Annotated in this window: 205 protein-coding genes, 5 tRNA genes, 1 CRISPR repeat array and 1 riboswitch (1 of these 212 cut by a window edge); of the genes, 109 read left to right on the top strand and 101 right to left on the bottom strand. The window is 55.9% G+C overall.

Translation table 11 applies throughout. The features are described from left to right. The 6 genes from NQF86_RS07410 to NQF86_RS09150 form a co-directional block, all read left to right on the top strand. A protein-coding gene (locus NQF86_RS07410; RefSeq protein ID WP_266116992.1) for an efflux RND transporter periplasmic adaptor subunit crosses the window boundary here: on the top strand, window positions 1-585 show its 3' end. 615 nt of this gene lie to the left of the window's left edge; the window shows 585 of its 1200 coding nt (coding positions 616-1200); its start codon lies beyond the left edge, outside the window; it ends in the stop codon at window positions 583-585. Between the two features lie 8 nt (window positions 586-593). Continuing rightward, entirely contained in the window at window positions 594-2228 is a 1635-nt protein-coding gene (locus NQF86_RS07405; RefSeq protein WP_266117057.1) for an efflux transporter outer membrane subunit, read from the top strand. Window positions 2229-2371: 143 nt separating this feature from the next. After that, a complete protein-coding gene (locus NQF86_RS07400) occupies window positions 2372-3466 on the top strand; it encodes a catalase (protein WP_266116991.1) in 1095 nt (364 codons plus the stop codon). Between the two features lie 3 nt (window positions 3467-3469). After that, window positions 3470-3988, top strand: coding sequence for a cytochrome b (locus tag NQF86_RS07395; RefSeq protein ID WP_266116990.1), 519 nt, complete (start codon window positions 3470-3472; stop codon window positions 3986-3988). Window positions 3989-4809: 821 nt separating this feature from the next. After that, window positions 4810-5154, top strand: a complete 345-nt coding sequence (locus NQF86_RS07390; RefSeq protein WP_266116989.1) for a helix-turn-helix domain-containing protein — start codon at window positions 4810-4812, stop codon at window positions 5152-5154. Beyond that, a complete protein-coding gene (locus tag NQF86_RS09150; protein ID WP_407652884.1) occupies window positions 5099-6034 on the top strand; it encodes a reverse transcriptase family protein in 936 nt (311 codons plus the stop codon). Before NQF86_RS07390 ends, NQF86_RS09150 begins: the two co-directional genes overlap by 56 nt. 433 nt (window positions 6035-6467) lie before the next feature. Here NQF86_RS09150 and NQF86_RS07385 read toward each other — a convergent pair whose 3' ends face one another. From NQF86_RS07385 to NQF86_RS07375, 3 genes are all read right to left on the bottom strand, one after another. Next, complete coding sequence (locus tag NQF86_RS07385; protein WP_266116988.1) at window positions 6468-7859, bottom strand: NAD-dependent succinate-semialdehyde dehydrogenase; 1392 nt, start codon at window positions 7857-7859, stop codon at window positions 6468-6470. 135 nt (window positions 7860-7994) lie between these two features. Next, window positions 7995-9155, bottom strand: coding sequence for an iron-containing alcohol dehydrogenase (locus NQF86_RS07380; protein WP_266116987.1), 1161 nt, complete (start codon window positions 9153-9155; stop codon window positions 7995-7997). Between the two features lie 196 nt (window positions 9156-9351). Continuing rightward, the gene (locus tag NQF86_RS07375) at window positions 9352-9945 is read right to left on the bottom strand and encodes a TetR/AcrR family transcriptional regulator (RefSeq protein WP_266116986.1); all 594 of its coding nucleotides are present in this window, start codon (window positions 9943-9945) and stop codon (window positions 9352-9354) included. A gap of 144 nt (window positions 9946-10089) precedes the next feature. Here NQF86_RS07375 and NQF86_RS07370 point away from each other — a divergent pair, with 144 nt between their 5' ends. The 3 genes from NQF86_RS07370 (at window position 10090) to NQF86_RS07360 (ending at window position 13238) form a co-directional block, all read left to right on the top strand. Further along, the gene (locus NQF86_RS07370; protein ID WP_266116985.1) at window positions 10090-10797 is read left to right on the top strand and encodes an AraC family transcriptional regulator; all 708 of its coding nucleotides are present in this window, start codon (window positions 10090-10092) and stop codon (window positions 10795-10797) included. A gap of 84 nt (window positions 10798-10881) precedes the next feature. Further along, window positions 10882-11784 carry a dihydrodipicolinate synthase family protein gene (locus tag NQF86_RS07365; RefSeq protein WP_266116984.1) on the top strand — a complete coding sequence of 301 codons (903 nt, stop codon included), beginning with the start codon at window positions 10882-10884 and terminating at the stop codon, window positions 11782-11784. A gap of 122 nt (window positions 11785-11906) precedes the next feature. Then, the gene (locus NQF86_RS07360; RefSeq protein ID WP_266116983.1) at window positions 11907-13238 is read left to right on the top strand and encodes an alpha/beta hydrolase; all 1332 of its coding nucleotides are present in this window, start codon (window positions 11907-11909) and stop codon (window positions 13236-13238) included. Window positions 13239-13483: 245 nt separating this feature from the next. After that, window positions 13484-16807: direct repeats of the CRISPR family, unit length 29 nt; unit sequence CGGTTCATCCCCGCGTAGGCGGGGAACAG. Between the two features lie 240 nt (window positions 16808-17047). Here NQF86_RS07360 and NQF86_RS07355 read toward each other — a convergent pair. Together NQF86_RS07355 and NQF86_RS07350 are read right to left on the bottom strand one after the other, a co-directional pair. Then, a complete protein-coding gene (locus tag NQF86_RS07355) occupies window positions 17048-18511 on the bottom strand; it encodes a mannitol dehydrogenase family protein (RefSeq protein WP_266116982.1) in 1464 nt (487 codons plus the stop codon). Between the two features lie 101 nt (window positions 18512-18612). Next, a complete protein-coding gene (locus NQF86_RS07350) occupies window positions 18613-19284 on the bottom strand; it encodes an HAD family hydrolase (RefSeq protein WP_266117056.1) in 672 nt (223 codons plus the stop codon). A gap of 288 nt (window positions 19285-19572) precedes the next feature. On the opposite strand from NQF86_RS07350, the gene NQF86_RS07345 reads away from it, so the two are divergent. Further along, window positions 19573-20355 (top strand): DUF421 domain-containing protein, encoded by a 783-nt coding sequence (locus tag NQF86_RS07345; protein WP_266116981.1) that lies wholly within the window; start codon window positions 19573-19575, stop codon window positions 20353-20355. Here NQF86_RS07345 and NQF86_RS07340 read toward each other — a convergent pair whose 3' ends face one another. Both NQF86_RS07340 and ssb read right to left on the bottom strand, forming a co-directional pair. Further along, window positions 20356-21006: a transglycosylase SLT domain-containing protein gene (locus NQF86_RS07340; protein WP_266116980.1), complete on the bottom strand. Its 651-nt coding sequence runs from the start codon at window positions 21004-21006 to the stop codon at window positions 20356-20358. Window positions 21007-21089: 83 nt separating this feature from the next. After that, complete coding sequence (ssb, locus tag NQF86_RS07335) at window positions 21090-21677, bottom strand: single-stranded DNA-binding protein (protein ID WP_266116979.1); 588 nt, start codon at window positions 21675-21677, stop codon at window positions 21090-21092. A gap of 139 nt (window positions 21678-21816) precedes the next feature. On the opposite strand from ssb, the gene uvrA reads away from it, so the two are divergent. From uvrA to NQF86_RS07315, 4 genes are all read left to right on the top strand, one after another. Continuing rightward, window positions 21817-24747, top strand: a complete 2931-nt coding sequence (gene uvrA, locus NQF86_RS07330) for an excinuclease ABC subunit UvrA (RefSeq protein WP_266116978.1) — start codon at window positions 21817-21819, stop codon at window positions 24745-24747. Between the two features lie 14 nt (window positions 24748-24761). Further along, the gene (locus NQF86_RS07325) at window positions 24762-25100 is read left to right on the top strand and encodes a DMT family transporter (protein ID WP_266116977.1); all 339 of its coding nucleotides are present in this window, start codon (window positions 24762-24764) and stop codon (window positions 25098-25100) included. A 3-nt stretch (window positions 25101-25103) separates the two neighbouring features. Continuing rightward, entirely contained in the window at window positions 25104-25637 is a 534-nt protein-coding gene (locus NQF86_RS07320) for a DUF2946 family protein (RefSeq protein WP_266116976.1), read from the top strand. A 99-nt stretch (window positions 25638-25736) separates the two neighbouring features. Next, a complete protein-coding gene (locus NQF86_RS07315; protein WP_266116975.1) occupies window positions 25737-28046 on the top strand; it encodes a TonB-dependent receptor in 2310 nt (769 codons plus the stop codon). A 59-nt stretch (window positions 28047-28105) separates the two neighbouring features. On the opposite strand, the gene trhO is transcribed toward NQF86_RS07315, so the two are convergent. From trhO to NQF86_RS07275, 8 genes are all read right to left on the bottom strand, one after another. After that, a complete protein-coding gene (gene trhO / locus NQF86_RS07310; protein WP_266116974.1) occupies window positions 28106-29050 on the bottom strand; it encodes an oxygen-dependent tRNA uridine(34) hydroxylase TrhO in 945 nt (314 codons plus the stop codon). Window positions 29051-29167: 117 nt separating this feature from the next. Then, window positions 29168-30685 carry an autotransporter strand-loop-strand O-heptosyltransferase gene (locus NQF86_RS07305; protein WP_266116973.1) on the bottom strand — a complete coding sequence of 506 codons (1518 nt, stop codon included), beginning with the start codon at window positions 30683-30685 and terminating at the stop codon, window positions 29168-29170. Further along, window positions 30678-31850, bottom strand: a complete 1173-nt coding sequence (locus NQF86_RS07300) for an autotransporter strand-loop-strand O-heptosyltransferase (RefSeq protein ID WP_266116972.1) — start codon at window positions 31848-31850, stop codon at window positions 30678-30680. Before NQF86_RS07300 ends, NQF86_RS07305 begins: the two co-directional genes overlap by 8 nt. 72 nt (window positions 31851-31922) lie before the next feature. After that, window positions 31923-33749, bottom strand: a complete 1827-nt coding sequence (locus NQF86_RS07295; RefSeq protein WP_266116971.1) for an AMP-binding protein — start codon at window positions 33747-33749, stop codon at window positions 31923-31925. Further along, window positions 33746-40306 (bottom strand): type I polyketide synthase, encoded by a 6561-nt coding sequence (locus tag NQF86_RS07290; RefSeq protein WP_266116970.1) that lies wholly within the window; start codon window positions 40304-40306, stop codon window positions 33746-33748. The genes NQF86_RS07295 and NQF86_RS07290 overlap by 4 nt, the downstream gene beginning before the upstream one ends. A gap of 66 nt (window positions 40307-40372) precedes the next feature. Further along, on the bottom strand, window positions 40373-41884 hold the full coding sequence (locus tag NQF86_RS07285; RefSeq protein WP_266116969.1) for a class I adenylate-forming enzyme family protein: 1512 nt from the start codon (window positions 41882-41884) through the stop codon (window positions 40373-40375). A gap of 150 nt (window positions 41885-42034) precedes the next feature. After that, the gene (locus NQF86_RS07280) at window positions 42035-43012 is read right to left on the bottom strand and encodes a glycosyltransferase (protein WP_266116968.1); all 978 of its coding nucleotides are present in this window, start codon (window positions 43010-43012) and stop codon (window positions 42035-42037) included. 109 nt (window positions 43013-43121) lie between these two features. Beyond that, window positions 43122-45299, bottom strand: a complete 2178-nt coding sequence (locus tag NQF86_RS07275) for a protein-disulfide reductase DsbD family protein (protein ID WP_266116967.1) — start codon at window positions 45297-45299, stop codon at window positions 43122-43124. Between the two features lie 147 nt (window positions 45300-45446). Here NQF86_RS07275 and NQF86_RS07270 point away from each other — a divergent pair, with 147 nt between their 5' ends. Further along, window positions 45447-46022 (top strand): RDD family protein, encoded by a 576-nt coding sequence (locus NQF86_RS07270; protein ID WP_266116966.1) that lies wholly within the window; start codon window positions 45447-45449, stop codon window positions 46020-46022. Between the two features lie 4 nt (window positions 46023-46026). Here the strand turns inward: NQF86_RS07270 and mdoH are convergent, their stop codons facing one another. The 5 genes from mdoH to NQF86_RS07245 form a co-directional block, all read right to left on the bottom strand. Then, window positions 46027-48318 carry a glucans biosynthesis glucosyltransferase MdoH gene (mdoH, locus tag NQF86_RS07265; RefSeq protein WP_266116965.1) on the bottom strand — a complete coding sequence of 764 codons (2292 nt, stop codon included), beginning with the start codon at window positions 48316-48318 and terminating at the stop codon, window positions 46027-46029. Then, window positions 48315-49541 carry a polysaccharide biosynthesis/export family protein gene (locus NQF86_RS07260; protein WP_266116964.1) on the bottom strand — a complete coding sequence of 409 codons (1227 nt, stop codon included), beginning with the start codon at window positions 49539-49541 and terminating at the stop codon, window positions 48315-48317. Before NQF86_RS07260 ends, mdoH begins: the two co-directional genes overlap by 4 nt. Then, a complete protein-coding gene (locus tag NQF86_RS07255) occupies window positions 49484-50491 on the bottom strand; it encodes a hypothetical protein (RefSeq protein ID WP_266116963.1) in 1008 nt (335 codons plus the stop codon). Before NQF86_RS07255 ends, NQF86_RS07260 begins: the two co-directional genes overlap by 58 nt. 216 nt (window positions 50492-50707) lie before the next feature. Beyond that, window positions 50708-52072, bottom strand: coding sequence for a YncE family protein (locus NQF86_RS07250; RefSeq protein WP_266116962.1), 1365 nt, complete (start codon window positions 52070-52072; stop codon window positions 50708-50710). After that, window positions 52069-52875 (bottom strand): creatininase family protein, encoded by an 807-nt coding sequence (locus NQF86_RS07245; RefSeq protein WP_407652888.1) that lies wholly within the window; start codon window positions 52873-52875, stop codon window positions 52069-52071. The genes NQF86_RS07250 and NQF86_RS07245 overlap by 4 nt, the downstream gene beginning before the upstream one ends. Before the next feature lie 205 nt (window positions 52876-53080). On the opposite strand from NQF86_RS07245, the gene NQF86_RS07240 reads away from it, so the two are divergent. Beyond that, window positions 53081-53638: a DUF2721 domain-containing protein gene (locus tag NQF86_RS07240; protein ID WP_266116960.1), complete on the top strand. Its 558-nt coding sequence runs from the start codon at window positions 53081-53083 to the stop codon at window positions 53636-53638. On the opposite strand, the gene pstS is transcribed toward NQF86_RS07240, so the two are convergent. Next, window positions 53589-54647, bottom strand: a complete 1059-nt coding sequence (pstS, locus tag NQF86_RS07235; protein WP_266116959.1) for a phosphate ABC transporter substrate-binding protein PstS — start codon at window positions 54645-54647, stop codon at window positions 53589-53591. The two genes, NQF86_RS07240 and pstS, sit on opposite strands and share 50 nt — an antisense overlap. Window positions 54648-54853: 206 nt before the next feature. Between pstS and NQF86_RS07230 the strand changes: the two genes are divergently transcribed. Beyond that, the gene (locus NQF86_RS07230; RefSeq protein ID WP_266116958.1) at window positions 54854-56584 is read left to right on the top strand and encodes a hypothetical protein; all 1731 of its coding nucleotides are present in this window, start codon (window positions 54854-54856) and stop codon (window positions 56582-56584) included. A gap of 10 nt (window positions 56585-56594) precedes the next feature. Here NQF86_RS07230 and NQF86_RS07225 read toward each other — a convergent pair whose 3' ends face one another. Beyond that, window positions 56595-58361: a DUF262 domain-containing protein gene (locus tag NQF86_RS07225; RefSeq protein WP_266116957.1), complete on the bottom strand. Its 1767-nt coding sequence runs from the start codon at window positions 58359-58361 to the stop codon at window positions 56595-56597. A gap of 138 nt (window positions 58362-58499) precedes the next feature. Between NQF86_RS07225 and NQF86_RS07220 the strand changes: the two genes are divergently transcribed. The 6 genes from NQF86_RS07220 to NQF86_RS07195 all read left to right on the top strand — a co-directional run bounded on the left by NQF86_RS07220 (window position 58500) and on the right by NQF86_RS07195 (window position 65311). Next, window positions 58500-59837 (top strand): UDP-glucose dehydrogenase family protein, encoded by a 1338-nt coding sequence (locus NQF86_RS07220; protein ID WP_266116956.1) that lies wholly within the window; start codon window positions 58500-58502, stop codon window positions 59835-59837. A gap of 168 nt (window positions 59838-60005) precedes the next feature. After that, entirely contained in the window at window positions 60006-61181 is a 1176-nt protein-coding gene (locus NQF86_RS07215; protein ID WP_266116955.1) for a hypothetical protein, read from the top strand. Between the two features lie 25 nt (window positions 61182-61206). After that, window positions 61207-61992, top strand: coding sequence for an MlaE family ABC transporter permease (locus NQF86_RS07210; protein ID WP_407652883.1), 786 nt, complete (start codon window positions 61207-61209; stop codon window positions 61990-61992). 32 nt (window positions 61993-62024) lie between these two features. Next, on the top strand, window positions 62025-62828 hold the full coding sequence (locus NQF86_RS07205) for an ABC transporter ATP-binding protein (protein WP_266116954.1): 804 nt from the start codon (window positions 62025-62027) through the stop codon (window positions 62826-62828). A 1-nt stretch (window position 62829) separates the two neighbouring features. Next, entirely contained in the window at window positions 62830-64236 is a 1407-nt protein-coding gene (gene radA / locus NQF86_RS07200) for a DNA repair protein RadA (protein WP_266116953.1), read from the top strand. Window positions 64237-64315: 79 nt separating this feature from the next. Continuing rightward, on the top strand, window positions 64316-65311 hold the full coding sequence (locus NQF86_RS07195) for an MIP/aquaporin family protein (RefSeq protein ID WP_266116952.1): 996 nt from the start codon (window positions 64316-64318) through the stop codon (window positions 65309-65311). Between the two features lie 20 nt (window positions 65312-65331). On the opposite strand, the gene NQF86_RS07190 is transcribed toward NQF86_RS07195, so the two are convergent. Continuing rightward, window positions 65332-65940, bottom strand: a complete 609-nt coding sequence (locus tag NQF86_RS07190) for an IMPACT family protein (protein ID WP_266117054.1) — start codon at window positions 65938-65940, stop codon at window positions 65332-65334. A 315-nt stretch (window positions 65941-66255) separates the two neighbouring features. Here NQF86_RS07190 and NQF86_RS07185 point away from each other — a divergent pair, with 315 nt between their 5' ends. The 3 genes from NQF86_RS07185 to NQF86_RS07175 all read left to right on the top strand — a co-directional run bounded on the left by NQF86_RS07185 (window position 66256) and on the right by NQF86_RS07175 (window position 71630). Further along, window positions 66256-68844, top strand: coding sequence for an MMPL family transporter (locus tag NQF86_RS07185; RefSeq protein ID WP_266116951.1), 2589 nt, complete (start codon window positions 66256-66258; stop codon window positions 68842-68844). Between the two features lie 394 nt (window positions 68845-69238). After that, a complete protein-coding gene (locus tag NQF86_RS07180) occupies window positions 69239-70972 on the top strand; it encodes an alginate export family protein (protein WP_266116950.1) in 1734 nt (577 codons plus the stop codon). 163 nt (window positions 70973-71135) lie between these two features. Next, window positions 71136-71630: a flavin reductase gene (locus NQF86_RS07175; RefSeq protein ID WP_266116949.1), complete on the top strand. Its 495-nt coding sequence runs from the start codon at window positions 71136-71138 to the stop codon at window positions 71628-71630. Window positions 71631-71636: 6 nt separating this feature from the next. Here NQF86_RS07175 and NQF86_RS07170 read toward each other — a convergent pair whose 3' ends face one another. The 4 genes from NQF86_RS07170 to NQF86_RS07155 all read right to left on the bottom strand — a co-directional run bounded on the left by NQF86_RS07170 (window position 71637) and on the right by NQF86_RS07155 (window position 75261). After that, window positions 71637-72926 (bottom strand): Nramp family divalent metal transporter, encoded by a 1290-nt coding sequence (locus NQF86_RS07170; RefSeq protein WP_266117053.1) that lies wholly within the window; start codon window positions 72924-72926, stop codon window positions 71637-71639. 54 nt (window positions 72927-72980) lie between these two features. Further along, entirely contained in the window at window positions 72981-73229 is a 249-nt protein-coding gene (locus NQF86_RS07165) for a DUF3297 family protein (protein WP_266116948.1), read from the bottom strand. Between the two features lie 182 nt (window positions 73230-73411). Beyond that, a complete protein-coding gene (locus NQF86_RS07160; RefSeq protein WP_266117052.1) occupies window positions 73412-73882 on the bottom strand; it encodes a RidA family protein in 471 nt (156 codons plus the stop codon). Window positions 73883-73971: 89 nt separating this feature from the next. Beyond that, window positions 73972-75261, bottom strand: a complete 1290-nt coding sequence (locus NQF86_RS07155; RefSeq protein WP_266117051.1) for an O-acetylhomoserine aminocarboxypropyltransferase/cysteine synthase family protein — start codon at window positions 75259-75261, stop codon at window positions 73972-73974. A 245-nt stretch (window positions 75262-75506) separates the two neighbouring features. Between NQF86_RS07155 and NQF86_RS07150 the strand changes: the two genes are divergently transcribed. Then, window positions 75507-76286, top strand: a complete 780-nt coding sequence (locus NQF86_RS07150) for an alpha/beta fold hydrolase (RefSeq protein WP_266116947.1) — start codon at window positions 75507-75509, stop codon at window positions 76284-76286. Between the two features lie 73 nt (window positions 76287-76359). Here NQF86_RS07150 and hisD read toward each other — a convergent pair whose 3' ends face one another. Genes hisD through gmk form a run of 3 tightly spaced genes read right to left on the bottom strand, consistent with a single transcriptional unit; the run spans window position 76360 to window position 79017 of the window. After that, complete coding sequence (gene hisD / locus NQF86_RS07145; RefSeq protein WP_266116946.1) at window positions 76360-77652, bottom strand: histidinol dehydrogenase; 1293 nt, start codon at window positions 77650-77652, stop codon at window positions 76360-76362. Continuing rightward, entirely contained in the window at window positions 77652-78344 is a 693-nt protein-coding gene (hisG, locus tag NQF86_RS07140; RefSeq protein ID WP_266116945.1) for an ATP phosphoribosyltransferase, read from the bottom strand. Before hisG ends, hisD begins: the two co-directional genes overlap by 1 nt. Before the next feature lie 49 nt (window positions 78345-78393). After that, window positions 78394-79017 (bottom strand): guanylate kinase, encoded by a 624-nt coding sequence (gene gmk / locus NQF86_RS07135; RefSeq protein ID WP_266116944.1) that lies wholly within the window; start codon window positions 79015-79017, stop codon window positions 78394-78396. A 258-nt stretch (window positions 79018-79275) separates the two neighbouring features. On the opposite strand from gmk, the gene pqqA reads away from it, so the two are divergent. From pqqA to NQF86_RS07105, 6 genes are all read left to right on the top strand, one after another. Beyond that, window positions 79276-79356 carry a pyrroloquinoline quinone precursor peptide PqqA gene (gene pqqA / locus NQF86_RS07130; RefSeq protein ID WP_043559425.1) on the top strand — a complete coding sequence of 27 codons (81 nt, stop codon included), beginning with the start codon at window positions 79276-79278 and terminating at the stop codon, window positions 79354-79356. A 185-nt stretch (window positions 79357-79541) separates the two neighbouring features. Beyond that, window positions 79542-80462 (top strand): pyrroloquinoline quinone biosynthesis protein PqqB, encoded by a 921-nt coding sequence (gene pqqB, locus NQF86_RS07125; protein ID WP_266116943.1) that lies wholly within the window; start codon window positions 79542-79544, stop codon window positions 80460-80462. Next, window positions 80459-81190 (top strand): pyrroloquinoline-quinone synthase PqqC, encoded by a 732-nt coding sequence (gene pqqC, locus NQF86_RS07120; protein WP_407652882.1) that lies wholly within the window; start codon window positions 80459-80461, stop codon window positions 81188-81190. The genes pqqB and pqqC overlap by 4 nt, the downstream gene beginning before the upstream one ends. A 52-nt stretch (window positions 81191-81242) precedes the next feature. After that, complete coding sequence (gene pqqD / locus NQF86_RS07115; protein ID WP_266117049.1) at window positions 81243-81515, top strand: pyrroloquinoline quinone biosynthesis peptide chaperone PqqD; 273 nt, start codon at window positions 81243-81245, stop codon at window positions 81513-81515. A gap of 56 nt (window positions 81516-81571) precedes the next feature. Beyond that, window positions 81572-82639 (top strand): pyrroloquinoline quinone biosynthesis protein PqqE, encoded by a 1068-nt coding sequence (pqqE, locus tag NQF86_RS07110; RefSeq protein ID WP_266117048.1) that lies wholly within the window; start codon window positions 81572-81574, stop codon window positions 82637-82639. A gap of 134 nt (window positions 82640-82773) precedes the next feature. Further along, a complete protein-coding gene (locus NQF86_RS07105; protein WP_266116942.1) occupies window positions 82774-83568 on the top strand; it encodes a polyprenol monophosphomannose synthase in 795 nt (264 codons plus the stop codon). 74 nt (window positions 83569-83642) lie between these two features. Here the strand turns inward: NQF86_RS07105 and rfbD are convergent, their stop codons facing one another. The 6 genes from rfbD to NQF86_RS07075 form a co-directional block, all read right to left on the bottom strand. Beyond that, window positions 83643-84524 carry a dTDP-4-dehydrorhamnose reductase gene (gene rfbD, locus NQF86_RS07100; protein ID WP_266116941.1) on the bottom strand — a complete coding sequence of 294 codons (882 nt, stop codon included), beginning with the start codon at window positions 84522-84524 and terminating at the stop codon, window positions 83643-83645. A 99-nt stretch (window positions 84525-84623) separates the two neighbouring features. Next, complete coding sequence (rfbC, locus tag NQF86_RS07095; protein WP_266116940.1) at window positions 84624-85184, bottom strand: dTDP-4-dehydrorhamnose 3,5-epimerase; 561 nt, start codon at window positions 85182-85184, stop codon at window positions 84624-84626. A 76-nt stretch (window positions 85185-85260) separates the two neighbouring features. Further along, the gene (gene rfbA, locus NQF86_RS07090; RefSeq protein WP_266116939.1) at window positions 85261-86184 is read right to left on the bottom strand and encodes a glucose-1-phosphate thymidylyltransferase RfbA; all 924 of its coding nucleotides are present in this window, start codon (window positions 86182-86184) and stop codon (window positions 85261-85263) included. Beyond that, on the bottom strand, window positions 86181-87236 hold the full coding sequence (rfbB, locus tag NQF86_RS07085; protein WP_266116938.1) for a dTDP-glucose 4,6-dehydratase: 1056 nt from the start codon (window positions 87234-87236) through the stop codon (window positions 86181-86183). Before rfbB ends, rfbA begins: the two co-directional genes overlap by 4 nt. Before the next feature lie 223 nt (window positions 87237-87459). Then, complete coding sequence (locus tag NQF86_RS07080) at window positions 87460-88866, bottom strand: mannose-1-phosphate guanylyltransferase/mannose-6-phosphate isomerase (protein WP_266116937.1); 1407 nt, start codon at window positions 88864-88866, stop codon at window positions 87460-87462. 206 nt (window positions 88867-89072) lie between these two features. After that, complete coding sequence (locus NQF86_RS07075) at window positions 89073-90524, bottom strand: glycosyltransferase family 39 protein (protein ID WP_266116936.1); 1452 nt, start codon at window positions 90522-90524, stop codon at window positions 89073-89075. Between the two features lie 358 nt (window positions 90525-90882). Between NQF86_RS07075 and NQF86_RS07070 the strand changes: the two genes are divergently transcribed. The 3 genes from NQF86_RS07070 to NQF86_RS07060 all read left to right on the top strand — a co-directional run bounded on the left by NQF86_RS07070 (window position 90883) and on the right by NQF86_RS07060 (window position 93727). Continuing rightward, entirely contained in the window at window positions 90883-92205 is a 1323-nt protein-coding gene (locus tag NQF86_RS07070) for an ArnT family glycosyltransferase (protein WP_266116935.1), read from the top strand. A gap of 229 nt (window positions 92206-92434) precedes the next feature. Further along, window positions 92435-93562, top strand: a complete 1128-nt coding sequence (locus tag NQF86_RS07065) for a hypothetical protein (protein ID WP_266116934.1) — start codon at window positions 92435-92437, stop codon at window positions 93560-93562. Further along, a complete protein-coding gene (locus tag NQF86_RS07060) occupies window positions 93563-93727 on the top strand; it encodes a hypothetical protein (protein WP_266116933.1) in 165 nt (54 codons plus the stop codon). Between the two features lie 48 nt (window positions 93728-93775). Here the strand turns inward: NQF86_RS07060 and ribH are convergent, their stop codons facing one another. The 6 genes from ribH to NQF86_RS07030 all read right to left on the bottom strand — a co-directional run bounded on the left by ribH (window position 93776) and on the right by NQF86_RS07030 (window position 98993). After that, a complete protein-coding gene (ribH, locus tag NQF86_RS07055) occupies window positions 93776-94246 on the bottom strand; it encodes a 6,7-dimethyl-8-ribityllumazine synthase (protein WP_266116932.1) in 471 nt (156 codons plus the stop codon). A 2-nt stretch (window positions 94247-94248) separates the two neighbouring features. Further along, window positions 94249-95493 carry a 3,4-dihydroxy-2-butanone-4-phosphate synthase gene (gene ribB / locus NQF86_RS07050; protein ID WP_266117047.1) on the bottom strand — a complete coding sequence of 415 codons (1245 nt, stop codon included), beginning with the start codon at window positions 95491-95493 and terminating at the stop codon, window positions 94249-94251. An 8-nt stretch (window positions 95494-95501) separates the two neighbouring features. After that, window positions 95502-96152: a riboflavin synthase gene (locus NQF86_RS07045; RefSeq protein ID WP_266116931.1), complete on the bottom strand. Its 651-nt coding sequence runs from the start codon at window positions 96150-96152 to the stop codon at window positions 95502-95504. Window positions 96153-96156: 4 nt separating this feature from the next. Continuing rightward, window positions 96157-97200 (bottom strand): bifunctional diaminohydroxyphosphoribosylaminopyrimidine deaminase/5-amino-6-(5-phosphoribosylamino)uracil reductase RibD, encoded by a 1044-nt coding sequence (gene ribD, locus NQF86_RS07040; RefSeq protein WP_266116930.1) that lies wholly within the window; start codon window positions 97198-97200, stop codon window positions 96157-96159. A 110-nt stretch (window positions 97201-97310) separates the two neighbouring features. Beyond that, a riboswitch (FMN riboswitch) is annotated at window positions 97311-97466 on the bottom strand. Between the two features lie 119 nt (window positions 97467-97585). Next, entirely contained in the window at window positions 97586-98110 is a 525-nt protein-coding gene (locus tag NQF86_RS07035) for a hypothetical protein (RefSeq protein ID WP_266116929.1), read from the bottom strand. A gap of 100 nt (window positions 98111-98210) precedes the next feature. After that, complete coding sequence (locus tag NQF86_RS07030; RefSeq protein WP_266116928.1) at window positions 98211-98993, bottom strand: Crp/Fnr family transcriptional regulator; 783 nt, start codon at window positions 98991-98993, stop codon at window positions 98211-98213. Between the two features lie 370 nt (window positions 98994-99363). Here NQF86_RS07030 and NQF86_RS07025 point away from each other — a divergent pair, with 370 nt between their 5' ends. From NQF86_RS07025 to NQF86_RS07010, 4 genes are all read left to right on the top strand, one after another. Beyond that, window positions 99364-100083, top strand: a complete 720-nt coding sequence (locus NQF86_RS07025; RefSeq protein ID WP_266116927.1) for an OmpW/AlkL family protein — start codon at window positions 99364-99366, stop codon at window positions 100081-100083. 225 nt (window positions 100084-100308) lie between these two features. Further along, window positions 100309-101424, top strand: coding sequence for an efflux RND transporter periplasmic adaptor subunit (locus tag NQF86_RS07020; protein ID WP_266116926.1), 1116 nt, complete (start codon window positions 100309-100311; stop codon window positions 101422-101424). Between the two features lie 16 nt (window positions 101425-101440). After that, window positions 101441-104533: an efflux RND transporter permease subunit gene (locus NQF86_RS07015; protein WP_266116925.1), complete on the top strand. Its 3093-nt coding sequence runs from the start codon at window positions 101441-101443 to the stop codon at window positions 104531-104533. A gap of 5 nt (window positions 104534-104538) precedes the next feature. Continuing rightward, the gene (locus NQF86_RS07010; protein WP_266116924.1) at window positions 104539-106143 is read left to right on the top strand and encodes an efflux transporter outer membrane subunit; all 1605 of its coding nucleotides are present in this window, start codon (window positions 104539-104541) and stop codon (window positions 106141-106143) included. Between the two features lie 105 nt (window positions 106144-106248). On the opposite strand, the gene NQF86_RS07005 is transcribed toward NQF86_RS07010, so the two are convergent. From NQF86_RS07005 to NQF86_RS06980, 6 genes are all read right to left on the bottom strand, one after another. Next, window positions 106249-106845 carry a histidine phosphatase family protein gene (locus NQF86_RS07005; protein WP_266116923.1) on the bottom strand — a complete coding sequence of 199 codons (597 nt, stop codon included), beginning with the start codon at window positions 106843-106845 and terminating at the stop codon, window positions 106249-106251. 147 nt (window positions 106846-106992) lie between these two features. Next, window positions 106993-107928 carry a ribose-phosphate pyrophosphokinase gene (locus NQF86_RS07000; protein ID WP_266116922.1) on the bottom strand — a complete coding sequence of 312 codons (936 nt, stop codon included), beginning with the start codon at window positions 107926-107928 and terminating at the stop codon, window positions 106993-106995. A 265-nt stretch (window positions 107929-108193) separates the two neighbouring features. Continuing rightward, complete coding sequence (locus NQF86_RS06995) at window positions 108194-109615, bottom strand: glycosyltransferase 61 family protein (protein ID WP_266116921.1); 1422 nt, start codon at window positions 109613-109615, stop codon at window positions 108194-108196. Between the two features lie 611 nt (window positions 109616-110226). Continuing rightward, complete coding sequence (locus NQF86_RS09135) at window positions 110227-111015, bottom strand: CatB-related O-acetyltransferase (protein ID WP_323670751.1); 789 nt, start codon at window positions 111013-111015, stop codon at window positions 110227-110229. Between the two features lie 182 nt (window positions 111016-111197). Beyond that, complete coding sequence (locus NQF86_RS06985; RefSeq protein WP_266116920.1) at window positions 111198-112202, bottom strand: hypothetical protein; 1005 nt, start codon at window positions 112200-112202, stop codon at window positions 111198-111200. 109 nt (window positions 112203-112311) lie between these two features. Continuing rightward, entirely contained in the window at window positions 112312-113307 is a 996-nt protein-coding gene (locus NQF86_RS06980; RefSeq protein ID WP_266116919.1) for an energy transducer TonB, read from the bottom strand. A gap of 167 nt (window positions 113308-113474) precedes the next feature. On the opposite strand from NQF86_RS06980, the gene NQF86_RS06975 reads away from it, so the two are divergent. From NQF86_RS06975 to NQF86_RS06945, 7 genes are all read left to right on the top strand, one after another. Then, window positions 113475-114137 (top strand): DNA-3-methyladenine glycosylase family protein, encoded by a 663-nt coding sequence (locus NQF86_RS06975; protein ID WP_266116918.1) that lies wholly within the window; start codon window positions 113475-113477, stop codon window positions 114135-114137. 115 nt (window positions 114138-114252) lie between these two features. Continuing rightward, on the top strand, window positions 114253-114471 hold the full coding sequence (gene infA, locus NQF86_RS06970) for a translation initiation factor IF-1 (RefSeq protein ID WP_043559458.1): 219 nt from the start codon (window positions 114253-114255) through the stop codon (window positions 114469-114471). A gap of 24 nt (window positions 114472-114495) precedes the next feature. After that, entirely contained in the window at window positions 114496-115116 is a 621-nt protein-coding gene (locus NQF86_RS06965; protein ID WP_266116917.1) for a Maf family protein, read from the top strand. Between the two features lie 6 nt (window positions 115117-115122). Continuing rightward, complete coding sequence (locus NQF86_RS06960; protein ID WP_266116916.1) at window positions 115123-116181, top strand: ribonuclease E/G; 1059 nt, start codon at window positions 115123-115125, stop codon at window positions 116179-116181. Continuing rightward, a complete protein-coding gene (locus NQF86_RS06955; protein ID WP_266116915.1) occupies window positions 116178-116357 on the top strand; it encodes a DNA gyrase inhibitor YacG in 180 nt (59 codons plus the stop codon). The genes NQF86_RS06960 and NQF86_RS06955 overlap by 4 nt, the downstream gene beginning before the upstream one ends. Window positions 116358-116460: 103 nt before the next feature. Next, window positions 116461-116536, top strand: a tRNA-Phe gene (locus tag NQF86_RS06950). Window positions 116537-116715: 179 nt separating this feature from the next. Continuing rightward, entirely contained in the window at window positions 116716-117576 is an 861-nt protein-coding gene (locus NQF86_RS06945; RefSeq protein ID WP_266116914.1) for an aldo/keto reductase, read from the top strand. A gap of 59 nt (window positions 117577-117635) precedes the next feature. Here the strand turns inward: NQF86_RS06945 and NQF86_RS06940 are convergent, their stop codons facing one another. Beyond that, window positions 117636-119534 carry a glycoside hydrolase family 32 protein gene (locus tag NQF86_RS06940; RefSeq protein ID WP_266116913.1) on the bottom strand — a complete coding sequence of 633 codons (1899 nt, stop codon included), beginning with the start codon at window positions 119532-119534 and terminating at the stop codon, window positions 117636-117638. Between the two features lie 261 nt (window positions 119535-119795). Between NQF86_RS06940 and NQF86_RS06935 the strand changes: the two genes are divergently transcribed. Together NQF86_RS06935 and NQF86_RS06930 are read left to right on the top strand one after the other, a co-directional pair. Continuing rightward, window positions 119796-120782, top strand: a complete 987-nt coding sequence (locus NQF86_RS06935; protein WP_266116912.1) for a bile acid:sodium symporter family protein — start codon at window positions 119796-119798, stop codon at window positions 120780-120782. A gap of 88 nt (window positions 120783-120870) precedes the next feature. Then, window positions 120871-121407, top strand: a complete 537-nt coding sequence (locus tag NQF86_RS06930) for a DUF892 family protein (protein WP_266116911.1) — start codon at window positions 120871-120873, stop codon at window positions 121405-121407. 66 nt (window positions 121408-121473) lie between these two features. Here the strand turns inward: NQF86_RS06930 and htpG are convergent, their stop codons facing one another. The 6 genes from htpG to NQF86_RS06900 form a co-directional block, all read right to left on the bottom strand. Next, window positions 121474-123348 carry a molecular chaperone HtpG gene (gene htpG / locus NQF86_RS06925; protein ID WP_266116910.1) on the bottom strand — a complete coding sequence of 625 codons (1875 nt, stop codon included), beginning with the start codon at window positions 123346-123348 and terminating at the stop codon, window positions 121474-121476. A 168-nt stretch (window positions 123349-123516) separates the two neighbouring features. Then, entirely contained in the window at window positions 123517-124314 is a 798-nt protein-coding gene (locus tag NQF86_RS06920; protein WP_266116909.1) for an SDR family NAD(P)-dependent oxidoreductase, read from the bottom strand. Window positions 124315-124419: 105 nt separating this feature from the next. Further along, the gene (locus NQF86_RS06915) at window positions 124420-126195 is read right to left on the bottom strand and encodes a Hint domain-containing protein (protein WP_266116908.1); all 1776 of its coding nucleotides are present in this window, start codon (window positions 126193-126195) and stop codon (window positions 124420-124422) included. A 267-nt stretch (window positions 126196-126462) separates the two neighbouring features. Further along, complete coding sequence (locus NQF86_RS06910; RefSeq protein WP_407652887.1) at window positions 126463-127227, bottom strand: copper resistance protein B; 765 nt, start codon at window positions 127225-127227, stop codon at window positions 126463-126465. A gap of 227 nt (window positions 127228-127454) precedes the next feature. Continuing rightward, the gene (locus NQF86_RS06905; RefSeq protein WP_266116906.1) at window positions 127455-129146 is read right to left on the bottom strand and encodes a multicopper oxidase domain-containing protein; all 1692 of its coding nucleotides are present in this window, start codon (window positions 129144-129146) and stop codon (window positions 127455-127457) included. A 65-nt stretch (window positions 129147-129211) separates the two neighbouring features. Then, a complete protein-coding gene (locus NQF86_RS06900; protein WP_266116905.1) occupies window positions 129212-129622 on the bottom strand; it encodes a hypothetical protein in 411 nt (136 codons plus the stop codon). Between the two features lie 104 nt (window positions 129623-129726). On the opposite strand from NQF86_RS06900, the gene NQF86_RS06895 reads away from it, so the two are divergent. Continuing rightward, window positions 129727-129936, top strand: a complete 210-nt coding sequence (locus tag NQF86_RS06895) for a heavy-metal-associated domain-containing protein (RefSeq protein WP_266116904.1) — start codon at window positions 129727-129729, stop codon at window positions 129934-129936. A gap of 297 nt (window positions 129937-130233) precedes the next feature. After that, a complete protein-coding gene (locus NQF86_RS06890; RefSeq protein WP_266116903.1) occupies window positions 130234-130623 on the top strand; it encodes a hypothetical protein in 390 nt (129 codons plus the stop codon). A 180-nt stretch (window positions 130624-130803) separates the two neighbouring features. Here NQF86_RS06890 and NQF86_RS06885 read toward each other — a convergent pair whose 3' ends face one another. After that, window positions 130804-132987 (bottom strand): peptidase domain-containing ABC transporter, encoded by a 2184-nt coding sequence (locus NQF86_RS06885; RefSeq protein WP_266116902.1) that lies wholly within the window; start codon window positions 132985-132987, stop codon window positions 130804-130806. Further along, window positions 132984-134384: an HlyD family efflux transporter periplasmic adaptor subunit gene (locus tag NQF86_RS06880; protein WP_266116901.1), complete on the bottom strand. Its 1401-nt coding sequence runs from the start codon at window positions 134382-134384 to the stop codon at window positions 132984-132986. The genes NQF86_RS06885 and NQF86_RS06880 overlap by 4 nt, the downstream gene beginning before the upstream one ends. A 130-nt stretch (window positions 134385-134514) precedes the next feature. Between NQF86_RS06880 and NQF86_RS06875 the strand changes: the two genes are divergently transcribed. Continuing rightward, window positions 134515-135936 (top strand): TolC family outer membrane protein, encoded by a 1422-nt coding sequence (locus tag NQF86_RS06875; protein ID WP_266116900.1) that lies wholly within the window; start codon window positions 134515-134517, stop codon window positions 135934-135936. 79 nt (window positions 135937-136015) lie between these two features. Further along, window positions 136016-137452 (top strand): MATE family efflux transporter, encoded by a 1437-nt coding sequence (locus NQF86_RS06870; protein ID WP_266116899.1) that lies wholly within the window; start codon window positions 136016-136018, stop codon window positions 137450-137452. Window positions 137453-137460: 8 nt separating this feature from the next. Here NQF86_RS06870 and NQF86_RS06865 read toward each other — a convergent pair whose 3' ends face one another. Then, window positions 137461-139416, bottom strand: a complete 1956-nt coding sequence (locus tag NQF86_RS06865) for a S9 family peptidase (RefSeq protein ID WP_266116898.1) — start codon at window positions 139414-139416, stop codon at window positions 137461-137463. 228 nt (window positions 139417-139644) lie between these two features. Here NQF86_RS06865 and NQF86_RS06860 point away from each other — a divergent pair, with 228 nt between their 5' ends. Next, window positions 139645-140235 carry a DedA family protein gene (locus NQF86_RS06860; protein ID WP_266116897.1) on the top strand — a complete coding sequence of 197 codons (591 nt, stop codon included), beginning with the start codon at window positions 139645-139647 and terminating at the stop codon, window positions 140233-140235. A 67-nt stretch (window positions 140236-140302) separates the two neighbouring features. Here the strand turns inward: NQF86_RS06860 and hemJ are convergent, their stop codons facing one another. Genes hemJ through hemE form a run of 3 tightly spaced genes read right to left on the bottom strand, consistent with a single transcriptional unit; the run spans window position 140303 to window position 142497 of the window. Further along, entirely contained in the window at window positions 140303-140749 is a 447-nt protein-coding gene (hemJ, locus tag NQF86_RS06855; RefSeq protein ID WP_266116895.1) for a protoporphyrinogen oxidase HemJ, read from the bottom strand. A gap of 30 nt (window positions 140750-140779) precedes the next feature. Further along, the gene (locus NQF86_RS06850) at window positions 140780-141463 is read right to left on the bottom strand and encodes an HAD family hydrolase (RefSeq protein ID WP_266116894.1); all 684 of its coding nucleotides are present in this window, start codon (window positions 141461-141463) and stop codon (window positions 140780-140782) included. A 2-nt stretch (window positions 141464-141465) separates the two neighbouring features. After that, the gene (hemE, locus tag NQF86_RS06845) at window positions 141466-142497 is read right to left on the bottom strand and encodes a uroporphyrinogen decarboxylase (RefSeq protein ID WP_407652886.1); all 1032 of its coding nucleotides are present in this window, start codon (window positions 142495-142497) and stop codon (window positions 141466-141468) included. Window positions 142498-142722: 225 nt separating this feature from the next. Here hemE and NQF86_RS06840 point away from each other — a divergent pair, with 225 nt between their 5' ends. The 5 genes from NQF86_RS06840 (at window position 142723) to NQF86_RS06820 (ending at window position 146812) form a co-directional block, all read left to right on the top strand. After that, window positions 142723-143313 carry a Maf family protein gene (locus tag NQF86_RS06840; protein WP_266116892.1) on the top strand — a complete coding sequence of 197 codons (591 nt, stop codon included), beginning with the start codon at window positions 142723-142725 and terminating at the stop codon, window positions 143311-143313. Window positions 143314-143433: 120 nt separating this feature from the next. After that, window positions 143434-143509, top strand: a tRNA-Ala gene (locus NQF86_RS06835). Window positions 143510-143579: 70 nt separating this feature from the next. Further along, complete coding sequence (locus NQF86_RS06830) at window positions 143580-145631, top strand: FUSC family protein (RefSeq protein ID WP_266116891.1); 2052 nt, start codon at window positions 143580-143582, stop codon at window positions 145629-145631. Continuing rightward, a complete protein-coding gene (locus NQF86_RS06825) occupies window positions 145625-145828 on the top strand; it encodes a DUF1656 domain-containing protein (protein WP_266116890.1) in 204 nt (67 codons plus the stop codon). Before NQF86_RS06830 ends, NQF86_RS06825 begins: the two co-directional genes overlap by 7 nt. Before the next feature lie 33 nt (window positions 145829-145861). Further along, window positions 145862-146812 (top strand): efflux RND transporter periplasmic adaptor subunit, encoded by a 951-nt coding sequence (locus NQF86_RS06820; RefSeq protein WP_266116889.1) that lies wholly within the window; start codon window positions 145862-145864, stop codon window positions 146810-146812. Between the two features lie 44 nt (window positions 146813-146856). Here the strand turns inward: NQF86_RS06820 and NQF86_RS06815 are convergent, their stop codons facing one another. Further along, a complete protein-coding gene (locus tag NQF86_RS06815; protein WP_266116888.1) occupies window positions 146857-147957 on the bottom strand; it encodes a Rieske 2Fe-2S domain-containing protein in 1101 nt (366 codons plus the stop codon). 176 nt (window positions 147958-148133) lie between these two features. Here NQF86_RS06815 and NQF86_RS06810 point away from each other — a divergent pair, with 176 nt between their 5' ends. The 3 genes from NQF86_RS06810 to NQF86_RS06800 are packed head-to-tail and all read left to right on the top strand — an operon-like array spanning window position 148134 to window position 150524. Then, window positions 148134-149063: a metal ABC transporter solute-binding protein, Zn/Mn family gene (locus NQF86_RS06810; RefSeq protein WP_266116887.1), complete on the top strand. Its 930-nt coding sequence runs from the start codon at window positions 148134-148136 to the stop codon at window positions 149061-149063. Beyond that, window positions 149060-149719 (top strand): metal ABC transporter ATP-binding protein, encoded by a 660-nt coding sequence (locus tag NQF86_RS06805; protein WP_266116886.1) that lies wholly within the window; start codon window positions 149060-149062, stop codon window positions 149717-149719. The genes NQF86_RS06810 and NQF86_RS06805 overlap by 4 nt, the downstream gene beginning before the upstream one ends. Then, window positions 149712-150524, top strand: coding sequence for a metal ABC transporter permease (locus NQF86_RS06800; RefSeq protein WP_266116885.1), 813 nt, complete (start codon window positions 149712-149714; stop codon window positions 150522-150524). Before NQF86_RS06805 ends, NQF86_RS06800 begins: the two co-directional genes overlap by 8 nt. On the opposite strand, the gene NQF86_RS06795 is transcribed toward NQF86_RS06800, so the two are convergent. Further along, window positions 150525-150725, bottom strand: coding sequence for a hypothetical protein (locus NQF86_RS06795; RefSeq protein ID WP_266116884.1), 201 nt, complete (start codon window positions 150723-150725; stop codon window positions 150525-150527). A 247-nt stretch (window positions 150726-150972) separates the two neighbouring features. On the opposite strand from NQF86_RS06795, the gene NQF86_RS06790 reads away from it, so the two are divergent. From NQF86_RS06790 to NQF86_RS06780, 3 genes are read left to right on the top strand one after another with little or no spacing between them, the layout of a single operon-like run. Next, window positions 150973-151668, top strand: a complete 696-nt coding sequence (locus NQF86_RS06790; protein ID WP_266116883.1) for a histidine phosphatase family protein — start codon at window positions 150973-150975, stop codon at window positions 151666-151668. Beyond that, window positions 151665-153008 carry a lipopolysaccharide biosynthesis protein gene (locus NQF86_RS06785; protein ID WP_266116882.1) on the top strand — a complete coding sequence of 448 codons (1344 nt, stop codon included), beginning with the start codon at window positions 151665-151667 and terminating at the stop codon, window positions 153006-153008. Before NQF86_RS06790 ends, NQF86_RS06785 begins: the two co-directional genes overlap by 4 nt. Window positions 153009-153041: 33 nt before the next feature. Continuing rightward, window positions 153042-153905, top strand: a complete 864-nt coding sequence (locus NQF86_RS06780; RefSeq protein WP_266116881.1) for a hypothetical protein — start codon at window positions 153042-153044, stop codon at window positions 153903-153905. 39 nt (window positions 153906-153944) lie between these two features. On the opposite strand, the gene NQF86_RS06775 is transcribed toward NQF86_RS06780, so the two are convergent. From NQF86_RS06775 to mnmE, 9 genes are all read right to left on the bottom strand, one after another. After that, window positions 153945-155390 carry a nucleoside/nucleotide kinase family protein gene (locus NQF86_RS06775; protein WP_266116880.1) on the bottom strand — a complete coding sequence of 482 codons (1446 nt, stop codon included), beginning with the start codon at window positions 155388-155390 and terminating at the stop codon, window positions 153945-153947. A 358-nt stretch (window positions 155391-155748) separates the two neighbouring features. Next, window positions 155749-156084, bottom strand: coding sequence for a DUF805 domain-containing protein (locus NQF86_RS06770; RefSeq protein WP_266116879.1), 336 nt, complete (start codon window positions 156082-156084; stop codon window positions 155749-155751). A gap of 96 nt (window positions 156085-156180) precedes the next feature. Continuing rightward, window positions 156181-156531, bottom strand: coding sequence for a DUF3147 family protein (locus tag NQF86_RS06765; RefSeq protein ID WP_323670750.1), 351 nt, complete (start codon window positions 156529-156531; stop codon window positions 156181-156183). A gap of 81 nt (window positions 156532-156612) precedes the next feature. Then, a tRNA-Lys gene (locus NQF86_RS06760) sits at window positions 156613-156688 on the bottom strand. 80 nt (window positions 156689-156768) lie between these two features. Continuing rightward, complete coding sequence (locus tag NQF86_RS06755) at window positions 156769-157671, bottom strand: ParB/RepB/Spo0J family partition protein (protein ID WP_266116877.1); 903 nt, start codon at window positions 157669-157671, stop codon at window positions 156769-156771. 5 nt (window positions 157672-157676) lie between these two features. After that, complete coding sequence (locus NQF86_RS06750) at window positions 157677-158501, bottom strand: ParA family protein (protein ID WP_266116876.1); 825 nt, start codon at window positions 158499-158501, stop codon at window positions 157677-157679. Beyond that, entirely contained in the window at window positions 158461-159042 is a 582-nt protein-coding gene (rsmG, locus tag NQF86_RS06745; RefSeq protein WP_266116875.1) for a 16S rRNA (guanine(527)-N(7))-methyltransferase RsmG, read from the bottom strand. The genes NQF86_RS06750 and rsmG overlap by 41 nt, the downstream gene beginning before the upstream one ends. Next, a complete protein-coding gene (mnmG, locus tag NQF86_RS06740; RefSeq protein ID WP_266116874.1) occupies window positions 159039-160910 on the bottom strand; it encodes a tRNA uridine-5-carboxymethylaminomethyl(34) synthesis enzyme MnmG in 1872 nt (623 codons plus the stop codon). Before mnmG ends, rsmG begins: the two co-directional genes overlap by 4 nt. A 10-nt stretch (window positions 160911-160920) precedes the next feature. After that, complete coding sequence (mnmE, locus tag NQF86_RS06735; RefSeq protein WP_266116873.1) at window positions 160921-162216, bottom strand: tRNA uridine-5-carboxymethylaminomethyl(34) synthesis GTPase MnmE; 1296 nt, start codon at window positions 162214-162216, stop codon at window positions 160921-160923. Between the two features lie 88 nt (window positions 162217-162304). Here mnmE and NQF86_RS06730 point away from each other — a divergent pair, with 88 nt between their 5' ends. The 4 genes from NQF86_RS06730 (at window position 162305) to NQF86_RS06715 (ending at window position 165585) form a co-directional block, all read left to right on the top strand. Then, window positions 162305-162766 (top strand): methylated-DNA--[protein]-cysteine S-methyltransferase, encoded by a 462-nt coding sequence (locus tag NQF86_RS06730; RefSeq protein ID WP_266116872.1) that lies wholly within the window; start codon window positions 162305-162307, stop codon window positions 162764-162766. A 243-nt stretch (window positions 162767-163009) separates the two neighbouring features. Beyond that, window positions 163010-164425, top strand: coding sequence for a cytochrome ubiquinol oxidase subunit I (locus NQF86_RS06725; protein WP_266116871.1), 1416 nt, complete (start codon window positions 163010-163012; stop codon window positions 164423-164425). Between the two features lies 1 nt (window position 164426). Beyond that, the gene (cydB, locus tag NQF86_RS06720; RefSeq protein WP_266116870.1) at window positions 164427-165446 is read left to right on the top strand and encodes a cytochrome d ubiquinol oxidase subunit II; all 1020 of its coding nucleotides are present in this window, start codon (window positions 164427-164429) and stop codon (window positions 165444-165446) included. Then, window positions 165433-165585, top strand: a complete 153-nt coding sequence (locus NQF86_RS06715) for a hypothetical protein (protein WP_266116868.1) — start codon at window positions 165433-165435, stop codon at window positions 165583-165585. Before cydB ends, NQF86_RS06715 begins: the two co-directional genes overlap by 14 nt. Window positions 165586-165675: 90 nt before the next feature. Here NQF86_RS06715 and rho read toward each other — a convergent pair whose 3' ends face one another. From rho to NQF86_RS06700, 3 genes are all read right to left on the bottom strand, one after another. Next, window positions 165676-166986: a transcription termination factor Rho gene (gene rho / locus NQF86_RS06710; RefSeq protein ID WP_266117045.1), complete on the bottom strand. Its 1311-nt coding sequence runs from the start codon at window positions 166984-166986 to the stop codon at window positions 165676-165678. A gap of 295 nt (window positions 166987-167281) precedes the next feature. After that, the gene (locus tag NQF86_RS06705; RefSeq protein ID WP_266116867.1) at window positions 167282-168826 is read right to left on the bottom strand and encodes a GMC family oxidoreductase; all 1545 of its coding nucleotides are present in this window, start codon (window positions 168824-168826) and stop codon (window positions 167282-167284) included. A 434-nt stretch (window positions 168827-169260) separates the two neighbouring features. Next, a complete protein-coding gene (locus NQF86_RS06700; RefSeq protein WP_266116866.1) occupies window positions 169261-169902 on the bottom strand; it encodes a gluconate 2-dehydrogenase subunit 3 family protein in 642 nt (213 codons plus the stop codon). Between the two features lie 151 nt (window positions 169903-170053). Between NQF86_RS06700 and sucB the strand changes: the two genes are divergently transcribed. Next, window positions 170054-171181 (top strand): dihydrolipoyllysine-residue succinyltransferase, encoded by a 1128-nt coding sequence (gene sucB, locus NQF86_RS06695; protein WP_266116865.1) that lies wholly within the window; start codon window positions 170054-170056, stop codon window positions 171179-171181. Between the two features lie 91 nt (window positions 171182-171272). On the opposite strand, the gene NQF86_RS06690 is transcribed toward sucB, so the two are convergent. Together NQF86_RS06690 and ahcY are read right to left on the bottom strand one after the other, a co-directional pair. Next, window positions 171273-171647, bottom strand: a complete 375-nt coding sequence (locus tag NQF86_RS06690; RefSeq protein ID WP_266116864.1) for a DUF3597 domain-containing protein — start codon at window positions 171645-171647, stop codon at window positions 171273-171275. Window positions 171648-171736: 89 nt separating this feature from the next. Then, window positions 171737-173035 (bottom strand): adenosylhomocysteinase, encoded by a 1299-nt coding sequence (gene ahcY, locus NQF86_RS06685; protein WP_266116863.1) that lies wholly within the window; start codon window positions 173033-173035, stop codon window positions 171737-171739. A 291-nt stretch (window positions 173036-173326) separates the two neighbouring features. Here ahcY and NQF86_RS06680 point away from each other — a divergent pair, with 291 nt between their 5' ends. Both NQF86_RS06680 and NQF86_RS06675 read left to right on the top strand, forming a co-directional pair. Next, window positions 173327-174409, top strand: coding sequence for a CorA family divalent cation transporter (locus NQF86_RS06680; RefSeq protein WP_266116862.1), 1083 nt, complete (start codon window positions 173327-173329; stop codon window positions 174407-174409). 327 nt (window positions 174410-174736) lie between these two features. After that, window positions 174737-176176, top strand: coding sequence for a catalase (locus tag NQF86_RS06675; RefSeq protein ID WP_266116861.1), 1440 nt, complete (start codon window positions 174737-174739; stop codon window positions 176174-176176). 112 nt (window positions 176177-176288) lie between these two features. Here NQF86_RS06675 and NQF86_RS06670 read toward each other — a convergent pair whose 3' ends face one another. After that, on the bottom strand, window positions 176289-176918 hold the full coding sequence (locus NQF86_RS06670) for a hypothetical protein (protein ID WP_266116860.1): 630 nt from the start codon (window positions 176916-176918) through the stop codon (window positions 176289-176291). Window positions 176919-177016: 98 nt separating this feature from the next. Further along, complete coding sequence (locus NQF86_RS06665) at window positions 177017-177721, bottom strand: pirin family protein (protein WP_266116859.1); 705 nt, start codon at window positions 177719-177721, stop codon at window positions 177017-177019. A 156-nt stretch (window positions 177722-177877) separates the two neighbouring features. On the opposite strand from NQF86_RS06665, the gene NQF86_RS06660 reads away from it, so the two are divergent. Both NQF86_RS06660 and wrbA read left to right on the top strand, forming a co-directional pair. Further along, a complete protein-coding gene (locus tag NQF86_RS06660; protein WP_266116858.1) occupies window positions 177878-178795 on the top strand; it encodes a LysR family transcriptional regulator in 918 nt (305 codons plus the stop codon). Window positions 178796-178954: 159 nt separating this feature from the next. After that, complete coding sequence (gene wrbA, locus NQF86_RS06655; protein WP_266116857.1) at window positions 178955-179551, top strand: NAD(P)H:quinone oxidoreductase; 597 nt, start codon at window positions 178955-178957, stop codon at window positions 179549-179551. An 86-nt stretch (window positions 179552-179637) separates the two neighbouring features. Here the strand turns inward: wrbA and NQF86_RS06650 are convergent, their stop codons facing one another. After that, window positions 179638-180723, bottom strand: coding sequence for an A/G-specific adenine glycosylase (locus NQF86_RS06650; RefSeq protein ID WP_266116856.1), 1086 nt, complete (start codon window positions 180721-180723; stop codon window positions 179638-179640). 97 nt (window positions 180724-180820) lie between these two features. Between NQF86_RS06650 and NQF86_RS06645 the strand changes: the two genes are divergently transcribed. Then, entirely contained in the window at window positions 180821-181399 is a 579-nt protein-coding gene (locus NQF86_RS06645; RefSeq protein WP_266116855.1) for a DUF721 domain-containing protein, read from the top strand. A gap of 58 nt (window positions 181400-181457) precedes the next feature. Here the strand turns inward: NQF86_RS06645 and serB are convergent, their stop codons facing one another. Then, entirely contained in the window at window positions 181458-182354 is an 897-nt protein-coding gene (serB, locus tag NQF86_RS06640; RefSeq protein WP_266116854.1) for a phosphoserine phosphatase SerB, read from the bottom strand. A 44-nt stretch (window positions 182355-182398) separates the two neighbouring features. Between serB and miaA the strand changes: the two genes are divergently transcribed. The 12 genes from miaA (at window position 182399) to NQF86_RS06580 (ending at window position 195162) form a co-directional block, all read left to right on the top strand. Then, window positions 182399-183382, top strand: coding sequence for a tRNA (adenosine(37)-N6)-dimethylallyltransferase MiaA (miaA, locus tag NQF86_RS06635; RefSeq protein ID WP_266116853.1), 984 nt, complete (start codon window positions 182399-182401; stop codon window positions 183380-183382). Between the two features lie 38 nt (window positions 183383-183420). Next, a complete protein-coding gene (gene ilvB, locus NQF86_RS06630; protein ID WP_266116852.1) occupies window positions 183421-185199 on the top strand; it encodes a biosynthetic-type acetolactate synthase large subunit in 1779 nt (592 codons plus the stop codon). Window positions 185200-185343: 144 nt separating this feature from the next. Continuing rightward, window positions 185344-186363 carry a ketol-acid reductoisomerase gene (gene ilvC / locus NQF86_RS06625; protein ID WP_266116851.1) on the top strand — a complete coding sequence of 340 codons (1020 nt, stop codon included), beginning with the start codon at window positions 185344-185346 and terminating at the stop codon, window positions 186361-186363. Between the two features lie 189 nt (window positions 186364-186552). Beyond that, the gene (gene speD, locus NQF86_RS06620) at window positions 186553-187035 is read left to right on the top strand and encodes an adenosylmethionine decarboxylase (protein WP_266116850.1); all 483 of its coding nucleotides are present in this window, start codon (window positions 186553-186555) and stop codon (window positions 187033-187035) included. A 177-nt stretch (window positions 187036-187212) separates the two neighbouring features. Beyond that, a complete protein-coding gene (gene speE / locus NQF86_RS06615; protein WP_266116849.1) occupies window positions 187213-188094 on the top strand; it encodes a polyamine aminopropyltransferase in 882 nt (293 codons plus the stop codon). Window positions 188095-188117: 23 nt separating this feature from the next. Next, on the top strand, window positions 188118-188951 hold the full coding sequence (panB, locus tag NQF86_RS06610; protein WP_266116848.1) for a 3-methyl-2-oxobutanoate hydroxymethyltransferase: 834 nt from the start codon (window positions 188118-188120) through the stop codon (window positions 188949-188951). A gap of 97 nt (window positions 188952-189048) precedes the next feature. Then, entirely contained in the window at window positions 189049-190191 is a 1143-nt protein-coding gene (gene gcvT / locus NQF86_RS06605) for a glycine cleavage system aminomethyltransferase GcvT (protein ID WP_266116847.1), read from the top strand. Window positions 190192-190617: 426 nt separating this feature from the next. Then, window positions 190618-191718: a chemotaxis protein gene (locus tag NQF86_RS06600; protein ID WP_266116846.1), complete on the top strand. Its 1101-nt coding sequence runs from the start codon at window positions 190618-190620 to the stop codon at window positions 191716-191718. Window positions 191719-191772: 54 nt separating this feature from the next. Beyond that, window positions 191773-193395: a hypothetical protein gene (locus NQF86_RS06595; protein ID WP_266116845.1), complete on the top strand. Its 1623-nt coding sequence runs from the start codon at window positions 191773-191775 to the stop codon at window positions 193393-193395. Beyond that, window positions 193395-193673, top strand: a complete 279-nt coding sequence (locus tag NQF86_RS06590; protein WP_266116844.1) for a YkgJ family cysteine cluster protein — start codon at window positions 193395-193397, stop codon at window positions 193671-193673. Before NQF86_RS06595 ends, NQF86_RS06590 begins: the two co-directional genes overlap by 1 nt. A 202-nt stretch (window positions 193674-193875) precedes the next feature. Then, complete coding sequence (locus tag NQF86_RS06585) at window positions 193876-194178, top strand: putative quinol monooxygenase (RefSeq protein ID WP_266116843.1); 303 nt, start codon at window positions 193876-193878, stop codon at window positions 194176-194178. 24 nt (window positions 194179-194202) lie between these two features. Further along, entirely contained in the window at window positions 194203-195162 is a 960-nt protein-coding gene (locus tag NQF86_RS06580) for an ROK family protein (protein ID WP_266116841.1), read from the top strand. Between the two features lie 177 nt (window positions 195163-195339). Here the strand turns inward: NQF86_RS06580 and glnA are convergent, their stop codons facing one another. Beyond that, window positions 195340-196800 (bottom strand): type I glutamate--ammonia ligase, encoded by a 1461-nt coding sequence (gene glnA / locus NQF86_RS06575; protein WP_266116840.1) that lies wholly within the window; start codon window positions 196798-196800, stop codon window positions 195340-195342. A gap of 160 nt (window positions 196801-196960) precedes the next feature. Here glnA and tldD point away from each other — a divergent pair, with 160 nt between their 5' ends. Both tldD and NQF86_RS06565 read left to right on the top strand, forming a co-directional pair. Then, on the top strand, window positions 196961-198448 hold the full coding sequence (tldD, locus tag NQF86_RS06570; protein WP_266116839.1) for a metalloprotease TldD: 1488 nt from the start codon (window positions 196961-196963) through the stop codon (window positions 198446-198448). Between the two features lie 169 nt (window positions 198449-198617). Then, window positions 198618-199751, top strand: coding sequence for a hypothetical protein (locus NQF86_RS06565; protein WP_266117044.1), 1134 nt, complete (start codon window positions 198618-198620; stop codon window positions 199749-199751). 62 nt (window positions 199752-199813) lie between these two features. Here NQF86_RS06565 and NQF86_RS06560 read toward each other — a convergent pair whose 3' ends face one another. Then, window positions 199814-200191, bottom strand: coding sequence for a YggT family protein (locus tag NQF86_RS06560; protein WP_266116838.1), 378 nt, complete (start codon window positions 200189-200191; stop codon window positions 199814-199816). A 90-nt stretch (window positions 200192-200281) separates the two neighbouring features. Here NQF86_RS06560 and NQF86_RS06555 point away from each other — a divergent pair. Continuing rightward, window positions 200282-200357, top strand: a tRNA-Ala gene (locus NQF86_RS06555). Between the two features lie 69 nt (window positions 200358-200426). Here the strand turns inward: NQF86_RS06555 and NQF86_RS06550 are convergent. After that, window positions 200427-201080: an HD domain-containing protein gene (locus NQF86_RS06550; protein ID WP_266116837.1), complete on the bottom strand. Its 654-nt coding sequence runs from the start codon at window positions 201078-201080 to the stop codon at window positions 200427-200429. Window positions 201081-201250: 170 nt separating this feature from the next. Here NQF86_RS06550 and NQF86_RS06545 point away from each other — a divergent pair, with 170 nt between their 5' ends. Then, entirely contained in the window at window positions 201251-202219 is a 969-nt protein-coding gene (locus NQF86_RS06545; protein WP_266116836.1) for a GlxA family transcriptional regulator, read from the top strand. 79 nt (window positions 202220-202298) lie between these two features. Here the strand turns inward: NQF86_RS06545 and NQF86_RS06540 are convergent, their stop codons facing one another. The 12 genes from NQF86_RS06540 to NQF86_RS06485 all read right to left on the bottom strand — a co-directional run bounded on the left by NQF86_RS06540 (window position 202299) and on the right by NQF86_RS06485 (window position 212620). After that, complete coding sequence (locus tag NQF86_RS06540; protein WP_266117043.1) at window positions 202299-202886, bottom strand: PqiC family protein; 588 nt, start codon at window positions 202884-202886, stop codon at window positions 202299-202301. Continuing rightward, entirely contained in the window at window positions 202886-203842 is a 957-nt protein-coding gene (locus NQF86_RS06535; RefSeq protein ID WP_266116835.1) for an MlaD family protein, read from the bottom strand. Before NQF86_RS06535 ends, NQF86_RS06540 begins: the two co-directional genes overlap by 1 nt. Next, window positions 203835-204629, bottom strand: a complete 795-nt coding sequence (locus NQF86_RS06530) for an ABC transporter ATP-binding protein (protein ID WP_407652885.1) — start codon at window positions 204627-204629, stop codon at window positions 203835-203837. Before NQF86_RS06530 ends, NQF86_RS06535 begins: the two co-directional genes overlap by 8 nt. Before the next feature lie 2 nt (window positions 204630-204631). Next, window positions 204632-205792 carry an MlaE family ABC transporter permease gene (locus NQF86_RS06525; protein ID WP_266116833.1) on the bottom strand — a complete coding sequence of 387 codons (1161 nt, stop codon included), beginning with the start codon at window positions 205790-205792 and terminating at the stop codon, window positions 204632-204634. Window positions 205793-205939: 147 nt separating this feature from the next. Further along, the gene (locus tag NQF86_RS06520; protein ID WP_266116832.1) at window positions 205940-207613 is read right to left on the bottom strand and encodes an ArnT family glycosyltransferase; all 1674 of its coding nucleotides are present in this window, start codon (window positions 207611-207613) and stop codon (window positions 205940-205942) included. A 118-nt stretch (window positions 207614-207731) separates the two neighbouring features. Then, window positions 207732-208481: a glycosyltransferase family 2 protein gene (locus tag NQF86_RS06515; RefSeq protein ID WP_266116831.1), complete on the bottom strand. Its 750-nt coding sequence runs from the start codon at window positions 208479-208481 to the stop codon at window positions 207732-207734. A gap of 6 nt (window positions 208482-208487) precedes the next feature. Then, on the bottom strand, window positions 208488-208988 hold the full coding sequence (locus tag NQF86_RS06510; protein WP_266116830.1) for a F0F1 ATP synthase subunit B family protein: 501 nt from the start codon (window positions 208986-208988) through the stop codon (window positions 208488-208490). After that, a complete protein-coding gene (locus NQF86_RS06505) occupies window positions 208978-209562 on the bottom strand; it encodes a F0F1 ATP synthase subunit B family protein (protein WP_266116829.1) in 585 nt (194 codons plus the stop codon). Before NQF86_RS06505 ends, NQF86_RS06510 begins: the two co-directional genes overlap by 11 nt. Window positions 209563-209573: 11 nt before the next feature. Continuing rightward, window positions 209574-209801, bottom strand: a complete 228-nt coding sequence (locus NQF86_RS06500; protein WP_018979931.1) for an ATP synthase subunit C family protein — start codon at window positions 209799-209801, stop codon at window positions 209574-209576. 55 nt (window positions 209802-209856) lie between these two features. Next, window positions 209857-210609: a F0F1 ATP synthase subunit A gene (locus NQF86_RS06495; RefSeq protein ID WP_266116828.1), complete on the bottom strand. Its 753-nt coding sequence runs from the start codon at window positions 210607-210609 to the stop codon at window positions 209857-209859. Continuing rightward, window positions 210587-210961 (bottom strand): AtpZ/AtpI family protein, encoded by a 375-nt coding sequence (locus NQF86_RS06490; RefSeq protein ID WP_266116827.1) that lies wholly within the window; start codon window positions 210959-210961, stop codon window positions 210587-210589. Before NQF86_RS06490 ends, NQF86_RS06495 begins: the two co-directional genes overlap by 23 nt. 156 nt (window positions 210962-211117) lie before the next feature. Next, a complete protein-coding gene (locus NQF86_RS06485) occupies window positions 211118-212620 on the bottom strand; it encodes a TSCPD domain-containing protein (RefSeq protein WP_266116826.1) in 1503 nt (500 codons plus the stop codon). Window positions 212621-212848: 228 nt separating this feature from the next. On the opposite strand from NQF86_RS06485, the gene mlaD reads away from it, so the two are divergent. The 6 genes from mlaD (at window position 212849) to NQF86_RS06455 (ending at window position 218446) form a co-directional block, all read left to right on the top strand. Continuing rightward, entirely contained in the window at window positions 212849-213544 is a 696-nt protein-coding gene (mlaD, locus tag NQF86_RS06480) for an outer membrane lipid asymmetry maintenance protein MlaD (RefSeq protein WP_323670749.1), read from the top strand. Next, the gene (locus NQF86_RS06475) at window positions 213541-213804 is read left to right on the top strand and encodes a hypothetical protein (RefSeq protein WP_266116825.1); all 264 of its coding nucleotides are present in this window, start codon (window positions 213541-213543) and stop codon (window positions 213802-213804) included. Before mlaD ends, NQF86_RS06475 begins: the two co-directional genes overlap by 4 nt. Further along, window positions 213801-214496 (top strand): DUF2155 domain-containing protein, encoded by a 696-nt coding sequence (locus NQF86_RS06470; protein ID WP_266116824.1) that lies wholly within the window; start codon window positions 213801-213803, stop codon window positions 214494-214496. The genes NQF86_RS06475 and NQF86_RS06470 overlap by 4 nt, the downstream gene beginning before the upstream one ends. A gap of 76 nt (window positions 214497-214572) precedes the next feature. Beyond that, entirely contained in the window at window positions 214573-215106 is a 534-nt protein-coding gene (locus tag NQF86_RS06465) for a disulfide bond formation protein B (RefSeq protein WP_266116823.1), read from the top strand. Window positions 215107-215163: 57 nt separating this feature from the next. Beyond that, on the top strand, window positions 215164-217200 hold the full coding sequence (locus tag NQF86_RS06460; protein WP_266116822.1) for an NAD(+) synthase: 2037 nt from the start codon (window positions 215164-215166) through the stop codon (window positions 217198-217200). Window positions 217201-217588: 388 nt separating this feature from the next. Further along, window positions 217589-218446 carry a hypothetical protein gene (locus tag NQF86_RS06455; RefSeq protein ID WP_266116821.1) on the top strand — a complete coding sequence of 286 codons (858 nt, stop codon included), beginning with the start codon at window positions 217589-217591 and terminating at the stop codon, window positions 218444-218446. A 117-nt stretch (window positions 218447-218563) separates the two neighbouring features. Here NQF86_RS06455 and NQF86_RS06450 read toward each other — a convergent pair. From NQF86_RS06450 to NQF86_RS06435, 4 genes are all read right to left on the bottom strand, one after another. Then, a tRNA-Gln gene (locus NQF86_RS06450) sits at window positions 218564-218638 on the bottom strand. 75 nt (window positions 218639-218713) lie between these two features. After that, complete coding sequence (locus NQF86_RS06445) at window positions 218714-219379, bottom strand: TetR family transcriptional regulator (RefSeq protein ID WP_266116820.1); 666 nt, start codon at window positions 219377-219379, stop codon at window positions 218714-218716. Window positions 219380-219459: 80 nt separating this feature from the next. Then, window positions 219460-220272, bottom strand: coding sequence for a pyrroline-5-carboxylate reductase (proC, locus tag NQF86_RS06440; RefSeq protein WP_266116819.1), 813 nt, complete (start codon window positions 220270-220272; stop codon window positions 219460-219462). 32 nt (window positions 220273-220304) lie between these two features. Then, window positions 220305-220595, bottom strand: a complete 291-nt coding sequence (locus tag NQF86_RS06435) for an accessory factor UbiK family protein (protein WP_266116818.1) — start codon at window positions 220593-220595, stop codon at window positions 220305-220307. A gap of 151 nt (window positions 220596-220746) precedes the next feature. Here NQF86_RS06435 and rfaD point away from each other — a divergent pair, with 151 nt between their 5' ends. The 9 genes from rfaD to NQF86_RS06390 all read left to right on the top strand — a co-directional run bounded on the left by rfaD (window position 220747) and on the right by NQF86_RS06390 (window position 227382). After that, the gene (gene rfaD / locus NQF86_RS06430; RefSeq protein ID WP_266116817.1) at window positions 220747-221727 is read left to right on the top strand and encodes an ADP-glyceromanno-heptose 6-epimerase; all 981 of its coding nucleotides are present in this window, start codon (window positions 220747-220749) and stop codon (window positions 221725-221727) included. Beyond that, complete coding sequence (lgt, locus tag NQF86_RS06425) at window positions 221724-222551, top strand: prolipoprotein diacylglyceryl transferase (protein WP_266116816.1); 828 nt, start codon at window positions 221724-221726, stop codon at window positions 222549-222551. Before rfaD ends, lgt begins: the two co-directional genes overlap by 4 nt. Further along, the gene (pgeF, locus tag NQF86_RS06420) at window positions 222548-223333 is read left to right on the top strand and encodes a peptidoglycan editing factor PgeF (RefSeq protein WP_266116815.1); all 786 of its coding nucleotides are present in this window, start codon (window positions 222548-222550) and stop codon (window positions 223331-223333) included. Before lgt ends, pgeF begins: the two co-directional genes overlap by 4 nt. A 109-nt stretch (window positions 223334-223442) precedes the next feature. Continuing rightward, the gene (locus NQF86_RS06415) at window positions 223443-224057 is read left to right on the top strand and encodes a 50S ribosomal protein L25/general stress protein Ctc (protein WP_266116814.1); all 615 of its coding nucleotides are present in this window, start codon (window positions 223443-223445) and stop codon (window positions 224055-224057) included. 14 nt (window positions 224058-224071) lie between these two features. Further along, window positions 224072-224641: an aminoacyl-tRNA hydrolase gene (pth, locus tag NQF86_RS06410; RefSeq protein WP_266116813.1), complete on the top strand. Its 570-nt coding sequence runs from the start codon at window positions 224072-224074 to the stop codon at window positions 224639-224641. A 75-nt stretch (window positions 224642-224716) separates the two neighbouring features. Then, a complete protein-coding gene (gene ychF, locus NQF86_RS06405; protein WP_266116812.1) occupies window positions 224717-225811 on the top strand; it encodes a redox-regulated ATPase YchF in 1095 nt (364 codons plus the stop codon). Window positions 225812-225820: 9 nt separating this feature from the next. Further along, window positions 225821-226492 carry a nicotinate-nucleotide adenylyltransferase gene (locus NQF86_RS06400; protein WP_266116811.1) on the top strand — a complete coding sequence of 224 codons (672 nt, stop codon included), beginning with the start codon at window positions 225821-225823 and terminating at the stop codon, window positions 226490-226492. Next, window positions 226489-226899, top strand: coding sequence for a ribosome silencing factor (gene rsfS / locus NQF86_RS06395; protein ID WP_407652880.1), 411 nt, complete (start codon window positions 226489-226491; stop codon window positions 226897-226899). Before NQF86_RS06400 ends, rsfS begins: the two co-directional genes overlap by 4 nt. 27 nt (window positions 226900-226926) lie before the next feature. Continuing rightward, complete coding sequence (locus NQF86_RS06390; RefSeq protein WP_266116810.1) at window positions 226927-227382, top strand: 23S rRNA (pseudouridine(1915)-N(3))-methyltransferase RlmH; 456 nt, start codon at window positions 226927-226929, stop codon at window positions 227380-227382. Between the two features lie 49 nt (window positions 227383-227431). On the opposite strand, the gene NQF86_RS06385 is transcribed toward NQF86_RS06390, so the two are convergent. Next, window positions 227432-228106, bottom strand: coding sequence for a CHAP domain-containing protein (locus NQF86_RS06385; RefSeq protein WP_266116809.1), 675 nt, complete (start codon window positions 228104-228106; stop codon window positions 227432-227434). 415 nt (window positions 228107-228521) lie between these two features. Between NQF86_RS06385 and NQF86_RS06380 the strand changes: the two genes are divergently transcribed. From NQF86_RS06380 to NQF86_RS06370, 3 genes are all read left to right on the top strand, one after another. Beyond that, on the top strand, window positions 228522-229166 hold the full coding sequence (locus NQF86_RS06380; RefSeq protein ID WP_266116808.1) for an MBL fold metallo-hydrolase: 645 nt from the start codon (window positions 228522-228524) through the stop codon (window positions 229164-229166). Between the two features lie 76 nt (window positions 229167-229242). Next, on the top strand, window positions 229243-229710 hold the full coding sequence (locus NQF86_RS06375; RefSeq protein WP_266117040.1) for a DUF192 domain-containing protein: 468 nt from the start codon (window positions 229243-229245) through the stop codon (window positions 229708-229710). 1 nt (window position 229711) lies between these two features. Further along, window positions 229712-230674 (top strand): NAD-dependent epimerase/dehydratase family protein, encoded by a 963-nt coding sequence (locus tag NQF86_RS06370; protein ID WP_266116807.1) that lies wholly within the window; start codon window positions 229712-229714, stop codon window positions 230672-230674. Window positions 230675-230686: the final 12 nt, after the last annotated feature.

Below are 230686 nucleotides of genomic sequence, written 5' to 3'. Positions count from 1 at the left end.
AGTGGGGGCGGGCAGCTCAACGCCACGGGGGGAGCGTCCGAACTCTTTACCGTGGCCGATACACACCGCCTGCGTCTGTTCATCTCTGTGCCAGAAATCTTCTCCTATATGCTGACAGACGGGCTGACAGCGGAAATCCACGTTCCCCAGTACCCGGACCGGACCTTCACCGCCAAGTTCCTGACAGCTTCCCTTGGCTATGACCCCAATACACGAACGGCTGTCTCCGAGTTCACCGTGGATAATGCCGATCATGCCCTCTGGCCGGGGACCTTTGCCTCCGTGGCTTTGAAAGCTAATAACAACGCCTCCCATCTGCTGAAGATTCCAACCGGCTCCCTCGTCTTTCAGGAAAAGGGAATGCAGGTGGCAACCGTGGACCAGAAGAACACGGTTCACTTCAAGAATATCCGTGTCGGCAAGATGGCAGACAGTTCTACCGAGGTTCAGGCTGGCATCACGGCTGAAGACCGCATCATCAACAACCCGCCGGCTGACCTTCTGGAAGGTGACCCCGTCCATGTCGTGACACCTGCCCGTGGCTATAACCAGAGCGGCTGGGAAGAATCCGGAGATGATGACTGATGACCACCATGAAGAAGACCCGTCACAGGCTGGGCCGGCTGGCTCGCAAAGCCGCTCTTGGTGGTGGCCTGCTGGCCCTGACGAGCCTCGGAGCCTGTGACCTCGCTCCACGCTATGAGAAGCCTCATTTTGTCGTGCCGGACAGCTGGCAGGGGCAGGCGCCTTTCGCCGTGGCCCAGCCAGCGGATGCGACCCTCCCCAGCGACTGGTGGACGCTCTTTCATGACCCGCTGCTGAACCAGCTTGAAGACCGGGCCATTGCCGAGAATGGTGACCTTCAGGCCGCAGCAGAGCGCTTCCTTCAGGCTCGCTCCCTCGTTGCTAAGGCACGAGCCGATCTGCTCCCGCATTTCAACCTTGAGGCTGGCGGGTCTGACAACAAACAGTCGGCAGACAGGCTGTTCCGTAACGGGGCTACGCTGACCCAGACACAGGAAGAATATGCCGGTCTGGCCTCTTGGGAGCCAGATATCTGGTCTTCTATCCGCAACCGTGTCCGCATGAACCGGCAGGCCGCCCAACAGGAAGCTGCCCGCTTCGCCATGGCACGGCTGAGTCTGGAAGCCGAACTGGCCAGCGATTACATCCAGCTGCGTGGCTATGATGCGCAGATCGCCATCTACCAGCAGTCCATCGCCTATTACCGGCGGGCTCTGGAAGTCACCAAGACGCAGCTGCAATATAAGGCCGCTCCACGGCTGGACCTCGCCCGTGCCGAAGCCCAGCTCTACACCACACAGGCCGCCCTGTATGACATTCAGGCTGCCCGTGAGGTGACGGAACACGCCATTGCCGTGCTGACCAACAGTGCGCCTTCCAGCTTCCATATCGACCCGGTCAAGGCGCTGGACTTCCACCAGCCCAACATCCCCACAGGTGTGCCGTCCGGTCTGCTGGAGCGGCGACCTGACATTGCCAGCGCAGAACGCGAAATGGCACAGGCCAACCGGGCCATCGGTATTGCCCGTGCCGCTTTCTATCCACATTTCTCTCTCAATGCGGATGCCGGGTTTGAGGCTAATGGCTTCAAGCTGGCCAATCTGGCCAACTCACTCTGGACCTATGGTGCCCGTATGAGCATCCCGCTCTTTGATGGCGGTGTGCATCGGGCAGAACTTCAGCGTTCATGGTCGGCTTATCGGGAAACACGGGACCAGTATCGCACGACCGTACTCTCTGCCTTCCGTGAAGTGGAAGATGGTCTCTCCCGCACCAACCGTCTGAATCTGGAAAATCAGGCTCTGGAAAAGGCCGTCAATGCCAATCTGGAAACCCAGAACATGACCATGACGCTCTATCAGGGCGGTGTGGGTACCTATCTGGATGCCATCTTCAGTCAGGAAAACACCCTGCACAGCCGCATCACACAGGTGGAAGTTGCCACAAGACTGTATCAGGCTGACGTCTCGCTGATCCGCAGTCTCGGCGGTGGATGGGATTCCAAGAACCTGCCCACCATGGCAGAGACGCTGTCTGTCGGGGCCTTCCAGTATGAAGGGCTGCACCATCCCAAACAGGTTGGTGACGTCAATGCCTCCGAACATCCCGAAGCCCATGAGGACCTGTCTCATGATGCCCCGGATGCTGTAGGCCGTGGCACAAATGCCCGTCTCAAGCCGCTCCCCATTGGAGCGATGCCCTAAGCCCATAATGCGCCCACCCTGCTGAACGTAACAGGGTGGGCCATTTACTCGCCCCTTACATATAGACACTTTCCTTCCCGCAGCGGATGACATCTGATACAGGCTGAGGATAGAGTTCCATCACCCGTTGAGGAGATCATCCCATGGCGCATTCCCCCCGCAAGGGCAGTCCGGCCCGTTGGGCGGCGGTCATTCTGCCGCCGCTCTGTCTGGGTGGCCTGATGGCCTGGACGGCTGGCATGTTCAGTCCGGCTGCCATATCTCCTTCCCATTTCATGCAGCGTTTCCATAATGCTGGCGCACCCGATACCGGCTTCCGCCGTGCCCATGCCAAAGGCATGTGTGCCACAGGTTGGTTTGACCCCTCACCGGAAGGCCGTGTCCTGTCCCGCTCCGGTGTTTTCAAGGGTGAGCATCTGCCTGTCATGGGGCGTTTCTCTCTCGCTCCGCCCATGCCGTACCTGCCGGACAATCCTGCCGTGGCCCGCAGTCTGGCCTTGCAGATACGGTCTGCCACCGGGGATGACTGGCGCATGGCTCTGGTGGATGTCCCCCTCCAGCCCATGCGGGACATTGCCGATGCCTATGCTTTCTTTGGTGCGGCACGGCTGGACCCGACCACACACAAGACTGACCCGGCGGCCTCACAAGCCTATGCTGCCCAACGCCCTTGGCTGAAAACAGCGTTTGAACAGGTCAAAGCCCATAAACAAAGTTCTGACCTGACCAACGATACCTATAACAGCCTCGATAGTTTCATCCTGACCAATGATGCTGGAAAACAGGTCGCTGTCCGCTGGTCAGTCGTGGCGAAAGAAGATTTCAGCCCCGCAGAAGGCAGCGGCACCAATGATGGGAACTATCTTTTCAAACGGCTTGTCCAGACGCTGGACCAGAAACCACTCAGCTGGGATATTGTTGCCACTGTTGCCCGCGAGGGCGACCCGGTCAATGACCCCAGCCAGCCTTGGAATGAAGCAGACCAGAAAGTAACAGTCGGAACGGTAACCTTCACGAAGGCCTACAGCGAGGATGAAAGCCCCTGCGGCCCTATGGTATTCGACCCCACCATCCTGCCTGACGGAATCAGTGTTTCTGGCGATCCTTTACTGGCTCTGCGGTCTTCAATCTATATGCGGTCCTATGCGACCCGTTCTGCCGAACATAAGACGCCCAGCATGGTCACACCCGGCGATGTCGCCAACCCGCCCCTCACTTCAGACGAAAAGGGCCAGTAAGCCATGTCTTTCTCTCGTCTCTCCATCCTGCTTCACTGGGTGATGGCGGCGCTCATCATCGTCATGCTCTTTGTTGGGCTGGTCATGGCGCATGACTCCACCATTCATTATGCAGGGCTGTTCACGCTGCACCGCACGGTTGGCTTTCTGCTCCTGCTACTGGTGGTTATCCGACTCATCAACCGCTTTGCCAGCCACACCCCGCCTTTGCCGAATGACCTGCCTGCCGTCATGAAGCTGGCAGCCCATCTGTCCCACATCCTGCTCTATGGCTTCATGATCGCCCTGCCACTGGTTGGCTGGGCCATGCTCTCGGCTGGTGGCTACCCGATCACCCTATGGGGTGGTTGCCATATCCCGCCCCTCATCGGCTTTCACCCCCATCTCTGGGGTGCGCTGCGCTGCCTGCACAGCCTGCTTGCCTATGGGCTGATCCTCCTCATCCTCGCCCATATCGGAGCCGCCCTGCTGCATGGCATCATCCGGCGTGATGGTGTCATGGGGTCCATGCTGAGGCGGTAAAACCCGAATATGATGCTTTGATATTCACATTAGAGATACGACGGCGACTGATCCAGCCTCTCACCCTAGCTGATCAATCCAAATGCGATACTGAGTTGCAATGTAACAATCAGGCTTATCGTCTGATTATTCTGCTACGTGCATGCCTACCCTTTCTTCATGTGAAGACGGCCCGGTTCATCGATTATGATAATATCGAAACTCAGCATTCGTTGGAGCGATAAAAACAGGCTATAGTCGAATTCATTCACGCAATGCATTACTAAACTAACTGCTTTCATGGGGAATCGTTCGCCAATGGAAAAATATGTTCGCCACAGGCGAATTTTCATTGACAATCGATCCTAATATAGGCACACAAGGCCCCATGCACTTGGGACAAAGGCAACATCCCACTGAACTCTGGGTGAGTAATCACCTGCGGGATTAATTTTTAATTAATCCTCACACTTATCGGCTGCGTGAAGGAATCCACTCGGGATCTTCTGCAGGGTCGGTAAGACGCATCCGTGTGGCAGGATGCGTAAAGTTGGGGGGATGCTTCTTCTCTCGTTGTACTCCTGCTGGTGGAGCTGGTCCTAATTCCGGGGCGAGCGTGTAGGAGGACTACCTATGGGCACCAATCCCTCACCAAGTGCTGAGAAGAAGCGTGCGAAAACTAGCCAACGGAAACGTCTGATTCGGGATGTTCTTCTGAGGCCGATGACTTGGAAAGCTGCAATGACTGCCTTGGATTTCATCCTCAAGGCAGTCCGTGTTGGCACAAAAATCTGGGAGATGTTGACGTAATCCCCCCTTAACTCTTTCAAAAGAGTTTAAGAATGAGACAAGAGAATATGTACGACAGAGCCTTAAAAACTATTAGACAGTATCATCGACTTTCACAGTCTGATCTTGCCAAGCAAATCAATATATCTCGATCATATCTCAACGAGATAGAGCACAAGAAAAAAGAACCCAGCCTAGCAGTTCTTAAGAAATACGCTGATAGATTTGAATTACCAATATCGTCACTCATGCTATTTGCAGAACAAGAATCAAATAAAAACTTCAATAAGGCACGTATATTTTTTGCGGATAAGGTATTAAAAATGCTGGAATGGGTAGCTGATGGAGAGAATAATGAGTCAAAAAAAACGAGCGCAACAACCACCCATACCGATTAATCGTTGTCATCTATATAGCCTCCAATCACCACATACATTGGCAAAACGACTAGGTTGGGATCTAAATAAATTAAATAAACTGGCTATGGATGGTCAATATCGCATTTACAAACATAAAAGTACAGGTCGTGAAATTCAGGAATCCGGCACCGCATTACAGAGTCTTCATAAACAATTACATCGATATCTAGCTCGTATCGAAGTGCCCAGTTATCTCCACTCAGCAGTGAAAGGACGATCGTACTTGTCTAATGCTCGTGTTCATATTAGTAATCATCCACTTATAAAAATCGATATTGCAAAATTCTACCAATCAACCCACCAACACAAAGTAATGCATTTCTTTCGCGATGAAATGAACTGTACATCAGACGTAGCAGGACTACTTGCAAACCTAATATGTTACAATGGTATATTAGCTACAGGCAGCTCAATCAGTCCAATAATCTCCTATTATACTCACAAACACCTATTCAATGACCTATCAAACTTTGCTCTGAAGCATGGACTTATTATGACATGTTATGTGGACGATATTACTATGTCTGGTCCCCGTGCTTCTCGTGCCCTTCTTCACAAGGTACGGCAGATAATCTTCAAGGCCGGCTTGCGTGCACACAAAGCACGTTTTTTCATGGGTGATAGCGTAAAAATTGTAACAGGGATAGCAATCAAGCAGGATAAAATTACTCTACCCTTTTCACGCTGGCGGAAAATTCACCGATTAGAGCAAAAAATCACGACCTGCACGAATAATACAGAAAAGTTGCAGCTACTCTCCAAACTAATATCATGCTTTTATGAAGCAGCCCAGATTGATCCTCGGTATCGTCCTCGAGCTGAATTTTATCGAAACCAACGGCGAAAACTAACATATTAAAATTAAATACAATGGGTGATTGTTACACAATTAAAAACTTAAATTAAAGCCTATTCTATATAGCAATACCAGCCACCCTATAACAGGAACTACAATAAAAAAAATGCGTAATAAACCCTCTGCCTGCACGCCCTGATTTCGCTTCTCTGATGTAGAGAGAACCGCTCTCCAACAAGGACAGGACCATACTACGGGCACGACTACACCACTTCTCGTCTGGAATTATCAATCTCGATAAAGATTCAATCTGCAACCAGAGAAATGGAAAGAGAACGCTTCGTCAAACTTAATCACATCACTGGCTAATTCCTACGCCTTTTCCCATTGAACTGGCGAGTACCATTCAGAACTTCAATCATACATAATGCGTCACAGTATAGAAAGGCGGCCCCTGCTGGAGCCGCCTTTTCTGTAACCGGGAGAAATCATCCCCTCAGAACGGAGCGTCAATATCCACGATATTGATGAGCTTGTGGTTCACAAACTCCTTGATGCCAAGGCCAATCAGCTCCCGGCCATAGCCGGAACGGGCGATACCACCAAAGGGCAGTTCAGCTTTCGTGCCGGTCGGATGGTTGATGAACACCATGCCGGTACGAATCTTCGCTGCCACACGGGCACCACGGGCTTCATCTTTCGTGAAGACAGACCCGCCGAGCCCATAAGGGGAATCATTGGCAATACGGATGGCATCATCTTCATCCTTCGCCCGATAAAGCTGCGTAACCGGGCCAAAAAACTCCCAGTGACGGGCCTCATTCTTCTCATCAAGCCCCGTCATAATCATAGGCTGGAAGAAAGCCCCCTGATTCGGCACAGGCAGCGGAATGGTTTCTACCTTCGCACCGTGCTTCTTGGCTTCCTCTACCTGAGCCCGCAGATCATCAGCAGCCTTCTGGGACGAAAGGGGGGCGAAGTTAGTGTTGGGGTCCAACGGATCACCAGCCTTCAGCTCGGCAATACCTTTCTTATAGAGCTCCAGAAAGCGATCATAGAGACTATCCACCACGATGATACGCTTGGCAGACACACAGACCTGACCGGCATTCCAGTGGCGGCCAAACACGGCCCATTTGACCGTCTTCTCAAGGTCGGCATCATCCAGCACGATGAAGGCATCACTGCCACCCAGCTCCATCGTTGCCTTCTTTAAGGCCTTGCCCGCAATGCCTGCCACGACAGAACCAGCCCCTTCGGAGCCTGTCAGTGCCACGCCACAGGTACGAGGATCATTCAGCACCACTTCCGTGTGATGGCGGGCCAGATAGAGATTCTGGAACAGCCCCTTCGGAGCACCGGCTTCCTCAAAAAGTGCCTGACAGGCAGCAGCACATTGCGGCAGGTTGCCCGCATGTTTGAGGATAACGGCATTACCGGCAGAGATCTGCGGCGCAGCAATACGAACCACCTGATAATAAGGGAAATTCCACGGCTCAATCGCCAGCACGATGCCCTGTGGTTCATGCACTATGGTTGGCCGCCCGATGGCAGGGCTGGATACCTTCAGTTCTTCCGGTTTCAGAAGTTCCTCAGCATGATCGGCGTAATATTCGCAGATCTCGGCAGACAGAATGACTTCCGCCTTGCCCTCTGCCAGCACCTTGCCCATTTCCAGAGCGGCCAGGCGGGCCAGCTTATCGGCATCCCGGCGCAGGAGAGCGCCAACGGACTTCAGCAATTTGGACCGTTCGGCAAAGCTAGTTTTCCGCCATGCCTCATAGGCCTTATGGCCTGCTGTCAGGGCAGCCTGCACTTCCTGATCGGTTGCCTCAGGAAATGTCCTGATGACTTCATTGGTATAAGGATTGGTCGTAGCGTAGGCCATGAAATACCTCACTTCTCTCGGTTCCGCTCTCTGGCGGAACCTCGTAATACGGGCCGCCTGACTATGGCGTCGCCCGAGGCTGCCTGAGGGGCCATCATGCAAACTGCACATCGCCCCCCAGTCAGATATGGGAACTTACAGAGCTCTTTCCAGAACCTTGCGGCTGATTTCTGGCGTGATGGCCTGATCCTCACCAAGAGCCGTCATGCCATGGTCTTTAAGCTGGGCAATGATGGGATCAATCCCGGCACGATCGATCTCATAAGCAGACAGGCGGACAGGAATCTCCAACCCTTCAAAGAAGGCTTCAATACGGGCGATGGCAGCATCAATGCGCTCATCTTCCGTCCCTTCGGTCAGCCCCAGAACACGGGTGGCATATTGCAGCAGCTTGGCACGCTTCTGTACCCGGCGCTCCTTCAGCATGGCCGGGAACACGATGGCCAGCGTACGGGCATGGTCGATCCCGTATTTCGCCGTCAGCTCATGCCCGATGGCATGAGTGGCCCAGTCCTGCTTCACACCAGCACCGATCAGGCCATTCAGGGCCTGCGTTGCCACCCACATCAGATTAGACCGCAGGTCATAATCATCAGCGGGGGCCTTGGTGATGCGCTCGGCAATGTCATGCAGGCTGAGCAGCAGACCCTCGGCGTAACGATCCTGCACCATCGCATCCTGCGGCAGGGTCATGTAAGCCTCCATCACATGGACGAAGGAATCCGCCACACCATTGGCCACCTGACGGGGCGGCAGGGTGAATGTGCGGGTCGGGTCCAGAATGGAGAACGCCGGGAAAACATGAGGGGTTGAGAAAGCCAACTTATCACCTGTCTCCTTGCGGGAGATCACGGCAATATCGTTCATTTCCGACCCAGTAGCAGGCAATGTCACGACCGTGCCGAGCGGCAAGGCCTTCTTGACTGTCTCACCCTGCTTCAGCAGGATTTCCCATGGCTCACCCTGATAGGGCACAGCAGCGGCAACGAACTTCGTACCATCCATGACGGACCCGCCACCAACGGCCAGAAGGAAATCCACCTTCTCCTTACGGGCAACATCCACGGCCTTCATGAGGGTCTCATAAGTCGGGTTGGCTTCGATCCCCCCAAACTCACAAAAGCTGCGCTTACCAAGAGCCTTGCGGACCTCACCAAGTGTGCCGCTTTTCTCTGCGCTGGACCCACCATAGAGGACAAGAACCCGTGCCTGCTTATCCAGCTGCTCATCCAGCTTGGCAATCATCCCTTTGCCAAAGAGAATTTTTGTCGGGTTATAGAACTCAAAATTATCCATGTTGTCCTCTTTTCCTCATCTCAGGGCATAAATAATAGACTGGTCATCTATAAAATATGCCTTCATGATCGTTTCCCTCGGCACTCATGTCCTTCATCAGGAGGTGTTATTAAAATAGACCGGTCATCTCGAAAATGAAAGGTCAAATTCCGGAAAACACATTATCCCTTCGCACAGGACAAAAAATGGCAGGCTTTCAGGCAGCCACAAGCTGCCTTGTAGCCGCAAGAGCCTCCTCAAAAGGTGCAGGCTGACGCGTCACCTTCACCAGCAACGTAGCTCCCAGCCATGTCTGATACACCACAGAGGCCATCTGCCGGGCAGGCAGCCCTTTGGTGATGGACCCATCTTTCTGGCCTTCTTCAATGATACGAGCCAGACGGTCCACGATGCCGGTCGTGCCTTCCTCAAGAATCAGACGCATCCGCTCGGACAGGTCAGACACTTCAGCAGCCAGTTTGACGACAAGGCACTTCTCACTAAGGCACCCATTCTGCTGGGCATCCACCCAACACTGACAATAGAGAGACAGTTTTTCGAACCCTGTCTTGCCCGTCTGGGCAATGAGAGCATCGAGCTTTGCCATATACTGCTCGTTATAGAGCTCCAGCAGGGCCGCCCCAAAATGCTCCTTCGACTCAAAGTAATGATAGAATGAGCCTTTGGGGATATTGGCGGCCTCCAGAATCTGACTCAGCCCCACGGCAGAGAACCCCCTCACCCCGATCAGGGGACGGGCGGATTCCAGAATACGCCGGCGGGCCTGCACATGTTTCTCTGCGACTGTCATGTTGCCTGTGTACCAGAAAGATTCCTGCCTGTCCATTTAAAAATAGACTGGTCGTTCTATTTTTATCCCACCCTCATGGACGACACCATAAAAAACGGACTATCCTGCCTTTCCATCAGGATCATATCCCCTTGAAATTGCATTATGCTTCTTTCGTCTTCCTCCCTGCTTCCTTCCGGGCCACCGTGGCATTACTGGCGTGCCGGTCACCCTGACGTGAAAGAAATGAGCATGGCACAGGGCACCACGCTTGCCCTGCCACTGCATTTTCATCAGGAAGACCAGCTTGCTTTCCTACTGTCGGGCTGCCGTCATTTTTTCATTGCCGGTCAGTCCATCCGCCTCATGGCGGGGCAGGCCCTGCTCATTCCCGCAGGTACGCCCCATCTCTCGAAAGATGATGACCCGGCCCATGTCGGACAGACACTCTGCCTGAATCTCTATCTTACGCCCGACCTCTGCACGGACCGGGCCGACTGCGCCGGACTCATCCAGCACTATCTCGGGGAAAGTGAACGTCCATCACATGTTCACCTTGCAGCACCGCCTGCCCTCCCCCTGCCCATGCAGGATGGGCCTTTCATGGACTCCATCCAGACTCTCGCCCGTCAGGCGAACATGAGCCGGGAGGCCTATTCCCGCCGCTTCCAGCGTCATTACGGGCTGGCCCCACAGGCTTTCCGCCTGCTCCAGCAGCTCAACCATGCCAAGGCGCAGTTACGCTCCGGTGTCAGCAGCCTTCAGGCCGCCATGGATGCAGGCTTTGCCGACCAGAGCCATATGGGCCGCCTCTTTCGCCGGACCTTCGGCACGACACCGGGCCGGTATCGAGAAGGCCCGGTGCCACATTAAAATAGCGGAAGGTCACATTCCTTCTATACGGTCCACCTGCCTTCCCGCCATGATGTCCAGACCTTAACGGAAAGGACAAATTCCATGACATTTTCCTTCAAAGGGCTGAGCGCCTTCCCCATCACCCCCATGCATCAGGATGCGCCTGATGAATCCCGCTTTGCCACGCTGATTTCCCGGCTGGTAGAGGCAAAAGTTGATTCCATTGGGGCTCTCGGCTCCACCGGCAGCTATGCCTTCCTGACACGGAGTGAACGGGAGAAGATCGCCCGCCTGGCTGTTAAACATGCTGGCGCAACGCCAGTTCTGGTCAGTATCGGAGCCATTAATCTGCGGGACACGCTGCTGCTGGCCGAAGATGCCCAGAAAGCCGGTGTAAAAGCCCTGCTGCTGCCCCCCATGAGCTACTTCCCCCTGCGGGACGATGAGGTCTTTACCCTATACGAGACCGTCAACAGCCATGTTTCCGTACCAGTAGTCGTCTATGACACACCCGGCACGACACAGTTCCATTTCTCGGACTCCCTGATGCAGCGCATCTGCCAGCTGAAGCATGTTCGCTCCATCAAGCTCCCCAGCGGCTCCCCCACAGCCGAAGAAGCTTCTGCCCGGATAAAGCGTCTGCTGCCAGCCCTGCCAGAGGATGTCTCTCCCGGCATCAGTGGTGACCCGACCGCTGGCAATGCCCTGATGCATGGTGCCCGCATCTGGTTCTCCGAATGGGGTGGCCTGTTCCCCCGTCTGGCCCGCCAGCTGACGGATGCTGCTCTGGCCGGGCAGAAAGACGAAGTGGCCCGTATCAACGCCATCTTCGCTCCCTTCTGGGAAATGAGCGCCCGTTATGGTGGCTCCCTGCGTGTAATCGCCTCGGCCGCCGAGATCATGGGGCTGGCCGGTGCCCATGCACTGCCCCGTCCTCTGAAGGGTGTTTCTGCACAGGATGCTGAACAGCTCGCATCCCTGATCAAAACACATCAGCCGAGCTAACCCCGGTCATGGCAGGTTCTCGCACGCAATAGAGGGCCTGCCATTTTTGAAAAACTATGGCTTTTCCATGAACAGAATTATGGTAGCGTCTGGAACATCATTTTCTATTCCGTGACGGCTCCATGTCTGTAGATTCACCATTCCGCCATCAGATACTCCGCTTCTGGAAGCACGGCCTCCTTGCCAGCGCTCTGATGCTGCCTCTCGGGAATACCTGTCTGGCACAGACCGAATCCGCCGACTGCAAACCGCTGGAAGCTCTCCAGCCACCGCAGGCTAACACGACAGACCCGCATAAACCCTTCTATATTGATACATCTGGCCTGAGCGGGGCCGGTGCCATGCCCGTGCATGACCCACATAATCCGCTTTATCCAAAAGCCACGGACCTGCCAGATTCAACACTTCCACCAGTTGGCAAGACAGGCAATTACATTCTTGGGCCAACTCACTCACTACCGCCCGAATGGCAGAAAATTCCACCTGCACAAGGGCGGCTCATCAGCTTCACGCTAACCTCATCATCCACCAGCGGCTATAATCCGGGAACCACACGGGACGAACCCGAACCCTGTGCCATTGGCATGAAGAATGTTTCCACCAGTCAGCCAGGTGACCCGTCTATTCTGAATGTTCCGGCTGCCCATCCGGCCCCGTGGACCCGCACGGTGGATATCTATGTTCCCCCCAACATGCCCGCCAACCGCCCCCTGCCATTCCTAATCTTTGGTGATGGCGGCAATAATGGCATCTATCCGGGGCGTGATTTGTTCGCTCTTGTAGATAGGATGATAGAAGAACACCATATCCCCCCCATGGTTGTGATTGGCGTGGGATCGGGCGGCGGCGATGCTCAGGGCAGTGAACGTGGTCGGGAATATGACACCATGTCCGGCGATTATGCGGACTGGGTAGAAACCCATATTCTGCCTCTCGTAGAGCAGAAAGCTAACGTCATCCTCTCCCATAATCCAGAAGAACGGGCCACTATGGGGTTCAGCTCCAGCGGAGCAGCCGCTTTTGCTATGGCGTGGTTCCGGCCAAATCTCTATCATCGGGTGTTAGCCTACTCACCATCTCTAGTTAACCAGCAGTGGCCTCACAACCCGGCATTACCCGGCGGTGGATGGCAGCTTCATTCCCCATGGGCTGGCGCCCCGCAAGCCGTCTCCCCCGAACCCGGAGCCGCCCTTATACCTGCGGCACCCCGAGCACCACTGCACATCTGGTACGAGGTCGGAGATCAAGACCTGTTCTACCCTGTTCGCCCCATGCCAGATGGAATGCATGACTGGGTTCTGGCCGGTGAAAATCTGGCCCGTGTGCTGGGAGACAAGGGCTATGACTATCAGTTTGTCTTCTCCCGCAACGCCCAGCATATAGATGGCCCCACCATAGAACAGACCCTCCCCGAAGCACTGGAATGGCTCTGGCAGGCTCGTACTGGGCCTTAACCTTAGCACCGCCTTATACTTATACGTTATGAAGACCCTGTTTAACTGAAAAGGCAGGTATATCCCTTTCAAATTCCCTCTGTCACAGCTTTATAGCAATGAGGAGTAATAAGATAGTATTCAGGACTAAAATGGCAGTCCTGACATTCTCACTAAAGAGTCCCATAATTCCTCCTTTAATGGCTATTTTGCCCCCACATGAACACACAACAAAATTCTCACCACCCTTTAAGTTGATGGTCAATTAATTCATCCCCGCATAGGCGGGGAACAGCTCTGCTCATGTTTATATGAGCAAAATAGATTCGGTTCATCCCCGCGTAGGCGGGGAACAGTTGACGGCGGACAATCTGGGTATCGCAATCGCCGGTTCATCCCCGCGTAGGCGGGGAACAGGCTCTAGACCCTGAGGGCTTCGTGCTGTTCGCCGGTTCATCCCCGCGTAGGCGGGGAACAGGCGGAGCGGCATGGCTTTGCCCGTGCTAAAGCCGGTTCATCCCCGCGTAGGCGGGGAACAGCCTACGATGGCCGATGCGTCTCTCCAAGAGAGCGGTTCATCCCCGCGTAGGCGGGGAACAGCTTCTCTTGAACTTGGCCTTTTCCCGTGCCTGCGGTTCATCCCCGCGTAGGCGGGGAACAGCACCCGCTCTACGATTTCACGGAATTGAACGTCGGTTCATCCCCGCGTAGGCGGGGAACAGCAGGTGCTTCCTGTTGCCGCCAGCCGTTCTTCCGGTTCATCCCCGCGTAGGCGGGGAACAGCGAAACCTGTCGATGCAAGGTAGCCGCATCCCCGGTTCATCCCCGCGTAGGCGGGGAACAGGACGTGAAAGAGACGGGATTTTCCCCGTGGGACGGTTCATCCCCGCGTAGGCGGGGAACAGCTCAAGCGGGGTTTTTATTTGGAGCCCCCCTTCGGTTCATCCCCGCGTAGGCGGGGAACAGGCCTTGACGATCAAACCACGCTTTTCTAGAGCCGGTTCATCCCCGCGTAGGCGGGGAACAGTACCCTTTCCCTGCGCTCTGGGAATCCATACCCGGTTCATCCCCGCGTAGGCGGGGAACAGGACCCCATGGCCAGCTCAATGAAGCCCCTCAGCGGTTCATCCCCGCGTAGGCGGGGAACAGATATGACAGACGCACATCTGCGTTCTGTGACCCGGTTCATCCCCGCGTAGGCGGGGAACAGGGTGAATCCAGATGGGGTTACTCGAATCTCCTCGGTTCATCCCCGCGTAGGCGGGGAACAGCTGAAATCAATGTCCGGCAGCAGGAGAAGATGCGGTTCATCCCCGCGTAGGCGGGGAACAGTTGACGGCGGACAATCTGGGTATCGCAATCGCCGGTTCATCCCCGCGTAGGCGGGGAACAGGCTCTAGACCCTGAGGGCTTCGTGCTGTTCGCCGGTTCATCCCCGCGTAGGCGGGGAACAGGCGGAGCGGCATGGCTTTGCCCGTGCTAAAGCCGGTTCATCCCCGCGTAGGCGGGGAACAGCTATGCCGTGAGAATGCGCCAACACGCAAAGGCGGTTCATCCCCGCGTAGGCGGGGAACAGTACCCGTCACTGGGTCCAATGCCTGATAATAACGGTTCATCCCCGCGTAGGCGGGGAACAGAGGGACCACGGAAAGTCGGGCTGGTGCCCACGCGGTTCATCCCCGCGTAGGCGGGGAACAGTCCGCCTTTGTCGGGTTGTGTCTCGATTTCCACGGTTCATCCCCGCGTAGGCGGGGAACAGGGTTCACCATTGCTGCGCCACAGCCTCACGGTCGGTTCATCCCCGCGTAGGCGGGGAACAGTGCAACAGTACTGTGAAAAACTCCATCTATTACGGTTCATCCCCGCGTAGGCGGGGAACAGAAAAGCCTCCAAGTCCATAATACAGACTAAATCGGTTCATCCCCGCGTAGGCGGGGAACAGGTTGTGAGGCGAATTATGAAAAATTGGCTCTGCGGTTCATCCCCGCGTAGGCGGGGAACAGGATTGAAGGGCATTATCGCCATAAAGCAAACCCGGTTCATCCCCGCGTAGGCGGGGAACAGCTCCAAGGACAAATTGCTGATGCTAAAAACAGTCGGTTCATCCCCGCGTAGGCGGGGAACAGTGGGGCGATGCCAACCCTGCCGCCCGGATGCGCGGTTCATCCCCGCGTAGGCGGGGAACAGCATCCGCAGTGGGGCACGCTGTGGGGACTGTTCGGTTCATCCCCGCGTAGGCGGGGAACAGGACCGAGCTTTTGCCTTCATTGAGGCGCACGGCGGTTCATCCCCGCGTAGGCGGGGAACAGGGCTCCGGTGTCAAGGAAAGGTATGGGTCGGACGGTTCATCCCCGCGTAGGCGGGGAACAGTTGGTTGTTTCAGTTTCGGAAGCCTTGGAACGCGGTTCATCCCCGCGTAGGCGGGGAACAGATGCAACGATAGAGGCAGTTAATAGTTGCACTCGGTTCATCCCCGCGTAGGCGGGGAACAGAGACTCTCAAGGCCAGCTGGATATCGCAGTGTCGGTTCATCCCCGCGTAGGCGGGGAACAGGCCCGGCTTTAGCTGCACGACGACTTGAAAATCGGTTCATCCCCGCGTAGGCGGGGAACAGACACCATGGCCATGCGTCAGGCGCATTTCCAGCGGTTCATCCCCGCGTAGGCGGGGAACAGGATGTGAAGGGACAAACGGATTCCTGACTGCCCGGTTCATCCCCGCGTAGGCGGGGAACAGTGAGCTATCACGCAATTCTACGTATCGTTTATCGGTTCATCCCCGCGTAGGCGGGGAACAGCAGCTCTTTATTAGTAAGAAATAATGTCCGTTCGGTTCATCCCCGCGTAGGCGGGGAACAGGTCGGCAAGAAAGGGGCGGATTCATTCGCCGCCGGTTCATCCCCGCGTAGGCGGGGAACAGTTGAAGTAGGCAAGTAAAAAGGCTTTCCTTTACGGTTCATCCCCGCGTAGGCGGGGAACAGATCTTCCTCCAATGTCAATGAAGGAAAAGCCACGGTTCATCCCCGCGTAGGCGGGGAACAGCTCAAACAAGCTACCACACTATCGACCTCCCCCGGTTCATCCCCGCGTAGGCGGGGAACAGTTCAGTATCTCTATTATTAGCTCTACTATTGCCGGTTCATCCCCGCGTAGGCGGGGAACAGTTGTCAGCAAGGGCAATAACCCTTGCTTTAAGCGGTTCATCCCCGCGTAGGCGGGGAACAGCTTAATGTGGCTATACAGAAAAACACGGATGCCGGTTCATCCCCGCGTAGGCGGGGAACAGCATGATAGCCAAAACAGCGTCATCCTCAAACCCGGTTCATCCCCGCGTAGGCGGGGAACAGAAAACGTCTGCCTCACAGGATTTGCAAAACGCCGGTTCATCCCCGCGTAGGCGGGGAACAGCCTGCAAACCCCCGGTAAAATGATGTTAAATACGGTTCATCCCCGCGTAGGCGGGGAACAGGAAACCTGCCCCGCTGTCAAGTATTGCGTCAACGGTTCATCCCCGCGTAGGCGGGGAACAGGTTGTGACTATCATCGTTAAATGGGCAGAATTGGGTTCATCCCCGCGTAGGCGGGGAACAGACTTCTTATAACCACCTATAATATAAGTCTTTTTTTATTGTCAAAGAACGTACCAACTTAAATATAAATTTACTATCCATTCCGAGACAAGCCTACTCACGGCACAAACAAGAAAAACAACGGCCTTTGAAAAGGCTCCATTCACATCAGGAAACAACTTATCCACAAAAATGGTCACAGATACGAAAAAGGGGAAAGGCTGAACCTTCCCCCTCATCCATGCTCGAACAAAGCTAGCTATCACACGGGCAGACTAGCCAGAACGCCTTCTTTACGGATCAACTCACGAGCATGAGCAACCTCCTGCTCAATCTCCGGTGTCAGCAGATCACGCCAACCATCAAAAGCGGGTAGCCCGATGGACGCCTTAAGGTCATCAGAAGCAGCAATCTTCAACTGTTCCTCGCTCAGGAACGGCTCATGCAGCGTGATTTTTCCGCCCTTTTCGCTCCGACCACGCAGGAGCTCCAGCAGCAGCGCCATACAATACACAACACGGGAACGATCACGCTCACCACCCAGAGCGGCACGGACAGTCTCCGTCCAGAATACCTGAGCCTTAGAGGTCGCATCAGAGGCAATACGGGCAACCTGATCCGCCATGGCCGCATTGGAGAAACGGGTCAGCAGCGTCTCTTTATATTTGTGCAGGTCCACACCCGGAGGTGCCTTGAGAGTAGGGATCACATCCTTTTCCAGAACAGAATCCACAAACTTATGCACACGCTTCTCGGCCAGAACCTCATCGACCAGCTTGAGGTCCAGCAACATACCCGCTGCACTGAGAATGAGATGGCTGGAGTTGAGCATGCGTATTTTGGCATGCTCATAGGCACTCACCTGATCGGTGAACTCCACACCCACTTTCTCAAAGGCCGGACGACCCGCTGCAAACTTATCCTCAATCACCCACTGGATGAAATCCTCAGACAGAAGCGGCTGAAGGTCATCCAACCCACTGCGCTTATTCAGCTCTGCCTTACCCTCCGCAGAAACGGACGGTGTGATGCGATCCACCATAGCATTGGGGAAAGTCACATTCTGGTCGATCCACGCTGCCAGATCAGCATCCACGGCACGGGCATAACCAACAAAAGCCTTACGGGACACATCACCATTATGGCGCAGATTATCGCACGACATGACTGTCAGGCCACCATGACCAGCCTCACGGCGGCGGCGCAGCCCTTCCACCACAAAGCCAAAAATGGTCTTTGGATTCTTCGGATCAGCCAGATCATCCTGAACAGTCGGCAGAGACGTACGGAACTCACCCGTTGTCTCGTCAATATTATAGCCGCCTTCCGTAATGGTCATGGAGACGATCTTCGTTGCCTTATCCGCCAGAAGGGCAAGCACCTTTTCCGGTTCATCCGGTGCATGAACATAATCACGCAGGCAGCCCATAACACGAATATCAGCCTTACCGTTCGCCGCGATTTCCGTCAGAGAGTACAGGCCATCCTGTGCACGGAACTCCTCCGCCTTCCTATCGGATTGCCCACCAGACCGCAGACCAACACCAATAACGCCCCAGTTCTGCTGGTCAGGCAGGGCCAGAACACGGTCCACATAGTACCCGAGGTGAGCACGAAAGAAGTTACCTACACCGAAATGCACGATGCCGGGCGTCACCTTGCGCACATCGTAAGAGGGGCCAGCAACGGTTTTCGGCAGGGTCTTCAGGCCGTCATATGTCAGCATAAATAACATGTCTCCGGAAGAATCATGGAGGAAATGGACAGGCAAAGCCGTCTCCGCCCCAATCCAGTGCGAGGCGGATGCCAGTTTCAAACAGGCTCGGCTTAGCCTTTGCGATGCTCCTCCTGAGCCGCAATAATCTTCTTCAGCAGCGGCACAAACTCATCAAGGTGTGCAATACGCAGCAGGCCCGGCCATGAAGGAGCAGGCTTGTCGAGGTCACGCAGCAACACACAGGCCATACCTGCACGGCGGGCAGCCTCAACGCCAGCATCGGAATCTTCAAGCACCAGACAATGAGCCGGGTCGATCCCTTCCTGCTTGGCGCCATAGAGATAAATGTCCGGGCGTGGCTTGGGCATGTTCAGGTCCCGACCGGAGTGGATACGCTCCTCCTTCAGGATCTTATCCAGACCCGTGCTGGAGAACTTCGCTTCCATTTCAGCTTCTGAAGAATTGGACCCGACACGGATCGGCAAGCGGATCTCATTGACGACATCACGCAGCATTTTCGTGGCACCAGGGACTTCCTTTGCCTTCTTCCGCATCATCTCCACGATGCGGTCCTGCATGATCATGTCCCAGTTATCAGGCAGTGTATCGCCTGTCTTCTCGGCAATCATTTCGCCGATCTTGGCCAGCTCGCCGCCACCAAAAAGCTTATTGCCTTCTTCATCGCTGATGTCCCAGCCGTGATTACGTGCATCCTCAGACATCAGAGCCGTGGAGAGATGCTCCCCCCCCACCAGCACGCCATCACAGTCGAAAAGGATCATCTCAAGGCGCCCTGTGGGCAGAATGGCAGCAGGGGCCTGATCGGGGATCGGAAAATTCGTGTGCTTGCTCATGAACGCTCCTTCATTTGCCTTACCTGAATCGGTCTCTGAAACCTTACGCCTGTCTTACTGCAAGACTAACAGGCAGGAAAAAGATCGCAATATCTTGAAAACCTATGGGAGAAGCTTATAGCATAGCGCAGCAGGGACTTCATCCCCCATGCCCGGGCAGGCACAGCGACCATAGCCCGCCGGGACATGCTACTTATCCCTCTGCAAGGTCTTCCGATGCTCCACCAAATCTTCCCTAACCTTACCCTCAACCTATGGATGTTCCTGAAACTGGTGACAGGCTTCGCCATCATCATCGGTTATCTGAACATCTCCGGGCGCAGCCAAGTCTCCCAGATGAATGCGATCGACCTTGTCGGTAACTTCATCCTTGGTGGTCTTGTCGGTGGGGTCCTCTATACGACCAACATTTCCTTCCATGAATATGTCATCGCCCTGCTTATTGGCGTGGGTATTCTGCTGACACTCACGCGCTTCTGCCGGAAGATCAACCTGTTCAGAAACGTGACGATTGGCCGTCAGATTCCCATCATCAAGGATGGCCGGTTCCTGATGGAAAACATCCGGGACAAGAACAACAAGATTGACATGCTCAATATTGCTTCACAGCTCAATATTCAGGGCATCTACTCTTTCGATGATGTTTACTTCGCACAGGTGGAGCCAAGCGGTGCCATTACCGCCATTACAGACAAGAAGAAGCTGCCTGCCCTGATCGTCTATTATGATGGTGTTATCCGTGCCAACGATCTTGAAGATGTCGGCCTTAGTGAAGAAGACCTCATGGAAGACATGAAGAAGCGGAACATCGAAAAGCTGGAAGACATCTTCCTGGCCGAGATTAAGGATGGTCAGTTCCGCTACGTGCTGATGAATGGTAACGTCATTCCCCACACACGCCATGATGACCGGGACGGAGCCCCCACAAAGGCCCCGCACAGCCCCGGCGCAGCCGCAGCACTGGCCAACGGCCTGACAAGCCCGCAGAAAGGCGGCTGATTAGAACAGCCAATCCCAAAAGTTTTCCCACCAGCCGCCTTTGAGCCTGTCCTTACAGGCATCATACTGCTGCTGGTACTGCTGGGCACGGTGGCCTACCTTACGGGCCACCGTCACCAACCATCCTTTTGAGGCATAGGTCCGGCGGCGATAGCCGGTCCATCCTTCATGATAGGCAAGATACTGACGGGTGGCATCGGTAACAGGAATACCGTCCACCTTTCTGCTATTGGTAATGTACCAATTCATGAAATTAAGCGCATCAGCATAGTCAGTCCGGCTACCACCCGCACCCGTCTGCCGCTGATAATCGTGCCAGATTTCATCCTTGGCCTGCGCATAGCCGTAAGCCGTGCTGATATGGCCCCACGGGATGATCCAAAGGATATAAGTCCGTCTGGTCCGTGCATTAGCCCGAAAACTGGATTCCTGATTCATCATGGCCATGGGGACAGAAACAGGAATGTGCCATTTGGCTTCCTGTCGCATGGCCGCATGATACCAGCTGCGCTTTTCCTGAAAGATGGAACAGAGATTATTGGGATTCCGTGGTGGAGCAGTAGCACAGCCGGCAAGCAGGCCCCCGGCCAGTACCAGTACGGCACCAGCCTGCACACGCCCCGCGCTCCGTCTGTACCACACTCCCCTCATGTCCCCAGCCTCTCCGCCTTATGGACGTGTCCCCATCATGGCCCGGCACACGTCACCGGGCCATTCATCATCACGATACAGGGTTAGAACGGGATTTCATCATCCAGACTCTGATCGCCATGCCCAGACGATGAGCTATCCCAACCAGAATTGGACCCGCCACCAAAGCCACCGCCCTGCTGCGGACCACGATTACCACCACCAGCACCGCCACGACCCGCAGGGGCAGAACCGCCACCACCACCCCAATTGCTGCCGCCGTCATTGTAACCGCCGTCATAGCCATCATCGCCATAACCACCGTCACCACCACCGCTGCGCTGGCTATCCAACAGCACAAGATTGCCACGGAAACGGTCAATCACGACCTCAGTCGTGTATTTCTCCATGCCCTGCTGGTCTGTCCATTTGCGGGTACGGAGTTCACCTTCAATATAGACCTTACGGCCCTTACGCAGATAGCGTTCCGCCACCTCGCCAACACGCTCATTGAAGATGACGACACGGTGCCATTCCGTCCGGTCACGCCGTTCGCCCGTGTTACGATCATTCCATGTATCGCTCGTGGCGATGGCCAGATTGACGACCTTGCTGCCGGACTGGGTATTGCGAACCTCCGGGTCACGCCCCAGATTTCCTACCAGAATGACCTTATTTACGCTGCCTGCCATGCGTCTTTTTCCACTTCTCTCAAGAACTTTTCATTGCCACGGTTCGATTCTGGCACCGTGTACCCATATTGCCTATATTGCACAGATGGACCGCCCATGCATCCACCACAGCCCGCAAGGCCGTCATTGAGGACATAGCGTGACAGATACAGCCCCTCCCGCCAGCACAAGCCACATCATTGTCCGTGGTGCCCGCACGCATAATCTGCAGAACGTCAATGTCACCATCCCCCGGGACAGACTGACCGTACTGACGGGCCTGTCCGGCTCTGGCAAGTCCTCCCTCGCTTTCGACACCATCTACGCTGAAGGACAGCGGCGCTATGTGGAAAGCCTCTCCGCCTATGCTCGCCAGTTTCTGGAGCTGATGGGCAAGCCGGATGTGGATTCCATTGAAGGTCTCTCCCCGGCCATTTCCATCGAGCAGAAAACGACCTCCCGCAACCCACGCTCCACGGTCGGCACGATCACCGAGATTCACGACTATATGCGCCTGCTCTGGGCACGGGCGGGAGTTCCCTACTCCCCCGCTACCGGCCTGCCCATCGAGGCACAGAGCATCAGCCAGATGGTGGACCGTGTGATGGCCATGCCCGCCGGCACACGGCTCATGCTGCTGGCCCCGGTCGTGCGGGACCGCAAGGGCGACTGTGCGAAGGAACTGGCCGAGTTGACCCGCCGAGGCTTCGCCCGTGTGCGGATTGACGGCACGCTCTATGAGATCAGTGACGCCCCGAAACTGAACCGCAAGACACGCCATAATGTGGATGTCGTGGTGGACCGTGTGGTGCTGAAAGAGGGTGTGGAAACCCGGCTGGCGGACAGTTTTGAAACCGCTCTGGAACTCTCGGACGGTCTGGCCTCCGTTGAGGAAGTCCTCCGCAGCGGGGAAGAGCGTGAGCCGCTGAAAGCCGCCTTCTCCTCCCGCTATTCCTGCCCGGAATCCGGTTTCATGCTGGAAAGTGTGGAACCCCGCCTTTTCTCCTTCAACGCCCCAATGGGAGCCTGCCCAACCTGTGACGGGCTGGGGACAGAAACGCATTTCGACCCCAACCTCATCATCCCCGATGACAGCCTGACCCTGCGTGAAGGTGCCATCGCACCATGGCGGAATGAGCAGGACCCGCTCTTTGATCAGACACTCGCCGCCCTCGCCCGCCATTGCGGAGAAACACTGGACACACCTTGGAGCAAGCTGAAGGAAACCTCCCTCCAATTCCTTCTTCATGGCGGGCCAGAAGCTGTCAGCATCCCCTATCAGGATGGCAAGGGAAAGACCTACACCATCAACCGGCCTTTTGAAGGCATCATCAGCCATCTGCAACGCCGTCTGGCGCAAAGCAGCAGCGTTCATGTACGGGAGGCTCTTGGCCGGTATCAGTCCGCCATGCCCTGCCCCGCCTGTCATGGTGCCCGCCTGCGGCCGGAAGCCCTCTGCGTGAAGGTCAATGACAGCAACATCGCCGAGGCTTCGGAACTAACCATCAGCGAGGCCCTCTCATGGTTCAGCACCGTGGAGGCCAGCCTGACTCCCCAGCGGGCCGAAATCGCCCGCCGCATCCTCAAAGAAATCACCGAACGGCTGCACTTCCTTGACCGTGTGGGACTGGATTATCTCACCCTCTCCCGCAGTTCCGGCACACTCTCCGGCGGGGAGAGCCAGCGCATCCGGCTGGCCTCGCAGATCGGCTCTGGCCTGACGGGTGTCCTCTATGTGCTGGATGAACCCTCCATCGGGCTGCACCAGCGGGACAATGCCCGCCTGCTCACCATGCTGGAGAGGCTGCGGAATCTCGGCAATACCGTCCTTGTCGTGGAGCATGATGAGGATGCCATCCGGCAGGCAGACTATCTCATCGACATGGGGCCGGGTGCCGGAACACAGGGCGGGCATGTCATCGCCTGTGGCACACCGGAAGAAGTCGCCCAAAATCCCGACAGCCTGACTGGCGCATGGCTGGCAGGCCGCCGGGGCATCCCCGTCCCCGCCACACGCCGCAAAAGCAAACGCTGGGTCAGCATCCACGGAGCCAAAGGAAACAACCTCAAAAATGTCAGTGTGAAGTTCCCGCTTGGTACCTTCATTGCCGTGACGGGCGTTTCCGGCAGCGGGAAGTCCACGCTGATTACCGATACCTTCTATAAGGGACTGGCCCGACAGATCATGAAATCTGCCGCTGTCCCCCTGCCTTATGGGCGGCTGGAAGGCACCGAGCAGCTCGACAAGATCATCGAGATCGACCAGTCCCCCATCGGGCGGACGCCCCGCTCCAACCCCGCCACCTATACAGACCTCTTTGCCCCCATCCGGGACTGGTTCGCTGAACTGCCAGAGGCCAAAGCACGAGGCTACAAGCCGGGGCGCTTCTCCTTCAACGTCAAGGGAGGGCGCTGCGAGGCCTGTCAGGGTGATGGTGTCCTGAAGATCGAGATGCACTTCCTGCCGGATGTATTCGTCACCTGCGATACCTGCAAAGGGGCCCGCTATAACCGGGAAACGCTGGAGATCAAGTTTAAGGGCAAATCCATCGCTGACGTTCTGGCCATGACGGTGGATGAGGCTGTCCCATTCTTCAGCGCTGTGCCCCGCATTGCAGACCGTCTCTCCATCCTTCAACAGGTGGGGCTGGGTTATGTAGCCCTTGGGCAGCAGGCCACCACCCTCTCCGGTGGTGAAGCCCAACGTGTGAAACTCGCCAAGGAACTCGCCCGCCGTGCCACAGGCCGGACCCTTTATGTGCTGGATGAGCCCACCACCGGCCTGCATACTGAAGACGTCCACAAACTGCTGAATGTTCTTCATGCTCTGGTGGAACAGGGCAACACGGTGCTGGTCATCGAGCATAATCTTGATCTCATCAAGACGGCAGACTGGGTGATCGACATCGGGCCGGAAGGCGGTGCGGGTGGTGGACAGGTTGTCGCCACCGGCACGCCGGAAGACATCGCCGCCTGCAAGGAGAGCCATACCGGGCACTTCCTCGCCCCCATGCTGGCCGCCGGTCACTCTACCCCCAGCCAGACATCAGAGAAGCCTGTCAGGAAAGGTGGCAAAAAGCGGAAAGCCTGATATAGGGTGCGGCCATGACGCCTTTTCTTGCCTGGCTCTTTCTGTTCGGAGCCATCCTTCTGGAGGTTCTGGCGACCAGCCTGCTCAACATCTCCAACGGGTTCCGCAGGCCCCTACCCACCATCGGCTCGCTCCTGCTCTATGGGGCTGCTTTCTTCTGTCTGGCACAGGCGCTGAAATGCATTCCCCTCGGCATTGCCTATGCTGTCTGGTGTGGGGTGGGGATTGTCTGCATCGTTCTCATCGGTGTGACCATCTTCCGCCAGCCCCTCAACATGATGGCCTATCTGGGAGTGGGACTCATCATGCTGGGGACATTGCTGGCCTGCCTCTCCGGTGGAGTGCGACACTGAAGCATGAGAGCCGCCCCCGCCCACAGCCTACTGACCTTCCCTGCCCTGCTACGTTGGCACCCGCTGCGCTGCCTCATGGTACTGGTCATGTTGCTGGGCTTTGGGGCACAGACACTTCTCACAGCCTCCAGCCTGCCGGATGAAAGCCCCAGAGCGGCCATCTTACGACTGACGGGCATTGATATTGCTCCCCAGCCAGACCCCGATCCTGCGCCTGCCATGACCGACATGGATCATGCCACCATGACGCCGGGAGCGCCGCATCAACACTGCCTACCAAAAGCATCTCCCCACCAGATGAAAAGTCATCATCATTCTGGTGGGCATCACCATCACGGGCTGGACTGTCCTCTCTGCCCTCTGCTGGATCACATCCTTCTTGCGCTGACGGTCCTTACCGTACTGCTCAGCTGCATCAAGCTGGCCAGACAGGTCTGGCAGGCCGTACCACCGGCACAAGCCCCACCGGAACCGACACGTCAGCGCCCTCCCAGCCGTGGACCACCCTCCATCCTTCTGAATCACGCACCAATCTGACCGATCCAGCCTGAAGGGCTGCGTATCGGCCTTTCTGCATGTTTTCTTCAGGATGGATGAGTCTTGTCTATTTTCTGCCATTGCAAGGGCGGGCGTATCATGCGTTCAGCCCATGCCTGTCATCGTCTACCGTCTTTCTCCGCTCTGACCACCCTGCTGCTGGGCAGCCTGATCCTGCCAACCCAACAGGCAAACGCCCAGACCATACCAGCCCCCACAACCTCCCCCACCGATCCCCCGCAAATATCCCCCATCCAGCAATTCCCTGCCTCTCTGACACCCAAAACGGCTACACCATCCTCCAACACGCCCCACGCAGTTGAGCAGATCAATGTCACGGCTACACGACGGCCTTTCACACAGGCAGCCGATACGACCGCCCTGTTCCGGGACGTACCGGGCTTCAGTAGTTACAAAACGGGGGGTATTGCCAGCCTGCCAGTCCTCAACGGCATGGCTGATGACCGGGTCGCTACCTTCGTGGATGGCATGCCCCTGATGGCAGACTGTCCCAACCACATGAACCCTGCCCTCTCCCAGATCAGCCTTGATGAGGTCTCCCACAGCATTGCCATTGCAGGGATCACACCTGTCAGCCTCGGCGGAGACAGTACGGGCGGCACCATATCCGTAGAACGAAAGGACCCGCAATTCGCCAAGAAAGGCAACATTCTCGTGACAGGCGATGGACGGGAAGACTGGCGCAGCAATGGCGGCGGCTCTGGCGCCGGTGGCTCCATCACAGTGGCCAACGACATGTTCAGCCTGCGCTATAGTGGCTCTTACACCCATGCCAGTGACTATACGGCTGGAGGACGTGGGGGACGAGTTCGTTCCAGCAGCTATCTCAGTTTCAACCATGATGTGACAGCTGGACTGAAGCTGAAGAACCATCTTTTCAGCCTGACATTTGGCCAGCAGGACACACCCTATGAAGGCTTCCCCAACCAGTACATGGATGAAACCAACAACCGTTCCACCTTCGTGAATGGCAAATATACCGGTACATTCAACTGGGGCACGCTGGAAGCCCGAGGTTACTGGCAGCGTGTGACCCATGCCATGAACATGCTGGCCGACAAAGGCGGCCATAGCGCCACCACCGGGATGCCCATGAACAGCGATGGCCGGACGGCGGGCTATAGTCTCGTTGCCACGGTACCGCTTGGCCGGAGCCATCAGCTCAAAGTGGGAAGTTCCTTCAGCCATGATGGTCTCAATGACTGGTGGCCGCCTGTCATGGGCAGCATGATGATGGGGCCGGGCACCTTCCACAGCCTGAACGGAGCACATCGGGATCATCTCGGTCACTTCATCCAATGGGATGCACAATGGACGCCCCGCCTCTCCTCCGAACTCGGTATGCGCAGCGATGTCATCATGATGAATACCGGCCCGGTCTCCCCCTATCAGGGTCTGTCATCCTCCATGAGCGGAATGAGTATGGGAGGCAGCATGTCTATGATGGGCATGAACAGCATGTCCGGCATGGGCATGTCGGGTATGGGAATGTCTGGCATGAGCATGGGCCGCACCAATCAGGCAGCAGCCCGTGCCTTCAACAATGCCCGCCGGGGACGTACAGACGATAATTTCGATGTCACAGCCCTGCTCCGCTACCGAGCCAGTGCCTATCTGAACATCGAAGGCGGCTATGCCCGCAAGACACGTTCTCCCAACCTGTATGAACGCTATGGCTGGAGCCGGGAAAGCATGACAGCCCGTATGATAAACTGGTTTGGAGATGGCAACGGCTATGTCGGCAACCTGAACCTGAAACCGGAAGTCGCCAACACCACCAGCGTGACCTTCCGCTTCCACGATGCGGATGACCATCAATGGGAGGCCATGATCCAGCCTTTCTACACCTACACGCATAATTACATTAACGTCGTACGTATCGGGGCCCTCGCACGAGGGTTCAATCTGCTCCAGTTCGTCAACCATAATGCCCAGAGCTACGGCATCAATGCGTCCAGTCGGGCAACCCTGTGGGACAACACGCGCTGGGGCACGGGCGAGCTCTCAACCAATCTGAACTGGGTACGTGGGCAGGACTTCAAGACTCATTCCGGCCTGTACCAGCAGATGCCCCTTAATGGAACCATCCGCCTGCATGAGCATTTTGGCCCATGGCATGGCATGGCCGAGGTCGTGCTTGTCAAAGCAAAACATACGGTGGACTGGGTCCGCAATGAGCCACGCACACCCGGCTATGCGCTGTTCAATCTCGGAGCAGGATATCACTGGTCCCGCTACCTTCAGCTGGATGTGAGCCTCGATAACCTGCTGAACCAGCGTTACGCCCTGCCACTGGGTGGCCGGGCCGTCAGCACGGCAGGCAGCCCTCCCGGCCCCGTGCTGGGCATGGGCCGCTCCCTCAACCTGACCCTGCGGGAGCATTTCTGAACATGAAAAAGGCGCCTCCTGTATGGGAGACGCCTTTTCCTGCTACATGAAGACAGAGTTCAGCCCTGCGCTTCATCACCCAGATGGATGCGTCCCTGCTGCTCGGCCAGCTGTGCCTGACGCTGGCGTTCACGATAACGCTGGCGCTGTGCCTCCGTCTTCTGGCCATAACAATGCGGGCAGCTCACACCTTCCTCATAATGAGGAGACTGCTTGTCTTCCGCACTGATAGGCGCACGGCAGGCATGGCAAAGATCGTACTTACCCAGCTTCAGCCCATGCCCGACTGAGACACGCTGGTCGAATACGAAACATTCACCATCCCACAGGCTTTCTTCTTCCGGGATTTCTTCCAGATATTTCAGAATGCCGCCTTTCAGATGATACACATCCTCCACACCTTCCTGACGGGCAAAGGCGGTGGATTTTTCACACCGTATGCCCCCCGTACAGAACATGGCGATCTTCGGTGTGCGCCCCTGCGCCTCCACCTCTTTCCGCCAGTTGCGGAACCATTCCGGAAAAGCTCGGAACGTCTTCAGGTTCGGGTCCACAGCACCACGGAATGTCCCGATGGCCACCTCATAATCGTTGCGTGTATCCATCACAACCGTATCAGGGTCGGAGATCAGAGCATTCCAATCTTTCGGCTCGACATAACGACCGACACAGACATGCGGATCAATATCCGGCTGCCCCATCGTCACAATCTCTTTCTTCAGCCGCACTTTCATGCGCAGGAAAGGCATCGTTCTGGCACGGGACTTCTTGTAATCAAACCCGGCGCAACCCGGCAGGCTGTTAATATACGCCAGAACAGCATCAATACCCGCATCTGACCCGGCAATCGTGCCGTTAATGCCTTCACGGGCCAGCAACAGACTGCCTTTGACACCTTCCTTCTGGCATGTCTCCAGAAGCGGCTCACGCAGGGCTTTATGATCGTCAAAAGCAGTGAAATGATAAAGGGCGGCCACACAGACCGGCAAGGATGTATCAGTCATTCAGTCAACCATCTCGCAAAGAAGGAACTCTTTGTTCTTCTAGCAGGATAGACTAGTCAGGGGCACCCTCCAGCAGAGATGAAGGTGCCACATGACCAATACATGTTCAACGGACTATCAGAGTTTCCAATAAGCCTGATGCTTCACCTCATAACCCTTTTGCTTCATGAGCTGATCAGTCGCCTCGACCAGATCATCCGGCTGTGTCTCCGACAGGACCGGCGGTTTATAACCGTGATCCCTGCAAAGCCGTTTGATCGTATCAATAACATACGCCGTATTGATATTACGGGTACATTCAAAGGCCCGTGGTGTTCCCTTATGCCGTGGGCAGAAAAGATAGTCATCATGCTGGAATGGCGTCCGAATATCATGCCAGCAGCTATTACACCCGTGAACACTAAAGACCCTGTACGGCGTCTGGAACTCATTAATCGGGTCCGTAAAGCCACTAATCATGACAACCGGCGTCCCTACTGCCCATGCCAGCCATGAAAGCCCTGAAGACAGACCAACAAAAAACTCGGCATGTTTCAACCAACGGGCACGCTCTGTCAGGGGGCGTTCACCCGTTTCATCTTCCACACCATGCGGCAGGCAGTTCCAATGGCAGCTCCAGCCCACGACCGGGTCCTTATCGATGCAGATGACACGATAGCCCAGCTTCTTGAGGTACCCTACCGTATCGAGCCACCCGAACGGGTTATGCCACATCTTGCAAGCACAAGAAGCCTGCACAGCCACCACGACATAGGGTTCTTCTATCGGGCGGGTATCAGCCTCCTCGATATGCACCTTTGGACGGATTTCTGTCGGGTCTACTCCTAGAATCCATCCGGCTGTCCTGTGCAGACCAACCGCGCGGAAATCCCGTGGCTGCCATTCCCGTTCCTCATCACGAAAGAACAGCCCGATATAATAGCTGGCGTAAAACTCCTCCCGCACCTCATTGAACTCGCTTTCCTGGATAAACTTCATATCCGGGTAAGCAGGCCCCATGAGCTGACAGATCACCTCACTGGCAACGATGGTCATCTCACACTCATGCTGCTGGGCAAAACGCTCGGCATAGGGAATCCACCCCAGAGGGTCGCCCAACGTGCCAACCGGCAGGATAACCGCTACTTTTTTGCCCTTCGCATCAAAATGATGCGTCCAGACCAGCTCCTCACCATCAAAAAGCTCTATGACCCCCTGCATGAAGTATTTCTTGCGAGAACAGATATAGTCCCCTTCCCCCTGCTTGCCGTCATACAGACAAGTCTCGGTCCCAGCATCCCAGAAGCGCAGCCGCCACTGTTCCCCTTCTGGCATTCGTACCCTAATACCAGCATTAAAGTCATAGCGCAGGCCGTGCGGCCCCTCCTGCGTTGGCACAGGAGCAGCCTCAGGCAGGGAATATCCCCCTGCCTCTGGCGCCTTGTTCTTCTCCTCGACTGTGTAATCCGAAGACGAGGCAGAACCTTCCGACCCCGACACAACCACCGATGACAACGAGCTCTCTGAGGAACCACTTCCTTCCGGCTCAACGCCAGAACTCACGGTCTCCTCGGTGATAGGCAGCACAGAAGCGGGGGACGGAGGACGCAGCTCGACAATATCCTGCAGGACGCGCTCTGTTTTCTTGTCAGTCATTTGCAACGCCTCCAAACCCCGGAATCTTCTCAATGGTCTTCTTCACCTGCGTGAAAGAGATGGCCCGAGAGCACTCAAATATACGTTCTGTTCCCTTATGGCGCGGGCAGAAAAAAGGATCAGCCGCCTGCAGCTCGATATTCACGTCATTAGCGCAACCGTTACACACATTCCGGTTGATGATGCGATAGGGTGTTCGGAACTCATTGTAGGGCTCTGTATAGCCACTAATCATCACTACGGGCGTTCCCGCTGCCCAGGCCAGCCAGGCCAACCCGGATGATGTACCCACAAAAAACTCGGCATGTTTCAGCCAGCGGACACGCTCCGTCAACGGGCGGTCACCCGTTTCATCTTCAGTTCCATGCGGAATGTAACGCAAAGCCGTAGTGGGACCCGCCACCCGGCACTTATCGATACAGACAACCTTGTATCCTTTTTCTTTCAGGAAACGGACCAGATCGTACCAGCCCCGTGGGTTGTTCCAGTATTTGCTGAGGCCAGAAGCCTGAGCACCAATGCAGACATAAGGTTCCTCAAGGGGGCGCCCGCCCGGATCAGAAGTGACACGCGGTTTACGATCTTCCGGATCAAGCCCCAGAATATAAGCCCCCATATGGGAAAGACCGCTCTGGCGATAGTCATTTGGCTGACAAATGAACTCACGGTCACCAAAGAATACCAATACCTTATAATGAGCGTAATATTGCCTATCCCCCATATCATCTTCATCAATAAAACGAATATGAGGATACTCATCTTCAAACAGGGCGATCATTTCTTTCTTCACCAAGAAACTCGCCCGACAGCCATGCTCCTCCACAAAAGCAACGGCTTGCCCCACCCAGGCAATATGATCTCCCAGCCCGCCCATCTGCATCGTGATGAGCACCTCACGATCTTTCAGATCGCAGGTATGTGTGAAAACCTGCTCACCATCTTTCCAGATGATAATCTCAAACCGGACATAATAACGCTTATGGCTCTGCACCATCCCAGCGCCATTAAGCTCCTGCCGGAACAAGAGGGTATCTGTATCCACATCCCGCAACACAACGAGCCATTTTGCTCCTTCAGGCACCCAAACCCGGCACCCGTCATTAAAGTCGTAGCGGATACCCTCTGGACCAGCCTGCGTCAGGACGATCTTCTCATTTTCACTCATGACCACATTCCCCCGCCCATACATCTCGGCTCCAGGCCTGCCATCCACAGCCCTTCCACTCATCAATCCAGCTCATAGCGGTGTCTTTCCTAAAGCGAGAATCTCAACCCGCTGCAGCTCATCCGGGCCAAAATGCTGCTCCTGCACAACAGGCAAACGCCCTGCCGCCAAGGCCTCAGACGTAGCAGAAAGGCGGATTTTCCCGCTTGGTGTCCGGCAGACACCACCTTGCCGAACAAGCACACAACGCATCTGCTGAACCGGGCATATCCGCCCAATAGCCCGCGCCATGGCCGACAACAGAGCCTCATGATCGGGATTCTCCCTGACCTGCGCCAAAGACAGCTCGCCCATGGCACACAGCACACCCTCATGCCGGAACACCGCCACACTCCGGCTTGAGAAGACAGGACATGCTTGGCGAATAGCCTGTGCTAGATCATCCGGGTCATAGCGCTGTTCACCAACAAGCAGGCTATTTTCCATCCGGCCCGTCACGAACAAACGCCCTTTTAGAAGAAAGCCCATGTCCCGGCTGCGGAACCAGCGGCGCCCTTCCAACTCAAGACCAAAACGCTCCCTGTTTTCCTGCTCCCGATTCAGATAACCCGGCGTTACAGAAGGACCACTCAGCCACAGCTCACCCACCTGCCCTTCTGGCAGTGGCGTACCGCCTTCAGGATCAACGACAAGGACAGCATGTTCCTCAATCGCACGGCCACAATTGGCTATTACACGCCGATCATGCTCGTTCTGGGGTGGCTCTACCCGCCCCTCTGCCAGTCCGGAGCGGGAGAACGCATCAAAAGACACAACTTCCTTGCCATCCCAGCCACCACTGGTAATCATCAGGGTCGTCTCAGCCATGCCATAACCGGGTCGCAGAATGGGTTTCTCAATACCCAGCGGACAGTAGCGTTCAAAAAACCGCTCCACGGTTCCCTGTTCGATCATTTCCGCCCCGATGACGGACCATTTCCAGCAGGAAAGGTCCAGCCCCTCCAGTGCTGAATCCGGAACATGACGGGCCAGAAGCTCATAAGCAAAATTGGGGCCCGCTGAAAAACTGACACGATACCGGTCAATCGCCTGTACCCAGCGTTCCGGCTTGGCAATGAAATGTTCCGGCTTCATGAACCATGAAGCCCCGCCTGTCGCTACACCGAACATGACACCCATCAGCCCCATATCGTGAGACAGTGGCAGCCAGCTCAGTCCCAGATTGCCTGCCCAGAAATCACTGCGGATCATCAGCAGATAAAGATTGGAGCCCAGATTGCGATGGGTAATCTTCACGCCACGGGGCCGCCCGATGGACCCGGACGTATATTGCACCAGCGCAACATCATCCAGTTCCGCGGCATGGCGGCGATAGAGTGGCTCGGCACTCTCTGCGCCCTCAATGGGAATCCATTTCACCTTCCGGGCACGGCCCGCCGCCTGCCGCCGGAACCCCATCAGCGTATCCCTTGGCCCCAGAACCGCTACAGCCTCGGAATCTTCCAGAATGTCAAACAGACGTTCAACACTGCCAACCATGCTGGGATAGACGCCTGATACCGGCACCGTATTGGCATAGACACAGCCAAAGAAACCCGCCACGGCTGCCATGTCATTCTCGAAACAGAGCATGACACGGCCCCGCTCTGGCACGAAACGGTCCACCAGCCCCGCTACCCGGCAGGCCCATTCATGGGCCTGCCTGAATGTCAGAGACTCGGCGATGTCCAGATTTTCATCCAGAACGGCAAACTGCACCTGATCGGGCTTTTCCATCGCCCGAAAGCTCAGCATCTCGTCCAGTCGGTTCTCGTTCCTGTCCAGTATGGCCAGGCCGTTCTCATACTGTTCGATCGTGTAGCCGGACTTCTTGACCGTATGAAATGCCCAGGATGTCATGCCCCCCCCACGGCAGCCTGCGCCCCCTCAAGGGTCACGGAACCACCCTGCTGCACCATCATCACGGCCTGACGCAGCAGACTGCGGGCCATCTCGATGATGGTCTCATTGCGGGCCAGAAGCACGAGGGACACATCCACACCGAACTCGGACCGGATGGCCGTCTGAAGTTCCACACCAGCAAGAGAGTCGATCCCCAGCTCGGAAAGACGGGCACTGTCCTCGATCGATTCCGGGTCCACCTGCAGGACGGAACCAAGCTGCTGCTTGAGACGGAGCAGGACATAATCCAGACGCTCATTCTCCGGCATGTTCATCAGCAGCTGGACCGAGTCAGAAATGCCCCCCTTGCGGCTTTCCTGCTGCAGCAGGGTAAAGCGGGCGGATGGTTTCAGCCATGCCAGAGCGCCGAAGACCTGCACCCAGTTGAGGTCCACCAGAGACACGTCACTGCGGTCCACACCATAGAGTACCGGCAGATGCTTGAGGCAGTCAGCCGCCGTCATGGTCTTGATCCCGGCCACGTCAAACATGCGTCCGGCAGCATCGCTTTCCGTCAACATGCCAACGTCACCGATGGCCCCCCAGCCCACAGCCAGAGCAGGCAGACCCTGCTGACGGCGATTCTCGGCCAGAGCATTCAGGTAGCTGTTGGCAGCAATATAGCTGCTCTGCCCCAGATTGCCGATTTCCGCCGTGAAGGAAGAATAGAGCACGAAGTGATCCAGCTCCAGCCCACGCGTGGCTTCATCCAGTGCCTGCGCACCCAGAACCTTGGGCGCCATGACATGAGCCACATTTGCAGCATCCATCTTGCTGATGAGCTGGTCATCCACCACACCAGCCGCATGGAAGACACCCCGCAGGGGCATATCCTCACGGGCCAGCTTTTTGACCAGCTTGCTGACAGCCCCATTATCCGTCACGTCCAGACGGTGCGTCACGACCTTGCCACCAGCACTTTCAGCCAGCTTCTTCAGGGTGGCGATGGCTTTCTTCCGCTCCGGGTCTTTCGGCAGGGAGCGTCCCACCAGATGCAGCACACCAGCACCCTGAGACAGCAGATACTCCGCCGTCTTGAGGCCAAAGCCACCCATGCCGCCCGTAACCAGATAGGCCCCCTTGCGGCTGAAACCCGGCAGAACCCGTGGCAGCGGACGGGCCTTGAGACCACTCATGTCCTCATAGGAAATCATGATCTTGCCGATATGACGGGATGACATGAGGTAACGGAACGCCTCGGACGCTTCGGCAGCCTTGAAGATACGGGTCTGCGGGAAGGACAGCTTGCCCTGACGGGCCAGAAGCATGATCTCGTCCATGATGCCATAGAGCTTCTCATGCGGCATCATCCGGTCCATGTCGAAGGAGAAATAGGCCAGATTTTCATTGAAAGGCATCAGGTCCAGTGCCCGATGTTCCACAATGTCACGCTTGCCGATCTCCACGAAGCGGCCCATCGGTGCCACCAGCTTCAGGCTGTGCACCATGGCTTCACCGGGCAGGGAGTTCAGCACGACATCCACGCCACGGCCATTTGTGGCCTCACGGATACCATCGACAAACTCCAGCGTCCGGGAATCCCAGACCCCCGCACAGCCCTGCTCCCGCAGATACTCACGCTTCTCCGGGTTACCCGCCGTACTGTAGATCACGGCCTTTCTCAGCTTGGCGATCTGGATAGCAGCCTGCCCCACACCACCGGCACCGGCATGAATGAGAACGCTTTCACCTTCCTGAAGCTGGGCCAGATGGACCAGCGTGTAATAGGAGGTGACGAACACCAACGGCACACCGGCAATCTGCTCCAGCGGGAACTGAAGCATCTCCTCGGAGAGCGGCAGAGCACAATAGGCCAGCTCCTTCACACCCACGATGCGGCGATAGGAGAAGCTGTCTGGATAGACGAGGGCGAACAGGTCGCCCGGCTTCATGTTATCAACGCCCTCACCGACAGATTCGACCTCCACGACGCACTCAAGGCCGAGGTCGTCACCACTGAAGGTCCCTTCCGTCACGCTCTCCGGCAGGAGAGACATGGCCTTGAGAACGTCCTTGAAGTTGAGGCTGGCCATGCGGGTCCGAATCTTGACCTCACCCGGTCCCGGCTCCGGCACGGCAAAAGCCTGCCATGTCACTCCTTCCAGCGCACCGGACTTGCTGGACTCCAGACGCACGCCAATGGTGCCGTCATCCTTGCCGCCCATGATCTCTTCCAGCGGGATGGGCTGGGGTTCCGGCTCCAGCGGCGGGGACACCAGACGCTGTACCAGACGTTCAACCGTCTCGGCAGCAGGGGCTTCACCTTCTTCGGCCTTTCCGGCATCAGCCTTGGCGGCTTTCCCGGTCTTCTTCTCGGCAGGGGACTGCCCGGTTGCCGGGCGCAGCCAGACCGTGTCTTCTGACGGGTCTTCGAGAACGAGCTCGGCAGCGAGGTCTTCCAGCAGCTCCTCGACACCTTCAGCCGGAACGTCCACGCACCGGATGGCAAGGTCCATACGCTCGGCTTCCGCACCACGGAACAGCCCGTGATAGGCACGCTGAAGCGCCTGCGCCTGACCGGCCACATCATAAGCACCACGGGTCACGATGATGACCGGCAGACGCCGCTTGCGTCCCCGCATCGGCACACGCTGGAGCAGCTCCACACAGGCGGCCATATCTTCAAGGCACTGCTGGTAGTCATCCCCGGCCCGTGGGAACAGCACCAGCGCACGCTGCCTGTTCAGGAAGGGTTCCTGATCCAGCGTGTCGGCCAGCTCTTTCCCACTCAGCCCGGCGCTGACAGTCAGGTCAGCACCATTATCCTTCAGCAGTTCAGCGACCTGTGCCGCCAGCCCATCACCCTCGCCAAGCAGGGTAACGGCCAGCGGTTCGCTCAGCAGCACCTGCCGCTCGGCGCTCACCCAGTTCGGGGCATAGACCAGACGGGCAGCAGAAGACGCATCATTCCCGCTACGGGCCACACGGCGACAGCACAGACCGAGCACCTCGCAGAGAAGCTCGCCTTCCATCGTGTAAAGCCGCAGGTCAGCCACAATCTTGCGATGGGTCCGCAGGGTCGGCGTGGCCTTCACATAGGCACGATCCACCTTCTGCCCCATATAGCTGATGCGCTCGATGGCCGCCGGAACATACACGTCCTTCTGTTCCTCAAACGGGAAGGCACCGATGAGCGCATGCATGGCACCATCCAGAAGGGCCGGATGCAGATGATAGTCTTTCAGCGTGGCTGCCTGTGCCTCGCCAAGCACCACTTCGGCGACAGAATACCCCTCACCACGGTAGAGGTTACGCATGGTCTGGAAGGCCGGACCATAATCCAGCCCCATGGCTGCGAAAGCCTTGTAAACCTCAGCCCCTTCGAAGCGGGTCGTCCCTGCACACAGGGCCTTGAAATCAAAGTTCCTGTTCTTCTCGGAAGCCGCACACCATGGTGCTGACTGAAGGACCGTGGCCTGCCCGTGAGCCTGCCAGTCACCGTTCCATGAGACCGTTTCACTGTCGAACACGAGGCGGCGGGTTGTCATGTCGAAACGCCACATGACAACAGGCGCCTGCCCTTCCTGCACGACCAGCGGCGTGTTGATCGTCACTTCCTCAATCACGGCCGGGGCCTTGGCCTCCAGCTGGGAATGAGCGGCCAGAGCGGCCTCAATATAGGCAGCAGCCGGGAACAGGGCCATGCCATGGACCTTATGGTCCATCAGCCACTCCATTGACACCACACCAATATCTGCACGCCATGCCCGGCTTTCCAGCAAGCTCGGCGTACCAAGAACAGGATGGACCTGTTCATCCAGACGGTCACGGCGGGAGGCTTCCGTCTCCAGCCATGCCTTGTTTTCCACTTCCCAGCGATAAAGCGGCAGTTCTGTCCGTTCCGGGCGCAGAACATAGCGCCAGTCCGGTTCTGCTCCACTGAGCGTCAGACGGATGAGGGCCCGCAGCAGACCTGCCGCATCATCCTGCTTACGCCGCAATGTCGGAATGACAGCCACTTCATACCGGCCTTCCTCAGCACAGCCTGTCACGGACGTACCCAGAACGGGGTGAGCAGCCAGCTCAAGGAAGACAGCATAGCCATCTTTCAGCATGGCCCGCATGGCATCATGGAACAGCACCGGCTCGCGGGCATTGGCATACCAGTAGGCCGCATCATGCCGTTCGTTTTCTTCCCATACCTTGCCCGTGACGGTGGAATAGAGCGGAACAGTCGGTGCCTTCGGTTTGATATGTGCCAGAGAGGACAGCATCTTCTTCTCGATCGCTGCCATTTCCGGGCTGTGATAGGGCACGTCCACTTTCAGGAAGCGGGCAAAGACGCCTTCCTTCGTGCAGCCTGCCTCCAGAGCCTCCAGCTCCTTGCGGGGCCCAACCACGGTGCAGGATTCACTACTGTTGATGGCCGCAATGGTCAGCTTGCCCTTGAAGGCTTCAAGACGCCCTTCCAGCACGTTGCGGCTCATGCCAACGGCCAGCATGGTACCCTTGCCTGCCCGTGTCGCCTGCAGGCGGCTGCGATGATAGATGACCGTCACGGCATCTTCCAGCTCCAGCGCACCGCTGACATAAGCCGCAGCAACCTCACCCACACTATGGCCGATGATGGCACCCGGCATCACGCCATGACGGGTAAAGAACGCTGCCAGACAGACCTGCACGAGGAAGATGGCAGGCTGGGCGACTTCCGTCTCCTGCACGCGGGACTTGGATTCAGGCTTCAGCAGTTCCTCCCGCAGGGACCAGCCAGCCAGTTTCACGAACAGCTCATCGCAGCGCTGTGCCAGCGCACGGACATCTGCCGGGCCTTTACGCAGAAGGTAACGACCCATCCCCCACCATTGCGGCCCCATGCCGGAGAATAGGAAGACCGGCTTCACGGCCTCATCCACAACGGCCTTGCCCGTAAACAGGGCCGGATGTGTCTTGCCTTCGGACAGGGCCTGAAGGGCCTCATGCGCCTGCACGACCTCATTCTCACCCTGCTCCGGAAGAATGACAGCCCGCTGACGGAACCGTGCCCGATATTGCGCTGCGGAGAAGCAGAGAGCCTCCCATGTGCTCCGCTCGGCCTTGCCCTCATCCAGCCTGCTGGCATAGGCCCCGGCCATGTGCCCCAGAGAGGCCTCCGAGAACGCACTGAGCAGCAGCGGCACCCGCCGCATGAAGCCAGTCGGGCGGACGCCTTTCAGCCTGTGTTCCCGGACAGCCTTGCGCCGTGCTGAATTCCGCTCCGTTTCCGTCGGGCGGCGCAGCAGGGCCACCGCATTGGTGCCGCCATAGCCGAAAGAATTGACGACCGCATAAAGCCGGTCACGCTCTGGCAGAGGCGTTGCCTCACCCTGCGCCACCTGAACACGGTAATCATCGAACGGAATGGCCGGGTTCAGCTCCTTCAGGTTGGCCTGACCGGGCACCTTGCCATGTTCCAGACACAGCATGGTCTTGAGCACGGCCACACCACCCGCTGCCGCTTCCATATGGCCCAGATTGGCCTTCACGGAACCGATGAGCACCTTCTGGCCCTCGGGCTGATACTGGCCGATGGCCTGTGCAATGGCCTTAACCTCGATCGGGTCACCCACCGGTGTCCCCGTACCATGGGCCTCAACATAGGCCACATCCTGCGCTTCGACATTGGCACGACGCAGCACGTCACGGATCAGCGTTTCCTGAGCATCGGCGTCCGGCATGGTCAGCACTGGCGTGCGGCCATCCTGATTCACACCGGAACTGCACACAACGCCCCGAATGTCATCACCATCCCGCATGGCGTCCTTCAGACGCTTGAGCATCAGAATGACACAGCCTTCGCCACGCCCATAGCCATCCGCATCCGCCGCGAAGGACTTGGACCGGCCATCCTTGGCAAGGAAGTGCCCCTTCGTCATGAGCATGGCCGTCTGCGGGGAGGCCATGAAATTCACGCCACCAGCCAGAGCCACATCACACTCACCAAGACGCAGGCTGTTGCATGCCTGATGCAGCGCCACCAGAGAGGAGGAACAGGCCGTATCCATGGCGATGGCTGGCCCCTGCAACCCGAACACATGGGCAATACGGGCCGCATACATGGTCATCCCGGCGGAGACGGCTGCAAACTGGTCCCGGATCTGCGACTGCATGAAGGGACTGCCACACTGGACAAGCTGATCCTGCGTGAAGCTTCCCATGAAGACACCGGTACGGGTGCCTGCCAGCGAACTGGCGATGACGCCTGCGTTCTCCATCGCACGCCACGCCACACCCAGAAGAAGGCGCTGCTGGATGTCCATGACCATTCCCTCACGCGGGGAAATGCCGAAGAAAAGCGGCTCGAACTGATGGTCATCCGGGTTCATGAAGTGACCATACTGCATGGTCGTCTTGCCCGGTGTCTGGTCCACCGGGTCATAGAACCGCTTCCGCCCCCAACGATCGGCAGGCACGGCCACACAGCCATCCCGGCGCTCCAGCAGGAACTGCCAGAGAGCTTCCTTGTCCCCCAGTCCGGCAGGCAACACACAGCCAACGCCAATGATGGCAATTTCATCGGGATTATATGTCTGGCTCATCGTGATTCCGTTCCTGTTTTCGATCGTCTCGACAGCTATTTTCACTATTTCGGGAAGGGCCCTACGTTACCGGGGGTCCAGCTCCTGGCGGATATAATCTTTTAGAGAAGCCTTCAGCCGCCCCCTATCCACATGACCTTCTCTTGTCCGGGGAATTTCCGGCACCCAGACCATGGTCACAGGCGGCAGGGCCACATAACGCTGGCGCAAGCGGGCCGAAAGTGCCTCACTGTCAAATGCCTCATGAGACACAAGAGCGGCATAGAACTGCTCTGTCCCCCGCCTGTTCTCTAGCGTGAACACACCAACATCCCTGATGCGAGGTTCGGAACGCAGAATCTCCTCCACCACGCCAAGGTCAAACTTGGCACCGCCAATATTGACAAGAGAATCCACCCGCCCCCGAAGCTGCAACGCCCCCGTAGCGGAGAACGTGCCCAGATCACCTGAATAGAACCATCCATCACGAAAACGGCGAGCCCCGGCCGGGCTGTCATCCAGATAGCCACGCACGACACCACCACCCCGAATGCGTATCTCCCCCACTTTTCCAGCGGGGAGCCTGTTCCCTTCGGTATCCACGACTTCCACTTCAACCCACGGCAGAGGAGGACCAACATCATCATCAGCCTGCCGCTTCTCTGCAGCAATGGCAGCTACGATGCCACACTCATCCGTGCCGTACACAACCTGAACATGTGGCGTGAAACGCTCTTTTGTCCGGGCCAACGTACCGGAAGACAACTTCCCGCCCACCACGCTGAGATAAATGTGGTTCACCGGCTTCATTCCCGGTGGCAGTGCCCTCAGAAGATGCTCCAGATGGGCTGGTGTCATCACAATCATCAGGGCAGAGGCCTGCATGACTTCAGCACCGATATTCTGGGAATCACTACTCCGCAATGTCGTACCACCAGCCAGAGCCGCCCCCGCCATGAGGAACCCGCTCAAAGACTGGGGTCCAATTGAACAGAGCAGCTGCGGCTTCTCCGTCATACGGGTGCGGCGGCTGGTATTACGGGCAAAGAACTCCGCCATATCGTGATAGATCAGCCGGTGCAGTTGAGCCTCCACCTCGGCAAAGCTCAGCTCCATCAGATGGAAGTCACGATCCGTTCCGCAGGCCAGAGCTGCCCGACAGGGGGCTGAACGATCCACCGGCACAGGCGGGTAATAATGTGACGCATTATCCCGCTCCACACCATCCAGCACTCTATCGAACCAATCATCTTTCAGTACAAGCCGCCCTTCACCGGCTGGCATACCGCCAACACCATGAAGAATGATAAGGTCAGGCTGGAGTACAGCCAATTCTTCGGCAGATACTTCGCCATTCGGCAAGGAGGCCGTGGTCAGTCCCAGCCTTCCTAGGGCAAGGGTCAATGCCCAATGCCGCCATGTATCGGGACACTGCACCGCCACACGCCGGGGGGTAAGATTCCGCAACCCCTCCAGCGCACGGGCCAAACGACTGACTGTTGCCTCCAAAAGGGCATAGGAACGATGGCGGGAGAGGCTGCCAAATGCCGCAGCTTCACCAGCGCAGCGGGCATTGTATGCCACAAAACGATCCAGCATCTCCGCATCCTCCTATACGCCATGACATGAAACGGTCCACCTAGCCCGAACCAGTAGACCCATATATTAATGAATGGCTTTTATATCGTTGATGGGCGATGAAAACATCCCTACAGAATATTTTTTTCCTGACGGTCGTTAATCTTCCCGTTAACCTTCCTGCAATAGCTGACCGTAAACCTGCCGCAACTGCTCACTGACCCGTTGCGGGCCGTAAGCCCGTGCTGTCAGACGCCCCTGCTCCACCTTCTTCATGACGGCCGGATTTCCAGTCATGAAGCCGGACAGGGCCGTGGCCAGAGAGTCCACAACCCCTTCCATATCTTCCGGTGAATGCCAGAACCCATTCTGCGGTGTCGCATAATCCTGCCCACCGCCACCGTGATACCCCACCACAATGCACTCTGATGCCATGGCCTCCAGCGCCATGACACCAAGAGATTCCAGTCTCCCCAAAGACAGGCAGACCGCCGACTCTCCCAACAGAACAGCCACCTCATCTTCGCTCTTTTCCTGCAGAGACACCCGGCTGACATCCGCAAATTGCGGGTATTTCAGCATCAGCATCTGAAAGATCACCTGTGCGTAATCAGGGAGCGGCTCCTGCTGGCGCCACTTCCAATGAGCCACAACAATCTGAAGCTTCTTGGTGCGAGGACGGAACACAGACCCATCCACAACAGGAGATGTCACGGCAGGTGGCGTTTCCAGCCCCAGAACGGTCTGAAGCATACGGCCAGCATACGCCCCCGGGGCCAAAACACGCCGCACACCCCATTCTTCCAAATTCTGGCGGGATGGCTGGTAAGTGAAGAAATAATAGGGATTCTGGCAGAAAATGACCTTCTTTCCCCGGACAGACGCCCGGATCATCTCCGCATACCATTCACGCAGCGTCTCAGGGAAAACCAGCACATCCTGTGCCGTAAGGTCTGTAATCATTGAACAGACCATCGGACTGACGAGAGACACCATCTCCCGCCCCAACCACGGGGGCGCCCCACCGGGCTGAATGACCTGTACCTTGAACCCCTCACGCTGCAACATGAGCGCATGGCGGTATGTGGTCTTTATCCCACCCGAAATACAGTCAAGGGGATAGCAGTTCAGAAAAATGATACGCCCCATCCGGCAGCTCTCCCCCAACTGTTCTTCATATGGCCGCTACGCCCATCGGATCAGCAACGCGTACCCCATATTAACATGAAGTAAAAGGAAGGAGAGCATCACGCGAATTTTATGGCGCTTTCCCCGAACGAGCAGATGACAGAACCCCCATGACCAGACCGGGCGTCAGTATCTGTGGCAGTACCTGCGCCTCTCCCCCTCCCGGCGGATAGTACAGATAGAGCGGCACACCATCACGCCCATGAGCCCGAAGGAACGCCGTGATCCGTTCATCCCGGCGGGTCCAGTCCCCCCGCAAAATGGTCACGCCATGATCCCGGAAGGCCTTTTTCACTGATGGAATATCCAGCGCAACATGCTCATTGACCATGCAGGTCACGCACCATGAGGCCGTCATATCCACAAAAACAGGCTTCCTTTCTGCCCTCAATGCCGCCAGACGTTCATCCGAGAACGGTTCTACGGCAGGGGCCTGCTGCCCAGCCTCTGCCAAAGAAGGGGATGATGGAAGCGGATTTTCCTCGCCTGCTGTCACGCTCCGACCCAACCCCACCAGACAGGCCAGAACACACAACCCTGCCAACACCCGGCAGGTCAGGACAATTCTGGAAGCTCCCCCCACCATAGCCCGCTGTTGTGCCAGACCATACAGCCAGCCTGCCACCCCCAATAAGACGGCCCCTCCGGCCATGAGCAGTACGGCATCACCACCCCGTTGCAGCACAGCCACCCAGAGTAGCCACACACAACTGGCCAATAACGGAAAGGCCAATAACTGCTTCAGCCATTCCATCCACGCGCCGGGCCGAGGAAGACGCCGGGCCAGCCCCGGCACAGCCGCCAGAATGACATAAGGTGCCGCCAGCCCCGCCCCCATAGCAAGAAAAACCAGCAGCCCGGCCCAGACAGGCCCGCCCAGCGCCGCCGCAATGGCAACCCCCATAAAAGGCGCCGTGCACGGCGTTGCCACGATCACAGCAAGCAGACCAGCCATCAAATCACTGGCTGGGCCATGACCCGCCACAGCCTGCCCGGCACGCCCGGTCAGACGCCCGCCCGTGATCTGGAACACACCCAGAAGATTCAGCGCCATGACAAAAAGCAGCCAGCCAACCCCGACCACAAAGGCAGATGACTGAAACTGGAACCCCCAGCCCACAGCGGCCCCGCCATAGCGCAACCCCATCATCACAGCCCCAAGGGCCGCAAAGCAGCCCATGACACCCGCACTATAGAAGGCCGCACTCCGCATACGGGTCCGCCAGCCAGCCCCCCCCATCTGAGCAAAGGACAGCAGTTTCATAGCCAACACAGGAAAAACACAAGGCATGAGATTGAGGATGACGCCCCCCAGAAATGCCGAGAGCAGGCTGCTCCACAACCCTGCGGCTGATGAGCTTGTGCCTGCCGGACGGACCTCACCAGCCGCTATGGGCGAGGCCACCAGATGCAGCGCCGACTGATTGCCAGCCCCATCCACCAATACAGCCACGCCCGCCAGCTCCTTCTGCCAGAAGGGCGGATGTGCGTAAGGGTCCGGTTTCAACTGGAGGCTCAGATGCCCGACACTTACAGCCAGAGCCTGCGGCACATTCTGGGCAATCACGCCCCCTTCCTGCGGAAGAAACCATGCCTGCCGGACCGTATCTGGTGACAACCCGGTGCCGTGCAGTTCCAGCCGTCCATCAGACCCGATCTGCGCCGCAAAGGGAGAAGGCTGGGGCATAGCGGCATCTGCCCTGCGGAACAGGGCGGCTTCCGCACTATCCTCTCCCGAAGACGTGCCGGAGGCCGTGGGAATTGTCAGGGAGAACGTACCTTTTTCCGGCACACAGACATCCGCACAAACTAGCCAGTCTGCCTTGGCCGTAACCTGCACATCCCCCGTGCCCTGCCCGTGTACAGCGACCCGCACCGGCAGCAGCACATCACCCTGATAGGCATAGGCCATCAGCCCACCTTCAGAGACACGCTCCGGCACGGGCCAGTCTATCGTCTCGCCTTCACCCATGCGGACACCGCCGACTGTGATGTGGACGTGCGGGGCCTCGCCAGCATCACCGGGATTCTGCCAGTAAGTATGCCAGCCCGGCTGAAGCTGAAGACGCAGCCCTAGCCTCAGGGTGGTTTCGCTCTCTCCAACAGAATCCACGGCACTGACAAGGGTGGCTCTGGTATGGCTGGTCACGACTGGCGCACTCTCCGCCGCCTGAGCAGCAGGCAGTCCCACTACACCGCCAAGCATGAGCAGGGCAGCCCCCACCATCATTCCACTATGCCGCATCATCCAGTATCTCCCCCGCCACAGCTCTCAGCAGCCTGCCCCATAACACTGGCGCCTGCCCCTCTTAAAGCCATAATCCTTTTCTAGCGTCCCCGGGACAACCCGATTACTGTTTTCGTCCTACAGGCACCTTCAAGGCACTTTTACAAAATGAATGATCTTCCACCGCCCCCAGACAAGCAGGCAACCATCTGGGCCCGTCTGGTAGCCCGCCTCGTTGATCTTAACCTTTACAATACCCTGCTTACCTTTCCCATCGACAGGGGAATGAAGGCTCTGGCGGCTTTCCTGCACATTCCCTACACCCCAACGGACATGACCACGCTGGGCATCATTGAAGGACTAACCACGGACCTCCTGCTCGTGTTCCCTCTTTCCATGCTGCTGGACAGCCTCATCTGCGCCCGGTTTGGCAATACTCTCGGAAAATATCTGCTCGGCATCCGACCCGCTACAGCAAATGGCGACCGACTTAATCTCTCCACCTGCCTACGGCGTAATTACCTGATCTATGTAGGGTGCTTTACAGGCGGCATCTTCATCCTGGCGCCACTGGCCGAAATCTTCCACTATATCCGCTTCAGAAATACAGGAACGACCTTCTGGGATGAAGAAGAAGGAACAGTCGTACTTTCCCCCAAAGGAAGCGGCATACGGACGGTCATCATGTTCATTCTGTGGCTTCTCATCCCGGACCCGATACCGTTAGCCCTCCTGCCCCACTGACAGGTCAGACATTATAGCCCTGCGCCGCCAGATATTGCTTCACCAGAGCTACGAAACAGGCACGCTCCTTCAGAGCGATCATCAGGCTGCGCTGGTCCAGCACCTCGCCTGCCCTGATCCGTGGCAGCAGCCGTGCCGCTATGGCCTTGCGATGACGGCTATGCCGATAATGACACACATAAAACCGGGGATTTTCCAGAGAATATCTGATGATCTCCGCACCTGCTGTCGAAAAGCTCTCTCTCATCATGGCGAGATGACGTTTCACACTTTTGATGATTGCCGGTTCTGACACTTCTTCCGGAATGAGAAACCATCGGCACCGATTGGCCAGTGTTGAAATCTGACTTGTCAGAAACGCCATCACAGGGGCCAGCAACAGACTAACAATCACAGGGATGAACCAGACCAACAGGGCATTACCCGGCAACAGGCCATAAGGCAGCTGTTCCATAAAACTCGCCGAATAATCAGGCTGCGCCTCCATAACCTGCTTCAACATTCCTCCTGCCAAGACGCCAATGGCTGAACACCACCAATAATCCTTAAGACATTCCCGAAATGTCAGAGGCACATCATGCCGTTGCTGGGCCTGCCATGTGACGGATGAACGCCACAAGCACGCCAGCAGAAACCGGATGATGAAACACATGATGACCGGATTGCAGAACAGCGTGAACATCATCTCTAACATGGCGCTGAAAAGCAGCTTGCAGCGTCCCCCATAGGTGGGGGCATTTTTACGCCTCATGGCAACGGACAGAGCGATCAGCCTTGGCGAAAAAACGAAAATCATGGCTAGGGCAAACAACCCCAGAGACATCATTTGAAACAGCTCCGGCCCATCACTCTCCCCCTGCCCAATGACCATATGAGTTGCCGTATAGACCGAGGCGATCATAAACATGGCGCCAAGCGGGGCCATGGCATAGGCTAGAGCGCCCATCAGCAGGGTCTCTCTGTGCAGGCCCTGAAGACCATCCGTAAAAAGCAGCCGGATATTCTGAAGATTACCCTGCAACCATCTATTTTCCCGCCTCAGAAACCCCGACATAGTGGCCGGTATTTCCTCATAACTGCCCTTGATATCCGCCAGAAACCACACTTCATAGCCCGCCCTGCCCATCATGGCGGCCTCGGCAATGTCGTGGGAAAGCGGTTTCCCGCCCCATGGCCGCCCTCCGGGCAATTCTGGCAGGATACAATGCTGGATGAAGGCGTCCGTCCGAATGATGGCATTATGCCCGATATAGCTGGCATGCCCCATAGCAAGCGCCCCCAGACCATGGGAGAGTACGGAACCATGAAGGTGACTGCTGAACTGTAGAAGACGCCCGAAGAAAGATCGTCTCAGCACAGGCAGGGGATTTGTCTGGATGATGCCGATCTGGGAATTACCCGCCATCATACGCAGACACTGATGAATGGATGTTCCGGACACGATGGAATCAGCATCCATCATATAGATATAGGTATAGTCCCGCCCCCAACGGCGCAGAAAATCCACGATATTACCGAGCTTGGCATTAGCGTTATGGGCTCTATGCCGGTAATGAATGACCATATCGGGGTAGGTCTGCTTAAGATGATAAATGGCCGCCTGTTCTGTCAGGACATGATAAGCATCCGTACTGTCCGAGAGTAGAAACACTTCATAATGATGCTTCTTTTCAGGCAGGTCCCTTTCAAAACTCTCAATCAGAGACGCTATGCCAGCTCCGACCCTGTGCATGTCCTCGTGATGGACGGGATACAGTATGGCGCATCTGTCCGTTTCGGGAGGGTCTTGAGCCTCATGAACAGGATGATATGGGTTACCTTCCGGCCCCCTAAGAGTTAGCCAATAGCCGACACTCATTTTTGTAAAAGAATAAACCGCCAGAAACGTAAACAGCAGATACAGCGCCATATAGACATCCTGTATCACGTCCCGCCCATCAAAACCCACAAAGAGGCTTTTCCGAGCTCCTATGAACATGAGTACCGTTACCGCCAGAGACAGCATCAGCATCCGCCGGCGCCGTCTGGCCAACAGCCTCAGCCATCCCGGTTCCGGACGGTGATCCCTGTTGAGGGGGTTCTCCTGAAAACGGCGCCTGATGCTCTGTTTCCACCCCATACCAAGATCAAGCGAACCAATAGGCAGGCGCCTGAAGCGAGGTGTTGAAACACCCTCTCCATTTCGATCAAGAAACAGATTTAACGTCTCGAAGGATGTAATATCTGTCGGTTCTGCACCCAGAATCTGCCTATAAGGCGCAAAATCAAACAGCTTGCCCCGTTCACTGCCTGTCATCGGGCAATGGACGCCAGAACACCCGCCTGAAGGATCAGGGAAAACACCTTGGAGTAAGGCACCCATGGCGATTCAGCGACATAAACAATATCATCCCGTTTCAGAAGGAACTTCTGCGCTACGAACAAACCATAAGCCCGATCAAACGGCACTTTCATGAGATGCGGTATGTCCCGCTCGTACCGCAGCACGAACACGGCCCGGCTGGAGGCTGCATCACCTTTCAACCCTCCGGACATGGCTAAGACTTCTGCCAGAGAGGGAGATGACCCAAACGCATACAGCCCCGGCCGGGACACGCCACCACCCAGAACAGGAACCGAGATGGATGCCTCCTTCTTCACGATCACCCTGTCCCGTGGTGCCAGAGACATATCAATGGTCAGGGCATCCTCAAGCGGCACGGTACCAACCACCCTACCGCCCCTAACAATACTTACGGAAAGTCTGTAGCGGGCTGTATGCAGCCCATCATCCCCTCCGGGTCTGGCACTGGAGATTGATCCGTCACTCATGGCCACGGCCAGAACATGCGCCAATGTCATGCCACCGGGGAGCCATGCTATCTCCCGTGGGCGAGTCACCTGCCCTACGACAAGAATGGAATCCGCTACACGGCTGCCACCAGAACTATCTGACCGCACGATGACAGAAGGTGTATTGAAAAGCCCTCTGGCTGCATAAAGGCGGGACAGGCGCCGCTGTATCCGGGCATATGTCAGACCCGCAACATGAACGGAATTAACATAAGGCAGAGCGACCGTCCCATCCCTCAGCACACGAAAGGAACCCAGCTTCACGAAAGCCGGTGCAGTACCGGCTGCTTCCCCCGCTGCAGGAAAAGACAGAATGGAAACCGTGATATTATCCCCAGCATGGGCGACAGGATTCCCATCATGCCTTCCTATGTTAATGGCATGAACAGCCGCCCTGATACGTTCTTTTTCCTCACGCCGGTCCTGCTCTGCCATCCTGATGGCATCTTCCATGCTCACATCCTGCGTGACCAGACTGGAGAAAAGCGCCTTCCTGTCCCGCAGCTGCTCCTTGCGTGTCATGCTCCCGATACCCGGCCCGGCTTCCGGCAGGCCACACCCTGTCACTTCCAGCATAGACAGAACCGCTGCTGCCAGAAGATACCCGCGCAGGAAACCGGCCCCTCTCATCAGACAGCCGCCATGAACAGAAGCAGCCCCACCGCCAGAACCGTCAGGACACTCCACCAGAATCCCGGCCTGAAAGGTGTTTCCTCCACAACGGGGCCACTCACTGTCTTCAGGAAATAATGTGACATGATCGCACGGGCTCCCACGCTTTCATATGAAGCCATTTCGGTATCCAGCAGGCCCGATAATGTTCTGACCTCATGGATCAGACGATCATTTTCCAGAATGATATTCCGTTTCTCTACCGTATCATTACTGAAGCGTGTCTTCCCTGCTTCATAAACACGCACTTCTCTATCCATAGCACGAGCATCACGCTCCACCGTATCCTTCAGGACAGAATATTTCCCTTCCAAAACGATCTGATCAGCTGCTATCTGGAACCACGCCTTCTGAGAAGACGCATAAAAGCCACTTCCATCATAAATACCAGAAGACAGCATATTGGCTGCAATGGTCTTCTCATCATCCGTAATGGCCTTGGTCAATCTCTGCATGGTGGCCTGATGTTCCTGAAGCAGAAGCCTATCAGGTTCCTGATTCAACAGGGCCAGTTTCAAACGGGCATCATCAAGTATTTTTCTGGTAATTTCATAAGAAAGCTTCCTGTTAGCTGCTTTGACGCTAAACTTTACAAGTCCTTCTTTACGGGAAATATCCGTATCAACAATATAAAGAGTGTAATAATCGTACAGGGCGCGCCTGCTCCGTGAAAAGAAAGATAGGACCCCGCCAAAACTCTGTATGATATCCGGGAAGAAGCTGTACTGTCTGGCAAGATTCACCCGTGCATCAACAGACATGAACTCCTCATAGGACGTCACGAAAGCCCGGAATAGATAATTCCCTTCATTTCTGCCGCTGGTGCCCATTAGGGATGACGCATCACCCCCGCCCGTGACGGGCTTTTCTACCACGAGAAACGTCTGCGTCTCATAAAGGACAGGTGACAGGACAGCATAATAACCCAGTACGAGAGAAAGCGGTGCCAGCAAAAAAAAAGGCAAAGCACTTCCTCACGTGGTGGTCACGAAAAGTCTTGATCATGCGAACCATCAGGAAATATGACGAGAAACCAGCCACCAAGAAAGAAGCGACCTGTGTATCTGTTAACGATTTTCTAACAGAATAGAAACAGCTTTCTGCCCAGCCTTATAAAAAAGGGGAGCAAACGCTCCCCTTTTCTTCAACAATTCCTATCATAACCTACTGGAAAAACACGCTTAACGCATGATCCCCGTATGACCGATGCTGTACCGGCCCGGCTGCGGCCAAACCGTCAGGCCATGCGGTTCTGCTCCAACAGGAATCTGCTTCATGGCGCCTGTCTGTGTATCAATGGCATACACGACATCATCAAATCGCCCGGAGAGCCACAGCGTCTTACCATCAGCACTGACATTGCCCATATCCGGGCTGCCACCGCCGGGGATCGGCCATGTCTTCAGCACCTTATCCGTAGCGACATCCACAACCGAGACACTCCCCTTGCTGTGCCGTGGCCCATGCACCATGTGAGACCCACGATTAGCTACATAGAGCAGCTTGGCATCACGGCTCGGATACAGCCCATGCGTACCCAGCCCCGTGGGGATGAAGCCCGTCTCCTTAAAGCTGTCACCATCAATGATGAACACGCCATCAGCATGCATGTCGGCCACATAAAACTTATGCCCATCCGGCGCAGCCAGCACATCCTGCGGCATTCCTCCCTTGGAGAGCTTCAGCATCCCCAGAAGCTGCCGGTTGACTGTATCCACCTTGGCAAGATACCGCCCAAACTCGCAGGTGAAGATCGCATAGCGCCCATCCACCGAGAACGCCGCATGATTGATCCCTTCGCAGAGCGGCGCCTCAACAGAGCCTTTCAGCTCCATGGTATGCGGGTCACGAAAATCCAGACGGCGATGAGCTTCCGCTACCACGATGGCATTCTGACCATCCGGCGTAAAATACATGTTGTACGGGTCATCCACAGGGATGGCCTTACCGGGCTTGCCTGTCACCGGGTCAATCGGTGTCAGAGACCCATCCGTATGGCCTTCACTGTTATTCGTCACCCACAGGGTCCGCAGGTCCCATGCGGGCACAACATGCTGAGGAGACCGCCCAACAGGAAACGTATCCACAACCTTGTAGGTTTTCGGATCAATCACGGAAACGCTGTTACCACGCAGGTTTGGCACATAAACCCGCTCCAGATCATGTGCCACAACAGGAGACAACTTCTCCGGGCCACTCGCCTCGCTATAGATATTATGAACATCCAGAACAGGCGGCATACCGGGAATGGTGTGCACGACAGGTGCCTGCTCCGCCACAGTAGCAGAAGGAGCTGAAGGCGCAGCAGCTGCCGGAGCCGGCGCTGGCACTGACGCAGGGACTTGTGTCGGCGCTGGTGCGGGTGTTGACGCCGGTGCAGGCGCCGTCTTTGCGGCAGCCGCTGGATCACCATCCGGGAAGGGCTTGGGTGAATCCGCAGCGATGGGCTCATCCTGCGGGTCTGGATGGTTGGCTACCTGCTGAGCCTGTGCTGCTCCCGCAGCCAGCAGGGCTCCCATTGCCAGAAAAGAAACTTTAAGCCTCATGGGTGTCTCCTGTTAAAAGACGAAATGGCCTCAACGGCAGCCTGCACCTGCATGGCTGTGCCGACCCGGCCAAGTTCAGCCGTTGCCTGCCGCGGGTCGCCACCATAGACACCATCGGCAGAATCTGGTTTCTCAGCCTGCCTCAGAAGCCCCTCCCGCACAAGGGACGGATCCACAGCCAGCATGAGGGATGTATCGCTTATGTCGGCATGTTTCCCCAAAGCCACACCATGCCCCTGCTGGCGTAAATAATCTGCATATTTCCCGGCTATGACATCATAATAGGCCCCAACAAAAAGGACCTCTGCCGTCCCCCCTTTAGCCCACCGTTTGTTCAGCTTGGCCGCCAGACTGGCCAGCTGGGTCTGATACCCACCATGATCACCCAGAAACACGATGGTGGTGAAACCCTGCGCCCGCAGACTCTCCGCTGCCCCCTCCATCAACCCCGCAAAGACGGCAGGCGGAATGGATAATGTTCCCGCAAAACGCATATGCCCTGTCCGAGGATGGGTTGAACCTTCCGGCACATAGGCAATGACAGGCGCCACAAAGGCATTCCCCAGCCTGCGGGCAATCTCATCTGCCAGAACATAAGCACGGACATTATGCTTGCCCACCGCCATATAGGGTCCGCTCTGCTCCGTACCCCCAACGGGCAGAAGAACCGTCCTAACCCCTTTCTTCAGAGCTGCCTCAATCTCCGTCCAACTCTGGCAGGCCAGCTCCACCTGACGGGTCGCAGGCGAGCAGACAGAAGGATGTTCACCTCCATCCTCTGCCTGCGCCTGTACTGACACCATACTACCCGCCATGCAGAGCAGCAGAGCCATAGCCCGGCACCCTGCCCACCTCGCCATGGTCTTCACAGTCCTGTTGCTCATCCGGCTTCCCTTGTGCATTATCGCCCCATCCTGTGGTACCCCCTGTTTTCAGGACAGGGGCCCCATGGCCTCAGCAGGCCATGTTCAGCATAATGCCCCCGCGCATAACATATCCAGACCCATCATGACCGTGCCCCTTCTGAGCAACCTGCCTTTTCTGACGCAACAGATGAACAATATTGACGACGCTGCCCACATCATCCAGATGGCTCTGACGCCTGTCTTCATGCTCTCCGGTATCGGCACGCTGATCAATATCTTCAACACAAGGCTGGCCCGTGTCTCGGACCATCTGGACAACGTCAACCGCCTGCTTGCATCCCCACCGGATGGGAAAGACCCGCAATATAGCTACGATACGCCGCAAAGGCTGAAGACCCGCCAGAAGCGCCTGACCCGCCGCATTGTCGTGCTGGACCTTGCCATCATCCTCAACGGGCTCGGCGGAGCCATGACCTGCGGCGCTGCCATCGCCCTGTTTGTTGGCTCCCTCGGAGATGCCACCACATCACTCTGGCTGCTGGCCCTGTTCGGCAGTGCACTGGGCTGCACCGTGGCAGCCCTGCTCGCCTTTCTGGCTGATACGCTCCTAAGCTGGCACGGGCTGCGGCATGAAGGGCAGGTCTCCCTCCTTACTGCCCTGCTGCGCTCGAAGGCCAACTCGACAAAACAGCATCACTGACAGGCTTCGGCAGGCCCACATAGCCCAGCTTGGCATTGATCTTCGTCCCATGGGCAAAGCCCCAGCTAAAGAAGCGCTTCACACCCTGACCTTCCGCACTGCCCACCAGATCTTCCGGGACAAGCACATAGGTGGCGGACACGATGGGCCAGCTTTCTTCACCCGGCTGGTCCAGCAGATTGACAGAAAAATGATCCTCCGCTTTCCACTCCGCAGAGGAGGCCGCCGCCACAAATCCCTTTAAGGAGGGGGAAACAAAGCGCCCGTCATGATTTTTCAGCTTCACGATGCCCAGATGGTTCTGAGCCGCATAGGCATATTCCACATAGCCGATGCTGCCTTCAGTCTGGCGAACCAGAGCCGCAATGCCATCATTGCCACGGGCACCAGCGCCTCCAGCCCATTCCACAAGGGTCCCGGCCCCGATCTTCTCACGCCATTCCGGTGATGTCTGGGAGAGATATGAAGTGAAAACGTAGCTCGTCCCGGCCCCATCAGCCCGATGCACGGCCACGACCCCCATATCCGGCAGGGTAAGACCAGGATTCAGAGCTGTGATACGAGGATCATCCCAGTCCGTAATACGGCCATCATACAGCGCCGCCACTGTCGGGCCATCCAGCTTCAACTTGCCAGCGGGAACACCGGGCAGGTTGACCACCAGCACCACACCACTCATGACAGTCGGGAACTGATAAAGATGCGCCTCTGCCAAACGGCTGGCACTCATAGGCTTGTCGGATGCCCCGAAATCGACCGTCCGTTCCATGACCTGATCCTGCCCGGCACTGGAACCAACCGTCTGATAATTAACCAGCACGCCCGTCTTCTTGCCTGCCGGGATGCTCCAGCTCTGATACACAGGGGCAGCGAAGCTGGACCCGGCGCCGGTCACTTCCACCTCCTCAGCCTGAGCAGCCCCCACAAATGCTGACGAAACAGACAGCACCATCATGAAAGCTCTCCTGCAATTTTCCCAGCGGAAAAGAGGCTTGTTTCTCGGACGCATAAATCCCTCGGCACACGACAATGATCACCTATCTGCCGTTATAGCTGCACAGCCGATACAGACAATAAAAATATAAGCCAAACTCAAGAAAAGACTTTTTAAACAGAAAAAAATTAGTAAATAAACAGAATTACGGATACGAAAGAGAGGAAAACTTCGTGAATCTCGGCCTTAAACGTAATACAAAGTCTCTTTATTACAGTTTTATGACAGTAACATTACTGTCATATAGTGCATCATCCTTTCTTTCATCCGCCCATGCAGCCGGGTCCAGTGACGCCATCGCTCTGATGGAAAAGCAGATACACGCCATGCAGGCACAGCTGAATGTGATGAAACAGAAGCAAGCCGCCGAGAATCGGCGCATAAGGGCTGAGCTTGCCCGCCAACGGGAGCTCATTGAGGCTGATCCTTACACACCCCGCGCCCGACTTCTGGGCCAGACCAAAGCAGGCAGCTACGGCGGAAGCGCTCGACCATACAGCAAAAATGACGATGTATTCGGCCTTGCAGACAATCCCATCCTGACCCCATCCCGCACAGCCAGCACACCTTACGGCGAACTGACAGCCATCCCCCCTGCCCATCCGGACCTTTACAGCCCCCTGCGCCGGGGACAGCTACAGGTAGGTGGTATCCGCCTGACACTGGGAGGGTATCTGGAAGCCGCTGGAGTCTGGCGGTCCCGCAACAGTGCGGCAGACATTGCCAGCGCCTATAATGGCATCCCGTGGCATAACCAGCCCGCCTCTCATATGAGCGAGTTCCACCAGACTGAACGACAAAGCCGCCTCGCTCTGCTGGCAGAAGGCATGCTGACCAGAAAGCTGGAAGCTGATGCCTATGTGGAAACGGACTTTCAGGGGTCGGGTTCATCTTCCAACTCCCGACAGTCCAATTCTTACGTTCTGCGTGCCCGTGTCGTTTATGGTGAGCTGAAAGACCGGGAAGATGGCTGGTATGTACTCGGCGGGCAAAGCTGGTCCCTCATCACGCTTTTCAACAAAGGGATGCTAGCCCGTGACGAACAGACCCCTCTGGTGATTGAGGCCCAGTATGTCCCCGGCTTCAACTGGACACGAAACTCCCAATTCCGTGTCGTCAAAACCTTCGGCAAAGAGGAACGCTACGCTGCCGGTCTCTCTATCGAGAACCCCAGCGCTGTCCCGGCAGGTGTATCCCCCTGCTCCAACGCTGCCAACCATTGCACCACGACAGACCGCCTGACGGGCACGAACGTCAACAACCCTTCCACCTACTACACAACTGACCCAGCACCGGACCTGATCGCCAAAATCGCCGCTGATCCCGGTTGGGGGCATTACGAACTCACTGGCGTCATGCGCTTCTTTCGGGACCGCACCAGCACATTGGGAGAAGGCACCAACCATACCCGCATCGCTGGCGGCGGCGGGGGCGGTATGGTCCTGCCTCTCATCGACAAGAAACTATATTTTCAGGCCTCTGGCCTTGTTGGCACAGGGTTAGGACGATACGGCACCACAAACATGCCAGATTACACCTATGGGCGTAATGGTGCCGTCACGCCCCTGCCAGAAGCAAACCTGCTTGTCGGCCTCTATGGCAATCCCCTCAAAAATCTGAAGCTCTACTCCTACGCAGGGGCAGAAACCGTCCTCAGCCGCCGCTCCTTTGATGAAGACGGCGCCCATTACGGCTATGGCAACCGTGGTTTCGACATGCGAGGCTGCTTTACCGAACTCGCCACCAACTGCGCTGCCTCTGGCAATATCCGCACGGTAGCGCAGGCCACTGGGGGTTTCTGGTACACAGCGGCCAAAGGCGATTACGGTACGCTACTGGTAGGGGGACAATATTCTCACACCCATGTACAGGCTTTCTCCGGCCTTGGAGGCAAGCCCAAAAGCGATGCCGACATGATCCTGATGTCCCTCCGCTACCAGCCGTTTAATTGAGGGAATAGAATTATTCTTCCGTAGCTGGTACGTCCCACACAATACAGGCCAACCTAGCCAACCATCTAGCACGCTGATGAATGGACTCTTTATTCCATTCATCAAACGTGCCTATCTGAGAAACAGCTTGGTCAATCACTGTATTCCCTATATCTGGCCTTTCAAAAATGATCTGCGTCAGAAGATAACGTGACTTAGGATAAATAAACTTTTTCTGAGAAAAGGGCTTATTACCCAAAGACATATTGATAGACTTCTCAACAAGCGCAAGATTGCCAACAGACCAAACCAACCTAGGGTCATCTGCACCGACACCAAACTCTTTGAAAACTTCACTATCTGGCTGTCTCGGCAAAATATGCTCTAAATGAACATCCCTAGAATTGCAGTACATAGAAAGGGGCATATCACCACCATATGCTTTTCTATCTACAAATTGCGTCAACTTACCAAGTAGATACTCAATTTGATATTTAGGAAGTGATCTATTATCTATCTCCCTGAACATAACAAAAAATTTTGAAGCATGTTTCTTTTTTTGAACCTTGAAAGTATCATCTGCAAAAATTTTATAGTCTTCCATCGTCTTCACTCTTGAAAGACCTAGAGACCATTCAGAAAATATTTTCTCAAATGTACGAATTTCTTCTTTGACGAGAAGACAGACAAACAAAAACGATTCAATATCCCTACATAAAGCGGAGAAAATTTCAGGATGAAGTCTACGCCCAGCAAGAAGAAGGACAAGATGCTGTTTAGCAGAATTGCGCTTTTTATATAATAAAGATATATTCTCCAAAAATGGATTTGAATTCCCGTAACTGTCTTTTCCATTTACAAAATTAATATATGCTTCCAGTGCTTCTTTCATTTTCTCAACAAAAGCAACTGGATTATCTTTAAGTCCAATTCTCTTATCATTTTTCACAAGCCAATCATACAACTCATCTTTAGCAAGCCTAGGAACACCCCATGTAGAAAATATGAAATACCTTAAAAAGCGCAGGGGTCTTTCATCAATTTTATAAAGTTCATCAACAATAAACTTCCAATATTTCTTAAGACTATCAAACTGATACGTCTTAGCATTCATGAAAAGAAGATTTTTTAAAAGATCCATAGCATTCAATCCAATACCACGATCATTTATTGTTTCAAATATCTTAAGCGCGCGCCCAAAATTATGCGTTGATATTCTAATAAGTTTCACATTCCTCGTCACATATCCGAAAAATTTTCTAATATCGTCTACAGAATCCCCAAAAGAATCATCTAAAAACTCTCTTACAGTATTATAAGCACCATAAATATTCTTTATGGACACAGTCCCGTCTTTTGTGAGATTTTTCCCATCTATCAATTGAGAAAATATCTCCCCTGCATCCTCATACTGAAGTTCAAGATGAGGTCTGTAACAGTCCCTGCCATACTGGTCTGTATCAACATCAACAATACTTTTTTTAATACCCTCAAGACCATCAGCACCAAGCCCGGAAAGACTATCCCTGATTGCACAGAACAAAATGAAAATAGTCGTGAATCTCTGCTGACCGTCAATCAGGTCATAAGCACCATCCCTTGTTTGACTCGGACAAACAACCAATGACCCAATAAAATATTCAGAGCTTTCTTCATGAATTTGCTCAGACCTTATATCATCAAGAAGATGGAGTACTTGAGACTTCTTCCAGACATATTCACGCTGATAGCTTGGGACAATATAAAATTTCTGAAATAGCTCTCCAACACTTATATTGTTTACTTCAATATCCGCCATGTCTATCTAACCCTTCTGAAAAACAATCATGTACAAAACATAAAAACCAAAGCACATTCAGTGACATTTATCAAAACGTGAATTTGCTGACCACTTGTTCTTAATATACCTCTAGACTTCGAATTGTTAGGAGACCCCATGCACATTACCATGATTGGCGGTGGTTATGTCGGGCTGGTATCGGGGGCATGCTTGGCGGCCTTTGGCGCTGACGTAACCGTCATTGAACATGACCCAACACGACTGGATCGCCTGAAGGCCGGAGAGGTCCCCATCTATGAGCCGGGCCTTGAAGACCTGATTGCCGAACAGCGGCAGGCTGAACGTCTGACCTTTTCCGGCAATCTGGCGCCCGCTCTGCAGAAAAGTCGTGCCGTCTTCATCGCCGTGGGCACGCCGACACGCCGGGGCAGCGGTCATGCCGATCTGAGCTATGTCCATGCCGCTGCACGAGCCATTGCGGCCCATGCTCCTGACAATCTGCTGATCGTCACAAAATCCACGGTGCCAGTCGGGACAGGGCGGCAGGTCGCAGCCATAGTCCGTCAGGCACGCCCGGAACTGACCTTCCATATCGCTTCCAATCCGGAGTTTCTGCGGGAAGGTCATGCGATCACTGACTTCATGGACCCTGACCGCATCATCATAGGGCTAGAAGATATATCTGACACCACATCCCCCGCCCGCTCGCTGCTGGAGGACCTTTACGCCCCCCTGAAGGAACCAAAAAGCCGCCTGCTTTTCATGGGACTGGAAAGTGCCGAGCTCACCAAATATGCCGCCAATGCCTTCCTCGCCATGAAGGTCACCTTCGCCAACGAAATGGCCGACCTCTGCGAGGCAACAGGTGGCAATATCACCGATGTGACCCGTGGCATGGGTATGGACCCCCGTATCAGCGCTCACTTCCTCACACCGGGGCCGGGCTATGGCGGCTCCTGCTTCCCCAAAGATACACAGGCTTTGGCAACCTCGGCCCGGCAGGCAGGCACCCCCACCCAACTTATAGAAACCACCATCGCCGCTAATGAGGCCCGCAAACGCCGGCTTGCCGAACGGGTCCTGACCCTTGCTGGTGACAACATCATACACAGCACCATTGCCGTGCTGGGGCTAACCTTCAAAGCTCATACGGATGACATGCGGCAGGCACCTTCCCTGACCATTCTGCCCCTGCTGCACGAAGCCGGAGCAACCCTGCGTGTGTACGACCCTCAAGGCATGGAAGCGGCCCGCAAACTGCTACCAGAAGGCATCACCTATGCACACTCGCCCCTACACGCTGCAGAAGACGCAGACATCCTGCTGATCCTGACAGAATGGCCCGAATTCATACCCATCACACCCGCCCAACTGGCTCCCCGCATGCGGGGAACGCTGATTCTGGATTACCGCCAGATATGGCAGGAAAAAACATGGCGTGATGCAGGATTCCGCTATCATTGTCTCGGCATGAGACACCCAACACAGACCTGAGAGGCCACTCGGCCATATCCCTGCCCATAAAGCGGGCTATCTTCATGCAGTCAGGCTGCCTATAATGGACGAAGGGCATGAGCATGACAGGCAGACAGGACCTGTCTCATGTCCTTTCTGTAGTAGGCGGTACATCCCTGCCATCTTCATGTTTTCGGGAGTCCCTGTGTGAGCACGCGTAACGTCCGGACCTGTCTTTCCCTGTTCCTGAGGCGCACCCTTTTCCTGGGGGCCGTGCTGGGCAGCACCCTGATGGCAGGAAGCAGTCAGGCGGCGGAATCCCATGCGGTTCTCCACGCTGATGAGCTAGACCTCAGCACGCCCTGCGCACAGGTCCATATAAAGGTGGACCCTAATCTGAAAGACAGCATGGTGCTGGAGGAAACCTCTGGCCTGACCCCCGTCATACAGACAACCCGTGACGGTACAGAGAGCCACCTCCGCCTGTCCCTCCATGACTGCCCCAAAGGGGGGCGACTGACCATGCGCCTCTCCGGTGATACGGCGCTGACCCTGCATGACAGCCCTCAGGCCCATATCACCATCAACGGTACCCTCACGACATTGGAGAGCAATCTGGATGATGCCTCTCTCCAAGTGGACCGGGTGGAATCACTGGACATGTCCATCTCCGGGACAACACAGGCACATATCCACCAGCTGGACCGGGCAGCGCAGATCAACGCCACGGGGGGCGCAAACCTTGATGTCGATACAGCTCTCCTCTCCGCTCTCTCTGCCCAACTGTCTGATAACAGCCAGCTTTCCATCGCACAGGGGCAGATCGACAGCCTGACATTGAGCGTATCCCATCAGGCCGATGCCTCCATCATGGCAACCATCAATAATGCCAGCATCACAACCAATGATGCCGGGAGCGTCACTCTGAACAAGGTCACAGGAAGCGTTCAGGATGGTGGTACGAAACACATCACCCACACCACAGCCCCTGAGGCGGCAGCGCCCGCACACACGCCTTCCAAAACAACATCAGGCAGCCCGACACTTCCTCCCCAGCCAGACGGGCAGGCACAGGGACTGAACAGCCCAACCCTTCCACATGTGGTGAAACCCGCCCCCATTCCGGCCCCTGCCACAGTCAAACCGGATGCCGGGCAGGCAGAACCGCACGCCGCCATGCCGACCACACCGGATACAGCCGCCCCCACCAAAATGCAGATGCAGGCTCCCTCCACCGGGCGGATTCCTGCCCAGCCCGCCACGCCGCAGGCAGCACAACCAACCACCGGCAGCCCAGCGAAGATGGCAGCCCCCGCCATGCCACCCCAAACCAGCCCACAGGTCGCCACACCAGTGACATCACAGGGCCAGACATCCAAATGACCGGCAGAAAGCAAAGGCAGATCGTGTGAGAGCTTTAACCCTTCCCTTCATCTTTCTTGGCCGTGGTATACTGGGCGGGCTCCATCATGCTGGAGCCCTCAGCCTATTTGCCCTGCGGGGGCTGGCAGGAGCCCTCCGGCTGCCTTTCTATGGGCAGATCGTCATATCGTGCCTGCTTGAGATCGGGTTTCTCTCTCTCCCTGTTGTTGCTCTGACAGCCATCTTCTCCGGGGCTGTCATTGCCCTTCAGGCCTATACTGGCTTCAGCCAGTATCATGCACAAAACGCTATCGGTGGCATCGTGGTCATGTCCATCACCAAGGAACTCGGCCCGGTGCTGGCTGGCCTTATGGTGGCCGGGCGCATCGGGGCCGCCATTGCTGCCCAGATCGGGGCCATGCGGGTGACGGACCAGATTGATGCCCTCAGCACATTGGCAACTGATCCTATCAAATATCTGGTCACACCCCGCCTTATTGCCGGAATTCTGGCCCTACCGTTCCTCGTGGTGATTGCCGATATTCTGGGCGTGGCTGGTGGCTTCATCGTGGCTGTGGCCAAGTTGGGCTTCAGCCCGGCGCTCTATCTGCACACCACCTATGCCTCCCTGCACAGCCATGACGTGCTGGTGGGGCTCCTTAAAGCAGCCGTCTTCGGTTTTCTCATCGCTCTCCTTGGCTGCTACGAGGGATATAACAGCCGAGGCGGGGCCGAAGGTGTGGGCCGTGCGGCCACAGCGACCGTTGTGGCCTCCTCCATTCTCATTCTCGCTTTCGATTACCTGCTGACAGACCTGTTCTTCACCGCATGACAACATTCTCACCCTCTTCCCGGCAGGATACGATGACCGACCAACCCCGCCTCCGCATCCGTGGCCTGAAAAAATCCTTCGGGGACCGGACAATCCTCAATGGCATTGATCTGGATGTGCCTGCCGGTAAATCGACAGTTATCATTGGCGGGTCCGGTAACGGGAAGTCGCTTCTGCTCCGCTGCATCCTTGGCTTGATCGAGCCCGATGAAGGCATCATCGAAATTGATGGTGAAAACATTCTACAGGCCAGCCGCAGACGGCATGAAACACTGCTCAAACGGATTGGCATGCTCTTTCAGAACGCTGCGCTATTCGACAGCATGAGCGTACTGGACAATATCCTGTTTGGCCTCAAAGCCAAGGGGAAGGCCGCCAGAGGCAATCGTGCCGAGCAGGAAAAAGAAGCCCTTCATCTCCTGTCTCAGGTCGGGTTGGGGGCGCATGTCGCTCCGCTGAACCCGGCTGAACTTTCCGGTGGGATGCAAAAGCGTGTCGGGCTGGCCCGTGCGCTGGCCGGACGCCCTGACATTCTCTTTTTTGACGAACCCACCACCGGGCTGGACCCCATCATGTCCGCCGTAATTGATGGCCTCATCAGCGACTGTGTCACCCGGCTGGGGTCCACAGCCCTGACCATTACCCATGACATGACATCCGCCATGCGGATCGGGGATCATGCTGCCATGCTCTATGGTGGAAAGATCATCTGGCAAGGACCAGCCAACAGGCTAATGGAGAGCGGCAACCCGATCGTAGACCAGTTCACTCATGGGCGGCGGGAAGGCCCCATCCCCACCAGCAGCCTGACATCCAGCGGCTCAGCAGGCAGTTAATATGGCCAAAAAACCGGCCACCCTGTTCGTCTGTCAGAACTGTCAGGCACAGTATCCCAAATGGACAGGCCGCTGCGAGCAATGCGGCGAGTGGAACAGTCTGGAAGAAGAAACCAGAGCCGTCACTCCCAGCAAGACAGCTCCCGGTAAAAGAGGGGCTGGACTGAAGACCACACGGCTGGACGGCAAGGCCACACCACCGGCCCGGCTGGACACGAACATGGCCGAGCTGAACCGGGTATTGGGCAGCGGACTTGTTCCCGGCTCAGTAGTGCTGGTTGGAGGGGACCCCGGCATCGGCAAATCCACCCTCATGCTTCAGATGACCTGCGCTCTCGCAAAAGCCGGTCATAATGTTCTCTATGTTTCTGGTGAAGAAGCCATCGACCAGATACGCCTACGCGCCCAGCGGCTGGAACTGGACAAGAACCCCAAAGCGCTGGACAGGCTGGAGCTGGCTGCTTCCATCAATGTCAATGACATCGCCACGACACTGGAGGAAAAACGGACCCTTCAGGTTGTCGTCATCGACTCCATTCAGACCATGTGGCTGGAAGGCGTGGCCAGTGCGCCCGGCTCGGTCTCTCAGGTCCGCAGCTGCGCTTTCGAGCTGATCCGTCTGGCGAAGACGCTGGGTTTCGTCCTCATCCTCATTGGTCATGTCACGAAAGAAGGGGCACTCGCTGGCCCCCGTGTGCTGGAACATATGGTCGATGCCGTGCTGTATTTTGAAGGGGACCGGGGCCATCAGTTCCGTATTCTCCGGGCTGCCAAGAACCGTTTCGGTGCCACGGATGAGATCGGCGTCTTCGCCATGACCGATACCGGCCTGCGGGAAGTCCCCAACCCCTCCGCCCTGTTTCTGGCAGAACGGCACGGCAATATTGCCGGGTCTGCCGTCTTTGCCGGGCTGGAAGGCACACGTCCCATATTGCTGGAAGTTCAGGTTCTGCTCTCCGCCAAAAGTGGCGATGGAGCCGCCCGGCGTGCCGTACTGGGCTGGGACAGCTCCCGGCTGAGCATGGTCCTTGCCGTGTTGGAAGCCCGCTGTGGCCTGAAACTCGGCAGCCTTGATGTTCACCTCAACGTCACGGGTGGGCTGAAAGTCACCGAACCCGCTGCAGACCTTGCCGTAGCAGCCGCCCTGATCTCCGCCGCTACCGGCCAGCCGACTGCGCCTGATGAAGCCTATTTCGGGGAGATTGGTCTTTCCGGGGAAATCCGGCAGGTCAGCCAGACTGGTATCCGGCTGAAAGAAATCGCCAAGCTGGGCTTCCGGCAGGCTGTCATTCCCCGCCATGTCGGCACGGCCAATGCCCGCCCCAAAGCGCCATCATCCCTCACCATCGCCGAAACCGGGCATCTCAGCGATCTTGTCCGCCGCTTCTCTCCTGCCGGGAAAGATTAAATTACTGCCTCCCCCTTGACCGGCCCGTTATCGTTTCTGAGAACATAGGTGCCCCTTCTTTTACTGAAAGGCACCTCCTATGACTGACTCCCCCTCCCAACCGCAGCCAGATCATAAGAAACACTATACGGCCCGGCATGTGCGGTTCCCTCATATTCGCCTGCCCCATATCCGCTTTTCCCATAAAGAGCTGGTGGATCGCCCCCTTGCTGGCCATCCCCATCCTGACCACCCTTTCCACTGGAAGCTATATGGCACCGAGGCCATCGCCACGGCCATCATGCTCACCATCGGCATCAGCGTGACCACCATCCTGATTGCCAACAACTCCCCGATTGCTGCCGTACTGGCCCCTCATCCGATCATCCGCTCTATATTGGTGGGGCTGTTTTTCGGGCTTTCGGGCACCATCGCAACGCTATCGCCATTCGGAAAAGTCAGCGGAGCCCATCTCAACCCATCCGTGACGCTTGCCTTCTTCCTGACCAAGAAAATCCGCTGGCTGGATGCACTGGGATACATCCTTGCTCAGCTTGTCGGTGCCTTTACCGGGACACTCATCGCCAGCGTGGGGCTCAGCCTTCTCCTGCCCTTCTGGCACCCTATGGTCAGCCAGATCAATTATGCGGGAACATTCCCATCCCACAGCTACAGTCTCGCCTTTGATGCCATGATGGAAGCGATTGCTACGGCAGGGATGATCCTCATCATCTACTTCACAGCCTCACGTCCGAAATTCCAGCATCTGACCACATGGGTCTGTGCCTTCTATTTTGCCGTGACCAACCCGCTGATCTCAGGATTCTCTGGCAACAGCACCAACTTCATGCGGACACTGGCCCCCGATACGCTGGCCCATAACCTGCATGGCGTATGGATTTATCTGGTTGGGCCATTCCTCGGTTCGGCTTTAGCCCTCCAACTTGCCCGCCTCCTGTTCTCCATGCATGGGCTGAAGGAAGCACGCATCGTCAATTTCGGTCATCATGGCCGGGTGCCCCGCTACACAGCACCGGACGCCGTTGGCCCTTCACCAGAGGAAGTAAAACAGCAGGACAAAAAAGAAGGAAACTAGAAGACAGGACGGCTTACGCCTTACCCCTGTTCTTCATCCAGCTCACGGATAGGTTCCTGCCCCCGTGTCAGGTCTCTCAGCCAGTTTTCCACGGCTGTGCGCTCCTGCACGGGAACGGCCAGCTCCATCATGGCCCCTTCTGCTCCAAAATCGCAGCGGCGTGTTTCTACATTCCAGCCCGGCAGCTTGGCTTCCACCTCTGCATAAACCGGGAAAGGACAATGAAAGCCAAGGCGGACCCGCTCCACCCGTTCAATTTTTGCCGCCTCACGCAGGCAGGCGGCAGCGGCTCCGCCATAGGCCCGCACCAGACCGCCAGCCCCCAGCTTGATTCCACCGAACCAGCGAATAACGACCACCATCACCCCGTCAAAATCCTGCCCTTCTATGGCGGACAGGATAGGGCGACCTGCGGTGCCGGATGGCTCGCCATCATCACTGACACGATACCGCCCCCCGACACGGAAGGCCCAACAGTTATGAGTGGCATCCGGCACAGCGACCTTTGCCAGAAAGGCCATTGCGCCCGCCTCATCATCCACCGGGGCCGCCAGAGTGCGGAACACACTATGACGGATGATACTTTCGTGCTCGGCAATGCCGTCCAATGTCCAGGTCATGCGTTCCATTCTGCCGCAGAACGCCGTGCCTGTCAGCACGGCTTTGTTCATCCTTCTGTCACCATCCTGCCCATTTTCCCCTGATGATGACCATGCAGGGGATAGAAAAAAGCCCCCCATCACGCTACTACTTCCTGTGCTCATGGTTGCCTGCCGGGGGCTTCCTCCCGGCCTGGGCTGCCAGAAAGCGCCCATTGTCATGTACCCGGCCCGGCTACCCCCATGGCTGTGCCGGAAAAGTTCTGGTCCGGCCAGAGGCCATACGGCCCGGCCTCTTTAACGTGTGCAGAGCCTGCTCAAGGTCACAAAGGGGACAAATTTTTCATGCTTTCTACCCTGACAAGCCGTCTCAACGCCTTCTGCGGACGCCATGTCGCCCTTGTCCTGACCATTTTCACATTGCTCTGCGTAGGGTCGGCATGGCTCAGCCTGACCCATCTGGGCATCACGACAGAGACAGACAAGCTTTTTGCCGACACGCTGCCATGGAAGCAGAAAAACCATCAGATCGAATCTCTCTTTCCCGGTGAAAAGAATACCCTCGTTGCCATCATCAGCGCCGCCACACCGGAAGAAGGACGCGAGACCGCCAATGAACTGACAGAGCGTCTCTCCAAGGACACCACCCATTTTGACCGGGTGGACCAGCCAGACGCCAATCCCTTCTACACCCGTAACGCCTTCCTGTTCATCGACACGAAACAACTTGATACCCTGCTGGACTCCACCATTTCAGCCCAGCCTTTTCTTGGTACGCTCGCCGCAGACCCTTCTGCCCGGGGCCTGTTCGGCACATTTGGCCTCATGGCCAAAGCCATCCGCACCGGCCAGCCTATTCCAGCCAGTTTCAATACCGCTCTTGATGGGCTGACCCACACGCTGGAAGAAGGCCTTGCAGGCCATGCCACGCCTCTCTCATGGGAGAAGCTCCTTTCTGGCGGGCTAAGCGATCTTGGCGGACATTATCAGTTTGTCGTCACCCATCCGAAACCAGACTTCACATCTTTCGAACCGTCCGAAGCCGCCACAAAGGCCATGCGCACCGCACTGGACAACCTGCCCACCATAAAGGCAGGTCGTGCTCATGCGCTCATCACGGGTGAAGCAAAGCTGAGTGACGAAGAATTCTCGACCGTTGCCCAAGGGATGATCATCGGGCTGTTCATTTCCTTTGGTCTGGTCACGCTCTGGCTGCTGCTGGCTGTCCGCTCGCTACGGGTTGTCATTCCCATCCTGCTGACACTCATCATTGGGCTATTGCTGACAACAGGTTTTGCCACACTGGCCGTTGGCACCCTCAACATGATTTCCGTGGCCTTTGCCATCCTGTTCGTTGGCATTGCCGTGGATTTTGCCATTCAGTTCGGCGTACGGTTCCGCTGCCAGAAGGATGGGCAGAACCACCCTCTGGCGCCCCTCATGGCGCTGGATCGCACAGGGCAGGAAAGTGGTGGGCAGATATTTGTTGCCGCTCTGGCCACCGCAGCGGGGTTCCTTGCCTTCACGCCGACCAATTTCGTGGGGGTTGCCCAGCTGGGGCTGATCGCTGGCGGAGGTATGCTGATCGCCTTCCTCTGCACGCTGTCCCTTCTTCCTGCCCTGCTGATGCTATTCCGTGCTCGGCCGGGTGACAGTATCCGGGGTTTTGCCTCCCTCCTGCCAGTAGATCACGCTCTGCGGCGCTTCCGCCGCCCCATACTGGGCCTCTTTGGCGTGCTGGGACTTGTCGGCCTGTGCCTGACGCCCTCCCTCGTTTTTGATGCCGACCCCCTCCATACCAAGAACCCCAACACAGAAGGGATGAAGGCCCTCTCCCTTCTGGAGGAGAATCCACTTACAACACCCTATAACGCTCAGGTTCTGGTTTCTGACACAGCAACGGCGGGCAAACTCGCTACTGCCCTCAGTAAACTGGATAGCGTACATGACGTGCTCTGGCTCGGTGCCCTAGTGCCGGATGACCAAAGCACGAAACTTCAGCTCATTCATGATGCAGCCGACATCCTGCTGCCGACCCTGAACGTGGCTCACCCGGCACCGGCTCCTTCCGCTGCAGAGCTGAGAGCAGCCACCACGGCGGCAGCCCATGAGTTTGACGGGCTGGATGACAAACTCAGCCCTTCCCTCAAAACGCTGCGTGATACGCTTCTCCGCCTCTCCACCGCACCGGATGCGACCCTGCTGGCAACCAATGAAGCTCTGACACGCTTCCTGCCTAATGAGCTGACACAGCTGAAATCCCTGCTCTCTCCATCACCCATCACTATGGAGAACATTCCAGCAGATATCCGGGCAGAATATATCGCCTCCAACGGAGCCTATCGTCTGGTCATTCATCCCAATGGCCGGATGTCCGAGACGGAGACCCTGCACCATTTCGTGCATGAGCTGGAGAGCGTTACCCCCGACATCTGCGGGCCTGCTCTGGAGATCATCGCCAGTGCACAGACCATCACACACGCCTTCATCACGGCAGCGCTCTGCGCCATTGTGGCGATCGCCCTGATCCTCCTCATCACGCTGCGCCGCCTGCTGGACAGCATCCTCGTTCTGCTGCCGCTGCTACTCTCCTCGTTGCTGACGGTCATTCTGGTCATCACGGTGCCAGAGCAGCTCAATTACGCCAATATTATCGCCCTGCCGCTGCTGCTGGGGGTTGGCGTATCCTTCAACATCTATTTTGTCATGAACTGGCGGGCGGGCCTCAAGAACCAGCTTTCGTCCCCCACGGCACGGGCTGTCCTGTTCTCAGCCCTGACAACAGGGTCCGCTTTTGGCTCTCTGGCAGCCTCGGCCCATCCCGGTACGGCCAGTATGGGACGCCTGCTGCTACTGTCCCTTGGCTGTACGCTGGTCTGTTCCCTACTGTTCATCCCCGCCCTGCTGCCACGCCGGAAAGGTGATGAATACTGACCTCCGAATCGGGAAAAACAGACGGATTCCTGTGATGGCCGCATGCTCGGCCATCACTGATCCGTGATACATGTCAAGATATGCCTATGCGATAATCACAGAGAAAAGAAATTCTTATAAGGCGTTTTTTGGCCAAATCTTCCCCTGCCATGATTTTTCTCCCCAATCACCCCGCAGGAGCCATTTCATAACATTATGATTTTAAAGGATATTTTTGCTCTATAGGGGACCCTGATTAATTTTCCATCTTACCAGATGATAGGTTTTTCATATCACTGTAAAAGATTTATTTTGTAAGTATCTTTTCCACATTCTTGCCCTAAATCAATGTTGAGGCGTCTTTTTTCCCGTCTTCTCGGCTCACCAATTCATAAACGAGCCCTGACAGAAGACTATGAGACACTCCCTTTTTCATCGCACCATCCTGTGCACGACCCTTCTGGCAACAGGTCTTGGTGCCTCTCTCTCCGTTGCCCATGCTGATACGTCTGTTGGCACAACCTCCACACTCAACACGACCCAGCAGCGCAGCATCCTGGACCGCATCATGCACACAGCCCCCGGTGGCTGCCCGCAGGATGATGGCAAAGCAGCTCCCAATCCTTATGGTGTCTGGGCCCGGGGCGACGGCAGTGAAACAGGGTTCGGCCCGGTCTCCCAATATGGCACGCCCGCCGGAATGGACAGTATCAGCGTCCCCAAAAAAGGCGTCTGCGATAGTGGCGACCCTTTTGATTCCTACAAGCACATGAAGCTGAATGACAGCGGCTCCATCTGGCTCAGCCTCGCCGGGGAAACCCGCCTTAACAACTGGTATGACAAGCGGCCTGTCTTCGGTGCGGCCATCGACCCCACCACCTCCATGAAGGCACGGCCTTTCAATTCAGGCCGTTTTGCTGTCCGCAACCTCTGGAGTGCTGACCTCCATTTCGGCCAGCATGTGCGCTTCTTCGGCCAGCTCATCAATGCAGATGCAGGCGGCTGGCGTGGTTACAGCTATGACGGTACGTTCCGCAAGAATCTGGACCTGCAACAGGCTTTTGTGGAACTTAGCGGCAATGCCGCAGGCGGCCATGGTGGCTTCATCTTCGGTCGGCAGCAGTTTCTCGATGCACCGGATTATATGATCGGCAATCGTGACGTGCTGAACGTCCCGCTCAGCTGGGATGGTTTCCGCATCTATGAACATTGGAACCGGGTCCGTTTTGACGGCTTCTACTTCATCAACACCAAGAACAACCACACAGACAGCTTCCGCGGCGGCAACTCCCTGTTCCACGACACGCTGGATTACAAAACCCGCCTCTACGGGGCCAACGTGACCATCGCCCCGCCGGACTTCCACTTCCTTGGTGAGAACGGCTATTCCTTCATCAACCTGTTTTATTACGGGTATGAGATCAATGGCGGCCCTGCCCAGCAGACCGTGATGTATAACGCCTCCGCCCTTGGCCATACCAAGCGCAATAATTTCGGTCTGCGGTGGCATGGTGAAGCCGGACCGATCAGCTTCTCCTTCGGTGGGGCTTACCAGCAGGGCACGTTCTACCAGTCCTATAACCGGGCCAATCACTACGATAAAATGACCCGCAACGTGAATGCATGGTCCATGAACGGCACGGTGGATTACCACTTCCGTCATGTGATGTGGCGTCCGACCATCGGCATTCAGGGTGATGCCTATTCTGGCGGTGGTGCCCGTGGAACAACCGGCAGCGTGAATACCTATATCGAGCCCTTCGGTGTCAACACCAACTATCTGGACCCGACCAATTACCTGACGGGCCAGAACCTCATCGACTTCGCCCCCAAGGCCAGCTTCACCCCTACGAACTATCTGACCTTCCAGCTGAAACTACCCATCTACTGGCGTTACAGCACGGGGGATGACACCTACTCCATCTATGGCCGTAACATCTTCCAGCGGCAGTTCACCTCTGGCATGTATGGCGCCTACGACCATAATTCCTTTGTCGGTATTGCGCCGCAAATGGCCGCCAGCATCAAGCTTGGACCGCATCTGACATGGGATCACCATGTCGTCCGCTTCCTCACCTCCCATGCCATGCATCAGGTAGGTGCTCATGATGCCACCTACTACCAGTCTTCTCTGACGCTGACATACTGACCCCGGAGCAGAATTCAACTTTCAGACGCCCCTGCCATGGTTCCATGCAGGGGCATCTGCCTGTCTGGCCGGACTCTCAGGAATGGCATTTGCATCCATGCCACATTGAGTCCATTATCCGTCCTTCTTTGGTCCTGTTTTATCACTGCCAGAAGGTCCCGTCATGCAGGCTGTCTTCCGCAATGCCATGAGCCGGTTAGGCTCCCCTGTCGTTCTTGTTACGACCGATGGCCCGGCAGGCCGCCACGGCCTGACTGTCTCCGCCATTACCAGCGTGACAGACACACCGCCGACCGTGCTGGTCTGCCTGAACCGCAGCAACCAGTCCCATCAGGCATTTCTAAAGAACAGGCGTTTAGGGATCAGCATTCTCGGCAAAGGCCATGATAGCCTTGCCTTTGCCTTCGCCAACAGTACCCTGACCGCTCCGGAACGTTTCACCCATGGAACATGGCAGAATGGCCCGCTTGGCTCGCCTTTGCTGGAAACAGCCCTCGCCACGCTCGACTGTACGATTGATGACACGCACAGCATCGGCACGCATGACGTCCTGATCTGCCGTGCCCATACCATCACGGTTCAGGATGGAGCCGGTCATGGCCTGACATGGTTCGACAGGGCCTTCCATTACCTGCCCCCCAAATGCACCCCCTGCTGAAACCTGTCAGAACAGGGCATCACCCAGAAGCTTGACGTTCAGGGCCACAATCACCAGCACGACCAGCCATGAGAGCACAGCCAGCACGGGCGACAGGCAGAAACGCCCCATATACTTCTTGCTGGAAACGAACCAGACCAGCGGGATCATGGCAAAAGGCAGCTGCATGGACAGCACGACCTGACTGAACATCAGCAAGTCACCCACCTTGCCCTGTCCGAAAATGGCTATCACGACAATGACGGGCAGAACAGCCAGACCACGGGTCAAAAGCCGCCGTGCCCAGTAAGGCAACTGAAGATGCAGGAAGCCTTCCATGATGATCTGTCCGGCCAGTGTCCCGGTCACGGTGGAATTAGTCCCGGCAGCAAGAAGGGCTACGGCAAATAATGTGGAGGCCAGCCCGAATCCCAGCACGGGCGACAGGAGCTTCCACGCATCGCTGATCTCCGCCACATCCTGATGGCCCGTGCCATGAAAAGCCGCCGCCGCCACGATCAGGATAGCCGCATTGATGAACAGAGCCAGCGTCAGGGCCAGAGTGCTGTCCCATGTCGCCCAGCGCAGCGCATCCTGCCGTCCCTCATCCGTGCGGGGGTAGGTACGGCTCTTAACCAGCGAAGAATGAAGATAGAGATTATGGGGCATGACGGTCGCCCCAATAATGCCAATGGCAATATAAAGCATACCCGGGTTGGTAAAGACCGTTGCCGAAGGCATGAACCCTTTCAGCACCGCAGCCACCGGAGGAGCCGCCGCCACAAGCTGCACCCCGAAACAGACGGCAATGATCCCCAACAGAGTAATGACAAAGGCTTCCAGCGCCCGCATCCCCCGCCGCATGAGCAGCAGGACGATGAACACATCCAGCACGGAAATCAGCGTTCCGGCCATGATGGACATGCCAAACAGCAGATTCAGCGCTACTGCCGTCCCGATAACCTCGGCCAGATCACACGCAATGATGGCCAGTTCACAGGTCAGCCAAAGGGGCAGATTGAGCCATTGAGGCAGCCAGTCCCGACAGGCCTGTGCAAGGTCTTTCCCGGTGACGATCCCCAACCGCGCCGCAAGGGCTTGAAGCAGGACAGCCATGACATTGGCCAGCAGAATGACCGACAGCAGCCGATAGCCAAACTGCGCCCCACCCTGAAGGTCAGTCGCCCAGTTGCCGGGGTCCATATAGCCCACGGCCACCATGTATCCCGGCCCTACAAAGGCCAGAAAACGGCGGAACCAGAAGCTCGCCCGTGCCGGTACCGTAACAGCACCGTGGCCAGCATCTCCCAAAGGCATGGCTTCTGCCTCTTTCACCGTTCCGCCCCTTTCTGTCATGCCGGCTCCCCTGAATCAGGAGTTGGCATCATCCTTGAACCACACTTCAACAGGACCGCTCAGCTTCAGCGTCATCGGGCGACCACGCCGGTCCAGCGTCCGCCCGACAGACACACGGATCCACCCCTCGCTGATGCAATATTCCTCAACATTGGTCTTTTCTTCACCCTTGAAGCGCACACCAATGCCACGGCCCAGTATGTCTTCATTGAAATACGGGCTGTCCGGGTAAATTGAGAGACGATCAGGAATTGTATCACTCATCCGTTAATCCATCCTTTTACAGATTACAGTCAAACCGCCCCTGAACGGTTCTGGCGGTGTCTTTCCTCCATAACAGGCAACCCACTAAAAAGAACCCCCCAATATGATACGGGGTCCCTAACGAAAAACGGGCCGTTCACCCCACAGGGATGAGCGGCCCGCCTTTATCAAAAGCCGAACACTCAGGCGACTTCAAACATCGCTTCAACCTCGACCGGCGCATTCAGCGGCAGGCTGGGCACACCAACGGTGGAACGGGCATGCTGCCCGACTTCACCCGCAAACACGGCCGCTGCAAGGTCAGAGGCCCCGTTCATCACGGCGGCATGGTCGGTGAAGTCCGGCGTGCAGGCCATGAAGCCACCAAGGCGCACAACACGGCGCACACGGGAGAGATCACCCTTCAGTGCCGTATTGAGCTGAGCCAGAATATTGATGAAGCAGGCCCGTGCACAGGCTGTCCCTGCCTGATTGGAGACCTCAGCCCCCAGCTTGCCGGTAATCAGCAACTTGCCATCCACCAGCGGCAACTGCCCGGACACGACCAGCAGATTACCTGTCCTCACGACAGGCAGATAGTTAGCCACCGGAGCCGCCGCTACGGGCAGTTCAATATTCAGCTCGGCAAGGCGGCTTTCTGGTGTGGACATGATAATTTTCCTTTCCTGTTCATCATTTTATGCATCCGCCACACTGCGCCGTAAAGAAAGCCTTGCCAAGAGGAGCGGACAGGAAACACACCTCACCCAGCGGCACGATCCAGCGCCTGCGCCAGATCATCCAGAATATCTTCAGGATGTTCCAGACCGATGGAAAGCCGGACATAGCCCGGTGACACACCCGCCGCCTTCTGCTCTGCCTCGCTCAGCTGGGCATGAGTGGTGGACGCCGGATGAATGGCCAGACTGCGGGCATCCCCGATATTCGCCACATGGTAAAACAGCTCCAGCGCATCAATGAAACGCTGGCCTGCCTCACGGCCCCCGGGCAGCTCAAAACCGACAAGCCCACCGAATCCACCTTTCAGAACAGCTTCGGCACGTTTGCGGGTTTCACCTTCCTGCAATGCCGGATAGATCACACGCTCCACATCGGTCCGTTCTTGCAGAAACTGCGCCACCTTCAACGCATTCTCACAATGGCGAGGCATCCGCAGCGGCAACGTCTCCACCCCCTGAATGAGCTGAAATGCATTGAAGGGCGACAGAGCTGCCCCGCCATCCCGCAGCAACACAGCTCTAGCGCGCAGAGCATAAGCCACCGGCCCCAGCGGACGGGCAGCTTCTGTCCAGATGGCCCCGTGATAGCTGGGGTCTGGCTGTGTCAGCAGCGGATGACGCTGTGCCCAGTCAAACTGACCACCATCAATGATGAGCCCACCAATGGATGTCCCATGCCCACCAATATATTTGGTGGCGGAATAGACCGTAATGGCCGCTCCCTGTTCCAGCGGCCGGGCCAGCAGGGGCGCCGCCGTATTATCAACAATCAGCGGAATCCCCAGAGCCCGCCCTGCGTTGGCAATGGCCGCCATTGGGGCCACGACCAGCTTGGGGTTGGGCAGGGTTTCCAGATACCAGGCCCGTGTCCGCTCATCACTGGCCGCTTCAAAAGCGGATGGATCGGACGGGTCCACGAAGCGCACCTCTATGCCCATATTCTTCAATGTATGGGCAAACAGGTTCCAAGTCCCACCATACAGGTCCGTTCCGCTGACGATATTATCCCCGGCCTCTGCCAGTGTCTGCACCGCCATAGCCGCCGCAGCCTGACCGGATGCCACCGCAACGGCAGCCGCTCCGCCCTCCAGTGCTGCCATGCGCTTCTCGAACACATCCACAGTTGGATTTGTCAGGCGGGAATAGATCATGCCCACATCTTTCAGGGCAAAGCGATCTGCGGCCTGCTGGCTGCTTTCAAACTGATAGGATGTCGTCTGGTGAATGGGCGGAACGACCGACCCCGTCACAGGGTCTGCCCGCCAACCCGCATGAAGGGCCAGTGTCTCAGGGTGCCGTGTTCTGCGTGCCATCATGGCCTCCTTGCCTTTTTATTCTCATCCGTTCCACCTGCGGGGAGGACCGGGCCACTATATCTAGGCACATCACCCCTTATAGGCACAACAGCATGATATAGGCCTGCACCGGATACTATTTCTTTACAGAAATGAACCTTATGTAATGACACTCATAAATAATATAGGATTGATTTTATCCTGAATAACTTTATAAGCGGCAGCTCTTATCAATTATTTCAGTCCGTTAGAGGGTTACAGTCATGCAGCTCGCTTCCCTTGTTCGTAATGAAACAGGTGTGGATGATGCACCGACAGTTGTCCTGCTTCATGGCGTCTTCGGACGGGCCCGCAATCTGGGTATTCTCCAGAGAGCACTCAGCCCCTACTTCAAGACGGTAGCGTTCGACCTCCGCTGCCACGGTGACAGCCCCCATGCACCCATCTCCTACCCGGAAATGGCCAAGGATGTGCTGGAAAGCATGGATGCACTGGGCATCAAGGACGCCTATATCGTAGGGCACTCCATGGGCGGCAAAACGGCCATGGCCACGGTGCTGACAGCCCCAGAGCGGTTCAAAAAACTGCTGGTGGCGGATATCGCCCCGGATGTCATGATCCATGGCCAGCATGATCTGGCACAGCAGCTTTACCACACGCCACTTCCTGCCCTGAGCAGCCATGCCGAAATCCGCAAATTCCTGCATGACCTGACAGAAGACCCCTCCGTGGGCGAGCTGATTGCCCAGCACATCACACCCGGCAACCCGGCCCAGTGGAACATTGGCGTTACAGACATTGTCGCCAGCTTCCCTGTCATCCAGAGCTGGCCGGAAGATGTCTTCAAAGGCAAGACATGGGATGGACCGGCCCTGTTCATCCGTGGTGGGGATTCACCCTACATCAAGCCGCAGCATCATGATGTCATCCGGAGTTATTTCCCTGAAGCCGACATCAAGACCATCCCCAATACCGGCCATTGGGTCCATGTTGAAGACCCCACAAACTTCAACGCCATGATGCTGGAGTTCCTGCGGGGCTGAAACCCGCTTCATGATGCCGGAATAAAAAAGGGCCGCTCCCATCAGGAAGCGGCCCTTTCTGCACAAAGACCCATCAACCGAGTTTCAGACGCTCGGACAGGCTTAGGGCATGGGCGTCCAGCCCTTCTTCACGAGCCAGAATGACACCGGCAGGACCAACCTTTTTCAGCCCTTCCATATCCGTCTCAATGGAGGTTGTCCGCTTCAGGAAGTCATAGACGGACAGGCCAGAAGCAAAGCGGGCCGTGCGACTGGTCGGCAGAACATGATTCGGCCCACCGACATAATCACCAACAGCTTCCGGGCAGAAACGCCCCATAAAGATCGCCCCGGCATGACGAACCTTCTGGCTGAAAACACGAGGATCATCCAACAAGACTTCCAGATGCTCCGGGGCAAACTCATTCACCACTTCAGCCGCTTCATCCTCGGACCGAACGATCACGACTGCACCGCAATCATCCCAGCTTTTGCGGGCAATCTTGGCACGAGGCAGCGTCTTCAATTCCTCCTCAACCGCAGCGATCACCCTGTCGGCAAAGGCTTCATCCTGCGTGATGAGAACGGACTGGGCCTGCTCGTCATGTTCCGCCTGTGCCAGCAGGTCAATCGCCACGAGGCGGGGATCATTCTGACCATCCGCCACCACCACAACCTCGGACGGCCCGGCGATGCTGTCGATTCCCACATGGCCGAACACCTGCCGCTTGGCTTCTGCCACAAAGGCATTACCCGGCCCGACAATACGATCCACCGGCGCAATGGTCGGTGTTCCATAGGCTAGAGCGCCCACAGCCTGCGCCCCACCGATGCGGTAAATCTCCGTCACACCACAAAGGCGGGCGGCCTCCATGACCAACGGATTCAACACGCCATCCGGCGTTGGCACACACATGGCCAGACGCTTGACCCCAGCCACATGAGCCGGAAGCGCATTCATCAGCACAGAAGACGGATAGGCCGCCTTGCCACCGGGAACGTACAGACCAGCCGCATCCAAAGCCGTCCAGCGCATCCCCAGCCGCAGGCCAGCGTCATCCGTGTAATCAAGGTCCTTAGGCAACTGCGCTTCATGGAACGCCCGAATGCGCTTTGCCGCCAGAGCCAGAGCCTCTTTCGTCTCCGGGGCCACACGGTCTGCCGTTTCCCTGATTTCCGCCTCGCTGATGCGCAGCTGGGCGGGGGAAAGCTTCAGCCGGTCAAACCGCTCCGTGTAATCACAAAGGGCCTCATCGCCACGCTTCTGCACATCTGCCAGAATCGCCCGGACCGGCTCCGCCACAGAGCCACTCTGCTCCCCTCTACGGGCCAGAACAGCCTTCAGCTCGGTTGCAAACTGCGGTGATGTCGTGTTCAGGCGTTTCATCAGACGGACTCCCCTTTCTGGACAGACTGGGCAACAGCAGAACGGAAGCGCTCGATCAGGCTACCAACTTCTTCTGGGCGGGTTTTCAGGGCAATGCGGTTCACAATCAGGCGACTGGTCACATGAGCGATCGTTTCCACTTCCTCCAGACCATTGGCCCGAAGGGTAGAGCCCGTATCGACAAGGTCCACAATCACATCGGCCATATCCAGCGCCGGGGCCAGCTCCATCGCCCCGTGAAGATGCACGATCTCGGCATTGATAGCCCGTGACGCAAAATGGCGGCGGGCAATAGCCGGGTATTTGGTCGCCACCCGCAGGCGGGACCGTCCTTCTGGCGGCTCATCATCGCCGCTTCCCTTCGGACGGGCCACGGCAATGCGGCACCCACCAATGCCGAGGTCCAGCGGAGCATACAGATCGGGATAATCAAACTCCAGCAGCACATCCGCACCGCAGACACCAATATCTGCACCGCCATAGGCCACGAAAGTCGCCACATCAAAAGAGCGCACCCGCACAACATCCAGCCCCGGGCTGGAGGTAGGGAAGCGAAGGCGGCGGCTGCTCTCATCCAGACAGTCCTGTGCCGGTTCAAAACCCGTATGATGCAGGACAGGACGTAAGGCCTTGAGAATCCGCCCTTTTGGAAGGGCCAGAATAAGCGGCGTCTTTGCCTGCATATCAGTCATGGTTAAGCTCCTGCTTGCAACATACGGGTCCAGCTTATCAGAGCCGCCCTTAGCCCGCTACTGGCCAAAGGGCTTCCACATCTCTGCGGCGGGCCCGGGCGAGGCGACTGGCGGCCAGAACGGACTGGGCTTCTTCGACAGCTCTGTCCAGATCATCATTAATCAAGACGTAATCAAACTCCGGCCAATGAGAAATCTCGCTCATGGCCGCCTTCATACGCGAGGCAATTTCTTCATCACTGTCCGAGTTGCGCCCCCGGAGTCGGGCTTCCAGTTCTTCAAGGGACGGCGGCAGAACAAACAGCCCGACCACATCATTCGGCATGGCCTTCCGCATCAGGCGACAGCCCTGCCAGTCAATATCCAGAATCACATCACGCCCAGCGGCAAGAGCTTCCTCCAACGGGGCACGGGGCGTACCATAGCCACGACCGAACACCTCGGCCCATTCCAGCAGCTCGCCATCTGCTGCCATGCGGCGAAAGGTCTCCAGATCACGGAAATAATAATGCACCCCTTCTTCCTCACCGGGACGGGGGCTGCGGGTCGTAACAGACACAGACGTGAAAATGGTCGGATCGGCCTTACGAAGGGCCTGCGCTATGGTGGACTTTCCCGCCCCTGATGGTGCCGAAATCACCAGACACACGCCCCGCCGTGACTGCTCAACCATAGCTTTCCTCATCCACTGTTCCGTTCTGCCGCTATTGGCGGCTTTTCACATCTTTCTGCCCTGCTCCTGCCAGAAAAACGCTTCCTTTACCAGCAATCACCATGATGTCAGACGCTGCATGGCCGGGATGCAATCACACCGTAACAGGTGCTCACGTTTCTTCTGGCATTTCCTGCAGCTTCTGCTCTATCCTGCCCCGGCAGGCCCGTTCTTCCCTACCGGAAGGCCCTGCACTGACCAGTAATAAGGAGTACCATCATGGCATGGAACACACCGAAAGTAACCGAGATCCCTCTGGGCGGCGAAATCAACTCCTATGTCTGTGGCGAGAAGAAGTAATCTCCGCGCAGACATACGCATAACAGGGAGGTTTTGGCAGTCCTGTCATACCTCCCTGTTTCCGCGCCTGACTGATCCTGCGGAACATTTCCGCCTTCTTACAGCTTTGCAGGTGCGTAACACGGACACAGCCAGCCGCCTGATGATGACCATCAGTGCCATGCTGGAGAAAGGTGGTCTCTGTCGTGCTTGATGTCATTATTCTGGGGGCCGGAGCCGGTGGCGGCTTCCCGCAATGGAACTCCGCAGCTCCGGGCTGTCTTCTGGCCAGAGAAGGGAAACGGGCCAAGCCCCGCACGCAGGCCTCTCTTGCCGTCAGTGGTGATGGAAAACACTGGTTCCTCCTCAATGCCTCGCCGGATCTCCGCCAGCAGATTCTGGCCACTCCAGCCCTTCATCAGACAGGTGCCACCCGTGGCACACCGATTCAGGGTGTTATCCTTGCCGGAGCGGAAATTGACGCCATCACCGGGCTGCTGACCCTGCGGGAGCGGGAACCCTTCACCCTGATGGGCAGTGCCTCCACCCTCGCCCAACTGGACCGGAATCCCATCTTCGAGGCACTGGACCGCTCCATCATTCCCCGTATTGCCATTACAGAAGGCACGGTCGTGCCGCTTCTGCTTAAAGATGGCACTCCCTCCGGCCTGACGCTTGAAGCCTTCACAGTCCCCGGCAAAGCTCCCCTCTATGCCGAAGCTGAAGGAACAAAAGCTGATGATACGCTTGGCCTCTCCATCTCCGATGGGCAAAAGACCATGCTGTTCGTCCCCGGCTGTGCCGAGATCACACAGACCCTGAAGGACCGTGCCAGCAGGGCCGACCTGCTTTTCTTCGATGGTACCCTCTGGCAGGATGATGAAATGATCCGCACGGGGCTCAGCCCCAAGAGCGGGCACCGCATGGGGCATGTGTCCGTCAATGACGATAATGGTCCCCTCAAACAGTTTGCTGCCTGTACAAGGCCGAAGAAATTCTTCGTCCATATCAACAATTCCAATCCCATCCTTCTGGAAGACAGTCCCCAGCGGCAAGCAGCCGAGCAGGCAGGCTGGGTCATCGGTGAGGATGGCATGCGCATTCACGCAGATGAGGTGTCATCATGAGTACCCTTCTTTCCCCTGCTGAGCTGGAAGCCCGCCTCCGTGCCATCGGTGCGGAACGCTATCATCGCCAACACCCGCTTCATAAAGCCATGTATGAAGGCAAGCTGACCAAGGGGCAGCTACAGGCATGGGCCCTGAACCGCTATTATTATCAGGCCCAGATTCCCAGGAAAGACGCCACCCTGCTGGCCCGCCTGCCCACGACCGAGCTGCGCCGGGAATGGCGCCGCCGCATTGAGGACCATGACGGCACGGCTGACAGCCCCGGCGGTATCGCCCGCTGGCTGAAACTGACCAACGGGCTGGGTCTTGATGATGCGTATGTGACAAGCCTGAAGGGCCTTCTACCCGCCACACTATTCGCCGTGGATGCCTATGTGGCCTTTGTGCGGGACCGTTCCATTCTGGCAGCCATTGCCTCCTCCCTGACAGAACTTTTCTCTCCAACGATCATTGGAGAGCGGATGGAAGGAATGCTCCGCAACTATCCTTACATCTCCGAGGATACGCTGGCCTATTTCAAGCCCCGCCTGACTCAGGCCCCGCAGGATTCCACCTTTGCGCTGAACTACGTCAAAGAACATGCCTGCACACCGGAGCAACAGCAGGAAGTTCTTGGTGCTCTGGAGTTCAAATGCGCCATTCTCTGGCAGCTTCTTGATGCTCTGGACCATGCCTATGTAGAAGGCAACATTCCACCCGGCGCCTTCGTGCCGGAAACGCCCTGATCCCTTCCACCCTGCCAGTAAGGTTCTCATGCCATCCCAGATGCCGCACCTCATGCTGAATGAAAATGACTGCCCCGGTTTCAGCCGGGGTTACCGCCTCCAGCATGACAGGGTACGGGAACAATGGGTGATTCAGGCGCCAGAGCGTGCCTTGCTGGCAGACCCCATCGCCGTAGCCATCCTTCAGGAGCTGGATGGACGGACCCCCATTGGCACAGTCATTGACCGGCTGGCCGAGCGCTATGAGGCCCCCAGAGACCAGATTGCCACGGACGTTCTCGCCCTGCTCTCCGACCTGACGGAAAAAAGGATTCTCCGGCTGTGAGCGAAGCCACGCACGACAAGGGCGAAAACGGAAGAACGGCACATATCCCCGCCCCGATGAGTCTTCTGGCCGAGCTGACCCATCGCTGCCCGCTCTCCTGCCCCTACTGCTCCAACCCTGTGGAGCTGGAACGCAAGGCGCAGGAACTCAGTACGGACGACTGGCTACGTGTGTTGGAAGAAGCAGCTGATATGGGTGTTCTACAGGTCCATTTCTCTGGCGGAGAACCCATGGCCCGCCCGGACCTCTACACCCTCATTGCTCATGCCCATAAGCTGAATCTCTATACCAATCTGATTACGTCTGGCGTGCTCATCACGCCCCAGACCATGAAACGTCTGGATGAAAACGGGCTGGACCATGTACAGCTCTCCTTTCAGGACACGGACGGCCCGGAAGCAGACCGGCTGAGCGATTTTCCGCAGGTCCAGCCCCGCAAGCTGGAAGCCGCCCGCCTCATCACACAGGCCGGAATTCCCCTGACGCTGAACTTCGTCCTACAGAAGGCCAATATTTCCCGTATCCCCGACATGTTCGCTCTGGCACGCCAGCTTGACGCCCAACGTGTCGAAATGGCCCATACCCAATATTATGGCTGGGCCCTGAAGAACCGGGCCGCCCTACTCCCTTCCCGCACCCAGCTTGAAGAAGCCTCCCGCTACGTTGCCGCTGAAGAAGCAAAAGGGGGTCTGGCCATTGATTACGTCACGCCTGATTATTACGCTGAACGCCCCAAACCCTGCATGGGCGGCTGGGGGCAGCGCTTCCTCAATATTTCACCCTCCGGCTACGTCCTTCCCTGCCACGCAGCGGAAACGATCTCCTCCCTGAAGTTCGACAATGTCCGGGATCATTCGCTGAGCCATGTCTGGTATCATTCACAGGCTTTCATGCTCTTTCGGGGGACAGACTGGATGCCGGAACCGTGTGCCTCCTGCGCCCGTAAGGAAATCGACTGGGGTGGGTGCCGCTGTCAGGCATTAGCCCTGACCGGCGATGCCACCCAGACTGACCCTGTCTGCTCCCTTTCCCCCCATCGGCACCTGATTGATGAGGCCATCGCCGAGGCCGAACGAGCGGAAACACAGACCTTCCTCTATCGCCGTATGGGCTCTCACCCCTGAGAATAGCCTTAAAAGATACCGCTGCTGAAAGGCTTAGCCGCCGCCCTGCGTACTCTGCCCGTAAGAAGCCTTTGCCTTGCACTCGATTATCATCCAACCTATTAGTGAAGCCCCTTCCTCAAATGGAACCTCACATGACCGCTCCAGACATCTGCATCATCATCCCCTGTTACAACGAGGTCGAGAATGTTGTCCCTGTTGTACAGGCTCTGGAAAAAGTCCTGAGTGGTTTTGCATGGGAAGTCCTCTTTGTAGATGACAACTCCCCAGATGGCACAATGGACGTTGTCCGCCGGTTGGGTGAGGAAAAACCTTATGTACGGGGCCTCCTCCGCATCGGGCGTCGGGGCCTGTCCTCCGCCGTCATTGAAGGCGCTCATAATGCTACGGCTCCTCTAATTGCCGTCATGGATGGTGATCTCCAGCATGACGAAAGCTGCCTGCCAGAGATGATCCAGACCTTGCAGGCGGATCGGGCCGATATTGCCGTGGCAAGCCGTCATGTTGCTGGTGGCAGTAATGAAGGTCTTTCCAACGGATGGCGGCGTTTCCTCTCCAATAGCGGCATCTGGGCAGCACAACAGCTGCTCAATGTCCCACTGACAGACCCGATGAGCGGTTTCTTTGCCATCAAGCGCTCCATCTTCATCGAGCGTGTGCCCTTTCTGGATGGCAAAGGCTTCAAGATCCTGCTGGACATCATGATCGCCCGTCCTGAGACGCTGCGGGTTCATGAAGTCCCCATGACCTTCCGGGACAGAGCACACGGGGAGAGCAAGCTGGATTCCAGCGTCATGCTGTCCTTTGTTCAGATGCTGGCAAAACATAGCTTTCGCCGCCGCCCTGCCCTCGCCTATGGAGGAGCCTTTACAGGGCTGACCCTGCTCTACGGCATGAAGCGGCTTTTATCCCGTAAGAAACCGACCTGACCAACACAAAAAAAGGGCCGCCCCACCAAGGAGCGGCCCTTTTTCAGACCCTGCATAATATGGCAGGAAAACGCTTACTTCATCAGCGTGTTGACTGTGCGTGTCACGCTCTCACGCCAGTCTGGCATCTTCTGACCGAAAACACGCTCCAGCTTGCTGTTATCCAGACGAGAATCTGCCGGACGAGCTGCCGGGGTCGGCCAGTCAGAGGTCTTGATGGCCTCCATCTCTGGCATGGTCTGCCCATGCTTCTCAGCCTCTTTCAGCGCATGACAGGCCAGCTCATACCATGTTGCTTCCCCGCTCCCAGTAGCGTGGAAAATACCAGCATAGGAGTCCTGCCAGCCCGTTTCCTTGATCTTGTCGATGATCCCAAGAATCACCGCAGCCAGATCATCAGATGATGTCGGGTTACCACGCTGGTCCCCCACCACACGCAGGCGTGGGTTCTTGGCACCGGCATTCAGCATCGTTTTGACAAAGTTCTTGCCGTGAGCCGAATAGACCCATGCTGTCCGCAGAATAACACTCTGCGGCTGTGCCTTCAGCACGGCAGCTTCACCCTCAGCCTTGGTACGGCCATAGGCTGTCACCGGGTTGATCGGATCGCTCTCCAGATAGGGAGCCCCTTTCTTGCCGTCAAAAACGTAATCCGTGGAAACATGGATGAATGGAATGCCACGGCGTGCCGCTTCTTCAGCCAGACGGGCCGGGCCGGTATGATTGCCCTTCTTAGCGGCTTCCTGCTCTGTCTCGGCAAGATCAACCGCTGTCCATGCTGCTGCATTGACGATGAAATCTGGCTTATGGGCATCAACCACTGCAGCCAGAGTTTCAGGCGCCTGAAGATCAGCTTCCGGCCGCCCCACGGTCACGACACGGTCGCCACCCAGCTCTTTCAGGGATGTTGCAAGCTGGCCTGTCCGGCCGATCACAAGGATGGAAGGCTTCGTCATGATAAGTGCTCTTTCATTCCGGAATGGCACATATCCTGAACGGGCCAGCCCACAGACAGTACTGAAACCATACCGCCATGAACCAGCCCTGACAGGAAATTACTTATACTCGAACCAGCCCTTGGCAGCATCAAAGGACGGAGCCTGAAGGTCTTTCTCTGAAAGGACAGCTTCATCCCGTGCAACAGGCCAGTCAATACCGATCTGCTCGCAGTCCCAGCGCACGGAACGCTCGGAAGCCTTGTCATACAGGCCGGTGCATTTGTACTGCACCTCGGTGTTCTCCTCCAGCGTGACGAAGCCATGCAGGAAGCCAACTGGCAGCCAGAGCTGTGACCAGTTTTCAGCGGACAGCTCAACACCGACCCACTGGCCATAGGTAGGGGAGCCTGTGCGGGCATCCACAGCCACATCCCAGATAGCCCCACGCGTCACACGCACCAGCTTGCCCTGCCCATGCGGAGCAACCTGACAGTGCAGACCACGCACGACACCCTTCTGGCGGGACAGGCTCTGGTTATCCTGCACGAACGTATCAGGAATCCCGGCCTCGGCCATGCTTTTCTGATTATAGGTCTCGGAGAAGAACCCACGGTTATCCCCAAAACGGGCCGGTGTTACCTTCACGATACCGGGCAGGGACAGTGCCTCAACCTTCATCTCGTCATCTCCTCAGTTTCTCTATGGAGGTTCCCGGCCTCATGCTGCACAGGCGGGCCGGGATACCCCTATTCTCTTATACCGTGGTCGGACCACTCTCTGCCGCCACATGCAGCAGGGTCTGCCCCAACGGGGTTTTCTTCATCCGATTGCCTGTTTCCAGAAGCTGCGCATGGGAGATGAAGCCCATGCGATAGGCTGCCTCTGTCGGAGACCCAACCAGAAGCCCCTGACGGGACTGAATGGCCTGCACGAACGTACCGGCCTGCATCAGGCTGTCGGGCGTACCTGCATCCAGCCACGCACAACCACGGGCCAGACGGTCAACCTCCAGCGTACCTTCTTCAAGATACATGCGGTTCAGGTCTGTGATCTCAAGTTCACCACGGGCGCTAGGGCGCACCTTGTGAGCGAAATCGCACACACGGCCATCATAGAAATACAGACCCGTGACAGCCCAGTGAGACGGCGGATTCACCGGTTTTTCAACAATATCCAGCGCACGGCCACGCTCATCGAAGGAGACAACGCCGTAACGCTCCGGGTCACGCACCTGATAGGAGAACACAGTAGCCCCATAAGGCCGCCGTGTGGCATCCCGCAGCATATGCTCCAGCCCATCAGCGAAGATAAGGTTGTCACCCAGAATCAAGGCGCAATGTGCACCGGCAATCCAGTCCTCAGCGATCTGGAAGGCCTGTGCGATACCATCTGGCTTGGGCTGAACACGGTATGTGAATGTCACACCAAACTGCTCACCACTGCCCAGAAGCCGCTTGAACTGATCCTGATCGTCCGGTGTGGTAATGATCATGATATCCTTGATCCCTGCAAGAATCAGGGTTGTCAGCGGATAATAGATCATCGGCTTGTCGTAGACAGGCAGCAGCTGCTTGGAGACAGCCAGCGTCATCGGATGCAGGCGAGTACCTGAACCACCAGACAGCAGAATTCCCTTGGTCAGAGGCTGGTCAGAAGCACCAGTCAGAACATTTGTCATTTCTCAGCTCCCAGTCTCCGGCCATCATAGCGCTGCTCACGCAGACGCTGCCACCACTCCTTATTACCCAGATACCACTGGACAGTTTTACGCAGGCCCGTTTCGAAATCGTGTTCAGCCTTCCAGTCCAGGCACTGCTCTGCATGGCTGGGATCAATCTCGTACCGGAAATCATGCCCCGGCCTGTCGCTGACGAATGTAATCAGGCGCTCTCTCGGACCAGCCGGGTCTGGCACCAGCTCATCAAGCAGGGCACATATCTTGCGGACAACATCCAGATTATTCCGTGGCTGGCGAGCTCCAATAGCATAGGTCTCACCCGGCTTACCCCGCTCCACAGCCCGTACCAGAGCTGCAGCGTGATCTTCCACGAACAGCCAGTCACGGAGATTCTCACCCTTGCCATAGACAGGCAGAGGCTTGCCTTCCAGCGCATTGAGAATCATCAGCGGCACCAGCTTTTCCGGGAAGTGCCATGGACCATAATTGTTGGTCGTGTTGGTCACGAATGCCGGGAAACCATAAGTATGGTACCAGGCCCGCACCAAATGGTCGGAAGCTGCCTTACTGGCGGAATACGGGCTGCGAGGATCATAAGCCGTATTCTCATTAAACGGCGGATCTTCCGGAGCCAGATGACCAAACACTTCGTCAGTCGAAATATGCAGGAAACGGAAGCCTGCCTTCTTCTCCTCATCCAGCCCCAGCCAATACCGGCGGGCTACATCCAACAGGCAATAAGTGCCCACGATGTTGGTCTGGATGAACGCATCCGGCCCATCAATGGAGCGGTCCACATGGCTCTCAGCTGCCAGATGCATGATGGCATCCGGCTGGAACTCTGCCAGTGCCTTAGCCACAGCGGCCTGATCATTGATGGAAATACGAGCATGACGGTACCGTGGGTCGGACGCCACAGAGGCCACTGTCTCCTCAGAAGCTGCATACGTCATGCAATCAATATTAAGGACCTGGTGGGAGGTCTTGGTCATGAGGTGCCGTACTACGGCGGACCCTATGAAACCACATCCACCTGTTACCGCAACCCTCATCGTACCTCTCTTATGCATCAGGCCGCTAGGAGAGTTTTCGCCAGACTCCCCTCGGCCTCAGACGTTGTGAACTGCTGGCCGCTGCACATGGTGGCCATATCAGCCCCGGAAACCGCCTTCGGTTTCCTCAGAACCACGACATGACACATGCCTGCACAAAGCGTTCCGTCAGCAATATAATAACGGTCGGTTAATTTAAAGTCCCCATAACGATAAACCTTTCTTAACGCTGATACACATCATCCAGCCGGACAATGTCATCCTCGCCAAGGTAGGGACCTGACTGAACCTCAATCAGCGTCACGGGAATCCGACCGGGATTTTCCAGCCTGTGAATGCAGCCCAGCGGCAGATAGACGCTCTCATTTTCCCGCACGGTGATCTGCTCCTCATCCCGTGTGACAAGTGCTGTCCCTGCGACCACAACCCAATGTTCCGAACGGTGGAAATGCTTCTGGAGAGACAGCTTCTCACCGGGGCTGACATGGATTCGTTTCACCTGAAAGCGATCACCCTGGATGAGACTCTCATAGAATCCCCATGGGCGGTACATACGCACATGCTGCTCCGCCTCCTTATGGCCCTCATCACGCAGGCGTGATACCATGTGCTTGATGTCCTGTGCCCGCTCCCGATGGGAGACCATCACTGCATCCCGTGTCACGATGATGATGAGATCATCCACCCCTGTCACGGTCGCGACCACACTGTCCGAATGCACATAACAGTTCCGGGCATGGTCGAGGAACACATTGCCACGCACGGCATTGCCGTCCTCATCCTTGGGTGTCAGCTCCCACACGGCATCCCAGCTACCAACATCCATCCATGAGAAGCTAGAAGGCACAACGGCTGCCCGATCTGTCCGCTCAGCAACAGCATAATCAACCGAAATGGAAGGCGCTTTGGAGAAAGCTGTTTCACCTAGCTGAACAAAGCCAAGGTCGCACCCTGCTTCCTGCACGGACTGGGCCACAGCCTCATAAATGGCGGGCTCATAGCGCTTAAGTTCCTCCAGAAACACACGGGCACGCGCTACAAACATGCCAGAGTTCCAGAAATATCCCCCCTCTGCCACCAGTTCCTGCGCCTTGGCGGCATCCGGTTTTTCAAGAAAACGAGCGATATGGTAGGCATTCTCCTGCCCCTCCAGCAGATCACCTTGCTGGATATACCCATATCCCGTTTCTGGACGGGTCGGCTTTATGCCGAACGTGACGATATAATCATCCTTCGCAGCAGCACAGGCCTGTTCAAGCGCCACAAACAAGGCGCCGTGATCCTCAATGGCAGCATCAGCCGGCATGAACCACAGGACAGCCTCCTCATCACGCTGTGCCTGCCAGAAAGCCGCCGCCGCCATAGCCGCGGCTGAATTACGGGCTACAGGCTCTAAAATAATATTGGCCTGTTCGATCCCGACCTGTCGCAGCTGCTCCGCCATGATGAAGCGATGGTCACGACTTCCCACAACAATGGGATTTACAGCCAAACTCTTGGTTCTCTGTACAGTTTCCTGAAAAGGCGTCTCCTGTCCCAGCAATGCACAAAACTGCTTAGGATAGCTCTTTCGGGATACCGGCCAAAGGCGTGTTCCGGCCCCACCTGAAAGAATAACAGGAACAATCATATCAAGCCTTTCCAGTCTTAAGGGATAACCCGGACTCTACAGTAAAACGGCTCTGCAAACCATCATGTTGCTCCAAGCCCTCATATCCAGAACATCCCCCTGAAGCAGAAACTTCAACAACATGGTGCTACCCTGCGGGATGTCTTTTCTTCACGACACACGATACGGGACATATGATCTTATCTCCAGCCCACCGTAAAAAGGCCTTAGCGGACATATCCCAACAGAATCATCTGTCCGCTATCGGACACAGGGCGATAACCAGCCTTCTCCAGCCAGCTATCAAAGGTAATATTGCCACTGCTATAATGGTCGAAGGTTCCATAAAGCTGCACTATAGAAAATCTATGCTGATCGATTTGTCGACGCAGATAAGGGACGCTCTTTTTCTTCTTCAGCGCCTGAGACAGATTGAACCTGTCCACAGCATCGTAGCTATGCGCCCAGTAACATAAAGCCATATCCGTGCAGAGCAGAGAGCTGCTATGCCCTTTCAAGGCCGTGATATAAGTCTGCCATTCATGTTCCTTCGGCGTAACGGACTGGACTTCCTTGTAAAAATCTACACTCCGGACAGGCACGAGCACAAAAAGCGGAGCTGTCATCACCAGACACGCTAAACGTACCGCTCCCTGTCGCCCCTCCTCCGCCAGCAGATTGGCAAGCCCTAGACCGCATAGAAGCGTCACCGCCACGAACGCATCGAACATGCAGTTATAGTCAACACCGGCGCCTGTGGCTTCCAGCATTCCAAACAGGCAAGCCACAATAAAGAACAGCATCACCAGCATGGCAGGGTCTCTACGATCCCTCACCTTCCAGCGCTGGCAGAAAACCCAGACACCAACAAGCAGCATCCCCCCCATGGAAGGCAACTCACACAGAGCCTGAAGGCTACGCCCCAACCTGATGACACGCTGATGCAGGAAAATATTCTGGAAGAAGCTGATCCCATATATGTCGTAACAGACCGTAAAACTGACCAGAAGCAGCACAGCAACCATGCTGCTCCAGAGCACGGCCTTTTTCGGGCTGATGAAAAACAGCCAGAGCGCCATGGCCAAAGGCAGCGCCACAAGATTATGTTTGGTAAAGCCACCCAACACGACCAGACAGGCACTCAAGAGCAGGCGCTTGGTATTCAACTCCACGCCATCCCGGCCGAGCAGCACACACAACCCGCCCAGCATCAGAGCCTGTGCCAGCCATTGCGGGTCATTCATCCCGAAATACCCGTAGAAAGCCGTATTAGCTGTCACCAGAAACAGGGCTGCCACGGCCAGAGCCGCCGAGCTCTTGCCGGTCAACACCCGGATGATCCGCACCACAAGGCACGCCACGGCAAGAACTGACAGACAGGACAAAATACGCCCGGCAATGATGGCGTCACATCCCAGCCTTACCAGCCCCCCCATAAGGATAAAGGACAGAGGTGGATAATTATTAAAGACGAAACCATCCTGAGATGAATAAAGCTCGTATTCGCCCTTTAGAGATGCAGCACGAATAGCGAGCTGAGCATTCCAGCCCTCATTCACATCCAGAGGGACGTGATGGAAAATGATCAACCCTGTATGCAGGCAGGTCAGAAGAAATAGAATAGCCCAAAAGATGCACCATGACCATGTCAGGCGTTCTTTCTGATAAGATGCAGACATTAATTCCGATACCTTCCTTACTCTCAGGGACATATCGCTTTGCAAAAACATATTCAACATAATGAAAGGTAATTTTTTCTTGTTTAGCATCAGTCAAGTATGCAGGATGACTTTCCTTTCAAAAGATATTGCTATAGGATGAAAAATCATTAGTTCATTAAGAAAACTCATTCCTTTACGCTCAAAGGCCCTTATCATGATGGTGTCATCACTCAGCCATCTCGCTCGCAATACCTCGAGAAATACTTTTTTCCTGTACTTTCTGCTACTTATTTTTGCCACAATGTGCCGATGGTCGGTGCTCGGCAATCCCTTTATCTTCTTTGATGAAGAATTTTACCTATTTGTCGGCGGCAGGATGCTGCATGGCGACCTGCCCTATGTCGATGTCTGGGATAGAAAGCCCATCGGCATCTTCCTGATCTACGAATTCTTCCATCTCTTTGGCCCCTACCGCGTCTGGGCTTACCAGATAGGTGCCCTTTTGAGCGCCTGGGCAACCTCCATCCTGTGCATGAAGATTGCCCGTTTCATCGCCCCCGTAGCCGGGGCATTTGTTGCCGGGTGTCTCTATCTGCTCTGGACCAGCGGGGCGCAGGGGATCGGGGGACAGGCCCCCATTTTCTACAATCTCCTCATTACGGGAGCGATGCTGGCCATTGTAACCTGTCTGAACAACAGACGCCCCGAAACCATAGGCCGCACCGGCCTGCTGGTTATGGCGCTTTTTGGCATCGCCATACAGATCAAGCCGACTGTTGTTTTTGAAGGCATTTATGCCGGGCTTTTCCTGCTCTGGATGCGCTACCGGGCAGAAAGATCATGGTCTGTCCTGCTGACAAGTACGCTATGCTGGTGCGGAATAGCGCTCATTCCCACGCTCTGCGTGGTCGGTGTTTATGCCGGGCTGGGGCACCTTCATGACTGGTGGTTTGCAAACGGCTCCTCCATCTTCCTCAAAAAGCAGGTGCCTCATAATACGTGGAAAGACTTCTGGCACTGGACGCACTGGGCCTTCACCATCACCTTGCTGCTTGTCTCCATCTTAGCCCTGCGTGCCCTGACAACCAGACAGAAACCTGCCAACCCCTGCCTCACCTTCATCACAGGATGGGCATGGACCGCCTTTGCCGGTTTCATCCTGTTTGGCTGTTTTTCAAAACATTATGCCCTGCCGCTCTTTGCGCCCTTCTGCATCAATGCAGCCCCCTTGTGGCGGGCAAAGACAGGCCGCCTCTGGCTGGCCATCCTTGCCCTGTGGGGAGGGCAGCGCACTCTCTCCGAGATTAAACAGGTCCAGCATACAGGGTCAGCTCATGAGCTGAAGCAGATCACCCGCCTGCTCTCCTCACCGGGAGGGTGTGTCTTCAACTTCAACGGGCCTGACATCATTCTGGATGCCGTCCCCTATTGCTCCCTGACACGCCTTCCTTTCTCCGCCCATCTCAGTTCTGATACAGAGAAGACGGCCCTACCCGTGGACCCCGATACAGAGGTGAAACGTATTCTGGCACTCTCTCCTCGTTACATCATCATAGAAGATGACAGAGGCACCAATGCCGGGCTGAATATGAGTACGAAAGCCCTGCTGGACGAACAGGTAAAAGCCTCCTACCGGGAAATATACCGACACCGGCAGAGCAGTAATGACGACAACATCGTCATCTTCATGAAGCAGTGAGGAGAAACGGCTTTAGCGTACCGGACATATTTTTTCTTTTACCCGGCCCATGTCATGAGGGTGGCATATTTCTCCTGTAGCTACCGTGTGGTACCTCTCCCTTTCATGTGCTGTTCCGTTTTTCCATGACCTGTCTCCATCGTATTTTTCTCGGACATATCCTTCATGATAACCGGAACATCCTGCTGAAAAATACGATCACTCCCCCAACGCTCCGGAGATCATGGGCATGACGAGACTGGTACACTCCTTTCTCAAAACAACAGGCGGCTGGAAGTTCCTGCTTTTCATCTATCTCGTCTGTTTCGTAAATCTGCTCATCATGCAGCTTCTGGCACCAGATGGCTCCCTTGCCTCCAGCACCTGTCAGCTGGACTGCTTCTGGTATACGGACATCATCAGGAATGGTTACGCGAGCCATCCTTTGCTGGATGACACCTTACGCATGACGCAGGCCAACTGGGCCTTTTTCCCGCTCTATCCCATGCTCTCCTCTGCACTCCACAGGCTGATGGCCATTGACGTGCTGCATGCGGCTCTGCTCGTCAACATCATCCTGTGGCCCGTCCTGATCTACCTGATGTATCGGGACCTTCTTCAGCGCAATGTGCAGCTGAATCCCATCCTGTACACGCTGTTCATGGTCCTGTTCCCCTTCAACATCTGGTACACGTCACAATATTCCGAAGGCACGTTCAGCCTGCTTCTGGTCTGCATTTTCATGGCATTACGCCAGAAACGGATGGCCCTTGCGGCCCTTTTCTGCTGCCTGATAAGCCTGTCCCGTCCTACGGGTTTCCTGTCTGTCCTGTTCATCACCGCATGGTCATTCTGCTATGACCTTTACAGAAACAGGCAGTCACTGTCCTTCACCACGCTATCAGACAGCCTCCAGAAGAATCTGTTTCTCATCAGCGCTGCGGGCTTCGGCCTTTCGCTCTATGTGCTGTATCTTTTCCATATTACGGGGGATGGCTTCGCCTTTTCCCACATCCAGATCGCATGGCTCAGGAAGTTCAACTGGCTCCCCATACAGATCATAAACGCACTGCCCCAGAAGCATGAACGTGTGTTTGTCCTGTATCTTGCAGCGGCTTCTTTCGTTTTGTACAGGATGTTCAAGCAGGGCTGGAAGCTGGAAAGCTGCCTGATGGTTTTCATCCTGCTCATCGCAACATCGACCAAGCTGATCTCCGTAGAGCGCTTCGTCTTTTCCAACCCGTTCGTTATGGAGTTTCTTGCCGTTGCCTTTGCAACGCTTTCCGTGAGAAAGCAGCGTGTCGGACTCTCCTGCCTGTTCATTCTGCATCTCATCGTCATCAGGCTGTGGTTCCATGGGAAGTACTGGTTCGTTTGAATGAAGACATACACCTATCTCTCCATCGTACTTCTCGCATTCGATGCCTATGCCCTATGGGTCGGCATTCACCCTCATGTGCCTGAATCCTACCGCAAATATTTCATTGAACATTCAATCACTCAGGAAGAATTCCTGAAGCTCTATCGTGACAGAGCCTTATAACAGGTATCCGAGCCTCATGCTGACCCGGATACCTGTCAGGGTCATTTATTATTTACGCAGGAAAGCCACTGTCTCCACACAGGCAGCAGCGGCTTCACGCCCCTTATTATGCTCGTCCGTACGGGAGCGCAGAACGGCCTGTTCTTCCGTATAGGTCGTCAGAATACCGAAGGAGATCGGCACGTCATTTTCCAGCTGGGCCTGCATGATGCCAATGGTCGCCCCCATGGAGATGAACTCAAAATGGGCCGTATCCCCCTTGATGACACAGCCAAGGCAGATCACCCCCTCATACACACCCTTGCGGGCAAGATGCTGGGCCATGATGGGCAGCTCGAACGCACCGGGAGCCTCATAGACATCCACACTCTCATCAATGCCACGCTCTTTCAGCCACTCCAGCGCACCATCACGCAGGCCGCCCGTCACATCCGGGTTAAAACGGCTGACCAGCAGGGCCAGTTTGGGAGCCGGGGTCAGTTTCAGCCCTTCCGGGGCCGTGGCGATATGTTTGCTCATGGTCAGCTCTCCTGTAGCATATGCCCCATGCGGGTGCGTTTCGTCTCAAGATAATAACGATTGAACGGATTGGACGGAACAACCAGCCGCTCCACCGCTTCCACCACCAGCCCAGCCTCCATGAGGCCACGCTCTTTTTCCGGGTTGTTCGTCAGCAGGCGCAGGCGGGTCACGCCAAGGCTGGACAGCATATGCGCTGCCATGTCCCAGCGGCGGGCATCAGCCGGCAGGCCAAGGGCCTCATTGGCCTCGATGGTATCCATCCCCTGATCCTGCAATTCATAGGCCCGTATCTTGTTGGCAAGGCCAATCCCCCGGCCTTCATGCCCCCGCAGATACAACAGAATGCCGGACTCTGCCGCCGCAATCCGCTTGAGAGCCTCACGCAGCTGCGGGCCACAGTCGCACCGCAGAGACCCCAGCGCATCCCCCGTCACACATTCGGAATGAAGACGGACCAGAGGCACAGTCTGGTCTGGCTTTCCTTTCACAAGGGCCAGATGCTCCACACCATCCTGACTGCGGAAGGCGTGAACCCGCAAATCCTCCCCGCCGCACACGGTCGGCAGGTTTGCCACGGCAAGCTGAGTTTCCTCCGACAGAGGGGCTTCCACCATATCCACAGTACCGACATCACCCCGCCCATGCTCGGCAATCCAGCGGCGCATCTCGGCAATGCTGATAAGCGGCAGACCATGACGGCGGGCATAATGACGCAGCTCTGGCAGGCGCATCATCGTGCCATCCTCAGCCATGATCTCACAGATCACACCAGCCGGACGCAGCCCTGCCAGCTTCATGAGGTCAATCGCCCCTTCCGTGTGGCCTTCCCGGGCCATCACGCCATCCGGATTGGCCCGCAGAGGGAACATATGGCCAGGAGAAATGATGTCCGCCGGTGTGGCATCCGGTGCGGAAGCCACCTGAATCGTATGGGCGCGCTCGGCGGCGGAAATACCTGTCGTCACGCCATGAGCGGCCTCGATGGACACGGTGAAGGCCGTGCCCCGTGGGTCCTGATTCTTCTCCACCATGGGGGAAAGACCAAGCCGGTCTATCTGCTCCGCTTCAAGGGACAGGCAGATCAGCCCGCAAGCCTGACGGGCCATGAAATTGATGGTTTCCTGAGATGCAAACTGGGCCGGAAGAATCAGATCGCCTTCATTTTCCCGGTCCTCATCATCCACCATCACGACCATGCGGCCTTCCCGCACGGCGGCGATGGCGGCCTTCAGGGCGGGAGACATGCTGATGCTCATCGTGCAGTCCCCTTATAACGCAGCTCATCCTCTGGTGTGTGGCGCAGAAGTGTCTCCACATATTTGGCCATCATGTCCACTTCCAGATTCACCCGAGCCCCGATGGCCAGCGTGGAAAGATCCGTATGGGTCCATGTATGGGGAATGATCATGAGGCTGATCTCAAAACCAGCCTGCCCCTCATGCTGCACGTCATCATGCACCTCATTCACCGTCAGGCTGATGCCATTGATGGTAATGGACCCTTTTTCAATGACATAACGGCGGAGTGAAACGGGCATAAAGATACGCAGATGATGCGATTCCCCTGCCGAAGCCACATGAACCAGCCTGCCCACGGCATCCACATGACCCTGTACAATATGGCCAGAAAGACGGGTATTGAGGCTGACAGCCCGTTCCAGATTCACCCGTGCCCCCTCAGCCAGTTCCCCCAGTGCCGTACGGGCCAGTGTCTCACCACTCAGATGGAAGTCAGCCACGCCCTCCGGTGTGAAACGGGTCACTGTCAGGCAGACGCCATTCGTGGCGATGCTTTCGCCTTCTGTCAGGTCTGTAAAATGGGTGGCAATTCGCAGGTCCATCGCCTTATCCCGCAGGGAAACAGACTGCACATCACCAACATGTTCAATGATTCCTGAGAACATCTTCTTATTCCCCATAACGGCGCAGAAGCTGCACCGGACTTTCATTTTCAGAATTACCTTCACGCAGGATGATGGAGAGATGGTCTTCCCCACCTTTCCCACCATGATGAATGGTCAGCCAGTCATCCCACAGACCTGCTTCACGCACGCTTTCCAGCAGAGCAGGGCCTGCTTCAATCAGGCACCAGTTAACGCCCATCTGCCCCAGCAGCGCCGGTAACGCCGACAGGTCATGACACTGTTCCACGTGGAACCCATCAGCCTCCCGTGCCTGACGCCATGCCGCTGGCAGGCGGCCCTGCCTATCCAGAACGATCAGGGGACGGGGTGCCCGCCCTTCATGATCGGACACATGCCGCACAGTGAAGGAAGGATCATCAGCCAGAACGGTTCCAATCCCGGTCACGACAGCATCACAGGCACGCCGAAGCTGATGCGCCAGTCTCAAAGAAGCTGGCGAGGTAAATGTTTTCCGCCCCTGTGGAGGGATCATACTGCCCTGACCATCCAGAGCCTGCTTCACCGTCAGCCACGGGCGCCCCCGTGTCACGCGGGAAGCAAAGGGAGCCAGCAGGGCCTTGCACTCTTGCACCAGAGACCGCAGCTCAGGCTCGTCCGCCAGAAACCGTACGATCTTTGGAGACGCCCCTTCAGCCAGATATTCAGCTCCCCCCATGGCCTGCGGGTTAGGGTCACGGGCCCCGATCCACACGGTCTGCACAGGGCTGTTTTTAAGCTTCTCGCTACAGGGTGGTGTACGGCCATGATGGTTGCAGGGTTCCAGCGTCACCAGAGCGGTACGGGCCTGTTCCAGCACACCTTTCTGGCGGGCCTGTTCCAAAGCCATGACTTCAGCATGAGGCTGACCCGCAGCCGGGTGTGCGCCTACGGCCAGAAGACGCCCCTCACCATCCAGAAGGGCACAGCCTACTGCCGGATTGGGGGCCGTTGCGCCCATTTTTCGGGTGGCCTCTTTGATGGCCTGCTGGAATCCCTCCTTTATGGCCGCTAAGGGCGGTGAGGCGCTTCCAGCTCTTTGTGTCTCCACGGACACGGTCTTCATCATCAGTCCCCAATCATCTCAGGGACGTTCGCGGCGACGTCACGCCTCCCCCTCCTACGGGAAAAGCTCACACTTCCACCCGCAACGGACAGGAAGAACGTTCTCTCTCATCCGGACTGTAACCGTCGGCCCCGGAATCACACCGGGTCTGCTTGTCTCCTGCACACAACATGCAGGACGCTCGCGGGCTGAGGCAGCACGAAGCCGCCAACACCGCCGGTAGGGAGTTTCACCCTGCCCCGAGAACGTCTGTCTCAATCTTATCCCGCTCTATATGGAGAGCTTGCCCCCAAAGAGCAAGAGGCCGCCCCCAACGGGAGCGGCCTCTCAATGTCATCCTATCCTGACAGGGATACAGACCCCAATAGGATCAGAATCCGCTTTTCAGAGAATGGACGAAATCCTTGTTGGACTGGATGGTGCTGTCACGCATATCCTTCCAGCTCTTTTTCTGAGCGTCCAGCTGAGCTTTCTGGGCATTCAACTGATCCTTGATGCGCTGCTTTTCCTCAGCCGGGGCATTCTTGTACTTATCGCGCACATCCTTGATCTGCTGCTTGCGATCATCGATGTTCTTCTGAATCTCAGCCTTCTTATCGGCGGCAAGATTCTTATACTTGTCCTGCAGAGCCTGCAGGCGCTCCTGACGCTGCTTCAGATCAGACTGCATGGCATCCATACGCTGCTGGATACGGGCACGGGCCTTCTCCGGAGCGGATGCATATTTTTCCTGCAGAGCCTGAATCTTGGCATTCTCGTTCTGGATGGACTTGGTCACACTGTCCATGCTGCTCTGAATGGCCAGCGGATCGTTCGGATCGTACGCATGAGCCTGCGGCAACAGGGCAAAGGAAGACGCCAGAAGCGTTGCGGTAAGCAGGGTACGGATCTTCATAAAGGAGCTCCTAGAATGAGTACGAAACGTGCAGGTAGTTACACCACAAGAATGCAGTGGCAAAATTAAAAAAAGGCCACTTCTGGAAAGCGGGCCTCTCCTAGTCCCGCTTTATACCGTTTGCCATGTCATTCAGCCTTCCCGGTTTCAGAAGCGTAGCCGCACTGGCACCTTTGACGCTTATCAACCCTTCTTTCTTGAAAAGACCGAAGGTCCGGCTCACTGTTTCAATCGTCAGGCCAAGATAATCGGCAATATCGGTTCTGGACATGGGCAAGGCCAATGTCAGCGGACCATGCTCATCTGTTATCGTCTGGCCATGGGCACAGCAGGGGCTGGCCTGTTCAATCAGAAAACTGGCCAGCCGCTCACGCGCCGTCTTACGTCCCAGTAACATAAGACGAGCCTGCGTCTTGACCAGCTCGCTAGACGCCTCCTTCTGCAACCGGCAACGCAGACGGGGGAAACGCTCCACAAGACGGTCTATGGAAGAATGCGGGAAACGGCATAGCGTTACATCTCCCAACGCCTCCGCCGTAAAGGCATAGGTGTCTGATGAAGCCAGCCCCAGAAAATCGCCCAGCTCGGCAAAACCTATGATCTGCCGGCGCCCATCCGGCATGAGGCTGAACAGCTTGGCCCGCCCGCCTGTCAGCACATAGAAATCATGTGCCGGAGCCCCTTCACTGATGAAACAGCGCCCGGCAGGAACAGTCACACGGGAGGACTCCGCCACCAATACGGGCAGGTCCTCATCATCAATGACATTACAGATACTGACCGACCGCCCCGCACAACGGGCACACCGCTCCCGTACGGCATCCATGAGGCCGTAACCTGTTTCCATCACATAGTTCCTATGCTGACCGTTATGTTCCTGCATTACCGGGATGACAGCCGCTTGAAAAAATAACGTTACTTATAACGGTAATAAGGGAAATCCATTTTTTGATTTAAATCAACATATTTCACTATTTGTTCTTAACAGCCTATTACAGTTATCAATTTTTCCTTGTTTTCGGCAAAAATCAGACTTATAGCCTCAATAGGAACAATTACATTTTGTCCATCTTCCAATCTGCCGCACCGCCACGAACCACTGAGGATTCTAAGAAAAATGAGCCGCACTCTTACCCGGATGGCCGCAGCTGCGCTGTTTGCTCTTGGGTCTGCATCTTTTGCCGTTGCCCAGACAACCGCTCCGAACGCTCAACAAAACGTGACTGCCTCCACCACCATGCAGGCCGCTCCGGATGCCTCCGTTCATCTCCAGCCACCGTTGCGGCATTTTTCAGACATGCGCCAACACCAAGATCGGTCTTGGTAAAGGGGACTTCGTTGTCCGTCTCTCCGCTCTCGGTGTTATCACCAACAACACAGGCTCCCGCGTTAAGCTGAATCCCAGCTCCCCAGCGGCGGCACTGGCTGGCGGCAGCCACTTCCGTAACGATGTCAGCGTGACCAATCAGGTCATGCCTGAGCTAACCCTCGAATATTTCCTGACAGACCATATCTCTCTGGACCTCATCGCCTCCTCCACCCGCCACGAAGCCGCCGCTCATGTTGGCAATCTGGGCAAATTGGATGCTGGCAGCTTCTGGATTCTGCCGCCGACACTGACAGCCGCCTACCATTTCCGCCCGCATAAGCGCTTCAACCCCTATGCTGGTCTCGGCATCACGGTGGCTATCTTCCACAACATGCATTCAGCCACCAATCTGGGCGGCGCCTTCAACGGGGCTGTCTTTGATGCCATGCATATGAAGACCAATGTCGGGCCGAGCTTCAATCTCGGGTTTGATTACCAGCTGGTCGGCAACTGGTTCTTCAACTTCGACATCAAGCAGATCCTGCTTTTCAACCAGAGCGTTCATCTCAGCAAGCGTGGCAATGGCGTAACTGGTGGGCGTGTCCGTGTTCATGACGATGTGCACCCGACCGTTGTTGGTGCGGGTATCGAATACCGCTTCTGATCTGCCCTGCCAGACGGCAGTACGGAATAGAGAAGGGCCACAGAATAACTGTGGCCCTTTTTTCTTATAGTTCTGCGAATAAATGCCCATTGTCCAATAATAATCGTACCTTGGATGATGATGGATTGTTGCGAGAGTGCCACAATCTCGTGACAAACTTTCTTATCTGTGTCAGAAAGGGGCGCATTTTGCCTGAGCATCAGCAGAGCGGAGAACCTTCCAATAATGCGTGTCTCGCGTAACATTGTTATTACTGGCGCTTCCCTGATAGCTCTTTTGATCGTTCTGGGATTATGGTCACTCATGCCAAGCCGGACGATCGAACTGGCCCCCCCTCCGGCCGTAACCCATGATGGCGATCTGCTGCGCATCCGTGCCGGTGGACCACTGGATGGACGCCTGACGGTCGAACCCGTTGCCGAGACGCTGTCTCCACATCAGGTAGAGCTGCCCGCACAGCTTATCACCGCTCCCGGCCAGAGCGTGGATATTCACGCTCCAGTCGTTGGCCGGGTCGCTGGCCTGTATGTCCAGACCGGCCAGCATGTGCAGAAAGGCGATCTTCTCGCTACACTCTATTCTGGTGATCTGGCGCAGGCATGGTCAGATGACCGCAAGGCACAGGCCACTCTGGCCCTCACCCGGCAGGCTTACCGCCGTGCCGTAGGTGTGCTGAATGCTGGCGGCAATGCCGTCAAAGACATGCAATCTGCCAGAAATGATCTGGCACAGGCCGAAGCCGAGGCTGTCCGGGCCCATCTGCGCCTTCAGGCCCTAGGGACAACAGGCGGGGAAGGCTACCAGCCGCTGATGGCACCTTTCTCCGGCACCGTAACAGCCGTCTCCATCGGGGTAGGGCAGAACGTAACGGACATGACCGCCACGCTGATGAACGTGGCCGATACGGGTAGTGTCTGGGTTCAGGCCAGCCTGCCGGAATCCCTCATCCCGGAAATGGGTACAACCATGACGCTGGATGCTCCCTTCCCCGGCCAGACCTGTAACGGTCCCGTCACCTCGCAGGATGCGTCCCTGCATACGGACACACGGCGGCTGAACCTGTATCTGCGATGCAGTAACCTTCAGGGCCTGCTGTATCCCGGCCAGTTCACCACAGCGACACTGAACATCACCCAGCAGGCGCAGCCCATTCTGCCCAAGACGGCCCTGCTCATGGATAATGATCTGGTTTCCGTCTTTGTGGAAACCGCCCCCAACACCTACCGCCGGCGCTTTATCACCATCAGCTATGAGGAAGGGGAGTCTGTCCGCATTCTTTCCGGCCTGAAAGCAGGTGAGCGTGTCATCACGCACGGGGCCATTCTGCTCAATGATTACTGAGGACCGCTGAGCAGTCATGTTTATTGAAAAATTCATCACATGGTGCTTCAGCCACCGTAAAGCCGTTGCGTTCCTCACTTTCGCCATGTTCATCACGGGTATGCTGGCATGGAAACAGCTCCCCGTGGAGGCCTATCCCGACCTCGGCCCGACCAGTGTTCTGGTCACGACACAGGTCAATGGTCTGGCGGCTGAGGAGATGGAGCATCAGGTCACCACACCCGTGGAGCGTGAGCTGGCGGCTGTTCCCGGTGTTGTTGAAAGCCGCTCCAGCACGACCTTCGGCCTGTCCCTCATCACGCTCATCTTCGAAGATGGTGCTGATATTTATCGGGCTCGACAGCTGGTACAGAGCCAGCTTGACGGCCTCCAGCTGACAGGTGGCGCTCAGCCCTCCCTTGGTCCCATCTCCGGCCCCAGCGGGGAAATCTACCGCTACACGGTGGAATCAGATGACCGTGACCTCATGACCATCTCGGATGTCCAGCGCTGGGAGATCATTCCGGCTCTCCAGCGTGTGCCCGGTGTGGTCAGCATTGATAATTTCGGTGGGTTCACCCGAGAATATCAGCTGGTGCTCGACCCGAACGCTCTCATCCGTTACGGCATCAGCATCAGCGATGTGATGAATGCTATCCGCAACAGCAATGCCAATGCTGGGGGCGGGCGTGTCTCCCGTGGGGAGCAGTCCTATATCATTCGTGGCGTAGGGCAGATCCACTCTCTGGATGACATGCGCAACACGGTCATCGGCCATCACGATGGTGTACCCGTTCTCCTCTCCGAACTAGGGCATATTGAGTTCGGCCATCAGGTCCGTGAAGGTATGCTGGGTAAGAACGGCAACCCCGATACAATCGAGGGTGTCGTGACAATGCTGCGTGGTGCCAACCCTTCCAAGGTATTGGATGACCTCCATGCAGCCGTTGACAAGCTTCAGGAACAGCTGAAGCCCCGCCATATTCGCATCGTCCCTTATCTCGACCGTGACAATCTCGTAAAATCCACGACCGACAAGGTCAGCGAGACCATCCTGGAAGGGATTGGCCTCGTTCTGGTCATTCTTACCTTCTTCCTTGGCTCACCACGCAGTGCCGCCATCACAGCCGTCACCATCCCTTTTGCTCTGGCCTTCGCCTTCATTCTCATGCGGGCCTGCGGCATGGCGGCCAATTTGTTCTCCCTTGGCGCCGTGGATTTTGGTGTGATTGTTGATGGTGCCATTGTCGTCACCGAGGTCATCCTCCGCCATAGGGAAGAACACGCTGCCCATCCCCTGAATTCATCAGATATTCTGGACATCACACGGCGAGCCGGACGGGCCATCTTCGCTTCCACACTCATCATTGTGGTGGCCTACAGCCCGCTTTTCGCCTTTGAGGGCAGTGAAGCCAAAATCTTCCGCCCAATGGCTTGGACCGTCAGCTTTGCGCTGCTGGGCGCTCTGCTCTGCGCTCTGGCCCTGACCCCGACCATGTCCTTTCTGGCCCTACGCAAGCCTCGGCCCATCTGGCACAATCGACCCCTGAACTGGCTACACAAGCGCTATGATTCCCTGCTTCGCCATTTCCTGCGGCACCCGCTTGTGCCTTTCGTCAGTGCAGGGCTGGCCCTTGTGGCCGTCATCGCTCTGGGGGCCACGACAGGCCGGGAGTTCCTGCCCGATCTGGATGAGGGTGCCCTCTGGCTTCAGGTCCAGATGCCAACAGGCATCTCCCTTGAGAAAGGGCAGGAAAAAGCCACAGAAATCCGCCGTGCGGTGCGGGAATTCCCTGAGACATCCTACGCCATTACACAACTTGGCCGCTCTGATGACGGAACCGACCCGTGGACGCCGTCTCATATTGAAATGCCGGTCGGCCTGACGCCCTACAGCCAGTGGGCACATGGTGAGAGTAAAAGCGAGTTTATTGCGAAGCTCCGGGCCAGACTGAACAAGATTCCCGGCATTTCCTTCTCCATCAGTCAGCCGATTGAGGATAATCTCAGTGATCAGCTCGGCGGGGCTCATAGCCCTCTGGTGATGCGCATCTATGGTGATGATCTGACGGGCCTGCGTGCTCTCGGCCAGAAAGTGGTGGAACAGCTCTGGCGCGTCAAAGGCACCGTGCAGGCTGACATCTTTCAGGAACCCAAGATTCCGCAGATCGAGATCACGCCCGACCGTCTGCGTGCGGCCCGTTATGGCATCAGCATCAATGACGTAACGGATGTCATCAACAGTGCCATCGGGGATGAGCCGCTCACCAGCGTGATTGAGGGTGACCGCTTCTATAACGCCACGCTGCGTATTGATAACGCCCAGCGTTCCAACCTCCAGCTGCTGGGGCAAATCCCCATGATTACGAGCGATGGCAGCGCCATCCCTCTGGCCGATATTGCCCGCATCCGCCTCCAGATGGGAGAAAGCAGCATCGCTCATGAAATGGGTGAACGTCAGATCACCCTTCAGGTTGATAATGGCAACCGGCCCATGTCCCAGTATCTGGACGATGCCCAGAAGCTCATCGACCAGAATGTCCATTACGATCATCAGAAGTTCCGCATCGAGTGGGCAGGCACGTTCCAGGAGGCACAACACGCACAGGTCCGCCTGGTAGCAGCGCTGGGTGTCATGTTCGCTGTCATGCTGGGCCTGCTCTATGCGGAGTTCCAGAAGATCCGCCATGCGCTGCTCATTCTTGGCATCGTGCCTCTTGCAGCACTGGGTGGGCTGGTCGCACTCCATGCCAGAGCAGAGACGCTCAATATTGCCACGGCAGTCGGGTTCATCGCCCTGTTCGGGGTGGCGATCCAGAACGGCATCATCATGGTATCCAACATCAACCGACACCTCAAAGCGGGAGGTGATATACGGGAGGCTACCCGCATGGGGGCTACCGAGCGCTTCCGCCCTGTGCTGATGACGGCTACCGTTGCCAGCGTTGGGATGCTTCCGGCTGCCATGGCCACTGGTGTCGGGACAGACGTGCAGCGTGGGCTGGCAACCGTGGTTGTAGGCGGGCTCGGTATTGCCACCCTGTTGACCCTTTTCATTCTGCCTGTCTGCTTCTGCCATATGGAAACATGGGCCAAGCGCAGAGCCGACAGGAATGAACAGAAGGCCTGACTGACATGACACAGCGTTTCAGCCGCTTCAGACAGCACATCACCAGTCAGGCACAGTCTGTCCGCTCTCGCTTGAGACAGACACATTCCTCCCTGCTCTTGGCCGGAACCCTCATGGGTGGGCTGGCGGTTGGGCTTGGAGGCTGCATTGTTGGCCCCTCCCCGAAGGACATCCCCCCGCTGCCAGACAAAACCGGCTACAGCCAAAAGCCAATCAAGCCAGTGACCAGCGGGCGGGATAACGCAAAGGATAGCATTCTACACCGGCAGCACTTTGTATCCGGGGCTGATATTGCTGGAAAATGGTGGGAATCCTTCCAGAATCCACGGCTGAACCAGCTCGTTGAACAGTCTCTGGTCAACAACCGTACCCTAACAGCCATGCAGGCAGGGTTGAAAGCGGCGTGGGAACAGCGCCGTGTGGAAGGGGCATCACTCTATCCCACCATTTCCGCACAATTCATCCCGACCCGTAACAAGACCTCCAAGGCTCTCTCGCCTGTCCCCAACAATAATGAATGGCTCTATAACCTGCACACGGCACAGCTGAATATCGGCTACGTGCCGGACTTCTGGGGGGGAGCACGGCTGGCTATCCGTAATGCTCAGGCACAGGCGGACATTCAGCGCTTCCAGTTAGAAGCCACAACGCTGACGATGATCTCCAACATCGTCAATACAGCGATCACTGAGGCAGGATTACGGGCGCAGATCCGTGCCAAGGAAGCTCTGATTGCCCAGCAGACAGCCATGCTGCGCATCAATCAGCGTCAGGTTGGGCTGGGCGACCAGTCCCGCCAGAGCCAACTTCTGTTACGAGATTCTCTTGCCCAGCTTCAGGCTGATCTGCCACCATTACAGACGCAACTGGCACAGGCACGGGATCAGCTCGCAACGCTGGCCGGCCTTCCCCCCAATGCGGACCTGCCCGTCTTTGAGCTGAAAGACTTCACGCTTCCACAGCAGCTTCCGGTCTCCGTACCTGCCCAGCTAATCCTTCAGCGGCCTGACGTAGCCTCTGCACAGGCGCAGATTCGTTCTGCCGGGGCGCAGCTCGGTATTGCCATTGCCAACCGCCTGCCCAACGTGCAGTTGAGCGCCCTGCCGGGTGAAGCTGTCGATAGCATGGGCAAGATGTTCAAGCCCGGTATGGGCAACTGGATGCTGGCTGCCACTGTTACCCAGCCCATCTTCCAAGGCGGGTCACTACTCCACGCCCAACGGGAAGCTAAGGCGAACTACACGCAGGCAAAAGAATATTATAAAGCCGCCATCCTCTCCGCTGTCAGCGATGTAGCGGACAGTCTCCATGCCGTAGAGCTGGATGGAAACACCCTCATGGCTGACCAGTCCGGCCTTGATGCCGCCACACAGGCCCTGCACATTGCCGAAGTACAGCATAGGCTGGGTGACAACAGCGAGATTGACGTTGCCCAAGCCCGCATGGCTGTCGCACAAGACCAGATCTCTGTTGCTCAGGATGAAGTTGCCCGTCTCTCCGATACGGTTGGCCTCTTTCAGGCCCTTGGTGGTGGATGGTGGAACCGTAATGACCTTGGTGTCAGCCCGGAAGATGCCAAGCGCCTTTCCACCACGCTGGTGCCGTGGTAACGCACAACTCCCCAGAGTGACGGACCATAAAAAAGGCCGCTTCCCTGTTCAGGAGCGGCCTTTTTCTTACCGGGCATAACCCGGTCCACCCAACATGGACGAATTTCAGGCAGAAAGCAGCTTCAATACCCAACCTTCTTCTTCAGGAGCCGCTTTCAGCGGCATGGCATTAGGCAGACGCACATTAATCTCAAGCCCCATCGCCGCCCGCAATCCACGGAATAAAGCCCCATGTGCCACGATCAGCGGAGCGCCATCTCCCGCTTCATGCGCCCGGTTGAGAGCCTGCACACCACGGGTTTTCAGAGTGATGAAATCTTCACCCTTCTCTGGCACAAACGTGCCATCAATCCACGTATTGTACCAGTCGCCCATCGGCTTACCTTCCTGCACACCGAAGCTGACTTCTTGAAAATCAGCATCATGTGTCAGCGGTAGCTCAATGCCTGTCCGCTCACGAATGGCATCCCGTACATGCTCGGCAGTCACGAACGCCCGTTTCAGCGGAGAGGCCACGATATGGGTGAAAGGCCGTGCCCCCTGCTCAAACAGCTCAGCCAGTTGACGGCCAGCCAGACGGGCTTGAGCGAGACCTGTCTCATTCAGTGGGATATCCGTGCGTCCTTGGGAAAGGTGACGGGCATTCCAATCCGTCTCACCGTGCCGAAGAAACCAGAATGGTTCCATGCGAAGCTGTGTCATGTCCTAACCTCTCCCAAAATCCTGTTACCAAGAAGGGAATGATGACAGCCATCCCGCCGTAGCCGCCATGCCTGCGGACGGACATGAAAGGGCAAGTCCAACCCTTCTATGCCATCTTACAGCAGCACCTATCGGCGGGAAGGGGGTTCAGTCAAAAAGTGTTGAAACAGAGCTTTCATCAGCAACGGCCCGAATGGCACGCCCCAGCAGACCCGCTGTTGAAATCTGCCGAATATTGCCAGCTGCCTTCAGCTCATCTGTTGCGGGGATGCTGTCTGTCAGTGTCAGCATGGAAAGCGGGCTGTTCCGCACACGCTCGCAGGCATTCCCTGTCAGCACGCCATGGGTCACATAGGCTTCCACACCGGCAGCACCATGCTTCATCAGAGCCTCGGCGGCATTGCAGAGAGACCCGCCACTATCGATGATGTCATCCACCAGCACGCAGAAACGGCCGGACACGTCACCGATGACATTCATCACCTCAGACACGCCAGCCCGTTCACGGCGCTTGTCAATGATGGCCAGATCAACATTCAACCGGCGAGCCAGCTGACGGGCACGCACAACACCCCCAACATCCGGGGACACGATCATGAGTTTCTCAGGGTCAGGGTGGCGGGCTGTCAGGTCCCGCACAAAAAGCGGGGCTGCATAGAGATTATCCGTGGGGATATCAAAGAAACCCTGAATCTGCATGGCGTGCAGGTCCATGGTCAGGATGCGGTTGGCACCGGCTTCCGTCAGCAAATTGGCCACAAGCTTGGCGCTGATGGGCGTACGGGGGCCAGATTTACGATCCTGACGGGCATAGCCGAAATAAGGCATCACAGCCGTGACACGCCGTGCAGAGCCACGCCGCAGGGCATCCAGCACAACAAGGAGCTCCATCAGATGATCGTTGGTCGGGGTACATGTGCTCTGAAGAACAAACATGTCTTCCCCACGCACATTCTCCTGAATCTCCACGAACACCTCGCCATCGGCAAAGCGGCGGATGGAGGTTTTGCACAAGGGGATTTCGAGCTCATCGGCCACAGCCTGGGCCAAAGGCAGGTTACTGTTACAGGCAACGATCTTCATGACGGGTACTTTTCATAGAAAGACGGTAAGAGGCGACACCCGCCCCTTCTACCAGCCTGCCCGATTAATGTCATGATCTTACAGCATGCCAATCCTGCATGAATGGGCTTACCGGCCCCCCTCATTTTCCTGAAGAAAGTCTCCTTCTAAAAACGAAACGATGCTTCATGATTATACTCATGACGCCGTCATAACCTTTTCTAAAAGAAGCACTCAACAACAAGCCATCATCACAGGATGAAGGCTTGTTGTTGAAATGAATAACTTACAGTTCTTCCAACGAAAAACTCTCCCAATCGCCAATATCCGATCGATTGTTATCCAATGTACCATTGGGGATGGCACACAGATATCTCTTATACAAAGGATGGAGCAGCCCTAAACGATTTAATGGATCGTACTGCATCTTATAGTACAAATACGGCCCCTGCCTCTGATCCTGCATCATTGTAAGTATTTCACCGGATGGTGTTGTTAATCTTATCCAACCTGTCGGCGACAACTGTCCTATTAACCTTATAGTATCAGGGTCTACACTATTAGAGTGATGAATAATCCCCGTCTGTTTATTAATCTGTAGATATGTTCCATGATCTGTTTTTATATGGTATTTTTTATCCTGAATAAAATTATCTTCTGCAGGCGTGGATATAGGAGGTTTAGACCTCTCCCAGATCTTATCATCTACAACCTGCCGAATATAATCAGCCACTACCTCAGGCTGCTCGACCTTATAAAGCAGCCTCGGACCGTCCATTGGCAAAGTTTTAACAGCAGGAGCCTTTAAATAAGCAATAGACGCATTATTGACCTGATCTGACAGATAATAATTTGAACAATACGTCCAATCACATGACAATGCGACCCCAATAGGAGAAGGACAAAATATACTATTATGGAAGGCAGACCCCACAAAACCAACAGTCGGCCTATGCTGCGAAAAAATATTAAATTGCTCTCTTAATGTTAATGTCTCAGGTGAAATGACACGGAAACCATCCGCCTCTAAAATGTCAGCCACCTTATACTCATCTTGAATACTCCTTAAAGTACTCGTAAAACGAGAGCGTGTGAGGAAAACAGGTTTATCACCAAGGTCCCCTTCCCCCTCTTGCAGGCCAATATTATTACAGAACTCTGCAAATATTTTATGCGCAAAATGCTCTTCTTCAAAAGAAGCCCCGGGCATAATCAAATTTTTTATGCGCGTCGGCCTATCAAATATTACGAAATCTTCTTCTTTTACATCTAATATATTAAAGAACTCTCTCATCCACGGAATGGAAAATAATTCTCCTACACTCTCCATAGAGTGGACAAGTATTTTATGTTTTTTATAATCCCCTTTTCTTGCCCAATATCTTGGAAGAACCTGAATTATGAAATGACCATAATGCTTATGCATATGGCCACCATAAAAATAACATTCTTCTGGAGCCCATGGGTAAGCAAAAGATGGACTTATACAGCAATTATGAGACTGACCATGTGTATGGTTGGGCCAGCCACGCCTTGAGCCTCCAGCATCTACGAGTCTGCCATAAAAATCGTAAATACCATGCTGTCCATCATCCATTCTATAATTAATACGTGGTATATAAAGGCAGTCTTTAATAATATCTATCGGAGGGTTTTCATCGAATATTTTCAGTCCATTCTGGTAGATATGAGCATACTCAACATTCATTTGGAAAACTGTCCCTTAAAAGAAGCTTATCTCTATCGAGCTGTGTACTGCTCGAACTTTCAACTGATCCGCAGATAGGTTTAGTTCCATCTATTAAAAGTCAGAAACCTCCCCAAATGAATCTACAACATTCACTCTGCTATCCATTTCTATTATTTTACAAAGTGCCATATTCATGGACCCATACTTCTTTTTAAAAGTATATTCTTGGTCAATTACTGAAACACGAATGCATCTGGATGGCACAGGGATGACCTTTTTCTTGATTAAACCCTAGGCACGCTACAGAGGGCGAAAATCCCACGCAAGTTTTTTTTACCAAAAATGAATATTTTTGTCACTATTCATTAATGATAGCCTTCAAATAGAAAAGGAACCATACGAATTCAATAAAGAAAATGTGAAAAGCATGCTTAAGAATTGAAATCCATCATTCTGCAAAGTCAGTTCAAACCCACAACATAATAGCTACAGCCACTCTGTCCCCTTTTGAGTAGGCAGGAGCTCTGCGTGACCAGCCGAAATAACCAGTAGTAATTATCGATACAGCACTATATGAAAATGAGGCATTCACTCCAGAAACACCTCATTTTCTGATCAAAACATCTTGGTTATGAAAATGTTTTTATGAATGTCTCAATATCTTCTGACATTATCAAATGAAGGTTAGCGTTTACCTTTTCGTCAGACCATGCCCACCATTTTATTTTCATCAAACCTTCTATGATCTCGTCCGAGAATCTGTATCGCAATATCTTCGCCGGGTTACCCCCAACGATAGCGTAAGGCGGCACATCTTTCGTTACAACGGCATTAGCGGCAACAATGGCACCATCCCCAATAGTAATGCCGCCACTTATGATGGCAGAACGACCAATCCAAACGTCATTACCAATAACGGTCTTGGCATTATATATATGGTCATCAACATCATCCAATTGCCTCCAGAACATATTCCATATACTCTTGAAAGGATAATTAGAAACAAAATTATAGTTATGATTCCCACATATAATAGCAACATCACCCGCTATACTTGTGAACTTCCCTATCTCAAGGTCATCGTCACTTCCTGAATCAATAAGATCTATCCCACCATATGTATGGTCACCAATCTTTCGTTTGGGAAAGATATCTCTTGTTGGAGCGAAAGGAGCCGGCTGATAATTCTCGTCCTGTGTATCCAAATAAAAATCTGGACCATTCTTTCCATTTAAAATATGCCGCCCTTTAAGGGAAATTTTTCCTGATGTAACACTTATATCATCAAATATGGCAGAAACGACTCTGTCACAATTTAGGAGAAATAGTTTTCCATCTTCATATTTCCAAAACTGCTCATTCTCGTGTCGATAACCGGATATGCTTCCATCCTCCAAGAAACGAACACTTTCTGACATCACGTTATTATCTTGATATAACTTCCAATATCTTTCCAGAATTTGCTGCTTTAAAAGATTCTCTACAAAATCCCTATACATCCGTAAGCTCCACACGCTTGGAAAATATTAACCTTCCCAATACGACATGGAGCAAAAACGGTACAGATACTCTTAATTAAAAACCAAATGGCTCCAGCCCCTCAGCCCCCTTCCGGAGCCGCCACGAACTTCTTCACACCGTCTTTCTCTTTAGAGGCCTCACCGCCAACATCCGTCTGGGGAGCAGGAACCTTACGCGACCGACCAGAATAGTTGGTAATGATAGTCCGCACGGCCTCGGCTGCCTCCTGTGCCGCAGCGCCTGCAACATCCGCCCATGAACCATCCAGAGAATGCGCTGGAACATCATGAACCTGCGTGGCCGCACCGGCTTCCACGCCCTGCGGGGTCATGACATGCCAGACAATGGTTACCTGCTGCTGCGGCCCTTCACCCGGTGGCGGTGCATCAGGGGACGGCTTCACGCTAACGGTCGTCCTGACGATATAATCAGCACCTTCGGCCTTAGTCTGAACACTATTATGCCCGTCAGGCAGCATCGTGTAGAAAGCCTCGCCAAGCGCCTTATTACCATCGCCCGGCGCACCCTTCACCCCTTCAAAACAGATACGGGCAGAACGGTGCATAAGACTCTGTGGATCATCCATCATCATCCGGGTCTGAATCTCGGTCAGTTCACGAGCAATTTCAGGCGCCATCTGCAAGGCAACCGTGTTCAGAGCATCGGGGTCCGCATTGCGCCACCCTTCTTCATCAATAACAGCACCGAAACCACGGGCACGGACCTTCCCGTCAGGCCCGACAATCGCATAACGGGGACGGATGCCACCATTTTCAGCACGGACAGCCCCCAGACGAACCCACCAGTCCCCCGGCTGCGGCAACTTCGCCACGGCGGGGATGGACTGACCAACCAGAGCGATCACTACATCCCGCGCCCACATGGCCGTTGCCGCCCGCCACGGTGCTTTCTCCGGCACAGGAACGGGCACGGCCAGACGGACAGGCGGAATATTATCCCGCACGAGGTGCTGAGCCTGTACGCCCGGATTATGGGCAAATGGCCTGTACACATCGAGACACCCCCCCAGCCCGAGGAGAGGCACACACAGCCCTGATACCAGCAGCGCACGACAGAAGCGCATGAACAGCCACTTTCCCTGCAATCATGTGAACGATGACCGGCATCCCCAACCGGCATGGCCGCACCCTAACGCCCTTTCTCACACATGACCACAAGAGAAAGGTCAGAGCTTAATGGCGGATCAACATATAATGGATTGTCACATCCAGATCGAAATGATCGCCCTGCATGTCAGGCGGCACAGGTGGAAGCTGCGCCCCCTGGAACATCCCTGCCGTGGCCGCATCCAGCGCATAGGAATTGGACGATTCCGTCAACCGCACACGGATGACCTTCCCGGTCCGATCAATCACAACATGAACGGAAGAGGGTCCTTCTTCCCCATTCTGCACGGCCTCGTCCGGGTAGAACATATGATTCCGCACCCAACGGTCAATCTCACTCCCGTAATCAGAACTGACACCCTTCACGCTGCTGCTTGTCTTATAAGGGGCGTTAATCTGCCCGTTCAGGCTAAGAGGACCAAGGGAGAAATCAACCGGCCCCCGTGTACCACCATGCCGCCCCCGCTTATGCGGATGCGGAGCAGGTTCACCGTCAAAAGAAAGGTCCATCGGGTGAGCAAACGGGTTCGTCTCACTCTGCCGTGTCACATGTTGATGGGTCGGAGTTGCCTTGCTGCGATGGGGGCGACGTGGTGCCGCCTTGGAGATCGGCTTCTCCGACATTTCCGCATTCGTGAGTTCCCCGGTCGGGGTCGGCGTCATCTGCGGAGAGGATGGCGTGTGCGGGGTCGGCTCCATCGGGGCCGGCGTTGCTTCCTCCGGCGTGGTCGGGGCCGGGGCACTGGCCGCACCCCCTACCTCATGCGTTGGTGGTCCCTGCATACTGTGCTTCACAGGCGGGGCATCAAACACCATCTCAACCTGAGGCTCCTGCGTGCCGTTGGGTGTCCCATGCACGGCTGCGCTGGTCTGAATCATCAACCAGAGCGCTACACCATGCACGCTGGCCGCAAACAGAAGCGGCCCGATCAGAGGCGGATCAACCAGCACCTGCGTACGCAGCATGGGCGTGCGGGCCTCTGTCCGTAACCCGGCTACCGGGGCGGCATAATCACCCAGCCGTTCCCGGCGCTTCTGCGTGGGGACGTCCGACAGTGTCACGGGCGGAAAACCCGCTGGCAAAAAGAGGGGCGCAGAACGGTAAGGGTCATGACCCCTCCTTTGTGCCTCAAAAAGGACCATATTGTCATCACCGGAAACAGTCCCGTTGCTACTTTTATGTAATGGTCTTTCTGCCCAGCCACTTTCCTCCGTAATGAGGTGTCCCCGTGGTTTCTCTGCCATCCTGCTTCTCTCAAGATGCCGATCTGGCGGCCTTCATTGCCACGATCGGCCCCTGCCGTCTCTCTGAACAAACAGCGCCAGACAGGCAAACGCAGGACCCTTATGCCTCGCTCATCAAGGCCGTAACAGGCCAGCAACTCCACAACGCCGCTGCCAGAACGATATTCGGGCGGCTCTGTGCTCTTGGGCCAGATGGCCATGAAAGCGGACTCCCACCCACTCCACAGATGCTTCTGACACTGGATGATGACGCACTGCGAAGCTGCGGGCTTTCAGCTGCCAAGATCACCAGCCTGCGGGCCATTGCTCAGGGACGGCTGGACGGGCTTGTCCCCAGCCTGAACGAAGCCCATCAGCTTGATGACGCCACACTGATAGAACGGCTCACCTCCCTGCGTGGCGTTGGCCTATGGACGGTCGAGATGCTGCTCATCTTCCATCTTGGCAGGCCGGACGTGCTTCCCGCAGGGGACCTCGGCGTGCAGGAAGGCTGGCGCCGCCTGAAGAAACTGCCTCTCCGCCCTACCCCCCGGCAGCTCCGACATGCCACAGCCTCCTTCAGCCCCCATCGCTCCACCCTGACATGGTACTGCTGGCAGGCGAAAGCCCATCTGCCCGATCCCGCTTCACCCAGCAAAAAACCTTGACGTCCTCCCCCCCTCCCCGCACATAATGCGCCGTCATGACAGGGCTGTAGCCACTTTTATGAAGCTGGCTGCATGGCCCGCACACTTCACTACCCACTTCCTGCAAGGGATATTCATGCCTAAAGAAGACCTCATTGAGTTTACCGGCACGGTGACCGAACTTCTGCCCAACGCCATGTTCCGCGTCACGCTGGATAACGAGCACACCATTCTTGCCCATACGAGCGGCAAAATGCGTAAAAACCGCATCCGTGTGCTGGCTGGTGACCGGGTCAATGTGGAAATGACCCCCTACGACCTCAGCAAGGGTCGCATCACCTTCCGCTTCAAATAAGACAGACGGAAGGCAGGCCCCCTCATGGCTGATTCCTCCCGGCCCGCCCTTGTTCTGGCCTCCGCCTCACCCCGCCGCATTGCGCTGCTCCGTCAGATCGGGGTAGAGCCGGACGCCATCTGCCCGGCAGAGCTGGATGAAACACCACACAGGGACGAACTCCCCCGCCCGTATGCGCTGCGGATGGCCCGTGCCAAAGCCGCCCATGTCGCCGCCCAGCATGACGGGCCAGCGCTCGTCATCGGGGCAGATACAGTCGTGGCGGCCGGGCGGCGTATTCTGCCCAAAGCAGAGAATACCGACACAGCCCGCCGCTACCTGACGCTGCTTTCCGGCCGCCGCCACAAGGTTTTTACCGCCGTGGTCTGCCAGCCCACCGAAGGCTGGCCCGCAGGCCGTTACTGCGAGCGTGTGGTGGAAAGCTACGTCACCTTCAACCGCCTGACAGAGCGGCAGATTGACGCCCTCATTGAGGGAGGAGATTGGCACGGCAAGGCTGGCGGTTATGGGTTGCAAGGGCAGGCAGCAGCCTTCATTCGGCAGGTAGGGGGTAGCCCCTCCGGTGTGATCGGCCTTCCCTTATTTGAAACTGCCCAGCTGCTCCGGGGCCAGCCTCTGCCCGCCGGACAGCACTGGCTGCTCTGACCTCACATGGAAATCCGCCTCGCCAGTGCGCCGGGAGAAGTCCGCATTGCCCTGCTGAAGGATGATGCCCTGCTGGATGCCGCCCTCTGGCGGCCCGGTGCCCCGGATGGCTGGGGCGATACACATATCGTCCGCATCACGGCCCATGCGCCCCATCTGGGCGGGGCCTTCGTGGAGCTGGCAGGCCCTGCGGAAACGGGCTTCATGAAGGGCCGGAAGCTGCCCCCCGAAGGCAGCTTTGTCTGCGCCCAGATCACCCGCTCGGCCCAGAATGGAAAAGGACTGCGTCTGCGTGTCCTTCCTGCCTCAAACGATATTGAAATCGGAGAGGCTCCACGCCTTATCACGCCCGGCCCCACCCCACTGGATGACATTCTTCAGCGGGCCCCGGCAGACTGCCCTCTGATTGTTGATGATGCCGCCTTGGCAGCCCGCCTGCCTGCTTCCCTGCACCCCCGCCTGAAACGGGTCAGTCGCAGTTTTGATGACGTTCTGGAAGCAGACTGGGCAGCCCTTTCCAGCCCGGACGCCTCGGTCGGGCCGCTGATTGCCCATATCACCCCGACACACGCTCTTACAGCCATTGATCTGGACGCCCATCAGACCCCGGATTTTGCTGCCAATCTGGCCTGTTTTGGCCCGTTACTGCGTGAAATCCGGCTTCGCAACCTCTCCGGCACCATCCTGATCGACCCGGCAGGCGTGCGCAGCAACAAGCGCCCTGCCCTTGTTCCCTTCCTCCGCAAGGCAGCGGATAAGGAGCAGGATCCGCTCCAGCCCCGCATCACGGGCATCACGCCGAGCGGATTGCTGGAAATGACCCGCCCCCGCCATCGTGCTCCGCTGCATGAGCTCTACAGCTCTCCCCATGGGCAGGGACTGGCCATTCTCCAGCGCATCATAACTGAAGGGCTGAAAGGTGAGCATCTCCATGCTCCCCCCGCCATTATCCGCGCCTTGGAGACCGACAAAATAGCGCTGGATGCGTTCTTCCATACAACAGGGCGCCGCCTTACACTCCATAGTCATCCCGTTTCTCCATCATCCTGCTGGAGCCTTTCATGAGCTGCCCGATCTGCCAGAGACCAACCGTTACCGCCTTCCGTCCATTCTGCTCCCAACACTGTGCTGATGTGGACCTTGGGCGTTGGTTCAAAGGGGATTACCGTGTGCCATCCCTGCGACAGGATAACGACCCGGCGGAATTCGAAGCCGAGGCGGCACGCTCCACAGAATCATGATGCTGGTTTGCATGCATTTTCTTCTGCAAAGAGGGTTGATCGCCCTCCCCGCATAGGGTAAACCCCTCTCCATAGCCGGGTGGCCCTGCCGCCGTGGCCCGGTGCCCAAGTAGCTCAGTTGGTAGAGCATGCGACTGAAAATCGCAGTGTCGGTGGTTCGATCCCGCCCTTGGGCACCATTTTTATCCTCCTCAAAAAATTAGCTGATTTCCGGCCATCAGGCGCCGCTTTTTGCTGTTCCTTTGATGAGCAGTAACGAAGCCTTCACGCAAAATACCTTCCCCTTCGTCAGGCACAGGCCTACTCTGCAAACAGAGAGTCGAGTCCACTCCTCTCATGTCAGAAGGAAGGGCGTCATATGGTCACAACCTCCTACCCCACTGTTACACTTAGAAACGGCATCACGCTTCCAGCCCTTGGTATGGGAACGTGGCGCATGGGCGATGACATCGGCCAGCGGGATCATGAAATCCGCAGCCTTCAGATCGGGCTGGATGCTGGCCTCAGAATCATTGATACAGCAGAGATGTACGGTCATGGCCGATCGGAAGATGTGATCGGCGAGGCTTTAAGAGGGCGGCGGGAGCAGGCTTTTCTCATCAGTAAAGTTCTGCCGCATAATGCGTCCTATAAAGGCACTATAGCGGCCTGCGAGCGCTCCCTGAAACATCTCGGTACGGACCATCTGGACCTCTATCTCCTGCACTGGCCCGGTATCATTCCCTTCAGTGAGACACTCTACGCTTTCGAGACACTAAGAGAGCGGGGACTCATCAAAGACTGGGGCGTCTCCAACTTCGATACGGACGACATGGATGAGCTGGCGGAGCAGGGGGCCTATCCGCTCGTCAATCAGATTCTATATAGTCTGGAATATCGTGGGACAGAGTATGACCTTCTGCCACGGGATGAGCGGGCTCATATTACCAGCATGGCCTATTGCCCAATCGGGCAGGGGGGTGAACTGCTGCATCATCCTGTTCTGCGTGCCATCGCCCGCACATACGAGACCAGCCTTGGCAACGCAACACCGGCACAGATCGCACTGGCATGGGTCCTGCGCCGCAAGAATATGATCGCCATCCCCAAGGCGTCCACACCCCATCATCAAGCCCTCAATATTGCGGCTCAGGAAATCCGTCTTTCCCATAACGATCTGGCTGCCCTTGATGACGCCTTCCCGCCACCAACCTGCAAGGATGCTCTGGCGGTCATCTAAAAGACGAGGCCCGTCCCGGCAAAAGGCAGGGGCGGGCCCATCATCAGAATAGAGCGCTATCAGCCCTGTTCTATACAATCCATCGTCTTCCGCAGGGGATAGAGAGCCACCTTATGGATCACTGCGGCGGCGTTGGTGACCTGAAGGCTTAATGTTTCCAGCGGATTGGCCGGATAAATCAAGGCCGTGCCGACAGACATGCCATCATTAGCGAAGACTTCCAGCGTACAGGCATCCAGCACGATCCGCAGATTGAAACGGCGGCTCCCCGGAATCAGAGCTGATGAGAATGTCCCCGTAAAGAAGGGATGGCTGAAGCCATGCAGATTGCTTCTGTCCAGCCAGAGCTGGCAGGAGAAGCCATCAAAACCAATACTCAGGCTTTCACCCTGACGGTTGGAGAAGACGATCACAAACCGTCCCGCACGCCCCTGATCGCCATCCGGCAGATTACTGGCCCGATCTTCCAGAGAGACATCAAGCAGCAACTCTACGGCATCCCCAGTCGGCAAAGACACCTGACGGCTGCTCTGCGGTTCCAGACGGGAAAGAGCGAACGGAATGGCTGGCTGACGCAGCGCCTCCAGCTTATAGGGATTCTGGGCAATACGCAGCCAGCCAGACGTATCACGCCGCAACACGACCTTGCGGGGAATGGTCATGATGCCACGCCAGCTTTTATTGGGCAGTTCCTCACAATACTGCCAGTTATCCAGCCAAGCGATATAGACCGTCTGATTCCCCGGCATATTCTCGTAGGTCTGAAGGGCGTAGCTGTCCTTGCCGAAGTCCGTCAGGTCAACAATCGTGTCATCAGGCGTGAAACGCTCACCATCAAACTGCCCAACAAAATACTGCGTGATGCTGCCGCCCTGCGGACCGCCGGGATTGATGGACACAAACAGCACCCAACGCTTTTCACCGGGCGTTTCACCTTCCACCTCGACTTCAGCCAGAGCCGGACATTCATAATCCACCCCGGTAATACCAGAAGGGCCGAAATCGCTCAGATGCATCCAGTGCTTCAGGTCAAATGACCCGTAGAAAGACACTTTATGTTCACGAGAGCGCACCACAACCATGACCCATTTCTCGGTCGGAGCGTGCCAGATCACCTTGGGGTCACGGAAGGAGTTATGCCCGATATCCAGCACCGGGTTGCCTTCATAATCTTTCAGTGTCTGGCCGCCATCAGGACTCCATGCAAGATACTGCGTCTGACGCTGCGGCGTGGCCCGTGTGTAAATGGCCACAAGGCCACCAGCCATAGGTGGCAGAGCTGGAGACATAGGAACCGGCGACCGCTCACGGGAAACCGGCTCATCGCCCAGCTCCTTCAGCAGCCCGGTACCTGCATCAGTCTCATTCAGCAGGCCCTGCGCCTGCCTGTCCACTGACCGCCTCTCCTGCTCACCTTCTGGTAATGAGGGAAAAAGCTGGGCCGCTTTCTGGGCCGCCGTCTCAACAGACCCCGGCTGTGGCTTATCCTGCGTACGAGGTGGGAAAAGGCCGGAACGGTTGTCTCGATCCAACACAGCACAACCGCTATAGGCCTCACCTGCTTCCGTCTCACGGATCGCAATCGGGAGGTCCTGCCATGTGTAAAGGTCCGTACTGACGGCATGGCCCCAATGCACATGACCAGCATAAGGCCCGAACGGGTTATACTGATAATAAAGATGGTAATAACGACCATCGAAGATCAGCCCGTTAGGGTCATTCATGAATCCCGTAGAGGGCGAAAAATGAATGTTCGGGCGGTACTGCTTGTCTGCCAGTGTTTCATGCACAGGCTGAGGGGCTGCGGCAGCCGCATTACCTGGCTCGGCATGAGCGTTGTTTGGCTGTGCAGGTGCAGCCGACCCACTACCGCTACCTTCTGCCGCACGGGCCCGGCCCCCCAAAAGGGCACCTGCTGCCAGAAATGATCCCAGAACCATACGCCGATTGACGGTCATCTTCTGACCCCCTCCCTACGATTTGATGGAGATGACCTGCTCACAGGTCTGACGAAAAAATGCCCTTATCTGGTCCTCTTTGGCAAGCTGTTTACCATTAATTATAAAAAATGTTTTACAGTTCCCTTCTGCCTTATCGCCGCAGGCTTGGTCATTGGCAGCAGCGGTCTTCTGCTTTACCGTCTCCCCAGACTGGCTACCCCTATTTCAGGATGGCCTTCCATCGCCACGTTGCTCCCCAGAGCCCGGAGGGACCGCCCCATGAGACGCCCTGACCCTTTCCTGATGTGCCTGATCGGCGCTGTCCTGCTGGCCTCGTTCCTGCCCTGCCCCATTGTATGGCAGCCATGGCTCTCCCGCCTGACAGCTTTGCTCATCATGCTGATGTTCTTTTTTCAGGGAGCCAAGCTGAAACGCCATGCGCTGATCGACAGTGTGAAGAACTGGCGCTTACAGGGCTGCACACTCCTCATCACATTTGCCGTCTTTCCCCTGCTGGGAGCAGGAATGTACGGGCTGGCGCATCTCCTGTCCTCTACCGGGTTTCTGGGACCAGACCTCTGGGCAGGGATGCTGTTCCTCTGCTGTTTGCCCTCCACCATACAATCCTCCATCGCCCTTACTTCCATGGCACGGGGCAATGTCCCGGCGGCTATCTGCGCCGCCACAGTCTCAAATATTTTAGGTATCCTCATCACGCCGCTGCTCAGCGGGCTGTTTTTTGACCATGGCGGGCATGGTAGCTTCGGCCTTCAGACCATCCTCAACGTGGCGGAAGAACTGCTCCTGCCCTTCATTCTGGGGCAATGTGTCCAGCGTTGGATGGGACCAGTCGTTCACCGTCACAAATTCCTCATTTCCTGTAGTGACCGTGGCTCCATCATTGTTCTGGTCTATTCAGCCTTCAGCACGGCAGTGCTTCAGGGGCTGTGGCACCGCATTCCGCTCGTTCTGCTTGTTGGTGTTGGAATAGCCGATGCGATACTGCTCGCTCTGGCACTGGGCATCACCTATGTGCTGGGCCGCCTGATGAAACAGACCATTGAAGATGACATCACGCTACAATTCTGTGGCTCCAAGAAGGCCCTGACCTCTGGCGTGACCATGGCCAGCGTCATCTTTCCCAGTTCCGCCGGAATCATCGTACTGCCACTCATGATCTTCCATCAGCTTCAGCTTTTTGTCTGCACCGTCATTGCCCGTCATTATGCCGAGCGTCCTGATGCTGAAGCCGCGCCTCCACGGTAAGGCTGCCATGCAGCAGAACCACTCCCGCCCCGTTCCGTAGCGCCATAAGGCAGGCTAGTCTTGCCCCCGTTCCCAAGACAGGGCACCCATGACATGCCCCTCTTATCTTCCCGCCATGGAGAAAGACGTGCCACGTCATTCCGCTGAAACCTCCTCCATACGCCTCACCTATCTGGAGCGGCTGCACGCCCATCTCGTGCTGACAGGCACATTGCGGGAAAGCCTGCTGGAACTGCTCAGCCGGCCAGATGCACCGCTCCCCCTCCAGCACTGGATCACCACCATTCTGGACCAGAACAGGGAGCAGGAACGGCAGGTTGCCCACCTCATCCGCACGCACGGGGAGAAGCCCCGCAACGGATCTGACACGCTCTCCGGCCTGCTGGATACGGTCGTGACCTGTTTTCCCTCCGGGGACGTGCCCACCCATCTTCTGGGCGTCATGCTGGACATCGCAGGCTATATCGCCCGCCTGCGCACCTCACTCGCCCTGCTCCTGCTGCTGGCAGAAAAACTCTCCCTGACCACGGATGCTACCATCCTCACGGAGCTTCGCCAGAACAGCAAAAATGCCTCCCGCAGCCTCAAGGAGGTTCTGCCTGCGCTACTGACGGACGAACGGTAAAGAATAAAAAAGGGGCTGCACGCTCATGTGCAGCCCCTTCCTTTTCATCAGACGATCTGCCTGATCTTACTTCTCGACAGTCCCGGCAAGCAGGCCTGCAAGGGTGCGGGCAAAGCCGCTAGGGTCTGGCAGGGCCTCGCCTTCCTGAACACGGGCGAGGTCCAGAAGGATGCGGGCATGTTCTGCAACACCCTCACCCTTCTCCACACGCTCAGCCAGCGCACGAATGAGCGGATGACGGGGATTGATCTCCAGCACCGGCGGCAGGGCTGGCATCTCCTGCCCGGAACGGCGCATGAGGCGCTGCATGGCCAGATCAGGCCCGCCTTCGCTGGCCAGCACCACGGCACTACCTGTCAGACGCACGGTGCTACGGACATCCTTCACGGCTTCGCCAAGGGCTTCCTTCAGGGCCGGGGACAGCTTGGCCACATCAGCGGCTTCGCCTTCTTCCTCGGTCTCAGGAGCGAACTTCTCAAGATCACCATGAGCCTGCGCCACGGAACGGAACGTCTTGTCCTTGTAGGAATGGAGACGGTCCGGCCAGAAGCTGTCCACCGCATCGGAGAGCAGCAGGACTTCCAGACCACGGGCACGGAAACCTTCAAGCTGGGCAGAGGCCTTCAAGGCGCTCAGATTGTCGCCAACCAGATAATAGATGGTCTCCTGCTCCGGCTTCATGCGGCTGATATATTCATCCAGCGTAATCAGCTCATCGCCATTCGTGGAATGGAAGCGGGAGAACTCGGCGATTTCCTGCCGGTGTTCGGAATCTTCCCAGAGACCTTCCTTGATGACGAGACCGAAATTGTTCCAGAAGCCGTTGAAAGCCTCGCCACCTTCCTGCGCCCGCTTCTTGATCTCGCTGATGACACGCTTGGTCACAGCCTTGCGGATGCGAGCCAGAACCGGGGTGGACTGGAGCATTTCACGGGAGACGTTCAACGGCAGGTCATCCGTATCGACCACACCCTGCACGAAACGCAGCCAGTTCGGCACCAGATTGGCCTCATCGGTGATGAACATGCGCTTCACATGCAGGTGCAGGCGGCTCTCCCGGCTGCTCTGTTCCATGAAATCAAACGGACGGGCACCGGGCAGGAACAGCAGAGAGGCAAATTCCACCGTGCCTTCGGCCTTCCAGTGCAGCGTGGCGTAGGGTTCATCGAACGCACGGGCCACATGGCGGTAGAACTCGGTATATTCCTCAGACGTGATTTCGGATTTCGGACGCAGCCAGAGGGCTTTACCCTCATTGATGGTTTCTTCCTTGTCCTTACCATCTTCATCCGGCTCATGCAGCACAACCGGCCATGCAATATGGTCAGCCCATTTGCGGATGATGCTGCGCAGACGCCACGGATCAATGAATTCCTCGGCATCGTCCTTCATGTGCAGAACGATGTCCGTACCCGGACGATCACGTTCGGCAGGGCCAAGGCTGTAGGAACCTTTACCTTCGGAGACCCAACGGGCGGCCACATCCTCACCGGCACGGCGGGATACAACATCAACCTTATCCGCCACCATAAAGGCAGAATAGAAGCCCACACCGAACTGACCGATCAGGTTCGGACGTTCTTCCGGCTTGGCGTTGCTCAGCTTCTCACCAAAAGCCTTGGTGCCGGAACGGGCGATCGTGCCAAGGTTCTGTGTCAGCTCCTCCGGGCTCATCCCCAGCCCGTCATCGGACAGGGTGATCGTCTTGGCCTCTTTATCGGTAGAGATATGGATGGACGGTGTTTCCGGCAGAGACAGGGCTGGGCTCGTCAGCGCCTCGAAGCGCCGCTTGTCCATAGCATCGGCCGCATTGGCGACCAGCTCACGCAGAAAGATTTCCCGGTCGGAATAAAGGGAATGGACAACCAGATCGAGCAGCTGCCCGACCTCGGCACTGAAACTATGCTGCTTCATCTCCGCTGCGTTCTTGCCATCACTCATGATGCGTTGCTCTCCTCCAAAATGGCAGGCTCCGTATGCTCCATCTTCTGCGGCCATCCTGCCCTACCGCTGAAAGATGGTGCAGATATGGGAGAGGCCCTTCCCGCTTTCAAGCTGTTAACAAAGCAGGAAGGTGCCATTCATGATCATCATGAAAACGGAATGGTCTCATACGAGGCCGAGCGATGTCCCCTCATCCACCACAATAGCTGACCCGTGCAGAGCCACCGCCCCCGGGCTGGCAAGAAACTGCACCACGGCGGCAATATCTTCCGGGCTGGAAAAACTGCGCTTGCTGGGATTGGCTTCTGCCACAGCCTTCAGGGTCTCAGCCTGTGCGGGATCATTTATCAGCGCATCATGCATGGAGGTCTTCACACGCCCCGGCTCCACGGCATTGATGTTGATACCCAGCGGCCCCAGCTCCAGCGCCAGAGTCCGGACGAGAGATGTTACTGCCGCCTTACTGGCTGCGTATCCGGCAAAACCGGCAAACCCAAAGAACCCGGAAATGGACGAAATAGCCACGATCTTCCCACCCGGCTGGTCACCGGCTTTCCGCCGAATGAACGGCAACGCCGCCTGCACGACATGCCACATCCCATTAACATTAATGGTCATCACCTTGTCGAACGCATCCGGCGTTTCATCCGTAATAGGCGTGCTAAAGAAAACGCCTGCGGAATGAACAAGCACATCCAGTAGGCCTACCTTGTCGCTGATGGCCTTCATGAGAGCCTTCACAGCGGCAAAATTGGTAATGTCCACACCATGGGCACAGACACGCACGTCATGCCCTGCATCACGCCCGGCGGCCTCAACAGTCTGGACGGCCTTTGAATAGTCCCTGTCTGGGTTGCTACCCAGCAGAATGAGGTTATCCCCTGCTCGTGCAAATGTCTCCGCAATCGCCAGCCCGATGCCGGACGTTCCGCCCGTCACCAATACAGTTCTGCCCTGCGCCATGATCTTTTCCTTCCATCTCATCATGTGACGGCCTGAAAGGCCATTGCTCCTGATGTGGGAAGGCGGGCATGGATTGTCCACCATGCCCGCACGCACGGTTCTCCCTCAGGCTACACGGCTGACGGCATCATTCCCCAGACGGACCCCACCATGTTCAGCGAGTTCCGACTGGGCCAGATAAGGGCCGCCTGCCAGTATCTCGATGGACAGAAACAGCACTTCGCCCTTACTGGCCTGTTCCGGCAGAGCAAGACGGGCCTTGCCGTTCGTCCAGCGGCAGGGTGAGGCCTCCTGCACGTCCCATCCATCCTGCTGAGGTGCTGACAGAAACGCCGTTACATCAGCCCTGCTGCCATCCTCTCGAAAGAGCTGTACCTTCCCCACCAGAACACCCAACCGGCGCCGGTCATCCACAAAGGGACCGATAACATCACAGGGACGGCTGATACGGGACACTATACTGACCGCTTCACATGCTTCGGGAAGACGGAACAGATAGCGTTGCCCGGTCTGCCGAACGAGTGGCAGCACCATGCCCGATGGGGTAACGACTGTCAGACTGGGATCATCCACATGATCCTGTTCCACATCAACCCGCTGAGCCAATGGCCCCGTGATGCGAGCCTTCACGGCCTGATAGATCGGTTCTGCCACGTCCCGTCTGACACCCAGTGGAGCTGCCGCATCCTTCTCCCAACAGAAAGATGCCTCCTCTGCCCATCTGCCAACCTGGAACGTGAAGCCACGGCGATTACCCGTATCCAGATAACTTTCTGTCAACACACCATCAGCCTCGATAATGCTGTGCGGCGCTACCTCGACATGCCAGTAATCATAAGACGTGAAACCACGGTCATACAGAATGGACACCCCATTCACCAACATCCGGGCCGGTATGAAATGCCCGTCCAGCAGAAGGCAATGTTCTGACGTAACCAGCAGATCCTTCTGCGGGACATTCTCCGCCAGAGCATGACGGCAAATACGAACGGGCCATCCGGCTTCATCATCCGGCAAATCAGAGCGAACAGTGGCGTGCCCCTGTCCGATCCATGTCACGGCCCGCCAGCCCCGCGGCTCACCATCCGGGCCGAACACCGCCACGCTGTCCCCTATGATCAGATGTTCCACTTCCACAGCGCCCCGGCTGGTGCGTATCAGGCTACCTGAAAGAAAGCAGGTAATAACCCCGTCCCGCCCATCATCATGACCATTCTTTCTTGTGAAGGAATATGTATACCCATTCGTATTCCCCCAGAAATCCGTCTGTGGCTTACCATTGACCCGCAAATTGAAGGGGTCTCCCTTCAGCACCGTTGTCCGCCCGACACTGATAATGCCCAGACCGCTGACCCCGTCACCGATGGTCGTCCGGTCCGTTGAAGGATCATAGACCGCCCCAACCGACTGCGTATCGGGAAAGTCCATAACAAAATTAGGCGGAATCTTTGTGGTTGGACGGCCTGCTGCATCCACAAAATTCACAGGGAGATCAAGCTTTACCCCAAAGCCCTGCTGTTCGATCCGCAATTCCCCCGCATTCGGGCCCACCGTAATGGAGGAGGCGGCAGACGCATTCAACAGGCTGGAGCGAATGACAAGCCTTCCTCCATCCAACTTTAATGAATTGCCCAGACCAACATTGACGAGCCCGCCCCCTACATAAGCGGTTGCCCCGCCCTGTACGATAATGGAGCAGTTGCCCCGCAGCTGCCCTATTATAGACGAAAGGTCCACCCGCACAGGGTCACCCGGCGGTGTACGGTCCGTGCGCGTCACAATGATGGACGAAAGTCCGCCAACATCCACGAGACTGGATAAAGAGCCACTGCTATAGACAATGGCTGTTCCGGCTTCCACTCTTACAAGTGCAGTCGCCATATATGTCTGTCCCATTTTTCCAGTTCCAAAACGGGACATGACTTATGATACTTTTATTAAAAAAAATGACTACGCTCAATTCAAAAAGGGTTAATCATGCCTTCAATGAAATGTTCATGTAATAATTCTGTTATTTTTCTGTAATCACAAAAATATCATGCCATATTAATCATGACTGGCTTTAGCCCCTGACAGGCCAGAGAAAATACACCCCATTTTCATGAAGCAGAAACCCCATGAAAATGGACCGTATTATATCCGTCAGCCTCAGAACCAGCTACGGATTCCAAAGGTGAACCGGGCTTCACTTGCCTTTTCCCCCCGTTTACGGGCCATATGACGCCCCTGTGTCAGAGGGGAATCATATGTCACGGCGACATAAGGCGCCATCTTACGCCATACCTCATACCGCAGACGTAACCCGGTATCGATATCCGCCAACCCGGACCCGACCTGTCGCCTCCGGTCAGCACGGCTGTAAAGATTGAGTTCCAGCTGAGGCTGAAGAATCAAACGGTTGGTCAGCAGGATGTCATATGATCCTTCCAACCGTCCCGCCACACCACGATCGCTGAAATAGCCGGTTGCCTGCACCTCAAACTGATACAGGGCCAAGCCTTCCACGCCAAAAGCCCCCCATGCACGGGTTGGGCCGCTATCAAGGTCCAGTCGAACACCCCCCTGAAGATTGAAATAGGTCGAAATCGCCCGACTAAAAAGCAGCTCCTGATCACCATCATGGACCCGGCCCTTCGTCATGGTGCCCTCACTTTTCAGCCAGAGACGATTATAGTCACCCCCATACCAGAGCTCACCATCCCAGCGGAGTGACGACTTCCCACCCGCCTGATAACGGCCTTCGAACTCATCCAGTACGCCATGAAACCAGCGGCCCATATCCATGCCGTGCATGTGATGACCAATATCCACCAGCGGCGCAAGAGCATCCACGGCCTTGTACACAATACGGGGTTTTTTGATCTGTTTCTTCCCCTTGGCAGGAGCCGCCTTATGCGGTGCAGAACGGGGCATATCCGGCATGTCCATGCCATCCATATCTGACATGTCGTCCATATCCGACATATCCATCATAGCCATGTCATGTTTTTTACTCGCCTTATCAAAAGACATATCATGGCCTGTTTCATAAGGCAAGTTTGTATCGGAATCAGAATGATATGATGCAGAGGCGGACAAAGCCTGAACTGGCGTCACCAGAAAGCAGATCAAGAAAAACGAGTGCCATTTATCCGTTTTCATCATGAAATGATTACCTCCCGGAACATACCTGTCTGCATGTGATACATGAGGTGACAATGATAAGCCCATATGCCGGGCGCATCTGCTGTCACCAGAACACTCATGCGAGACCCCGGCTGTGAAATGACAGTATGTTTCAGAGGGCGATGCTGGTCATCCGCACCATTCTCCAGCTCGCTCCAGAGCCCATGAAGATGCAAAGGATGTTCCATCATCGTATCATTTATGATGGTAAAGCGAACACGTTCATTCCGTGCCAGACGGATAGGGCCAGACTCAGAATATTTGCGGCCATTAAAACCCCATATATACCGTTCCATATTACCCGTGAGATGCAGAATGATCTCCCGTGACGGAGGCCTCTGGTCTGGCGGGGGGCGTATGGACTGCAAGTCACTATAAGCCAGAACACGCCGGCCATTATTCTCCAGCCCATCCCCTGGGCTGCTGACACGCTCAGATGGGCTGGCAGCCACATTCTGGTTTTCTACATTCAGGGGTGGCGGGCCGGGATCATCAATCTCATCCGCCGGGGTACGTTCTATGGCTGGCGGCATGACCATGCCTTTCATCATGGGCATTGCCATGCCCATATCCGCCATGCCCCGCACAGGCCGGGCATCCATGGGCGGAACTACCCCCAGCAGGCCAGCACGTGGCGTCAACGTGCCACGGGCATAGCCAGTACGGTCCTCACTTTGGGCAAAGATGGTGTAGGGCTGCTCCTTCTGCGGCGTCACCATCACGACATAAGTTTCACCCGGTGCAATACGGAATTCATCGACCGGGACAGGCTTCACCGGATTCCCATCCGCTTCCACCACCATCATCTCAAGGCCCGGTATCCGCACATCAAACAGCGTCATGGTCGCTGCATTGATGACCCGCAGGCACACCCGTTCACCGGGGCGGAACAGTCCGCTCCATCCCTGAGCTGCTGATTCCCCATTCATCAGATAGACATAGAGAACCCCGCTGACATCGGAAATATCCGTAGCGCTCATCCTCATGCGGGACCATTGCAGACGGCTTTTTAAGGCAGCAGACAGCCCGCCCCCAGTCCGGCTCTCCTGCGGGAGTGAAGCGAGGCTGCGCTGACGGAAATTGTAATAGTCATCCTGCATCTTCAGGTTGGACACAATCTGCTCTGCAGACACATCCGACCAATCTGAAAGCAGAATCGTGTAATCCCGCTCTGCCTTTGGCAGTAAAGAGGGGCCAGCTGGTTCAACAATCAAAGCACCATACAGGCCCGCCGCTTCCTGATGCCCCATATGGCTGTGATACCAGTATGTCCCGCTCTGCATGACTGGAAAAGCATATGTAAAGGACCCACCGGGCGGAATCCCGGCAAAACTGAGCCCCGGCACACCATCCTGATCGCTCGGCAGCCGGATGCCATGCCAGTGCAGAGAAGTCGGTTCGTCCATATGATTATAAACATGCAGACGAACAGCCCGCCCTTCCTGCCAGCGCAGGACAGGGCCGGGCATCTGACCATTAATGCAATAACCCTCGCCGCTACGTCCAGCGACATGGACCTTCCGACGGGTAATATGCAGTTCCATCTCCAATGGAGGGAGCGGCGTGCGGGCATCAGCCCGGGCTGGACCTGATGACAGGCCCATAAAGGATGCTGCCGCCCCTAAACCAGCCAGAAACTGGCGGCGCAGCACAACATGACGTGACATGAAACCATACCTGCAAGACGTAATTCACACAGGCCAGTTCTGAAAAGAAGCAGCCGAACGGTAAGTCAGACAGGCAAGGCAGCCGGTGGCCGCCATGGAGGCACAATAGAGGAGCGTAGGCTCATACGGGTTTCATAAAGAAGACAGGCCGCCTTCCAGCCCGTAACGGGCTCTGGTATCCATCCCTCCGGCACCAGACCGGCATCACAGACAGCATGATGGCTCTGGCAGCAAGGCGCCATTCCTCCCATCATACCCGTCTGCATAGAAGGAGACGGCTTTGACATCATCATGGGCATGGCACCACCTTCCCGCATGGGAAACACAGCATGTTCGTGCCGGGCCATCGCTACATGTTCCGAAAGGGACACCATGCCGCTTTCTTTCGCCATGGCAGAATGCATGACAGAAGGCAGCAGCATCACCAGACACAACGCCACACCCAGCATCATACGAAAGAACTGCCCAACGGACATGAAACGCCTTTTCTCCCTCTGGCTTCCTCACCAGATTAAAAAGGTTCTTCCCCTTTGGGAAGACAATTTCCTTATCATCTCCTTACTGCCGAAACGAGGCATCCATGAACAGAACAATCACCCTGACCATCACCGGCATGACGTGTGATGGCTGCGTCCGCTCCCTGACCCGTGCCCTTGAGGCATCCCCTATCATCAAAAAAGCCACCGTCACGTTAGAGCCACCACAGGCACAGATCACCCCCGCCAACGCAGCACTGACAGAACAGGACTGCAAAACCCTCGTCCAAAAAGCGGGTTTTGACGTTGCCTGACCTATGGACATCGGGGCAGGTGTCCCGATGTCGCCCTCTTTCTTAGAAAGATCCCATAAAAATCAGCGCTGTCCCATCAGAATGATAACGATACCTTAGAGTACTCTCAATCAATTAAAAATATTGATGCCGAATACCTATTTTTATATTTGAAAAACCTCTCACAGAGCCATTTAAAATAGCAAAATTTATTATATTTTTCTGTTTCATTTTTCATTTTTTAATATTTTATTCCTAGTATCACACTTGATGACAGTCATTTGGCTGATCATTACTCTTCTGATTAAGGTAAGAAAAATGCGTGAACTAAGCGTTGTAGAACTGAACTCCGTTGCCGGTGGTAATGGTGGTCTTTTTGGCTCTTTCAGCAGTGTCACTCCGACCGTCACTTCCACAGGTATTGGTGACTCCCTGCTTGGTGCAGCTGCCATGGGTGCAACTCTTGCCAGCTACGGCATGACAATCGGTGGTACCCACGGTGGTGACGGCGGCGGTGTCGTTGGTATCGGTTCCATTGGGCAGCTGGTTGGCCTGATCATCCCGACAATGCAGGGTGCCTTCGTTGGTACCGTGCTTGGCGCGATCTATGGCCTGAGCGGTTCTCAGCCGCTGATCAACCAGCTGGTTCAGGGCTGGGCCAATGGTACAGCCGGTCAGGCTGGCAATGCAGCAGCCGTGCGCATCTGATATCGACTCTACCTTATAGTCGAGAGAATGCCCGGTATCACTTCGGTGGTACCGGGTATTTTATTGGCGGATACAAAACACCATCCAGCAAGACCTGGCCGGGATAAAGAACTGCCCCCTCAACCAGAACAAAAATGAGGGGGAGTCTGATACCCCCCTCATTCCATCAGTTTCACAGTTTCATTCAGCCTCGGTGGCAGGAGCAGCGGCCTCTGCTGCGGCAGCTTCCGCTGCGGCCATACTGGCCAGTGCGCCGGGCATGACATAAAGCGCATCAGCCCGCTCTGCCGTGCCGGGGCGATGGGTGACAATCACCCGTGTAATAGGCAGCTCATTCAAAACTGCCTCCACTGCCTGCTCAGAGGCAGGATCAAGATTACTGGTTGCTTCATCAAGGAATAGAATGCGTGGTGCCTGATACAGGGCACGGGCCAGAATCAGCCTCTGACGCTGTCCGCCGGAGAGCGTACTCCCCATCTCCCCTACGATAGTCTCAAGCCCCATGGGCATACGTTGAACATCATCAAAAATCTGCGCATTCTTCGCACATTCAGCCACCCATTCCATATCCATCTCATCATCAAAGCCTGAGATGTTTTCAGCAATGCTGCCAGAGAACAGAATGTCATCCTGAAGAACACCAGCAATGCGAGCCCGGTAAGCGTCCCTGTTGGCCGCCTTCAGCTCCATGCCTTTCCAGAAAATCTGACCTTCTTCCGGCTGGATGAGCCCCATCAGCAGCCCTAAGAGGGTGGACTTACCGCAGCCTGAAGGCCCAACAATCGCCAGACTCTGCCCCGGATAAACCTTCAGGTTCAGATGGCGGAACACCCATGTGTCTTCCTTGCCATAACGATACCCGAGCCCCCGACATTCCAGCATAGGCACGTCAGGATTCTCCATGCCATCATCATCAGAGATTCCTACGGCATCTATCTGACCGGCATCACCTTCCCCACCCTCGGCTTCTGCCAAAGCAATATCGGAAAGACGATCACACTGAACCTTGAGATTCTTGATCTTAAACACAACGCTGATCAGATTGCTCACCCGGCCACAGAACTGGTCTCGATAGCTCATGAAGGCCATCAACATACCGATGGACATCGCCCCGGACATCACCATACGGGCCCCCAGAACGAGCGTTGCCACTTTATCCAGAGCGATGAGGAACTCCTGAGCACGGGCAAAGATCAGATCATAACGCTGGATACGCAGCCCGGCATTGATGTTATCAACCATCCGGTTGGTCCAGACGACAGCACGGCGCCGTTGCAGCCCCATCAGCTTGATGCTGCGGATGCCCCGCAATGTCTCGATGAAATGCCCCTGCTGTGCTGCCGCATGAACCAGAGATTCCTCGGACATTTCCTTATACGGGCCGTACTGCACAAACCGCACGACCAGATCCACCAGCACGGTAATGGTCACCAGCGCCGCCAGCCATTTGCCGTACATGATGATCATGACCAACATGCCGATGGCCATGATGCCATCAAGAACGCTCTGCACGAGGTCGGTTGTAAACGTATGCTGGATGGTCCCCAGACTACCGAAGCGAGAGATGATGTCACCTGCGCCACGCTTGGCGAAAAACTCCTGCGGCAGATTCAGCAAATGGGTAAAAAGGCTGACATTCCATTGCAGAGAAATACGGGTGGAGAAAATCATCACCAGCCATGTACGGAAGGTGGAGATCACCCCCTGTATGATGACCAGAATGAGCATCCCTGCGGCGATAGTCCAGAGCAAGGAATGATCCCCTGTCGTCAGGACTTCATCAATAACGACCTGCCCCATCATCGGGTTAATCAGGGCCAGAACCTCAAGCCCTAGAGACAATCCCCCCAATGTCCAAAGAACAGTTTTGAGCCCCGCTATGTGGCGGAACATATCCCGCACCTTCAGCAGGCGGCGATCGTCCTTTTTCTCGAACTTCGTTTCCGGGCTCAGCTCCAGCGCCACACCTGTAAAGTGACGTGAAACTTCATCCAGGGAGATTTTCCGTTCACCACGGGCCGGGTCATTGATGACGATGCCCGTATCCGTCACCTTCGTCATGACAACGAAGTGGTTGAAGTCCCAGTGCAGAATACACGGCAGAGACAATTTGCCGAGATCATCCAGCTCCAGCCGGACAGGGCGGCAATGCAGCCCGTACCGTCCAGCAATCTTCATCAGAGCCCGTAAGTTGAGCCCCGTACCCGAAACGGACGTTTCCCGCCGAATGGAAACGAGATCAACCAGCCGCCCATAATGACACAGAACCATGGCCAGACAGGCCAGCCCACACTCTGCGATTTCCGTCTGAAGAATGACGGGAACTTTTCGCCGGAATCCGGTTTGAATAGTATGGAGATTCACGGCGTCCCCTTCATGTCACTGGAATCTTTATGAACGGAAGAAGGGGCAGCATCTTCAACCCCTTCCGCCAGAGAATGGGCGGGCGCACCGCCACCCGATATGGAACGGACCGTATCCACCATGGAGACCACAGGATCGAGCAGCCACTGGTAGAGCTTACGCTGATCGATAGCGATCTCTGCCTCTACCGCCATACCAGGCGTCAGCTTTTCATGTTTGCCATAGGCGATGATGAAATCCCGGCTCGGCCGGACACGGATACGATACACATCCCCACCGGGCTGCGGGGCAGAGGCGCCACTACCGTTCTGCTTGCTCGCATTGGCGGCGTAACTGCTCCGCTCCGGCAGGGGGGCTTTGGTAACCTCCACCACTTCCCCTTCATAGAGGCCGAAGCGTTGATAGGGGTACGCCGCATATTTCAACAGCACCCGCTGGCCGGGGCGCACAAACCCGACCGCCTGACTGTTAACGTAAAGCTCCGCCTGCAATGTGGCATTATCAGGCAGGATGCTGAGCAGGGACTGGCCCGGATTGACACGCTGCCCCACGACCGTACGGATACCATCCACCGTACCGCTGACACGGGCATTGATAACCCCCATGCTCTGCCCATGCGCCTGAATGATCTGCCTCTGCACGTCCGACAAGCGCACGGCGAGGTCGTTCATATCCTCGGCCACCTTATACTGGTGACGGTTGATCCTGTATTGCAGGTCCGCCATATGGCCACTCATCTCAACCAGCGTACGCAGGGTTTGTGACTGCGTATCCATGAACTGCACATAGCTGAAAAGCTGGCTCTGGAACTGGGTTTCCGTCACCAGATGGCGCCCCATGGCGGTGCGCATTTCATTCATGGCCCGCTCGATCAACGGCAAGGACTGTTTGTCCCGTCCAGACTGTTCCTGAAGCACACCATATTGCTGCCGTAACGAGGCCAGCTCATCTTTCAGGGATGAAAGCTCTACAGGGGCATCGGCTGCCAGCAGCTTCTGTCGGCTTTCCAGCAGATGCTGTTCCCGCCGCAGACCATCAACAAGCTGTCGCCCCGTTGCCCCAGTCTCCGACCAGTTAGAGACATCCACGCTGAAAAGCCGTTCCCCTGCTTTTACATGGTCTCCCTCATGCGTATGGATTGCCGCAATAACACCGCCCTGATCGGCCTCGGCCACAACGAGCCCTTCCGGCGGGAGCATCACGCCATTGGCATGAATGCGCCGTGTATAAGAGCCGAAAACAACATACACCCCCACACAGACCACAAGCGCCACGGTACAGAGCGCTGCGATTTTGCCTGATAGAGGCTCGATCAACTGGACGGAGCCGATCCACGCCTCCTGCCGCCACTTCAGGGCTTCTCCCCGAAAGAGCGGACTTGCTGTACCTTCAGACATACACCACACAGAACAGTAAAGAGAAACGATAAAGAAATATTAATATTTATCATGAATAATACTATAGCCGTGCGCCAAACAAGCAAGGCACTAAATAGATAATTATTCCTTTACTTAAGGTTAAGTCTTTATGGCGTTTTTCTTTTCTTTGCTGAAGAAAAGACCTGCTTTTCTTTTTCTTAATTTATTTGCCTTTTTTGCGCCATCAAGCTGCCTTGCTGATGAAACACTATCCCGCCCTGTCGCCCGCCTTTCCCTCCGTGAAGCTATGGCAATGGCCTACCGCTCCAATCCGCAGATACTGCGAGAGCAAGCCATTCTCCGCCAGACGGATGAAGCCATGCCGGAGGCTCTGGCGGGCTGGCGGCCAACCGTCACCGTGAGCGGCACCGCCAACTATAATGAGTCCAACTACGTCACCTTCCCGTATGGTGGGAGCTTCCGGTATAATCAGAAATTCAGGGCACCCGGTTATGCCGCAGGCGTAACGGTTAGCGAACCTCTTTTCCGTGGAGGCAAGACATGGGCGGCCACACGCAAGGCCCGTAGCTCCATCCTCGGGGAGCGGGCACATCTTGTGAATATCGAGCAACAACTTTTCGTCAATGTCGTCTCAGCTTACGTAGCTGTCACACAGGCCCGTGCCCTGCTCGCCCTGACACTGGAAAATGAACATACTCTGAAAGGGCAGGTAGACCTGACCACACGTCAGCTTGCCCTCAATCAGGCCACCCGCACCGATGCGTTACAGGCAGAATCACAGTATGAAGCCGCTCAGGCCACAACCCGTCAGGCGGAAGGTCAGGTCCGTGTGGCGGAAGCGACATTCCAACGGGTCATCGGCATTGTTCCCCCTCAGGAACTCTCCCCCCCGGAGCGTCTTCCCTCGCCATTCAGCACGGTGACACAGATTAACCAGCTCGCCTTCAACGAGCTGCCACAGGTTCTTCAGGCCCAGTACCAGCTGGAAAGTGCAAAGCATGATGTCAAACTCGCCATTGCTGAGCTCCTCCCTCAGGTCTCCGCCCAGGCCTCCTACCAGCGGCAGGTGAACCAGGGGAACGGCAAATTCTCCGAAGACGCCACGGCTGTCATGCTTCAGGCCTCCATGCCCATTTATCAGGGTGGTGGCGAATATGCCCGCATTCGCGCTGCCAAACAGGCCGTTCAGGCCGCACAGCACAATCTGGATGAGCAGAAACGAGAAGCACGGGAAAGCGCCCTGAGCGCATGGCAGAAACTCTCCGCTGATAATGACCAGCTCGCCCGTAATCAGAAAGCCGTTGCCACCGGCGTGGAGGCACTCCATGCCATCCAGCAGCAGGAGCTTCTCGGCGTACGCACTACCTTCGAGGTTCTTCAGCAGCAGGAACTTCTATTCGACCAGCAAAAAACTCTCGTGCAGAACACGGCCAACCTGATTGAAGATTCCTATCATCTGGCCGCCGCCACGGGTCATCTGACAGCACAAGAGCTGAAACTCAACGTGGCCATATATGACCCCCACACTCATTATCATCAGGTGAAATGGAAGCTCATCGGCATGGAATGATGCAGCCTGCACATAGCACGTCACCCCTTATTAATTCGACTCTGGTCCTGCCTCTGTAAACAAGGCAGAATGAAGGGCCATGCAGCCCAAGACTGATTCCGCCCTCCCGTCAGCCTCCTCCCCCATCACGCCGCCCGGCGTGCAGGCTACGCCCTGCGCCCAGCAGAGAGCCAGACGGGCACGGTTCGTCCATGGCAGCATCATGCGCCATGTCATCACCATGGCCGGCACGGGTGCAATTGGGCTGATGGCCGTGTTCTTCGTGGACCTGCTCAATTTTTTCTACATTTCCCATCTGCATGACCCCACGCTGACCGCCGCCATTGCTTTCGCCACCTCTCTGGGGTTCGTGCAGGTGGCCGTATCGCTCGGCATGTCCATCGGTCTGGGGGCGAATACAGGGCGTCTCATCGGGGCCTGCCGTCATTTCCGGGCACGCCGCCATGCTTCGGCCTTTCTGGTACTCATGCTCGCCGTTACCACCGCCCTCGGCCTCGTGACGGCCTTTCTTGCCCATCCTCTCCTGATGCTTCTGGGAGCGAAAGGGGCAGCACTAGAGCACGCCACGCATTTCCTGCACATCACGTCACCAGCCCTGCCGCTGGTCTGCCTCGGCATGGCGCTCTCCTCACTGTTACGGGCCGTAGGCGATGCAGGCCGGGCCATGAGGGTAACGCTGACAGGCGCTGCCTGCACGATCATCATTGACCCCATCCTGATCTTCGGCCTCCATCTGGGACTGGAGGGAGCAGCCATCAGCACCGTGCTGTCCCGCTGTGTCATTTCCCTCAGCGGATTTCTCAACCTGCGGGGCCATGACATGCTGGAACGCCCCCGCCTGAAAATGATCCCTCATGCCAGCCGGGCTATCGGAGCCATCGCCCTGCCAGCCATCGGCACCAACATGGCCACACCTATCGGTAATCTCATCGTCACGCACGCCATGTCCCGCTTCGGGCTTGAAGCTGTTTCCGGTCAGGCCGTGGTGGACCGCATGGTCCCGGTCGCCTTTGCCTTCGTCTTCGCCCTGACAGGCTCCGTTGGCCCTATCATGGCGCAGAATCTCGGCGCACGTCAGCCGGACCGGGTGAAAGAGACTTTCCTGTCATCCCTCAAGCTGACAGCCCTCTGTGTCGGGCTTGACTGGCTGACCTTTGCTTTGTGCGAACCCCTGATCCTTCATGTCTTCCATGTTCAGGGCGCTGGGATTGAACTGGTAAAGCTGTTCTGCCACTGGGCCGTGGCCAGCTACATGTTTGTGGGGCTGCTTTTTGTCTCCAACACGGCCTTCAACAATCTGGGCCATCCGCTCTATTCCACAGCCTTCAACTGGGGACGGGCCACACTGGGCACCATCCCCTTCATCGCCATTGGCATCCATTACGGCCCCAAAGGGGTGATGATCGGTCAGGCTCTGGGCGTCACGCTCATCGGCTCGCTGGCCCTCATGGCGGCCCTTACCGTCATCCACCGCCTCGGTCACACGCTTCCCCGGAAGAAGGGCAGAATACGCTAGGTACCCCTCTAGCCAGCAAATACCTCCCGATAGAAAGCCAGCTCACGGGCAAGGGAATCCGCAATCACGTCTGCATCCCGAAAGCCATGCCCTTCCCCCGGATAAACATGCAGGGATGAAGCCGGAAGCTGCTTCTGCAATGCCTGCCCCTGAGAGAGCGGCACAACCCGGTCAGCATCCCCATGCAGGAACAGCACGGGGGCCGTGATTTTCTCCGGCCATGAAAGAGGCGACCGGGCCAGATAGACATCCTCTCCTTCCGGCCACGGTGCGATGAGGCCATCCAGATAGCGGGCCTCAAAACGGTGCGTCTCCTCCACCAGTCCCCGCAAATCCGTCACGCCATAGAGGGACGTACCCGCCACGAACAGGTCAGACTGTGCCAGAGCGGACAGGACCGTCAGCCCACCGGCACTGCTGCCCCGGATAACGCAGCGTTGCGGGTCCACCAGCCCTTTCTCAATCACGCCCTGAACAGCCCGGCAGCAGTCCTGCACATCCAGCACGCCCCATTGTCCATTCAACGCTTCCCGATAGGCACGCCCGAACCCGGTAGAACCACGGTAATTGACATCCAGCACGGCAAAACCACGGCATGTCCACCACTGGACCTTGAAGGACAGGTCCGTCCGGGCCTGCCCGGTCGGGCCACCATGAACGATCACAACGAGCGGCGGTTTTCCCGTCACCTTCTCACAATGAGGGCCCTGCGCTGGCGAGTAGAACTGGGCATAAAGCGGCCCCGGCCCATCCTCCACAGGGAAAGACAGCGTCTCCGGCAAGGCAATATCCGCCGCCACGACATCAGACGGCAGCTCCCATGCCTGCCGGACCATCTCCCGCTCTCCTGCTGCACTATCCAGCGTACCAATCATCAAGGCAGGAGGAGCCTCTGGCGGGCTGTTCAGCCATGCAAACCGTGACCCATCATCCAGCGGCACGGGCACATCATCCGGGACGGCACCATCCAGCACATCACGCCAGCCTTGTTCCGGTTCATAAAGCAGGGTCACGGGCACGCCATGCCGCACACCACGGGCCAGCAGCCGCCCACCTGACAGAGCCGCACAGCAAGACTGCCCGAACACCCATGCAGGCAGACCTACCTCAGCCGGAGCTGGAGGCAGGGAACAGGCACGCCATGTTACGACACCCTGCTCTGCTGCTGCTTCAGGCTCGAAGGCAATGGGCGTCCAACGCCGGTCATGACCAGAAGACGCATCAGCCGGGGCAGCATCAGACAGCGCATAAAGGCGCTGCCCGTCCCAGAATGGCCCTATCACGCTACAATCCTGCCCTGTGCCCCCGGCAAGACAAAACGTGCCACCCGAGCCGGACAGGTCGGTGACATAAAGACCCGTTTCCGTCCACGGCATATGCGGATTCTGCCATGCAATAAAGGCCAAGAACCGGCCATCAGGCGAGAGACGGGGAGACATGTAAAAATCCGCCCCGCTCTGGAGGGAACGGATACCGCCCTGTGCATCAATCTCCACAAGATCGGCCAGTTCCTCACCCTCTGCCTGTTCCACTTCCCGCACGCAGACAAGCCGTCCCCCTTGCAGGGACAGGTCTGCATAACGGCAGGTCAGCCCTTCCTGCGTTGTGGCAGGGCAAAGAGGCTGCGCCTCACGCCCGTTGAAACTGCGCCAGAGGCCACCTTTTTTACTGTCACTGAACACCACCAGCATATCCGGCCCGTGCTGTTCTGCTGCCCATGCGCCACCACCATAGACATGCATATCCGTACCCACCTGAGCCTCCGGTGGTGTCAGATCATGCAGCGTACCATCGGGGGCACGCCCGACCACGACACTCCGCCCCTGTTCGTCCGGGCGCCGCTCCTGCCAGAGAACCCAGCCCCCCACGGCCCTGATCTCCGCAAAGCTGCGTGTCCTGCGGGTCATCAGGTCTGGCGTGACCCATGGCAGGGAGGGCCGGGCATGGGAAGGGGCGGATGTCATGATATCTCTCCTGCAAAAACGCTCTTGCCTTGTTTTGGACTGCCCCGGTATCCTGAGGACCAAGACCCCTGACAGGGCAGACCACCACTGAACCAGTTTTTTCTGGCTGGACTGGTTAGCGGAATGCCCCCTGATCTATAGGAAGCACTCCCTCTGATACAGCATCTCTCCGCCTTTCTTGAACATCTTCCCCCGCTGTACGCCTATCTGATACTGGGGGTCGTCATCATGCTGGAGAGCACGGGTATCCCCCTCCCAGCCGAGAGCCTGCTCATCCTTGCTTCCCTCTATGCATCCCATACGCATCATTTTGCACCGGAGTGGCTGATTACCGCAGCTGTCAGCGGGGCCATCATTGGGGATAATATCGGCTATATCGTTGGCTATCAGGTCGGCTATCACCTGCTGGAAAAGCATGGCCACAAAATCGGCCTGCACAAGGACCGCCTGACCCTTGGCCGTTACCTGTTCCGCCGGGTTGGTGGGGTTGGTGTTCTGCTGGGGCGTTTCATTGCCTTTCTGCGCATCCTTATCGCCCCACTTGCTGGGGCTTCCCGCATGTCATGGGGAATATTTACAATCTATAACGCCCTTGGCGGCCTGCTATGGGGGACTTTTTATGTTCTTGTCCCCTATGAACTTGGCAGCCAGATAGAAAGTTTCACCGGCCCTGCCGGTCTGGGGCTGGCGGCTGTCATGCTGGCCCTGCTGGGAGGCTCCTTCCTCTTTCTCCGCCATCACGAACATGCCCTCATCAAGAAAGCCATTGCTGATGAGAAACGGCGTGAAGCCAGAAAGAAGAAAGGGCATCATCATTAATCAGACAACAAATACGGCCACGCCCCCTACAGCTGCTGAAACATGGGGGAAGGGATAAGTCTCTCCCTTATGGCCGTACCACGATCATGATGACGATGAGGATCATCAGCACAGTGGGGACTTCATTGGCGATGCGGTAAAAGCGTTCACCATGCTGGTTGCGCCCTTCTGCAAAGCCACGACGCCAGACAGCGCAGGCCCCATGAAACATGAACATACCCAGCAGGCAGAACAGCTTGACCCACCACCATAGAGCAGACCAGTCCACGACGCCGGGGAGGGATGCCATCAGCGCTCCGGTAAAGAAGGTCACAACCATGGCAGGCGCCATAATCTGCCGCTGAAGACGGCGTTCCATCAGGCAGAAACGGGCACTTTCTGCTGAATCAGGCTCCATCTGCGTATGATAGACAAACAGGCGGGGCAGGTAGAACATCCCGGCCATCCATGACACGAACGCCATGATATGCAGCGCAACCAGCCAGCTCAGATGCATCAGCAGAAATGATGTCATGCGTCTTTTCCTTTCCGTTCCACCCGTCTTTTAGGCCAGCACGGCCTCCAGAAGTGGCATGACCTCGTCCAGATGCTCCACCCGCACAAAACCTTCCACAGGCCAGAAGGCCGGCAGAGGATGGGAGGCCGGGCGCAGAAGGATGCAGGACATGCCCGCCCGGCGGGCAGCCTCGGCCCCGGTATCGCTGTCTTCAATCACCACGGTTTCATCAGGCCGAACGCCTTCCGCCTCGGCACCACACAGATAGACGGCAGGGTCCGGCTTGGGCTGCCCCATATCCGCAGCCGAATGGATGCGTTCCTCCGGCAGAAGGCGGTCCATGCCGGTAAAACCGAACTTCGCTTCCATCTCCGCCATGGAAGAATTGGACCCGACACGGACAGGAACATGCCGTGCTGCCAGAGCTTCCAGCAAAGGAATAGCACCAGCCACAGGCTCGACCCCTTCCTTCATGAGTCTGACAAGATTCTCACGCATCCTTGTATTGGTGCCGGGAGGCAAGGGATGACCAAGCTCGGCCTCCAGCTCCTTCACCACCTGCGGCAGGGCCTTGCCCGCAAAACGGGCAACGCCTTCCTCATCCGAGATATTCACGCCCAGCAAGCGGGCAAACTGGGCTGTCGCCCGACAGGACGGGCCTTCACTGTCAATCAGCACACCATCACAGTCGAAGATGACCAGCTTCAAGCCCGGTCGCAGTGCGTCTTTCATGATTATACGTCCCTGATTGTCTCAACCAGCGTAGCAACATGTTCCGGCGGTGTGGTCTTGATGACCCCATGCCCCAGATTGAACACATGCGGCCGCCCTTTGAGGCTGTCCCGGATACGGCGGGCTTCCACCTTCAGGGCCTCACCACCGTTCAGCAGGATCATCGGGTCAAGATTGCCCTGAAGCGTTACCGTCTCAGACACCATTTCGGCCACCTTGGCCATGTCGGCCACTGTATCCAGTGCCAGAGCATTGATACCGGTCTTCTCGGCATATTCCGCCACCATGACACCACCCAGACGGGGGAAGCCGATCAGCGGCACATCAGGATGACGGGCACGGATATGGGCCACAATCTGGCGTGTCGGTTCAATCACGTAACGGCGGAATGCCTCTGGCGGGAGGATGCCTCCCCATGAATCGAACAGCATGACGGCTTCGGCGCCGGCCTCAATCTGCCCGCACAGCATTTCAGCCGTATTGCGGGTCAGGATATCCATCAGCCTGTCGAACAGGGCCGGGTCCTTCTGCATCATGGCCCGGATATGGGCAAAGTCACGGGAGCTGCCGCCTTCGACCATATAACAAGCCACCGTGAAGGGGCTGCCTGCGAAGCCAAGCAGGGTCGTCTCCTCTGGCAGTTCCACACGCAGGCGGCGCAGAGCCTCCCGTACGGGGGCCACGGCTTCCATCATCCGGCCTTCATCCAGCCGGGCAAGGTCTGCCTCGCTGCGGATGGGTGTCATCACCGGGCCACGCCCTTCCTCAAAACGAAGGTCTTGCCCCATGGCCCATGGAAGGATGAGAATGTCTGAGAACAGGATCGCCCCATCCATGCCATACCGGCGGATGGGCTGTAGGGTAAGCTCCACAGCGATATCAGGCGTCATGCAGCGGGTGATGAAGTCCGCCTGCTCCCGCATGGCACGAAACTCCGGCAGATAGCGCCCTGCCTGCCGCATCAGCCAGACAGGCGGCGGCCAGACCGCTTCTCCCTTCAAGGCCCGCAGAAGCGGCTTGTCCTTTGTCTTCACCCCTGAGGGTACTGTTCTGTCCTGTTGTATCATGCCTATGCCTTATTCAGAATCCCGGAAAAGAAAGGGGAGTGCGAGCACCCGCCACGGCCATGTCTCATGATGGCATCCGTGGAACTATCCTTGCCCCGCAGGGGCGGCGGGCGTCAACTATGGAATGAGCCGCTGTTACGGGGCGGAAGGATATGATAGCGGCTGTTCCGTAACCTCAGAGGAGTGCCCTGAATGCCTGTTCTTGCCAGCGGGTCCGTCATCCGCCGCCAGCTTCTTCATGCCGCCGGCGTGAACGTGACCTGCGCCCCCGTGGATGTGGATGAAGATGCCCTGCGCCGACAGGCTGAACAGAAAGGTCTGTCCCTACAGGCGACAGCCCTGACTCTGGCCCATGCCAAGGCAGAGGCAGCAACCTCCCACCATCCCGGGCGATTCATCATCGCAGCGGACCAGATTCTGGAACTGGAAGGACGTGCCTTCGCCAAGCCCGCCAACCTGACTGAAGCCCGCACCCATCTTCAGGCCCTGCGAGGGAAAACACATGCACTGCACACTGCCGTAACCCTCTGGAAGAACGGGCAAACCCTCTGGTCCCATATCAACAGCCCAAGCCTGACTATGCGGGTTTTCTCAGATGAGTTTCTGGATCACTACCTTCAGCAAGAAGGCACGGCTCTGCTCTCCTGCGTGGGATGCTACCGGATTGAAGGGCTGGGCATACAGCTTTTCAAAACCGTTTCAGGCAGCAGCGATGCGATTGCAGGCCTGCCGCTTATCCCGCTTCTTACGGCCCTGCGGCAGCAGGGTGTTCTACCGGCCTGATAAAAAAATAAGGGAGGGAATGATAATTTATAGAAAAAATTACGTCTCCCCCCTTGCCTTTTTCTTTTATGTAAGGGTATATGCTCCCCACACGGTGCATCCCTGATGCAGCGTAAAAGTGGGGCCATAGCTCAGTTGGGAGAGCGCTTGAATGGCATTCAAGAGGTCGTCGGTTCGATCCCGATTGGCTCCACCAAATTTCCTCTTAAAATCTGTTATGTTTTAAGGTATCGGGCGGCCCATCTGGCTGACTGTTCTGCTAAGCCATGACACACGTGAAACATAACCACGTCACCATGGCAGACCAACTCTGGCGAAAGACCAGAGCGTTCTTTCAGCCGGGCTGGTGGAGTTTCGGTCTCCGCATATGGGCAGCTCTTATGCTGTCCCTCATCGTAGCTTTCTGGGCGCAGATTGATTCCCCGGCCAGTGCCGCCGTAACGGTCATGCTGCTGGCACAGCCATTACGGGGGCAGGCACTCAGCAAAGCCTTCTACCGTGTCGTAGGGACCCTCATCGGGGGCGTGGTTGCGCTTTGTCTTGTCTCCATGTTCGGGCAGGAACGTCAGCTTCTTCTGGGTGGCTGCGCCGTCTGGATGGCCATATGCGCCTATGTGGGCACGTTGCGGCGGGGCTTCCGGGCCTATGGGGCATTACTTTCGGGCTATGTCGTGGCGCTGATCGCCATCTCCCATATTGATGCACCACAGAATGCTTTCCACGTCACGGTTGCCCGTGTCTCCACCGTGATGATTGGCGTGGCCTCTATCGCCACAGTGGCCCTGCTCTCCGGTACACCCCATGTCTGGCAGAAACTCACACGCAGCCTGCAAAAAACCGCCGCCGAGGTCCGCCAAGAAACCCATCTGGCCCTTGATGACAATGCGCCTACGCTCACATCACTGGAAACCATCGCCCTCTCCAGCACGGTCTTCTCCCTCGCCAGTCAGGTTCATGATACCCGAACGGAGCTGACAAAAGGCCGCCTGCGCTCCAAGGGGGCACAGGTCTGTCTGATCGGTATGGTCACAGCCCTGTCCTGTTGCCGCAGCCTTCTGGCCCTCATGCGTCATGCTACCGTCAGCCCTGCTGTTATGGCGCTGACACGCTCGGACATACATGCGCCCTCCGGTACGGACAGAACAGCTATTATGACCGAACTGCTGAAACGCCTTCCCCCGGATGCCACAAAGCTGAGCCGGGCCGATGCGTGGCGGCTGGAACGCACGGCTAGCCTGATTGCCAGCCGCCATAGCAGCCGTATGGGACTCAATACGCTACTAAAAGCGTCCCCGCTGGGCACGACCAAAGCCATGAGCCAGTTTGCCTTCCATCCGGACAAAGTGGCAGCTCTCATCAATGCCATCAGGGTGCTGCTCTGCTTCAGTGCGGCGGCGGCCCTGTTCATCGGCAGTGGCTTGCCCAGTGCGTCCACAGCCCTCTCGCAATGCGCCATGCTGCTCTGTCTGGGCATCACACAGCCTGACAGTGCCGCCTTTGGTCGAGGCATCCTGATCGGTACGCCGCTGGGCATCCTGACGGCCGGAATCACATCCTTCTTCATCCTGCCGCATGTAGGCACCATGGTGGGCATGAGCATCATCATGCTCTTTCAGGTGATGTTCAGCTGCCTGCTCATCATCAATCCAGCCACAACAGCCATGGGCTCGCATTACGCCGCCTTCTTCTTCGTATTTCTGGGGCTGAACAACCATCACGACTATAATCTGCTGAGCTTCGTAGACCGCAACACCTTCTATCTATGTGCGGGTGGGATAACGGCCTTCTTTCTCATCCTGTTCCTGCCGCCACGCCCCCGGCGGACACGCTTCCGCATCACCCTCTCCATCGCCAGAGAGCTGGAACGCCAATTCTCTTTCATGTCGCCTTCCTTCACGGCAGCCCTGCTCAGCCGAAAATATGACCGCCTCCACCAGCTCTACACACTCACCCAGACCATCAGCCGGGAAGGGAAGGGGAAGGCGGCATGGCGCATCTGCGAACGCTTTACCAATCTGGCAGACCTCACCACGGCTCTGGCCAGGCTGGAGCTAGACCTCAAAATGGCTCGTCAGTACCCATCTCTCACCACACTTGCCGACACCATACAAACCAACCTGACCCGCATGACGCTCTTTTCATTGGAAGACCATCTGCCCCTCATGGCAGAAAAGATGCTCATGCAGGCACAGGCTCCAGACGATCAGGCCCATGTCACGGCAGTGCTCTGCGCTGCAGGGCTGGAGGAAGTCCACTTCCTCCTTCAGCAAAACAGGTCGGCCCTCCGCCATTACGGGATAGGACGCAGACGATGGTGAATCATTATCTTGTCATCAATCTGGATGGGCTATTCGTATCGTCTTTCATCATCGACCTTGCCCTTGCCCTGCTAGGCACCTTCCTGCTGCGCCTCACCCTGCAACGAATGCGGCTGTGGCGTTTCTTTGCCAACCCGCCACTGGCACAGTTCGCCATCATGATCTGCCTACTGGGCCTGTTCACTATCCTGCTGTAAAAGCAGCCGTTACCTGAAAGCCAGAGATACCCGGTGTTTACACGAGCCTACCGCCTCATACGCTTTTCCGTCACGGCCTCCATCCTCTGCGTGGCCGGGTTTGTGGCGGTCGTGCTCTGGGATTATTACACCGCCGCCCCATGGACCCGTAACGGGCAGGTCCGTGTGCAGGTCGCCAATATTGCCCCCCGTGTGTCTGGCCAGATCATCACCGTGCCGGTGCATGATAATCAGCAGGTCCATAAAGGGGACGTGCTCTATGTCATCGATCCGTTCGACTATCAGGTCGCTCTTGAGAAAGCTGATGCAGATGTCAACAAAGCCAAGGCAGACCTTGAATTCCGCCTGAATCAGGCCCGCTGGCGCCATGCCATTCCGGGCGCTGCCGTCTCGCAGGAAGAAAAGACTCAATATGAGGCTCTGGCCCAACAGGCCCGGGCCATCTACAGCACGATGCTGGCCCAGCGCAGGCAGGCCCAGATCAATCTGGACCGCACGACCGTCCGCAGCTCCATTGATGGCATCGTCACCAACCTGACCATGAGGCCGGGAGACTATGCCTCCGCCGGGCAGGTGAACATCCATATCATCGACACCAGCTCATTCTGGGTGGATGGTTATTTTGAGGAAGTGAAGGTCCATGACCTCAGCATTGGTGACCCTGTCCGCATGGACCTGATGGGCTATCACACGCCACTTTATGGGCATGTTGACAGCATCACCCGTGGCATTGCCAGCAAAAACGCCCTGACAAATACCCTTGGCCTGCCGATGGTGGACCCTGTTTATACATGGGTGCGGCTGGCCCAGCGTATTCCTGTCCGCATCGCTCTGGATACCATTCCGCCTGACCTCAATCTTGCTGCAGGTATGACCGCAACGGTCACGGTCATCTCCGAGAAGGGCAACAGGCGGCGGCGCAGCAATGAAGATGCCTTCCAGCATCTGAGTGACGACCTCCGTCACCTTTTCGGCTACAAATAAGGTAGAGGAGAGGCCGCCAATAAAGGCGCACCTCTCCATTTCTGTCAGGCGTGCTGAGCGGCCTTCTCCAGAGGCGTTTCCTTATGGGGGACACCACCAGACCGCAGCAGATGCCGCAATTTCTTGACGATGGGGAAGACCTCGATATTCCGGTCTCCACCCTGTTCGTTCCATGCTTTCTGCTCCATCTCCACGATGTCTTTGTCTTCATGGAAGATGCGGTTTGTGAACACACCCAGAACTGGCCAGATGAGGTCTAACAGGAAGGGCGTCTTAGGCCGCAGGACGGAGAGCAGCCCGAAGGTCTGGCAGCTCTGCCCATCACCACTATCCGGCACATAGACAGCAAAAAGCTGCATGATGAGGTCACCATCCTTATCGTGAATATGCAGGCTCTGATACGGGTATGAGGTGCGGATGGTCACAACCTCCTCGACCGGCTGGGGCTTGCTGGGGTCGTATTTATGCTTTCCGAAGATCAGACGTTCAGCCAGAGGCTGGCCTTCGCTCCCCACACGGGCAAAACTGTAACGGGCCTCGACATACCCATCGCCCTGATCGCCACCCAGATAGCGAGCCTTGATCTTTCCCATCTGCCGCCGGTGCAGGAACTGATGATTCATGTCCATCAGGTTCTCATGCATGAAGGTGTAATGGCATTTCACGGATGGGTTGAAACGCCGTGTCTTGAAGGCCCTGTTCCCCACCTGCGCCAATTCCGGTAGCTGGGTTGTCCGGGCCTTCTGAGGATCACCGGGAAAAATGAAGATCATCCCGCCTGTTTCAATACAGGGATAGGGACGGACACAGTTGGGAATGCGCTTCTGGTTCTCATCCTTGCCCAGATAGGGAATGTCTTCACAATCCCCTTTCCGGCTATAGGCCCATCCGTGATAACCGCATTTAATGGTTCCGCCTTCAACAACACCTTCACTGAGGGGGACCTGCCGATGAGCGCATTTATCTTCCAGCGCATAGACCGGCCCCCTTTTGGGGCGGACCAGCACAATAGGCTGACCACTGAAATTACGACCAATGGCTTTCCCTGCCTTGAGGTCCTCGGACCATGCGATGGGGTACCAATAATCAGGGGAAATATCGACCCGGCGAAGGTCGTGCGTTTTGTCTGACAGTGCTTCAGCCATGGTGCCAACACCCTATGAGTACTTAAAGAACGGTAACAGCATATGTCAGTCATTCACCAGCGACTATCCCTTCCATGGCAGATCACCTCTACCGTGGGGAAATAAGGACGTTCCTTTTCAGGCAAATGAAATGTTATTATATAACATTCCTTCCGCTCACGGCCTGAAAGGCTTCCATGTTCACAATGCGTTCCTTCGCCTGCCTGTCACTCCTTCTGACATTGATGACGGGGCTTATGCCTCATCCAGCCCATGCCGGGACAGAACAGGAGCATCAGGATCACCCAGCCCCGCTGCTGAGCTGCGTGGAACCCGTATGGTGCGACATTGCCCAACAGATCGGCGGCCCGGAACTGCGGACGCACGCCCTCATCACCAGTGAAGGAATGGACCCGCACCATCTCCAGCCTTCGCCGCTCATGGCACGCCAACTGGCCACGAGTGACGCCGTACTGCTCAATGGTGCCACCTATGATGACTGGGCCGTGAAGCTGCTTCCCACCAAAATGAAGCTTTTTCTAGCAGCTGACTATGCGGGCTGGCTGGCCGGGGCAGACCCGCATCTTTTTTTCGACCTCCCCACGGTGAGAAAGACAGCCGAACAGATTGCTGCGTGGCTCTCTGAGGTCAGGCCACAGGCAAAACAGGACATTGAGAAACGTCTTGCCCAGTTTGAAACACGGATAGACCAGATTTCCGGCCGTCTGGATGCCATCAGTCAGACAGATCATGGCGCTCCTTTTGCCATGACAGAACCTGCCGGGGAGCGCCTCCTTCTAGCCGCCGGGCTGGAGATGACAGACCAGAACTGGGCCAGAGCCCTGATGAATGAGTCCGGTCTTTCCCCCTATGACACCGCCATGCTGGAAACGGCCATCAAACAGAAAGCCATCCGCTTTCTGGTCCGTAACCCGGCCATCAGTGCACCACAGGCCCAGACAGTCGAGACACTGGCACATCAGGCAGGTATTCCCGTCATATCCATCGGGGAAAGTCTTCCTGCCGGGATACACTGGCAGGACTGGCTGAACCAGCTCATCACAGAACTGGAAGGTGCTCTGAAGCAGACAGCCCCTCACGGCACACCAGCACAGACCACACCGTGACGGAGGCCCTCCTTGCCTGCCACGATGTCACCTTTCAGGTCGGGCAGCATTCCATCCTGAACCACGCTTCGCTGGACCTGCCCCTGAAGGGACTGACCATCCTGCGAGGCCGGAATGGCGCCGGGAAGACATGCTTTCTCCGTGCTCTGATCGGCCTGCTTCCCATGCAGGGAGGGACACTTCTCATCAATGGCCTTCCCCCCACAGAAGCCCGACATCACTGCGGCTACATGCCACAGCGGGCCGATGAGACCGCTCCCATGCTGCCCGTCATCAGCCATGTCATGGCCTGCCTGAAAGGAACATGCTGGGGCTTTCCCTATCCCGGCAGAACACGCCGGCAGGCAGAAGCCCTCCTCTCCGAAGTGGAGGCCCTGCCGCTGGCAGAACGTCCGCTTGGCGTGCTTTCCGGCGGGGAAAGACAACGTGTGGCACTGGCACAGGCTCTTGCCAATTCCCCCGACCTGCTCATCCTTGATGAACCCTTTGCCGCACTGGACCATAAGGGCCATGAGGCCCTGCTCCAGCTCTTTGCCCGGCTCCATCAGAAAAAAGGGATGAACCTGTTCATAACGGCGCATGGCCCGCTGAACACAGATAGCCTCCCCATGCCCGTGCGGGAGATCACACTCCAAGGCGGGGGGCTACATGTCTGAGCCGGAACTGTTTACCTTCCCCTTCATGCAGAATGCCTTTCTGGGCTGTTTCCTGGTGTCTCTGCTGGCGGGTAGTCTGGGCTGGCTTATGCTGTTGCGGCGACAGGCTTTCGCCGCTCACGCCCTGCCTCATATTGGCTTCAGCGGAGCGGCAGCGGCTGTCTGGCTTCATCTCCCACCTTTAACAGGCATGATGACTGCCAGCATGATCGGCGGCCTTTTCATGGGGCAGGAAAAGCGGGGCAGAGGGCATCCCGCCCAACGGGATACGATGACGGGACTGATCCTCACCGCCAGTCTGGGTATTGGCGTCTGGTGCCTGCATGAAGCCAATGAAGCCTCCTCTCAAGCAACGACCCTCCTCTTTGGGGACGTGCTGGGGCTGGACAGGCCAACACTGGGTCTTCTGGCCGGGCTGGTCGCCATCTGTCTGGCTGCACTGGCCCTTCTCTGGCGACCACTGCTGTTCATCAGCCTGAGCCCCAGTCTGGCCGAGGCTCAGGGCCTCTCATCCGCACGGCTAGGGCAGCTTTTCCTCCTGCTGGCCGCTCTGGCCTCTGCGGCCTGCGCCGAGATCGCTGGGGCGCTGCTCTGTTTCAGTCTCATGATCGGCCCAGCCTCTGCCTCTCTGAAATTAGGGCTTTCCCCACTCCGAGGCATTATCTGCTCCGTTCTGGGCGCTCTGCTGCTCTCATGGGGCGGGCTCATCCTCTCATGGTACAGCAATATTCCGCTGCCCTTCTGGATCAGTCTGGGCGGTGTTGGCCTCTATCTCCTCGCCTGTATCATCACACGGCGGCGCTAATCAGAAATTATCCATTCCAGCCAGCTTGAAATGAATAGCAAGAAGCAAAAACACGATGAATACGTGGAACCAGATCACCCATTTACCATCCAGCACGAAGACATCATTGGTACTCCGTGGCCAGATGATACGAAACACCCTAGCTAGAGACGCCATCCTGCCCAAAGCGGCCATACTGACCAGACCAGCCGAAAGTTTCATGCCTGCGTTCCTTCACCATAACCCATGGTCATTCCCCTACCAGATTCCTCCACTGCCATGAACTCCGCCAGGACGCAAAGTCTCATGCCTCCCCTGAGGTTGGCTTATCCAGCTTTTTATACAACTTCTGGCTGAGGCACGGTTTCTTTCCATGCCATCCGCCCTTATCATGTCGCCTCGATCATTCTATTAGTTTTTACTTAATGGGCCCCTGAAGCCCGCTGACCTGTTTGAGAGGTTTCTTTTTGTGCCGCACCCTGCCAAGCCAGACCCCCAGGAACATTTTCTGGACGGACCGGAACTTCCCCGTGGGGTAACGCGCTTCTGGCTGGTGCGCCATGCCATTGTTGAACACACCGCACGGCAGACCATGTATGGTACGCTGGATGTCCCTCTCTGCCCCGACCATCTCACCAGCCAGAAAGCCGCCTACCGGGCTCTGGCCCGGCGGCTGCCCCGTGATGCTGCATGGCTGTCCTCCCCCTTGCAACGGGCACGAAAAACAGGCCTGACCATTCAGAAAGCCGGAAACTTCTCCATTCCTCTGGAAATTGAACCAGCCTTTGCGGAACAATCCATAGGGCAATGGAACGGCACCCCTCACGACACGTTCCCATCCCTGCTGAAAAAGCCCGTACCCCCTTTCTGGTCCATCGCTGCGGATGAACGCCCTCCAGAGGGGGAAAGCATGCAGGATGTCCGCCAGCGTATTGGCCGGGCGCTGGAGCAGTTTGCCCAAGAGAGGGCAGGGCAAGATATGGTCGTGCTCAGCCATGGCGGTGCCATTCGCATGGCTCTCTCGCACTGTCTGGATATTCCTGTTGATACGGCCCTGCGCTTCTGTATTCAAAATCTCTCTCTGAGCATCGTGGAGCATATTGCTGGACACTGGCGGGTTGTTACCGTCAATGAACTTCCTGATTTTCACGGGCCAACAGAATGAAAAGCTGGCTGGGCGATGACCTCTTTCGTGTCATCCTGAAGAATGCTGGCAAGCTTGGCTCCACCAAGCTGATCGGTGCGGCGGTCGGGCTGATTGCCCTGGTCAGCACCGGGCGGACATTACGCCCGCATGATTTCGGCGTCTTGACCCTGATTGCGTCCTATATTGAAACCATTGCAGCTATCGGGCAGTTCCAGAGCTGGCAGATTGTCCTGCATTATGCCGCCGTCCCCTGGCAGAAAGGCGAACGCCACACAGTTCAGACCAGCATCAGTCTCGCCATAGGGCTGGATATCTGCGCAGGTCTGCTCTCCATGCTATTCGGCATGCTGGCCTTTCTGTTCTTCGGCAGGCTGCTCGGCATTCATGACCAGCACACCCTTCTCGTACTGATCTACTGCACACTCATCCCCGGTCTGGGGAGTACGGCCGCTTATGGCATACTCCGCCTGTTCGACCGCATAGACCTCGTCTCCCGCCAGCAACTCATCACCCCGACAGTCCGGGCCGTAGGCTGCTTGCTGGCCTGGGTCAGTGGTACCAAACTGACAGGCTTCGTCATCGCCTGGTATCTCGCTCTCCTCGCTGGGCAGCTCTATCTCTGGACTACGGCTCTCTTGGAACTAAAGCGCCATGACCTACTGAAGGGCCTGCGTCCCAGCATCTTCAAGGCCGCACGGCAAATGCCCAAAGGCATGTGGAGCTTTGTCTGGACAGCCAGCATCACCACCATTCTGGAAACAGTCTGGGAGCCCATCAGCAAGCTGCTCGTGGGGAAGATCGTCAGTACATCGGCGGCAGGTCTTTATTCTCTGGCGATGGAGTTTCTGGATGCTGTGCAACGACCAGCCAAACTGCTTGAGAAAAGCTACTATCCTGAAGTTGTCCTCATGAACCCACGGACATCCGCACCGTGGAAGCTTGCCCTACGAACCAGCATCCTTTCCGGGGCTCTGGGGCTGGTGGCTATGCTGGTTGTTTATATCGGGGGCAAGCCTGTCATCAGCATGTTCGGCCACCGCTTTGGTGATGCTGCAACCCTGATGATGTGGATGTCCCCCTCACTGGTCTTCTTCACCGCCGGGCTCCCGATGGAAGGTGTCCTCTACACAGCGGGGCGTTCCCACTACATCATGTTAGCCCAGCTCTGTGCTGTAACGCTTTATGTACCTTTGCTCATCTATATGGGCCATCATTATGGCCTGAATGGCGCTGGGCTCGCCTATGCTCTGGGTATATTCTTTGCTACTCTGATCATGTTCGCCATGATGGGCATCACCTATCTACGCCGCAACAGGATCATCCTGCCCCATGAGCGTGAAACACGTCAGAGTGCCTGACCTTACCCGGTAACTGCCTTCCAGGATAAGACTTTGCCCTTTTTCCCTTTCAAGCCTGCTACCAGCCACCGCAATACGCCGGCTTTTCCTCAAGATGCTCTTGATACTGTCTTTGAGCATATCCTGCTTGATGATGTCCCACATCCTGATACGCCCCTGCCAGATGATGTCCTACCCATCTGTGACGCTGCAGAAATAAGAAATGGTTATAACCTCTGCTGGCAGCTTCTGGAACGTGGCGTTGACCGCAAGGCTTTCCGCCGTCTGATTCTTAAGATTGCACTCTCAGGTAATGCCAATAAAGATGAACAGTTGGCCTTTAAATATGCCCGGGCCAAGTTCAAGCATATGCGTTTTGCCTGTGCCAACTTCACCAAACAGCACCGTTACCCGCTATTGTTGCATGTTGTGACCATCGTCATGGGCAATATGCAGGATGCCTTTAAAAACCATCAGCGTCGTGCAACGCTGATGAATGGTCTTATCCTGTGGGTTGTTCTGTCCCCAGCCTATTACTGGCTCATTTCAACGCCTCTCACACTCTGGAAAGAAGATGACGTTGCCGGGGTCATTGCTTACCAGAAGAAAGAAAATGCCAAACTGGCAAAGCTTATCCGCACCCTCAACGCCACAACAGGCCATGAATTCCATACCATGCGCAAGATCATCAGTCGGCGTGTGGCCTTCAATGATACATTACGCACTATCAGGCCATCACAGGCTCTAAACCAGCTTTCCGAATATCTCGCCACGATCAACGGGATGATGGGTGATTTCCATGATGGGCTGATTGAAAAGAAGCTGGATGGCTCACAGGACTATCATCGTGACCGCTTCCAGTCCCCGCAGGGGATTCCCCAGCGCATCCGTGCCTTCCTCGCACGCAGCCCCCGCTAGATGAGGCAAGACGGGACCAGACACTGGGTCCGGGTCCCGTCAGACAATCCCACGTTCTTTCAGGATCGTCATGATTTCCTGCTGCACAGCCTCATAGGACTGACGAGCATCAACCTCAACCAGAGGAGCATGGTTGAAGTCTAGCTTCGGCATCAGCTCCGCCTTGACCTTCAAAGCCTCCAAATCGTGATCCGGTTTGCGGCTATGGGCCGTATCCGCATCAACATTCAGCCGAATGACCAGATCAGGCTTGAACTCCACAATCCCATGATAGATACGGCGTTCCAGCCATGCCAGAAAACAGATCAACGGATTACGGCTATAAGCAGCAGACAGGCCGGGACCATCACACTGGCCAGGAATTTCTACCTGCGGGTAGCGATCTGTCACGACCAGAAAACCTTTCTCGACAGCCCGTCTGACCCGCAGAAAACGCTTCATCCGTACTAAAGAGAAGGCGAACAAAACGAGGCCCGTCATCATACCGGGCAGCTTTTCCCCTTTTGTCCGGGCTTTCTTGGCCTTTCGGTTCAACTTCTTTTCTAATGCTGGACCAATGAAGGGCAGAGCACCAATCCGCCGCCCCAGATCCCCAGAACCGAGACCCAAATAGCCATACACAGTTGGGCGAGTTTCTGAAAAATGCTGCACCAGATACTGACTGATGCTTGATTTACCGGAACCATCACACCCAACGAGCGATACCAACTTGCCTGCACGGCCCGTCCGACCCGCTTCATGAGACTCTACAGACGGCTGGCCGGACCGGGGATAGAAGGCCAGTACCTTACGGACTGCTTCTTCTGCCTGCTCCAGTACCTGAATCAAAGGCTCCGTTGCATCGATCTCAACAACGGGCGCACCATCAAAATCAATTCTGGAAAGGTCTTCAATCTTACGAGCAAGCTTGAAAGGAACATGATCCGGCTTGCGGCGTATAGCTGTTTCGAGATCAACATTGAGCCGTATGACAACATCAGGCCGAAAACGGGACATACGTGCATAAAGCGCCCGCTCCACCCGGCTGAATAGCCGGAACACAGCACCATCACGATTCAGGCTGGCCAGAGTAGGGCCATCCATGGGGCCGGGAACACTATTCTGCGGGTAACGATCTGTCAGAATGGTCATGCCCCGCTCATGCCGATACCGCATAATGCTATAACGCAGCACCCGGCGCATGGAGAGCACAAAGCCCAACACAGCCGCTGCTGCACTTGCCGGCTTGCCAGAGCGCACCCTGTTGCTTTCTTTTTTGGATCTACCCGTCACATAGGGGCCGATAACAGGGAGAGGTGCGAGCATACGCCCCAGATTACCGGCCTGCTTACCCAGATGACAGAACGCAGTCGGCCGCTCTGCCTGCAACAACGCCAGCAGGGCCGTCCCTACGGTGGACTTCCCACTTCCATCACACCCGACCAAAGCTATCACCGGCTGATGCCGCCCTGCGACTGGCCGAGGCTCGAACTCGCTTACACGCATAGCACTCTCATCTTTTCTGACGCTGTCATCCTACTCTGTCTTGCCTGTCCATAACAGCCCCATGGCCATTCCGCCTATATTAAACTGTTCCACATTATCATCTCCGATAACCATTAGAACATCCGTAACGGAAGCCAGCCTGTCTGGGAGGACTACATATTTAAGGAAAATATTAATATAGTTTTTTAAACTATTATCAGAAATAAAACCTATATACTTAACATATGACAGTTTTTTATAATTCAGGCACCCTATGCCCTCTGAACATCTCCACTATATATACCTGCCATAAAAACAGCCGACAGACCTGCTCTCTGTCGGCTATCATTCATCGGGGCAGCCCCGTTATTGTCTGGTTTCAGTCCGACTGAGGACCAAACCTATTCTCACCTTCGGTGCCTTTCAGACACAGGAAAACGATATTTGCAAACGGCACAAGAATCCACCAGCCAGAACGGTCAGTGTCATGCAGACGCCTCACAGCCACGGCCAGACCTGGAAGACAGACAAGAAGGGAGTACACCTTTCCCGAAACATCTGTTTGCATGAAGCCATCAAATACCGACAGAATGATGGTGATAATCACATTAAAAAGGAAGAAGAACCAATATTCAGGACGCGTTGCCCTTCCACGAAAGGTCACATAGTTCTTCAGTGCATTTATATAGTAGTTGAATGGGTTATTATTCTTCATCTTGCGACCTTCCAGAGAAAGAAAAATTATTTACTCCAAGTAAATTAATAGAAAGTCAATAACAGAACAATCAAATTATCTAGAGGTGATTTCCCCTTACAACGCCACCCCATACCTTCTGGCGCACCAGACTACAGCCAGATACAGCAGAACCGTCACCACGCAGCCGGCTACCAGACTACCCCAGAATGGCCAGCCACGCCGTAGCAGAACAGGAATGAGCAGAAACATCGGCAGGGAAGGCAGGACATACCAAAAGGTCGCCTCGCTATGTACGGCCATCAGCTCACGATCCGGCTTTTCCGCCCAGAGAAACACCATCCCCAAAACGGACACAAGCGGCAAAGACGCAATAAGCGCACCCAAGGCGGGCAGCCTTCGGGCCACTGTTGCGATGGAAGCCACAAGCAAGGCAGACAAAGCTGTTTTGAGAAGAAACGGTATCATATGCTTTCCTACGGGAACAGGTTGCCTGCTACCAACGACCAGAAAAGCACGTCTTATTTTTTTCGGAAGATCGGCTGATTGTGGTGGGCACACTAGGGCTCGAACCTAGGACCCGCTGATTAAGAGTCAGCTGCTCTACCAACTGAGCTATGTGCCCACAATCGGTAACCGATGGATGGTCTTCTAACAGCCCTTATCTGACCTGACAAGGGGATTTTAAACATTTTATCAAAAAAATCAGCGCTGACCGGTCAGACGGGCCATCAAAGCCTCAAACTGCTCCAGAGATGAATAATTAATCTTCAGCGAACCACTTTTGCCATTGAAGCGTATCTGCGTTTTCAGGCCAAAATGGGCAGACAAATCTTCTTCAAGCCGGGTAATTTCCGGGGCAGGGGCTGTCGCCGCCGCTTTATCCTCACTGGCAGCCTTGTTCAAACGTGCGACAAGATCTTCCGTCTGGCGAACATTCAGTCCCTTTTCCAGCACCACAGCCATACCTTCCACCGGGTCCGGGTGACCCAGAAGGGCACGAGCATGGCCAGCGCTCAGCACGCCATCACGCAACTGGGCCAGAACGGGCTCCGGCAGATTCAGCAGGCGCATGGTGTTGGTGATGTGAGACCGGGATTTCCCGATCGCCCCCGCTAGCTCCTCCTGCGTCAGGCTGTAATCCTGAATGAGCCGTTGCAGCCCCATGGCTTCTTCCACCGGATTTAGATCCGAACGCTGAAGATTTTCTACCATTGCGGCCGCCATGGCATCCGTATCATCAAGCTGGCGGATATAGACCGGCACTTCATGCAGCCCCGCTTTCTGCGAAGCCCGCCAGCGGCGTTCACCAGCGATGATCTGATACCGCCCTTTCTTCTCCGGGTCTGGCCGGACCAGAATGGGCTGGATAACTCCACGGGACCGGATAGAATCTGCCAGCTCGGCAAGGCGCTCCTCGTTCATATCCCGCCGTGGCTGGAAAGGGCTAGGGGCAAGAAGGTCCACGCCCAGACTTCCCGGCTGGGAAGGGGCCTGAGCCTCGCCCTGCGGCGCACCAGCACGAGCCAGATTAGGCGCCTGATCCCCCAGCAGGGCCGCCAGCCCCCGGCCAAGCCTGCGTGATGACGGTGATGCCTTCTTTGCCATGACGCTCAGCCTTTCTTCTTCAGCCGTTTCAGCAATTCAGCCCCCAGAGCCTCATAAGCCTGTGCTCCGGTGGACGTACGGGCATAATCCATGACAGGGCGGCCATGGCTCTGCGCCTCGGAAATACGGATGTTACGGGGAATCATCGTCTTGAAGACCTGATCGCCAAAGAAGCCCCGTGCATCTTCCGCTACCAGAGCCGAAAGATTGTTGCGGGTATCGAACATGGTCAGCACGATCCCTTCCAGATGCAGGTCCGCATTGAAGGCCAGACGCACCCGCTCGATGGACCGGACCAACTGGCTGATCCCTTCCAGAGCAAAGAACTCGCATTGCAGCGGCACCAGAACGCTCTGGGCCACGACAAGGGCATTGAGTGTCAGCAGCCCAAGGCTGGGCGGGCAGTCAATCAGGATAATATCATAACGGTTTAGCAACGGTTGCAGAGCGTCCCGCAGCCGGTATTCCCGCCGATCCTGATCGATCATCTCCAGCTCCGCACCGGCCAGATCACCATTGGCGGGCATGACATCCAGCTTTGGCACAACGCTGGGCCGCAGCAGCGTCTCGGCAGGGGCATCTTCCAGCAAGGCGCCATAAGTGCCACGGCCACGCTCGTCATAATCCAGCCCAAGGCCAGTAGAGGCATTGCCCTGCGGGTCGAGGTCCACCAGCAGGACACGCTTGCGCTGTGCCAGAGCCGCCGCCAGATTCAGGCTGGTGGTCGTCTTACCGACACCACCCTTCTGGTTGGCAATGGCGATAATATGCGGTGTATGTGAAGTAGCTTTAGACACGTCTGAAATCACTGATCCTGAGAAGGACCCCATCAGGGTCTGTTCGACTTGGGAAAGTTTCATATGTCATGTGCCAGTCAGAGCGGGCACTGGTCAACTCATCTGACGCTTTTCTTCCCTTGAGGAACAGGCAATAGCCATCTTCCTTCAACAAGGGGCGGGCCCAGTCGAGAAGCTGGGGCAAGGGAGCCAACGCACGGGCTGTTACGATATCTGCGGGCGCTACATCAGCCTGTTCAATCCGCCTGGCCAGCACAGTAACCTGTGCCCCGCATTCCCGTGCGGCTTCCCGCAGAAAAGCACATTTGCGCTGATCGGACTCAATCAGCGTAACGGGATTCCCTGTTGCAATTGCCACGATCACACCGGGGAAGCCCCCACCAGAACCAAGGTCCGTAATCCGGGCACCGGCCTTCACCTGCGGGACAAGCTGAAGACTATCCTCAATATGGCGCTGCCGGAGATGCACAATATCCTTCGGGCTCACCAGATTGATCTTCTCATTCCACCGGGTCAGAAGGCTGGCAAAATGGGCTAGCTTTTCTTCTGTTTCATGTGAAACATCTATCGTCATGTACGGCTCCTGACATAAGCAAGCAGGGCAATGAGGGCTGCCGGAGTTACGCCTCTTACCCGTCCGGCAGCGGCAAAATCAGCAGGACGGGCAGCACTCAGACGCTCCTGCATTTCCTGACTCAGCCCGCCGATTGCCCCATAATCCAGATCATCCGGCAGACGCAGGGAGGCTTCGCTTTTCAGCTGCTGGATTTCCCGCTCCTGCCTGCGGAGATAGCCACCATAGCGGGCCTCTGTCTGCACATGCCGCCCGACACGGACCGGCAGCGCCGCAAACCACGGGGCAAGACTGGCAATCTGGGCCTCATCCGCCTGCGTGGCCAACACATCCAGAAGGCTGCGCCGCCGCCCATCCTGCGAGACCTCAATGCCATGCTCCCGCAGATGCTGAGGCAGAAAGGCCGGTTTCCGGGCTTCTTCCATCGCCTCATCAATCTGCCGCACCGTGTCACGGAACGCCGCCTCACGCTCCGGTCCGACACATCCGGCTTCAATAGCCTTGGGTGTCAGACGCAGATCGGCGTTATCCGCCCGCAGCAGAAGACGATATTCCGCCCGTGAGGTGAACATGCGATAGGGTTCGCTGATACCATGCAGGGTCAGGTCATCAATCAGCACGCCAAGGTAGGATTCCTCCCGCCCCAGCGTCAGAGGTTCCTTACCTCCCACGGCTCGGGCGGCGTTCAGCCCGGCCAGAAGGCCCTGCGCACCCGCTTCCTCATAACCAGTCGTCCCATTGATCTGCCCGGCGAGATACAGGCCGGGCAGGGCCCGCAGTTCCAGAGATGAACGTAGTTCCCGTGGGTCAACATAATCATATTCCACGGCATAGCCGGGGGTGACAATGCGAGCTGTCTCCAACCCCGGCATGGAAGCAATCATCTGCGCCTGCACATCAGCGGGCAGGGAGGTGCTGATACCGTTGGGATAGACGAGCTCCCCACCCGGATTACCCGGCAGGGCCTCCGGCTCCAGAAACACCTGATGACTGTCCCGCCCGGCAAAGCGGACGATCTTGTCCTCAATGGACGGGCAGTAGCGGGGCCCCCGCCCGGTGATCTCCCCACCATACATGGCAGAGAGATGCAGGTTCTCCTCAATGATCTTATGCGTCTGCGGCGTTGTCTGCGTGATGCGGCAGACGATCTGCTTATTGGGCAGGGAAGTCGTCAGCATACTGAAGGCTTCTGGCTCGGCATCGCCTTCATCAGCAGGCAGGGCTTCCCAGTCGATGCTGTCACGGGCCAGACGGGGCGGGGTGCCTGTTTTCAACCGGCCCATTTTCAGCCCCAGAGCTTCCAGCCGTTCTCCCAGCTGTGTGGCAGGCGCATCACCAATCCGCCCGGCGGGCTGACTGACCCGCCCGGTATGGATCGTCCCCCTCAGGAAGGTTCCACTCGTCAGCACGACAGCCCCGGCGGAGAAACGGCGGCCATCCTCGCAGACCACACCCCGGACATGACCCTGCTCGACAATCAGGTCACCCACGGCACCCGCCATCATGGTCAGGTTAGGCGTGGCCGCCAGAAGCTCCTGAATGGCCGCCCGGTAGAGCGAGCGATCTGCCTGCGCCCGAGGCCCATGCACCGCTGGCCCTTTGGAACGGTTCAGTAGTTTAAAGTGAATCCCCGCACGGTCGGCCGCCCTGCCCATGAGGCCATCAAACGCATCAATCTCCCGCACGAGATGGCCCTTGCCAATACCGCCAATGGCCGGATTGCAGGACATGCTGCCCACAGTCTCCAGCTTGTGCGTCAGCAGCAGGGTCCGTGCCCCGAAACGGGCCGCAGCGGCAGCGGCCTCCGTTCCGGCATGACCGCCTCCCACCACGATGACATCATAGATTTGTGCAGGTGATGTACTCATTGAAGCAGCGTCACTTTCCTATACAGAACTGGCCGAAAATCGTATCAAGCAGGGCTTCCACATCGACATGGCCCGTCAGGCGCCCAAGGGCCTGCATGGCCAGCCGCAGCTCCTCACCACGAACCTCTGGCCATGAAGCGTCCAGCGCACGGGCCAGATGGTCCTGCGCCTCCTTTAACCCGGCCCGATGACGGGCACGGGTCAGAGGTGGAGTCCCACGCTGAGCCATGAAACGGGCCAGATGAGCTTTCAGCCACGCCTTTAAGGGCGCTAACCCGGCCTCATCTTTCGTATGGATGCCAAGCTCACCTTCCCGTGCCGGGGCAAGGTCCGTCTTTGTCCGCAGCTTTATGGCGTGGTCCGCCAACAAAGGCGTCTCATCATCCGGCCCGACAAGATGAAAAAGCAGGTCTGCGTCCTGAACGTGCCGCATGGTCCGGCGAATGCCTTCCGCCTCAATCTCATCATCCGTCTCCCGTACGCCTGCCGTATCAATCAACCGGACACGAATGCCTTCAATCATCCAGTCTACAGCAATGGCGTCCCGTGTGGTGCCCGCCTTCTGCGTGACGATGGCAGCATCCTGCCCGCTCAGCGCATTCAGCAGGCTGGATTTGCCAACATTCGGAGCACCCGCCAGAACGATCTTCAGGCCATCACGGACAATCTCGCCCCGCTCATCAGCAAGGTGATCCTGCATCTCATTTCCCAGAGCCCGACAATCCCCCAGAAGGGCTTCCTCCACCTCTGGCGGGAGCTCCTCATCCGGAAAATCGATCAGGGCCTCCTGCTGGGCCAGTATCTGCCGTAACCGGGAAGCCCAGCCCATATAAAGCTGACTCAACGCTCCATCAGCCTGACGCAGAGCCTGATGACGCTGGGCCTGCGTATCGGCTTCAATCAGATCCGCTATGGCCTCGGCCTGCAACAGATCCATCCGCCCCGCCTGCACGGCCCGACGGGTGAACTCACCCGGTTCGGCAGGACGGGCACCAAGCGACACAAGCGCCTGAGCGACAGCCTCCACAATGGCCGGACCGGCATGAAGATGCAGCTCGAAACTGTCTTCTCCCGTATAGGACCGTGGCCCCGGCAGCCAGAGAATGAGCGCATGATCCAGCACGTCACCATCATGTTTCAGAGCCCGCAAGCTGGCATGACGGGGCGCTGGCAATGTGCCGCACAGAGCTTTCAGCAAATCGGCACTCTTTGGCCCGCTCACACGCATGACGGCAATCGCCCCCTGCACGGGGCCAGTGGCCAACGCAAAAATCGTATGTGTTGATGTGCTGGATGATGATGTCATGCCGCCCTTCATACAGCACTCATAGGGGAAAAGCAGCGTCCCAAAGAAAGAATTGACGCTCTCTTACAAAACAGGCAGCCTGATTTTCATGCCACAGCTTTCTTTTCATTCTCCTCTCGGCACCCTGACCCTCAGCGAAGAAGACGGGCAGATCGTCTCCCTTGATGAAGGCTGGGGACGGGACCAGAGCGAGACCCCGCTCCTGCTGAAAGTGCGGGACATGATGCAGGACTATTTCGATGGCGAGGCCGTTGATTTTCAGTCCATTCCCCTGATGCTCTGCGGAACGGCCTATCAGGAACGTGTCTGGGCCGCCCTGCGTACCATCCCGCATGGCCAGACCCGGACCTATGGTGAGCTGGCCAAAACTGTTGGCGGCAGTCCACAATCCATTGGTCAGGCCGTGGCTCGCAATCCGCTGCTCATTCTTATTCCCTGTCACCGTGTCCTGCCCTCTCACGGTAAAGGCTGTGGCGATTACAGCGGGTTTGAAGGCGCGGAGAGTAAAGCCTTCCTACTGGAGCTGGAACAGGAAGCATCTGGTTCCTGAAACACGGGATCATCCAGCCTTACCTTATTGCTCAAGCTGGTCATCACATGATCTTACAGAAATGTGATGACCTGTCTTTGTCACCTGCCACAGGCCTGAACAGGCCAGAAAATGGCGGGTATAACCCGTTGCTTAAGAAATATTTATAAGACGAAAAACAAAATCAATTATTGAGACCTCACCAACCTCAATAATAAGCGAACGTCAATTTCTTCCTATTCCAACGAAAAGGAATGATTATTTATGGTTCATGGCCATGATTTACCTCTAACAATCGCGCGAATACAATTCGCCTTCACCGTTGGCGTACATATAATATTTCCAGCATTTTCAATCGGTCTATCCGTTTTCCTCACCTTTCTTGAAGGCATGTGGCTAAAAACGAATGATGACCGTTATTTGAATCTCTTTAAATACTGGTTGAAAGTCTTCTCCATCGTCTTCGGCATGGGGGTCGTCTCTGGCATCGTGATGGCCTACGAGTTCGGCACCAACTGGGCGGGCTTCTCTGCCAAGGCAGGGCCCATCACGGGCGTGCTGCTCTCCTATGAGGTCATGACGGCCTTTTTTATGGAGGCTGGCTTCCTTGGCGTCATGCTGTTCGGACTGAACCGTGTCGGTCGCAGAATGCATTACTTTGCAACCTGTGCCGTCACCACGGGGACGCTGATCTCCATGACATGGATCCTTGCATCCAACTCATGGATGCAAACCCCACAAGGCTATGTCATTGACCCAAAGACAGGCCATTTCCTACCCCATGACTGGCTGGCCATCATCTTCAATCCATCCTTTCCCTACCGCATCACCCATATGGGGCTGGCTGCCATGCTTTCGGTGGCCTTCACGGTGGCGGCCGCAGGTGCATGGCATCTGCTCAAGGCCAGAAAGAATGGCACGCAGGCAGACAGTACGATCCGCCTCATGTTCTCTCTGTCCCTCTGGATGATTGTCGTCACAGCCCCTCTCCAGATCATAGCGGGCGACATGCATGGGCTGAACACCCTGAAATATCAGCCTGCCAAAATTGCCGCCATGGAAGGCGACTGGACAAGTGAAACACGAGCCCCTGAACTCTTGTTCGGCATCCCGAACATGAAGACAGAACATACGGATTACGCCATAGGGATTCCGCTGCTGGGCTCCTTCATCCTGACCCATGACATCAATGGCAAGGTTCCCGGCCTGAAGGACTATCCGGCAGACCAACGGGCTCCTGCGCCAATCGTGTTCTTTTCCTTCCGCATCATGATTGCCCTAGGGGGGCTTATGCTGCTCTGCGGCCTCTGGTCACTCTGGCTGCGGCGCCGGCAGCGCCTGTTCGACCATCCGCTCTTTCTGCGGGTGATACTCGCCATGGCACCGGCTGGGTTTCTGGCTTTGCTCTGTGGCTGGGTTACGACAGAAGTCGGGCGGCAGCCATGGACAGTCTATGGCCTGCTCCGCACGAAAGACAGCGCCTCACCGCTGGCACTCTCCAGCCTGTCTTTCTCCATGCTGTTTTTTGTTGCGGTCTATCTCTTTGTTTTCGGCTCTGGCCTCTTGATGCTCATCCGCCTGCTGCGGGCCGCCCCAGAGGCTGCCGATAACGCCAGCGATGACATCATGATCCTCGGTAGCCATCATCATACGGTCTCTCAGAACAAGGATGCGTCATAATATGTCCGGCCTTGCATTCTATCTTCCCTTCATCTGGGCGTTCATCGTCATTCTGGCCATTTCGGTCTACGTCATCCTTGATGGCTTTGATCTGGGAATTGGCATGCTTTTTGCTTTCGAGAAAAAGCCAGAGCATCGTGACATCATGATCAACACGATTGCCCCCGTATGGGATGGTAATGAAACATGGATGGTTCTGGGCGGAGCAACCCTGTTCGGTGTTTTCCCCGGTGCTTACAGCACGCTGCTGCCTGCCTTCTATATCCCCATCATCATCATGCTGGGGGCTTTGATCTTCCGTGGTGTTGCGTTTGAGTTCCGCATCATGGCGCACTCACCCAACCATCGGGCCTTCTGGAACACGGGCTTTATGGCAGGGTCCACACTTGCTGCTTTCTGTCAGGGCTGCATTCTTGGCGGGTATGTTCAGGGGGTGCATACAAGCAATGGTGCCTTTGCCGGGGGAGCCATGGATTGGCTGACACCGTTCAGCGTTCTTTGTGGCCTGTCCGTTGTCATCGGCTATGCACTTCTTGGCACGACCTGGCTCGTCTGGCGCACATCCGATGAACTGGAAGCACAATGTCGCCGCTGGTCCAAGAGATTATCCATTCTGATGCTTCTCTGCATCATTGCTGTGAGCTGTTGGACGCCGTTTCTTCATGCGCCCTATCTCCATCACTGGATTGCCTTCCCGAACATCCTGTTCGGCCTGCCTGTTCCTCTGCTCGTGGCGCTGGCCGGTTTCCTGATGTGGCGAACCCTGGACAAGGAACACGCCATCACGCCTTTCCTGTGTACCATCGGGTGGTTCCTGCTCAGCCTGGTTGGTCTGGCCATTACCATCTGGCCCTATGCCGTACCACCGACCCTGACCCTGTGGGATGTGGCATCTCCCGTTCCCAGCCAGCTTTTCCAGCTTGTCGGGACAGTCATCCTGCTCCCCATCATCACGGGATATTCGATCTACTCCTACTATCTTTTCCGTGGAAAGGTCACAAAAGCCGATGGATATCACTAAGTTCACCACATACGATGAGAAGAAGGTGCCCGCCTCCTTCTCCAAACGTCTAGCGTGGTTTCTAAGCCTTTGGGGAATGGGCACTCTTACCATCATTCTGGTGGCAAGTTTCCTGCACCTTCTGATCCCCCATGGCTGATGGTCTGGCATAGACCTTACTTACAGAAAAGGCAGGGCCATAACATATGGCCCTGCCTTTTCCTTTATGAACAACAAATTAGTCTGTTGCTCAGTTATTCATCGCATCGAAGAAGTCCTGATTGGTCTTGCTGTAGCGCAGCTTGTCCAGCAGGAAGTCCATGGCATCCATCGTTCCCATCGGGGCAAGGATACGGCGCAGGACCCACATCTTGGAGAGAGACGCCCGATCCACCAGCAGCTCCTCCTTACGAGTGCCGGACTTGGTGATATCGATGGCCGGGAAGGTCCGTTTATCAGCCAGCTTGCGATCCAGCATCAGTTCGGAGTTACCCGTGCCCTTGAATTCTTCGAAGATAACTTCATCCATGCGGGAGCCCGTATCAATCAGGGCCGTGGCAATGATGGTCAGGGAGCCACCTTCTTCAATGTTACGCGCCGCACCGAAGAAACGCTTCGGCCGCTGAAGGGCATTCGCATCCACACCACCCGTCAGCACCTTACCGGATGACGGCACGACCGTATTGTAAGCACGGGCCAGACGCGTAATGGAATCCAGCAGAATAACCACGTCACGCTTATGCTCAACGAGACGCTTGGCCTTTTCCAGCACCATTTCCGTCACCTGAACATGACGATGGGCTGGTTCATCGAAGGTGGAGGAAACCACTTCACCCCGGACAGACCGGGCCATATCCGTCACTTCCTCAGGCCGTTCATCAATCAGCAGAACGATCAGGAACACATCAGGATGGTTGGCAGAAATAGACGCTGCAATGCTCTGAAGCATCACCGTCTTACCTGTTCTCGGCGGGGCCACGATCAGGGCACGCTGGCCCATCCCAATGGGAGAGACCAGATCAATCACACGGGACGTATAATCTTTCTGATCCTTACGATCCCGCCCTTTGCCCTTGGCCGGAGCCGGGGCAGGCGCTGCATCCCCTTTCGGCTCGGTCTCCATACGGAGGCGGCGCTCAGGGAAAAGAGGGGTCAGGTTATCAAAATTGATGCGGGTCCGGACCTGCTCTGGCGCCTCAAAATTGATGGTATTAACCTTCTGAAGCGCAAAATACCGCTCTCCATCCCGCGGAGCACGAATCTCACCTTCCACCGTATCACCGGGGCGGAGCGCAAAGCGCCGTACCTGAGCAGGGGAAACGTAGATGTCATCCGGGCCTGGCAGGTAGTTGGCTTCCGGGCTGCGAAGAAAGCCAAAACCATCCGGCAGAATTTCGAGTGTGCCTTCACCATAGATTGCCTGGTCACGTTCAGCGAGGCTCTTGAGGATGGCAAACATCATGTCCTGCTTACGCAGAGATGATGCGTTTTCAACCTCCAATTCTTCAGCAAAAGCCAGCAGATCAGCAGGAGATTTCTTCTTCAGTTCGGCGAGATGCATGAAACTATGCGCCTTGATATGCCCCGGCGGGGATAAGGATCGGGATGAACGGAAGGCCAGTTTATGGGCTGGGTACCCGTACGGCCATGTGGCACATACGCCATGAGCAAACCAGCCATCAGGAACAGCAAAACCGTCACCCTGAAGAAAACTGGCAGAACTGCCTTCCGATGCGAAGGAGATGACCCGGCAGGCACAACAGGACGCCGCCGCCATGAGGTCGGCTTTCTTCCTAGGTGAAAGACGACCTCACTGTCAAGCAGCCTGCCGGGTCAGAGGGGATGAAAAAGACCCTTCAGACCACCTTCAGCATGGCATCGGCTGTCCTCAGAGATAGCGCCATAATTGTCAGGGCCGGATTAGCCGCCCCGGAGCTGGGAAAGGTGGAATGATCGCTGATCCACAGATTTTCAATATCGAAACTCCGGCCATACGGATTAACCACGGCCGATCCCGCATCAGTTCCCATCCGGCACGTACCGATCATATGTGCTGCACGGCTAATGACACGAATATCCTTTGCCCCAATGGACTCCCACATCTTCACCATCAGGCGGGAAGCATGACGGTGCATGGCGTCTTCATTCGGGCCGTATGTATGGTCAATCCGTGGCTTGGGCAGGCCAAAGGCATCTTTCTCATCAGACAACGTCACACGATTTTCATCCCGTGGAAGCGTCTCACCATGCATGCCAATACCAGCGCTATAGTTATAGGCAGCCAGCGTCCGACTCAGTGCCTCACCACGTCGGCCATCCGCCCGGACGAGATTAGCCGCCCATGTCAGAGGCATCATCCCCAGAGACTGAAGCAAATACCCCCCGGCAAAATCTGCATCTTTAGGGCGCACCATGTCTTCAGAAATGGTCAGAGACGGATATCCCTTATTCGGCCGGACTTCTTCATCAAACACACCCCAGACCTGCGTGGAAACGTGCGTCATATAATTACGCCCTACCTGCCCGGAACTATTGGCCAGATTGTTATTCAGCAACAGGCGGGCCGTTTCCACAGCACCGGCAGACAGCACGACAGCACGACATTTCTGCCGTTCTTCCCGACCATTGCGAATATAGATAACTGCTGTGATCCGTCCCTGACTGTCCCGTTCGAACCCTGTTGCCATACAGCCGGGGCGCAATTCGGCCCCATGAGCGCAGGCCAGAGGCAGATAGGTATTGTCCACGCCTGACTTAGCCCCATTCCGGCACCCCTGATGACAGGCCCCACAATTCACGCAGCGTTCTCGATGCCCGAAATGAGGCTGATCATGGTCCCTGGTAATGACGGCCACAGGACCATCAGCATGACGCAGCCCGACATTTTCACAAGCCTGACGCATCTTCAGGGCCGCCATATTGGGCGCTAATGGCGGATAGGCGTAATGACGGTTCGCATCCCATGGATAATGGGCAGGGCCACTCACGCCGATAAAACGCTCTACCTCCTCCACATAAGGCTGAAGTTCTTCAGCCCCAAAAGGCCAATCCACACCTTTTCCGCTTTCGCTGTACAAACGGTAATCACGTGCATCCATCCGGGGAAGGAAAGCGCCGTAATGAAGGAGCGATCCTCCTATGCCCGTGCCACTATTATTCCCACCAAAAGCCTGTGGCGTACCACCAGCTGAGAGCCGTTCATGCAGCCAGTATAGTTCCTGCGCTGCCGGTTCATCTGGCGTATGGGATCGGGCATCAAACGCCGGACCCGCCTCCAGAGCCACAACTTTCCGGCCTGCCATAGCCAGTTTTGCCGTCAGAGGAGCACCACCTGCCCCCGTGCCTATCACGACAATATCGGCGATTTCCTGAGAAAAATCAGATGTCTGTTTCTGCATCATGCAACTATTTCCGTCAGCTTTGGGATGAAAGATGTTTGTACTGGGGTACATGGGGATTGTACGGTCAGGGTCAGAGGAGGTACCGAGTACTGGGGACGGTACCGTACCCCCTTATAAAAAGGGGATTGTACACAGGTTCGTTGTGGAAAAAGAAGGATAACATCCTGGAGTCCCTGATTCAGCTAGTCTTCTGGAGTTGTACACACTGTGAGTAAGCTGGGGTACATTTTCAGAAAGCCGGGTACCCCAGTTTCCACAAGGTCTTTCAACATCATCTAAATTATAAATTTATAATTTAATTGTTGTACTGCTGGACGTTCCAAACGATAATTCCAGCATTGAACCAGAAAAATGCACAGGCGCAGGCGTTTCATAAAACCCTGAAATTTTCTTCTACAAGGAACCATTCCGTACCATCCTGACAGGCAGAAATATCATTCATTTCCTGTCTGGGAAGGAACCGAAAAACGGCGCTCATTTTCAGGTTCGAAAGTCTCTTTCCGTGTCAGAGAGTCGGAAGAAAATCCCTGAATTCTGGTATCTCCACCAGTCATGTTGGAAGAAATCCCCAGTTTTTCTTGAGTGATAGGATGCGCCAGAAAAGTCGCTACGATGGTATTACGCAGATCCCCACTCCATAAGGTCATTTGTGCAGGAGACAGAGGAGCTGAAAGATGGTGAGGAAGTGAACCATCAAAGGCCTTGTCTAAAACTGTACCACGTTGCCCAGCGTTCAGATCGGCATAAGTCTGAGAGAAAAGGGCAGATGCGTAGCAATTCAATGATGCCAGACCGGCTTCCCATGCTTTAAGATCGGTCGGAAGTTCTGCGAAACGCCATCCATCTCCTGAGCCAGCAAGTGCATGATCGATCATAACAGCTAAGTTGAGACGTACATCCCCCAACAGCGGCTCCTGAGGAAGGATGTCATCACATACAATCTGCAGAAGATCGAAAGCTTCCTGAGAGAGGTTCTCACGATGACCTTGTTCCTGTTTCATTCTATCCAACAGGATGGAACGTGTCCGGGACGATATGTGATCAGATTGAAGAAAAGCGGGAAGGGAACGGGGCATGGTATTTTCCTGCAAGATGAGGTGAAAAGACAAAGAGAAGGCTTTACCCTATCCGCCCATCAGGGGATATAAGAAGCATGAGTGGGTAAGGTCTCTTCCGGTAGGTAGAAGGTCAGTCCTTTTTTTCAAGTTCTGGATGGCGGGAGTCACAATGGCGGTTGAAATTAAAATTCCTGTGCTTGGTGAAAGCCTGAAACAGGCAACCGTGATGCGTTGGCTGAAACAGTCTGGCGAGTATGTGCAGGCCGGGGAGACTGTTCTGGAGCTGGAAACGGACAAGGTCACTCTGGATGTTCCGGCTCCGGTTGCCGGGCAGCTGAGCCATGATCTGGCAGAAGGCACAGATGTCGATGTTGGGCAGGTCGTTGCCTTCATTGACGATCAGGCCGTTGCGCCCGTCAGGACTGAAACACCTTCTGTTGAGACTCATCAGCTTCAGGAAGATGAACGCAAACTGACCGATCATGGCCCGGTTTCTTCCACTCCTGTTGAAAAGCCCGTGGCTGATGGTGGTACTGTCGTGAAATCCACTTCTGCGGTTCCAGATGTCAGGTCGGAAGACCACACAAGTGGAAAAGAGGGTGAACGGCGTGTGCCCATGAGCCGCCTACGCCAGACTATTGCCCGGAATCTGAAGGCTGCCCAGAATAACGCCGCCATTCTGACTACATTCAATGAAGTGGATATGAGTGCCGTCAAGGCTCTACGTGGCCAGTATCGTGACCTGTTTGAAAAGAAACATGATGGAGCCCGTCTGGGGTTCATGTCCTTTTTTGCCCGGGCTGTTGTCGGAGCTTTGAAAGACTTTCCGGTGCTGAATGCTCGGATTGAAGGCAATGAAATCGTCTATCAGGATCATGTCAATCTGGGCATTGCCGTTGGGACGGAACGAGGGCTTGTCGTGCCGGTTCTGCGGAAAGCGGAGACGCTGGGCTTTGCCGAGCTGGAACGGCAGATTGCCGATTATGGCAAGCGAGCCCGTAAAGGCGGTCTTGCCCTGAAAGAACTGGAAGGCGGCAGTTTTACCATCACCAATGGCGGGATCTTTGGGTCGTTGCTGTCCACTCCGATCCTTAATGCGCCGCAATCTGGTGTGTTGGGAATGCACGCCATTCAGGATCGGCCTGTTGCCCGGGATGGGCAGGTGGTAATCCGGCCCATGATGTATGTGGCCCTTTCCTACGATCACCGTCTTGTTGATGGGCGGGAGGCTGTCAGCTTCCTCGTGCGGCTGAAAGAGTTGATTGAAGACCCGAGGCGCTTGCTGCTGGATATCTGAACCAGCCTAAAGGCAAAGAAAAACCCTCCGCTCATGCAGGAACGGAGGGTTTTTCTATCTGGTCAGGATATGTCCTGACGGTTGTGAAGGATCAGTGACCCCAGCCAGCCGGAATCTTGCCGCCATTATTGGCCAGCTCGGTGTAAACCTGCTTGATGAGCCAGACGTTCATCGTGGCTGTATCGTTCTTGTCCCCGGTATAATGCAGCTCGTCTGCCAGTGTCTGACGGGCCTTCAGGGAACTGTCGAGGCCCAGAAGCTTGAGCAGATCGACAATGGATTCCTTGTAGTTCAGGGGCTGACCAGCCTTGGCAGCCAGTTCTTTCAGAACGGCATCCACATCCACCTGAGCGACAGAAGCAGCAGCGGCAGGCTGTGCCGTTTCCGCAGCCTCAGCAGAGGAAGACCCGAACAGGCTTTTGGCAAAGCCGGAAACCTTTGTGACGATATCGTTAAAAAGACCCATGATATGTTCCTTCCCTGAAGCAGGAATGAATGGTCAGTGATAGCCCTGCCATCGGGAATGATGGCAGGACCCATATGACAGGGAGGTGATCAGTAACGGTACAGGTCGTGTTTGAACGGGCCTGTTGGGGAAACCCCGATATAATCCGCCTGAGCCTGTGTCATTTTGGAGAGCGTAGCGCCCACCTTTGCAAGATGGAGAGCGGCAACCTTTTCATCAAGGATTTTCGGCAGGGTATAAACTTTTCCTGCCTCATACTGGCCGGCCTTCGCGTTCCAGAGTTCAATCTGGGCCAGTGTCTGGTTGGTGAAGGAAGCGGACATTACGAAGGACGGATGACCTGTGGCATTACCCAGATTGACCAGACGGCCTTCGGAAAGAAGAATGAGGCGGCGGTTCGGAGCCAGCTCAATTTCATCAACCTGCGGCTTAATGTTGGTCCATTTGTGGTTACGCAGGGCAGAGACCTGAATCTCGCTGTCGAAATGGCCGATATTGCAGACGATAGCCCGGTCCTTCATCTCACGCATATGCTCAATGGTGATGATGTCTTCATTCCCTGTGCAGGTCACGAAGATATCACCACGAGGGGCAGCATTTTCCATCGTGACGACTTCATAGCCTTCCATGGCGGCCTGAAGGGCACAGATCGGGTCAACTTCTGTCACCAGCACACGGCAGCCTGCGCTGCGGAGGGAAGCGGCAGAGCCTTTACCCACATCACCATAGCCGGCCACGACAGCCACCTTGCCAGCCATCATGACATCCGTACCACGGCGGATAGCATCCACGAGGCTTTCACGGCAGCCATAGAGGTTATCGAACTTGGATTTGGTCACGCTGTCATTGACATTGATAGCCGGGACCTTGAGCGTGCCCTTGCGCTCCATGTCCCAGAGACGATGCACGCCCGTTGTGGTTTCTTCGGAGATACCACGGACGTCCTTGAGCAGCTCAGGATATTTCTCGTGCATGAGAGTGGTGAGATCGCCACCATCATCAAGGATCATGTTGGGGGTCCAGCCATCCGGGCCTTTGATGGTTTGTTCAATGCACCAGATGAATTCTTCCTCGTTCATGCCCTTCCAGGCGAAAACGGGAATATTGGCGGCGGCAATGGCAGCAGCAGCCTGATCCTGTGTGGAGAACACGTTGCAGGAAGACCAGCGAACTGTAGCGCCAAGGGCGATGAGTGTTTCAATCAGCACGGCGGTCTGAATGGTCATGTGCAGGCAGCCGGCGATCCGGGCACCCTTCAGAGGCTGGCTTTTGCCATATTCTTCACGAAGGGCCATCAGGCCCGGCATTTCGCCTTCGGCAATGGAAATTTCCTTGCGGCCCCAGTCGGCCAGGGACATGTCACGAACCTTGTAATCCTGCGTAGCCATATGTGCTTCCTCAGCTTTCAGCAGTTGATGATTATGGATGGAACCGCGGGGGAGGCGAGGCCTGTTCACGGTTCAGGCATCGGAAAAACTATAGAGCCTTGCTGAAGGGGTGGAAAGAACAGCGGGGCAATAGTTTTCCGCCAGAAAATGGCAGTCTCCATATTGCGTCCCTTCGGGCAACGTGCCAGAGAACGGGCGATATCCACATGTCTGGACCATCGGCTCCTCCGGGCGGGAGGTATGGCCCGTTGCCTTCGTTCCGGGCAGGACACGCTGTAATGGGGGGTGGCTGTGCCCGACAATACTGTTCCGAATTTTTCTTTCACAGTGCTTGATCCATCCTTGAAGGATGCTCCCCCTATTGCCCGGATCAAGGGGCTTGTCTGGGCGATTGAGGCCATACCGGGGAAAGGAACCCGACCGCTGGAAGTTGAAGAAGTGCAGCGCATTCTTCAGTCTCCGGGCGGGGAGGGATATGATGTTGCCTCTGGAGAAAGTGGCTGGTGCTGGCTGCATTTCGATACGGTGCACAGCTCGGCCCGTAGTTCTGTAGGCCGTCTGCCGGGGATGCCGGAAGATGTTGGTACCATGCTGGCTGAAACGGATTATGGCATCGCCTTGGAAGCCGCTGATAATACCGTCTGGGGGGCCTTGCCTGCTTTTGATGATGCTCTGGCGGAAGAAGATCGGGAAATCTGTGCGTGGCGGTTTGCCATGCGGCAGAACATCCTGATTACGACACGGCGTACACCTATTCCCGTTCTGGGGTCGGCTTATCGGTCCCTTCAGACGCAGGGTATTCCCCGGAATCCGGCTGGGGTGATTGACCGTGTGTTACGGGATTTTACGGGTACGGTGCGGCGTCAGCTGGCGCAGCTTGATGATGAGCTGGATCGGGCTGAGGATGTTCTTCTGGCTATCGTTCATGGGTCCGATCTTGGTCATTTGGGCGGTATTGTAGGTAAGGTCCGCCGCCGCTCGACTGAGCTGCGGCGTGTGGTCATGCCAATTGACCGTGTTTTGCGGGATGAAGACCTCGAGCTCCCCGAATGGGCTGAAGACGATCTGCGAGACCGTGCCGAACGGCAGATTCATGCGGCTCTGGATGATCTCATCGCTTTGCAGGATCGTGCCCGCTCCCTACAGGATGAACTGGCTTCCAGTCAGGCGGAAGAAACCAACCGCCGCCTGTGCATCGTGTCCATCGTGACGACCCTTATGCTGCCGGCCACTCTGGTGACGGGGTTCTTTGGCATGAATACGGGGGGGATGTTTCTGGCCTCTGGTGGGTTGGGCACCATCTTTGCGGGTGGGCTGTGTGTGGCCGCCATGGCCGTGACCTTCATTTTCATGAAGATGGCCCGCCTGTTCTGAGAGCGGTGAGGTAGTAAACGGCCTGCTTTGGTAATAGGGTTTTACTGGTCCTATTAATAACAGAAATAACCAGAAAGACGTTATTGAGTATCATTCTCATAAATGATGGTTGTGGCTCTGTTAAAAGCTTTTAATCAAGATTAATTTCACAGCTTTTTCAAAAGTGAGGGGATAGACAGTGCTCGAAAACTTACCTACCATTCTTAATTAAAGGTTGATACCGCACTGGATCAGGACTGTTTATTAGAGAAACAGGATCAATCATCTTCCTTTTCCTGTAGGTGATACCTATCTTCTGAAATCAGATTGAAGGAAGGAGTCCTTTAGATGTCTGAGAAGAATATCATTCGTACGACTGCCGGTGCCCCGTGGGTGAGCAATCAGGACAGCAAGTCTGCTGGTCCTCGTGGCCCGCTGCTGCTGGAAAACTATCAGCTGATCGAAAAGCTGGCTCATCAGAACCGTGAGCGTATTCCGGAACGTACCGTGCATGCCAAGGGTTATGGTGCCCATGGTACACTGACCATCACCAAGGATATCACGAAGTATAGCTGCGCTTCCATCTTCTCCAAGGTTGGCAAGAAGACGGACATGTTCCTGCGTGCTTCCACCGTGGCCGGTGAACGTGGTGCTGCCGATGCCGAGCGTGACGTTCGTGGTTGGGCACTGAAGTTCTATACAGATGACGGTAACTGGGACCTGGTGGGTAACAACACCCCGGTCTTCTTCATCCGTGATCCGATCAAGTTCCCGGATTTCATCCACACACAGAAGCGTCATCCCCGCACCAACATGCGCTCTGCTACGGCCGCTTGGGATTTCTGGTCCCTCAGCCCGGAGAGCCTGCATCAGGTGACGATCCTGATGTCCGACCGTGGTATCCCCAAAGGTATCCGCAACATGAACGGGTATGGTAGCCATACCTATTCTCTGTGGAATGCCAAGGGTGAGCGTTTCTGGGTTAAGTTCCACTTCAAGACCCAGCAGGGTCATGAGTTCTACACGAACGAAGAAGCTGCCCAGATCGTGGCCGGGAACCGTGAGTCCACTCAGGAAGACCTGTATGAGAACATCGAGAAGGGGAACTTCCCCAAATGGACGTTCTATATTCAGGTGATGGAAGAAGAAGAAGCCGAGCGCGTCAACTTCAACCCGTTCGATGTGACCAAGGTCTGGTCCCACAAGGACTATCCGCTGATCGAAGTCGGTGAGCTGGAACTGAACCGCAACCCGGATGATTACTTCTCCGAGGTTGAGCAGGCTTCCTTCTCTCCGTCCAACATCGTGCCGGGTATCGGTTTCTCACCGGATAAGATGCTTCAGGGCCGTATCTTTGCCTATGCGGATGCTCATCGCTACCGTGTCGGCACACATTACGAATCCCTGCCGATCAACCGTCCGAAGTTCAAGGTGAAGAACTATCACCTCGATGGCGCCATGCGGTTTGATGAGCCGAAGCGCGGTGATGGTGACTTCTATGAGCCGAATTCTTTCGGTGGTGCGGTAGAAGACCTGTCCGTGATGGAGCCGCCGCTGCGTGTGAGCGGGGATGCTACCTACTACGAACATCGTACTGATGGTGACGACTTTGCACAGCCTCGTGCTCTGTTCCATCTGTTCGATGATGCGCAGAAGCAGCGTCTGTTCAACAACATTGCCGGTGCTATGGCTGGCGTGCCGCAGAACATCATTGAGCGTCAGCTGGGTCTGTTTGAGAAAGTTGACCCGGCCTATGCCGAAGGTGTCCGCAAGGCACTGAAGGGCTGAAACCCTTCTCGGGTTGCCTTTCAGGAAACTGGAAGGTGACCCAATAAAAAGCCCTCAGGGAATCAACTCCCTGAGGGCTTTTTTTATACCCAGTCCATGACAGGTTGATCCGTTAGCTGGAGCGGCGAATGGTAAAGCTGTGTTCCTGATGCGTATCGACCTGTTGCAGGCTCATCTGTGTTTCCTGCCCCTGTGGCAGATGTCCCAGTTGGATCAGCGTATTCAGATTGTCCGATAGGGAGAAGGCAATAGTCCCAAGGGCAAATCCGTAGGGAATATCCGATACGAAATTGGCCGGTGCTATGTCAGCCTCGGAACTGTCTGTGACTTTAGCCATTACCGGGTTGAAAAGCATGGCAAGCCCCAGAAAACCGTCTCTGGTCAGGGGAATAAAATGAGCTTCCGATGTGTCAGAAGGTTCACCAAGCCAGCCCTGTGACACTTCTTCCGTGGCGTGTAGCGTTACCAGAGTGGGGGGAATAAAAGTGAGCTCCACATCCGGCAGGGGGAAGGGTAAGGAAACACGTTTTTGAAACCGTGCCCGGACGGGGGTTGCCATGTCGTCCTGAGGGAGCGGAGCACTTAAGATGAGGCTCAGCCCCGGCAGGGTACGGGCGTCAAATGGCTTGCGGATGATCCGGTCGCCTAGCGGGTCATGGTCGAGTATCCGGCCTGTGGCGTCCAGAAGCCAGACTTCCTGCGGCGGAGATGTGGGAGTTTCGGGGGAAAAAGGAGGGCTCATGAAAGGGATGTCCTGTCTTTGTCACGGACAGGCTTATATGTTTCACGGGAAACATTCCAGATGAAAGAGCCGCTTTTTCATCTGGAAGTTCCATCAGGTCACGGGGCTGTATCGACCAGTACAATCTCCGTATTATCGTCCAGTGCCTCCAGAGAGAGGGTTTCCTCATTGGCGATGGCGGCACCGCTACGGGTGGTGACAGTTTGCCCGTTCAGAAACAGGCTGCCAGTTGCTGGAACAAGATAGCCACGCCGGTCTTTCCCAAGACGGTATTCTGTTTTCTGGCCTTTCTGCAAAGTCAGCCCCAGAACACGGGCATCGGTGTGGATGGGCAGAGCGTCTTTGTCCTCTGCATAGCCAGACGCCAGAATTGTGAACTGATCTGTCTGTCCATCCTTCGGGAAGTGACGTGTACCCCATGAGGGTTTATGGCCGCCTTCAGTCGGAATAATCCATATCTGGAAGATCTGTGTCGGGATGGATTCATGGTTGTATTCGCTATGGAATATCCCCGTTCCAGCCGACATGACCTGCACGTCACCGGCTTCAGTCCGGCCTTCATTGCCGAGGCTGTCCTTGTGCGTGATGGCGCCTTGGCGAACATAGGTAATGATTTCCATGTCCCTATGAGGGTGCATTCCAAACCCGGTACCGGGAGCGATGGTATCGTCATTCCAGACACGCAGAGCGCCCCAGCCCATGCGTTCGTAATCCAGATAATTAGCAAAAGAAAAATGGTGATGAGCATCCAGCCAGCCGTGATTGGCGTGGCCGAGCTGGTTGAAAGAGCGGATATCGATCATTGTCTGATGCTTTCGCCTGTTGAAGACATAACAATAGGTAGGGCGTGTAAGAGACATTTCATATAGAAACAAAAGAAAGACATTGTTGTCATATTTTATATGATCATATGATGTGCATTTTCTGGGAACAGATGAAGGAAAGAAGGGATCAGGAGTATGAAGCTGCCGGACTTTGAGGCATGGGGGATTTTTGCCAAAGTTGCCGAGCATGGTTCTTTCTCTCAGGCCGCTAAGGAGCTTCAGCTATCACCGCCGACAGTGTCTAAAGCGGTCAGCCGTCTTGAGGAGTCGCTCGGTGTTGCGCTGTTCAGCCGCAACTCTCGGCATATGTCCATCACGCAGACGGGTCAGCTCGTGTTAGAGCGCGCCAATCGCATGTTTCTGGAGGCAGAACTTGCGGAGAATGAGGCCCGGGGTGGGCGCATTCAGCCTTCCGGGCTGGTACGTCTGACAGTGCCGACAACCTTCGGCCTCCGTTATGTGGCACCATTGCTACCGGCTTTTCTTGAAGCCTATCCAGAGATCGATGTGTCCATTAGCTTCACTGACACATTCGTTGATCTGGTGTCTGAAGGGTATGATCTGGCAATCCGCATTGCCACTCTGGCCGATTCTGCTCTTAAGGCTCGTAAGATATGTACAGTGCGGCGTCTGCTCGTGGCCTCTCCGAGTTATCTGGACAGGTTGGGCCGCCCTACGCATCCGAGAGAGCTGGAGGGCAAAAAGGGCTTTGTATATATGAACAGCCCGACATGCGGGATCATCCGCTTTACGGAACAGCAGACAGGCGAGAGCCATACACTGTCCCAGTCGGCACGAATTCGTGCGGATAATGCCGAAGGGTTTCTTCCAGCGCTGGAGGCAGGTCTGGGTTATGGGTTGCTGCCAGACTTCATGGTGAATGATGCTATTCGTGCGGGGCGGCTGGAGGAGATGATGCCTTCATGGCAGGTGGAGGATGTCACGCTCTATCTCGTGACGACAGCTACGAAATTGCGGCCCCAGCGGGTGAGTATGCTGATGGATTATCTCGTCCGGCAGTTTGAAACGCCCTCATGGCGCCTTCCGCTTTGAGGATTTTTTACAAAGGTGGAGTAAGGATTAAGGATGGTTTCAAAAGCTGAAAGGTTTTCTTTCTGATTTTGGTCTGTTCAGGTGATGAGAGGCACGTTATCCCTGAACACAGTTATAGCTTTCGCCATGTGACGAAGCGAACAGAAAAGGCGGCTTAAAATGTCCAAGATTCTCGTACTTTATTATTCCTCCTATGGTCATGTTGAGACTATGGCGCACAATATCGCCGAGGGCGTGCGTGCTGCTGGTGTTGAGGTCGCCGTGAAGCGTGTGCCGGAGCTGGTGCCGGAGGAAGTCGCTAAGGCCGGACACTTCAAGCTGGATCAGGAAGCACCGATCGCCACGCCAGATGAGCTGGTCGAGTATGATGGGATCATCGTTGGTGCCCCGACTCGTTTCGGGCGTCTGCCGTCTCAGATGGCCAATTTCTGGGATCGTACGGGGGGCCTCTGGGCCGGTGGCAAGCTGATCGGCAAGGTCGGTGCCGTGTTTACTTCCACAGGGACCCAGCATGGTGGTCAGGAGACGACATTGTACTCCCTGATGTCCAACCTGTTGCATCATGGCATGGTCATCAGCGGCCTGCCTTACAGCTTCCAGGGCCAGATGCGGAATGACGAGATTGTTGGCGGCGCACCTTATGGTGCCACGACAATCGCCGGTGGTGATGGTTCCCGCCAGCCGAGCACAACAGAGCTGGAAGGTGCCCGCTTCCTCGGTGAGCATGTGGCCGGTCTGGTTAAGAAGCTGGCCTGAGGTTTCATTACCTCGCTTAGTTGTTCAGGAGAGAGAAGGGGAGGCCGGAGTTCCGGCCTCCTTTTTTATGTTTCATGTGGAACATGTCAGTCTGCTGCTGGTTTATGCTTGCGCCCGACCAGCAGACATTTCTTCATCACGCTGGAAAGAATGGCCTCTTTAAGAGGACGAAATCGTCCATGAATGAGGTCGATGGGATAATTGCTTTTTTCAGGCAGAGTGCAGCCATAGACACGGATAAGTAGCGTGAAGTGGCTGAATATATGTTTCACCTCGCCACATTTGTCCCAGTGAGCCTGTAGGGGCGCATAATGGGTGAAAGCCGTTTTTGCTAGCTCATCCGGGGAGGGTGTGCTTTTGCCGTCCGACCATGGTGTGCCGGGTAGTTCATCCGTTCCACCGAGCAGCCCCTCCGGCGGCCGGGAACGCAGCAGGACATTCCCTGCTGAATCCATGACACGGAACAGGATGGCATGGCGGGTCGGGCGTGCTTTCTTCTTTTGTCGTGCGGGGAGGGATTCCGCCATGTTGCGGGCATTGGCAAGGCAGCAGTCCCGCCATGGGCATGTCAGACAGGAAGGAGAGCGGGGTGAGCAGAGGCTGGCTCCAAGATCGAATAGAGCCTGTGCAAAGTCGGACGGGCGGGCTTGCGCTGCCGGATCGTCATTCAGATGGCTGGCAAGCTGGGCCAGCAGAGGGCGGGATGCAGGCAGAGGGTCTTCCACAGCATTCAGCCGTGCCGTGATGCGCTCCACATTTCCATCGACTGGAACGGTCGGAATATTGAAGGCAATGGCCGCCACGGCCCGGGACGTATAGGCCCCGATGCCGGGGAGTTTCTGTAGCCCTTCAATCGTGCGGGGAAATGCCCCCAGCTTATGAACAGCCTGCGCACAGGCGTGGAGATTCCGGGCCCGTGCGTAATAACCCAGCCCGGCCCAGAGCTGGAGGACATCTTCCTGAGGGGCTTCTGCCAGAGCATCAACAGTCGGGAAGCGTTCCAGAAAACGCTCATAATAAGGAATGACGGTCTGCACGACCGTCTGCTGAAGCATGATTTCGCTCAGCCAGACATGATATGGATCGGCCTGCTGGCCGGGTGCTGCCCGCCATGGCAGGGTCCGGCGATGGCGGTCATACCAGCGGAGAAGAAGGGAAGAATCAGGTGTCACGCCGGTGTCTATGACGAAGAAAAGACGCCGGGGCAAGGGGTGGAACAATGCTGGATGATTCCCGCCCGTTCAGGAAATGATGGTATGAAGGGGCTTCATGAAGTCTGACAGGATGAACCATATGGCAGAAGATAACGGTGTGAAGAAAACTGCCCGTTCATCTGGCGCAGGGTGGGAACCGAAAGCGGGAGGGCAGGGCTGGTCCGAACGCCGCCGAGGAACGGCCCGCATGATCGGGGCATTTCTGCCAGCCCTGACAAAGCCCATTTTCCGCAAGAAATCACCGCTCTATGTCCGGCTGCTCATGGAATGGGACACGCTGGTCGGTCCGGCTCTGGCAGAAGTGAGTGAACCATGTCGCCTGCGGCCCGGCGTGCTGACCATACGCTGTTGTGGCCCTGCTGCGGTAGAAATGCAGTATGCGGCCCCTCGTATTCTGGCCAACATCAACACGGCTTGTGGCCTGTATGGGGATGAGGCCCTGCATCACATCAAGTTGGTGCAGGACCGTCCCGTCCAACGCAAGCGGTCAGTCCCGTCAAAACGACCATGGAAGGACGCTGCCCCTGTCCCTGTAAGTGGTATTGAGGATGATGAGCTGAAAGAAACACTGGCCCGTTTAGGGGGGCATATTCGTGCCAAGAGGCAGGGCACAAAAAAGGCCCGCCGTTTTTAAACGCACGGGCCCGGGCCATGCCGCCGGCAGAGCCGGCTGACATGGAAAGGTGGGTGTCTTATTTGTCACCCACGATATCAGAAGCCTTGTAGCCCTGTGCAAAGAGATGCACACGCATCCCGGCAAAATTGACCTGCTGTTCGATCACCTGACGGACATTCGGCTTTGCGTGGTAGGCAATGCCGAGACCGGCAGCCTTGAGCATGGGGATGTCATTGGCACCGTCACCTGTTGTCAGGCTGGCGGAGAGCTTGACGCCCCGTTCGGCGCAGATAGTTTCCAGATGCTCTTTCTTGGCATCGGGGCCGAGAATGTCACCCAGAAGCTGGCCGGTGATGATGCCGTCCTTGATCTCCAGCTTGTTACCGTAATGTTCGTCAAAGCCGAGCGTCTTGGCGGCCCGTTCCGTGAACCAGTCGAACCCGCCAGAGATGAGAGCCGTGCGGGCTCCATTGGCCTTCATGGTCTGCACCAGTTCCTTGATACCGTCCGTGAAGGGGAGGTGCGCCAGAACGTCCTTCAGCAGGGATTCAGGATGGCCCTTCAGGCCGATGGTCCGCTTGCGGAGAGATTCATCAAACTCCATTTCGCCATTCATGGCACGTTTGGTGATCTCAGCGACATAATCGCCTGTCCCGGTTGCCTTGGCCAGATCGTCCAGTGTCTCGCCATCAAAGATGGTGCTGTCCATGTCGGAGACAAGCACGGCTTTGCGGCGGCCACGGGTCTTTGTGAGAATGGCGTCAACCTTGTAGGGAGCAAGGGCAGCACGGATTGTTGCAGGCGTGGCATCACCGGGGCCGGGAGGCGGGCAGAAAATGTCAACAGCTTCACCTTCGGACAGAACGACCGGCGGTTCACCTTTGACAAGATTGCGGGCAATGTCGATCGCCTCTTTGGGAAGAGTCCCGTGGCGGCGATTGGCAACAAGAGTCAGAACACAGGGAAGGGACATGACATCTCTCGCTAAAAGATCAGAAGATATGGCAGAATAAGTGTATGAACTCTCCTGAAAACGCTCTCATTGTGGCGGGACCGACCTGTTCGGGCAAGTCGGCTTTGGCTTTTCATTTGGCAGACCTGTATTGTGGTACGGTCATCAATGCTGATTCCATGCAGGTTTACAGGGAACTGCGCATCCTCACGGCCCGTCCCAGCGAGGAGGAGGAAGCGGCTATTCCCCATCGTCTTTACGGGATTTTGCCTGCTGCCACACCCGGAAGTGTGGCGTGGTGGCGGGAGCAGGTTCTGGCAGAAATGGCGGCCTGCTGCAGGGCGGGGCGGTTGCCAATCCTTTGCGGTGGCACGGGCATGTATCTTCGTGCCCTGACGGATGGGCTTGTGGAAGTCCCCGATCCCGGAGAGGAGGCGCGACAGGAGGCCCGTGCCCTGCTGGCGGAAATCGGCCCGGAAGCTCTACACGAAAAGTTGATGCAGGCGGACCCGCAGACAGCTTCCCAGCTTCATGAACAGGATTCCCAGCGTATCAGCCGGGCATGGGAGGTTCTTGTAGGGACAGGCCGGGGGTTAGCCTCGTGGCGGGAGGATAAGGCTCTGCCAGCGGCTCCTTATCGTTTCATTTCGCTTCAGCTTGACCCACCCCGTGATGAATTGCGGGCTGCTATCGCCGAGCGTTTTGATGACATGGTGGAAGCCGGTGCGCTGGAAGAAGTGGCCGCCTTGAGGGAACAGAAGCTGCCTGCCAGCCTTCCCGCCATGCGAGCCCATGGCGTGCCAGAGCTGGGACAGGTGCTGGAAGGCCAGTGCAGCATGGAGGAAGCCCGTCTGGCAGCGACCCGTGCCATTGGCCGTTATACCCGCCGTCAGGCAACGTGGTTCCGCCATCATGCGCTGAGTCAGGAGGGTGATGGCGAAATAATATTTCAAAGAACGAGCTCAAAAGAGTTCTTTTCGAGTGAAAAAATGCGTGAAATTGAATATTTTATATCATCCAGAATTGACGGGCCCGCTCTGGGGCGATAGAGCAGAGGCGTTGCGTTAACCGGCAGAAGGAATACGCCATGCCCGCCAGCGAGACAGCCCGCATGATGGCAACAGGTGCTGAAGTCGTTCTACGTGTTCTTGAAGAAGAAGGCGTGGACGTCATTTTCGGCTATCCCGGTGGCGCAGTCCTTCCCATTTATGACGCCCTGTTTCAGCAGAAGAGGATCCGTCACATTCTGGTCCGGCACGAGCAGGCCGCAACCCATGCGGCAGAGGCCTATGCCCGTTCTACCGGCAAGGTTGGCGTGGTGTTGGTGACATCCGGTCCCGGTGCAACCAATGCCGTGACGGGCCTGATGGATGCGAAGATGGATTCCATCCCGCTGGTCTGTCTGGCAGGTCAGGTGCCCGTGCCGCTGATCGGCAAGGATGCGTTTCAGGAAGCGGATATGGTGAGCATCACCCGTCCGGCGACCAAGAACAGCGTTCAGGTGCGTGAGGCCGGGGCTCTGGCACCAACATTGCGGGAAGCGTTCGCTCTGGCCCGGTCCGGTCGTCCCGGCCCGGTTCTGGTGGACCTGCCCAAGAACATTACAGTTTCTGAAGCGCCGCTGTCGCCCCGTCCGGCAAAGACGGAGGAGAAAAAGGCGGAGGCTTCTCTGGATGCACAGGCTGTCAGCCGTGCTGTAGAGGCCATGAAGAAGGCCCGCAAGCCGCTGTTCTATATTGGTGGCGGTGTCATCAATGCAGGGCCGGAAGCGGCAAAGCTGCTGCGGACACTGGCAGAGAAGACGGGCTTTCCCGTGACATCCACCCTGATGGGGCTGGGCGCCTATCCGTCTTCCAGCGACCATTTTTTGGGGATGCTGGGGATGCATGGCTCTGTGGAAGCCAACATGGCCGCCCATGACTGCGATGTGCTGATCGCTCTGGGCGCCCGGTTTGATGACCGGGTGACGGGTCGTGTTGACGGGTTCTCACCTCATTCCTTCAAGATTCAGGCGGATATCGATCCTCGTGAGTTCGGCAAGATCGTGAAGGTTGATGTTGCCCTTCAGGGTGACCTCAAGGCCACGCTGAAAGCCCTGCTGGAAGGTTGGGGCGATGAAACGGCCCCGGACCTGTCCGGCTGGTGGCAGGAGATTGAGCAGTGGCGCGCCGTCAAAGGGTTCGGCTTTGAGCAGGATGAGGCTGATACGGCCATTATCAAGCCGCAATATGCCATTAGCTGCCTGTATGAGGCCGTAAAGGCCAGCAAGCGGGACTGCTTCGTATCCACCGAGGTCGGGCAGCATCAGATGTGGGCTGCCCAGCATTTCGGTTTCGATGAGCCTAATCACTGGCTGACCTCTGGTGGTCTGGGGACCATGGGTTATGGCCTGCCTGCCGCTGTGGGGGCTCAGATCGCTCATCCTGAGGGGCTGGTGATTGATATTGCCGGTGAGGCCTCCACCCTGATGAATATTCAGGAGCTGGGCACCATTGCGCAGTATCGCCTGCCGGTGAAGATTTTCATCCTGAACAACCAGTATATGGGCATGGTGCGGCAGTGGCAGGAGCTGGTGCATGAGTCCCGCTACTCCCAGTCCTACAGTGCAGCCCTGCCGGACTTTGTGAAGCTGGCTGAATCATTCGGTATCCGTGGTCTGCGGGTTGAAACGAAGGGCGGGCTGGATGACGCCATCAACACCATGCTGACCCATGAGGGTCCGGTGCTGGTGGATGTGCATGTGGAGCAGGAAGAATGCTGCTTCCCGATGATCCCGTCCGGGGCCAGTCATGACCAGATGCTTCTGGGGCCGGATCGTGTCTTCGGTGGTGCAGAACTTACAGAAGAAGGCAAACGCCTCGTCTGAGTTTTCGGGTAACAGTTTTACCAGCCGTCCAATAATATTTCAGATGAGGACGGCAGGATTGAGTATTTCATATTTGGGGAGTAACTCCCTGTCGGTACAGGATGATTGAGGGGCCTGTACCTGTTGCGAGGAAGGAAGAAAGCCATGCGTGTTTATTATGATCGTGATGCAGATATTAACCTGATCTGCGAGAAGAAGGTTGCCATTATCGGTTACGGCAGTCAGGGCCATGCCCATGCCAATAACCTGCGTGACAGCGGCGTGAAGGATATCGTGGTTGCCCTGCGTCCGGAGTCCAAGGCGAAGGCCAAGGCTGAGGCTGCTGGTTTCCGTGTCGTGACCCCGGCAGAGGCTGCCGCATGGGCCGACGTTGTGATGATCCTGACACCGGATGAAGGTCAGGCTGCCCTGTACAAGGAACAGCTGGCCCCGAACCTGAAGTCTGGTGCGGCTCTGGTGTTTGCTCACGGTCTGGCCATCCATTTCCGTCTGATTGAGCCGACCCCGGATATGGACGTGTTTCTGATCGCTCCGAAGGGCCCCGGCCATACTGTTCGTTCTGAATATCAGCGTGGCGGTGGTGTTCCCTGTCTGGTGGCCGTGCATCAGGATGCATCCGGTCAGGCTAAGGATGTGGCTCTGGCCTATGCGTCCGCCGTTGGTGGTGGCCGTGCCGGTGTGATCGAGACAAGCTTCCGTGAGGAAGTGGAAACTGACCTGTTCGGTGAGCAGGCCGTGCTGTGCGGTGGTACGATCGAGCTGATCAAGGCTGGTTTCGAGACACTGGTGGAAGCTGGTTATGCACCGGAAATGGCCTACTTCGAGTGCCTGCACGAGATGAAGCTGATCGTGGACCTGCTGTATGAAGGTGGCATCTCCAACGTCAACTACTCCATCTCCAACACGGCGGAATATGGTGAATATGTCAGCGGTCCGCGTGTTGTGACCCCGGCTGCCAAGGATGCCATGCGTGAGGTTCTGAAGGATATTCAGAACGGTACGTTCGTGCGTAACTTCATTCTGGAAAACCAGTCCGGTAATGTGGGCTTCAAGGCATCCCGTGCCCGTGACGAGCAGCACCAGATTGAAAAGGTTGGTGCAAAGCTGCGTGAAATGATGCCGTGGATCGCCAAGAACAAGCTGGTCGATAAGACCCGCAACTAAGAGCCAATAAATGGCTTTTACGAATGGGGAGGATTTTCCTCCCCATTTTTTATTTGTGGCTTCATTTGGGCAATTTACCCATGAGGGAGCAGAATAGAGTTGCGTTAAGCGTTATATTCCCCTAGAGGTCAAGCCTTCCGCTCCTTCATTGGGTGAGGATGCGGCAATCTACTGGTTCAGGGGTACGTTATGGACGCACTTGCTCGACTGGGGATGGAATCGGACCTTCCGAGAGATATCCAGAACACAGAAGCAATCGATACAGTTTTTGAAGACTGTAAGGACTTTTTCATCAAGCGTGATGGTATTACCTACGCAGGGAACCATCTGCTCATAGATTTCTGGAACGCCAGAAATCTGGATAACCCCGATCAGATCGACGCCACTCTGAGGCGTGCTGCCGAGGCAGCCGGGGCAACCATTCTTCATGGTCATTTCCACCATTTTACACCAAATGGCGGTGTATCTGGTGTGCTGGTTCTGGCCGAGAGCCATATTTCCATCCATACATGGCCTGAGCGTCATTTCGCTGCCGTTGATATCTTCATGTGCGGTGTGTGCGATCCCAATCTGTCCGTTCCTGTCATGCAGGAGCTGTTTCAGGCTGGGCGCGTGGAGATTGATGCCTTCAAGCGTGGGCGTGTCAGTTCGACACGACATACGGGCCGGTAAGCTGGATCGGGAAAGACCGGGTTTTCTCCCTTATTTCCAATAGATTCCATGAATGTTCCTGTTCGCTGGTCAGCTTTCATGCTGGGTGAGGGAGCGGGGGTAGGGGGCTGCGTCTCATGCCGTACCCGTCCATGGTGGGCGGCAGGCGTAGTTCCATGAAGAAGAAAGGATGCCGCCATGACTTCTGGCACGTCTTCCGGGACCTGGTTTAACGAGGCCCTTTATCCCGATTGGGGTCAGCGCTTCAAAGTGGTGAAAGAGCTGGTCCACAAAAAATCACCGTTTCAGGATATCCGCATTTTCGAGAGCAGCAGCCACGGGCGTGTGCTGGTGCTGGATGGCATTGTGCAGATCACGGAACGGGACGAGTTCATCTATCAGGAAATGCTGGCCCATGTGCCGCTTTTCATGCACCCGAAGCCCCAGCGTGTCCTTATCATCGGGGCTGGTGATGGCGGTGTGCTGCGCCGTGTCCTCCAGCATAAGACGGTCGAAAAGGCTGTTATGGTGGAGATTGATGGCGATGTGATCGAACTCTCCAAGCAGCATCTGCCCATGTTCGGTAAGGATGCGTGGGATGACCCACGGGCTGAGGTCATCGTTGGGGACGGGATCGATTACGTCAAAAAGGCTGGTGATGCGTCTTTTGATGTCATCATCGTGGACAGTACGGACCCGATCGGCGTGGGTGATGTTCTCTTTACGGATGATTTCTATAAGAATTGCGCCCGTATCCTTTCGGATGAAGGGATTATCGTCAATCAGTGCGGTGTTCCTTTCCAGCAGGCGGATGAGCTGCGGGAGACAACGGCCCGCCGTGCCAAGTTCTTCCCCCATGTCACGGCCTATCTGGCAGCCGTGCCGACTTATGTCGGTGGTTTCATGACGTTGGGTATGGCCAAGAAGGGCACGCCGCCGCATAAGCTGGATGTGACTGAACTGGCCCGCCGTGCCAGAGAAGGGAATATCGAGGGAAGCTGCCAGTATTGGACGCCAGAGGTGCATGTTGCCTCTTTCAGCCTGCCTCCTTATATCGCCCAGAACCTCCCTCGTTCGTGAGGTCATAGAGAAGGAACCCCATCATGCGCCGGACAACAATCGCAGACTTTCAGAAAATGAAGGATGAGGGCCGGCGGATCGCCATGCTCACGGTCTATGATTACGCCTCGGCCCTGATTGCCGAACAGGCGGGCGTGCCGGTCATTCTGGTGGGGGATTCTCTGGGCATGGTCATGCAAGGGCAGGACACGACCCTGCCCGTGCGTGTGGAGGACATGATCTATCACGCCCAGATGGTCCGGCGTGGCAGTCATAAGGCGCTCATCGTGGTGGACCTGCCTTTCCTTTCCTATGCGACCGAGCAGGATGCGGTGAATGCCGCCCGGCGTGTGATGCAGGAAGGTGGTGGGCAGGCTCTGAAGCTGGAAGGTGGCCGGGAGATTGCCCCGATTGTCCGCCGCCTGACGGAGATGGGTGTGCCTGTCATGGGGCATCTGGGTCTGACACCGCAGGCACAGCATCAGATCGGCCTGCGGGCACAGGCCAAGCAGGTGGAAGCTGCCCGCAAGCTGCTGGATGATGCTCGTGCGCTGGAAGAAGCCGGGGCGTTCGGCATTGTGCTGGAGGTTATTCCTGCGGAGCTGGCGGAGCGTGTTTCAAAATCAGTGGCTATCCCGACCATTGGGATTGGTGCCGGGCCGGGTTGTGACGGGCAGGTGCAGGTCTGGCATGATGTGCTAGGTCTTTTTGAAGGTAAATCTCCTCGCCATGCCCATCGTTTTGCCGAGATTGGGGAGCAGATGGTGGGAGCACTATCCCATTATGTGCGGCAGGTTGAGGAAGGGTCGTTTCCGACACAGGCGCAGAGTGTGAGCATGAAGCCGGATGTTCTGAAGGCCCTTGAGTCTGAAGGCTGATGACCCTTTCCCGGCGCTTTGCAGGCCCGGATTGTCAGAGGGGGATGAAGCTGGCAGAGTGTCCGTTTCCCCCCTGTACAGGCAGGATGAAAACAGAATGACGGATGAGATCTTACAGCCCAGCCCCCTTCAGGCACTTCATAAAGAACTGAATGCCCAGATGGGAGGATATGACGGCTACGAACTGCCCGCACATTATCCTTCTGGTATGGAGGTAGAGCATCTGCATACCCGCAAGCAGGCCGGTCTGTTTGATATTTCCCATCTGGGGCAGGTGCGTGTCCGGGCTAAGGATGGCAACATGACTGCCGTGGCTGAGGCACTTGAGACCTTGATGCCTGTGGATGTCATGGGGCTGGAAAAAAACAGGATACGTTATGCCCTGCTGACGACCGATCAGGGGGGCATCCGGGATGATCTGGCTATTTCACGGCAGGAAGGGGATTTCCTGCTGATACTGAATGGCAAAAACCGGGAAGCCAACGCTGATTACATTGAGAATGCACTGGGTGATGAGTGCAGGCTGGTGCGGGAGTTCGACCGGGCCATGATCGCCCTTCAGGGGCCGGCAGCGGCAGCCGTACTGTCTCAGATACTGGATGCATCACTCATCACGGGTATGCGGTACCGTGACAGTTTCGACCTTCAGCATGAGGGGGGTATCATCACCGTTTCACGCTTCGGCTATACGGGGATGGATGGTTTTGACATCTGCCTACCGGCTAATGCGGCGGAAGCATTTGCCCGCCGTCTTCTGGAACATCCGGATGTTGCCCCTGCCGGTCTGGAAGCACGTAACAGCCTGCGGCTGGAAGCAGGGCTGTGTCTGTACGGTGCGGATATCGACAAGACAACTTCGCCGGTGGAAGCCTCTTTGGTTGGCAATATTGCGGTATGTCGCCGCCCTGGTGGGGAGCGTGCTGGTGGGTATCCCGGCGCTGAAACGATTGAAGGGCAGCTCGAACACGGCATTTATCGTCAACGTGTCGGGTTGAAGCCGGAAGGGGATGTTCTTCTGGCGGGCGGTGTGGAGCTGTTTTCAGATGAAGCCAGAACCGACCGTGTGGGCCGTATCACGTCAGGCTGTTTCAGCCCGACTTTGCGGTGCATGATTTCCATGGGGTACGTGACCCCTGCCCATGCGGCAGAAGGAACACGACTTTTTGCTGTTGATGCCGCCGGGCAGCCTCATACGGTTGTAGTTACTGCCCTGCCATTCGTTTCACAGATAGGGCATTGATCCTGTATCAGGTTGTCTTTTGTGGACATTTCTGTGAAAGCGTTGCTGTTTTTTGGGGAGAACAGCTGGAGGCTCCATTAAGGAGCCTCCAGAAGGGGTATACTAGTAATTTTTTTGTAATGCCCTAATGGTGAAAATAGAGTGTTCTACATTTAGCGCTGAGCTTTTATAAATTTTGTCCAGAATGAACATACGGGTGTTTGACATCTGACTAACACTTATGGGGAAGGTTAAATAATTAGCGTATAGATGAGTGTTTTCTTTATATCTCTTACTTTTATTATATCAAGGCAAAGGTTAATTACATATTAAAGGAAAAATGGATCTAAAAGCACTTTTTATAGATGTAAATTATAGATTGCCTTTTTAAATAGAATTAGGTCTAAATCATAAAAGATTCTAAATAATTCATGATGGGATTTTATCGTGCCACTTCCTCTTATCCTTGGTGCTGCAGCATTAGCTGCCGGGGCGTATGGCGTTAAGAAAGGCTATGATGGCTATCAGAGCCATTCAGAGGCTGATGATATCGTTAATCGTGCGAAAAAACGCTATGCTCGAAATAGAGAAGTCTTTGATGCACAGGAGGCCGCCACAACTTCGGCTCTTGAAGTGTTAGGAAAGGAAGAACTACGTATTGGACAGTGTTTTAATGAATTTAAAATACTGGCTGATAAGTTATTGCATAAATTAAATGCTAGCCGACAAGATAAATTGGAAATAAACATTCCTAAGCATAAATTAAATAGTGTTGATAGTTACAGTTATACAGCCATTGGCGTGCTGGGGACTGTAGCGGGAGCAGGTGTTACCGGGGCTGCCACAGGATTCGCTATATATGGAGGTGTAATGGCACTGGGTGCTGCCTCTACTGGTACGGCTATATCTTCTTTAGCTGGTGTTGCTGCGACTAATGCTACATTAGCAGCTATTGGTGGTGGTTCGTTGGCTACTGGTGGTTTGGGTATGGCTGGTGGCACGGCAATTCTCGGTGCTGCTGTAGCGGGTCCGGTGCTGGCCATTGCGGGGTGGGCTTATAACAGTCATGGTGAGGAATCGCTGAAGAATGCGCGTAAGGCAGAAAGTGAAGTCAACAGCGCCGTGGAAAAACTAAAAAGAGCACAACAGAATCTTAGTGACATAAAACGTTATTCTTCTGATATTCTTTCTGTATTGAAGTCCATTTATGAACAATTTGATAAATATTTTGAGGTTCTTAAAGAGATTTCCGATTGGATCGAAACCTCTGGATCAACCAAACAGAATGCACAGGCCAAATTGGCTCAGGTGAATGATACTGTCATTTATGCAATTCAAAATGGTTATGCCTTGGCAGCCATTCTTGTTGATTTGATTACGACGCCACTTTTTAAGGTCAAATATGTTAATGGTGAGGTTGTTAAGGATAAAAATGGTGTATCGATAATGGAGACAGATGAAGATGGTTCGATGATCCTTAATAAAGATCGTTTGGATCAGGAAATTGATAAGGCTAAGGAAAAAGCTGCCCGTAGAGAATCTACTTGATCTCCTTGATAGCTTTACGTTGTTTTGTACATTACTTATTTTTCGGATGTTGCCATGTCTGTTGCTGCACAAGATTTTCCTTGGACTAAGGAACTTGAGAAGACTTTAATAAAGAGCTTGGCAACAAGCTTTGGTTTGGACTTCTTGCTCTTTAAAGACCAGAAAGGTGGTGAAGTAGACACCATACATAACGTACGTAATGGTGTGTGGGCCACAGACACGGAACGGAAACGCTACGATCAACGTGAGGCTTACAGCAGTAAGGCCTATCATGAGCATGCTAATTATAAAAGTACCGGTCAGCAGGATGGAGTCCGTCAAACAGGCGGAACTTTGTATGATCCGTACCGCAATACCATGATGGGCGTTAATGAAAAACGCAATCTTGATCATGTCATTAGTGCTAAGGAAATTCATGATGATGCAGGGCGTGAACTGGCAGGTCTAAGTGGAGTAGACTTGGCCAACCAAAGCAGCAATCTACAGTCTACACATGAAAGTGTTAATAAATCGAAGAAACAGGCTTCTATTGATAATTATCTGCAGAGATTACCGGATCTGATCACTACGCATGAATCTACGTTGGTTAGAGATCGGGAGCGCTTGGCGGGTCTGAAACGTGAAACACCTGAGCACCAGCATCGGATTCGTGTCTTAGAAGACAAGATTCGTAAGACCGAGAATAAGATTACCGAACTGAAAGCTGTTGATTCTGAAGCCATGCGCAGGCGTGATGCTGAAGCGCGGGGGGCTTATGAACAGCAAATTAATCGTACATACTATTCCAGTAGTAAGTTTTTGTATCAAACAGCTAAGGCTGCTGGTATGGCAGGGATAGCTATGGGTACCCGACAGATGCTTGGAGTTGTTCTGGCAGAGATCTGGTTCGAGTTGCGTGAACAGCTACCTGCATTACTTAATGAACTTAAACAAAACTTCAAGCTTGAGACATTTATTAATAGCATTAATAAGTCTCTCAAAGGGATATGGAAACGCGTACAAGAGCGTTTCAGCTATTTTCTGAAAGTATTTAAGGATGGTGTTTTTGCAGGTGTCTTTGGAAGCCTGACAACAACGTTATTTAATATTTTTGTTACTACTCATGAAATGGCGATAAAGATTATCCGTGAATTATGGGGGCAGCTGATCGAATTTATTAAATTGATGGTCTTCAATCCAGATCAGCTAAGTTTTACCGAGCTCTGCCAGAAGATAGTCTCTTTGTTGTCTATAGGGGTGGGTACGGTGGTTGGTTCAGTTGCATATGCTAAATTGTTACCAATATGTAACTTTCCATTTGGTGCTGAGTTAGCGGCATTTGCCAGTACATTTATCACGGGGATTTTAACATTAGGTTTGAACTACTTCTTACTGTACAGTAAAATAGCTCGGAAGGTTTGGAAGTGTATTAATTCATTTATGCCGCATGTAGAAACGGTCAAGGAGTTCCAAGCTGTTAATGCAGAGCTGGATCGTTATTTAATTGAATTAAGTTTGTTAGAGTTTAATCTTGATGCAGAGGAGTTGCAGGCTTTTACATTGGACCTGAAAGTTTGTAATGATGAAATTCAGCGTAACCTTGTGCTCAAAAAAGTAATTAGGGAGCGTGGTATCGAATTGCCATTTGAGATGGGAGATTTAGGAAGTACACGAAACTGGTTGGCATCATTGTTGTGATGACAAAAGAATTTCCCTGCACTCAGTGCGGTCTGTGTTGTCAAAATGTAGATATGGCGGAACAGACACGTTATTTGGATCGAGGAGATGGGAGCTGTCAGTATTATGATGATACAGGCAAGCGTTGTTTAATTTACGAAACTAGGCCAGATATTTGTAGGGTAGATCGACAATATCAGCTGAATTATGCAGAGCAGTATAGCTGGGACGAATTTGTTGATGCAAATGTCGCTGTTTGCCGCATTTTGAAAAATCTTGATTTCGAATTAGGTAAATGAATCATGAAAGGAAGTTTTCTAGGTAGGGCCTTTACACGGCCCTGTTTTTTGTCGAGGCTCACAACCATGTAAGGCGGAGGCAGACAGAAATCCCGTGGCTTTTCCCGTCAGATGGCCTACTGGGACTGTGTTGTTGCCGGGGCCTGTTTTGCTCAGTGAGCCATGATTGACGGCTGAGCATGGAAGCACGGGGAGAGTCGAGATGAGTGAAGCCATCCATATTCTGGCACTGATTACCATTCCAGAAGGGAAAGCGGCGCAGCTGGAAAAGAAGGTGCAGAGCTGTGCTGCCCACTCGCTGAAGGAAGAAGCTTGCCAGCGTTACGAGATTTCCCGTGATGCTGAAAAGAAGGGCCGTTTCACGGTAAGTGAAATCTGGGCCAGTCAGGCCGGGTTTGAGACGCATCTGGCCAGCGATCACTTTGTGGAGCTGGCGAGCTACGCCGAGGAACATGGTGCCGTGCTGGAGGTGATCCGTCAGCAGCCCTTGCAGCCTGCCTCTTAAGTCGAAATTAGGGAGAATCTACCAATGGCTGACTATCGTCTGGGAATTGATTTTGGCGGCACGAAAATTGAGATTCTTGCGCTGGACCGTGGCGGCAAGGAAGTGCTGCGTGAGCGTATTCCAAACCCGGGTGTTTATGACAAGGCCATCGAGGCCATTCGTGACCTTGTGTTGAAGGCTGAGGATCAGATCGGCTGCGTTCCGGCCCACCGTATTACGGGCACACAGCTGACCTCCACGCTGGGCATTGGCATTCCCGGCTCTCTGTCCCCTGAGACAGGACTTGTCCGCAACTCCAATGCGACATGGCTGAACAACAACCCCTTCAAGCGTGATGTGGAGGAGAGCCTCGGCCGCCCCATCCGTGTCGAGAATGATGCCAACTGCTTCGCCCTCTCTGAAGCTGCTGATGGCGCTGGGGCGGGTTATTCAACTGTTCTGGGTGTGATTATCGGGACAGGTATGGGCGGTGGCATTGTGGCAAATGCCCGTGTCCTGTCCGGCCATCATCATATTGCTGGTGAATGGGGGCACATTCCGCTGCCATGGGCCAAGCCGGAAGACATGCCCATGCGGAAATGTTTCTGTGGCAATGAGGGCTGTCAGGAGCGTTACCTCTGTGGTCCGGCTCTGGCTGCTGAATGGAAGGGCGAAGGTAACCGTTCCCCGAACGGGATTGAGGAAGCCGCCCGTAATGGCGATGAAGCTGCCATTCGTGCGCTGGACCTGTATATGGACCGTTTCGCCCGTGCCTGCGCACAGGCTGTCAACTTCCTTGATCCTGACGTGATCGTGCTTGGTGGTGGCGTGTCCAACCTGCCCAGCATCTATGAGCGTGTGCCTAAGCTGCTGCCTCGTTATGTGATTACCTCCCCTTGCACGACACCGATCGTCCAGAACCGTCATGGTGACAGCTCTGGCGTGCGTGGCGCTGCATGGCTGTGGGATGTTGCCGAGAGTGGTATGCCCAAGCCGACACACTAAAAAAACATCCTCTCTTTGAGGGGTGAGGAAAAGGGCTTCTCCCTACTGGGAGAGGCCCTTTTTCATGAGGCTGTTCGATAAAGAAAAACCGCCTGTCTTTCATAAAAGACAGGCGGTTTTCTGTAAGCTGACAACTCTCTCCTGCCCTCGGAAGGGCAGGAAAGTTCCTGTAGGAAATCAGACGGAGTAGTACATTTCGAACTCAACCGGATGCGGTGTGTGCTCGAAGCGGTACACCTCCTGCATCTTGAGCGTGATGTAGCTCTCGATCTGATCTTTGGTGAAGACATCCCCTTCCAGCAGGAAGGCATGATCGGTCTTCAGGGCTTCCAGAGCTTCACGCAGGGAGCCGCAGACAGTCGGGATCATGTTCAGTTCTTCCGGCGGCAGCTCGTACAGGTCCTTGTCCATGGCTTCGCCCGGATGGATCTTGTTGCGGATACCGTCCAGACCAGCCATCAGCATGGCGCTGAAGGCGAGGTAAGGGTTGGCTGTCGGGTCGGGGAAGCGGACCTCAACACGCTTTGCCTTCGGGCTGGTAGCATGCGGGATACGACAGGAAGCGGAACGGTTGGCAGAGGAGTAAGCCAGCAGCACCGGAGCTTCGAAGCCCGGGATCAGACGCTTGTAAGAGTTTGTGGATGGGTTGGTGAAGGCGTTCAGCGCCTTGGCGTGCTTGATGATACCGCCGATGTAATACAGGGCTTCATCAGAGAGATCAGCATAGCGCTTGCCAGCAAAGAGCGGCTTACCATTCTTCCACACGGACTGATGTACATGCATCCCGGTGCCGTTATCGCCATAGATCGGCTTCGGCATGAAGGTTGCTGTCTTGCCGTAGGAATGAGCAACATTGTGCACGCAGTATTTGTAAATCTGCATGAAGTCAGCAGACTTCACCAGTGTAGCGAATGCTGTCCCCAGCTCATGCTGGCTGCGGGCCACTTCGTGATGGTGCTTCTCAATTGGCAGGCCCATCTCGCCCATGGTGGCAAGCATTTCGGCACGCAGGTCATGCTCGCTATCCACCGGCGGGACCGGGAAGTAACCACCCTTACGGGCCGGACGGTGGCCCATATTGCCTTCCGGATATTCCTTCATGGAAGCTTCCGGCCCCTCGATGCTGTCGAGGTGGTAGGTGCCGTAATTCTCACCCGTGCCGAAGCGGACGCTGTCAAAAATGAAGAACTCAGCTTCCGGGCCGAAGAAGGCCGTGTCACCCAGACCGCTCTTTTTCAGGTAGGCTTCTGCCTGCTTGGCGGTTGCACGGGGGTCACGGTTGTAATAGCCGCCTGTCTTGGGGTCGATGATGTCGCAGATGAGGATCAGCTGCGGGCGGGCGGAGAAAGGATCAACCACGGCAGTTTCCGGGTCTGGCAGGAGAACCATGTCAGACTCGTTGATAGCCTTCCATCCCTGGATGGAGGAGCCGTCAAACATGAAGCCTTCGGTGAAGGTGTCGTCCTCGATTGTGCGGACAGTCTGGGTTGTGTGCTGCCATTTGCCCTTTGTGTCGGTGAAGCGGAGATCGACAAACTCAATGCCGTGCTCTTCGATCAGCTCAAAAACGCGCTGGACGGCGGCTTTCTGAGGGGAAGGGCGTTGTGCGGAAGGAGTGGAAACTGCTTTTTTCGCCATGGCTGCATGCCTCGCATTTTTTGGACTGATACCAAAACGATTAAGGGACAATCGGCCATCTGTCGAGTGCTTGCTCATAAACTTCATTTCATGAGACACTTACGATCTCATTATTCTATAATTCCAAGCCTCTGCTGTACGGAAAGCCCATCTGGTGGTCATGTCTGAATCGTCCCTGACAAAAATCTCTGATTCCCTGTTTTTCCATGATGCTCTGTCATGGAATCACGATGAGGTGAGCAAACAGCTCTCCCAGAGTCTGGCAGGTATGGATGATGGCGAGCTGTTTCTGGAATATCGTGAAGAAGAAACATTGGGGCTGGAGAATGGCCTGCTGAGGAATGCCGGTTTTAATCGGTCTTCCGGGTTTGGGCTGCGGGGCGTGCTGGGGAGCCAGACTATTTTCGCTCATTCCGACCTTCTGGGGATGGAAGCACTCAGGCGGGCTGCGGAAGGGCTGGGCAGTGTAGAACGCACAGCGCTCAGACCAGACCAGATACCTCATGGCCATGTGGGAGATGTGAAGGAGGCTGATAGCCGCTCTGCTCTTTATGGGGCTGTACATCCGGCAGCAGGAAGTGAGTTTGCTCAGCGTGCGGCCCTTCTGGGCGAGATTGACGCTTATGGCCGTGGGCTGGACAGCCGGGTCGTACAGGTGAATGCAACGCTCAATACACAGTGGCAGGTCGTGCGCATTCTGCGCCCTGCGTTCCTTCAGGGAGACCGGGCTGGCCCGTTGGTGGATGTGCGCCCTCTGGTACGGCTCGATATTTCTGTTGTGGTCGAGCAGGACGGGCGGCGGGAGAGTGGTCGGGCCGGACAGGGGGGACGGTATGCGCTGTCTCGTCTTATGGACCCTTCCTGCTGGCAGGCCATGACGCAAGAGGCATTGCGGCAGGCTCTGGTGAATCTGGGGGCCGTGGCGGCTCCAGCGGGGGAGATGCCGGTTGTGCTGGGGGCTGGCTGGCCAGGGATTCTGCTGCATGAAGCGGTTGGCCATGGTCTGGAAGGTGATTTCAACCGGAAGGGAACATCTGTTTTCTCTGGCTGTGTGGGCAAGCGTATTGCAGCGCCGGGGGTAACGGTGGTGGATGATGGCACCCTGCCGGAACGCCGTGGCTCTTTGAACATGGATGATGAAGGTACGCCCACACATCGAACGGTCTTGATTGAGGACGGTATTTTGCGGGGCTATATGCAGGACCGGCTGAATGCCCGTCTGACTTCTGTGGCACCAACAGGGAATGGGCGCCGCCAGTCTTACGCTCATGCACCGATGCCTCGCATGACTAATACCATCATGACGGGTGGAATGTCCTCAGAGGAGGAGATGATCCGCTCTACAAAGAAGGGCTTGTATGCCCGTAATTTTGGTGGCGGGCAGGTTGATATTACCTCTGGCAAGTTCGTGTTCGCTGCTTCCGAGGCCTATCTGATTGAAGATGGCAAGATCACCTCTCCGGTAAGGGGGGCAACGCTGATCGGCAGCGGTTCTGATGTGATGGAGCAGATCAGCATGATCGGCCCCACTATGGAGATGGACCCCGGCATAGGGACGTGCGGCAAGGCTGGGCAGGGTGTGCCTGTGGGTGTTGGGCAGCCTATGTTGAAGGTCAGCGGGTTGACGGTTGGTGGCACAACCTCCTGAAAAATCATTCAAAACGGGCTGATTGTTTTGTCTGTCCAGAGGGGCTGACGGATAGATAAAACAAATGGAATATGTTTCAGATATAAATAATTTTTCGTTTCGCTATTGCAAAATATCTTTTTGCTGTCGTAATATTTTTTTATCGCAGCAATTGAGATGGTTCACCGTGATGAAGAAGTCCGTGCGTTACGCAGCCCTTCTGTCCAGCCTTTTTGTGGGTACTTATGGTGCCTCCGCACAATTATACGCCGCGGATGCCGCTATTGCTGCTAACGCCAGTGTCGGGACGGATGGTAAATCTGTAAAGAAAACAGATAAGAAAACACCGCCGACCAGTGGTACTTCTACTGTGGCAGCGACCCAGAACAAGGCAGTGCAGGCACAGTCTGCTCCTGCCGCCGCTGAAAAACCGGCTCACAAACCGCTGCCAGAACAGTGGTATACGGGGTCCCTCTACTCTCCATCACCAGCTTTGCCTACGCCGGGTATGATTGCGGTGGAGCCGTATGTGGCTGCTGGACTGCCGGCTGGTGCGTTTGACTCCAACGGTCATCTCAATACACGTAAAGGGGCAGGGGGACAGCATTCCATCTCCCAGTTCTCACTGGCGAAATATGGTATCACTGATCATCTTTCCATCTATCTGCTGCCGACATACAGCTATAGCTGGGGGAACCACACCAAACATTCCGGCCTGAAATTCAATGACCTCCCGGTAGAGTTCCAGTACCGTCTGACACCCCATTATACGCCGTCCATCACGTTGTATTTCGGTGTGAATACACCAACAGGTGACTATAAGAATCTTTCCAATGCTTCAGAAGGTGTTGGTCAGGGTGTGTGGGCGCTGCGTTATGGTGTGCATAGTCAGTTTGCTTTGCCGTTCTTCAAACATGCCATGCGTGTCCGTCTTTGGGCGCAGGTGCGGCACCCTGTGGCAAGCACCAAGCTACGGAATATCACCAGCTACGGAACAGAAAAAGGCTTCGTTGGTCGGGGACATGCCGGCCCTTACGGGAACGATGGTGGGTCTGTGGAGCTGGGTATCACCAAGAAATGGGTCTTTGCGTTGGACCTGTATCACACATGGTCCACGTCTAACTCTGTTAATGGGTATAACCGTTATACGAAGCAGTATATCCACTCTCGGACAGGTTGGTCCGGTGCCTTTAATGTCGGTCCCGGTATTGAATATAACTGGACATCAAGCGTTGGTGGGATTGTTGGTGTGATCTTACCTGTGGCAGGGCATAATACGTCCCGCTCTATTTCGCCTCAGGCTGCTGTGTTTGCCGTGTTCTGATCGAACGGCACAGATCAAAAAAGAAACACCCCATTCTGGTCTCAGAATGGGGTGTTTTCGTATCAGCCCTGCGGCAGAAAAAAGAGTGTGAAAATGCTCTTGAGAATAAAGGGAACGCCATATTGTATGGCAAGCAATAGAATGAGTGGGGCAAAATCCATCATGCCCGTGGGGGGCAGAATGTTGCGGATTGGCTGAAGCACGGGTTCTACCAATCTGGCCAGCATTTCAAACAGACTACCCATGAAGCGGTTGGAATGTGGGTCTATGACACCAAAGCTGATGGCCATGCTGGCAAGACAGTAGGCAAGGATGATCCAGGTATAGACATCCAGAACCACCAGAAGCAGGTTTGTGGCTTGGAGATAGATGAGCGCAGCATGCACAGGCAGGGCCCCTTCCTGATAGTGTGTGAGGATGCAGTGCGACAGATGTAACAATGTTCTGCACGACTGGCGAGGTCAATTGCATCAGGCCCGGTAATCTTGACAGTACCTGTCGTGCATGATGTTCTGAAAGTCACGGATCGTGGGGCTATAGCTCAGTTGGGAGAGCGCCTCGTTCGCAATGAGGAGGCCAGGGGTTCGACTCCCCTTAGCTCCACCACGATATTTCTGGAAAATAGACTTGCCCCTGTTGCTTGCTGAGCTGCTCAGCATCAGCGGTATTTTGCATTTATCCTGCCCAGTGGGAGCAGCGGATGATAGAGCAGAAGTTGCCTCTGTGGAAATGCGGGTCCTTATCGGCGAGGACATCAGCCTTGACGTTACCAAAGGTCGTTTCAGGCTTGTGTTTGATGCCGTCATAAAAACTCTGGATGATGTCTTCTTTGAAGGCCGGAGTGCGGGGGAAGGCAGCGACAACGGCTTCTCGAATGTTATCCGGATAATCTTTATAGGATAGGCCCAGCACATCCATTTCAACGCCTGCCGTAGTCAGGGCGATGATGGGATGCATGAACTGCGGAATGCCCGGTGTGGTGTGCAGGGCGATGCCAGTCCATACTTTTTCTATGTCGGAAGGGTCAATGTGGTAGCTTTGCAGAAAAGCCAGGGCGGCATTGGCTCCATCTACTTCAAAACGGAGATTAGGGCTGCTGTGTGATGGCATGAGCCCGATGTCATGAAACATGGTGGCAGCATATAGCAGCTCAGCATTAAAGCTCAGGCCACGGTTTTGACCAGCAAGAGCAGCAAAGAAATAGACACGGCTTGAATGATTGAAAAGAAGTTCTGTTTCTATATCACGGATATATTCTGTAATAGCCCGTGTCAGAGCGGTATCAGGAATGTTTATGCCTGAAATGGCAGGGGGTAAAGTGACTGTCATGATAGCGGCCCTTCATTGCATATGTGATGACTTCGGGGTGTCGGCATATCTATTTTATCGGCGTAAACCGGGTGAGGCGGCAATCAGGAATAGCGTTGGAAAATGGCCAGATAGGCACGGTATTCTGCCGTTGGATATGAGGTCTGGTATCTGAGGGGGAATAGAAGCCTGTGGTTCGCAGAAAAGTGGCGCTCGTCATTCAGGAAGGCGTGCAGGCATTGGATGCTGTCGGTCCGCTGGATGTGTTTGCTGAAGCAAATGCTCATCTGCCTGCATGTGAGCATTACGAGTGCTCTTTGATAGGACATCATTCAGCCCCCGTACGTGCTTCAAACGGCCTATTGTTTTTGGCTCATATGACATTTGAACAAGCCTCGGACCCGTTTCATACGGTGCTTGTCGCTGGCGGCCCGTGCTTGCCGGATGGCGTTGAAGATCAAGTGATTTCAGCTTGGTTGCAGGCTGCTTGTGGCAGGGCCATACGTTATGGTGCCATTTGTACGGGGGCTTTTACGGTAGGACATGCTGGCCTGCTGGATGGGCGCATCGTTACAACCCATTGGCGTCATGCTGGGCAGTTGGCGCAGCTTTTCCCTAAAGCGGATGTACAGCCAGACCGAATCTATGCTCGGGATGGGCGGCTGGTGACATCCGCGGGGGTAACGGCCGGGATTGATCTGGCTCTTGCCTTGGTAAAAGAAGATCACGGTCCAGCTATTGCATTGGCCTGTGCGAAGCAGCTGGTGGTTGTTGCACAGCGGCAAGGAGGCCAGTCACAGTTTAGCCCGCTTCTTATGTCGGGAGCAGCTTACGAAACGCCCCTTAGTAGCATACAGGCCCATGTTACAGCCCACTTGAACGAGGCATTTCCTGTGAGGCGCCTTGCTACGATTGCAGGCCTTAGCGTACGCAGCCTGTCCCGCCTGTTCATGAAAGAGATGGGATGTACGCCGCATGATTATGTAGAGGCTATTCGTATCGATCGTGCCCGCAACTTGCTGGAGGCAACAGATCTTGCCGTTAAGGCTATCGCTTTTGACTGTGGTTTTAACAGCCCGGCACAGATGAGGGCTGTTTTTCGGAAGAAGCTGGGTCTTAGCCCTGTCCAGTACCGTGCTTCTTTTCAGTATCGTACGTGATCTCACCCGTTATGAGAGGGAGATCGTCTATCCTGCATGGCTTCCGTATGAAGGGAAGCATGCAGGATAATCCCGGGACTTACGGAGCCACCGGAATGGAGCTGGAAATATGAGTAGCCAGCTGCATGACGAGGTTACGCATCAAGGCTGCCGTATCAGCATCCGTTTTGACCGGACCTGTGGCTGAGAGATGGACGATATTGCGGATGATGGGCTTGTGGCGGTCACGTGGTGCAATGGCCCAATGTGCATTCAGGACAGCATGACCGCTCACATCCACATCAAACTGGGAGATAGCGATCACGACCTGCATGTCCGCTGCTTTAATCAGAGGCTGGTCTGTAAAGAGCGCATTATGCTGCGTGGCAGCTACTTCGTTTGTGATGAGGTCTGTCACACCAAGAGAGAGGCGGGATGCCCATCGTGAGTTGGAGCTGCGGCGGAGTTCCTCACCATTACGGGTAATGATGTCCTGACAGTCCAGATAATCCGGCATGATGACCCGGCTGATCTGCACAACAGTCGTATCAGGCTTTACCTGAAATGACTTGGTCTCGGAGTGGACGGGAATCCCGAGTGTATAAACATGAAGCTGCGGGGAAGCACACCCTGCCAGCAGAGTGCAGCTTCCAAGAAGGGCCAGAGCAGTACGGCGGAGAGAGAACATCACGGGCGGCGTCCCATAAGCAGAAGTTGCGGATTACGCTCCACATCGCTGGCGAAGCCACGGAGAGAGGAAGCCGTAGCGGCGATGTCACGCAGGGCAGCGTCCAGATTGGCACGATCCACGGAGCGGGCTGAAAGGATATCCTGAAGGGAATCCAGCGTCTTCGTAGCGGTGGACAGTGTTACATGCAGGTCCTTGCCACGGGCATCTAGCTGGTTGGTGCCTGTATCAAGCAGCTTGTCCATTTTCAGTAATGTTACATCCAGCCGTGCCTGAAGGTCCTTGATGGCAACAGTGGCGGCTTCCACGGTTTCCTGTGAACGATCAGATGTTGTCTTCACGCTGGCAATGAGGCCCGGAAGCTGATGGCGCAGCTCATCACTGAGTGATGTGATGGAGAGCAGAGCGGTGTCAGCATGCTGGCTGATATCCTTAATGGGGATCTGCTCCAGCGTGTTTTTCAGTTTTTCCATGGTGGAAAGACGGACAGGGACCTCCGGCAGGGAGGTGATGCGTGGATGCAGGACAGCAGGGACTGATTTGTCGAAGTCGAGTTCAATGTCGGACTGACCAGTGACAAGGCTCTGGAGATTCAGGCCAGCCCGCAGACCGTTATTGATCATGTCCTGAAGATTGATCTGTTTCTCGCCGATCACATCATGAACGACATGCATCTGCCCCGATTCCAGCGTGATAACGACAGGGATATAGGCTTTCCTGTCCTTGGGGTCGAAATGCAGGGTGATGCTTTTGACAGAGCCTACCTTCACGCCACGGAAATTGACGGGCGCCCCTACCGAAAGGCCAGAAATGGAGTTCTGGAAGACGGCAACCACCTCTTTGGAGGATGAAAAGAGGCGCATATGGCCAAAGGCCATGATGACGAACACCAGCAGCACGCCCCCAAGGACGACAAAGGCGCCGATCTGGGTTTTCCTGTTTGTGTTTTCAGACATGCTGTTCGGCCTTCTGTTCTGTCTGGGAAGGGATGGAGGCAGAGCGGTGCATGAAGGCGGTCACCTCCGGGATGGTACAGTTATCATGCAGCTCACGGGGGGAGCCATGAGCAATGGGCCTGTGGGTGACGGCATCCAGAAAGATGCCATCATCAGCGATGGTGAACAGGCTGGGGAGCTCATGGCTGACGATCACGATCGTTGCACCAAGGCCATCACGCAGAGTGAGGATCAGATCATCCAGCCGGGCGGAGGTGATGGGGTCCAGCCCTGCGGAGGGTTCATCAAAAAACAGGATGTCCGGCTCCAGAGCGATGGCTCGTGCAAGCCCCGCACGTTTGCGCATTCCCCCTGAAATCTCGAACGGGAAAAGATCAATAGCGTGTTCCATGCCTACAAGGCCGAGCTTCAGCCGGACAAGCTGTTCAATGGCATCCGGCTTAAGGTCTGTGAACATTTCCAGCGGGAGAGCAACATTCTCCCCTACGGTCATGGAGCTCCACAGAGCACCATTCTGGAACAGCACACCATAGCGGCGGTTGATGGCCGTACGGCGGGCATCATCCTGTGCCCAATAATCGTCACCGCCGACCATGATCTGCCCTTCTGTTGGGCGGAGAAGTCCGACAATGCTCCTCAGCAGGGTGCTTTTGCCGCAGCCTGACCCACCCATGACGGCAAAAATGGAGCCTTTTTTCAGGTCGAAAGAGACTTTCTGCTGAATAATCTTCGGCCCAAAGGACAGTTGCAGGTCACGGACGGAAATAAGGGTTTCCTGATCAGACATCATCAGATTCCGGCTGCGTTGGCGATTATGGCGAAAACGGCGTCCAGAGCGATCACGCCAACAATGCCGATGACAACGGCTCTTGTGGCAGCAATACCGACATCGGCTGCGCTACGCCCGGCTTTCAGCCCGACCCGGCAGGCCGCAAGGGCAATGAAGCCGGCAAAGAAAAGGGATTTTACAAAGCCGAAGGCAAACTGGCTTAGATCCACACCATCAAAGGTAGAGAGCCAGTACCCGATGGGGGAGAGGTCCATCATGCTCATGGACACAACAAAACCGCCAAAAATGGCAACCATCGTCCCGTAAAGATACAGGAATGGCATCATGATGACCAAGGACAGAATGGACGGAAGCAGGATGTATCCGGCCAGAGGGATGCCTGTTACCTGAAGGGCATCAATTTCTTCATTGCCCTGCATGGTGGAAATGCGTGCCGCATAGGCACCACCCGTGCGACCCGCCATGATGATGGCCGTCATGATGGCAGAGATTTCACGAGCGGAGGCAATTCCTACCAGATTGGTAACGTAAATCTCGGCAGCGAATTTGCGGAGCTCAAGCAGACCAACAAACGCCAGAATAGCCCCGACCAGAAAATTGACGACACTGACAATGAGCAGAGCAGAAGGGCCAGCATTCCAGATATCGACCAGCAGGTCTTTAAGGCGCATGGAGCTCTTGCCCCGTACGGCCTGCACCGCTCCTTTGACGACCTGCAGGGCAAGGGAACTGACCGTCCCAATCTCCTGAAGGGTGTTCAGAGTGGCGCCGCCGATATGGGCCAGAATGCCTTCTTTGTTTTCCTGATGAGGAGCCGGCTTCTCGGTCTTTTCTGGTAGTAGGGCAAGAAGACGTTGTGCCGAAGCCGGAAGGGCCTGACTGTCAAAGGAGAGGGAGGCCTGTCCTGCCGCCCGTTTGACGTTCCACACGAAGGTGATGAAGCTGGAATCCCAGCCATCAAGCCCGTTGGCGTCAAAGGTGAGTGTCTGTCCTGCCTTTGCTGGCGGAAGGGCATCCTGCGGGAACAGCATGGCTTCACCCGTAAGGGCTGTCCATTTACCTTTGATGGTCAGGCAGACGCCAGCAGCTGTACTTTCAACAGACCATGAAGGTGAAGACGCTGTTTTTGTGGAAAGTGAAGTAGAGCTGTTCTGTGTCATGGGCACGAGGACAGGTTACAGTGAACCCTTATCATGGGTTGATTGGAAATACGTAACATCATCGCGCCTATCGAACGTCTCATGAGAATTATTCTAGGTTAGTTTGTTACCGAAAGCGAGAATAATTTACACAATTCTGTTATGGCTTCAGGGGGATGATTGGCCATTGATGGCATAAAGTCTGAGGTGCATTTTATGGCCGTTTGAGTAATTCAGACCTTCAAACTGGTCATAGAGAATGACTTCAGAGCCAAGTTGGGTAAGAGCCTTTTTAAAAGTGGAATCATCTTTCTGGTCCACAAGTGCCAGATCGCACCGTGCATGATCATGCAGGCTTTGGGCGGCCAAAGTTGGAGAAAGCAGGCGTGCGGTTCCTCCAGTGAGGAATACAAGGCTGGGCTCTTTATATGATGGTGAAATGAGCACGCTGTTCTGACAGGGACGGAGTTGGGCGAAGCTTTCCGCAATACGGGGGGAGAGCTGGATGCTGGTCAGATGTGGGATAATGCACAGGAAAATGCCTACTTCCGTCAGAAGGGCTGTGCCGATGGCGCAGAAGGCGCTGTCACGCCATTCACGCTTCCAGAGTAACCATATTCCCACGGCAAGAAGCGGTACACTGCCGCAGACAGGGAGCAGAGCCTCTGCAAAGACATGGCCTTCCATCCTGTAAAGCAAGACAGGCCCTGCCATGCAGAAGATCAGTCCGGCTATGCTCCATAATGCTGTATAGAGTCCTGTCCCCAGTTTTCCCCAGAACGAGCGGAGAGAGCTCGTCTGCCAGACGAGCAGGCTAGCTGCCGTCAGTATGGCAATGGCGGGGTATGTTGGCAGGACATAATGTGGCAGCTTGGTTGCCAGACACTCGAAGACCAGCCAGTGCGGAATGATCCAGCAGAGCAGGAAAAGTACGTTCGGCTGGATACGCCGCTGCCAGATGGTGGGAATGGCCCGTACGGCAAAGAGGGCACCGGGCCAGAAGGCCAGTAGAAACAGCAGGCAGTAATAGCCGGGTGGAAAGCCATGCGTTTCCTGAGCATGAGTAATCTTGCCCAGAAGATTATGGCCCACAGCATGGCGGAAGAAGTCGCCATGGCTGACAAGGGTAATTCCAGCGCACCACGGTAGAACAATCAGCAGGCTGATGATCCAGCCCCAGCCGGAGCGTATCTGTCGTAACAATGAAGCATGACGCAGACTGATGCAGAGGGCACTTATGGTTCCGATGGCGGGGATGAGGACGATAGGGCCTTTCAGCATTAGCCCTACTCCAATGGCAGCCCAGTAGAGGAGGCTGTAACGGCGTGGTGTTGGGCGCCCTGCCTGCATGTCTTCAAAATGACGCAGCAGGAGAGTCTGAATGCAGAGAATATCGAGCAGAAGGACGCTGTCGATTGTTGCCATCCGGCTCTCGGCAGCGAAAAGAGGTGCCACCAGAAGCAATCCGGCGGCCAGCAGCCCGACAACGCCTCCAAAGAGACGTGAGCCGATCCATGCCGTCAGAACGATACTGAATATGGAGGCAATCAGGCTGGGAAGGCGATAGGGCCAGCTTTCATGGCGCAGTTTCGGGTCTTGTGTGACAATCTCTGCCGTTTTAACGGCAGCGGCTTCCAGCCAGTAAATGCCTGCCGGTTGCAGATAGCGGGGCTGATCCTGAAAACGTATGTCGAGGAAGTTTCCAGAAGACAGCATCTGCGCTGTGGCCTGCATGTAGCGGGGTTCGTCCCGATCCAGAGGTGGGAGGCTCATACGTCCCGGTAGGGCCAGCAGAAAAGCCAGAGCGGCAAGTAGGGCGTAATGGCGGAAAGAAAGTGTCATGGTGAGGCGGGCTTACACAGAAAGAACAGGCAAAGCTCGGCATAGGGACAGGATTGCTGCCGTTCATGATGTGGCTCGTGACTGTTCGAAAGTGGAAAAGCTGGGGATAGGAGCCGCTTTATAATTCGGTTTGCGGTGGCGGGCGGCGGGTTCGTTTCTGCAACCAGAGAACACCCAGCATATCCCGAATACCCACAAGGGCACGGTGAAGATTGGTGTATTTGGATTGACCGTGAAGTCGTGCCCGATGCTGTGTTTCGATACAGATGAGTGGTGCACCGTAGCTTTTCATCAAAGCCGGGATGAAACGGTGCAGCCCTTCAAACTGAGGTAAGGATAGAAAGAGATCGCGCTGAAACAGTTTGAGTGGCCCCCCAGTGTCGGGGCAGTCATCCTTAAGCAGGCGCTGGCGCAGCCCATTGGCGAAGCGTGTGGCTAGCCTTCGGGAAAGATTGTCGCGGCGTTTGTGGCGAATGCCTACAACCAACGGTCCAACAGGGGCATTCTCATGCCCACGAATGGCGTTCACCATTGTCTGGATGAAGGCAGGGTCATCCTGTCCATCGCCATCCATCGTAGCGATCCATGGCGCACGGGCAGCCCGGATGGCTGTACGCAGAGCTGTTGATTTTCCCAAACATTCAGGATGAATGAGAATGCGCAGCTGTGGAAGGATCGTGTTGCGGGCTTCCTGCAATTTTTGAAGTGTATTGTCCGTACTGCCATCATCAACGAAAATGACTTCTGTCGGAGGCAGTGCTGTCAGAGCCTCACGGATCTCTGTGCAGACAGGCAGGATATTATCGCCCTCATTGAGGACAGAAACGACAACAGCCAGTAAGGGACTGTGCGACTTACTGGCTGTCATGGTTTATTACGCAGCTTTGTCACCAAAAGCGTGCGGGAGAGTTTCAAGCCCGTTATTGATGAGCTTGTTGGCAAGCTCATGGTCCTCGGCCAGTTTCTTGGCGAGAACGTCTCTTGTGGCTGTCACGGCCAGAGCAGCTGCCTGGCGGCGGATATCACGCAGGGCGATCTTTTCGGCAGCTTCAATGCGCTCACGGGCCATTTTCTCATGGTGAGACACAATTTCAGCGGCGTCACGTTCGGCCTGAGCGCGCATTTGCTCAGCTGCCTCGTTGGACTTGGCAATGAGCTGCTGGGCTTCTTCCTGTGCACGCTTGTGGTCACGCTTGGAGTCTTCAAGCATCTGCTCGGCTTCACGGCGGAGGCGTGTAGCTTCATCCAGATTCTTGCGGACCTCGTTGGCGCGCTCATCAAGCTTGGCAGCAATTATCCCCCAGATCTTACGCCCGAAAATGACGAAGAACAGAACGAAGGCAATGGCTGTCCAGACGCGGGGTTCATGAAACATGATCAGCTCCTGCGGCACGGGCGTGCTCAATGGCGGCGGTAACAGCCTGCTGGTCAGCTGTGCCGACAAGGCGTTCTGCCAGAGTCATGGCGGTGCTGGAGGCAATCTCGTTGATGCTGCTCAGTGCATTATTGCGGGAGAGAGCAATCTGAGATTCAGCATTTTTGATCTCAGCTTCCAGACGGGCTGCTGTTTCTTCTGCCTGAACCCGGATGGTCTCTTTGGTTGTTTCACGGATGTTCTGAATGGTTGCGTTCGCATCCTCAGACGCTTTTTCCCGTGCTTCAAAGAGTTCTTTCTGCGCCTGATCGGCATCCTTGCGGGCACGGCGAGCAAGGTCCAGATCACTCTGGATGCGTGTCTCGCGCGCTTTGAGGACCGATGCAACCCGCGGCAGGGCGGAGCGGCTCAGAAGCAGGTAGAAGATGATGAAGATGAGGGCACCCCAGACCACCTGCCCCTGTAGCAGAGGGTCCTTAAAGTGGAGCTGGGGCATGCCTTCCGCCACGGCCCGGCCCGGTAAGGCCGCAAGAGGGGCGGCGGCAGACAGGAGGAAACGGGGCGTAAGGCGCATTGCTTCTGCCCTCAGACGAAGAGAATAAGGAAGGCGATCAGCAGGGCGAAAAGGGCAATAGCCTCTGTCAGGGCGAAGCCGAGCATGCCCAGACCGAACACATGCGGGCGGGAAGCAGGATTGCGGGCGATGGAGTTCACCAGAGCAGCAAAGATGTTACCGATACCAGCACCGACACCGGCGAGAGCAATCACGGCAAGACCGGCACCAATCTCACGAGCGGGATGAAGAAGATCCATGGTTCAGGTTCCTTTAAGAACAGGGCAGAGAGAGAAACGTGGAGGCAGCGACCACTCAGTGATCCACAGCCTCACGCAGGTAAATGCAGGTAAGGATAGCGAAGACATAGGCCTGTAGCAGCCCTACCAGCAGCTCAAGTGCCGTCAGTGCGATGTTGAGCACAAGAGGAGTAACAGCCAGCACATCGCCGACAACTCCGAGACCGGCAAGCATGATTGTGAAACTTGCAAAAACTTCCAGCAGCACATGTCCGGCTACCATATTGGCAAACAGACGGATGGACAGGCTGACAGGACGGGAGATGTAGGAGAGGATCTCAATGGGAACCAGAATGGGGGAGAGGGCCATAGGGGCACCCTCTGGCATGAAATGCTTGAAGAAGTTCATGCCCTGGAAACGCAGGGAGGTCAGAATGCAGAGAATAAATACCGTGATGGCCAGAGCAAAGGTCACGGCGATGTGGCTGGTGAATGTATAGGAGAACGGCAGGAGACCGATATAGTTACCTACCAGAATGAAGAAGAACAGGGCGAAGATGAATGGGAAGAAGGCTGTGCCCTTTTCCTCACCGATTGTATCAACGGCAAGACCGTGGACAAAATCGTAACTGACTTCCGCAGCGGCCTGTAGGCGACCCGGCACGACGGCTTTTGGCTTCATGCCGATATAGAGGAAAGCCAGCACAACGGCTGAGCTAATCACCATGAACAGCGGGGCCTGGGAAAATCTCAGGGCCTCGCCGAAAGAACCAAAAATCGGATGCAGCTCGAACTGTCCGAGCGCGTCAATCGTCGATCCGCTGGCCACGCTGGCTTCTCCCGTCTTTCTGCGTCCCACTTTCGGGGACATTCGTCACATTCACAATACGCCAGACATTCCGCAGGCCGGCCGCCATACCAAGCATGGCGAACACAATTATAAACACAGGCCTGTATCCTGTCCATCGGTCAAGCTCATAGCCAATGCCCAGGCCTACGGCAATACCGGCAATCATATCACTGGCAATACGGAATGCCATGCTGAGGGATGACTGCTCGGAAAGGGAGGGTGTTTTTTTGGTAGAACGCCGTGGAGCTACTTTCTGCTCCAGCTGGGCAAGGCGTTTATCGAAGCCGTCATATCTGGTCGTGTCGTGATCGGCCACGCTGCAATACCCCATATGCTGCCCGTAGTGGACTACAGGCAGGATTTCCTGCCTTATGGCATCAGCGCCATGGTGAAAATCCTTAACCGGATGCTTCTAGCTAGACAGGCTGTTTGGGCACTGTCAATGAAAACCGTCAGGATGACGGCTTTCATTCAGTCTAAGTGAAGGTTAGCCGACAAGGCGTAGCTTGCGGTTTCTGGGGCGCGAGGCAGGGCCGTCACCTTGCCCTGGCCCGAAGGGGAGCATGGGCGCTTCGTGCTGTTTCTCACCTGAGTCCACGGGGGCATCCGGCATACGCTGGCCCAGATAGGCATCCGAGAGGGCTCGGAATGCGTAGTCCAGCATGGAGGTTGCATAGCTGGCCACATCATCGCCTTCGACCGTACCGCAAGCCCCGAAGCGGGAATAAGCGAATTGCTCGACAAATACATCCAGCGGCACGCCAAACTGAAGACCAATGCTGACAGCCTGACCAAAGCACTCCATCAAGCCGCGGGCCATAGGGCTTTCACGGGGTGGGGTGAGAGATAGCGATCCCAGTGTTCCATCTTCAAACTCGCCTGTCCGCATGAAAAGGCGATGCCCTCCAATGGCTGCACGTTGGCTGAAACCGCCCTGCCGCATGGGTAGTGGACGCCGGACACCACGCCCCAGTTTTTCACGCATGTCATCCATTTCCGGCTCTGGTAGAGCGGGCAGATGATCGCAGAAGGGGAGAACAGTCTCATGCATCTGGGCATGTGCATCAGCCCTGGCAGGCTGTAGAGGCGCTTGCCCATCAAGAGCCAGAGCGAGAGCCGCTTCGGGAGAGAGTCCCTTGTGCGCCAGCCGGTTTAGTGTGGACTGACGCAGTCCGCCCCGGCCATTGACCAGTGAGAAGACGGGGCCAAGGCCACAGGCTTCCACATCCAGCAGGGCATCTACTTCACCGGGGGAGGAGAAACCTGTTTCGATCATGGCGAGGCCGGACAGGGACTGCGTGGCCGTCTGTATGGCAATGGCTGCTTGTTCGATGTCTGGTGCTTGGGGACAGCTGAAGACGGTGTCCGGACTAGCGGTGCCAGCCCGGGCAATCAGCCGTGTGAACTGGCTGATGCCCTTAGCAAAGTTGCGTCCTTCATTGCTGTCATAATCAAGACCCAGCGCAGCAAGGCAGGCATCCAGATCGGTCAGCAGGATGATGCCTATGGGGCCATCCTGTGAGCCGATAGGGGCGGGTTCATCAAAAAGGGGTAGCTCGCCGCTGCGGTAGGGTCGCTGTGCAGCGTCCAGACGGCGGAGGCTGTCGCAGGCGAGTTTCAGGCAGGCGGCAAAATGTTCCGTAGCGAACAGGCCATCCTGAACAAAACCGGAAAGACGCACAACAAAGCCGGGCTGTCCATCCGGGTCGTTACGCCACAAGGCACGGTTTGGTGCCATCTGCTGCATGAGCAGCAGGCAGGACAGGCTGCGCCCGACCGGCGGAGCATCCTGCTGTGCGTGTGGCAGGGGCGGTGTGGAATCGATCAGCTCCACCCAGCGAGCTGCCTCGCTGGCAAGGCGGACGGATCCGCCCTCTGCCGGGGCAAGCTGGGCGAGCGCCTGAGCGGCGTCATCACTCCAGACAGAAGGAAGGGTAACAGTGCGCAATGCTGCACTGTCGGGGTCTGTGCTTGTCTGAAGCGTTCTCATGTGAACGCCACTCCAGTGAAGATGCGCTTTCATAATATCGAGTCTAGTACTGATGGGAGGGCGAGGGAACCGTAATCAGGGGGGGATAACGGGCATAAGCAGGCAGGAAAGTGGGGATATGGGGGATAACTGCATGGCGGGCGGCGTGGAAGAAAAACGGCGGCTGATCATGGCGGTGTTGGACGTGACGGGCTGAGTCCGCTAGAGCGATAGGAACATGAGTGCCTGATGAGGCAGCAGCATAAAAAGGATGTGTTCATGGCTTTGGGCAATGCCGGTGATATTGCAGCAAAACGGGCTGGGCGGGATCGGCTGGAATTACTGGTCGGGCTGGTGACGGCCATTGTGCTGGCTGTGCTGATTGTCATGGCGCTTGTTGGGCGGCAGCATCCGCAGGATAGGGGCTATCCTCTCCATGCGTCCTTTGGGCATATTGATGGGTTGAATGTCGGGTCGGATGTTCGGCTGGCTGGTGTGACAGTGGGGCATGTGCGGAGCATGCAGGTTGATCCGCATAATTTTCAGGCCAATATCGTTTTCTCTGTTGCGCCAGAGATTCAGCTGCCGGTTGATAGTGGTGCCGTCATCACGTCAGACTCCCTGCTTGGCGGGAAATATGTGGCTCTGACTCCGGGTGGTGATACGGCCATGCTCAAGCCGGATGGGACCATCGGGGAAACGCAGGGAGCCATCAGTCTGGAACAGCTTCTGAGCAAATTCATCTTCTCTGTTACGGACTCCCTTCAGAAGAAGGCTGCCCCTGCGCCGGAAGCCACTCCCGCCGCTCCAGCGCCAGCATCTACTTCCGAAGTCCCATCAGCTCCGGCTTCCGTAGCGGAACCGGCACCGTCTTCCAGCGTACCAAGCGATGGATCTTCTACAGCGCCGGAAGCGCCGCAGGGTGAGGGGCAGGCAGCGCCGTGAAGCACCCTCTCGATGCAGAGGAATGGCTGGACCGGGACGGTCAGCCCATCAGTTGCACAGGCAAGTTGCGTGTCCTGCGGGAGAATGAGGCTGAGCTGAAGCAAGTGCTGCGGGATGCCTGCGATGATGCCCTGCTCATGGATGTGGGGCCGGAAGGTCTGCGCCGGCGTATGGAGCGGTTGCTGATGGATGTCATGGTGGAAGTGGGCATTACGGATGCCGGAAATGGCCGTGCGGATGGAAAGGGAAATGTGGCATGAAGATCAGGAAAACTGTTTCATCACGGCGTTCATGGCTGATGGTTCCCTGCCTGATGGGGCTGATGGCTGTTCCGTCCGTTACGCTGCATGCTGAAGGGGTTAGGGGGATAGCACCTCCTGCCGTTTATCCGGCTACAAGCTGGCAGGGGCGGAGTGGAGCGGTGCTGCGTATTATGCGGCGGCTGGATTCCCATGTGGACCTCGTGCCGTTGCATTCTGGTGAGGATACAGCTTACGGAACCCTCTCCCTCCGGCTGGAGCGTTGTCTTCAGAAACCGGACGGGCTTCCTGCCCAGACGGCCGCCCTGTTGAAAATTGAAGAAAATCAGGAGGCTGGCAGCCCGCCTTTCGAGGGGTGGATGTTTACGGATGATCCGGCTCTGGGGGCGTATGCAGGGGCACTGTACGATGTGCAGCTTGTTTCCTGCGATGGGGACAAGGTCGAGCCGATGGTTGGTGCTCTGCCCGCCCCTGTCCCGCCGCAGTTGCCAGCCATTATGGCCCCTCATGTCGATGCCGATGCTGAACGGGGTCCAGAGGTTTTGACGCCGTCCGCACCGTCAGGAGCTGGGAGTGCTCAGGATGGAGGGGGGAGCTCATCTGCGCCCTTGTCCTTGCTCCCGCCGGCGTCCGCTCCGGCGCCTCTGCCTGCGCCGCAGGCTGAACAGGGAGGGGCTGCTCAGCCCCGCTGACCGGGTCATGCTCATGTAGTTCGCCAAGAAAGCATAGGCTGGAGCGGAACGGATAGAGTTTAAAAAGGAGGGGGCAATGCTGTTTACCAATAAACGGCAGATACGGGCTGTCTGGCGGATTGGTGGGCTGTTTATTTTGTCAGCCTTGCTGGTTCAGCTTGTTGTCTTTGTAGCGGAGACGGTCCTCCATATGGTTCCGTGTGAGCTATGCCTGTGGGAGCGTGGACCGTGGAGGGTACTGTTGGGTATTGGCGTGTTGTCGCTGGTATTTTCGCCTCGTTATGCCCGATGGCTGGCAGTGGCAGGGTTAGTCTGTCTTCTGGTCAGTGTGGGGCTGGGGGTGTTGCATGTTGGGGTAGAGCAAGGGTTCTGGCCTAGCCCCGCTGCAGAATGTCATGCCGTCCTGACAGAAGGGCACGGTTTTGCCGACTGGATGGCTCATCTTCCGTCCCGGCCTGCCAAGCCCTGCGATTTGCCGGATTATCCTTTCGGGTTGCCTGTTTCCATGACGAGCTCTTCGGCTCTGTATGCCCTGTTGGTATTCTGTCTGGCCGTGTGGGAAACGCGAAGATTGTTCCGTTTCGTGCAGGTCTGTCGTGAAGAAGCGTGACGTTACCCGCTGTTGATGCTGTCGGGTAGAAAGGTTTTTCGGTAAGGGGGCCCGGCTGTGGCGTTATCTGATTTTCTGTGTCTGTATCGGCAGGGTTTTGCCCGTGTTGCGGCCTGTACTACAGCTATCACGCTGGCAGAGCCTCATAAGAACGCAGCGACCGTGCGGGAATGGCTGGAGCGCTGCCACGAGCAGGGTGTGGCCGTGGCCGTTTTCCCGGAGCTGGGGCTGACCGGCTATACTTTGGAAGACCTTTTCTTTCAGCAAGCGGTTCTGACAGGGGCGGAAGAAGCGCTTCGTGCACTCGTAGAAGGCACGGCCGATCTCATGACGGTTGGCATTGTAGGGATGCCCATACGCTGGGGGGACTGCCTCTATAATTGTGCTGTGCTGTTCCATCGGGGGCGTATTCTGGGCGTTGTGCCGAAAACGATGCTGCCTCGCTATCGGGAGTTTTACGAGCCTCGGCATTTCACAAGCGGGCGGGGCTGTTCCGGAACCATCGTGTTGGGCGGGCAGGTCGTGCCTTTCGGGACGGATCTTCTGTTTGAGGCCGAGGACATTCCCGGGCTGGTTCTGGGGGTGGAAATCTGTGAAGACCTCTGGGCACCACAGCCGCCCAGTGGGGCGCTGGCTATGGCTGGGGCCACGGTGTTGGCCAATCTTTCAGCATCACCCGTTACGGTAGGGCGGGCGGAACATCGGGCTTTGCTGTGTGCGGCGCAGTCCATGCGGACGGCCAGCGCCTATCTTTATGCGGCAGCCAGTGAAGGCGAGTCCACGACTGATCTTTCATGGGATGGGCAGCTTCTTCTGTACGAGGCAGGGGATTGTCTGGCCCGTTCCGAGCGTTTTGCCCGACAGGGTGAGATGATCGTGGCGGATGTTGATCTCGACAGGCTGAGGCAGGAGCGGCTTCAGAGCGGGTATTTCACATCTTTCGAAAGGCCTGCCTTTCGCCGCATTTCTTTTGCCTTGAATGCGGAGGTGAAAGATTGGGGGTTGATGCGGGATGTGCCTCGTTTCCCCTTCGTACCCTCCCGGCCCGAACTATGTGAGCAGGACTGCCGGGAAGCGTGGAGCATTCAGGTGCAGGCTCTGTGCCAGAGGCTGAAGGCATCACATGCCAGAACCATGGTCATTGGTGTGTCTGGTGGGCTGGATAGTGCGCTGGCCCTTCTGGTGGCGGTGAAGGCAGCGGATTGTCTGGGGTGGGAGCGGAGTCGGGTTCTGGCACGGACAATGCCGGGCTTTGCGACAGGTGGTGCTTCCCTCGCCATGGCACATGGGTTGATGGAGAGTCTTGGGGTCAGTGCGGGAGAGCTGGACATACGGCCTACGGCACAGGCCATGCTTGCCGCAATCGATCACCCTTACGGGCGTGGTGAGCCGGTCTATGACGTGACATTTGAGAATGTTCAGGCTGGATTGCGGACGGATTTCCTGTTCCGTCTGGCCAATCATCATCAGGGGGTGGTGATTGGTACGGGGGATATGTCCGAGCTGGCGCTGGGCTGGTGTACCTATGGTGTCGGGGACCAGATGGCGCATTATAATGTGAATGCGGGCCTGCCGAAGACGCTCATCCAGCATGTTATTCGGTGGGCAGCGGGGCATGATAAAAGTGTTTCTCCTGCCGCACGCACCATTCTGGAGCAGATCGTCACGGCTGAGATTTCGCCGGAGCTGGTGCCCGATCAGGGGCAGGGCGTGCAGAGCACCCAGCAGGCCATTGGCCCGTATCCCTTGCAGGATTTCACATTATATCATGTCCTGCGTTACGGATTCGCCCCTGAAAAAATAGCGTTCCTTCAGCTCCATGCATGGGGAGATGAAATGGTGGGGAGCTGGCCATTCGGCTATCCCGAGCAGGATCGGGTGTCTTATGACCTGCCGACCATCATTCACTGGATGCGCCTGTTTATGCGGCGCTTTTTTGCCACGAGCCAGTTCAAGCGTTCGGCTATGCCTAATGGGCCTAAGGTGGTGGCAGGGGGGAGCTTGTCCCCCCGTGGAGACTGGCGTGCGCCGTCTGACGGGACAGCAGAGCTCTGGCTGGCCTCTCTTGATCGGCTTGCAGAGCGGACTCGCTGACCGCTGATTCCCTATTGTCAGAGTTGTTATTGCTCCTAGGCAGGTGCGTTATGTCTGCGCCTGTCCAGTGGGGAGAATCATACTGTTATTCATGGAAAACCGAGAGTTTCCAGCGGTTTTTCATAAAAACTGTTGTGATTCTGAAAATATGGCGCTACCTTTATTAAGGAACGAGTATAGTTTTCGTTAACTCTTTTGAGTCGTTTTCTGTGGCAGATCTTTTTTTACGGGTTGCCCCAGAGATTCCTCAATTTTGACCCGAGGAGACCACGAAGGCTTTCGATCCTGTGGCTCCGGGGAAGGAATGAGGGGACTCTACTGCAGAGGGAGGCAGTCGTCCTGACAAGTCCCGGTTGAGTGTGATTAACGCTGTATAAGGTGAAGTTTCTTGGCTATTCCAACAATTCCCGGTGTGCAGCAACATCAGTATCCTGTGAGCGTTCCCAGCCAGGGAGCAGAGGATCTGAACAAGCTGTTTTCCACGTCCTTTGCTAGCCTGGTAAGTGCTTCCGGCTCCGGGGATGATGGGACCGGTTTCTCGATCTCTCCCTCAGATCTGAGTGGTGGGCCGATCCAGTTCCGTATGGGTGATGACCTCTCCAGCGATTCACAGCCAACGGTTCTGGGTGGTCAGGACACCATTTCTGCGGCAGGGGATGGACGCAATGGGGCGCAGCTCTCCCTCGGGGGTACACTGAGCTTCCTCGGTGGTGTTGGGTCCAGCACGCGCGCCGTTGGGGATAATGCAACGATCTTCGGTACGCCGAACAGCGTTTATCATTATGCCCAGCAGGGTACGTCTGGTCAGAGCGTGTTCACGACAGATCACCAGAGTAATGCGCTGCATCCCGATAACATCCTGTTCGATGCATCCAACTCTCATCAGTCTTTGCAGGCTTTTGCAGGGATTGGGGACACGATCCGGGGTGGTACGGCTTCCGACACGATCTCCGTTCATAATACGGTAGATGGTGCCAATGCTGGGGCAACCCTGAGCGGCGGGAGCGGGTCTTCCAACCTGTTCCAGTTCCTCAATAACAAGGGTGGTCACTACACGATCACCGACTTCGGCAAGGCTGCGGGTAACAAGGTTGGTCTTAAGGCCACTGACGATCAGATCGGTCAGATGCTGGATCATCAGACGGTTACGGGCGGTAATACGACCGTTGACCTGCCGAATGATCAGGGGCAGATCACCTTCCTCGATCAGCAGCAGCTTCATCCGAAGGACTTCCAGAAGTTCTGATAGCTTTTTGTTCCGGCTCCTTTCATGGGGCCGGAACCTTGTACAGCGTATGACAAAAACGCCGTTCCCTGATGGGGCGGCGTTTTTTCGTATGGCGATATTCAGGGAAGATAAGTCTGGCTGGGGCGGGAGGATTCGAACCTCCGCATGGCGGAATCAAAATCCGCTGCCTTACCGCTTGGCTACGCCCCAATGCGCAGGCCCCTTACTTATCCCGAACGATGGGCAGGGTAAAGAGAGGCAGGAGATTTTTTGTAAGGAAGGTGTTTAATCTGCCCCGTTAGTGTTGTTCTGATCTTCAGGCGCAATATGGTCGGGTAGTCCGCCATCCTCCGTGAGAGCATCAGAATGCCCGGTAGAAGCGGATTCTTTCAGCAGTCCCATCCGTTCGGCACGGGTCAGGGCTTTGTCCAGAGTCTGCATGGTGTCTGCAAGGTCTGGCGTATTGTCCTTTTCCCAACTGATGAGTGTTTTGGACCAGACAGCCAGCAGTGCATTCAGCCGGATCATGCCACCAAGCCCCTGACGATCCAGTGCAGCGGAATCGGCAATCCAGCGCAGGCTCTCCATGGTCGTGGCGGCAAGGAAGGCAGCGAGTGCCGGGTCACGGGGCACAGCCTGCATCACGGCGCAGATGCCGTGACGATAATCCTGCATGGCATCGAAACGGCGCATGAGCAGGTCGAACAGCCGTTCACGGACGGTACTGCCATAGCTTTCTCCGCAGAGGGCGGCATCATCAATCTGATGGTTCAGCCGGAGCAGGACCATGGACTTGAACGGGAAACGCTGCCGGACCTGCTGGAGAGGCAACCCTGCTTCACGTGAAGCATCAACGAGAGAGACATGCTGCCAGCCCTGCCTTTGGGCAAGCTGGAGGGTAGCCTCGATCATGGACCTGTCGAAAAACGGGTCGTGATGGTCAATGTTCATGATGGTTCTCTCCGTCCCTGTCCGTACAGCGCTATTGATGGTGTGGTGCAGGCAGGCACGAGGCCCACCTGCATCCGGTTTCAGTCATCCAGCTCACGGGAGCGTTTGATGGCAGCTTCGGCAGCCAGCGGCACCAGACGGGGCCAGTTTTCTTCTGCCATGAAGACGCTCAGCGCTGCGGCAGTTGTACCATTGGGGCTGGTGACGTTCTTCCGCAGGGTCTCGGCTTCATCCGGCAACTCGTGCAGCATCTTGCCGACACCATAGATCATGCTGCGGACCAGCGTACGGGCAGCCTGTTTCTCAAGCCCCAGCTCCTGCCCTGTTTTCTCCAGCAATTCAGCCAGTAGGAAGACATAGGCCGGAGCAGAACCAGCAATGGCGATGACGGAGCGCAGGTCTTCCTCATGTGGGACAGGGACAACGGCACCGACCTGCTCCATCAGGCGGATGGCCAGTTCTTTCTGTTCCTTGCTGACATGCGGGGAGGCATACAGACCCGTGCTGCCAGCGCCCACGCTGGAGGGTGTGTTGGGCATGGTGCGGATGATGGGCATATCGGCCCGGCCACACCATTCGGCGAGTTTCTCGCAGCTTTTACCCGCCATGACGGAGAGTAGGGCGGCTTTGTCCATCCGTGCGCCCAGAACCTGCCTCAGTGCCTTCAGCATGGCCTCGGCACCGGCGGGTTTGACGGCCAGAATGATGATGTCCGGCTTTACGTCATCCGTGATGTCTTCTGGTGTGCGGAAGATGGTGCTGCCAGCAGGAGCGTCCTGAAGTTTGCGGTCCAGAATGAAGATGCGTGGCGGGTTCGGGCTGCTGACCCAGCCCCGCATGAGGGCGCCGCCCATTTTGCCACAGCCAACGAGAAGGAGGGTAGGTGCTGTCATGATCTGAAATCTCCGTGTTTCTGGATGGGGTATTAGTGCTGGGATGGGTTTGTCGGTGCTGTCAGTGTCTGTTCCAGCTCGTCCAGCCGGGCTTCCAGAGCCTTGATGCGCTGTTCGGTCTGTTCCTGTTCCAGCCGTGCGCGGCTAGCCATTTCCTGCACGGCATCAAACTCATCCCGGCGGACCAGATTAAGGGAGAACAGTATTTCGTTGATCTGGCTGTGGATGAGCGTATGGACCTCCTCCCGCAGACCGGATGCGGCAGAAAAGGCCGTTCCGGCAAGGCCGGTCAGGTCATCAAGGAAACGGGGGCGAAAGGCCATATCATACACTCCTGAACATGCGGCGTTGAAAACGGATCCGATTTTTCCGTCATGACTCTTTCAGAACGGGGAGAGGGTCTGTCAACAGCTCTCCCCCTGTTCCTGCGTTCTTTCTGTTGGAAGCCGCTTTCCGCCAGACTATACAGGAAGAATGATTATCGTCACCGGTGGAGCCGGATTTATTGGTTCATGCGTGCAGCAGGCCCTGTTCCAGCAGGGGCGGCGGACTGTCATTGTGGATTACCTTCACGATCAGGGGAAGTGGCGTAACCTTGCCGCCCATCCGCCACATTTGATCGTGCCTCCCAATGAGCTGCCTGCTTTTCTGGAAACAGCCAGTGGTGTGGAGGCTGTCATCCATCTGGGGGCTATCAGCGAGACAACGGCCCGTGATGGTGATCTGGTCTGGCAGAGTAATGTTACCCTGTCCCAGCTGCTCTGGCAGTGGTGTGCAGAACGTCAGGTTCCGTTCCTTTACGCATCGTCCGCAGCGACTTACGGGGCAGCGGACAGGTCGGAGCTGTTTGCTGATGGGCTGGAGAGTGTGGATACACTACAGCCGCTTAATCTTTATGGCTGGTCCAAGCAGGCATTCGACCTCTGGGTGAAGCGGACGGTGGAAGCGGGCGAACCAACCCCGCCACAATGGGCTGGCCTGAAGTTTTTCAATGTCTATGGCCCTAATGAGTACCACAAGGGGAAGATGATCTCGGTCATCAAGGTGAAATATGATGAGCTGATGGCTGGTGGCCCTGTGCGCTTATTCCAGTCTGATCGTCCCGATATTGAGGATGGCCAGCAGAAGCGTGATTTCATCTGGGTTGGGGATGTGGTGAATGTTCTGCTCTGGCTGCTGGAGCATCCTGCCATCAGCGGCTTGTTCAACTGCGGAACAGGGCAGGCTCGAACCTATGAAGCTTTGGCACGGGCTGTCTGTGCGGCAGCGGGGCGCCCGGCAGAGATTGACTATGTGCCGATGCCGGAGAGCCTGAAGGGGCAGTATCAGTCCTTCACGCAGGCAGATATGTGGGCCTTGCGTGAGGCAGGTTACAAAGCCCCTTTCACCTCTCTGGAGGATGGGATCGGCCTTTATGTTGAGGGCTATCTGGCATCAGGAAGGTCCTATCTGTGACGCATACGCTTGTTTTTCCGGGGTTGGACCCGGTTGCTTTTCAGCTGGGGCCGTTGGTGGTGCGTTGGTATGCGCTCGCCTACATCATGGCATTTGTCATTGCGTTGCCATTGGCTCGCCGGTTGGTTCAGTTGGGCCCAAAGGTGGCTTCGAAACTGGCGGTGGATGATTTCCTCGTTTATGCGGTACTGGGTGTGCTGCTGGGCGGGCGGCTGGGCTATGTCCTGTTTTACCGGCCGTTGTTCTTCCTTGCTCATCCTTTGGAGATCGTTGCTACATGGAAGGGCGGCATGTCCTTTCATGGTGGGGCGGCGGGCGTCATCATTGCGCTTGCGCTGTTCACATGGCGGCGGGGTCTGAACTTTCTGGCTTTCTCGGATCGGATTGTGGTGGTCGTGCCCATCGGGCTGGCTCTGGGACGGTGTGCCAATTTCATTAATGGCGAACTCTGGGGGCGGCCTGTGGCCAGTGCCGTGCCGTGGGCCATGATTTTTCCGGCGGTCGGGCCGGAACCACGCCATCCTTCCGAACTTTATGAAGCCCTGACGGAAGGCGTCCTTCTGTTGATTGTGCTGCTGCTGGCTGTGAGCCGTCCGGCTCTGCGGGCACGGGCTGGGTTCCTTTCTGGCCTGTTTCTGTTCGGCTATGCCTGTGCCCGGGCTTTCTGCGAACTGTTCCGTCAGCCGGATGACAATATTGGCTTTCTGGCAGGAGGTGTGACCATGGGGCAGATTCTGTGCCTGCCCATGGCGCTGGCCGGTATTGGCCTGATGGTCTATGCGTTCCGCCGTCCTGCACGGGAAACAGACAGGATTGAAGAATGAAGCAGCTTCCGTTCTTTTCGTCATCTCTCCTGCCTGTTCGGCATGGATTCTTTACACGGGATGGAGGGGTGTCCTCTGCCCCCTATGAGACACTGAATGGTGGGTTAGGGACGCAGGATCGGCCTCAGGATGTGCAGGAGAACAGGCGGCGAATGGCGGCCTCTGTGGGGGTAGAGCTGGAGCGGTTTGTGGCTCTCCGTCAGGTTCATGGGGCAGACGTGCATGTGTTGCGGCATGTGCGGGATGTCTGGTCTCATACAGATGGTCATGAGGCCCTCCCGGCAGGGGATGCACTTGTGACGGATTGTCCGGAGATCGCCCTGGGTGTGGCTACGGCGGATTGCGCCCCTGTGCTGTTTTCCTCTGAAGATGGCCGGATTGTCGGTGCGGCTCATGCGGGCTGGCGTGGAGCCGTGGGCGGCGTGTTGGAACAGACCGTGAAGCAGATGCGTCTTCTGGGGGCAGAGGGACTCCGTGCTGTGGTTGGTCCCTGCATTGGTCCGGCTTCTTATGAGATTGGTGAGGATATGCGCCGGGATGTTCTGGAACGGCACCCTGAAGGGGAGCGTTTCTTTACGGCTGCGGCCCGGCAGGGGCATTATCAGTTTGATCTACCTGCCTTCTGCCTGTCTCTGCTGGAAAAGCAGGGCGTGAAGGCGGAGTGGACAGGGTATGACACGTTGGCGGATGATCGGTTTTTCAGCCATCGCCGGGCGACCCTGAAGGGTGATGCACGAACAGGCCGTCAGCTTTCTGTCATCCGTGCGGGGATGAAAGGCTGAGAGATAAAAAAATTGTCTTTTCCGCTTTTTTCCGCTAGGGCGGGGCAACCATCCGGCACCCCTGGAGGCCGGTTGGTCGTGATAATTTTAGAACGCAGGAGCGTATAACGTGGCGAAAGTAACGACACTGGAGATCTCCCAGCGCGCCAAAGCAGGTAAGGGGGCAGCGCGCGCAACACGTCGTGAGGGCATGGTCCCGGGCGTGGTTTATGGTGGTAAGAAGGAGCCGGTTCTGGTCTCCATCGACCCGCGCATCATCATGAAGGAACTGCATCGTGGTGCCTGGCACTCACGCCTGTATCAGTTCAACATTGGTGGCGAGCAGGTCCATGCCCTGATCCGTGACATCCAGTTCCATCCGGTGTCTGATGCGCCGATCCACATCGACTTCCTGCGTCTGGTCCCTGGTCAGACTGTGCATGTTCAGGTCGGCATTACCTTCACGGGTGAAGAAGACGCTCCGGGCATCAAGCGCGGTGGTGTGCTGAACATTGCTCGTCACGCTGTTGATGTTGAAGTGCCGGTTGAGAACATTCCTGAGCACTTCACGGTTGACCTCAGCAAGCTGGACATCAACGACAACGTGCGTTGGGACGACCTTCAGGGTACGGAACATTCCACACCGACCCTGCATATCCCCAACTTCGTGATTGCTTCTATCGCACCGCCGACAGTCGATGAAGAACCGGCAGAGGCTTCCGAGGAAGCTGCTGAAGCCAAGTAAGGGGTATTACGGTTGTGAAGCTCTGGGTCGGACTCGGTAATCCGGGCACATCAATGAGTCGCAACCGGCATAATATCGGCTTTATGGCAGTCGATGCGATTGCCTCGCGCCACGGGTTTGGCCCGTGGCGCAAGCGCTTCCGTGGGGAAACGGCGGAAGGTATGGTCGGGCGGCAAAAGATTCTTTTGCTTAAGCCGCTGACCTATATGAATCTGTCTGGTGACAGTGTGCAGCAGGCAGCACGTTTCTATAAAATCCCACAGGATGAGATTACGGTCTTCCATGATGAGCTTGATCTGGCTTTCGGGAAGATGAGGGTTAAGCGGGGCGGTGGAGCTGCCGGGCATAATGGTCTGCGCTCTATGGATAAAGCCCTTCCCGGCCCTGATTACTGGCGTGTCCGTCTGGGTATTGGTCATCCGGGCAGCCGGGAGAAAGTGCATGGCCATGTGCTGGGGGATTTCTCCAGCACCGAGCGGCCAGAGCTGGAGCTGTGGCTGGATGATATGGCGGATGCCACGCCGCTTCTGGCGCAGGGTGAGCATGAAGCTTTCATGACAAAGACGGCTCTGCGGCGGAACTGAACATAGAGAATCTAACAGGCCTGCGGCTGTGAGAGATGAGACAGACCGACAGAGCCCAGAAAGGGGAGAGAGCGAATGGGGTTCAATTGCGGGATCGTTGGCCTCCCCAATGTCGGTAAGTCCACTCTTTTCAATGCATTGACGCAGACGGCGTCGGCCCAGTCCGCTAACTATCCGTTCTGCACCATCGAGCCGAACACCGGGCGGGTGGCTGTGCCGGATGAACGTCTGGAGGTTCTGGCAAAAGCTGGCAATTCTCAGCGTATCGTGCCGACAAGCCTTGAGTTTGTGGATATTGCCGGGTTGGTGCGTGGAGCTTCCAAAGGGGAAGGTCTGGGGAACCAGTTCCTTGCGAATATTCGTGAGGTGGATGCGATCATTCACGTTCTGCGCTGCTTTGATGATGATGACATCACCCATGTTGAGGGCGGCGTGGATCCCGTGCGTGATGCAGACATCATCGAGACGGAGCTGATGCTGGCCGATCTGGACAGTCTGGAACGCCGCAAGGTCGGGCTGGAGAAGCGTGCCCGTGGCAATGACCGTGAGGCTAAAGAACAGCTTGAGCTCATGGAGCCGCTGCTGGCTGCTCTGCGTGAAGGGAAGCCTGCCCGTACGGCCGTGCCGGAAGGTAAGGAAGCTGAAGCAGCTCGCCTCCAGCTGATGACAACCAAGCCGGTTCTGTACGTCTGCAACGTGGAAGAATCTGCGGCCTCAACCGGCAATGCTTATTCCGAGCAGGTCCGTAAGAGGGCCGAGGCAGAAGGTGCCGGGGCTGTTATTGTGTCTGCAGCCATTGAAGCCGAGGTCAGCCAGCTTGATGCGGAAGAACGGACGGAGTTTCTGGATGGTCTCGGCCTGAAGGATAGCGGTCTGGATCGTGTGATTGCTGCCGGTTATCGCCTGCTGGGTCTTCAGACTTATTTCACGGTTGGCCCGAAAGAAACTCGTGCATGGACAATCACGGCAGGCACAAAGGCCCCGCAGGCTGCTGCTGTCATTCATAACGACTTCGAACGTGGCTTCATTGCCTGCGAAACCATCGCTTATGATGATTACGTGACCTACAAAGGTGAGGCTGGTGCTCGTGAAGCCGGTAAACTGCGTGTTGAAGGTAAGAACTATGTCGTGCAGGACGGTGATGTTCTGCTGTTCCGTTTCAACGTCTAAGTTTGGTCTATGAAGGGACATTCTTCCCTTCGTAAGTCCCCAGCGACTCCGCTGGGGGCTGCGGCCTCTCGGTTTGGGGATGGTCGCCGAATGCGCATTGGCCTGTTGGGGGGATCATTCAACCCAGCGCATGAGGGGCATATCCAGCTTGCCCGTAAAGCTCTGGTAAGCCTGAGGCTGGATCAGGTCTGGCTGATGGTCTCGCCGGGGAATCCGCTCAAATCCCGTAAAGGCATGGCCCCGTTTTCCCAACGGCTGGAGACAGCGCGGGCTCTGGCAGATGGGCGGCGTATCATTGCGATGGATATAGAGCAGAAGCTGGGTCAGCGTTACACGGTTAGGACTGTGGCAATGCTCCGGCAGCGTTTTCCTCACTGTCGTTTCATCTGGCTTATGGGGTCGGATGGATTGGCACAGTTCTCCCGCTGGCGGTCATGGCGGCGGTTGGCACAGATGGTGCCAATTGCCGTTCTACCCCGGCCGGGAAGCATCATACCGGCCCTGAAAGGGCGAGCGAGTTCCGTTCTGCGGCGTTATCGACATGATGGAAGGGCGGCGTCACTTCTGCTAGAGAAAAGAAATGGGCCGGGCTGGACATTCCTGTCTGCGCCTCAGAATGACATATCTTCGACCGCTTTGCGTCAAAAAGGGCAGTTTCGCCCATCTGTCGATCAGGAGTGAGAACCATCATCAACGCGACTGAAACCCCCGTTTCCGCCCCTCGTAGTGAGGAAGGGCTGGCCCGTCTTCTGTCTGTCATCACGGAAAGCCTGGATGAGGACAAGGCCGAGAATGTCGTTGTGCTGGACCTGACAGGTCGTGCAGGATTCGCCGAGCGTATGGTCATTGCCAGTGGCCTTTCTGAGCGTCAGATTTCCGCTATGGCGCAGCATCTTGAACGCCGCCTGAAAGAAGAAAATCTTGCCCGCCCGCAAATTGAGGGGGATCAGGGTAGTGACTGGGTCCTGATGGATGCTGGCGATGTGGTCGTTCATCTTTTCATGCCGGAAAGCCGGGAGCTTTATGCGCTTGAACGCATGTGGGGCGGTGATTTTGAAGCCGCAGCGGAAGAAATCGCTGTTGAGTAAGATGAGGTACGGCGAGAGGGCTTCGGCATGAAGCTCATTGCTGTCGGAAAACTGAAATCTGGCCCTGAACGGGACATGCTGGACCGGTACTGTGCCCGTCTGCGTCCAAAACTCGAGATTGTGGAAGTGGCTCAGGGGCGTGGTGCCCCGGCAGAGCTGAAACGGCGGGAGGCTGAAGCCCTTCTGGCGGCCTGTCCTGATAATGCTTTTCTTGTAGCGCTGGATGAAGGCGGTAAGCTGATAGACAGTCTGACTTTCTCATCCCAGTTGCAGGGATGGCAGGAAAGTGGCCGCCCTGTCTGTTTCATGATTGGTGGGGCAGAAGGGTTTGATGCTGCCATTATTCAGCGGGCAGATGCTGTTTTCTCGCTAGGAAAACTGACATGGCCGCATATGCTGGTGCGGGTTATGTTGGCAGAACAGCTTTTCCGGGCGCAGGCCATTCAGACAGGCCACCCATATCATAAAGCCGGACGCCCCTGAAAAGGAGCCGTCCGGCTTCATAAGAAACAGTGTTTATAAGAGTCGCTTCTTACTGGAGAGAGCGGCTGGGAGCTTCATCCCCGAAGAATGTGCTATCGCCAGATGACGGGACAGAAGCTGTTTCCATGTCGCTGGCTGTATTGCTGGCCACGGCACGGCGGAAGAAATCAGAACGGGGCGAGGAGCCTTCACGGCGGCTATAAATGAAGCCATGTGTCGGGTAGATGCTGCCCAGACGTCCGCTGTTCCCGGGGAGGGCCACACGCACGGCAGTCCAGTCATTCTCAGGAGAGACATCCACGACACGGGTGTTATGGCTAACCCCGTTGGAAGCCCAATGAGCCTGATCGATCACGATAGTACGGCTATCGATACGGCGGCGCACAACGGCCACATGGCCAAGAGGCATACGGCGTGTGGGGCGGAAGCTCAGTACGGCACCGGCCTCGGGTTCGTTGCCACGGGCATAGATACCCTCAGCATTGCGCCACCAGTCGCGTGCATTGCCACGAATCTGGAAGTTCGTGCTCTGATGTACATAAGCAACACACTGAATGATGCGGCTATGGCCGTAATGACGGTAATGTTTGTGGAGGGAATGGCTGCCTTTCACCAAGCGGCTTGAATGACGGACATGATGCCGTGCCTCAGCCTTAGGTGCGCAGAATGCCGCCGCAGAAAACATCAAACATGACAGAACAAACCGTTTTCCGGTGCGGCGCATGATATAATTCCCGTTTTTCTAATTGACCGAAATGGGCCTTCCTCTTCTAACAGTGACAGGAAACTATCAGAAGGTAGGGGAATATGACAAGGTGAATATTGACTTTATCGTGACACAAAAACCTGAATAAGATTTAATATTAGGAAATAGAAAGAACATAGAAATATGATTTTATAAAGGGAGTATCTTTCCCAGAACCCGGAACGTAGAGGCGAACGGTCGGGGGGATCAGGTATAGTATGATCGCTACTAAAACTGTATTCATAAGATCATGATCTGTTGTTTTTTATTGAGTCATTTTTTCTAATATTTTTTAGTCTTCTGTTCATGCGCTGTGAGGTGTCCGGTTTCTTGTCGGATGGGACATGGAATTGTAAATCCTTTCTTTATTGTCACTCGCAGCGTGGATGCCATCATGAAGTTAACCTTGCGGAAAGTAACCGTTACACCGATTCGACAGAACTGCACGATTCTGTCTGATCAGGATGGGAGAGCGGTTATCGTGGATCCCGGTGGGGAGAGTGCACGGATCGCCCATCAAGCTGGGGGACTGCATGTTGAGGCTATTTTATTGACCCATGGCCATCTGGATCATGCAGGTGGTGCTGCTGATCTCAAGGCCCTTCTTACGGCGCGGCAGGAGGGTGAGGTCCCCGTGCTGGGGCCGCTGCGGGATGATTTGTTTCTGCTTCAGCGCATTGAGGAGCAGGCGGCTGCTTTTGGGCTGGATGGCATGAAAAGCGTCATGCCAGATCGTTTTTTGAAAGATGGCGAAGTTCTGTCTTTATTGGGGCATGATTTTGAGGTGGCGCATATTCCGGGACATACGCCCGGCCATGTGGTTTTCATCGTGCATGGCGAGAAACTTGTGCTGGCTGGTGATACGCTGTTCCGTGGCACAGTAGGGCGTACGGACTTTCCCTACGGAAATGGACCGCAGCTTCTTGAGGGAATCCGAACAAAGCTGTTCACATTACCCGATGAAACCATCGTTCTGCCGGGGCATGGTCTGCCAACTACGATTGGGGAAGAACGCTGGAACAATCCGGCTTTTCGGTAGGATGAGAGGGGAAAGGATGGCTATTGTGAAGAAACACTATGTTGTGGGGTTCTGGAGTCTGCTGGTCTGTAGTTCCATGCTGATAGGGGCTGTGCCCGGTATTGGGGAACTGGCTTTTGCGGAGGAAACTATTACGGCTGCACAGCCACCTCTGCCTTCTGTCCCATTGACGATTACCGATCAGGCGGGGCGCAGCCATCTCTTTATAGTTGAGCTCGCTAGAACACCCCATGAGCAGGAAGTTGGGGAAATGTTCCGTAAGCAGATTCCTGCTGATCATGGCATGCTGTTCATCTGGCCTGCTCCGCAGGAATGCGCCATGTGGATGCGCAATACATATGTGCCTCTGGATATGGTTTTTATCGATGAGCAGAACCGTATCCATGCCATTGAAGAAAATGCCGTTCCATTAAGTGAGGGTATCATTAGCAGTCACGGGCTGGTTCGGGCCGTGCTGGAGCTCCCCGCTGGAACAACGGAGAGGCTGGGGCTGGTCGTGGGCGATCAGATATCATCGTCAGCTCTGCCTCACGAAGCGCACTGATGTGTCTCGTACGATCTTTATAACAGGCGTTGCGGGGTTCATTGGTTCCCATATGGCCCATGCGTTGCTGGAGCGTGGTTGGACCGTTCTGGGAATCGATAGTGAGCAATCTGCTCCCGATATGGCGCCTCTGCGTTTGGCGCCATTACAGGCTTTTTCCAGCTTCCATTATGTACGGGGGAATGTGCGAGATCGGGCTCTATTGGTGGACCTGTTTGCAGCGCACCCTGCCATTGATACGGTTCTGCACTTGGCTGCACGGGCAGGGGTACGGCAGTCCCGCCTGAATCCTCATGCCTATATAGAAGACAATATAGAAGGGCAGGTGACTTTGCTGGAAGCCTGTCGATCTCTGCCTGCACTGAAGCATATTCTCTACGCATCATCTTCTGCCGTTTATGGGCCGTCAGCTCCGTTGCCTTTTTCGGAATCTGTGCCCGTAGAGGGGCAGGCTTCCTTTTATGCCACGACCAAACGGATGAATGAGCTGACAGCGCAGACCTACAGCCATCTTTATGGGTTTGCTCAGACGGGAATGCGCTTCTTCACGGTTTACGGGCCGCTGGGGCGTCCTGATATGGCCTGTTATGGGTTTGCCAGAGCTATTCGGAGTGGGAGTCCCCTGACATTATGGGATGCTGACGGGTTGGCACGGGACTTCACCTATATAGGTGATGTGGCAGCGGCGATTATTGGGTTGATTGAGCACCCGGCAGAGGAAGGGGAAAGTCGGCTGTATAATATCGGGTATGGGCAGCCTCGTTCGGTGGGTGATCTGATCCGGTGTTTGGAAACATCATTAGGCAAGAGAGCCATCATCCATAGAGCACCAAAGCCGGCTGAAGACATGTTGCAGACATGGGCAGACACGACTGCACTGCGAAAAACGATTCCATGGCAACCTCATGTCACTCTGGAAGAAGGGATAGAGCGGTTCGTTTCTTGGTTTTCTGGGAGTTTTTAGGTTTTTTTAACA

The sequence above is a fragment of the Bombella pluederhausensis genome (assembly GCF_026385525.1).
Classification (GTDB): Bacteria; Pseudomonadota; Alphaproteobacteria; order Acetobacterales; family Acetobacteraceae; genus Bombella; species Bombella pluederhausensis.
The sequence above is the reverse complement of the archived record's forward strand: the minus strand, read 5'-3'. Positions and strand labels throughout refer to the sequence as shown.

Coding starts and splice junctions, on each gene's coding strand:
- NQF86_RS07405 (WP_266117057.1), top strand. CDS start 594: ATGAAGAAGACCCGTCACAGGCTGGGCCGGCTGGCTCGCAAAGCCGCT.
- NQF86_RS07400 (WP_266116991.1), top strand. CDS start 2,372: ATGGCGCATTCCCCCCGCAAGGGCAGTCCGGCCCGTTGGGCGGCGGTC.
- NQF86_RS07395 (WP_266116990.1), top strand. CDS start 3,470: ATGTCTTTCTCTCGTCTCTCCATCCTGCTTCACTGGGTGATGGCGGCG.
- NQF86_RS07390 (WP_266116989.1), top strand. CDS start 4,810: ATGAGACAAGAGAATATGTACGACAGAGCCTTAAAAACTATTAGACAG.
- NQF86_RS09150 (WP_407652884.1), top strand. CDS start 5,099: ATGGAGAGAATAATGAGTCAAAAAAAACGAGCGCAACAACCACCCATA.
- NQF86_RS07385 (WP_266116988.1), bottom strand. CDS start 7,859: ATGGCCTACGCTACGACCAATCCTTATACCAATGAAGTCATCAGGACA.
- NQF86_RS07380 (WP_266116987.1), bottom strand. CDS start 9,155: ATGGATAATTTTGAGTTCTATAACCCGACAAAAATTCTCTTTGGCAAA.
- NQF86_RS07375 (WP_266116986.1), bottom strand. CDS start 9,945: ATGACAGTCGCAGAGAAACATGTGCAGGCCCGCCGGCGTATTCTGGAA.
- NQF86_RS07370 (WP_266116985.1), top strand. CDS start 10,090: ATGCTTCTTTCGTCTTCCTCCCTGCTTCCTTCCGGGCCACCGTGGCAT.
- NQF86_RS07365 (WP_266116984.1), top strand. CDS start 10,882: ATGACATTTTCCTTCAAAGGGCTGAGCGCCTTCCCCATCACCCCCATG.
- NQF86_RS07360 (WP_266116983.1), top strand. CDS start 11,907: ATGTCTGTAGATTCACCATTCCGCCATCAGATACTCCGCTTCTGGAAG.
- NQF86_RS07355 (WP_266116982.1), bottom strand. CDS start 18,511: ATGCTGACATATGACGGCCTGAAGACCCTGCCGAAAACCGTTGCTGGC.
- NQF86_RS07350 (WP_266117056.1), bottom strand. CDS start 19,284: ATGATCCTTTTCGACTGTGATGGCGTGCTGGTGGGGGGGGAGCATCTC.
- NQF86_RS07345 (WP_266116981.1), top strand. CDS start 19,573: ATGCTCCACCAAATCTTCCCTAACCTTACCCTCAACCTATGGATGTTC.
- NQF86_RS07340 (WP_266116980.1), bottom strand. CDS start 21,006: ATGAGGGGAGTGTGGTACAGACGGAGCGCGGGGCGTGTGCAGGCTGGT.
- ssb (WP_266116979.1), bottom strand. CDS start 21,677: ATGGCAGGCAGCGTAAATAAGGTCATTCTGGTAGGAAATCTGGGGCGT.
- NQF86_RS07325 (WP_266116977.1), top strand. CDS start 24,762: ATGACGCCTTTTCTTGCCTGGCTCTTTCTGTTCGGAGCCATCCTTCTG.
- NQF86_RS07320 (WP_266116976.1), top strand. CDS start 25,104: ATGAGAGCCGCCCCCGCCCACAGCCTACTGACCTTCCCTGCCCTGCTA.
- NQF86_RS07315 (WP_266116975.1), top strand. CDS start 25,737: ATGCGTTCAGCCCATGCCTGTCATCGTCTACCGTCTTTCTCCGCTCTG.
- trhO (WP_266116974.1), bottom strand. CDS start 29,050: ATGACTGATACATCCTTGCCGGTCTGTGTGGCCGCCCTTTATCATTTC.
- NQF86_RS07305 (WP_266116973.1), bottom strand. CDS start 30,685: ATGACTGACAAGAAAACAGAGCGCGTCCTGCAGGATATTGTCGAGCTG.
- NQF86_RS07300 (WP_266116972.1), bottom strand. CDS start 31,850: ATGAGTGAAAATGAGAAGATCGTCCTGACGCAGGCTGGTCCAGAGGGT.
- NQF86_RS07295 (WP_266116971.1), bottom strand. CDS start 33,749: ATGACATCCTGGGCATTTCATACGGTCAAGAAGTCCGGCTACACGATC.
- NQF86_RS07290 (WP_266116970.1), bottom strand. CDS start 40,306: ATGAGCCAGACATATAATCCCGATGAAATTGCCATCATTGGCGTTGGC.
- NQF86_RS07285 (WP_266116969.1), bottom strand. CDS start 41,884: ATGCTGGATCGTTTTGTGGCATACAATGCCCGCTGCGCTGGTGAAGCT.
- NQF86_RS07280 (WP_266116968.1), bottom strand. CDS start 43,012: ATGGGGCGTATCATTTTTCTGAACTGCTATCCCCTTGACTGTATTTCG.
- NQF86_RS07275 (WP_266116967.1), bottom strand. CDS start 45,299: ATGATGCGGCATAGTGGAATGATGGTGGGGGCTGCCCTGCTCATGCTT.
- NQF86_RS07270 (WP_266116966.1), top strand. CDS start 45,447: ATGAATGATCTTCCACCGCCCCCAGACAAGCAGGCAACCATCTGGGCC.
- mdoH (WP_266116965.1), bottom strand. CDS start 48,318: ATGACAGGCAGTGAACGGGGCAAGCTGTTTGATTTTGCGCCTTATAGG.
- NQF86_RS07250 (WP_266116962.1), bottom strand. CDS start 52,072: ATGAGGCTTAAAGTTTCTTTTCTGGCAATGGGAGCCCTGCTGGCTGCG.
- NQF86_RS07245 (WP_407652888.1), bottom strand. CDS start 52,875: ATGGTGTCAGTACAGGCGCAGGCAGAGGATGGAGGTGAACATCCTTCT.
- NQF86_RS07240 (WP_266116960.1), top strand. CDS start 53,081: ATGACCGTGCCCCTTCTGAGCAACCTGCCTTTTCTGACGCAACAGATG.
- pstS (WP_266116959.1), bottom strand. CDS start 54,647: ATGCGTCCGAGAAACAAGCCTCTTTTCCGCTGGGAAAATTGCAGGAGA.
- NQF86_RS07230 (WP_266116958.1), top strand. CDS start 54,854: ATGACAGTAACATTACTGTCATATAGTGCATCATCCTTTCTTTCATCC.
- NQF86_RS07225 (WP_266116957.1), bottom strand. CDS start 58,361: ATGGCGGATATTGAAGTAAACAATATAAGTGTTGGAGAGCTATTTCAG.
- NQF86_RS07220 (WP_266116956.1), top strand. CDS start 58,500: ATGCACATTACCATGATTGGCGGTGGTTATGTCGGGCTGGTATCGGGG.
- NQF86_RS07205 (WP_266116954.1), top strand. CDS start 62,025: ATGACCGACCAACCCCGCCTCCGCATCCGTGGCCTGAAAAAATCCTTC.
- radA (WP_266116953.1), top strand. CDS start 62,830: ATGGCCAAAAAACCGGCCACCCTGTTCGTCTGTCAGAACTGTCAGGCA.
- NQF86_RS07195 (WP_266116952.1), top strand. CDS start 64,316: ATGACTGACTCCCCCTCCCAACCGCAGCCAGATCATAAGAAACACTAT.
- NQF86_RS07190 (WP_266117054.1), bottom strand. CDS start 65,940: ATGGAACGCATGACCTGGACATTGGACGGCATTGCCGAGCACGAAAGT.
- NQF86_RS07185 (WP_266116951.1), top strand. CDS start 66,256: ATGCTTTCTACCCTGACAAGCCGTCTCAACGCCTTCTGCGGACGCCAT.
- NQF86_RS07180 (WP_266116950.1), top strand. CDS start 69,239: ATGAGACACTCCCTTTTTCATCGCACCATCCTGTGCACGACCCTTCTG.
- NQF86_RS07175 (WP_266116949.1), top strand. CDS start 71,136: ATGCAGGCTGTCTTCCGCAATGCCATGAGCCGGTTAGGCTCCCCTGTC.
- NQF86_RS07170 (WP_266117053.1), bottom strand. CDS start 72,926: ATGCCTTTGGGAGATGCTGGCCACGGTGCTGTTACGGTACCGGCACGG.
- NQF86_RS07165 (WP_266116948.1), bottom strand. CDS start 73,229: ATGAGTGATACAATTCCTGATCGTCTCTCAATTTACCCGGACAGCCCG.
- NQF86_RS07155 (WP_266117051.1), bottom strand. CDS start 75,261: ATGGCACGCAGAACACGGCACCCTGAGACACTGGCCCTTCATGCGGGT.
- NQF86_RS07150 (WP_266116947.1), top strand. CDS start 75,507: ATGCAGCTCGCTTCCCTTGTTCGTAATGAAACAGGTGTGGATGATGCA.
- hisD (WP_266116946.1), bottom strand. CDS start 77,652: ATGAAACGCCTGAACACGACATCACCGCAGTTTGCAACCGAGCTGAAG.
- hisG (WP_266116945.1), bottom strand. CDS start 78,344: ATGACTGATATGCAGGCAAAGACGCCGCTTATTCTGGCCCTTCCAAAA.
- gmk (WP_266116944.1), bottom strand. CDS start 79,017: ATGGTTGAGCAGTCACGGCGGGGCGTGTGTCTGGTGATTTCGGCACCA.
- pqqA (WP_043559425.1), top strand. CDS start 79,276: ATGGCATGGAACACACCGAAAGTAACCGAGATCCCTCTGGGCGGCGAA.
- pqqC (WP_407652882.1), top strand. CDS start 80,459: ATGAGTACCCTTCTTTCCCCTGCTGAGCTGGAAGCCCGCCTCCGTGCC.
- pqqD (WP_266117049.1), top strand. CDS start 81,243: ATGCTGAATGAAAATGACTGCCCCGGTTTCAGCCGGGGTTACCGCCTC.
- pqqE (WP_266117048.1), top strand. CDS start 81,572: ATGAGTCTTCTGGCCGAGCTGACCCATCGCTGCCCGCTCTCCTGCCCC.
- NQF86_RS07105 (WP_266116942.1), top strand. CDS start 82,774: ATGACCGCTCCAGACATCTGCATCATCATCCCCTGTTACAACGAGGTC.
- rfbD (WP_266116941.1), bottom strand. CDS start 84,524: ATGACGAAGCCTTCCATCCTTGTGATCGGCCGGACAGGCCAGCTTGCA.
- rfbC (WP_266116940.1), bottom strand. CDS start 85,184: ATGAAGGTTGAGGCACTGTCCCTGCCCGGTATCGTGAAGGTAACACCG.
- rfbA (WP_266116939.1), bottom strand. CDS start 86,184: ATGACAAATGTTCTGACTGGTGCTTCTGACCAGCCTCTGACCAAGGGA.
- rfbB (WP_266116938.1), bottom strand. CDS start 87,236: ATGAGGGTTGCGGTAACAGGTGGATGTGGTTTCATAGGGTCCGCCGTA.
- NQF86_RS07080 (WP_266116937.1), bottom strand. CDS start 88,866: ATGATTGTTCCTGTTATTCTTTCAGGTGGGGCCGGAACACGCCTTTGG.
- NQF86_RS07075 (WP_266116936.1), bottom strand. CDS start 90,524: ATGTCTGCATCTTATCAGAAAGAACGCCTGACATGGTCATGGTGCATC.
- NQF86_RS07070 (WP_266116935.1), top strand. CDS start 90,883: ATGCTGCATGGCGACCTGCCCTATGTCGATGTCTGGGATAGAAAGCCC.
- NQF86_RS07065 (WP_266116934.1), top strand. CDS start 92,435: ATGACGAGACTGGTACACTCCTTTCTCAAAACAACAGGCGGCTGGAAG.
- NQF86_RS07060 (WP_266116933.1), top strand. CDS start 93,563: ATGAAGACATACACCTATCTCTCCATCGTACTTCTCGCATTCGATGCC.
- ribH (WP_266116932.1), bottom strand. CDS start 94,246: ATGAGCAAACATATCGCCACGGCCCCGGAAGGGCTGAAACTGACCCCG.
- ribB (WP_266117047.1), bottom strand. CDS start 95,493: ATGTCTCCCGCCCTGAAGGCCGCCATCGCCGCCGTGCGGGAAGGCCGC.
- NQF86_RS07045 (WP_266116931.1), bottom strand. CDS start 96,152: ATGTTCTCAGGAATCATTGAACATGTTGGTGATGTGCAGTCTGTTTCC.
- NQF86_RS07035 (WP_266116929.1), bottom strand. CDS start 98,110: ATGAAGATCCGTACCCTGCTTACCGCAACGCTTCTGGCGTCTTCCTTT.
- NQF86_RS07030 (WP_266116928.1), bottom strand. CDS start 98,993: ATGCAGGAACATAACGGTCAGCATAGGAACTATGTGATGGAAACAGGT.
- NQF86_RS07025 (WP_266116927.1), top strand. CDS start 99,364: ATGCCTCCGTTCATCTCCAGCCACCGTTGCGGCATTTTTCAGACATGC.
- NQF86_RS07020 (WP_266116926.1), top strand. CDS start 100,309: ATGCGTGTCTCGCGTAACATTGTTATTACTGGCGCTTCCCTGATAGCT.
- NQF86_RS07015 (WP_266116925.1), top strand. CDS start 101,441: ATGTTTATTGAAAAATTCATCACATGGTGCTTCAGCCACCGTAAAGCC.
- NQF86_RS07010 (WP_266116924.1), top strand. CDS start 104,539: ATGACACAGCGTTTCAGCCGCTTCAGACAGCACATCACCAGTCAGGCA.
- NQF86_RS07005 (WP_266116923.1), bottom strand. CDS start 106,845: ATGACACAGCTTCGCATGGAACCATTCTGGTTTCTTCGGCACGGTGAG.
- NQF86_RS07000 (WP_266116922.1), bottom strand. CDS start 107,928: ATGAAGATCGTTGCCTGTAACAGTAACCTGCCTTTGGCCCAGGCTGTG.
- NQF86_RS06995 (WP_266116921.1), bottom strand. CDS start 109,615: ATGAATGTTGAGTATGCTCATATCTACCAGAATGGACTGAAAATATTC.
- NQF86_RS09135 (WP_323670751.1), bottom strand. CDS start 111,015: ATGTCAGAAAGTGTTCGTTTCTTGGAGGATGGAAGCATATCCGGTTAT.
- NQF86_RS06985 (WP_266116920.1), bottom strand. CDS start 112,202: ATGCGCTTCTGTCGTGCGCTGCTGGTATCAGGGCTGTGTGTGCCTCTC.
- infA (WP_043559458.1), top strand. CDS start 114,253: ATGCCTAAAGAAGACCTCATTGAGTTTACCGGCACGGTGACCGAACTT.
- NQF86_RS06965 (WP_266116917.1), top strand. CDS start 114,496: ATGGCTGATTCCTCCCGGCCCGCCCTTGTTCTGGCCTCCGCCTCACCC.
- NQF86_RS06960 (WP_266116916.1), top strand. CDS start 115,123: ATGGAAATCCGCCTCGCCAGTGCGCCGGGAGAAGTCCGCATTGCCCTG.
- NQF86_RS06955 (WP_266116915.1), top strand. CDS start 116,178: ATGAGCTGCCCGATCTGCCAGAGACCAACCGTTACCGCCTTCCGTCCA.
- NQF86_RS06945 (WP_266116914.1), top strand. CDS start 116,716: ATGGTCACAACCTCCTACCCCACTGTTACACTTAGAAACGGCATCACG.
- NQF86_RS06940 (WP_266116913.1), bottom strand. CDS start 119,534: ATGACCGTCAATCGGCGTATGGTTCTGGGATCATTTCTGGCAGCAGGT.
- NQF86_RS06935 (WP_266116912.1), top strand. CDS start 119,796: ATGAGACGCCCTGACCCTTTCCTGATGTGCCTGATCGGCGCTGTCCTG.
- NQF86_RS06930 (WP_266116911.1), top strand. CDS start 120,871: ATGACATGCCCCTCTTATCTTCCCGCCATGGAGAAAGACGTGCCACGT.
- htpG (WP_266116910.1), bottom strand. CDS start 123,348: ATGAGTGATGGCAAGAACGCAGCGGAGATGAAGCAGCATAGTTTCAGT.
- NQF86_RS06920 (WP_266116909.1), bottom strand. CDS start 124,314: ATGGCGCAGGGCAGAACTGTATTGGTGACGGGCGGAACGTCCGGCATC.
- NQF86_RS06915 (WP_266116908.1), bottom strand. CDS start 126,195: ATGGCGACTGCACTTGTAAGAGTGGAAGCCGGAACAGCCATTGTCTAT.
- NQF86_RS06910 (WP_407652887.1), bottom strand. CDS start 127,227: ATGCCCCGTTCTGCACCGCATAAGGCGGCTCCTGCCAAGGGGAAGAAA.
- NQF86_RS06905 (WP_266116906.1), bottom strand. CDS start 129,146: ATGTCACGTCATGTTGTGCTGCGCCGCCAGTTTCTGGCTGGTTTAGGG.
- NQF86_RS06900 (WP_266116905.1), bottom strand. CDS start 129,622: ATGTCCGTTGGGCAGTTCTTTCGTATGATGCTGGGTGTGGCGTTGTGT.
- NQF86_RS06895 (WP_266116904.1), top strand. CDS start 129,727: ATGAACAGAACAATCACCCTGACCATCACCGGCATGACGTGTGATGGC.
- NQF86_RS06890 (WP_266116903.1), top strand. CDS start 130,234: ATGCGTGAACTAAGCGTTGTAGAACTGAACTCCGTTGCCGGTGGTAAT.
- NQF86_RS06880 (WP_266116901.1), bottom strand. CDS start 134,384: ATGTCTGAAGGTACAGCAAGTCCGCTCTTTCGGGGAGAAGCCCTGAAG.
- NQF86_RS06875 (WP_266116900.1), top strand. CDS start 134,515: ATGGCGTTTTTCTTTTCTTTGCTGAAGAAAAGACCTGCTTTTCTTTTT.
- NQF86_RS06870 (WP_266116899.1), top strand. CDS start 136,016: ATGCAGCCCAAGACTGATTCCGCCCTCCCGTCAGCCTCCTCCCCCATC.
- NQF86_RS06865 (WP_266116898.1), bottom strand. CDS start 139,416: ATGACATCCGCCCCTTCCCATGCCCGGCCCTCCCTGCCATGGGTCACG.
- NQF86_RS06860 (WP_266116897.1), top strand. CDS start 139,645: ATGCTGGAGAGCACGGGTATCCCCCTCCCAGCCGAGAGCCTGCTCATC.
- hemJ (WP_266116895.1), bottom strand. CDS start 140,749: ATGACATCATTTCTGCTGATGCATCTGAGCTGGCTGGTTGCGCTGCAT.
- NQF86_RS06850 (WP_266116894.1), bottom strand. CDS start 141,463: ATGAAAGACGCACTGCGACCGGGCTTGAAGCTGGTCATCTTCGACTGT.
- NQF86_RS06840 (WP_266116892.1), top strand. CDS start 142,723: ATGCCTGTTCTTGCCAGCGGGTCCGTCATCCGCCGCCAGCTTCTTCAT.
- NQF86_RS06830 (WP_266116891.1), top strand. CDS start 143,580: ATGACACACGTGAAACATAACCACGTCACCATGGCAGACCAACTCTGG.
- NQF86_RS06825 (WP_266116890.1), top strand. CDS start 145,625: ATGGTGAATCATTATCTTGTCATCAATCTGGATGGGCTATTCGTATCG.
- NQF86_RS06815 (WP_266116888.1), bottom strand. CDS start 147,957: ATGGCTGAAGCACTGTCAGACAAAACGCACGACCTTCGCCGGGTCGAT.
- NQF86_RS06810 (WP_266116887.1), top strand. CDS start 148,134: ATGTTCACAATGCGTTCCTTCGCCTGCCTGTCACTCCTTCTGACATTG.
- NQF86_RS06800 (WP_266116885.1), top strand. CDS start 149,712: ATGTCTGAGCCGGAACTGTTTACCTTCCCCTTCATGCAGAATGCCTTT.
- NQF86_RS06795 (WP_266116884.1), bottom strand. CDS start 150,725: ATGAAACTTTCGGCTGGTCTGGTCAGTATGGCCGCTTTGGGCAGGATG.
- NQF86_RS06785 (WP_266116882.1), top strand. CDS start 151,665: ATGAAAAGCTGGCTGGGCGATGACCTCTTTCGTGTCATCCTGAAGAAT.
- NQF86_RS06775 (WP_266116880.1), bottom strand. CDS start 155,390: ATGCGTGTAAGCGAGTTCGAGCCTCGGCCAGTCGCAGGGCGGCATCAG.
- NQF86_RS06770 (WP_266116879.1), bottom strand. CDS start 156,084: ATGAAGAATAATAACCCATTCAACTACTATATAAATGCACTGAAGAAC.
- NQF86_RS06765 (WP_323670750.1), bottom strand. CDS start 156,531: ATGATACCGTTTCTTCTCAAAACAGCTTTGTCTGCCTTGCTTGTGGCT.
- NQF86_RS06755 (WP_266116877.1), bottom strand. CDS start 157,671: ATGGCAAAGAAGGCATCACCGTCATCACGCAGGCTTGGCCGGGGGCTG.
- NQF86_RS06750 (WP_266116876.1), bottom strand. CDS start 158,501: ATGGGGTCCTTCTCAGGATCAGTGATTTCAGACGTGTCTAAAGCTACT.
- rsmG (WP_266116875.1), bottom strand. CDS start 159,042: ATGACGATAGATGTTTCACATGAAACAGAAGAAAAGCTAGCCCATTTT.
- mnmG (WP_266116874.1), bottom strand. CDS start 160,910: ATGAGTACATCACCTGCACAAATCTATGATGTCATCGTGGTGGGAGGC.
- mnmE (WP_266116873.1), bottom strand. CDS start 162,216: ATGACATCATCATCCAGCACATCAACACATACGATTTTTGCGTTGGCC.
- NQF86_RS06730 (WP_266116872.1), top strand. CDS start 162,305: ATGCCACAGCTTTCTTTTCATTCTCCTCTCGGCACCCTGACCCTCAGC.
- NQF86_RS06725 (WP_266116871.1), top strand. CDS start 163,010: ATGGTTCATGGCCATGATTTACCTCTAACAATCGCGCGAATACAATTC.
- cydB (WP_266116870.1), top strand. CDS start 164,427: ATGTCCGGCCTTGCATTCTATCTTCCCTTCATCTGGGCGTTCATCGTC.
- NQF86_RS06715 (WP_266116868.1), top strand. CDS start 165,433: ATGGATATCACTAAGTTCACCACATACGATGAGAAGAAGGTGCCCGCC.
- rho (WP_266117045.1), bottom strand. CDS start 166,986: ATGCATCTCGCCGAACTGAAGAAGAAATCTCCTGCTGATCTGCTGGCT.
- NQF86_RS06705 (WP_266116867.1), bottom strand. CDS start 168,826: ATGATGCAGAAACAGACATCTGATTTTTCTCAGGAAATCGCCGATATT.
- NQF86_RS06700 (WP_266116866.1), bottom strand. CDS start 169,902: ATGCCCCGTTCCCTTCCCGCTTTTCTTCAATCTGATCACATATCGTCC.
- sucB (WP_266116865.1), top strand. CDS start 170,054: ATGGCGGTTGAAATTAAAATTCCTGTGCTTGGTGAAAGCCTGAAACAG.
- NQF86_RS06690 (WP_266116864.1), bottom strand. CDS start 171,647: ATGGGTCTTTTTAACGATATCGTCACAAAGGTTTCCGGCTTTGCCAAA.
- ahcY (WP_266116863.1), bottom strand. CDS start 173,035: ATGGCTACGCAGGATTACAAGGTTCGTGACATGTCCCTGGCCGACTGG.
- NQF86_RS06675 (WP_266116861.1), top strand. CDS start 174,737: ATGTCTGAGAAGAATATCATTCGTACGACTGCCGGTGCCCCGTGGGTG.
- NQF86_RS06670 (WP_266116860.1), bottom strand. CDS start 176,918: ATGAGCCCTCCTTTTTCCCCCGAAACTCCCACATCTCCGCCGCAGGAA.
- NQF86_RS06665 (WP_266116859.1), bottom strand. CDS start 177,721: ATGATCGATATCCGCTCTTTCAACCAGCTCGGCCACGCCAATCACGGC.
- NQF86_RS06660 (WP_266116858.1), top strand. CDS start 177,878: ATGAAGCTGCCGGACTTTGAGGCATGGGGGATTTTTGCCAAAGTTGCC.
- wrbA (WP_266116857.1), top strand. CDS start 178,955: ATGTCCAAGATTCTCGTACTTTATTATTCCTCCTATGGTCATGTTGAG.
- NQF86_RS06645 (WP_266116855.1), top strand. CDS start 180,821: ATGAAGTCTGACAGGATGAACCATATGGCAGAAGATAACGGTGTGAAG.
- serB (WP_266116854.1), bottom strand. CDS start 182,354: ATGTCCCTTCCCTGTGTTCTGACTCTTGTTGCCAATCGCCGCCACGGG.
- miaA (WP_266116853.1), top strand. CDS start 182,399: ATGAACTCTCCTGAAAACGCTCTCATTGTGGCGGGACCGACCTGTTCG.
- ilvB (WP_266116852.1), top strand. CDS start 183,421: ATGCCCGCCAGCGAGACAGCCCGCATGATGGCAACAGGTGCTGAAGTC.
- ilvC (WP_266116851.1), top strand. CDS start 185,344: ATGCGTGTTTATTATGATCGTGATGCAGATATTAACCTGATCTGCGAG.
- speD (WP_266116850.1), top strand. CDS start 186,553: ATGGACGCACTTGCTCGACTGGGGATGGAATCGGACCTTCCGAGAGAT.
- speE (WP_266116849.1), top strand. CDS start 187,213: ATGACTTCTGGCACGTCTTCCGGGACCTGGTTTAACGAGGCCCTTTAT.
- panB (WP_266116848.1), top strand. CDS start 188,118: ATGCGCCGGACAACAATCGCAGACTTTCAGAAAATGAAGGATGAGGGC.
- gcvT (WP_266116847.1), top strand. CDS start 189,049: ATGACGGATGAGATCTTACAGCCCAGCCCCCTTCAGGCACTTCATAAA.
- NQF86_RS06595 (WP_266116845.1), top strand. CDS start 191,773: ATGTCTGTTGCTGCACAAGATTTTCCTTGGACTAAGGAACTTGAGAAG.
- NQF86_RS06590 (WP_266116844.1), top strand. CDS start 193,395: ATGACAAAAGAATTTCCCTGCACTCAGTGCGGTCTGTGTTGTCAAAAT.
- NQF86_RS06585 (WP_266116843.1), top strand. CDS start 193,876: ATGAGTGAAGCCATCCATATTCTGGCACTGATTACCATTCCAGAAGGG.
- NQF86_RS06580 (WP_266116841.1), top strand. CDS start 194,203: ATGGCTGACTATCGTCTGGGAATTGATTTTGGCGGCACGAAAATTGAG.
- glnA (WP_266116840.1), bottom strand. CDS start 196,800: ATGGCGAAAAAAGCAGTTTCCACTCCTTCCGCACAACGCCCTTCCCCT.
- tldD (WP_266116839.1), top strand. CDS start 196,961: ATGTCTGAATCGTCCCTGACAAAAATCTCTGATTCCCTGTTTTTCCAT.
- NQF86_RS06565 (WP_266117044.1), top strand. CDS start 198,618: ATGAAGAAGTCCGTGCGTTACGCAGCCCTTCTGTCCAGCCTTTTTGTG.
- NQF86_RS06550 (WP_266116837.1), bottom strand. CDS start 201,080: ATGACAGTCACTTTACCCCCTGCCATTTCAGGCATAAACATTCCTGAT.
- NQF86_RS06540 (WP_266117043.1), bottom strand. CDS start 202,886: ATGTTCTCTCTCCGCCGTACTGCTCTGGCCCTTCTTGGAAGCTGCACT.
- NQF86_RS06535 (WP_266116835.1), bottom strand. CDS start 203,842: ATGTCTGAAAACACAAACAGGAAAACCCAGATCGGCGCCTTTGTCGTC.
- NQF86_RS06530 (WP_407652885.1), bottom strand. CDS start 204,629: ATGTCTGATCAGGAAACCCTTATTTCCGTCCGTGACCTGCAACTGTCC.
- NQF86_RS06525 (WP_266116833.1), bottom strand. CDS start 205,792: ATGACACAGAACAGCTCTACTTCACTTTCCACAAAAACAGCGTCTTCA.
- NQF86_RS06520 (WP_266116832.1), bottom strand. CDS start 207,613: ATGACACTTTCTTTCCGCCATTACGCCCTACTTGCCGCTCTGGCTTTT.
- NQF86_RS06515 (WP_266116831.1), bottom strand. CDS start 208,481: ATGACAGCCAGTAAGTCGCACAGTCCCTTACTGGCTGTTGTCGTTTCT.
- NQF86_RS06510 (WP_266116830.1), bottom strand. CDS start 208,988: ATGTTTCATGAACCCCGCGTCTGGACAGCCATTGCCTTCGTTCTGTTC.
- NQF86_RS06505 (WP_266116829.1), bottom strand. CDS start 209,562: ATGCGCCTTACGCCCCGTTTCCTCCTGTCTGCCGCCGCCCCTCTTGCG.
- NQF86_RS06500 (WP_018979931.1), bottom strand. CDS start 209,801: ATGGATCTTCTTCATCCCGCTCGTGAGATTGGTGCCGGTCTTGCCGTG.
- NQF86_RS06490 (WP_266116827.1), bottom strand. CDS start 210,961: ATGGGGTATTGCAGCGTGGCCGATCACGACACGACCAGATATGACGGC.
- NQF86_RS06485 (WP_266116826.1), bottom strand. CDS start 212,620: ATGAGAACGCTTCAGACAAGCACAGACCCCGACAGTGCAGCATTGCGC.
- mlaD (WP_323670749.1), top strand. CDS start 212,849: ATGAGGCAGCAGCATAAAAAGGATGTGTTCATGGCTTTGGGCAATGCC.
- NQF86_RS06470 (WP_266116824.1), top strand. CDS start 213,801: ATGAAGATCAGGAAAACTGTTTCATCACGGCGTTCATGGCTGATGGTT.
- NQF86_RS06465 (WP_266116823.1), top strand. CDS start 214,573: ATGCTGTTTACCAATAAACGGCAGATACGGGCTGTCTGGCGGATTGGT.
- NQF86_RS06445 (WP_266116820.1), bottom strand. CDS start 219,379: ATGAACATTGACCATCACGACCCGTTTTTCGACAGGTCCATGATCGAG.
- proC (WP_266116819.1), bottom strand. CDS start 220,272: ATGACAGCACCTACCCTCCTTCTCGTTGGCTGTGGCAAAATGGGCGGC.
- NQF86_RS06435 (WP_266116818.1), bottom strand. CDS start 220,595: ATGGCCTTTCGCCCCCGTTTCCTTGATGACCTGACCGGCCTTGCCGGA.
- rfaD (WP_266116817.1), top strand. CDS start 220,747: ATGATTATCGTCACCGGTGGAGCCGGATTTATTGGTTCATGCGTGCAG.
- pgeF (WP_266116815.1), top strand. CDS start 222,548: ATGAAGCAGCTTCCGTTCTTTTCGTCATCTCTCCTGCCTGTTCGGCAT.
- ychF (WP_266116812.1), top strand. CDS start 224,717: ATGGGGTTCAATTGCGGGATCGTTGGCCTCCCCAATGTCGGTAAGTCC.
- NQF86_RS06400 (WP_266116811.1), top strand. CDS start 225,821: ATGAAGGGACATTCTTCCCTTCGTAAGTCCCCAGCGACTCCGCTGGGG.
- NQF86_RS06390 (WP_266116810.1), top strand. CDS start 226,927: ATGAAGCTCATTGCTGTCGGAAAACTGAAATCTGGCCCTGAACGGGAC.
- NQF86_RS06385 (WP_266116809.1), bottom strand. CDS start 228,106: ATGCGCCGCACCGGAAAACGGTTTGTTCTGTCATGTTTGATGTTTTCT.
- NQF86_RS06380 (WP_266116808.1), top strand. CDS start 228,522: ATGAAGTTAACCTTGCGGAAAGTAACCGTTACACCGATTCGACAGAAC.
- NQF86_RS06375 (WP_266117040.1), top strand. CDS start 229,243: ATGCTGATAGGGGCTGTGCCCGGTATTGGGGAACTGGCTTTTGCGGAG.